Genomic DNA, 201,483 nt, shown 5'->3' with positions numbered 1-201,483 from the left:
TTACTCGAAAAAACATCTATAAATGAACTACTTATGAAATCAGATTACAATAATGTCAATGAACATAATACTAACCAGCTGGTTTTCAACTTATTTTAATTGGACACTAGTGAGTTCAGTAATAAAAGTATTTATGTTCTGAATCGGTACTAGTTCTTTTTCATAATTACTTACGATTAATCCATTTTCTCCTTTTTCAAGAATAATACTGATTTGGTTAATGTCGTTTTTAACTTGGTTAAAAACTTCTAATAAACTGACATCATAACGTTCTCTGAATTTTAAATCAATGTTTTTGAATTCTTCAGAGTCTTCTTTTTCAAAAAACCGAATCAAGGTTTTTGAATTTGACAATAGATTTTGGCGTGGGGTGCCTAATGAATGTTTTAAAGATGCAAATTCATCAAATTGCAATTTATTAAAACCTTTTTTTAAACTTTCTTTTTGCAATTCTAAATCAGTAAGCTTAGCAGATAGTTCAAGATATTTTTCAACTTGACCTCTTTGTTCCTCAATAGAAGGGATGCTTAACTTTATATTGAGGATATCGGAAGTGTTAAGTTTAGGCACTGAAACACCTTTTCTAAAAGCTTCAATCTGTTTTAATACATAATCCTTGTATAATTCATTCGTCACATAAATGGACATTGCAAATTTTTCATCAAGCCTTAACGCAAGGATTTCATGGCTTATTACAATTGGAGTACCAAAAAACTGAAAAAAGGTAGGTTTAAGTGAACTACCCACTTTTGAAACTAAAATACAACTTTCATCAATTTTATTTGCAGACTTTGTCAACTCAACTTCATCAATTTGCAAATGAAAATTAAGATTGTCATCCTTTAAATCTTTAATTCTAACCCATTTAACAATTTGGTTTTTAGCAGCATTTGTTCCTCGAATTGGCGTTGCAAAATCCTGAAGTTTAAAACCTTCAAAATCTTCAATGAAATATCTTTGAGCATCTAAAAAACTATCCGCATTTTTGATAATCGAATTTGATATTTTTTTATATGAGTTTGTTTCAATATCATTTTCAATTAATGCAATTAAAGCTTTATCATCTAAAATTTGGGTCTTAGCATTTTGTTTACTGACAAAATCAGCAGCATCAATAAAGTTTACAATACCTCTTGTTTTCTTAGCTTTATTTATAACTAAAACAGACGTTTTTATAGATGCATGTTGCAATATTCCAGCAGGAAACGAAATTACAGATTCAAGCAAGTCTTCATTAATTAAATTTTCTCGTAATTTTTGGTTTGGTCCATTTGACCAAAGAAAATTTTCAGCTACTAATACTACAAGTTTGCCATCCTCTTTTAGATCTAGCAAACTTTGTTCTATTAAAAATTGATCAACTTTGCGGATTGACCCAAATTTACCTGAAATTCCTTCTACAAGTTGCATGTTGAAGGGAGGTGAACTTATTATTAAGTCATATTTTAAATGGAATGGATTCCAATCCCCAATAGAATCCCCTCGAACGATAGTTTTATTATTTAAGGAGTCGCAAGCGAGTAACCTTAGTTTACCAATTAACCAAGTAGTTTGACCTATTTCCTGCCCTAAATATTCATTTTGATCATTAGTCAATACACCAAACGTAGCCACACCAGAAAAAGGATTATAGATTTTTGCGTTGTTTGGAAGCGAAACTAAGCTTGACATGAATCGGCTTAATTCAAAAGGAAGTAAATAAGCGCCGGAAAATTTACCCAAGGACTGTAGTAGACCATATAAGATACTATCAAAAATTGCTATAAAATTATTTTTTAATAAACTTGAGTCAATGGAATCTATTACAGAATAAAATTGAATAAATTTTTCTTCAGAGAGTCTACATACTATATAATCATATAGTCCATAAATTTCAAGAAAATTTGAATCGTTCTCTTCGTCATATAATTGCAAAAAATTATGTATAACGACATGATTTTTATTTGAATTTATCAAAAATTCAGACCTAAAACCTATTTTTTTTAAAGTTAGTAAGAATAATACAATGTGGAAACCATCACCACTCAGTTCGCCTCTAATAATATTAAAAGCTGACCAAATCTTTTCTTCTACTTCTTGAATTGTGCTAGATACACTATTAAACGTACTCATAAACTAATTAATTATTACTACTCAACAAAAGTAAAGACAAACTGTGCATTATAAATACACAGTATATTAATGACTGAAAACAGACTTCCATTAGGTTTTTTCATTATCTATACTTATATTATAAATTATGTCATGAGAAACATCTTTTCTGATTTCAAAAATTTGATTTTCAAAAGTCATTTCTTGAGATAATAATCTTTCTATAGGTTTTATTCCATGGGCAATACCACCATCAATTCTGATCGTAAAAGAAACATCCTCTGACTTAAATTCAAATATTCTGTAATGTGGTAATCTGAATTCTGCTTTTCCATTAATTTTAAAACTGAAATTGGGAGCTAATTGATTCAAATCATATACGTAGTCATCGTATTCTTTATAATTATTAATAATAAATTCCGGAAAGTTGTAACTTTTGAATCCTGTTTTTTCTAAATGTACATTAAGTTCTGAGATAGAAATAGCACATAAATCTTTTAATTGATTTATGAATTGTAACATTAAGCGCATTGAAAATTCAGATTGGTTGAATTTATCATAATACGCAACGGTAAAATTCCTATTCTGAATCTTAGCAACAAAATCATCCCAATTGCTCAAGTTGGCTAGTACAATTTTGGCTAAATCATTACTTTGACTTCTACTTGAAATTGACTCTAATCTAGCTTCATACAAATTGCTTGTGTTAAAATTAGGCAATATTAAAGAATCGTAATATGGAATAAAAGTATCTTCTATTTTGTATTGCTTCTCTTCAAGATTATTTGCCCAAATGGAATCTAAGTTTGCGTAATTGGACTTAGAAATATAGCCTACTTTTTTATTGTTTTCCAGGACCAGAGATAGATGTATGGGATATTCTAAAATTGAATTATTAGTTCCTTTTTTTAAGTTATAAGTATGTGACAATAGATAGGCTGATAGCTTTTCTTGAGTATTCGAATACTTTATTTCGCCTTCAATAATCAGGTTAATATTTATTTTATCTCTTTTGAGATCCTCTAACCAATCTAAATTATCTATTTCCCAATCCGGTATATTGTTATTAATATGAATGTTTATATCCTTAATACCGTAATGGTAATTCAATCTTTTTATTTCATCATTCAAAGAACCAAATATTGAACTAATATTTACATCCGTAGACTTTAAGTCAGCTGGTAGTTGATTGTTAATAGCTGAGTGTAGCCATTCGATTGCAACGTGTCTATCTAAGTCTTCAATATGCCATTGTGTTGCTCGATCTATCAAACATCTGGTACAAGCATTTTGACACTCACAATTATCTAAAACATCCAATGCTTGTTGAAGTATTTCTTTTGTGTACATTCTAAATTGTGATGCATAACCAGCGCCACCTTTAGCAGAATCATAAATAAATATAGTTCGGTAGCCATTGTATTTTTTGATACCGAAACCTAATTCGGATTCTTCGATTGCTAAATGCTCAGCCAATGATTTTGTAAAAATTACACCTAGTGAGTATGCTAGTTTTTTATCATTTACAAAAGAGTTATCGGCTTTTTTGAGTCTAATTTCTGTAAAATCTGTTTTGAATTTACTTCCTAAAACGATATGATCACGCACGTTTGTAGCTGTACATGTTCTATCCCCATCCCCATTCTTACCACCTCTTAATCGAGAATGTCCATTTAGTTTATCATTAGATGTTTCTACTCTTCCACAGTCTAAGCACAAGCTAAAACCTTCACCGTCTCCCGTGTTGTAAAAAAGAATTTCTGTTTCTTCTTTTGAGCTTGATCGAAAATCAATGGAACCACTTTGTTCTAAATTCCAAGGTTCGATGTTTAATAACAAAGGTTCTAAATATTGTGGTTTGGTTTTTTCTGAAATAACCCTTGTAGGTGTGCTATACAAATCAATAGAAAAACCAACCGGTTCAACTAGTTCTGTATAGTTTGATTTATGGTCCCCTAAGCCAATTCCTGTAAAACTTGCTGTATTATTACATTTTGGACAATTTTCGTTTACTTTTCCAAAATCTACTGTTCGCTGATAGCCACAATTTTTACATGCTTGCAGTGTAGTACGATCTGTAGATTGTCCCCAGTTGTTTTTCATTATTATCCCAGAAGATTTATAATTTATTCCATCTATTAATATGGAATTGCCAGGAGCAAATTCAGTTAACGCTCTGGCGATAGGATAACTTGGATTTGATTTGAGTTTATCTTTACTCTTTGCATTAATATCTGATATGGTCAATTTTTCAAAATCGACTATACCTGTAGGTAGTCCAGCATTTGGTAAAAAGTTTTCTTCAGAGAGGTAACTAAGTACAAATTTTTGAAAGAACTGTCCTTTTCTATAGCTTACCGCTTTATAAGCTGGACTGTTATCACCAAATTCCTTAGCTAATTCGATTAATTTATTTTCGTAACCGTCTTTTTGTTTTTTGATCGCGAGAATTATTTTTTTGAAGTTTTCAGTAACCATTTTTTTTAATTGACCAGGGTTGCTATTACTCAAAGGTGTTTCTTTAACCAAGTATATTAATTGCTTACTATATTTAGGGTCATCATTGTTTTCTAAAAAATTTAAAAACTTTTCAGCGATGGTAGGACTAGCTTCATAGAAAAATTTATCTATATTTTCTTTGATGTTAAGTCCTTTGTTTTCATTGTCTTGCTGTCTTATAAAAACCCCAAACATAAAAGAATTAACATGTCTTGCTACGATTGTCTTGCTGTCAAATGCTAGAATTGGTGGTGCAATTGGGTGCTCTAATGCCCATTTAGGATTATTCATTGTACGTAATCCAATTGGGTTGGGAGAACAAAAGGTTAAGGCGAGTGATTTATTTTCAGATCTACGACCTGCTCGACCAGTTCTTTGTAGGTAATTTGCAGGCATCGGAGGTACGTTACTCATTACAACAGCAGAAATTCCGCCAATGTCGACACCCATTTCCATTGTCGTTGAGCAGCTTAGAATGTTTATTTCCCCTGTTTCGAACTGTTGTTCCAGTTCTTTAAGCCTTTTTTTGCTTTGTTGAGCAGAATGTTCCCCTGCTAGATACAGTTTGTCGTAATCAAATATGCGTTCGTGAAGATCATTCCATAAACCCTTATCTCTCGCTTCTTGACTATTTTCTTTCAACCAAGTTTCTACTTCCTCTTTTTCTATAGCTGCATTTTCAGTACTTAAATGATAAGGATTAGTATAGGTGGGGAAACGATGGTTTTTAAGACTGTCAATCTTGTAATTATTTAGGTTTTCTGGAGTAAGACTTCCTTTGATTGAGGGAGAGTACCCTCTAAACTCTTTATCTATTAAACGATTGGTAACAGGGCATAAAAATTCCTGCCCTGCAATTTCAAATTGCGTTTTTTCTAAGAAATTTAATTTATAGCCAGCTGCATCTGCAGTAAGAACCTTTTCTTGAAGGGTACGCCATATTTTTTCTAGTAATTCATTAAGTTGATCTTCTCTTTCATTAGTTATATCCTCTTTGTCATGCCATCCTAGTCCCGCACAAAGTAATAACACCAAACGTGATTGAACAATTGAATTTGAATTGTACAATGTCCATTTTATTCCTACAGCTTCAGAATTGGAGGGATGAATTAACTGTGAACGATAAAATTTAGAAGAAAACAATCTCATTGCATCATCAAAGAAAAAGTGGAACTTAAGTCTTAAAATGTAATCGGCTGCTATTTTTAACAAATTTTGCCATTCCTCATTATTAATTTGCAGCACTTTTGCAATTTCTGGTAAAACTATGTTATCTAAATCAGGATAAACGACATTCACTAATCCAAGATTTTCGAGTGATCTTTCTCTTGGTATTCTACGCGCAAATTGATCGTATAACAAAGATTGGGCATAGGTTTCATTATCCGTTATGATATTTTGACCTTTTGCTCCCTTATAAAAAAGTGTTTTAAAATCCTCTTTTATTTTAATACAATCAATAATTTCTTTCCAGGAAGATCTGCTGTTTTGTAATGCTCCAGAACTATTAGAGGTTAATGACTTGTTAATCAAATCAATTTTACGTTCAAAGTCCTTTTTCATGAATGGAGGTACTTTGTCTAACTGATCTACGTAATACGCTCTTTCTTCAATAAGTTGCTGTTCACTTTTGTTGACTTGATTGTTTTTTAACTTTTTTAGTAAATAATGGTAAACTTGGTACCTAATCCAATCGCTTTCGCTATCGATATTTATTAGTGCAGCTATCTTGGCAGTCCCTTGTCTACTATCGGTGAAGGAAATGTATTTTCTTCCTTTATATAGGGTTTTAGAAGTTGGATCTTTAGCATCCTGAGTTTGATCTAGGACAATGTCGGATAAGATCCGGTTTGTAAAAGCAGATGAGATTCTGAAGTGAATTGGGTATTCATTTTGACTTCTACAATGAGGGCATTGTCCGTCTTCGGTCATTAAAAATTCTTCTCCGGATGTTATATCATTGTTTTCTGAGATAGAGAATGGGTATAGGTTTTGATTTCGCAGCTCTCCGTGAGATTTATTTTTGATAAATCGAACTAAATTTCCATTGGAAGGTTTTTCTTGACTTTCCTCTTTATCCTCATTTTCTATAGTGAACGCATCGTAACCGATACTAGCTTTTTGATTTATTTTGTCTTTACCATTTTTGCCTTTAGTACGCTCTCCCTCAAGCATCATGTTTCCACAGCTTCTACAGGCGATTAATTCTAGTAGTGGATAGTGACAACTGCATTTTTTAGCAGCTATGGTGTACATCGTTCCTAAGGCTTTTTCTGGGATGTTTCCTTTATGTTTGTCACATTTAGAATTGGTACAAACATATACACCTCCAATACCCCGAGTAAAAAAGTGACCTCTGACGGGTAAGAGATTGTTGTTAGCTACTTTCTGATCGGCCAGCGTATCTATGGCTTCTAATTGTTTGTATTTGTCTGTAATATGTAACTTGTGACCAATTTCTTTAGAGCTCAATCCCGCGGAGGTTAAGAATTCATTTCTTAATAGTTTTATGTTGTTTTGGGTAAGTTTATTGGTCAGATTAGGAATTTGTTCCTCTGAAATTTGGTTATTCACTCTTATTCCTTGTATAACTTCAATTTGATCTAAAGCTATCCCACATAAATCGGACATAAATTTCTTAAGGATGTCAGTATTGCCGTTACCAACCGTTGCTGAAGTGATTGCAAACCTAATATTGGTTATATCCACTTCGAATGCCGCAACGACTCTACGGATCAGTAAAGCCATTTCTGCTGCTTTAGAACCGGTTAAGGTATGCGCTTCATCTAATAATATCCATCTTAGTTTGCCTTTTGATTTTTCTAGGATTGGGACATCTGCATTCCTTACCAACATGTATTCTAACATAGTCGGGTTTGTGAACAAAATTTGTGGCGGTGTATCTCTTATTTGCTCCCTTGAAATGAGTTCTGGCAAAGACTTTTTCTTTTTCTCCTTGTTGCTTTCTTTATTTTGAGTGTCACCAGTTAGAAGTGCATATTTAATACCATCTAAAGAAGAACACCAAGCATGCATTCTTTTTCTCTGACTGGCAATCAAGGCATTTAAAGGATATAAAAAGATAGCGTTAACTCCTTCTTGATTATTACAGTTTTCATAGATGTCTTGCAATACAGGTAACATAAAACATTCTGTCTTACCAGACCCAGTGCCCGTAGTAACTGCGATAGATTTTTTGTCAATAAGTAGTTTTTCCCAACTCTTTACTTGATGTTTGTAAGGGTTTCGATCTTTGGGAAATTGAAATTCTGGATCCTTAATTGAGTCCAAAGCATTTATAAATTCTTTTTGAAATACATTAGTGGTCTCACCAAATTTGAGTTTGTCTTGTTCCCAAGGAAAAGTACCTTGAAATATTACATCAGCCATTATCGGTTCTTGCGATAATAAATACTTAAAGTAATCTTGCATATCTTTATCTCCAGTCGCCCAAAGTGATAGAATTGCATCGGTTAATCTGTTTTCTGATTTAGTATAAAATTCTTGAAAATTCATAATCTTATTAGTTTTTTAGGGCGTGTAAAATAACTTTATTGTAAAACTCAGGATTTAAATACTGGCTGTATTGAATGTTTCTTCTTATGCTATCCCGATGGTCATCGCCAGCCCAAATTGGATATTCTTTTTGGGTATCGTTAATTGACTCAGCTACTGCAATTGGAGCTCTTAATAATAATTTTACTAAGTAATGATCATTTATAGAAATATTATATTCTTGAGTGATTTTAGGAGTCATACGAGGTAGCTCTTTAAGTACTCTTTCACCAAGTTGAGATCTTAAGTCACGAATATCACTATTTAGGATATGCTCTTTTTTAATGTTTTCTCCTGAAATAAATTTTAAAATGTTATTAAATCCATTTTCCTGCATATATAAAGAAATTAATCCGAAAATTATTTTAAAATATTGATTATTATAGACGTCGTCTAATTCATTTAGAGCAGTTTCCCAGTCTTCATTTTTAATCCAATGAAAGCAGATTCCCAAGTCTTTTTCCATTTCAGGAATAGCTATTTGCATAAAGTAATCGGAATCCTCCTGATTTATTCCTAAGAATAAGAATGCTCTTGCGGCGACTTTTGAACTTCTAGAAATTGCTCTTAATTGATCGAATGTAGAGAACGGTAAATGGTTTTCTATACTAACATTGAAGTAAGCTAGAAGTTGTTTCCATATTTGTGCTTCAAAATTTTCTTCTAAGAGTTGAGAATGAAAACGCTCTATACGCTCTTCTTTACTTATTCCATCAAAATCTTCGACTGTATTTACAAAACGTGGCATTAATTGGTTGCCATTTTCTAAGTTTGATATAATAATAAATTGATTAGATATTTCGGTAGCAGGAATCGAATACGATAATTCATTTCTAACTAAAGGAATTAAGTCTATATTTTCTGATTTGCAATTTAAAGGTATCGCATATAAGTCTAATTCATCCTCCGAAAGATGCAAATTGACATTGTTTTGAAATTGTTCATCTACATTTAAAGAGTGGCTAAAACCAGCGATTTCGTAGGTTTTTGAGTTTCTTCCTTCGGTTAATTCTAAGCACACTTTGTTTTTGTAATCCATAGCATCAGCCAAATAATATAACCGTTTAATTTCATCTATAAAGGAAATAATTGGTTGTGAAGATTCTTTAATTTCCTTTGTTATTATTACATCTGTTTTTAATCTATTTTTTATTCGAAGAATAGTTCCAGTATTAGGCGTACTCAAAATTCGAAGACCATATAAGTTAGCCAAAGTGAGTTTTTCATCTTCTGCTATTATTAGCCCATCACCATTAGTAATAGCCATCCCTTCAAAAGGCGAGGCCATTTCAAAATAGAGTTTCTTTTGGTTTCTTTTTCCAATAGAACCTTTTACACCGGTAGGTATCTTACCGTATTCAGTATTGACTTTTAGATTAAACTGAGTATTGGATTGTTGAATTTTTATAATAGTTGACTCGTCTAGTTTAAATTCAAAAGCGTCTGTATCTCTAATTTCTATCTCTGCATTATCAATAGCTTTATGCGTATATCTTACCTGAAGATTACCAATATTAAAAAACATGTCATAAGCTATAAGTCCGTCTTTTTCTATTTTTACGTCAATACAACCTATTGGTATGTAGCTTAATCGTGTAAGTTCTTCCCAGGTAGTATCAGTGTTGTGTTGTTTTATCCAAATTTTTGATCTATTATCAGGGAGTCTTTTGTCATTCTCATCATAAATAATGATAGTAGGTTTACTGTTCACAACTGGTAAACTTGATCTAAGCATCCAAGCTGGTTTTTGACTTACAATTGTCCATTCGAAAGAACTAACACCACTTAGGTATTTTCTAATGTGCTCTTGATTACTTATTTCAACTTCTCCTTCAAAAGTTAGCCAAGATAATTTTTTGTAGTATAATGAAAGCTCCATTGAAAGAAGATCGCTATACCAGTTAGATGGAAACATTAGGGCTGCTTCTTTGTTTGGAGAGCCATTTCCTTTAATTAAGCGCCACTCATTGTCAGAAAATCTAGACCAAAGACTAGGTTCGTTTAGGTTTGGAATAGTTTCGATAAAATCGCTTACTTCATGTTTTTCACCGTCCTTAATGACGTATGTGTATGGTAAATTACTTTCACCATTCCATACTTGATTTTGTTGTTTATACCAGTCTGTTTTAAAACTACCGTTAATCATTTTACGGAAAACACATATTAATTCTTCATTTACATAAAACTGATATTCTTTTCCAGTTACCTGAAAGCCTAAAATATTTGATAAGGAATCAGTATTGTATATATCCGCAAGCCCAATTCTAAGGGATATAATTATTTTCTCGTTTTTGAAACTTAACAGCCAATAATTTTTTGGTTTAGATACTCTTTGTTTTCTTTCAAGTTGCTGTTTTCTAATTTTTAAATTTTTAGTAATGTTTATAAGCGCTTCGTTTGAGCCTAATAAATCATCATAAATATTTTCATCGTTTAGAATAGACTTTACAATTTCAAAACAATTTTCGTATATTATATCGTTTTGGCTAGAAGGAGGAAGCAGACTAATGATATGAGGTTTAAATATAAAATCCTCAATCGTTTCAGGTTGTTCATCCAAAACAGCTAATAAAAAATCTTGGTATTTACCTTGATTTTCAGAGATATGCGTTAAAGGTAGACCTCCTTGTAAAAGTAATGTCCTGAAATAAAGTGTGTTTTGTTTCGTAATCCACTTAATACCAAGCATTTTAGCTCCCTTTTTCGCAAGTTTGTAAAAGTCCTCTTGATTAAAATCATATCTGATATTTCCTTTTATAGAATTAAAAATATCTTGTTTACAAGGAATACCACCGTTATAATTTTTCTTCCACCACTCAGCATAATAAAGTGTAACATCTCTAGGATCGATAGATAACGGGCGAGCAAATCTTAACTCTTCATTGAGTTTTTCAAAATCCTCATTATTTAACATATATTTCCAAAGAGGTCTTCCGTCGTGCTTTGACAAACTATTTTTTTGAAGTAAAGTAGAAAAAAAGCTCATAAATACTATGTTTAAAAGTTATAATGCAAACGTAAATTGACTATGTGCATAATAGAGACACCCTTAAAATCAATAATTATTAAACTGTTGCTGTATTCGTTCTTTAATTTTAAGTACTAAAGTATCTGGAGTAATAACTTTCACCTTTTCACCATAAGAAAGTATTTTCATTTCTAATTCATAATTTATTATGACATTGATTCGAATCTCTAAAGTGCTATCCTCTAAAATTTTCATTTTTTGAGTGCTATGAAGCGGTTTAGTTTGAATATATGGAGCCTGTTCTTTATTGAACACTAGTTTTACTTCTTCAGGTTTTTCATTTATTCCTTTGGAAACACCAATCATGTCTTCGAAAAATTCTTCCCAGTTAGTACAGTCTTCTTTATATTCATTTATCGTTTTTTCAACATCATTATTAATCCTGTCCACTGCTAAATTCCATTGAGCATTATCGTTGTATTCATTATATCCGAAAACAAACCATCTGCTATTGTATTGTTTTAAAAAATAGGGATGAAATGTTACTTCATATTCAGGCGTGTTAAATGGCTTGTATTTGATTTTAAGAACGGTCTTATTGATTATAGCATTGAATATAGGTGTTATGAGGTTATATCCTTTGTAGTCGATATTTGATTCTAAAGACATCACTTTGCTTTCATTATTCTTCAAACCAAATTTGTCATTTAATAATGGAGCTATTTCATTTACCCATTCGAATTCAGGGCTGCCTTCAAATCTTTGTAAAATTGATATAGCATTTTTTAATAATTCCGCTTCATTATTATTAAGGGGGCTTTTATTTATGGAGAAGTTTTTATCAGAATAACGATAATAGGGACCGTTAGTACCTTTGTTGGTTTCAATAGGGGCATCAAATCCCGATAAGCTCCTCATAAAACGAATGTCTTTTCGTAAGGTTCTGATTTCAACACCAGAGCTATTTGGATCATATTCTATTATGGCTTTATTTACAGCATTTAGTAGGTCTTTAATATTATATTCCCTACCGAAGTTTTGAAAGCATTTGTCTAGTTTATTATATCTGACTAATTGGTATTTTGTTGTAAACATTTATTCTATTTGTTTTATACAATGGGAAAATTCAAAATTATGTTTTGTATTACAATTTACTTTACGGTTTCCCACATTTTTAAAGAAAGAAATATCTAGTGTGAAGTTGATATTCATTTGTTTTGTATCAAATTATAGTGTTTTGATGAGTAAATTGTAAATAAACGGTATTTTGAAGGAATGTACCATACCCACTTTTAGTGATATTGATTTATTATTGCTATGTTCAAAAAAACCTCGTTTTAAGTTGTAAGTACTAAGAATTTAATTACATGATTTTTTAGCAGGTACGATTATCTAAATATCGGTGCAATTCATACAATTTAATCAATCCCTCCATATTATCCGGCATTTGTGCCAGCTGTACAAAATTGATATTTTGGTACAGGGATTTTTTCCCCACAATGTCTTGCATGATGATGAAAATTGCCTGTTGAAGGGTTTTTGTATCACAATACAAATTGTAACTTTTTAAAAAAACAACAATGTCGAACTTCTGGATTACTTCATGATACTCCAGCGGTAAAAAAGTGAGTTCGCTAGCTTTTAGTGTAATTTCGTGGAAGATATACGGATCGTCAAGACCCTTCATAATTTCGTCAATTATTTCCATTGGTTGTATAAACGCGGTGAATTTCCAGGTTTTCAATTGTGGTGCATTGTCGACTAAATTGATTACCCGGTTAAAGTATTCCGGGTTGCCGTTGGCAGTTATGATGAGTTCGGATTTTCCATTGCAGGCTTTTGGATATACAATCATAAAGTCAATTTCCCTGCAATAGTAGCTGAGGTTTTTGGTTAGCCAAAAGGCAATGTGTTTTTGGTTTTTAGGGGTTTCGTTGATAAGGTTTTTGATGGTTTGATTGTTGTCTTGGAACCAGTTCCAGAAGATGTTGATTTTTCTCATATGTTTTGTAGTGAGTGGTGAATAGTGAATGGTGAATAGTGAGTTTTGTCTCTCGTCTCTCGACTGCGCTCGAGGTGAAACGCTTGAGATTACACGCTCGTGATGAGGTTGCTTCGTTCCTCGCAATGACTTTATCGTTTGTCTTTTGTTCTGCTATCAAATGTTATCAAATTGAACATTTGTCGCATTCTGGAGCGGAGTCGGTTGCCGTAGTTGTTTTCGATTTCGGAGGCAGAAAGGTTGGTGGTGATGTGTGTGACGGATTTGTTTTCGACAAACTGTTCGTATCGGCTGATGAGTACCTCAGCCATGACGTTGCAATCATTTCCGAAATGCTTTATTTGCTGTTCGGCACCCAAATCGTCAAAGCAATAACCACTTAGTTTTGATTGATTGGCTTGCTTTAGCGTGTAGCAGTTGATGGCCTCAAAGCCATTTTTGGCAAATTCAAACGAAACTTCTCTACATGTTTTGATTTTGTACTCGGATGCATGATAGGCAAATGGGCGTACTAAGTTCATTAGGGATGTTTTTCCGCAACCAATAGAACCTGATACTAAAATGCCTTTTGATAAGTCTATGTTTTGGTTCACGGCTGCTTTCTGATCTTTTATCATATAAATCAACAATTTGTAGATGGTTGGGTGATCCATTTCGCTGATATGAAATGAACTTCCATAGGTGGTTTTTCCTTGGTTCTCAAGATATTCGAGACACTTTTGAAAATTATATATTTTTGAACCTTTGTGGACCACGAAGGTTTCACGGACGGATTTACAATGGTTCGTCATAGTTTTTCTGGGTTGCTGTGTGCAAGTGCATCGGTTTTGGTTGGCCGTTGTAATCGGATTTTGGAGTGTTTATTGCAAACTTAGCTGTGTTGAGCATCCAGTTTCTTGCTGCTGCTCTCCAATCTTTCATTTTTGTTTTACCGCCTATGAGCCAACCAATGCTGGAGTAGTAATTGAAAAATTTATTGGCTTCTATTTGGGAGCTTTCCTTGAAAGAGAAGTACTCCAGTATCATTTCGAGTGATGGCACTCTGTTTTCAAAAAATAAATCGAGTTCAACAGCTTTTTCTTTTTTGGCGCAACTTTTTTCTTTTTGCTGCCCGTTTTCAGTTTGTTTTTTATTGGTAGCAACGAATACTGGAAGTATTTGCTGACCGGTCTCCGTTTTTATTTCTATCTCTTTTGGAATTATTATAGGATTCAAATTTTGAACTGGTTGATTTATTAAATTTTTTTCTATATCTATTTTTGTATTGTTTAAATTGTTTTTAACTGTTTGTTTTTTATTATATATATAGAGCTGTTCATTTACCTGTTCAATGACTTGTTCATTTTTTGATTCGGTCAAATTTTGAACGGGTTCATTTTTTGAATGGGTTAATTGTGGTATTTTTGAAATTGTTTTTTCTTTTTCAGAAAAATTGATCATAATGATGTTGGAGCAAGAGTGTGGATTGAATGTTGGGTTGTATATCAAAAATCCTAAAAGCTCTAACTCTTTCATGCATTTATGGTACGTTGCTTTTGAATTGATCTTGCTGGCTTTCATGATTTCTTCCCGAGAAATGCCTGTTGGATTCTTGAATCGGTTTACGTTCCAACATTGGAAAAGTGCCAAATAGAGCGAAATGTGTGTTGGATTTAGGTTGGGTTCATAATTAATTTTATTGAAAAATCCGGTGAGGTGTTTGATGTAGTTCATAATCTTAGATAATAGTGAGTGGTGAAAAGTGTCTCTCGACTGCGCTCGAGATGACGGTGAGAAGTGAGAAGTTAAGGGTTGAGGACTTTTAAGATATCCTCATACTTGTAATAAAGGATGCTGCCAATTTTGGTAAAGCTTAAAGTACCATTGATGCGCAGATTTTGCAATGTACCGGAAGATATTTTTAACAATTTTCGGACTTCTGATGATTTTAGCCATTGCGCTGGCTGTTCTTGTTTGCCGACCATTTCTTTTATTTCTGCGAGCATCACATTACTGAAATTTAGTAGGTCTCTTTTGGTGATGGGTTGGTGGTTGAGTAGTTCTAAATTGTCTACACCAGGGAATAATTTTTTAGGATGTAAGTTCATGTCTAAATGAATTAAATTGTTAGATGACAAAATACTTTCATTTGTTTGACATTTAAACCCAAGGTGAACCCAACTTGGGTATTATTTCACTGTAATTTGCTCCAAATCCCTTTGTTTATAAGGGAATATTTTTTCAAAAGGTGAAAAACTCCGTTTTGGCAAAATTGGTGAATTGGGTAATTTTAGGTCAAAAATGGTGTTTTTGGGGTAACAACCCAATACGACCCAAGCTTGGGTAATGAATTCCTATAAAAACAACATTTCTCAAAAAAAAACCTAGCAATTGCTAGGTTTAGTCAAATTCATCATTGTTGTTTTCATCTAAATTTTCGGAAAGTCCGTTTAGGAACTTGCCTTTTGGTTTGGGTCTGTTTTTTATGTCCGTAAAGCATCGATAGACACTATTGTCTAATTGTATATTAAAAGCGATACTAAACTCCTCCGCAATTTCCTTAATTTCGGCTTTACCACCGTTAAATATTTTTTGATAATACAAGGAATAAATCAATTCTACTATTTCAATTTTGGTGCCCGTCCAAGTAAGTTTTGATTTTCTTGCAGGATGCTTTATAGTACAGCTGTTATTGATTTGTTCTATTTTTTCTTCCAAGTAAATTTCTAAAAGATCATTGGCTATAATACTGGCCAATTTATAATCATGGGAATTACACAGTTTTTTATCGAAATATATTGAATTTATATCCGAGTTGATTATCTGTTTATCTAAGTTTCTGACAAAATATAATTGATCATTGTAACTGCTGCCCGATCGGAAGTATTTGTAAAACTCCTTATCTTTTTTGTGAAATTGATAACAAATATCAAGTGCTTTTTCGTAATGCTTCAATTTTTGTTTATTGCTATTGAGAGGTGAAATTGATTCTATATCCAATAACTTTTTGTAAAAAATACATTTTGATATTATTTTAAATTTCAACTCCTTAAAAAAGTGAATTTCTTCTTCAATCGAATTGAAAATATACTTTTTCAACCATTTGAAAAGCTCTTTAAGTTTTATTTCTATATACTGAATCGCTTGTTTCGCCTGACTGATAGGATCGGTGGTTTCCTTTTTAATTTTTTCAATTTCCAGTTCAAATTCACAAAAAAAAGCATCGCAATATATCTTCATATATGAGTTTTAGTTTACTAAAATGTTAAACTAAAGTATTACATTCTTCTAGCGTTAAATCTTACAGAGTAGTTAAACTTTTCAAAAAAGCATCCTAAATATTTCCTAATCCCTTGATTTAATTGGTCTTGTCAAGCTTTATTTGGTTTGTATTTGTGAATTTTTCTTTTAGAATCATCATGTCATTGCTTATTTTTTTGTCCAAAATCTTAGCATAATGTTGGGTGGTTTTTAAATTGGTATGTCCGAGTATTTTGCTTACGGTTTCAATTGGAACACCATTGGAAAGCGTTATAGTCGTCGCAAAAGTATGTCTGGCGATGTGAAACGTTAGTTCTTTATTGATGCCGCATACATCAGCAATTTCTTTTAAGTAAGCGTTCATTTTTTGATTGCTCAGAATAGGTAAGAGCCGATTTTCATTTACACAGGTTGGATGATTTTTGTATTTATCGACAATTTCCATTGCCATTGGTAATAATGGGATTTTGGATGGGGTATCCGTTTTTTGTCGGTTTTTAAAAATCCATTTATCTCCATCTATACCCAAGCTAATGTGGTTTTTGTTTAATTGCTGTACATCGACGTAAGCTAATACGGTAAAACAGCTGAAAATAAATATATCGCGGACCAATTCCAATCGTTCTGAAACAAATTCTTTATTAATCATACTTTCTATTTCGTCTTCGGTTAAGAACTCTCGGATTACTTCTTTGACTTTGGCTTTGTAATTTGCAAATGGATTTTTGGTTAGCCAGTCATTTGCGAGGCATTGGTTGATTATTTTGTGGAAGTTTTTGACATATTTAACCGCTGTATTGTTGTTGCACTTGCGCACACTACGCAGATAAAATTCATACTCTGTAATGAAAGCGTAATCTATTTTTTCAATATTGATGTCTGATAGGTTGTATTTCCAGTGTAGAAAGTCTTTGGTGTGCTTGAGTGAGGTTTTATATCTCTCCAGTGTTCCAGGTGCGTATTCGAGACCCAAAAGTTCTTCTATTTTCCGGTTGTGTTCCTCGAAAATTGGAATTAACATACGCTGCCGTTCTTTAATTCCCAGTAACTCATTTTTGAACGTTTCTAAGTTAACTGGGATATCTTTTTTGATTAAAGTTTTCTCAACATTTAAAATCTTTGATTTTAAGTGGTCAAGATGTCCATTGATTGAACGAGCTTCTTCCGAAGTCCCTTTCATTTTAGACATTTCAGAATGCCATTTTTCGGGATCAACAAACTTACCTGTACTGTTGTCTAATCGTTGTCGATTGATAGTAATTCTTTGAAAAATTGGAACTAGCCCTTGGGCATTGACTCTTACTCTTTTTACATAAAAGAGAATTGAAATTGGTGCATCCATGATGTGGTAACCTTTAAGTTAATAGAAAATTAAAAATTCCATCAACACAAAACAAGATGTTCAATTAGTGAACTTCTTATTTAAAAAAGGGTTTCCAAAAGGGGCACAATACATTTCAATTTTACAATGTGCCCCTCGATGTGCCCCTTTTAATATGAGAAACCATGAATAATTTGGATTGGTCTTAAAATGAAAAACCCTATAAATCATACGATTTAAAGGGTTTTAGTTGGCTTTTTGAATTAACCAGCGGAGAAAGAGGGATTCGAACCCCCGGACCTGTTACAGTCAACAGTTTTCAAGACTGCCGCATTCGACCGCTCTGCCATTTCTCCAGTATGTCGCTTTCATTATCTGATTGCGAGTGCAAATATAAGAACCTTTTTTGGTTATACAAATCTATTTTTAGAAAAAAAACATCAATTTATTAGACTCATTTTTAAAGGTTTCATTTTCTTTACTTTAGAGAAAACTTATTTTTTAAAAAAGCTAATAACGATAGACTAATACTTTACGTATTCAGTTATTTCTAACCCATATCCAATCATCCCTACTCGTTTAGTACCTTCAGTATTGGATACTAATCTAATTTTTGAAATATCAATATCATGCAATATTTGTGCTCCAATACCAAAATCTTTACTATCAATGATAATTTTTGGTGCCTTCATAACTCCTTCGCTTTGTAATAATTTGAGTTCAGCTATTCGATTCAATAAATTTATTGATTGCATGTCTTGATTGATAAAAATAACAGCCCCTTTTCCTTCATCATTAATTACTCGGAACATATCATCCAATTGTTGATCTACATTGTTGGTCAATGTACCTAATAAATCATTGTTTACTTGCGAAGAATTGATTCTGGTTAAAATAGATTCACCCAAATTCCAAGTGCCTTTTGTCAAAGCAATATGAATTTGTTTATTGGTCGTCTGTTGGTATGCTCGTAGTCGAAATGTGCCAAAACGAGTCTCAATATCAAAATCTTCTTTTTTAACAATCAAACTGTCGTGTTGCATTCTATAGGCCACTAAGGCTTCGATGGAAACTAATTTTAAATCGAATTTTTTAGCCACTTCCACTAATTGCGGTAAACGTGCCATAGAACCATCTTCGTTCATAATTTCTACAATCACACCGGCTGATTTAAAACCGGCTAACCTTGCAAAATCTATAGCAGCTTCGGTATGTCCTGTTCTTCTCAATACGCCACCTTGTTTGGCTATAAGCGGGAATATGTGTCCAGGACGTGCTAAATCATGTGGTTTAGTTTTAGAATCAACCAAAGATAAAATCGTTTTTGCTCTGTCGCCAGCTGATATTCCTGTAGTCACTCCGTTACCTCTTAAATCTACCGAAACCGTAAATGCAGTTTCCATCGGATCGGTGTTGTTACTCACCATAACATGCAATCCTAATTCTTTGCATCGGCTTTCTGTCAGTGGAGCACAAATTAATCCTCGACCGTGTGTAGCCATGAAATTGATCATTTCTGGTGTCACTTTTTCAGCAGCAGCCAAAAAATCTCCTTCATTTTCACGATCCTCATCGTCAACAACTATTATTATTTTTCCTTGACGAATATCTTCAATAGCCTCTTCAATGGTGTTGAGTTGTATGTTGTTTGTAATCATTTGTATTGTTAATTTTGTGACGGGAATATTTTTTTTATTACTTTTTGGAATGGAGCCAAAATGACATCCATGTTGATTAATCCAATATCATTTGTAGCCCTATAGGTTAATAAAACAGCTAATGGTGTTAGTATAAATGAGGACAACCAAGAACCCATAAAAGGTGTCATTCCATTTTCCTGTGCTAATCTTTTTCCAAAAGTATTGATAAAGTGAAAGGTGATAAAAATTAAAATAGCAAAAACTATAGGAAGTCCTAAGCCTCCTTTTCTAATAATTGCTCCTAACGGTGCTCCAATGAAAAACATTAGAAAACAAGCGTATACAATAACGAATTTATCGTAAAATGCCAATAAATGTTTATTGATATTCTTTTGTTTATTGTCTAATTCTGATTTGGTGGATTCTATAGAGTACGCTATGCTTGTTTGATTACTCACTGCTATTTTCAAAATATCCGATTGTTGTTTTAATGTATACAAAGACAAGATATCTTTAGGAAGTGGTTTTCTTTTTTTTCCGTTAGCTATTTTTTTATTTATTGGAATTGCTATTCGGGAGTTACTATTTTCCGAAAACGAAATAATATCCGTTTTCAAATTCTTATTTAATGAATCTAAGGTATAATTCAATTCATTTACAGTAAGCATAGTGTTCGTATTCGCAACACTTTCATCTGTGATATCGGTCTTATTTAATTCAGATAGATCAATATTAATGATTTGTTTTTTAAAGGAACTTTTAGCGAAAGGTAATTTGCTACGATCTTCGTATTTTTTTGGAACAATATCTTCATAATAGTACCCATCATTTAGCACTAATTGCAAAATACTCGATTCTTCGCTACTAATTAGTTCTCCATCTTTCGCCTTTATTACGGTTTTACTTCCGTCTCCAATCTTCGATTTTTTATGAATTGTCACACTAGTTAGGATATTTCCTTGTTCACCAGATTTTTTATTTACCTTAATATTATAAAAGCCCACATCGTTAAACTGACCTTCGGCTATAGCCAATGCGGGTTTGACTTGTGCAATGTTTTTTCTGAAATTGATAAATTTATACTCCGCAGAGGGAATAACATTATTCGAAAAAAAGAAGGCTACAATACTTAATAAAACGATGAATACTGTCAAACTTCTCATGGCTCTTTGCAAAGAAATTCCGGAAGATTTCATCGCTGCAAATTCATAATTTTCGGCTAAATTTCCAAAAGTCATTATGGAGGCCAATAGTATAGAAAGCGGCAATACTAGTGGTACAATTCTAGGCATAGAAAAGGCCAAGAATTTAATAATCATCACTAAGTCTAAATCTTTGCCAGCCAATTCTGATATAAATAACCAGACCGTTTGAAGTATGAAAATGAAAAACAGGATTACAAATACCGTAGCAAATGTAGTCAGGAATGTTTTTAATAAGTATTTGTCAAGAATTTTCACCTAATAAATTAATCTAATTTGTTGATGTAGTAATTTGGATATTTACTTTCCGCAAATGTAAATTGATTTTTTGACAAAGGTTGGTTGGTTTTGAAAGAATTAACCGTTAATGTTGTTTTTGTACCTTTTTTACCTACTTCAATTAGGTTATAGATGTGTTTTGTTTGAATATCAATTCCCAATAGTACCTCTTTGCGTTGATCTCTAGAACTCGTAGGTACCAATTTAATATACTGAATTTTGCGACCTTTTACGTTTTGTAAAATATCCATATTGTATTTGTAACCTGTATTAAAAAAAGTTAACATTTTTGACGGAGTAATGGCACTATCATCTTTTTCATTGACCTTAGATATCGTAATTTCCTCATCTTCTGGAACAATAGTGAATGTTTTTTTACCGTCAAAAATTTTAGTTACTCCCATGAAATTCAATACATATTGATTGCCTTTCATCGTAACATTTCCTTTACTATCCTGATTGATATTTTCTTTTGCATTATTCAGCGAATACTTGAAATCAATTACAATTGTACTATAACTTTTAACTTTAGCAGTAACTTGATCTAAAAGTTCTTTTGCTTTTTTATCTTGTGCTTGAATTGAGAAACTAAAAAATAATAATGCTGCAATTAAAAGAAATTTTTTGCCCATACTTTCGGTATTATTTTTTTTTAATTCTTGAATTTTTGATTTCATGGTATTAATTATTTTGTTCATTGTTGAAAAATTGATCAAGAGAACTCATGTCCAGAATATTTACACTTCGTGCTTTACTTCCTTCAAAAGGGCCCACAATTCCTGCAGCTTCGAGTTGATCAATCAATCGGCCTGCTCTGTTGTAGCCTAATTTTAGTTTACGTTGTAACAAGGAAGCAGAACCTTGCTGTGCATTTACAATGATTTCAGCTGCTTCTCTAAACAATGTGTCTCTGTCAGAAATATCCATATCAAGATTAATGCCACTTTCCTCACCAACAAACTCAGGAAGTAAATAAGCCGTTGCATATGCTTTTTGAGAACCTATAAAATCAGTTATTTTTTCTACTTCGGGTGTGTCAATAAAGGCACATTGTACTCGAACGACATCATTACCATTGGTGTAAAGCATATCCCCTCTTCCTATCAATTGATCGGCACCTTGAGTATCCAGAATAGTTCTAGAATCAATTTTTGAGGTAACTCTAAAAGCTATTCTAGCTGGGAAATTAGCTTTTATTAAACCAGTAATTACATTTACAGATGGTCTTTGTGTTGCGATAATTAAGTGAATTCCGATGGCTCGTGCCAATTGTGCCAATCGTGCAATAGGAACTTCTACTTCTTTACCAGCAGTCATAATCAAATCGGCAAACTCATCAACTACAAGAACGATATAAGGTAAAAATCGGTGTCCGTTTTCAGGATTTAATTTTCGAGCTTTAAATTTATCATTGTATTCTTTGATGTTACGCACCATAGCGTCTTTCAATAATGAATACCTATTGTCCATTTCTACACAAAGGGAATTCAATGTATTGACCACTTTGGCATTATCAGTGATGATTGCATCATCCATATCTGGAAGTTTGGCTAGATAATGTCTTTCTATTTTATTAAAAAGTGTTAGCTCTACTTTTTTTGGATCGACCAAAACAAACTTCACTTCGGCTGGATGTTTTTTATACAAAAGTGATGTTAAAACCGCATTCAAACCTACAGACTTTCCTTGACCTGTAGCCCCTGCCATCAATAAGTGCGGCATCTTGGCTAAATCGACTACAAACGTTTCATTCGAAATTGTTTTTCCAAGAGCGATTGGCAATTCCATTTCAGCTTCCTGAAATTTAGCTGAGCCAATAACACTTTTCATAGAAACCATCGTTGGATTTTTATTAGGAACTTCGATTCCTATAGTTCCTTTTCCTGGAATAGGCGCAATAATACGAATTCCTAATGCCGAGAGCGATAAAGCAATATCATCCTCTAAACTTTTAATTTTCGAAATACGAATTCCTGCTTCTGGCACAATTTCATATAATGTAACCGATGGACCAACGGTTGCTTTTATTTGTGCAATTTCTATTTTGTAATTGCGCAGTGTATCTACAATTCGGTTTTTATTTTCTTCTAACTCTTCTTGGTTAATTGTAATTCCACCAGTAGAATATTCTTTTAATAAATCTAAAGTCGGAAATTTAAAATTAGATAAATCCAAAGTCGGGTCAAACAATCCAAAATCAGCTACCAATCGTGAAGCTAAATTTTCCTCAATAATATCTTCTTCTGGAGCAGTTTCTATAACAAACGACTCATTGCTAGTTACACTAATTTCTGGAGTTGCAACCGGTGTAACTTGCATGGCAAGCGGCTTTACAACTGGATCTCTATTAATATCCGATGAATTACTAATAGTAGGTTTTAATGCTTCTTTGTTAATTTCAAATTGTGAGCCATTCGTTTTTAAATGAATCTCGTCTACATCATCAACAGCAACGGCAAATTCTTCTAAATTATAACCGCTATTGCTATTGTTAATTGGATTAGAAATTGGGGTACCTTGTGTTTCTTTTTTGGTAGTATCAAAAAACGACTGAATACGCTCTGGTGAGAGTTTGATTTTGAAAATAATATAAATGATTAACCCAAATATCAAAATCAATAATGTACCTGTCTTCCCAATATAATCTTGTAGTAATAAATTCAATTCATAACCAATAGTTCCGCCTAGTTCAGGTAAGGAGGTAGCAAAAAATCCAAATAAAACGGATAAAATAATAATCACGAATAAATCCCAAAACCAGATATTTTTTAATTTTCTAGTGGGAATTCCGAGTATTAAATAAAGGCCTGTTAAAAAAAACAAGCGCACTATTATAAAAGCTGCTACCCCAAATCCTTTATAAATAAGAATGTGAGCTAAGAAAGCGCCAAATTTACCCAGCCAATTCTGAACGATTTCTTCTCTATTTTGCAGTTCATTAACAGCACTTTGATCTTGTTGTCCATAAATAAAAAAAGAAATAAATGCCACTAATAGCGCTATCGAAAACAATACTAATAGTGCTCCAAAAACAATTTTATGTTGTTTAGTAATTTTTAATGGATAAACTGACTCTGTTTTTGTGCCGCTCGCTTTATCTGAAGCTGTTGCTTTTTTTATTTTTGCCATTCTTGAATTGGATAATTTCTAAAGAAATAATGGGAGATAAATGATTAAACCGATAGCAAATGCTGTTAAAGCGGCAAAAAATACCGCTCCAGCAGCAATGTCTTTTATAAAGCCAATTCTTTCGTGAAAATCGGGATGTATAAAATCAGCCATTTTTTCAACGGCAGTGTTAAGGCCTTCCACACTTAAAACCAACCCAATAGCCAGTATTTGAAAAAGCCAATCCGTTTTGGAAATATCAAAATAAAAACCTGCGATAGTGACAACTATTCCAAGAGAACATTGTACCATTATACTGTGTTCAGTAGTAATCAGTTTTAAAGCTCCTGCTATCGCATATCTGAAGCTTTTTAATCTTCCGTAGAAAAAAGTATTGTCTTTTTGAAATTCCATTAAATACGATTAAAGTACCGCTAAAGCAGCTTCGTAATTGGGTTCATCTGCAATTTCAGTAACTTGTTCTGTATGTGTAATAGTTCCATTTTCGTCAACAACAATAACTACTCTGGAATGCAATCCAGCCAATGGCCCATCTGTAATTTCTAAACCATTTGTTTTACCAAAACTTCCTTCAGGAAAATCTGATAAATTTACCACGTTTTCAAGACCTTCGGCTCCACAAAAACGACTTTGAGCAAAAGGCAAATCTCTAGAAATACAAAGAACGATCGTGTTTTCTAAAGCACTAGCACTTTCGTTAAATTTACGAACAGATGCTGCACATGTTCCTGTATCGACACTAGGGAAAATATTTAAAACCAGTTTTTTGCCTAAAAAATCACTTGCCGAAGCAATGGAAAGGTCATTTTTAACTAATTTAAAATCAGCTAATTTAGTACCTACTTTTGGTAATTCACCCGAGGTGTGTATTGGATTTCCTCCTAATGTTATTGAAGCCATGTTTTTTATTTAATTGTGAGGTTCAAAAGTATGAAAATTAATTCAGATTTAATCTTCAATTATTGGTTTATAGTTTGATTTTTTTGAAAGATAATGCTAGTCTCAATAGGTCTTTTGTTGCAACTGAAATCAATTTTTCAATGAAATTACTACCATTAGATTTAACATACAGTGTATCACATGAATTCATAAAATTCAAAAGGGCGTCCGTTTTATTTAAAACGAACGCCCTTTCTTTGAAACAAACAATTAACTAACTTTTACTTTGATTCCTGAAATAACAACGATGCAGAGTTCATACAATATCTAAGTCCAGTAGGATTGGGACCATCATCAAAAAGATGTCCCAAATGACCATCGCAGCGTGCACATACAATTTCACCCCGAACCATTCCCAAACTTTTCTCAGCAACCTCTTTTATTCTATTACTATTTATTGGTGCATAAAAACTTGGCCATCCCGTTCCTGAATTAAATTTTGTTTTGGATGAAAACAGTGGCAATTTACATCCTGCACAAAAATAATGTCCTTTTTTGTGGTTGTCGTTGTATTTATTTTGAAAAGGACGCTCGGTACCTTTCTCGCGTAAGATGAAATACTGTTCTGTTGTTAAAATTTTTCTCCAAGATGCATTTGTTTTAACAGCCTTTTTCAGGGAAATATCAGTCAATAACAGTAACGGATTTTTTTGGTTAGTTTCGCTAACAACACTTGATGTTCTCACTTTTTCATTTGCCTGTATGCATGCCATGAAACTAAAAATCACTAGTGGAAGTGCAAAAAAATATTGGAATCGTTTCATAATTTAATGATTAGGTTTTAATTTTCCTTTGTATGATGCTATAAAAGAATTGTATCGTGGCATTGAAACCCCTTTTACGTATGGCTCGTTGGGATTGTTAACTACATAATCCTGATGGTAGGCTTCCGCTTGATAAAAATCTGCAGTTGGTTTTACTTCCGTTACTATTGGAGCATCAAAAACACTATTAACAGTAAGCTCCTCGATTTTATCCTCAATTATTTTTTTCTCCAATGCATTAGAATAAAAAGCAATTGATCGGTACGAAGATCCGCGGTCAGGTCCTTGCTGATCAGGTGTTGTAGGATCATGTGATGCAAAAAAAATAGCCACTAATTCTTTGTATGAAACTACTTTTGGATCATAAAAAACAGCTACTGATTCTGCATGCCCGGTTCTATTTGAACTTACATATTCATAGTACGGATTTTTAACAGTCCCACCTGAATAACCTGAAATTACTTCCTCCACTCCTACTATTGCTTCAAAAACGTGTTCGCTACACCAAAAACAACCAGAAGCAAAAACTGCAATTGCTTTTCCTTTTTGTGGCGCAAGTGACAACTTTTCAGTTTTAGAGCTACAACCCATAATCACCATGCAAACTAAAATACAAACTGTTACTTTCATACTATTCTTTTTACTGATTTCTCATTCGATTATTTAAATGAGATGCTGAACAATTCGTTTTTGATTGTTTTGCAACACGCTTTTCAATCGTTTAATATACTGTAATATACGGCCTATTTGTGTTTTTAGTTTGCTTCTAAGTCCTAAATTTTTGTTAGTTTTTTTAAAGTACATTTTACAGTATTTTTTTTTCAACTAAACTATCAGGTAACATACATAGCCAAACACTATTTTTAAAATTAAGGTTGCTGTATCAATGCAGCTAAATTTTAAACTATAATATTGATACTTATAAAATGGTAGAGTTAATAGAATTTATTTTATATTTATTGATTACAAAATCCATTTAAGAAACAAACCAATTCATTAAAATGTTTTGTTTTTAATTTTACTCCGTAACAATAAAATAAAAAATCAAACTATGAAAAAATTGTCAATTACGTTATTGTTTTTAGTACAATTGCATGCTACTATTGCTCAAAATAAAACTGAGGATGTGACTCTTACCGATATGTTAAAAATTAAAACTGTTGGAAACATTACCGTATCTAAAGATGGAAAACGAGCTGCTTTTACGGTAAATACAATTGAAAATGATGAAAATAACAAGCTGGATTACAAATATCGTTCACAAATTTTCACCATAACAATTTTAGAAAATAATACACCCGTACAATTAACCACTCATAAAGATGGAGCTACAAAACCAGCTTGGAGTCCTAATGGCAAGCAAATAGCTTTTACTCGATCTGTTGAAGAAAAAAATCAAATATTCATCTTGTCGATGGAAGGTGGTGAACCTATGCAATTGACGAAAGATAAATATGGCGCAAGCAATCCTAAATGGTCCCCAGATGGTAAAAAAATACTGTTTTCATCCAGCATACCATTACGCGATTTACTGCAAGACTCTATATTGAATCCTTCAAAATCTATTCCCACTTGGAAGATGGAAAAGCCTGGTTTTGACAAAAACGAGCATTTAGTAATCAATAAAGAAAAACCAAATCCAAACGGAAATTTAGCCGAAATTAGAGCCTATTTGGATAAAAATGCAACCGATAAAAAAGCAATTGTACTTAATAAATTGAATTTTCAAAGTGAATCAAACATTTCATCTGAAATGAATTTCAATCACTTTTTTGAAATAAATGTATCAAAAGAGGCTGTTCCAAGACTACTTACAAATGGCTTTTATAATTTTAGTACTGCTGATTACACGCCAAGCGGGAAACAAATAATTTTATCGGGCGATGTAGACACTTCAGAAAATCAAGATCGATCCCTGGAAAGTGAAATTTTCATTATGGATGCAGATGGAGGAAATTTCAAAATGCTATTAGGAGAAAACGGAAAAAGATACAATAGCGCCTCACTTTCACCATCGGGAAAATGGTTGGCTTTTCTATCCAGCACTACCTCATTCATATCCGTACCGTCACTATCGATAATGCCACTTAATGGTACAGAAAAAGATATTATAACCATTCCTTTTGATCGAAACAAATCAAATTTTATTTGGAGTAAGGATGACAAATACATGTATTTTAACGCTCAAATGAATGGTGGCAACGTGCTACACAAACTCAACACATTAACTCAAAAAATAGAGACTCTCTCAAGCACTGATACTGGAATATCCAGTTTCGATATTGCAAATAATACAATTGTTTATTCAAAAACTCAAGTATCAAATCCATCTGAATTATATTTTGCTGAAGCCAATTTCAAAAATGAGAAAAAAGTTAGCTCCTTTAATGATTGGGTTGCTGCTAAAAAATTATCTTATCCAGAAAAGAAAACATTCCAAAACGAATTAGAAATGACAGTAGAATATTGGATTATGAAACCATCTAATTATAAACAAGGAGAAAAATATCCATTATTACTAGAAATTCACGGAGGTCCATCAGCTATGTGGGGACCTGGTGAAGAAAGTATGTGGCACGAATACCAATATTTTTGTAGTAAAGGATACGGAATAGTGTACAGTAATCCGAGAGGCTCTGGTGGTTATGGATTGGATTTTTTGAGAGGGAATATCAACGATTGGGGCACAGGTCCAGCAAGTGATGTACTAACAGCACTGGATAAAACCGTGCAAGAAGGCTGGGCAGATCCGTCTAAGTTACTCATTACTGGTGGTTCTTATGCAGGATATTTGACCGCATGGATTATCAGTCATGACAATCGCTTCAAAGCAGCATGTGCGCAACGTGGTGTTTATGATTTGAATACCTTTTTTGGCGAAGGTAACGCTTGGCGACTGGTACCCAATTATTTTGGCGGCTATCCTTGGGAACCAAAAGTAAAAGAGATTTTAACACGTGAATCTCCTATGAATTACGTTCAAAATATTACAACACCTTTTATCATTTTTCATGGAGGAAATGATCGAAGAACTGGATTTATTCAAGCTGAAATGTTGTTTCGAAGCCTAAAAGTACTAGATCGTCCAGTAGAATTTGTAGTACATCCCGGTGCCACTCATGAAATTACTCGGGCTGGTGATAATCATCAGCGTATGGATCAAATGCTGCGAACGTATGAGTTTTTTGAAAGAACAATCGACAAAAAATAAATTATATACTTACAACTGGAACTAAAAATGAATACCTATTTGAAACTGAAAATCCCTGTCAAAATAAATTTGACAGGGATTTTTCGTTTCAAAAGCATTTTTTATAATGTAGCCATATCAATAACAAATCGATACCGCACATCGCCCTTTTCCATTCGCTTATAGGCATCATGAATGTTTTTAATATCAATCATTTCAATATCTGAAACTATATTATGTTCTGCGCAATAATCTAACATTTCTTGTGTTTCCGGCAATCCACCAATTAAGGACCCCGCAAGACTTCTTCTCCCGCCTATGAGGCTAAAAGCATGCACCTGATACGGAGTTGGAGGAACTCCCACACAAATATGAACACCATTAACTCGCAATAATGACAAATACAAATTTAAGTCATGCGGCGCAGAAACGGTATCTAAAATAAAATCGAAGGAACCAGCAACGCTAGCAAGTTGCTTTTCGTCTTTGGTTACGATAAAATTATGAGCACCCAGTTTTTTCGCATCTGCTTCTTTGTTTGCAGATGTACTCAATACAGTAACCTCAGCGCCAAAAGCAACACCAAATTTAACGGCCATGTGTCCTAAACCTCCTAAACCCAGAACAGCTAATTTATGGCCTTTCCCTACTTTCCAATGTTTTAATGGCGAATACGTCGTAATTCCAGCACATAATAATGGAGCAACTGCTGCTAAATCTAATTTGTCCGAAATATGCAACACAAAATCTTCGTGAACTACAATTGTATCTGAATAACCACCGTATGTAGGAGTTACCCCATCTTGACCTAATGCGTTGTAAGTATCGGTTCGGCCTTTTATACAAAATTGCTCTAAGCCCTCTTTACAATTCTCACAACTTCTACAGGAATCTACCAAACAACCCGTTCCTGCTAAGTCTCCAACTTTAAACTTCTTAACGTGACTACCTACTTGAACTACTTTCCCCACAATTTCGTGTCCCGGAACCATTGGATAAATAGAGCCACCCCAATCGTTTTTTATTTGATGCAAATCACTGTGGCAAACTCCACAAAAATGAATATCAAATTGCACATCGTGTGGTCCTAACTCTCGTCGTTCAAAATTCCAAGGCGCTAAATCTGTGGTCGCATCCTGTACTGCATATCCTTTTGATGGTATCATAATTTCTAAATTTTAAGTTATGCTAAATTACGGAATTACGAAATGTATTTTTATCTAGTAATTGATAATATTTCCATAAATTAATAATAGCTGTATGAATAGAAAACAATTAACTCAATAGATAATTTGGATCGATTAAATAAAGTTTAAACCTGATAGAACTAGTCTATTTTAAAAACAAAATTAATCTCTTTCTACCATACCTACATTATTTTCATAGCGTTAAAGAAAGAGACAAAGAAGAATTATATTGTTTTTTATACCAAAAAACTAACGATTATTAGTTTTGAATATGTCCACATTCAATAAATGACTATTTATTGATAGAAATATCCAAGAATTTTAAAAAAGAAATCGCTGTAAAAATAATATTTCACAGCGACTTAAGAATTCATGGTCAAAGCATAGAACTAATAAAAATTACCAAACCTTTTTAACTTTTTTAGATCGCTCCGCAATGTAAGTTACTAGCCAAGCTATTTGCCCTTCTTTAGCAAAAAAAAGCTTTTTATTTTTTATATCTGGAATTGCTTCAAGGGTAACAAGTAGCATAGTACTTCCAGATATTAAATACTTTTGCGAGTATGTTTTAAGTACAGATTCTGCCTCTTTATCAGTCTTAGCTAATTCTTCAAACTTTTTGAAATTATTTTTTAAAACCGCATCAAAGTCCAGTACGTCTTCTATTGTGAATTTATTAAAACTTGCTTTTGCCGCTCCGTTAAAAAGTGTATAAAATGCCCAAACTGCTCCACCAGACATATACACTTTCTTTTTATCTAATGCTTCTGGATTTGTGGCATACATCGCATCTATTTGCTTTCTTAAAATAGGTAAAAAACCAAATGACTTTTCTTTAAATTCTGACAAATCATCTTTACTTGTAATTTTGATAACAGCTTCAGTTAGAGTAACAGTTCCGTAGCTTACAACTAGTGGAAAAAACACAAAAACATCATTATTTCGCACATCAACATAACCACCTTTAGTATTGCCACCTCCTATGTCTAAAATGACCGAGTTTGGGTATTCTTGCGGAGGTACGCAACCTTTTAACAGCATTTTCCCCTCTGTTTTTGCATCAACAAAATCTAGCGTTCTCGTAGTTGCTAAATATATTTTATCCGCCAGCACTTGAGTGTTTTTTGCCATAGCAACTCCGGAAGATCCAACAATAAAAATGTTTTCATTTTCAATTTCAAATTCATTCAGCATTTTTAAATAGTTAGTAATAACTGTTGCAACAGCTTTATCAATATCCTCTTTAGCTAGATTACCGTCTTTTGCAATCCCTTTTGCGATTCCAATGTTTTCTGTCCAAAACGATTTTACAGTATAGTCGCCTTTTTTAATATTGCCTACTTCTAGAACACTCATTTTAATTCCTTTGCTGCCAATTTCAATACCCCCATAAATATTAGATCCTTTTGCATCACTGTAAATACTAGTGCATAAAAATGCTATTATTCCAATTAGAAAATTTAGTTTTGAATTCATTTGTTTAGTTTAGTTTAGTTTTTTTTTTGCTTTTCGTTTTAATATGTCATTTCATAAATAAGACAAGTCTTTAGAAAATGGGAAATGCAAATCGTCTATTTTATGTTGTTGTAAACCAAAGCTTTGATCAAAACACATACTAAAAAGAACAGATATTGTTGTGGAATATGATGCATTTTACATTTCAATAATTTTACTATTTATAGAAATATTGGTCAAATGAAAGGAAAAAATATTAGTAATACTTTTCTTTTCTTTGTACTACATATATAGTCGTTGAAATACATTTTTTGTAGTGATTTTGCCAAAAAACCGTGAATTTTGAAACAAAAAAGTTAAAAATAAATCTTATAATTCCGTAAAAAGTCATTTAGATCTATAAAATTTTTAAATAAAGTAAGGTTTTAGACAAACATTGCCTTCCTAAAATAATACTTAAGTATTTTGATTTATTTTTTAAAACCTCCCGCGTAATTCAAATTAGTAGTTTTACAGTACCTTTAAAAAAAACTACACATGAAAACGCAATCGTATAAGAACCATATCCGCTTTTACCCGCCACATCATTTTATTTATTACCCAATAATATTGGCTTTTTTATCATTTAGTATCTATTTTGCGTTTACCACAGAGGACGTGATTGTATGGTCATTTTTAAGCGCAATTTTTGTAGTTCTCTTTTGTTTGGCTTTTATGCTACGCCAACATTACGCCTTAACATTACAAAACCGAATTGTGCGCCTGGAACTAAGATATCGTTATCTTGCTACAACCGCAGAACGATTTGAGAAATTTGAAAATCAATTAAATGACGACCAAATATTTGCCTTGCGCTTTGCCCCAGATGAAGAACTCCAAAATCTGGTAGTAAGAACTTTGAATGAAAACCTTACTGGAAAAGATATTAAAAAAGCAATTATAAATTGGAAAGCAGATCACGAAAGAGTATAAAATATTCAAGTTATTTACAAATACTCTACTCCTTACAGCGCATTAATTTTGTTCCTTTACAGAATTAAATAGTGAACTTCACCTTGACTATAAATTTTTTAAATGGCAGAATATTTTCTAGATATCGAATACAAAAGCATCACTTACGGTGAAGAGGAAGTTAATTTTAAAGAATTTGAATGCTGTACGTTTACTAAATGTAATTTCTCGCAGTGCGTATTTCTTTCTGTAACATTTATAGATTGTACCTTTAACGAATGTATTTTTAGCAACGCCAAAATAAATTATGTAGCCTTTAGAACTGTAACTTTCAATAAATGCGAAATTAAAGATGTTAATTTTGCTATGTGCGATAAATTAATTTTTGAAATTGCGTTTAAGAATTGCGTATTGGATTTTTCCAAGTTTTATACTCTAAAATTAAAAGGAACTTCTTTTACCAATTGTAGCCTCGTCGCAGTAGATTTCATGAGCACAGATTTAACCGAAGTGCTCTTTGAAAACTGTGATTTATACCGCTCTGAATTTGCAAAAGCTATTGCCAACAAAGCAAATTTTAAAACTAGTTTCAATTACACCATAGATCCTAAAACAACTAAATTAAAAAAAGCAGTATTTGCTTTAGAGGGTTTGAAAGGATTGCTCTATAAACATGAAATTATAGTGAAATAGTACTTTAAGAAATTATTTTCCCATCTTCCATAGTAATAATTCTATTCGTTTTTTGGGCAAAATCAGTATCGTGGGTAACCACTAATAAACTCTGATTTTTCTCCTGAGTCAACTTATTGAAAATATCAAAAACCAAATCACTGTTTCTCTTGTCTAAATTTCCTGTAGGCTCATCCCCCATTATAATCAACGGGTCGTTTATCAAAGCACGCGCAATTGCCACGCGCTGTTTTTGTCCGCCGCTCAATTGATTTGGCATTTTCAGCGCCTGATCTCCCATATCCAGTGTTTTCAAATGTTCCATGGCACGATGCTCTAATTCTTTATCAGAATATCTAGCTAATTTCATCCCCGGAAGCATTACATTTTTCAGCACATTATATTCTGCCAGTAAGTAATGAAACTGAAATACAAAACCTATTTTTTCATTTCTGATTAATGCTAATTCTCTGTCGGTTTTTCCAGTTACAAGTTCGTTATTAATCAATATCTGACCGTCATAATCCGTATCCATCGTAGAAAGTAAATACAACAAAGTCGACTTCCCACAACCCGACTTTCCTACTATAGAAACAAACTCACCATGATTAACACGCATGCTAATTTCCTTTAAAACTTGGAATTTTACAGGATCGTAAAAATATTTACTTAATCCAATTGTCTCTAAAACTGTGTTTTTTTCCATCTTTATTTTCCTCTGATAATTTCTACTGGATCCACTTTACTGGCTTTTAAAGCAGGAAAAAGTCCGGCAATGGTCGTTGTAAACAATGCAAAAGTAATCCCGATACCATAATATATCGGATTGTAATTGATAGGATAGGTTTTCACTGTGGGTAACGAAGCCGTTTCAAACGGAATAACATCAATAATTGAAGAGAAAACATAGCCAAACAGCAATCCAAACAATCCTCCAGCAAGTCCTATGATGATAGAAAGCGAAACAAAAATCCATTTTACATCATTCCCGGAAAATCCCGTGGCTTTCAAAATCGCAATACTGTCCATTTTTTCATAAATCATCATGTTCAGAATATTATAAATCCCAAAACCGGCAACAATCAGCAATACTACGCCAACGGCATAGGAAATGATACTTCGTACCGTACTTCCGGTTTCAAACTGAGAATTTGCGGTTTTGTAATCAATTGTATCCAGATCAAAAGTATTCTGAAACTCTTTTGCAACAGCAGATACAGAAGTTATATCATATAAATTGAGTTGAATATCCGTGATATAATTTGTAGGCTTTCCCAGTATTTTTTGGGCTGTAGCCAAAGAAGTATAACTCGTGATATTATCGATTTCTACAATTCCAATTTCGGAAATACCCACAATTTTAAGCGAAGCTAAATTCCCTTTAGAAGTGGTAATTTTAATGATATCTCCTTTGGTAAGTAACATTTTATCTGACAAGCCTTTCCCGATAATAATACTATTATTCTGAAGTAAGTCATCTACTTTTCCATCTATAATATAATCGCTGATCTTAAATAATTTATCTTCAGATAAAACGTCAACTCCATTTATTATTCCTGAAATCTCAATAGTTCCCGAATTAAAAAAAACAGATGTTGTCACCTTTGGTGCAACATCAATAATCCGTGGATCTTGTTTTAAAACTGCCAAAATTGTTTTACTGTTGTAGATTGATTTTCCACGGTCTTTTGGTTTAATCGAACGAACAAAATTGATGTTTTTTTTTAAGGCGTCGGACAAAAAAACGGGTTGATTTTCTGAAGGTTTAATTTCGTTGTATAGCAGCACATGTGGCGTTCTGTTGAGCATTAAGCCATCCAGTAAATCATTTAACCCATTCATAAAACTGACCAAAGCAATAAACATGGCGATACTGAACGTTACGCCAATAGCAGCGACAATCGTTTGTTTAAATCGTGCACGAAGCAAATGCAATGCAATATTCAAAATGAGTTTAAAGTTCATTATTTGGCTTTATAAATTATTTCATTTGCAGTTAATCCCGATACTATTTCTACTTTTTGATAATCACTCAAACCTATTTTTACTTCCCGTTTTTCGTCTTTATTTACTAAAACATATTTGCCTTGAATTAAATATATTTTAGGAATCGTAATAGCATTTTTCTTTACCTGAATGATAATATTGGCTTCGGCTGTAAGATTTGGGTAGAGTTTCTCGGGCGGTTTTATAAAATGTGCTTCGATTTTAAAAGTACGGGAACGCTCATTCATTATCGGATAAATTTTATCAATTATGGCCTCAAAAACTTGCCCTTTATAACTATCCATTGTCACCAATACTTTTTGTCCAATGTTCACGCGAACCATATCATTTTCATCTACTTCGAGTTCTAATAAAAATGAATTTTCCTGACCAATTATTGCTAAAGGAGTTTGTGGTGTAACTAACGTTCCTTCTTTAACCAAGACATCAAACAGCTTTCCGGAAAAGGCGCTTTTGACGCTAAAATCACTTTGGGATTTCTGATTGATTTTTAGGTTGACGCTATTTCTACTTTGATCATTCTTTAATTGGGCTTTGAGTTGTGACAATTGTTTTTTAGCCGATTCGTAATTAATTTTAGAACTTTTAAATGCTAATTCGACCCTTTCAAAATCAACTTCCGAAATTCCTCCCTGATTTCTGATGTTTTTATTTCGGTTATAAATGGATTCGTCTAATGTCAATTTGTCTCTGCTTGACTGGACTTTCATTTCCATTTCGGCAATTTTATCTTGAATATAACGACTGCTTTCCAGACTTAATTGATAGGCTAATCGCGCATTCTCTGTATTCAACTCTGCTTTATCACTTTCCAGTTCAAATAATGACTGACCTTTAGTGATAGATTGACCTGCGATAACATTTACTTTTTGTAATGTGCCGTTTACGGTAGCATAAACAGTGTACTGCCCATCTGCTTTTATAACTCCGGAAGCATAAACACTTTCCGTAACTTCTCCTACTGTAGGTCTAATTTCTTCTGTTTCATTTTTGGAACAAGAAAGCAAAATAAGACTTGATAAACAAAATAGTAATCGTAATTTAAAACTCATTTCGCTTCGTATTTAAATGTACAGGTTGTTGTAAATTCTCCCCATAAATATACGACAATATACATGTTGAAGTAAAATTCATTGTTGTAAAATTATGAGATAAAAAACGCCGCGAAATAAGGATAATTAAAGTTTCTTTTCCATTTTGTAATCTTCCATTTTGTAGCCATGGTCTAATAGAATTTCTTCATCTAAAACCACTTCAATTCCTATTTTTTTATAAAACGAAATCGCTTTATTGAATTGTTTCACTTTTAATGAAACTACAATCGATTGGTTTTCTACGGCTAAGTTTTCTACGGCTTCAATCAGTAACTTTCCGGCTGCTTTTCCTTGTGCTTCAGGCAACAAATAGATTTTATGAAGGCGCGTACATTTTTGGTTTAAATAATTATGTTCATACGAAGTAATACCTAGACAGACTTCTCCCTCATTTACCAAAAGAAAATGATGTCCTTTATCGTTTAAATTTTCAAGAAGAGTTTTCTCTGAGTAAAACAAATCGAGCATATAATCAATTTGCTCTTTCGATAAAATAGAACCGTATGTATCCGGCCATGATTTACAGGCAATTTCTCGAAAGTTTTAAAGTCCTGTATTGCAGCTTCAGCGAGTAATAGCACTATGTTTATTGGCAATAAATTATTGAAATTAAAGCAATTCTCCTTTTGGAATAAAAATATAGAATTTAGCTCCAACATTTGGTTTTGCTTTTACTTTAATGAAACCTTTATGATTTTCCACAATTCTGCTACAAATTGCTAATCCAAGTCCTGTTCCTGAATATTTTGGATTGGTTTCTAAACGTTTAAACAATAGAAATATCTTATCTGAATATTCTTGTTTAAAGCCAATTCCATTATCAGAAACCATAATCTTATGATAATCATTTTTATTGGCGATTTTATAATCTAGCATTTCTTTTACTGTAATTTTATTGGCAGTAATACTCACATGCGGGATACCCTCTTCCTTACTATACTCCAAAGCATTAGAAATTAAATTAATAAAAAGCTGTTTAATTTGGAAAGGAATTGCTTTAATGGTAGGTAAATTTCCAATAGCGATATGGGCATTTTTATCATCAATAGTTGAGGATAAATCTTGAAGTACTTCCTCCAAAACTTTGTTTAGATTTGTTTCAACAAAAACTTTATCCCCTTTTATTGTTCTGGAATAATCAACCAAATCAATTAATAAAGTTTGCATTCTATTTGCCGTAAACCGAATTTTAGAAAAATAGTCTTTACCTTGTTGAGAAAGTAAATTCAATTCGTTTTCTTCAAATCTTGAAATAAACATTTGAATTTTTCGTAGTGGTTCTTGCAAGTCATGACTCACAATATTGTTAAATGCCTCCAGTTCAGTATTGATATATTTAAGCTCTTTGTTATTTTCCTCTAACTCTAGTGTTTTTTTATATTGATTGGTGATATCATAGTTTACCCCAATTTTAATTAGCTCTCCAGCTCCATTTGTTGTAAAACTACCTACAGCAATGATGTATTTAATAATTCCATCTGGAGTCAAATACCGAAACACCATAGAGGTCGCTTGGTGGTTTATTAACGAATCCGTATGCACTTGGGTTACATATGCTAAATCATCCGGATGAATATATTTGCTGGTGTTTTCTAAATTAGGTTCAAAAGCGTTAGGCTCCACTCCCATCAAACGAAAAATATTATCCGAAAATGAGTATTTACTAGTTTCAACATTGACCATCCAATGACCAAAACCTGCTGTCATTTCTGCAGTGTTATAGGACTCATTCAATAATTTTAACTGATCATTTGCTTTTTTAAGTTCCTCAATATCAACATTCATTTTTTGGAAGGAAAGCAACAATATCAAAAGAGAAAGAATAACCAATAAAAAGGCTGTAATAATGGAGTCACGCAATTCAAATTGATGATTGTTATTTTCAAATTTCGTTTTTATACTCTCTGAAAATATGATTTTTGTCACAAAGGATTGCATCTTTTCTGTAATAGTACTACTCTCCAGTAACATCTGATTTATGGCGAGCGGACCAGACTTTTTACTTTGTGCCAGCAGTAATGTCCTTCTGAATAACTTGAATTTAAGATCAATCAGTTTTTTTAAGCGGTCAATATCATTGTATCGAGCGCTATCATTTTTTGTTAAGAGCTCTAGCTTTGTTACGCTTTCTGCGATTTTACCTCTATTTAAAAAGCGGTCTTCAATATACCTGTCTTCTTTTGTGATAATGTAACTGCGCAAATTCATCTCGTAATTACTAATTACTGATAAAAGTTTTTCTAATTCGAGTTGCGTTTGGTTTGAATTTGAAATTAATTCAACGGTTGAGTCCAACTTTTTCATTTGGGAATAAAACATAGAAGCGATATAGCAAACAACAACAATTGCAATAGCTAAAGCTATTTTAAACACTTGTGAGTTTTTATATAGTCCAAGAATTTTCATTTACTCCTTGTTAAATGCTAAAGAAAAATGTTTCAATATTTAACCCTGAAGTGTGAAACTGCCAATTCATATTGACCACCTCTTTGATCACTTTTTTCAGTTCAGAAAAATCATTAGGTTTTTTAATGTAGATATTCGCCCCTTCAATAAAGGTATCTTCAATGTCTTTTTCTGATGAGGATGTAGAATATATTGCTATTGAAACATCTTTAAAACGAGCATTAGATCTAATTTCTTTGAGACAATCAATACCTGTTTTTCCGGGCATGTTTAAGTCTAGAAACAAAACATGAGGCAACTTAATTTCAGGATGTACCAAATAATCCATAAGATCATTTCCATCTTTAAATAGAGTCAACTTATTATTCATTTTAAGCTCTTGTATAGCTTCACTAAAAAAAGTGCGATCATCTTCGTCATCGTCAGCTAAAAGAATATGCATTGAATCTTGGTGTGTAAGCATAAATGGGTGTTTTTGTAACTTAATTAATCATTGTTAGATAATTTTCTCTTTTTACCTACTATTCTTTTGAACATGGAGGGTGTCAATCCAGTAACTTTTTTAAACTGGGTTGATAAATATGCCACACTGCTGTAGTTTAATTCATGAGAAACTTCAGTTAAGGTGAGTTTTTCTTCAATTATCATTTTCTTAGCGCGTTCTATTTTTTGAATAATTATAAAATTCTCTATCGAAGTAAATGTATATTCAGAAAAAACATTAGTAAGATACCCGTATCTAAAGTTCAATTTATCAGACAAGTATTGCGAAATGGTAACATTAGGAAACTTATCTTTTTCATAGACAATTTCAATAATAGCATCTTTAATTTTTTGAATTAATTGCCCTTTTGGGTTATCAATAATTTGTATTCCATACTTTGACAAACTCACTTGGAGTTCAGTCAAAACATCTTCAGAAACAGTATCCGCAATTTCAATTTGTCCTAAATCCAGCAATTGATATTTAATATCAAATTTCTCTAATTGTTCTTGTAATATTGCTTTACATGCAATATTTCCATCATAATTAAAATTGAGTTTCATATCAATAAACAAGTGTTAAAGTTAAAATTAAAGCCTAAAGAAAATCAAAAAATACTAATCTACCAACAATTCATTTACTTTAATACTAAAATCTGGATTGATTAGAATATATTCAATTAATACCCTAACTGGCGGGATACTTATATTCATTTGCTGTAAATAAAAAGTTATAGAAAACACAAACTACACATTGAAATTACCCGTGAATTGTTTCATTTTTACCATAATTTTTTATGATATTTTCTTCAAATGAAAGCCATTCTCTCCAACGTTTTTCAACGTCAATTCCTACGCCATATTTTCGAGCATAGGTAATAAAAGTAGTATAATGTCCCGCTTCACTCTCCATTAAATTTCTATAAAAAACAGCTAATTCTTCATCTTGAATGTTTTCAGAAAGTACTTTGAAACGCTCACAACTTCTGGCTTCTATCATTGCAGAAAACAATAATCGTTCCACTAAACTGGATACTCTGCTCCCATCACTGCTTTTTTTCATGTATAAATACAGTTCATTCACATACTCATCTTTGCGTTCTCGACCCAGTTTCAAGCCTCGTTTGACAATAATGTTATGTACTTGCTCAAAATGATCGATTTCTTCTTTGGCTAGAGCCAATAAATCCCGCACTAAATCTTGATGCTCTGAATTGTGAGTGATGATTGTAATTGCATTTGTAGCAGCCTTTTGTTCGCACCAAGCATGATCCGTCAGGATTTCTTCAATGTTTTTTTCTACAATATTAACCCATCTAGGATCGGTTGGTAATTTTAATCTTAGTACTGACATTTTAAAATTAGTTTAAGGTTTAAAAAATTGTTTAAAGTTTAAGATTCTCCTGAAAACGAAAAGAGTTTAAAGTTCTAACTTTTGCACAATACAAAACTTTAAACTTTAAACTCTTTAAACTTTTAAACAAAAGTTTAGAAAACAAAAATACCTCTTTCGCTCATCATTTCGTTTACTTCATTGGCAACTGCCTCAATAACCTCTTCGTTTGTATGATCTAGCAATACTCTGTCAATTAAGGCTACAATAGTTTCCATATCTTCTTCAACAAGACCACGAGTGGTAATAGCTGCCGTTCCTACACGAATTCCTGAAGTTACAAATGGTGATTTATCATCAAATGGAACCATGTTTTTATTTACGGTAATTTCTGCTTTTACAAGAGCATTCTCAGCCTCTTTTCCAGAAATATTTTTATTTCTTAAATCAATCAACATCATGTGATTGTCTGTTCCGCCTGAAATGATTTCATAGCCTCTTTTTACAAAAGCATCAGCCATTGCATTTGCATTTTTTTGTAATTGCAAAGCATACGTAAAAAATTCATCTTTTAATGCTTCTCCAAAAGCAACTGCTTTGGCTGCAATAATATGCATTAATGGACCTCCTTGATTCCCTGGAAAAACAGCCAGGTCCAATAAAGAAGACATCATTCTGATTTCCCCTTTTGGAGTGGTTAAACCAAATGGATTTTCGAAATCTTTACCCATTAAGATTAAACCTCCGCGAGGACCACGTAATGTTTTGTGTGTGGTTGTCGTTACAATATGGCAATGTGGCAATGGATCATTCATCAAACCTTTGGCGATAAGCCCCGCAGGATGCGAAATATCAGCCAATAAGATTGCTCCGACGCTATCAGCAATGACTCTAAAACGCTCAAAATCCATATCACGAGAATACGCCGAAGCTCCTGCAATAATCAATTTTGGTTGTTCTTGAGTGGCTATTTCTTGTATTTTATCATAATCTAATCGTCCTGTTGCTGGATCTACACCATAAAAGGAAGGAGTGTACAAACGACCTGAAAAATTAACTGGTGAACCGTGGGTAAGGTGTCCCCCATGAGACAAATCAAAACCTAAAATTTTATCTCCAGGTTTAATACAGGCGTGGTAAACCGCAGTATTTGCTTGTGAGCCAGAGTGAGGCTGCACATTTGCGTACGCTGCTCCAAATAATTCTTTGGCTCTATCAATAGCAATTTGTTCTACAACATCAACTACTTCGCAACCTCCGTAGTATCTTTTGCCAGGATATCCCTCGGCATATTTATTCGTTAAAACAGAACCCGCAGCTTCCATCACTTCGTCACTTACGAAGTTTTCTGATGCAATAAGTTCTAATCCGTGAATTTGTCTTTCTTGTTCTTCTAGAATAAGGTCAAAAATTTGTTCGTCGCGTTGCATTTTTTTGATTTTCGTTAATTTGATGCAAAAATACAAAAAAACGTTTGGTAAATAGTTAGATTATGATATATTTGATGAGTAATTTTTTAACAAAATAATTAACAAAATATGCCGATAACAGCTAACGATACCAATAGAAAATCATGGTTAGAAGTACCTGCCGATAGTGATTTCCCTATTCAAAACATACCTTTTGGAGTTTTTCTAACCAAAGAAAATATAGTAACTGTAGGAACAAGAATTGGTGATTTTGCCATTGACCTTGGTGCCTTACAACAATTAAATTATTTTGAAGGCATTGAACTTACAGATGATATGTTCATGCAAGATACTTTGAATGATTTTATTTCAGATGGTCAAAAAACATGGCGTTTGGTTCGGAATCGAATTGCAGAACTTTTTGATGCCACAAACCCGAAATTACAAAATAATGCAAAAGATCTTGACATTATCATTTTTAGAATGGAAGATGTTGAAATGCAACTACCGGTATTAATTGGGGATTATACTGATTTTTACTCTAGTAAAGAACACGCTACAAACGTAGGAAAGATGTTCCGCGACCCAGAAAATGCATTATTGCCTAACTGGCTTCACATTCCCGTAGGCTACCACGGCAGAAGTTCTTCCATTGTTCCTTCTGGAATTCCGGTTCACAGACCAATGGGACAAACACTACCAAATGGAGAAACTACACCGGTTTTTGGACCTTCACGTTCTGTAGATTTTGAATTGGAGACCGCATTCATAACAACCGATGTAAATATCATGGGCGAAAATATAGCGGTCACTGAAGCTGAAGATTATATTTTCGGAATGGTTTTATTGAATGATTGGAGTGCTCGTGACATTCAAAAATGGGAATATGTACCATTAGGTCCATTTTTAGCTAAGAATTTTGCTAGCTCTATTTCCCCTTGGATTGTTACTATGGATGCATTGGAACCGTTTAGAACGAAAGGACCCAAACAAGAACCTACTCCACTTCCCTACTTACAACAAAAAGGAAAACATTCTTTTGATATCAACTTAGAAGTAGCCATTCAACCTGAAAATGCAAAACCAAAGGTTGTTTCTCATTCTAATTTTAAATATTTATATTGGTCTATGTGCCAGCAATTAGCGCACCATACTTCTAATGGATGCCGAGTAAACTCTGGAGATATGATGGGTTCTGGGACTATTTCCGGTCCTACCGAAGATAGTTTTGGTTCTATGTTAGAATTAACTTGGGGCGGAAAAAATCCGATAAAAATGAGTGACGGAACTGAGCGTAAGTTTATCAATGATAATGATACCGTAATTATGAAAGGCTACTGTCAAAACGGTCAGGTCCGCATTGGTTTTGGTGAAGTATCAAGTAAACTCCTTCCTCCTTTTGTAAGACCATAAAAATTATAATTTATATATTTAAACCTAACATTTAGTCTATTTTTGTTAGGTTTTTTTTTGGCATTGTTTTTGGATTTTCAAAAATCGAAAATCAAATTATCTGCTTAAAACAAATAGGAAAAACAAGTCAAATTCAAATACATAATTCTACAGCTTATGAAAAAAATTACTCTTTTATTATCCTTGTTTCTCCTTTTTAGCGCTTGTGGCGTGAAACAAACTCAAAACCTATTGAGCTCTGGAAACTACGATCAAGCCATAGACAATGCTGTATCTAATTTGCGTAGCAATAAAGATAAAAAAGGCAAACAAGATTATGTGTATTTGCTAGAAGAGGCGTTCGCCAAAGCAAAAGAGCGTGATTTGAATGCCCTTAATTTATTAACCAAAGAGGCTAATCCTGCACAACTGGAAAAAATGTACACTACTTATGTACAATTGAATTCCCGTCAGGAAAAAATTAAACCGGTTCTCCCTTTAAAACTCATTAAAGAAGGCCGAAATGCAATCTTTCCTTTTGATAATTATAACGATCAAATCATCAGTAGTAAAAATGCTTTATCAGCTTATTTATATGCCAATGCCAAAAAATTAATGGTGACTTCAGATAAAATGAATTACCGAAAAGCATTTGATGATTTAGAGTATTTGAATCAAATCAATCCAAATTATAAAAATGTTTTGCAACTCATGGATGAAGCTAAATTTAAAGGTTCTGATTATGTTTCGGTTTATACAAAAAATGAAACCAACATGATTATTCCTCAGCGTTTGCAGAATGACCTATTGGATTTTAGCACTTTGGGGTTAAACGACAAATGGACCGTTTACAATAGCAACAGACAAAAAGGAATTGATTACGACTATGGAATGGTAATCAATTTTAGACAAATTTATATTTCACCCGAACAAATTAAGGAACGAGAATTTGTAAAAGAACGCGTGATAAAAGACGGTGTAAAAAAACTAATTGATGCCAATGGAAAAGAAGTACTAGACGAAAAAGGCAAAGTAGTTATGGTAGATAACCTGATTACCGTTGCTGCCAGAATATATGAATTCCGCCAATTTAAGTCATGCCAAATAACAGCCAAAATTGATTACATTAACTTTAAAAACAATCAATTGTTGCAATCGTTCCCACTAACTAGCGAATTCATTTTCGAAAATATTTATGCCACGTGCAAAGGAGACCGTCGTGCCTCAGATGATAATTATTTCTCTTATTTTGATAGAAGAGCAGTTCTTTTTCCTTCAAGTGAACAAATGGTTTACGATACTGGCGAAGACTTGAAAGCAAAAATTAAAGACATAATCACTCGCAACCGATTTAGAAACTAGTAGTCTAAATTACATTAAATCCAATAGAACTCCTTGATAATCAATTATGTTAAGGAGTTTTTTTTTGAAAAAAAATCAACAATCCGTTGGTATTTTGTTAGAAAACTTAAAAATGAATTGAATAGCTAAAAATAAGTGTACTTTTGCTGCAATGAATAATACAAGTTTACATATTACTACTTTGTCACGGACAAACAGACTTATGACTTCGCCCGAAGTACGGATGCTATCGCTATAGTACCCAAGACCTGTTTCGTATTTTTATTCATTTTTCATTTTTTCTGTTTTGAACTTACCGTTATTTTACATTGGATTCTTATATCCAAAAACAAACGCATTTACATCTATATTGTACTTTATTTCAGTTACTTACAACAAAGTAACCTGTTTTAAAGCATGAAATACATGTAACACAAACTCGTCTCAGATTTCATTACACTATTCTTTTCTAACTTTAAAATTCTACTTTTAAAATGAATATTTCCATCGTCACAACTCAGGAAGAGCACTACAAATACGCAATAGAAATTTGCGAAACAATAGAACTTTCGGCACTTTTAAGAGGTACCGGAATAGCTAAAAGAACGCCTGAGTATATCCAGAAAAAAATGGAAACCAAAGATGCCGTTATTGCACTAGAAAATGGGAAATTTGCAGGTTTTTGTTATATCGAGAGTTGGCAACATGGCAAGTTTGTAGCTCATTCTGGCTTGATCGTTCATCCCGATTATAGAAATCTTGGTTTGGCAAAAAAAATAAAATCATTTGTGTTTGATTACTCACTTAAAAAATATCCAGAAGCAAAAGTTTTCGGAATTACAACAGGCTTAGCAGTAATGAAAATAAATTCTGATTTGGGTTACAAACCAGTTCCTTTTTCAGAGCTTACAAATGACCCTAGCTTTTGGAAAGGCTGCCAAACATGCACTAATTATGAAATATTAAAAAGCAAAGAAAACAAAATGTGCTTGTGTACCGGCATGCTATATGATCCAAATGAAAAACCAAAAGACACTCCTAAACATCCTTTCAATATCCGGATTTGGAACCGTTTGAAGAAAATAAAACAAGCGGTATTTTTAGATAAATAAATCCACTCCTCGCCCGAATCTTCAGGACTTCAAAAAGAGAAGGGAGACAAGAGAGATAAATATAGAAAAAATCACATCAAATAATATTCCCTTTTGCCACTGTTGGCTCCCCCTCCTTCGGACGGTCCCGAAGCTTCGGGAGGGGGGAGGAAAAATAAATAAAGAAAATGAAAAAAGTAGTATTAGCATATAGTGGAGGTCTTGATACTTCCTACTGCCTGAAATATTTAAAAAATGAAAAAGGTTTTGAAGTTCACACAGTCCTTGTAGATACCGGTGGATTTACTGCTGAAGAACTAGAAAGTATAACAACAAGAGCGTATGAACTTGGAAGTGCAAAGCACACTAATCTTACCATTGTAGATAAATATTATGATAAAGCCATCAAGTATTTAATTTTTGGAAATGTATTAAAAAACAATACCTATCCACTTTCTGTGAGCGCTGAACGTGTTTTTCAAGCTATCGAAGCCATTAAATATGCAAAATCTGTTGGTGCTAACGCCATTGCTCACGGAAGTACTGGCGCTGGAAATGACCAAATTCGTTTTGATTTAATTTTCCAAACTATCGCACCCGAAATTGAAATCATCACTCCTATTCGAGATTTGAAATTATCAAGACAGGATGAAGTTGATTATTTAGCTAAAAACGGAGTTTCCTATTCTTGGGAAAAAGCACAATATTCTATTAATAAAGGATTGTGGGGAACAAGTGTTGGCGGAAAAGAAACTTTAACATCACATCAAGCGCTACCTAGCGATGCTTATCCTTCTCAATTGGTAAAAGAGGGCGAAGAAAAAGTAACATTAGAATTTTTAAAAGGAGAATTAGTAGCTGTAAATGGCATCAAAGAAAAACCTTCGGCTAATATTGTTACTCTTGAAAAACTGGCTAATGCTTACGCAATCGGTAGAGACATTCACGTAGGTGATACCATTATTGGCATTAAAGGAAGAGTAGGTTTTGAAGCTGCCGCACCTTTAATCATCATCAAAGCGCACCATTTATTAGAGAAACACACACTAGGAAAATGGCAGCAATATTGGAAAGAACAACTCGGCAACTGGTACGGAATGCTGTTTCATGAAGGACAATTTCTCGACCCTGTGATGAGAAATATCGAAACTTTTCTGCAAGACACTCAACACACTGTAAACGGAAAAGTGACTGTTACACTAAAACCCTATCATTTTTCGCTTGACGGAATCGAATCTGAAAATGATCTAATGAATACGAGTTTTGGACAATACGGAGAAATGAACAATGCATGGACCTCTGATGATGCCAAAGGATTTATCAAAATTCTTGGAAATGCTCAAAACATATTTTCATCAGTAAATAAGGAAACATACGAGTGATAAATAGTGTTTTTTTTTAGGAGCAGAAATATTTTGCATTTTCAGAAATAGTGTCCCGCTTTACGCTACAATCTTTTCCTTTTTGAAAAGAAAAGGAAAAGGATTTTCACTGCAATCGGGGCTAAAGAGAAAAATAGTGCTTTTTTAGAAAAATAAAAAGAGTAATATCCAATCTGTGGAAATCAGTAAAAACTGTGACAAAAATAATTCGAAAAAATAAAAAATTATGATTACTATCGGTATAATAGGTGGATCAGGATATACAGCAGGAGAGTTAATTAGAATTCTAATGTTTCATCCTCACGCAACAATTGATTTTGTTTTCAGTACAACAAATGCTGGAAAGCCGCTTTCTGTGGCGCACCACGATTTACTCGGGGATATCGAAATGAATTTTACTGATACCGTGAATCCAAATGTGAATGTGGTTTTCTTATGTTTAGGTCATGGAAAATCAAAATCATTTTTAGAACAAAATCAATTTGCTAGTCATACTAAAATTATTGATTTAGGAAATGATTTCAGGTTGACAAAAGACAAAGAATTCAATGAAAAGTCTTTTGTTTATGGTTTACCTGAATTGAACAAAGCAGCCATTAAAAACGCTCAATTTATTGCAAATCCAGGTTGTTTTGCAACAGCAATTCAGTTGGCATTACTGCCTTTGGCGAAAGCCGGAATACTCACAACCGATGTTCATATCAATGCTACAACAGGAAGTACGGGAGCCGGAGTTACACCTTCAGAAACAACACATTTTAGCTGGAGATCAAACAACATGTCACATTACAAAGCTTTTGAACACCAACATCTAGGGGAAATTAACCAAAGTGTCCAGCAATTGCAAGCGGATTACGCAAACGAACTGATTTTTGTACCCAACAGAGGTGATTTTGCCAGAGGAATATTCGCCACATTATACACAACAATCGAAGAAAGTCTAGAAGATATAGTTGCAAAATATGAGACTTATTACCACGACCAACCTTTTGTTACGGTTACGACCACAGCAATCAACATGAAACAAGTGGTTCAAACCAATAAATGCATTATTAGTTTACTGAAAAAAGGAAACCGGTTATTGATAACTTCAGTAATCGATAATTTAACAAAAGGAGCTTCAGGACAAGCCATACAAAACATGAATATAATGTTTGGTTTGGATGAAACCACAGGATTGCATTTGAAACCAAGCGGATTCTAAAAATTTGTTTCAAGTTTCAAATTTCAGGTTGCTCACGTAACTTGAAACTTGAAACCTTAAACCATTTAAACAAAAAAAAATGAACTTATTTGACGTTTACCCATTATACAGCATCACACCAGTAAAGGCGCTAGATTGCACTATTACAGACGAAAACGGAGTGGAATATTTAGATTTATACGGCGGTCATGGCGTAATTTCCATTGGGCATACCCAACCAGATTATGTCAAAGCCTTAAAAAAACAGTTAGACAACATCAGTTTCTATTCAAATGCGATTCAGAATCCACTTCAAGTAGCATTAGCCCAAAAGTTAGGAAAACTTTCAGGATTAGAGGACTACACTTTATTCTTGTGCAGTTCTGGAGCAGAAGCCAATGAAAACGCTTTGAAATTGGCCTCGTTTCACAACCATAAATCGCGAGTAATTGCTTTTGAGAATTCCTTTCATGGAAGGACTTCGGCAGCAGTTGCAGTGACTGACAATAAAAAAATTGTGGCGCCAATCAATGCGCAGCAAATTGTTACTTTTTTACCATTAAACAACATCGAATTGGTTGAAAACGAACTCAAAAAAGGTGATGTTTCTTCGGTAATAATTGAAGGTATTCAAGGAGTAGGCGGTTTAGACCAAGGTACCACAGAATTTTTTCAGGATTTAGAAAAAATATGCGCAGCTTATGATGTTGTTTTAATTCTAGACGAAGTACAATCAGGATACGGAAGAAGCGGAAAGTTTTTTGCCCACCAACATCATGATATCAAAGCCGATATAATTTGTTTGGCAAAGGGAATGGGTAACGGTTTTCCTATTGGTGGAATTATGATTTCTCCAAAATTCACAGCGAGTTACGGATTATTAGGAACTACTTTTGGAGGAAACCATCTAGCTTGTGCAGCCGGAATTGCAGTTTTGGACGTCATGGAAAAGCAACAATTAATGGATAATGTAAATGACGTTTACGCCTATTTTCTGGAAGCAATCAAACAAATCCCCGAAGTAATTCAAGTAAAAGGAAGAGGATTAATGCTGGGCGTAGAATTTGATTTTGACGTAAGTACACTTCGTAAAAAAATGATTATCGACAAACATATTTTTACAGGAAATGCAAACAACAAAAACTTACTGCGAATTTTACCTCCTTTAACAATTACAAAACCAGCAATCGAACTGTTTATAAAGGCTTTAAAAGAAGCTTTAGTAGAGATTCAATAACATAAAGTAATACTCCTTGTAATTAAACTTAAAAAACTAAAAATTAAGTAGCTATTATAAAATTAGTAAGACTTCTTAAAAAACAAAATCATGAATTACAACGCTATCAATACTATAGATGTACTGGAAAAATGGGTTAAAAAAGCCTTAAAAATCAAGAACAAACCACTCAAAAATAAAAAGTTAGGTAAAAACAAAACACTAGGATTATTGTTTTTCAATTCAAGTTTAAGAACTCGATTGAGTACGCAAAAAGCGGCCTTAAATTTAGGGATGAATGTCATGGTAATGAACTTTACCAATGAAGGTTGGACCTTAGAATTTGAAGAAGGTGCTGTAATGGACTCGGGAGCCTCAGAGCATATAAAAGAGGCAGCCGCTGTTGTTTCTCAATATTGTGACGTCATTGCTATAAGAGCATTTGCTGGATTGGTTGATAAAGAAAAAGACAATGCCGAAATAGTACTGTCTAGTTTTATAAAATATGCAACGGTTCCTATTATTAATATGGAGAGCGCCACGGGACATCCATTACAAGCGCTGGCTGATGCTATTACCATTGAAGAATTTAAACCCAAACACCGACCCAAAGTGGTATTAACATGGGCACCACACCCTAAAGCGTTACCTCAAGCTGTTGCCAATTCTTTTGTAGAAATGATGCAGTTACAAAAAAATATGGATTTTGTAATCACTCATCCAAAAGGATATGAATTGAATCCTGAAATTACAAAAGATTCAAAAATTGAATACGATCAAGAGAAAGCCTTTGAAAACGCTGATTTTATTTATGCCAAAAACTGGAGTAATTATATTGAATACGGACAAATTACAAATTCTGATCCAGACTGGACCGTAACAGCTGATAAAATGAAATTAACTAACGATGCCAAGTTTATGCATTGTTTGCCCGTAAGGCGTAATATGATCGCATCAGATGAGGTGATTGATGGTCCAAACTCAATTGTGATTGAACAAGCTAATAATAGAACGTTCGCGGCACAATTAGTGCTTCAAAAAATATTAAAAAAATAAGGCCCTGAGATGCAAAGGTTCTAAGACACTAAGTCCTCAGAACCATTGTATCTGAGAACCTCAGAACCTTTTTTAAATGGAAAATAAAAAAACGATAACGATAATAAAAATTGGTGGAAATATCATTGATAACCCGATGGAATTGGCTTATTTTTTAATAGATTTTTCTAAGATTGAAGGCTATAAAGTACTCGTTCATGGCGGTGGAAAATCAGCTACAAAATTAGCCGAAAGTATGGGTTTAGTTCCACAAATGATTGATGGAAGACGCATCACCGATGCCGCCATGCTAGAAGTTGTAGTCATGATTTATGCTGGCCTAATCAACAAAAATATCGTAGCACAATTACAAGCCAATTCCACCAATGCAATTGGTTTTTCGGGAGCTGACGGGAATTTAATTCAATCAGACAAACGAAATCATCCCACAATAAATTATGGTTTTGTAGGTGATGTCAATCAAGTGAATACACCCTTACTAGAAACGTTACTTTTAAACAATCTAGTACCCGTATTTTGCGCCATAACACACGATGGCAACGGACAATTATTAAACACTAACGCAGACACCATTGCCAGTGAATTAGCAATCGCTTTATCAGAAGTTTTTGAGGTAACTTTGAATTACTGTTTTGAAAAACCAGGAGTTCTATTCGATGCCGAAGACGATTCTTCAGTTATTGAAAACATAAATCCCGAATTATATGCAAAATTAAAAGCAGAAAAAGCCATACATTCCGGAATGATTCCCAAACTGGACAACTGTTTTAATAGTTTAAACAAAGGAGTTCAAAAAATAAAAATAGGGCATCACCGCATGCTGCAAGATGCAACGGCAATTTGTACAAATATCAAATTATAAAAAGTGAAACACAAGTCTCACCGATTTTGAAAAAATTTCTTTTCAATTTTAAAAAATCTGTGAATCTGTGGCTAAAATAAGTATGAAAAACATAGAAATCCTTACAAAAGAAGCCATTGCGCTATTAAAGGCACTGATTGAAACACCTTCATTTTCCAGTGAAGAAGAACAAACATCACTTTTAATCGAAAATTGGTTTACACAAAATAACATCCCTTTTAAACGCGAGAACAATAATGTTTGGGCTTTCAATCAACATTTTGATGCAACAAAACCTACGCTATTATTGAATTCTCACCACGACACGGTAAATCCAAATCAAGGCTATACCAATGATCCTTTTCAAGCCATTGAAAAAAAGGGTAAATTATTTGGTTTAGGCAGCAATGATGCTGGAGGATGTTTGGTTTCTCTTTTAGCCACTTTTGTCCATTTTTATTCCAATGAAAATTTACCTTATAATTTGGTGATGGTAGCCTCAGCCGAAGAGGAAAGTAGTGGGAAAAACGGCTTAAACAGCGTGTTGAAACATTTACCAGATCTGGATTGTGCCATTGTAGGGGAACCCACTTTAATGCAATTGGCCATAGCCGAAAAAGGTTTATTAGTTCTCGATGTCATCGTAAAAGGTACCGCCAGTCATGCCGCACATCAAAATCTTGATAATTCCATTTACAAAGCAATTCCAGTAATCGACTGGTTTAACAGCTACAATTTCGAAAAAATTTCAGAGGTTTTAGGTCCTGTTAAAATGACCGTAACCCAAATTAACGCCGGAAAACAACACAATGTAGTTCCTGCAGAATGCCATTTGGTTGTAGATATCAGGGTAAATGATTGTTATAGCAATCAAGAAATTCTAGATACAGTAAGAGCAAATGTTACTGCAGAAATTAATCCAAGATCCATGCATTTAAACGCTTCTTCTATTCCTGTTTCTCACGGATTGGTGCAGGCCGGAATCGCATTAGGAAGAACCACCTACGGCTCGCCCACCCTTTCAGATCAATCGGTTTTGAATTGCAAATCATTGAAACTAGGACCTGGCGAAACCCTGCGGTCACACTCCGCAAACGAATTTATATTTATACATGAAATAACAGAAGGAATCCAACTGTATATCAAAATACTAACTGATTTTTTCAAACAATAAAATGATTAGGAGCTAATCCCGCTATCCGTTACAATCTTTTATTTTTTTAAAGAAAAAAAATAAAAGGATTTTCACTGTTATCGGGGCTATGAAAACGATTCCTACAGATCATGCAAGTTTCAACCAGAAACTTTAAACCTGAAACAAAAAACAATATGAAACTTTGGGAAAAAGGAATACCAACAGATAAACAAATCGAACATTTCACTATAGGAAATGATAGGGAACTGGACTTGGTTCTCGCAAAATACGATGCTTTAGGTTCTATTGCACATGCAAAAATGTTGGGACAAATCGGGCTTATAACAGACTCCGAAACCGTTTCTTTAGTTTTGGCTTTGGAAGAAATAATAAAAGACGTTGAAAACGGTAATTTCGAAATCGAAGACAGTTTTGAAGACGTACATTCCAAAATTGAATATTTGCTAACAGAAAAATTAGGCGATGCCGGAAAAAAAATTCATACCGCGCGTTCCCGTAACGATCAAGTTTTAGTAGATGTTAATTTATACCTGAAAGATGTCGTTAAAGAACTAAAAGAACAAGTAAAAAGCCTTTTTGATTTGCTGATGGAATCGGCTGAGAAACATCAAAATGTGTTATTGCCTGGCTACACCCATTTACAAATTGCAATGCCATCTTCTTTCGGGATGTGGTTTTCTGCTTACGCCGAGACTTTAATTGATGATGTCACAATGCTGAATGCCGCTTTGAAAATAGTGGATCAAAATCCATTGGGCTCAGCCGCAGGCTACGGAAGCTCCTTCCCTATTAATAGAACTTTTACAACACAAGAACTGGGTTTTGAAACTTTAAAATTCAATTCGGTAGCCGCTCAAATGAGTCGTGGAAAATCAGAAAAAACAGTTGCTTTTGCCATGAGTAGTGTTGCCGATACCCTATCAAAATTCGCAATGGATGTTTGTTTATATATGAGTCAAAATTTTGATTTCATTACTTTACCGTCGCATCTTACAACAGGTTCCAGCATCATGCCGCACAAAAAAAACCCTGATGTTTTTGAGTTAATTCGAGGAAAATGCAATAAAATTCAAGCCTTACCTTATGAAATTACTTTAATTACTAACAACTTGCCGAGTGGTTATCACAGAGATTTACAATTATTAAAAGAAGGATTATTTCCAGCCATTCAAAACCTGAAAGCCTGCTTAGATATCGCGATTTTCTCCATAAAAGACATCAAAGTAAAAGACAATATTCTTTCCGATTCAAAATACAATTATTTATTTACGGTTGACACCTTAAACGAAATGGTAGTTGCCGGAATGCCGTTTAGAGATGCATACAAAGCCGTTGCAGAACAATTGGAAAACGGAACTTTTACTTCACCAAAAGAAACCAAACACACACATGAAGGCAGTATCAACAATCTATGTTTGGACAAGATTATAGAAAAAATGAGATTGGCCTATTACTAAATAACGATCACAACTGTTTTTATAAATCCATTCTGTAAAAAGAATGGATTTTTTAGTTTCAATAAAATTCAAAACTAATAAATTATACTCTTAATAAGAAGTTAACACTTTAAACCTATATTTGATTTTAAAATTCAAGAAAGTATGAGCATGAAAAAAATTGAAGAAGAGAAAACGAAAAGCCTTTTAGAAAAAAAATTAATAACCCCTGAACAATTCTATCAAGTCCAAGCCTATCGAAATTTAAATTTTTTTTCATTACATACTGAGCTAAAATTATTCATGTACGCATCTGTATTACTGTTTACCTCAGGTATCGGTATTTTAATTTATAAAAATATTGATAGCATTGGGCATGTCGCTATATTGGCTTTATTACTTTTGGTTACCGTTTTTTGTTTTTACTTCTGTTTTAAAAACGCCTCTGGGTTTAAAAAACAACAAACTCAATTTGAAAATCCTATTTTTGATTACCTGATTTTGGCAGCAGTATTATTAAGTTGCATTTTTGTTGGCTATCTGCAATTTCAATACGCTGTTTTTGGTACTCAATACGGACTCGCCACAATCTTCCCTACAGTAATAGCTTTCTTTTGTGCCTATTATTTTGATAATAAAAGTGTCTTATCAATAGCAATCACGGGTTTAGCAGCATACATTGGTTTATCCGTTTCTCCACAATCTTTACTTCAAAATGATTTTTATGAAAACAATACCCTGAGCTACTCGGCTATTTCATTAAGTATTTTATTGGTAATTTGGACGATATACAGTGCTAAAAACGACCTAAAGAAACATTTTAGCTTAGTATTTCTCACGTTTGCTTTGCACATTATAAGCATCGCTTGTATTAATAATTTATCAGATGGTTATTGGGGTATTTTTATAATACTAATGGCTGGATCCTGCTACTATTTTTACCGTACCAGTTACCTCATTAAATCGGTTTCTTTGTTTGTCTTTACCTTAATCTACGCTTATATCAGTATTAGTATAATGCTATTCAAATTTTTAGCATTAATCAACTTTGATAGCGAAGCAATGATCTTTTTCTTTTTCTTAATAACCTTTTACTTTATTGGTTCTATCATTTACTTTATTCGACTTATTAAACAATTCAATAAAAAAGCTAGTCACGATACAATATAAAAAAACCGAATTAGAGCAAGAGTTTCAGGTTGAAGAAGGACGTTCTTTAAAAAAAGCAGGATTTATCAATGCTAGTCAGTTTAATTTGATTGATAAAAATTTAACCGTTCTTAAAAGTCAGAAAAACATATTAATACGAATTGGATTTTTGCTATTAGGTAGCTTTTTGTACTCCTCCATTTGTGGCTTTCTTACACTAATTTGCCTAGATGCAATGAATGAAAATTATCAATTTCTAGTTTATAGTTTTGCTAGTATTGGTTTCATTGGTACAGAAGTTTTAACCAAACAAAAATATTACGGTTATGGCCTTGACGATGCTTTCCTACTGGGCGCACAATTGTGCTTAGCAATTGCAATAAGTATTTCAACAGACGGAAACGAACTTACTATCGCATTAATACTCTCACTAACCTCTTTGCTTAGTTATCTTAGATATGTACAGCTATCAATGGCGATCCTATTTTGTATGGCATTCTCTTGTTCATTGATTTTCATGATGTTTGAATTGGGAACTTTCGCAAAAACTATACTGCCTTTTGTAATGATGCTTTTTGCAATAGCCATCTATTTTGGTAGCAAAAAACTTTTAGAAAAATTAACACTACCATTTTATTCTAAAGGAATTGTTTTTACACAAGCTTTTGCACTGATTTTATTTTACGTATCAGGAAATTATATGGTGGTGCGAGAACTCTCAAGCGAATTAATGGGTGTAATTGTTACAGCCAATAACGACATTCCGTTTGCCTTTTTATTTTATGGATTTACGTTTATAGTTCCGTTAAGTTATTTGGTTTGCTCGTTATACAAAAAAGACCGCTTTATGCTTTGGATAGGGATCGCATCTATTTGTTTTTCTATATACACCATCCGTTTTTACTATTCCGTACTACCTATTGAAATTGCCCTAACCATTGGTGGTTTGGTATTATTTGCTTTTACTTTTTTTGCCATAAAAAAGATTAAAAACAATACCACTGGAGTTACTTTTCAGCCAGATCGTTTTTCACAAGGAAATCTATTTGGCACTGCCGAAATACTTTTGGCGTCACAATTGGGATTAAAACCCGAAACTACAGTGGAATCGCCTATGGAATTTGGTGATGGAGGTTTTAGTGGCGGAGGTTCTGGTGGTAGTTTTTAAGGTAAATGTATTCAACTTAAATCATATTTTTAAAATTAAAACCGAACCATTGAAACTCTCATCACTTTTTGCTGCATTATATTGCGAAAAAACAAGGTTTTAAAATTATAATAGTGATTTTCATAAGGTGAAATATTGATGATTAAAAGTCTTCTGGTAACACTATTTCTTGTGTTACAGCTTATCCTTTTACTTTTCCTGAATTCCAATAAACTTAAGTTTTAAAAAAAATAAAACCGAACATTCACAAATTAGATTTGAATCTTTACTTTGCGAATGTGCGGTTTTTACAATAAGGTGTTTAACCTAGAATTTAATAGTACCTGTTTTAAGATAAATCGCTGAATTTTTGATGGAGTTAGCAATCGCATTATTAAGTGCTTGTTCAAATGCAAAAAGAACTACGCCTGCGCTTCCTTTTGACACAAAATCTAATACTTTTTTTCGTGTCTTGACATCGTAAATCTGAAAATGAGAATTTACAATACAACTTTCACTTTGACCGCCTCCTCTCATTCCCATGCCACCGCCAGCCATTGGCATCATTACGCCAGGATTCCCTTGAATGCTGTTAGTGATTTCGTGGCGCAAAATTCTTATCAAATAATCAGCAGTTGAATTTGTAAACAAAGAATCTACTTTTTTTTGTTGCTCCTGATTGACTGCGAAACTATCATTAGAAAGAAATTCTAGTGATCGATCGTATTTAACGTTACCAAAAATATTCTCATTTTTCAATGTTATTGAAAATAGACTATCAAACTGCTGAATAAAATCTTCTTTTTGTTTATACTTTTTGCTAAATGTCTTAGTAAATTCGTTTACAATTACTTCATCACTACTTACTAGTAATGCTGTTTTATTGGTGCCAAAAAGAAATTCGGAACTATCATAGGGTTTTACTTCACTAATTCGAGTTGCTGTACAAGACACTAATAATTGGATACTTATTACTCCTGCTATTAACAAATTATTTATTTTCATTTATGCTATTTTTAGTATCGACTTTTTTTAAAATACAACAAAGATTGATTACAGTTTCGTCCCCAATTCCTCCGAGTCAATATCACTATGCGAAACGTTATAAATGGCTTTCCCTTCCTTGATCAAAATCAATTGTGGCGATTGATGCGTTACCCCAAATTGCTCTGCAATAGCATTAGAAATAGCTCTATATTCGATTAAATCTAAAAAATAAGGTGTAACTTTATCTGAGCTATCAAACTCATTTTCAAATTGTTTCAATGCCATTCTACTTACGCTACATCGGGTACTGTGTTTAAAAATAGCCACAGGTTTTTCATTCGACATAGCTATAATTTCATTCAGTTGCCCTAAATCGGTTAGTTCATTCCAATTGATTTTATTTTCATTTAAATCCTTTTCGTCTGAACTACTGAACATATTTTTAAAAAAACTCATAATTGTCTTGTTTTAAGACATTTTGACTTAAAAACATGATAAAAATCATGAAATTTCCGTCAATTTGTCTGTATTATTGTAATGGAATATAAATTGAAGATTAATTTGCAAAGTTAAGTAAATAACACAAACAATATAAAGCCATGAACATAAATAAATTCACCATAAAATCTCAGGAAGCCATTCAACTTTCGCAACAATTGGCACAAAGTTACGGCCAGCAACAAATAGAAAACGAACACATTTTTAAAGCGATTTTTGAGATTGATGAAAATGTAGCTCCTTTTATTTTAAAAAAACTGAACGTGAACGTCCCTCTTTTTCTTCAAATTTTGGACAGCACCATTCAGAGTTTCCCGAAAGTTTCTGGAGGCGAAATAATGCTTTCCAGAACTGCAAATACAACCCTTAATGAAGCTGAAATTGTTGCCAAAAAAATGAATGATGAGTACGTTTCAGTGGAGCATTTAATTTTGGCAATCTTTGATTCTAAAACCAAAGCAGCCCAAATATTAAAAGATCAAGGCGTAACCGGAAAAGGATTGAAAGCCGCTATTGAAGAATTGCGAAAAGGCGAAAGAGTAACTTCTGCATCTGCCGAAGAAACCTATAATTCCTTAAATAAATATGCCCGAAACCTCAATGAACTCGCTCGATCCGGAAAACTCGATCCTGTTATTGGTCGTGATGAAGAAATACGCAGAGTGTTACAAATTTTAACCCGAAGAACAAAAAATAACCCAATGCTAGTCGGAGAACCCGGCGTAGGTAAAACCGCTATTGCTGAAGGATTAGCTCACAGAATCGTAGATGGCGACGTTCCCGAAAACCTAAAAGACAAAATCGTGTATTCACTCGATATGGGCGCACTAATTGCCGGTGCCAAATACAAAGGAGAATTTGAGGAACGCTTAAAATCTGTGGTGAAAGAGGTCACTGCCGCCGAAGGTGATATTGTTTTATTCATTGACGAAATTCACACTCTTGTGGGTGCAGGAGGTGGCGAAGGCGCTATGGATGCGGCCAATATCTTGAAACCTGCCTTAGCACGCGGAGAACTCCGCGCTATTGGGGCAACAACATTAGACGAATATCAAAAATATTTTGAAAAAGATAAGGCTCTCGAAAGACGTTTCCAGAAAATAATGGTCGAAGAACCAGATACCGAAAGTGCCATTTCAATTTTGCGTGGTATCAAAGAAAAATACGAAACACATCATAAAGTCCAAATCAAGGACGATGCCATTATAGCGGCTGTCGAATTATCACAACGGTATATAACCAACCGTTTTCTTCCAGATAAAGCTATTGATTTAATGGACGAGGCAGCTTCAAAACTACGCATGGAAATCAATTCTAAACCCGAAGAACTGGATGTTTTAGATCGAAAAATCATGCAGTTGGAAATCGAAATCGAAGCCATTAAAAGAGAAAAAGACGAATCAAAACTAAAAATTTTAGGACTCGATTTAGCCAATCTAAAAGAGGATCGCAACGAGATTTATGCCAAATGGAAATCAGAGAAAGATGTAGTTGACAACATTCAAGCGGTAAAAACCGAAATCGAAGACCTTAAATACGAAGCTGAGCGTGCGGAACGTGATGGCGATTACGGAAAAGTAGCTGAAATTCGTTATGGAAAAATTAAGGAAGCCCAAGAAAAATTAGCAGTCTTCACAAAACAATTACAAGAAAATCAATCTGGAACATCTCTAATAAAGGAAGAAGTGACCCGCGAAGATATTGCGGAAGTCGTGGCAAAATGGACTGGAATTCCAGTCATGAAAATGCTACAAGGAGAAAGAGAAAAATTACTAAAACTAGAAGAGGAATTGCATCAAAGAGTCGTAGGACAGGAAGAAGCCATTCAAGCCGTGAGTGATGCTGTGCGCAGAAGCCGTGCCGGATTACAGGACATGAAAAAACCGGTGGGAACCTTTCTATTCCTTGGAACGACAGGAGTTGGTAAAACCGAATTAGCAAAAGCCTTAGCCGAATATTTATTTGACGATGAAAATGCGATGACCCGTATTGATATGAGCGAATACCAAGAACGCCACAGCGTAAGCCGTTTGGTGGGTGCGCCTCCGGGATATGTAGGTTATGATGAAGGCGGACAATTGACCGAAGCCGTTCGTAGAAAACCGTATTCAGTAATCCTTTTGGATGAAATTGAAAAAGCACATCCAGATACCTTCAATATCTTGCTTCAAGTTTTGGATGAAGGACGTTTGACAGATAACAAAGGACGTTTGGCCGATTTTAAAAACACGATTATCATCATGACTTCTAATATGGGAAGCCAGATTATTCAGGAGAAATTTGAAAATCTAAAAGGAAGTGTCGAAGCCGCAACCGAAGCTGCAAAAGTAGCAGTATTGGGATTATTGAAACAAACGGTGCGTCCGGAATTCATTAACCGTATTGACGAAATTGTAATGTTTACACCATTAACCAATGAAAATATTACCAAAATAGTTGGACTTCAGCTGAAAAGCGTTACAAAAATGCTAGCGCTTCAAGGCATCACTATGGACGCTACTCCAGAAGCTATCGCCTATTTAGCTGAGAAAGGATATGATCCGCAATTTGGGGCCAGACCAGTAAAACGGGTCATTCAAAGGGATATACTCAATGAACTGTCCAAAGAAATTCTATCTGGAAAAATAACAACCGACAGCATTGTTCTAATCGATGCGTTTGATGGAAAACTGGTTTTTAGAAATCAAACCGAGTTAGTTTCTTAAGAATCTAGAAAAATTTAAAATTATGAAAACATCAGTCGAAAGGCTGGTATTTTTTTATACCATCTTATTTTTTTAGGAGTAAACCAGTTGATTTAATTGCTATTTTTAATTTCACAAGTTGGAAAATGCAGAATTGGAAAATTACAAGAATTCGCTATAAAACAGAGTTGGTTTGCTTTTTTATGCAAGCTAAGTGCTTCTTCTATTTTCTCTTTATTAGTGATACAAACTTTAGGATTGAGATTTATGGTAATAAAACGGCCGCTTCCGTCTTCCAACACCTCCAGCGTTGCCTCAGCTTCGTCTGTATAGGAAATCACGTCTATCCCATTTTGGCCGCAGACATATAAGTACGACATCATGTGACAGGAAACCACACTGCTCAATAACAAGTCTTCAGGATTGTACAAATCCGGATCGCCTTTAAAAGCTTTAGCAGCCGAAACCTGTAAAACCGCTTTACCGTCAATCGCTATGGTATGACTCTTAGTATACATTACCGCTTCCTTTTTAGAAAAAAGCCAACCTAATTTGGCTTTAAATATATGTTTGAACCCCATCCTTTTTTTTATTTCAAAAGTAAATAAAAACGAGGCTACTACTACAGAAAGATTTTTTGGGCGAATATTAACTAAAAAAATCACCCATTTTATAAATAGAGTAAATAAAAAAAGTTTTAGCTTCGCAGGAATAAACAAAACACGCAGCTTAAATTTTGGTAAAGCACTACCAAAATCAATGCAGTTTCTAAAACAATCAAAATGGCATCAGGTTTTTTCGCACTATTAGATGATATCGCAGCAATTATGGATGATGTTGCAGTAATGAGTAAAGTTGCAGCCAAAAAAACGGCAGGTATTTTAGGCGATGATTTAGCCGTAAATGCTGAGAAAGCATCTGGATTTATCTCCTCCAGAGAACTTCCTGTTCTATGGGCCATTGCAAAAGGTTCCTTAATAAACAAAGTGATCATTTTACCCATCGCTTTTTTGTTGAGCGCCTTTTTACCTATAGCTGTAATTATAATCTTAGTCCTTGGCGGACTCTATTTGGCCTATGAAGGTGCCGAAAAAATATACGAATACTTTTTTCCGCACGAACATGCAAATCACAAAATTTCTTTGGAGCCGATGACCGAAGAACAAATTTTGGCATTCGAAAAAGAAAAAATAAAATCGGCTATTGTCACTGATTTTATCCTCTCAGTAGAAATCGTAATTATTGCCCTAGAAACTGTCATAGGCAAACCCATTTTATCACAAATAATGGTAGTAACTATCATTGCAATCATAGCTACAGTAGGCGTTTACGGTATCGTAGCCTTAATTGTTCGCATGGACGAAGCAGGTTTAAAGTTGATTAAAGTTAATAGCAATGAAGGCAGCTTTACCAATAAACTAGGAAATGTATTAGTGCAAGCGTTACCCAAAGTCATCAAAAGTTTATCTGTAATAGGAACAATTGCTTTACTATTAGTGGCAGGAGGAATATTTGTACACAATATTTATTTTTTACACGATTTATTACCACAAGTACCAGCTATCATCACAGAATTTGTAATTGGACTTGCAGTTGGTTTGCTAGTTTTAGGGATTGTAACCGCATTCAAAAAGATCATTGGCAAGAAGTAAGCAGCAATTCAATACATTTTAGTCGCGTACATAATTTATAAACAAGGAAAACATCAGTCAAGAGGCTGGTGTTTTTTTTATTTCTTTTTTTAGGAGCAGACGACTTTGTTTTTTCAAGACGAGTTGTCCCGCTGTCCGCAGTATCTTTTTATAAACGCAACCCTCTCGGGTTTCATTTATAAAAAGGATACTTACTCCCATCTGGGCTAAGTGATATTATTTTTTAATTAAAAGATGACAAAAAAGTGATAAACATCCTAAACAAAAAAAATATCATCAAATACTTACACCTTTATTTAGTATTTTTGAACTGTAACATAAAAAAAATATAATGAATATACTACATCTCACGGATTTACATTTCAATTCTGAATCGTACGAAAAGTTTACTCAACATGATATGATAAATAAATTATTATCATTTTTAACTAGTTTAGATAAAAAAATTGATTTAGTGATATTTTCCGGAGATTTGGTTTACAGTGGAACTAATTCTAAAGATTTTACAGATGCAAAAAATATTTTTTTAGATAAACTTTGTAAAGAATTAAAAATCAGTGAAAATGAAATAATCTTATGTGCTGGAAATCATGATATGGATAGAACCTACAAATCAGATAGCTTAGAAGAAAAATTTGAAAATAAAATAAAAAGCAGTGATAGTTTATTTGACTTCTTCAAAAATAAAGATTATGATTATCATACAGCAATAAAAACAACCGAGAATTACAATCTATTTATTAAAGATTATTATAAAAACAATAAAAACGTAAAAATTAATGATTTATATTCCATTCATAAAAAACAAATAAACGATAGTGAAATAGGAATTTTATCAATTAACTCTTCATGGAGATCAGTTGATGACTCATCAAATGGGAAGTTATTATTCCCTAAATTTTTATTAGAAGAAGCTTTGTTTGAATTAAAAAATATAAAGTGTAAATTTATTGTACTACACCATCCTATTCATTGGTTTAAAGATTTTAATCAAAGTGAGTTACAAAATTTAATTTTTAAATCTTGCAATATAATGTTCTCAGGACATATCCATGAATCTGAAATAACTACACATTACAAACAAAATAATGGGATTTTTGCTCATGTTTCACCCGCATCGTTAACTTGGGAAAAAGATTTTATTGGTTTCTCAATAATTGAATATGATGAAAAAAATGAATCAAATGCAAATGTATATAAATACCATTTTATAAAAGAAAATGATAATTTTAATTTTATAGAAGAAGTTAGCGTAAGGATTCCTTGCGGTGAAGAAAAAAATGAACAAAATCGAATTAGAGAAAAAATCAATTCTAAAATTAATTTAGAACTCTTAAATTCAAAAGATTTACTTCTCACAAATAATTATGATGAAGAAAATGATTATGCATTTTTAGACTTATTCAATAATCCAAAAATTAGTTCAAGACCTAAACAAGATATAAGTGAAAATTTAAATGTGGAAAGCGATAAATTTGAATTTGAAATTTTATTAAAGAACCAAAATAATTATTTTATTTACGGTCAAGATAAGTCCGGAAAATCCTCAATACTTAAGTACATCCAATTATATCATTTAAAAAACTATATCAAAAATGGTAATATTCCATATTATATTGATTTTAAAAATGAGAATTCTAATTCATTAATTGATGATATAAAAAAATACTATGAACTGAGCAGACAAAAAACTAAAGAATTAATTAAAAGTCATAATTTTAGATTACTTATTGATAATTTTGATCCAAATAATCCATTTACAAAAACAATTGACGCCTTTTTAACGGAATATCCAAATGTTAATTTTGTACTCACTAGTGATTACTTAACATCAAGATTATATGATGATTATCAATTTGATGCTCGAGAATATAAAAAAATATATCTTCATGATATCTCTAGGAATGATGTTAGATTATATATTGAAAAAAATGAGGTATCTATAAAAAAAACTCAAGACGACATTTTAAATAAAATAATTAGCTTTTGTAAACAGCTTGAGCTGCCTCTAAATTATTGGACCGTTTCTTTATTATTGATGATACATAAAAAATCGCAAATTGATTTATCAAAAAACATTTACAATTTATTAGATTTATGTGTTGACGAAATATTACAAAAGAAAATTAATGTTTTAACGTCTAGTAAAGTTTCATTTGGGCAGTTAAAAAGTATTTGTGCGCATTTGGCGAAATTTTTATTAGAAGACAATAATACAAACCAATACACTAAAACATATGTCGAGGTATTATCAGAACTTGATAATTATTTTAAAACAAATAATCGTGTCAAAGCTCAATCAAGAGAAATACTTGAATACTTAATTAATTCCGGAGTTTTAAAAATGAAAGAAAATGAAAGAATTACTTTCAGATTAAATGGAATTTTTGAATTCTTTATTGCTCAATCTATGTCCGAAGATATTACTTTTAGAGACGAACTTCTAGAGGACCAGGTTTATCTTTCTTTTAAAAATGAATTTGAAATTTATGGAGGGATTAGAAATAATGATTCTGAATTTCTTTCCAAAATATTTGAAAAAACTAAAAATTATTTTTCAAATATCAATAATGCTTATAAAGAAATTGGGACTTCAGAATTAATATTGATTTCAAAAGTTTCTGATAAAAATGATGTAAATCTCAATAATATTGCAAAAGCTCTAAAACCGGTCGTTTCATTAGAAAATAATCAAAAAGATTTAATTTATGATGAATATGACCCCATAAACAATATTAAAAGTGATGTGTCTTTAAAAAGAGTTTTCAATGTTGCAAAACTTGATTCTGAAGTATATGAAAGATATATTGCTATACTGGCAAGAGTATTTAAAACTATGGATGGTGTAAATGATTCAGAATTACTTTCAAAAATTATTGATCTATTACTTGAGACATACATTAATTTTGGCTTCTTCATTCATGAAGAATTTGAATGTGAATTATCAAAAATAGAGAATGCAGAAAATAAAAATATTTTAGAAATAATTACAAAATTCTTGCCTTTTATAACGCAAGTAACTATGTCTGATAATGTTTCACAACATAATATTGAAAATCTAATAATTAAAAAGATTGATTCACTCAAAGTAGATTCTAAAAATAATCAGTACAAATTATTCATTCTTTATCTAACTCTAATGGATATTGATGAGCAAAATATATTTAAATATACAGACGATTTAATTAATGATATTGAAGTTAGTGTTTTAAAATATTCAACTATTTTAAAATTAAACTTTTATTTTACTTTTAAATGCGCAAATAATAAAAAGCTTGGTGATTTTTTAAAAGAAAAAATAAAAAATGCTCAAATGAAACTTGATAACAAAACTGACAGGGACAAATTACAACATTCGCTTGATAGCAGAAGGAAAGGAAATTATCTTAAGTAATCCTAGCTCTCCTGCGACTCCCGACTTCAGACTATTTAAAACCAACTATATAAAAAAAATATGAAAAAAACAATGCTACTCCTTGCCTATTTTACGGTTTGCAATTTAACTTATTCTCAAGCTGACAAAGTTGATGTTGCAATAAAAGACTTGATGCAAAAAAATAGAATTGTTGGTTTGCAATTAGCCGTAATTAAAGATAATGTGATTGTTAAAACCAGTAATTACGGCTTAGCATCAGTCGAAGATTCAATTGAGGTTGATAGCCAGACTGTTTTTAGCATTAATTCCATTACTAAGGCATTTACAGGAGTTGCGGTTATGCAATTAGTAGAAAATGGCACATTAAATCTTGACAAACCTATTTCAAAATATTTGGATAAGCTTCCTAAAACTTGGCAAAATATTACCGTAAAACAAATAGTAACTCATCAATCAGGACTTCCTGAAATTTGGGATTCCCAAGGAAATATGTTGTCTGAAAATAGTGAAACTTTATTCCAAAAAATAAAAGAATTGCCTCTTATTTTTAAACCTGGAAAAGAATATAGAGACAGTCAGGCGAATTACCTTATACTTGGAATGCTTATTGAAAAAATAAGCGGACAGTCATTTGAAAAATTCATTACAGAAAACCAGTATAAAAAAGCGGGAATGAAGAACTCCATCAAAGCTGGGATAGGCGATTTTTACAACATAATTAAGCACTCCGCAAAGCCCTATTCTTATTTTAGAAATAATATTCTAACCAATGTGTATCAACCAATGCCTTCAAATTTATTTCCTGCAGGTGGAATCTATTCAACGGCAACTGAAATGGCGCAATGGATAATTGCATTGCAAAATCATAAATTAATTAATGCTGAAAATCTTAAAACGCTTTGTACTCCAATTCGATTAGAAAATGGAGAACTATATCAAGAAGACGGTTTTCTAAACCAAAGTTCGATTGGTTTTTATTCTTCTTCAAGATTCAAAAACCCTGTAATTGCTTCTCTCGGTGGTAATAGAAATGCTTTATACATTTATCCAAAAGATAATGTTTCAGTAGTGATTTTGACAAATTTAGTCGGTTCTCGTCCAGAAAATGTCATCGAAGAAATAGCAAATTTATACCTAACAGCGGATAAATAATACATACCGCATTTAGCACCGCAAGTAAATACCAACAACAGTATAAAGCTATTAATTTTTTTGAGGAGCAAATGCGGGAACCGCAGTATCTTTATATACGCAACCCTCTCGAGTTTCATTTATAAAAAGGATACTTGCGCCCATCTGCGCTATGTGACAACGATTTTTATCCAGAATAAAGTTTTCGAATAAAGTGCTTTGCTAAAGTTTAGATTCTGTTACTTTTCATATAGGATAAAAAAGAGGCTTACTTATTTGTAAGAAAGTTTTAATATATTTGAAAAGAAATAAACCAAAGCATACCTTGCCGATCAAGTCATTTTTGTGTGGATAAACACAGGTTTATCTAGTCTATATACAAGTTGATGGCAAGTGTAAAAAAAATATCATATGAAAAACAAATTATTGATTTTAATAAATTTATTCGCAATAGTTCAATTATTTGGACAAAGAACTGTTGTTAAAAACGTAAATATTATTCCCATAAATCAAAATACAATCTTAAAGAACAAAAGTGTTTTAATTGAGAATGGAAAAATTATTGAGATTAATGATTTTAAAAAATTGACACTTGATAAAACAGAAAAAATAATAAACGCAAAAAATAAATACTTAATGCCTGGGCTTGCAGATATGCACGTTCACTTACACGAAAAGAAATCTTTAGATACTCTATTATTATTAAATATTTCAGCAGGTGTTACTCAAATAAGAGTTATGAATTCTGATGTAAATCAAGCAGAATTGAAAGAAAATATGCATCAAAAAATCAAACCTACAATACATTATAGTTATATTTTCAGCAAACAAAATTCCACAAATCAGATTGACAGCATATTTAATGATGTAAAGAAAAACAATTTAGATTTTATAAAATTATTTTCTGTTAAGGATGAAAATACATTTGATGAATTAATGGTGCGTGCAAATCAAGAAAAGAAAATCGTTTGCGGACACTATCCATCCAGCGTTTCAATGAGCAAAGTTTTAAAATCAGGTTTTAAAAGTATTGAACACTTATCTGCTTATCCAAATGATGAAAACATTAACAACTTAGATGAAAATATAAAATTAACTAAAGAAAACAACGTTTATAATTGCCCAACATTTGATTATTTTGTTACTGTTTTTAATTATCAATATCCATATGATTACAAAACTAGATTAACTTATCAAAAAGCACCAAAATCCTATATAGACAAATGGGAAAAAGATTTGAAAGCAAAAATTGAAAAAGTCGGAGAACAAAAGTTTTTAGAATATGGTGAAAATTACAAGGCAAAATTTGAAAAACAAAAATTAATTTTTACAAAATTGTATAAAAACGAATGTCTATTACTTGTTGGAAGTGATCCATCAGGTTTGTTTCAAATAAGTGGCTTTTCAATGCACGACGAAATGTTATTTTGGTCAAAGTTAGGAATTGATAATTATACTATTTTAAAGTCAGCAACCTTAATTCCTGCTCAATTCTTCGACGAACAAAATGAATGGGGAAGTGTCGAAGTTGACAAAGTTGCAGATTTAATAATTTTAAATAAAAATCCACTTGAGGATATTAGAAATCTATCAACAATAGAAACTATTATCAAACAAGGAAATGTATATAACCAAAAAGAACTATTAAATACATTAAAATAACACCCCGAGGTCCGCAGTATCTTTTTATAAAGCAACTCTCTCTCGAGTTTCATTTTTAAAAAGCGTATTTGCTCCCATCTGGGCTATTTGACAACGATTTTTTTCAGAATAAAGTTTTCGAATAAAGTGCTTTATTAGAGTGTAGAATCTGTAACTTTTCATATTTGATAAAAAGACGATTACTTATTTGTAAGAAAATTTTAATACATTTGAGAAAAAAATAAAGCAAAAGAAACATTGCCAATTTACCCATATTCAGGTAGATATAAGAATATTTATTTCTTCTATATACAATTTGGCGGTCAGTTTGGAGGACAAAAACGGAAACGATAAAAAAACAAAAATATATGCAAGACCAATTTCAACTTTTAGAAGTAGAACTAATAAGTTTCACTATTGAAAAAGAATCTTAAGAAAAAGAATTTGAATTAACAAGTCTTGTTGACCATCTTCCAATAATATCTGCTGGACATTCAATTAACCAAAACTTTATTGCATTTACTATTAACGTAAAAATCTGTAAAAATGGTAAAGTTTGTTCAATAACAACTTTTTCAAGATTTGTAGTATTCTTTGAAGATAAAAATTTTAATATGCTTGAAAATATTAAGGATGAAAATATTGCTGACATATCAACGAATTTAGGAGTTATTTCAAATGCTCATTTAATGGGTATATTTAGAACTAAATCGTCTGAAACCGATTTTGACGAGTATATCATTCCAGTAAGGTCTCATACAGAAATGAAATCTATTTTTGTTGGTTATGATTATTGATTTATCATCATTATTAAAACTAAAAGAAACTGAAGGTGCAAATTCCTTAGTCTCATTATAAGTGTGTATCGTATTTGCTAGTAACGTCTTAATTCCAAAAAGCAGTCCTAATAATACATACCAGGAGAACAGAAGAGTATTTTTTTTAATGAAAACAAACCGTGTAATTTTCTTATAAAGAAAATATAATTAATCAACTAAAACAATTAAAACACTAATAATTTAAAAAATAATAGAATACAAAAAATGTTTTAAATTACTCAAAACGAAACTTTCAATTATATACATTCCCAATTATACAGCCAAAACTGTTTATCAAACAAAAAATAGCTTTAAAAAAGAACTTATTTAAAAAAAGGCTGTTTCTCAATAGAGAAACAACCTTTTAAATTATTACAAAGTGTTCGCTTTTAACTATTGTTAGTATAAATAATTTAAAGCAGTAACATCGTTAGTATTGAAAGCACCCGTGTCACTTGCGCTAAAGCAAGCTCTCATGTATGATGTAGCATCATAACCTGTTGGAGTACCAGGAATATGAATCGCTCCAACTCCAGCAGTTCCCTCGTTGCTATTTTGTCCACAGCTTTGACGGCTGAACCAATCAGTGTGACGCATACCAATACAATGTCCAATTTCGTGAGCAGCTACATGCGAGTTTACTCCAACAGAATATGTGTCCATACCTGAATACAAAGTTACCGTATTGTATGGATTCCCTCCTGATGGGAATCCTGCAACTCCGCCTGCTCCACCAACTTCTCTGCGCACAACAATATTAGCACCTGTAGTACTTGAACTAAATGTCAAAGAGAATTTTAATGTCAAATTCAAATTATTGTAGCGATTAATTGCTGCTTGCAAACCTGAACGCATGTTCGCACTAAGAGCAGATGCACCAGTACCTGATAAACCAACAACTTTAATAGTTCTTGGTCCTGAAACGAGATTTGTAGTACGGTACTGCTCCGTAGTAATGCCACCATGCAAATTCATGCCATTAATTTGTTCTTTGGTCATGATTATATCCCCCTCAATTAAGAAAGCATCTTCTAAAATTCCATTTGCATTAGTATGTTTAATCGCTTTCACATCTTTGGTATTGAATGAAAGCGCACCAAGTTTAGTTAATATATCTGGTGTTACTTTTGTTGCTTCCGCTTGTACAGCAGTAGTTTCATCATCTTTTGTACAAGATACAAAAGCTAAAACTGCACAAGACAACATTAAAATTGTTTTAATTTTTTTCATAGTTTGGTTAATTTTAAGAAAAGTTAAATAGTTATTTTTGGAGCACTTTGTAAAATCAAAAGCCGAATTTAAGCAATAAAATTTGTACGAAAATAATATTTTTATAAAATAAACAATTTTAACAAAAAAAGTTACAAATTAAACAAATAAGTAGAAAAACAATTAATAAGTAGCAAATTATAATTTAAACCCAATTATCAATACAGCAATTTTATTGTTAAATAAAAATAATATCTATTAAAATTAAATAATAAAATAACAAACATTTATTTTTCACTAATAAAATGAAAAGTACAATTAGAAATTATTTTTTATATTTGTATAATATAAAAAATTTATATTTCGTTAAAAAGCAAGTGCTTTGACAGTTAATTTATATTTTTTAACATAATTTTTGTAAGTTGTTAAAATATAATAAGACCTAATCCAATACTGCTAAATTCATGTTAAATTCCAAATTCTCACAAATAAATCGTCAGAAAATAAATTAAAGCGATACATTTTAGTCTCAAAAAAAACAGCGATTAATATACTTTATCACATGAATTTCAAAATCATCTTAGCACTACTCTTAATTCCTCTGATTACATTTTCTCAAAAAATAGATCAGTGGAAACATTTAATCGTTTCAACAGACCAAAATAAAGCTTCAAGCTTCTTTTTAACCACTGTTCCTAATGCAGTGGCCGTTAAACAACAAATAGTAAAACAATTAGACGCACAATTTTGTATCATATCAGTTTCGGAAGAATCATCAGCAAAATTTACTAAACAAATTTATCCAGTCAACGATAATTGGAAACTACCACAACAAACTTTAAAAAAAAATAAAAAAATCAATTTCAATCTCTCAACTTCCAACACCAATTTACTACAAGCCACATTAAACAAGTTGCAAATAGCGCATAAGATTGTTGGTGATATCATTGTATTACATACTGATTTAAATAAACTACAGGAGCATATTTTACCATTACCCTTCGTATTATCAATCACAACAGAATCCTTCATTCCGACTCTTGAATCTAAAATTAGAGATCAAAATTTAACCGTAAATCAAATAAACGGACTATTCGAAAAATTTCCGCTCATCGAAGGCGCTAATCAAATTATTTCTATTAAAGATGATTTCTTTGATACTACCGATATTGATCTCCTCGGTAAATATATTTTCTCCAATACAGAGTCAGCAAAAGTAGGCTCCCATGCTACTGCTATGGCAACTATTTCGGCAGGATTAGGCAACAGCTCTGTATTAGGCAAAGGTGTTGCACCAAAAGCAAAAATTCAATCCTCTAACTTTAATTCACTTTTTCCTGATCCAATAAACTCCCTGCAAGGTGTAACCGTTCAAAATCATTCATACGGAACAACTATTGAAAATTTTTATGGCCTCCTAGCTAACGCTTACGACAAAAATTTATTTGAAAACACTACGATAAATCATGTATTTTCGGCGGGAAATAAAGGGATTGAGGGCTACAAAACCATTACAGGCAACTTCAAAAACTCTAAAAACAGCATTGTTGTTGGTTGCATAGATACTAATGAACAAATAATGCCTTTTTCGTCAAAAGGACCTGCTAATGACGGGCGAATAAAACCCGAAATAGTAGCCTATAGTACAGAAGGTACATCAAATAGCGCAGCTATTATTACTGGCGTTATCGCATTGATGAACGAACTGCATACTTCAAAAAACAAACAGCAGCTTCGAAATGATACTGCCAAAGCCATTTTAATTAATAGTGCTAAAGATTTAGGTAATAAAGGTCCTGATTACACCTACGGTTTCGGGAACATTAATGCAACAAAATGCTTGAATACGATTAATGACAATCGAATTATTTTGGGTAAAATCGGATCCATGCAAACTAACACCCATCAAATAGAATTGCCTACTTCAGCAAAGAATCTAAAAATATCATTAGTTTGGACTGATCTCGAGGCGCCTACGAATAGTACCTTTTGTTTGGTAAACGACCTCGATTTAACTTTAAATTCATCTACTGAAACCGTTTTGCCTTGGGTACTTAATGCCACAAATCCAGATGCACCTGCCACGAAAGCAACAGACCATCTTAATACCATTGAACAAATTGAGCTAACAAATCCTCAAGATCAAGCTTATACTTTAACAGTAAAAAGTCAGCTTTTGCAAAATGATTTTCAGAACTACAGTATTGTTTATGATTATGAATTAGCCGATACTTTTGAATGGCTTTATCCAAAACGAAATGATAATTTTCCATTTGACGGAAAAAATCCTTCTCCATTTAAGTGGGAAACCAACCAAACAAATACAGATGGTACACTGTCTATTAGCTTCGACGATGGATTATCATGGACACAGATTCAAAATAATATCGACATACAAAATCAACGCTATTTGTACTTACCAGCTCAACCCCTTTTTGCGCAAGCTAAACTAAAAATGAAGATTAATGAACGAGAATACATTAGCGATTCCTTTATTTTTTCGTACGACTTAAACGTTATCACAACTTTGGTTTGCAATGAAATTACCGAAATTACTTGGTCTACTCCACCAACTGTAACCGCTTTCAATATTTATACATTGCGCAACAACAGCTTACAATTTAAAGAACAAATAACAACCAATACCTACACGTTTACAGATGCCACAAATTATACGGTAACACCTGTTTTTAAAGGAATTGAAGGTGTCAAAAGTGAATCAACGGTAGTCACAACACCAAATACAGATTGTTATTTTGAATCAACTCTAGCTGAAATCGACTCAGAGAACCAAATTAAAATTAGTGCTAGTCTTTTTAGTCTTTTTCAAATAAAAAAAATAGAAATACTAAAAACAAAAAACAATCAAGAAGCTTCAATAAATACCATCTTTAACATCAATTCAAAAACAATTACCGCAACAGATGGCAAGCCCACAGTAGGAATTAATCGCTATTTTATAAAGCTAACTTTAAGTGATGGAACCGTATTCGACTCTTCTTTATTCGAGACTAATTATTACTTCGAACAGTTATTTTTGGTTACTCCAACCTTGGTCCAAAAAGACAACAAACTTTTAATTGAAGCTAAATCTGAAGGCGCTAGCGAATTACAACTTTTTAATAGCAGCGGGCAGTTAATGCAAACCAATACAATTAGTTCAAAATCCTCAGAAATCACGCTTATTAATTTTACTTCTGGCGTATATATTTATAAGCTTAGTACCGCTAAAGGCGAGACTCAAACCGGAAAAATAATTAAAATATAGTGGTAACGTGCTAATATAATTACCTAAAAAAGGACTGCAATGAAAAAGCGAGCCTTCAGAAAAACAAATTCGCTAATACCCTATTTTCTACTCTTTATAAAATTCCCTATTTTTGCAGTCTAAAATTTTAGTCATGCCAAATAAAAAGTACAAAATAGCGGTCATTCAATTGAATCTTAATGATATTGCCGAAAACAACTTGAAAAAATGCATCAGTTGGGTTCGCGATGCCGCCAAACTTGGTGCCGAAGTGATTTCGTTACCGGAATTATACAGCAGTCATTATTTTTGTCAGAGTGAAGATGTAGATAATTTTGCTTTAGCAGAGCCATTGTACAGCACTTCGTTTATTGCTTTTAGCGCATTGGCAAAAGAATTAGGTGTAGTTATTATTGTTCCTTTTTTCGAAAAAAGAATGGCAGGAATTTACCACAATAGCGCGTACATAATCGATACCGATGGTTCAGAAGCGGGATTGTACCGCAAAATGCACATTCCGGATGATCCTCATTTTTATGAAAAATTCTATTTTACACCTGGTGATTTAGGTTTTAAAACAATTCCAACCAAAAAAGGAAAAATAGGAACCTTAATTTGTTGGGATCAATGGTATCCAGAAGCGGCTCGTTTGACTGCTTTGCAAGGTGCTGAAGTCTTGTTTTACCCAACAGCAATTGGATGGCATCCACAAGAAAAAGAGCAATATGGCGAAAACCAGCATGGCGCTTGGATGAGTGTGATGAAAGGTCATGCCGTTGCAAATGGCGTTTATGTTGCAGCAGCAAATAGAATTGGTTTAGAACAATATTTACCTGACACAGCGGGAATTCAGTTTTGGGGATCTTCGTTTATAGCGGGACCACAAGGTGAAATTTTGGCGCAAGCCTCACACGATCAAGAAGAAATCTTAATTGCCGAAGTAGATTTAGACCTACAAGAAAATGTGCGTCAGAACTGGCCTTTCTTTAGAGACAGAAGAATAGACGCTTTTGGAGATATTACAAAAAGAGCGATTGACTAATTTGTCTTTCGATACTAAAAAATCCCTGCTAAGAAATCTTTCTAAGCAGGGATTTATATTTAATGTAAACTTCAAAATCTAATTCAAATCCGGTTGGAATATATTAACAACACCATCGCCTTCGCTACTTACCACGACTAAACTTCTTTTGGTTGGACTTTTTGAAGCTGGAATAAAAAGTAAGCCCTCAGGCGCATCACCCGTTTTAAAAGTCTGTAAAAATTTTGGCGTAGCAGGATTCGAAACATCATACACCATAACCGCATCAGCTCTTTCTAAACCGACGAAAAGAATCGTCTTGTCGCCCATTTTAGTTACCACAACTGATTCTGGCTCTACAGATTTATCATCACTTCTAGCATCATCATATATACCCAATTCTTGTGCTTTCTTGTCTAATTCATTTTTACTGTCGAATACAATTTCCCCAGTGTTTCCATTCCAAATGGAGAAAGAACGGGCTCCAAAAGCAACCAATTCATCAAAATCACCATCCCCGTCCGTATCACCCATTTTAGTATTGATATTCAATCTACCCGTACTTGCCTCAACTTTTAAAGCTACAGCATTAGGGAATACTATTGGATCAAGCACAACTGTAGAATTACTGATTCTTTTTACATCAACAAAACCAGTATATTCTCTGGCATCACCTTCGTTTGCAGTTACAAAATAAGAAACTTTATTAATTTCAAAATTAGTAATCGCATCAGGTTGAAACATTCCCTTCAATTTCCAAGTATTCGCAAAAACACCACCATCTCTATCGCTTACATCAATAGCATTTTCGGCAAGATTATAATCTTTATAACCCAATGGAAAAATATTTGTGATTGTTTTAGTAGGCAAATCAATTTTAGCAACACCATTATTTTCTTGTAAAGTTACCCAAGCCGTTTTTGAATCTGCAGATATCGTAATGTATTCCGGTTCAATATCAGAAGCAAAATTATTAGTTGGACTTGCAATTCTGAATCCTTTCGTTTTCAACGTACTTAATTGCTTGCTAAAACTTTCGAAACTTAAAGTCGTTACTGCATAATTAGCATTAACGGCAATAATAGATACAGAACCGTCCGGATCTATTGAATATGTATCATTTGGTTCTCCTTCATTAGCAGTCATGATGAAATTTCCGTCTGGAGAAAAAGTAATCATATCCGGCAAAGCACCAACCGTAATTTCTTTGATGACACTGTAATTAGCCGTATCAAAAACAACTACTTTTCCGGCATCTTGCTTATTTGGTTTTGCTTCTAATGCCACTGCTAATTTGCCATTATAAGTCGCCACACTATTTGAAGCTCCATTGAACGGAGTTAAATCGATACTTGTTACAAATACTGGACTGGACGGGTTCGATAAATCGATAACATCAATCCTATTCGTATTACTGTTATTTACAGTAAATAACTTTTTAGAAACTTCATCATACGCACTTATTTCCGCCGCTCCGGCGCCACCGATTGTAATGGAACCAATTTCTTTGAAAGTGGCAGCGTTTTCATTAACAACCAACTCTGGAGATTCCTCTTTATTAGAGTCATTTTCGCAACTTGACAAAATCATAATTGCAGCTAATAGTGTAATACTATATTTTTTCATAAGTATATTTTTTTTTTCAAAAATAACTAGCCGAAGCGCAACAAAAATTAACTCAATATTATATAATCATTACCAAAACTATTCTTATAAATTTATAGAATGTCTGAAATGAATGGTTGCCAACTATTTTAAAATCCTACTGAATGTTTATATTTGCAGTCTTTATAATTAGAAACGCTGTATGACTACAAATAATAGAAGATTTCCCGCTGAATGGGAAAAGCAACAAGGAATGTTACTGTGTTTTCCGCACAACGGTAAGGATTGGCCAGGAAAATACGAAGCGATTCAATGGGCTTTTGTAGAATTTATTAAAAAAGTAGCCACTTACGAGCAAGTATTTTTAGTAGTTGCCGATGAAAACCAAAAAGAAAAAGTAAATACGATGCTGGAAACAGCTCATGTTGCGCTACCAAATGTTTCTTACATCATTCATAAAACCAATAGAAGTTGGATGCGTGATTCGGGTCCGATTATTGTAAAAAACGGAACCGAAAGAGAAGCTTTGAACTTTAATTTTAATGGTTGGGCCAAATATAAAAACATTCAATTAGACAAATTTGTTCCTGCGAAAGTGGGCGAATTCTTAAATATTCCTTTGACGCAAGTTATGTACAAAGGAAAACCGGTAATTGTTGAAGGTGGTGCGATTGACACTAACGGTCGTGGAACTTTATTGACATCAGAAGAATGCTTGATGCATCCTAATATTCAAGTTCGGAATCCAAATTTTACCAAAGCAGATTATGAAGCGGTTTTCAAGGAATATCTTGGAATTACGAATGTGATTTGGTTGGGCGACGGAATTGAAGGAGACGATACGCACGGACATATTGATGATTTATGCCGATTTGTAAACGAAGATACGATTGTGACTATTGTAGAAACAGATCCAACGGATCATAACTACAAACCATTACAAGACAATTTAAAACGCTTGCAAAACGCCAAACTGGAAAATGGAAAATCACCGGTAATCGTGGTTTTACCGATGCCAAAACGTTTGGAATTTGACGGCTTGCGATTGCCAGCGAGTTATGCCAATTTCCTGATTTTGAACAATTGTGTTTTGGTTCCTACTTTTAACGACAGTAATGACCGAAAAGCGTTGAACATCCTTGCAGAATGTTTTCCGGATAGAGAAATAATCGGAATCAGCGCTATTGATTTAATTTGGGGATTTGGAACTTTGCATTGCTTAAGCCAACAAATTCCAGAATAGATTTAGAAAAAAAGTAAAAAAAAAGACTTGTAGAATAATTTTCTACAAGTCTTTTTTCATATCTATAATACCTGTTTATTTATCTCTTGTAAACGGTATTTTCTTTCCGTCAGGAACTAACATTTCAAACCCACTTAAACTTTCATTAAACTCAAAGGTAAGTCCAGCTTGTTTTGATTCAAATTTGTTTTTGCCAACTGATTCTGCTGAAAAACTTGGATAGCCTGTAATCAAAACATTTAATGCACCGTTTTTCTCTGAAAGCGTAATTTTAATCGGGGCCATAGCTGTTGAGAAGGTACCAAGATAACCATCTAAGATAACATCTTTTTCAATCGTGCCTTTGTCATCTTTCCACACGTTATTTGCTGTATTACTATCTGGTAAAACATGGTCTGGATCTAATGTAATACTTGCAATTTCCTCAGTCGAATTGTGCTTGAAAGACCACACTTTATTTTTTTGCCATACTTCTACAGGCAAAGTAACTCGAGTTATTTTACCACTTTTCGTTTTTACGTCTAAACTTACTGGCATAGCCATTTTTTCGAAATTTTCAATCGTAATTACTACGCCTTGTTTGGGATCATTTTTTACATATTTGATTCCATTAATACCTTGGTCTAAACGCCAGTTGTATTGAAACCAACCTCTCCAAAACCAACTCAAATCCTCACCTGCAACATTTTCTATTGTTCTAAAGAAATCGTCTGGTTGCGGATGTTTGTATGCCCAACGCTCAATGTAAGTTCTTAATGCTAAATCAAAACGCTCTTTTCCAAGAACTTGCTCTCTTAAAATAACCAATCCAGAACTTGGTTTCGAATACGCCAATAGACCAATATTTTTCTCCTTCATATTATCTGGAGAACTCATGATCGTTTCAAGATTTGGGCTCGTATATACTTCTGCTCTTTGCTGCATATCCGCTTTTGGTTCCTTATACTCACCATTATTAAAATCAAGTGAACTCAATGAATTTATAAACGTATTAAAACCTTCATCCATCCAAGCAAACAATCTTTCATTAGAACCCACGATCATAGGAAACCAAATGTGACCAAATTCATGATCTGTAACTCCCCATAAATCTGCTCCTTTAGACTCCCAACTACAAAAAACGATTCCAGGATATTCCATTCCGCCCTCGTTTCCAGCCACGTTAGTAGCTGCAGGATAAGGATATTCAAACCATCTTTTAGAATAATTTTCTATCGAAGCTTTAGTATATTCGGTAGAACGACCCCAAGCAGCGTTACCCGCACTTTCTACTGGATAAACCGAAATTGCTAATGATTTTTTACCACTTGGTAAATTAATTTTTGCAGCGTCTAAAATAAATGATGCAGAAGAAGACCATGAAAAATCACGAGAATTCTTGATTTTATAATTCCACGTTTTTGTAGTTGTAGGTGCATTTTTTGATGAAACGGCTACTTCTTCAGCAGTACGTATAAAAACCGTTTTGTCACTTAATTTGGCTTGAGCCAATCTGCCTTGTTCAACAGTTGAATAAACAGCTGTAGGATTTATTAATTCACCTGAACCCACCACTACATGATTAGCAGGCGCTGTAATACTTACATCAAAATCTCCATATTCTAAGTAAAATTCTGAAGCTCCTAAATATGGATTGGTATTCCAGCCTCTTACATCATCATACACGCACATACGCGGATACCATTGTGCAATAGTAAATATTTTACCGTTTTTAGTTTCTAAAACACCCATTCTATCTGAACCTTCATAAGGAGCTATAAACGAAAAGTCAATTTTAATTTTTACCAAACCGCCTTTTGCATTTAATCCTTGCGGAAGAAAAACCTGCATTCTGGTATCTGTTATTAGGTACTTGGCATCGACTTCGGTAGATTTTCCGTTTGCGGTGGCAATTACTTTTACTGATTTAATTTTGTGACCGCCATCAAAAACTTGACCTCTTGCCCCATTTCGACTTCCAGTTAAAGGGACTAAAGCGTTTCCACGAGAATCTGCACTAAATAAATTTTGATCTAAATTCATCCAAACAAAAGCCATTTTATCAGGACTATTATTGGTGTATGTAATAATTCCTGTTCCAGAAATTTCGTTGTTTTTTTCATCTAGTTTAGCCGTCAATTGATAATCAGCTCTGTTTTGCCAATATTCGGCACCCGGCTGACCACTTGCTGAACGAGTACTTGTTCCATTTTTAGAATAAAAATGTGGAGCAAAAGCATCGTGATAATCATACTTTGAAACTGCAGTATTAGCAGAATTTGTTGGGGTTTGTTGCGCCCAAACAGACGCAACTCCGAATAATAAAGTCAAATGTAATAAGACTCCGAAGCGAATATTTTTCATTTTTATAAAATTTATATCACAAATAAATGAAAAAAAAGAGGATTTTGAGCTATTTTAAAAATAGATTTTAATCAAAACAATAAAATCTTGGTGCGGTAGAATCAGAATTAAAAATTATAAAATATATTTACAATAAAATTTAACTTCAAATACCTCTTGTGATAACTACACTGAAAAACAATACGCTTACCGCGCAAATTCAACATTTAGGAGCTGAATTGATTTCATTAAAATCGAGTCAAGGGAAAGAATACATTTGGGAGGGAAATCCTGAATTTTGGGGAAAACATTCTCCAGTTTTATTTCCAATTGTTGGCTCTCTAAAAAACAATACTTTTCATCATAATGAAAAAAACTACGAATTGTCTAGGCATGGATTTGCTAGGGAAATGGAATTTAAGTTAATTGATTCGACAGAAAATAGCGCAACTTTCTCTATTCAATCTTCTGAAGAAACATTAAAAGTATATCCTTTTGAATTTGAATTACAGCTGATTTATACATTAGAGGAAAATAATTTATCCATTGTATATAAAGTAAATAACAAAGGGAAATCTACGATGCCGTTTTCTATTGGAGCACATCCCGCTTTTGCTTTACCACACAAATTTGAAAGCTATGCTATTGCTTTCGACACAGAAGAGTCATTAGAATATTACCTTTTGGAGAATGATTTAATTTCAAATAAAACGAAAAAATTAGAAGTTCAGAATAAACAAATTCCGTTGAATTATGAATTATTCGCAAATGATGCTTTGATTTTCAAAACATTAAAATCAAAATCCTTGACGATTTTAGAAAATGAGGATCCAATTTTAAGAGTACATTTTGAGAACTTTCCAAATTTAGGAATTTGGACCAAAAAGAACGCGCCTTTTATTTGTATTGAACCTTGGTTTGGCTACTCTGACACGAATGCAAATTCTGGAAATTTGTTTGAAAAAGAAGGTATTAAAGTTTTAGAATCCAATGGAACTTTCCATTCAAAATTCAGTATTGAAATCCTTTAATTAAAAAATGTAAATATGTTAACTCTCAATTTTAATCCTTTTCCCAATTTAGAAACCGAACGCCTGCTTTTAAGAAGAGTAGATTCTAATGACATAAAGGAGATTTTCGCCTTGCGATCCAATCCAGAAACGATGAAGTACATACCAAGACCCTTGGTAATAACGGATGAAGATGCTTTAGCACATATTGCCATGATAGATGGAAAAATTGACAGTAATGAAGGAATTAATTGGGCGATCACGTTGAGAAATAATGCAAAATTAATTGGGATAATTGGTCATTATATGATCAAACCAGAACACTATCGTGCAGAAATTGGATATATGTTACTCCCAGAATACCATGGAAAAGGAATTGTATCTGAAGCAGTGAAAGAAGTGGTTAAATATGGCTTTGAAGTGATGAAATTACATTCTATTGAGGCTGTACTTGACCCAGAAAATTACGGATCTGCAAAGGTTTTAGAAAAAAATGGCTTTGTGAAAGAAGCGCATTTAAAAGAAAATGGATTTTTTGAAGGACGGTTTTTAGACACTGTAATTTATTCTATTCTAAATAAATAGTTTCCACAGTAGCATCTATTTAAAATCTTAACATACGTTAAAACATACACGAAGCACAAAAACTTAAAACTAAACAAAATATTAAGTGCTACATTTGCGTTTCTTTTTAAACTCAGTAAAACATAAAAAGTACGATTTTACAACCTATGAAAAAATTATTCATCCTTTCTTTTGCTCTAAGCTCTATGCTATTGACTGCACAAACCTACATAAAAGCAAATGCTTTTACAACAATTTTGACGCTACCCAATATAGGTATCGAAACGAGCATTGGAGAAAAATCGACGTTACAAGTTGATGTGCTAGCGTCATTTTGGAAATCAGTAAACGGTAAACCTCGGGAATTTTACACGTTCACGCCTGAATATCGATACCATTTCAAAGAAAAGCACAATGGTTTTTATGCAGGTGCGCACATTGGGGCAAGTATTTATAATTTTCAAAAATGGAATTATCTAAATACAGATCTTTATGAAAAGGGATTTGGCTACTTTATTGGGTCAACAATTGGCTACCAGGTAAAACTTAATGACAAATTCATGTTGGATTGTTTTCTAGGAGGTGGCTGGCATCAAGGATACTATAAAGGTTATTTTATAAGTACAGGAGAGCGTTATGAAACTGTGACGAACTATAATAAAAGTGGCGAATGGTTGCCTTATCGTGGAGGTGTAATGGTCTCTTATAAATTAAATTAAATTTATTGAACGAACTTCGATGCTGATTTAAGGTATAACTCCTCAACTTGTTTTCGAGCCCAATCTGTTTTTCTAAGAAATGTTAAGCAGGATTTTATACTCGGATTAATAGTGAAACATTTAATTTTAATGAGTTCCCCTAAAGTATCAAACCCATAATGTGCTACTAATTGTTCTACTATTTTTTGAAGTGTAATACCGTGTAGCGGATCTTTTGATTTTAAATTTTCCATTTTGTAAAGGTATAAAATCAGTAAATACTAATTTTTTTAAATTCATTTTTATGAAAAAACTACTTTTGATATTCGCTTTTTTTGTTTTCCAATTAAGTTTTGGACAACAAAAAGCTACTACCTATTACTTCATTCGACATGCTGAAAAAGTAGATAATTCTCAAAATCCAGACTTGTCCGAAAAAGGTTTAGAAAGAGCCAAACTTTGGAACGAGATATTTGCTGAAATTAATTTTGATCAAATATATGCTACTGATTATAATAGAACAGTTCAAACTGCTCGTGAGACTGCGGCTGCAAAAAAAATAGAAATCAAACTTTACAACCCTAAAAACATCATTAAAAATGAATTCCTTAAAGAAACTTTGGGCAAAACAATTCTTGTTGTAGGACACAGTAATACTACTCCAAATTTTGTCAATCAAATAATCAACCAAAATATATACGCAGATATTGCTGATGGTACTTTTGGAAATCTTTATATTGTGACCATTGTAGGAGACGTTATTACGCACCAACTCTTGAAATTGCCTTAAACCGTTGCTAAATCTTTAATTTTTGTTACCTTTGCGGTATGCTAAAAACTGTAAACATATTCAACAAGAGAGCTAAATTCGACTATGAAATAATAGAAACATTTAATGCTGGAATTGTTTTAGCAGGTACCGAAATAAAATCTATTCGGTTGGGAAAAGCAAATATTACAGAGAGCTTTTGTGAATTTAGTAATAGTGAACTTTTTGCAATAAATACATACATAGAAGAATATACTTTTGGAAACCAATTCAATCACAAAGCAAGAAGCGAACGCAAATTGCTTTTGAAAAAAAAGGAATTGAAAGGGCTACTAAAAAGTGTTCAAGCCAAAGGTCTTACAATAGTTCCTTTGAAATTGTTTACCAATGAAAAAGGATTGGCAAAACTACAAATTGGACTTTGCAAAGGAAAGAAAACCTACGACAAACGCGAATCCCTAAAAGAACAAGACACAAAACGTGATCTAGACCGAATCAAAAAATCATTTTAAATTGAAAAAAGAATGAATTAAATTTTTTTATTTGTCAAAAAAATGACTAAATTTGTCAAGACAATTTAAAACATATTTAAAATGAAAACACTTCTCAAAAATGCAAGAGCACAAAAAGGACTCAAAACCAGAGAAGTGGCGCAACTTTTAGGAATTGACCAAGCTTTAATAAGCAAGTTTGAAAGTGGCACTAGAAAACCCACTCGAGAACAAGTGGTCAAGCTCGCAACACTTCTTGATATTGACTTAGAAACGATCATGGTTGCTTGGCTGAAAGAAAAAATTCTTTACGAAATAGGTCAAGATGAGTTCGCACTAAAAGCATTATTAGTTGCGGAGCAGGAAATTAGATATCAAAGCAAACCCACAAAGAAAAAAGTATCTACTACACTTCAAAAAATTTTAGATGAAATAGATACTTTAAAGACACAACTAGATGGGTTTCGCCAGTTTGATAGCTACAGGATCGCACAAGCATTAGAGCTAGAATATACGTTTGAAAGTAATCGCATCGAGGGAAATACAATGACTTTGCGCGAAACAGATTTAGTTATCAATGAAGGTTTAACGATTTCCGGAAAAAGTATGCGGGAACATCTAGAAGTCATTAATCATCAAGAAGCAATTGCTTATATCAAGGATTTGATGCAAAAAAATAGTTCTATAAATGAACGCGAAGTACTGTCTATACACAATCTTATTTTGAGAGGCATTCAACCCGAAGATGCCGGGCGTTATAGAAAAGTTCAAGTAATGATACAAGGAAGCAGTCACATGCCACCCCAACCTTTTTTGGTAGCTAAGGAAATGGAAGATTTCTTTATTTGGTATGAAACTAATAAATCAACCCTACATCCCATAGTTTTGGCTGCCGAAATGCATGAACGTTTGGTTACTATTCATCCCTTTATTGATGGCAATGGTAGGACTTCGCGCTTAGTAATGAACTTGGTTTTATTGCAACATGGCTACATCATTGCCAATATCAAAGGAGATTATGAAAGTAGAATGCGCTATTATCAAACACTAGAAACTGCACAAACTAAAAACTATAAAGAAGATTTTTTACTATTCATCGCTCAAATAGAAAAAGAAAGTCTAGAACGCTATTTGAGTATTATTGGTCAATAAAATCCATCTTTAGCTGATTTCCCTTTGGAAGAATATTAAAGATGGAATTTTAGTTTTTATCTTCTAATAAAGGAACAAATCGAAATTCACCAAATTCATGTTTTTCAAATTGGGTTTCATTTTTTCGAATAAGTAAGGTCATTATTTGAACATCTTCTCCTAACGGAATTACAAGCCTACCTCCTATTTTTAATTGCGCCATCAACGGCTGAGGAATAAACGGCGCTCCTGCTGTAACTATAATACTATCAAATGGTGCATAACTTGGTAAGCCCTTGTAACCATCCCCAAAAGAAAGATGTTTAGGACGAATATTCAATTTTGGAAATAGTATTGAAGTTTGTTTGAACAATTCTTTCTGTCTTTCAATACTAAAAACCTTAGCACCTAATAAGCACAAAACGGCAGTTTGATATCCTGAACCGGTTCCGATTTCTAAAACTTTATGCTCTTTTTTTACCTCTAATAATTGAGATTGAAAAGCAACTGTATAAGGTTGCGAAATTGTTTGGCCTGCTCCAATTGGAAAAGCTTTGTCTTGATAGGCGTAATCTTCAAAACTGGAATTCAAAAATAAATGTCTTGGGATTTTTTTTATAGCATCCAAAACATTTTTATCGACAATCCCTTTTTGCTCTAAAACGCTTACTAATTGATTGCGAAGTCCTTGATGCTTGGCTGTATCTTTCAAAATTTACTATTTTATTTTGGTAAAAATAGCAAAGAATTTCTGATTTCAAATGTTAGATTTTAAAATTAAATTTAACGGAATAATTGTCTCATATCGATAATAGATTAATCATTTTATTGCTATTTTTGTAAAAATTACATCGTTATGCTGAAAATTGGAGTATTAGGTGCTGGTCATCTAGGAAAAATACATTTGCGTTTATTACAACAATCTGATCAATACGAATTGGTTGGTTTTTATGATCCCAATCAAGAAAATGCAGAAAAGGTTTCGAAAGAATTTGGATACAAACATTTTAGTACCATCGCCACTCTTATTCACGCAGTAGATGTAATTGATATTGTAACTCCAACGCTTTCTCATTATAAATGTGCAAAAGTTGCAATTAAATCGGGTAAACACGTTTTTATTGAAAAACCCATTTCAAATACCGTTGAAGAAGCTGAAGAAATTATCGCTCTAGCCAATGAATACAATGTAAAAGGACAAGTAGGTCATGTGGAGCGTTTCAATCCAGCATTTATCGCTACAAAAAACATGATTGAAAACCCAATGTTTATTGAAGCACACCGTCTGGCTGAATTTAATCCTCGTGGTACCGATGTTCCTGTAGTTTTAGATTTGATGATTCATGATATTGATGCTATTTTGAGTGTTGTTAAGTCTAAAGTAAAAAATATTAGTGCCAGTGGCGTTTCGGTAATTAGTGACACACCAGATATTGCAAATGCTAGAATAGAATTCGAAAATGGTTGCGTAGCTAATTTAACAGCAAGCCGAATTTCGATGAAAAACATGCGTAAATCACGTTTTTTCCAAAAAGACGCATACATTTCAGTGGATTTCTTGGAAAAGAAATGTGAAGTGGTAAAAATGAAAGATGCTCCGGAAGTTCCAGGCGATTTTGATATGATTTTACAAAATGCCGAAGGTGTAAAAAAACAAATTTACTTCTCGAATCCAGATGTAGAACAAAACAATGCCATTCTGGATGAACTAGAATCGTTTGCCGATGCTATCAATACTAACTCAACTCCAGTGGTTACTTTAGATCAAGCAACTGAAGCATTACGAGTTGCCTATCAAATTATTGATTGTTTTAAGAGATAATCTTTCAATCTTAAACTTTAAAATATTTAAATCCAAAATAAATAATGAAAACAATAGCCGTAATCGGAGCAGGAACAATGGGTAATGGAATTGCTCATACCTTTGCTCAAAGTGGTTTTACCGTAAAATTAATAGATGTTTCTGAGCAATCTTTAGATAAAGGAATGGCTACTATTGCCGCAAATTTAGATCGAATGATCGCAAAGGGAACGATCACCGAAGAAGATAAAGCCAAAACAATAACTAACATAATAACCTATACCGATATAAAAGATGGTGTTGTAGGTGTCGATTTAGTGGTTGAAGCAGCTACTGAAAACGTAGAATTAAAGCTAAATATTTTCAAGCAATTGAATGATGCTTGTTCTCACGATACCATTTTAGCAACCAATACGTCTTCCATTTCCATTACTCAAATTGGAGCGGTTGTGACACATCCAGAACGCGTTATCGGAATGCATTTTATGAATCCAGTGCCAATTATGAAACTGGTAGAAATCATTCGTGGGTACAATACTAGTGCTGAAGTGACAAAAACCATCATGACACTCTCAGAGAAACTGGGAAAAACACCTGTTGAAGTAAATGATTATCCTGGTTTTGTTGCTAATAGAATTTTGATGCCGATGATTAATGAAGCAATCGAAACATTATACAACAAAGTAGCTGGAGTTTATGAAATTGATACCGTAATGAAATTAGGAATGGGTCAGCCTATGGGGCCATTACAATTAGCTGATTTTATTGGGCTTGATGTGTGTCTGGCTATTTTAAATGTGATGTATGATGGGTTTAAAAATCCAAAATATGCCCCTTGCCCATTATTAGTAAATATGGTTCGAGCAGGAAAAATGGGAGTTAAATCTGGCGAAGGTTTCTATGATTATTCTGAAAGTAAAAAAGCCGAGAAGATTTCTAAACAATTTATATAGTCTCAATGTTTAAAAGTCGAAAGTCTTAAAGTCCGTTTCTTTAGACATTCGACTTTAGGACTTTAAGACTTCAGACATAATTATGGCTAAAATAGTTCCTTTTAAAGCAGTGAGACCTACGCGTGACAAAGTTTGTCTCGTAACGTGTCGATCTTATGAAGAATACGTAAATGCAGAGCTTGCAGCGCAATTGGATTTTAATCCGCTGTCTTTTTTACACATTCTAAAACCCGCGTACACCAATCAAGAAAGCGTATCTTTTGAGAAACGATACCGACAGGTACATCAAAAATATGAAGATTTCAAAAATGAGGTCGTTTTGGTAAAAGATAAAAAACCAGCCTTATACATTCATAAAATTGTGACCAAAACACAATCATTTACAGGGATTATTGCCGGAACAAGTGTAGCTGATTATTGCAACAATATCATCAAAAAACACGAAGATATTATCGCATTCCGTGTTCGATTACTCAAAGACTACATGAAATATTCAAGGTTCAATACCGAACCTGTTTTGATGACGTATCCAGATAATAAAACCATTGAAAACTGGATTTATAATTGTACGCAGAAGTTAGCAGATTTTGAATTTTCGACGACAAAAAAGGAAATTCATTATTTATGGAAAATTGAAGATACTTTAGAAATAAATTGGCTTCAGAATATTTTCGAAAAAACGGAAAGTCTTTATATTGCTGATGGGCATCATCGAACTGAAGCTCTTAAATTGCTATCAGAAGAAAATAAGGGTGCTGAAAATCAAGCAACAAATCATATTCTTAGTTATTTAATTGCTGAGAATAATGTAAAAATATATGAATTCAATCGCTTGGTAAAAGACTTAAACGGACTATCAAAAGTGGATTTTTTATTAGCATTAGCAAAGGATTTCAATGTAAACAACAAATTACAGCAACCATTTCAGCCAACGGAAAAGCATCAATTTGGGATGTATCTTGATACTGAATTCTATAGTTTAGATTTAAAATCTAAAAATGAAAATTTTGATACTGCCTTAGACAGTTTAGACACTCAGATTCTTTATAAAAAAGTATTACTTCCTATTCTTGCAATCGAAGATTTACGTAACGATGAACGAATCGAGTATCTCTCTGGAAAGCAATCTGTGCAAGAAGTAAAAAATAAAATAGATCAAGGAGAATTTGAAATTGGTTTTATTATGTATCCTTCTAATATAAGTGAAATAAAAGCTTTAGCCGACGCTAATCTTATCATGCCGCCAAAAAGTACCTATATTGAACCTAAATTTAGAAGCGGATTAGTGGTTTACGAACTTTAAAAATAATGCTACGATTTAAAAAATAAAAAATTTAAAAATGTCAATAGCTCAAAATTTACTTAATATACTCGCCTCGATAAACGAATCGGTAACCTTAGTGGCCGTTTCTAAAACAAAACCAATTCCTGACTTAATGCAAGCTTATGAAGCCGGTCAACGCATTTTTGGAGAAAATAAAATTCAGGAAATGGCAGAGAAATGGGAAGCGATGCCTAAGGACATTCAATGGCACATGATAGGTCATGTTCAGACTAATAAAGTAAAATATATGGCTCCATTTGTACGCTTAATACATGGAGTCGAAAGTTTTAAATTACTACAAGAAATCAATAAACAAGCACTAAAAAACAACCGAGTAATAGACTGCTTACTGCAAATTTACATAGCCAAGGAAGATACTAAATTTGGACTTGATCAAGCTGAACTAGATGAAATACTAGCATCAAATGAATTTCAATTACTGAAAAACATTCGCGTGGTGGGTTTAATGGGAATGGCAACTTTTACAGACAATAACGACCAAATAAAGAGTGAATTCACCTATTTGAAATCAATTTTCGACAAAACAAAAAAACTGAAAATTGAAAATTGTCAAATAGAAATTATCTCCATGGGAATGTCAGGCGATTACCAATTAGCAATAGAGTGCGGTAGTACCATGGTTCGTATAGGAAGTAGTATCTTTGGAGGAAGATAAATTTCAATGGCAATGGCAATTTCAATAAAAAAATAAAAGCAAATGGAAGTTAACGAACCCAATTTTGATAAAATCTACAATTTTGAAGACCGTTTAGTTAGATTTGCAGGTGAATGCATTTTCTTTGTTAGAAAATTAGAAAAGTCTTATGAGATTGATTATTACAAAAATCAACTGATACGATCCTCTGGAAGTTCCTCCTTAAATTATGGAGAAGCTCAAGGAACGATAACAAATAAAGATTTTATTTTTAAAGTTTCTCTTTCCGTCAAGGAGCTCAAAGAGTCTAGAAATTCATTAAAAGTTCTAGATTATATAAAAGCAGGAGATTTAGAAGAAAGAAAGTGGCTTTTAACAGAAGTTGAAGAATTAATAGCTATCGCTTCAAAAATGATAAACAATAAAAAATAATTCAATTACAATTACAATACCAATATTCAATTTTTTAAAATTGACTTTTAAAATTGCTATTGCTATTGATTTTTGACATTGACATTGAAAATGTACGCAATACTAGACATAGAAACCACTGGAGGACAGTTCAACGAAGAGGGAATCACTGAAATCGCTATCTATAAATTTGATGGTCATGAAATAGTGGATCAATTCATTAGTTTGGTCAATCCTGAAATTCCAATTCAACCCTTTGTAGTCAAACTTACTGGCATCAACAATACCATGTTGCAGGGTGCTCCCAAGTTTTTTGAGGTTGCAAAACGCATCATCGAAATGACCAATGACTGTATTGTTGTGGCTCATAACGCTTCTTTTGATTACAGAATCCTACGAACAGAGTTCAGACGATTAGGATACGATTTTGAAGCACGAACGCTCTGCACCGTAGAATTATCAAAAAAATTATTGCCAGAACAGCCTTCTCATAGTTTAGGAAAACTAGTTCGCGCACTCGGTATCCCAATGGCAGATAGACATAGAGCCAGTGGAGACGCATTAGCAACAGTTAAATTGTTTAAAATTCTTTTAGAAAAAGATTTAGAGAAAGAGATCGTAAAGGATTTTATAAAGCTAGAAATTGAGAAAGGAATTACGCCAAAATTATTGGATATCGTGGCAAGCCTACCTGCAAAAACAGGAATCTATTACATCCACAACGAAAAAGGAAAATTGATTTATATTGGCAAAAGCCGAAACATAAAAAAGCGAATGAACCAGCATTTTACTGGGACAACTACAAAGTGCAAGAAAATACAAGATGAAGTATTTACAGTTACCTATGATGAAACAGGTAGTGAATTGATCGCCTTACTCAAAGAAAGTGAGGAAATAAAAATCAATAAACCAATTTATAACAGAGCACAACGAAAAAGTATTTTTCAACTCGCTTTATATGCCGAGAAAGATGAAAAGGGCTATCTTAACCTAAAATTACAGAAAGCAGACGGTCGAAAAAAAGAAATTACCTCTTTTACCTCGATCCAAGAAGGAAAAAATGCCCTGTTTAGAATAACGTCTCATTATCAATTATGTCAAAAATTGACCGGCTTGTATGTCACTAAAACCAACTGTTTTCAATATACTATAAAAGAATGTGATGGTGCCTGTATTGGAGCAGTATCCTCAGAAGAATACAACGCCAGAGTACAAAATTTCATCGATAAAAATAGTTTCGAAAACCAAAATATGCTGCTTATCGATAAGGGAAGAACCATCAGCGAACGATCAGTTGTTATGATCGAAAACGGCATCTATAAAGGATATGCCTTTTACGATTTAAATTACCAAATCAATAATGTAGAGATCCTCCGTAACATTATCATCCCAATGCAAAATAATCGTGACACAAAAAACATCATTCATGGTCATGTACGAAGAAACAAAACGCTGAAAATAATAAAATTTTAAAAGTCTAATTTAATTTGTAGCTATTCCAGCTGTTCGCTACAACTCCTCATTATTCCAGTTGTTTTTCTAGGGCATAAAAGGAACTTCCTTTGGTCGTTCTTTTAAACCCATAAAAACTAACTTACATAATTCCGGGGTTTTCGCTTCCATCTGGGCTAAAAAAAATGAAATACTTAATCACTATCATCGGACCAACAGCCATCGGGAAAACTTCCTTAAGTATCGTTTTGGCTAATTACTTCAAATGCGAAATCATTTCCTGCGACAGTAGACAGTTTTTCAAGGAAATGACAATTGGGACAGCAGTGCCAAGCAAATCAGAGCTTGAGACTGTAAAACACCATTTTATCCAGAACAAATCTATTTTTGAAAACTATACGGTAGGTGATTTCGAAAAAGAAGCAATTAAAAAACTAGACGAATTATTTTTAACAAATGATTACGCCATAGTAGTTGGTGGATCTGGTTTGTATGTAGACGCTATTTTAAAAGGTTTTGATGAATTTCCAGAAATAGACGCTTCAGTTCGCGCTACTATAAACACAAATTACGAAAAACTGGGCGTCGGATATTTACAACAAAATCTCGAAGTACTAGACCCTAATTATTATAAAACACTATCCATCGAAAATCCACAAACTTTGCAAAATCCGCAACGCATGATGCGTTTTGTAGAAGTATGCATAGGTTCAGGAAAACCATATTCTTCCTTTATAAATCAGAAACAAAACAGTCGCACCTTTACTCCTATTTTAATTGGTCTGGAAGCCGACAGAAAAATAATTTATAACCGAATCAATCAGCGCGTAGACCTCATGATAAATGACGGACTTCTAGCTGAAGCAAAAACGTTATTCCCAAATAAGGAGCTGAATGCTATGCAAACCGTGGGTTACAGAGAACTATTCAGTTATTTTAATAGAGAAATTTCATTAGAATTTGCTATCGAAGAAATAAAGAAAAACACCCGACGGTTTTCTAAACGCCAACTAACCTGGTTTAAAAGAAATGAAAATACAAAATGGTTTGATTTTGAAACGCCTTATGAAACTGTTGTTGCATACATTAATTCAAAAAAATAAAATATATCGTAAATAAGGAGACAAATAAACATGAAAGCTCTAAAACAAATAGTTAAAATTTTATTTTTAATTTTCACATTGTATCTGATAATTCCATACACATGGGCTTTGCAAATGAAAATTGAAGAACCAAATTTGAAAAATTTGGATACTAACAGCTTCATCTTTTTGGGGATAATTTTACTTGTGCTAATATCAATAAACATAAAACTATTTTTTCCCAATATAAAAATAAGTCCTAAAAACAGGAATACAAATTTATAATTTATAATTCATACTTCTCAACATGCCTATCTCTCCAAATTTCACCTCAATTTTAAGCAAAGACTGGGAAATCAACTTTACACAATGCACACCAAATGGCTATTTAAAATTCACAGATCTGTGTAATATTTTGCAGTTAACGGCTGCAGCACATTCAGAAGTAGGTGGCATCAGTTTTACAGACATGCAGGAATTCGACCAAGCATGGGTTTTGAGCAGAATGCGTGTTGAAATCTCTAAATTACCAAAATGGGGAGATACGGTAACCGTAAAAACATGGATCAACTCCTTAGAGAACTCGCGTTCCGTTCGGGCATTGGAAATGCATGTAAATGGGGAAAAAATTGTAGGTTCTGAAACTTTTTGGGCAGTTTTTAATACAAAAAAACGTCGGCCAGAAGGGTTGGCTTTACCGTATGAACATTTTGAATTATATCCTGAAAAAAGAGCGACACTAAATGGTTTTTCTAAAATAAACTTCAATAATGAGAAGGAAATCCTTTTTGAAAAAATTGTATTCCTATCTGACTTAGATATTGTAAACCATGTCAATAATGTCAAATACCTAGAATGGTGCTTGGATATGGTTGATGAAAATATAATATTGAATCAAAAAATTAAAAGTTTTGAAATGAACTTTTTAAAAGAATTATCCCTGCAGGACAAAGTGATAATTCATGAAAGTATTTCTAAAACTGAAACGGTTTTTAGCATTACAAAAGAGGATAAGACCTGTTTTGCTTTACAATTAAACTGGAGATAGCACAATTTCATTTGGAATTTTTCCGAAAATTTCTGCTATAAAATAAAATTACTTTATTCTACAAAGTCCTAGCCCTGATAGCAGTGAAAATCCTTTTTTCTCGTTTCTTTAACGAGAAAAAAGATTGAAACGAATAGCAGGAAATGGCTTCAAAAAAAAGCCTCAATTTCTTGAGGCTTGTATCTATTTATTGTGCTACTTTATTCTTAACTACTAATCTAAATCCTTCTCCGTGAATGTTTAAGATTTCAACATCTTCATCCAGTTTTAGATATTTTCTCAACTTTGCGATATAAACATCCATACTTCTAGAAGTAAAATAGTTGTCATCTCTCCAGATTTTTGTCAACGCTAATTCTCTTGGCATCAAATCATTTTCGTGAAGAATCAACATTTTCAATAATTCATTCTCTTTTGGAGATAATTTTATTGGTTCTTCAGTACTGAAAGTTAAAAAACGAAGTTTTGAATTCAAATGAAATTTACCAATATTAAATTCAAATTGCACTTGTTCCGCCTTTGTATCAGATGCTTTTCTTTGAATTATTGCTTTAATTTTCATAAGCAAAACTTCCGAGTCAAAAGGTTTGTTCAAGTAATCATCAGCACCAGCTTTATATCCTTTAAGCACATCTTCTTTCATCGATTTTGCTGTCAAAAATATAATTGGAACTTCATTATTTTTCTCTCTAATTTCTTTAGCTAAAGTATAACCGTCTTTATACGGCATCATTACATCCAGGATGCATAAGTCATACGTATCCTTTTTGAACTTTTCAAATCCTTCCATCCCATTCTTAGCCAAGGTTACATCAAAATCATTTAACATTAAATAATCTTTTAAAACCGCACCAAAATTTAAGTCATCTTCAACTAAAAGTATTTTTTTATTTACATTTTCCATATACTAATTTATTAATGGTAATTTTATTATGAAGGTACTTCCTTTTCCCTTTTCACTTTCTACATATACTTGACCATTATGGTCTTCAACAATTCGCTTCACGTAAGCTAGACCTAAACCGTGACCTTTTACATTATGAATATCTCCAGTATGCTCTCTATAAAATTTTTCAAAAATTCTTTTTTGAGCTATTTTACTCATTCCTACACCACTATCTTTTACTTTGATAATAACCATATCTTTGATATTCTCCGTGTAAATTTCAATTTCTGGCACATTAGGAGAATACTTGACAGCATTTTCCAAAATATTCACAATCACATTAGTAAAATGAACGTCATTAATTAATACTGTTGTTCTAATGGCTTTTAAATAGCAAGTTATCGTTCCTTGCCTATCTTCTAAAATCAAATTCACATGATCTATCGCATCCTCAATCGTTTCATGAATATTATTTGATTCTTTGGTAATATCTAACTCTTTTTTTTCTAATTTTGAAATTCGCAATACATTTTCTACTTGAGCATGCATGCGTTTATTTTCATCTTTAATCATCTGAAGATATCTTAAAACCTTCTCCTTATCATCTATTATTTTTGGATTCTTTATCGCATCCAAGGCTAAATTTATTGTTGCAATTGGCGTTTTAAATTCATGAGTCATATTATTGATAAAATCATTCTTGATTTCAGAAATCTGACGCTGACGAATTAATTGGTTTAATGCACTTGTATACGCAATCAAAATAATTAATGTAAAAACAATAGAAAGCACAGTAATACTAACAAGATCCGACAATAAAAATTTCTTTTTTAAAGGAAAAGTAACCAATAATTGGTATTTACTATTTCCTTCATTATCCGTAAAAATTGGAATGGTATACGTAGCATCTTTATCGTATTCAAAATCGCTAGACTTAATATTCGTTGCTAAATTGCCACTATAAATACCAAATTCAAATTTTGTTTCGATGCCATACTCTTCTAATTCTTTTTTAATTAATTTTTGCAAAACCTCAGTAGAAACACGTTCTTCCAAAGGCATTGCTGATAAAACATCCTTAGCCGAAATTTCAAAAAGAGCGTTATCCAAAATATCTAAATTTCCGGACTTCTCAATCCTAACGTCTGGTATCAAACTCTGATTAACACCAGATTTATCCAGATTATTATTGTTGTAAACTTCGGTTACCCGTTTGGAACTAAAATTTTTAAATTTTTCACTATCAAATTTTTTATTAAGAAACGTTGGCGAAATATTATAGTCTTCAGAAATAATACTGTTAGAGTATATTATTGTTTTATTAGTTCGTGAATTTTTTTGAACATAATAAAACTCTAAAATATCATCCTTTTTTGGAACTTTCCCCGTACTATCCTTGTAATGGTTTATTTTATCATAAAAATTATACGACTCTTGTTTCTGAAGTTTATCTGCCACATTACCAATGATTTGCGTAACATGGAACTTAAACTGCTCATCATTATTTTTGAAAGAAGTATTAAACCAATACACTTGAACAAGAATTATCCCTATTAGAGATAGACTCATTAAGACAACAAGTAATTTAAAAAAAAATTTATTCATTGAAACAAATTTAGTATTTTAACGATATATTAAATAATACATTAACCAAACATTAACACCTATGGTTGTTTTTATGTAATCTTTAATAATTTAAGAATTTTATCAACTTCTAATTCTGTAGATTCGATCGTAATATTTTGAATGATAAAATCACTTTTTGAAATGCGCTGTTCATCAGTCCACTGCGCCTTAATCCGTTTCAAAACAAGTTCTTTTGTAGTGTGATCTCGAGCAATTACGCGCTGTATCCTTGATTCTAAGGGAGCTGTGACAGTTATTATATAGTCACAATTTTTATAATTACCGCTTTCAAATAAAATAGCAGCTTCATAAATAATTATAGGATGATCTTGCTGTTTAGATAACCACTGCGAAAAATGTTTTCGAACTGCTGGATGTACTATACTGTTAAGATTTTCTAATTTTTCAGTACTATTAAATACAATTTTGGCTAATTCTTCTCTGTTCAATGTATCATGATCAAAAACACTAGTGCCAAAGACTTTTTTGATTTCGGCTATAATGGTTTGAGATTCCATAATTTTCCTAGCTTCATCATCAGCAATATAAACAGGCACACCATGTGATTTAAAATGATTTGCAATGGTCGTTTTCCCGCTTCCAATACCTCCAGTTAAACCTACTATTTTAGTCATATTACACTTTAAAAAATAATTCTGGAAATGCAACTTGTGGCTTCTGCTTCAAAATAATAATCTTGTAATACGATTTCATAAAACCTGTTCCATATCCGTAAAATTGTTTCCAAACCGCTATCAGCGATAAATATGCAATTTTAATACTTTTATTTTGGTACGCTGATGTTAAAAATAGCACCAAAAAGTAGACAAAATACAGTTGTAAGGGCAAATCAAAATTAAAAATAAGCATTACTAGAAAGGAACAAAAGAGTCCAATTATAAATACGGATGGAAAGAAAAAAGTAAGCTTATTGTGTTTTGGATACCAACTGTTAAGTATTGGCCTTGCTTTGCCAAATTTATTCACCTGAACAGAAAATTTATCCCAATCAATTCTTCGCTTGTGGTACACGTAGGCATCAGGAATGAGTCTGGTTTCAAAACCCAAATTCCACAATCGGATAGACAAATCAGGATCCTCGCCAGGATGAATATTTCCAAAACCATTTGAAGCTTCAAATGCTTTTCGAGACAACCCCATATTGAAACTTCTAGGTTGAAACTTATCAATTTTCTCAGAGCCACCGCGAATTCCGCCAGTAGTCAAGAAAGAAGTCATTGCAAAATTAATCGCTTTTTGAATATCTGAAAAACTGTCTAAAGCCCTATCTGGACCACCAAAACAATCTACAAAGTTTTTACTTAAAGCTGCATCAACTGCTGATAAATACTCTTTTGGAATAATACAATCTGAATCAAAGATGATAAAATAGTCACCTCTGGCTTTTTTCATTCCATAATTTCGAGAATCTCCAGGTCCTGAATTTTCCTTAAAATAATAGGAAATATCAAGTCTGTCTCCATATTTACTAGCAACATCCTTGGAGGCTAACGTAGATCCATCTTCTATTAAAACAATTTCAAAAATATCGGTATAAGTAGACTGGGACAAGCTCTCTAAAAGTTCATCCACTTCATCTGGACGATTGTACACTGGAATAATTAAGGAAAATAACATAACGTAGAAATGTGGTATTAAAGAAATTTTAAAGCTCAAAAAATTTTAACAAAGATAATCTTTATCCATAAAAAAACCATCAACAATTAAGTGATGGTTTTAGATATATTTCGTTTGCTAGAGTACCATTAACTTATACTGTCAATGTGAACCAATTCATTTGTATCCGTTTTATAATCAATTCCTTCTACGTCAAATCCAAATAAATTATAAAAATCCTTTCTGTATCCTTCTAAATCTCCTATTTTAGATAAATTTTCAGTTACAGCCTCAATCCACAATTTTGCTACTTTTTCTTGAACATCAGGACGCATTTCTAAATCATCAATGCGAATTCTTCCGCTTTCATCAACTGGAATTTCAGTACCAGTATACAATCTTTCTTGATACAAGCGTTGAATTTGTTCAATACATCCTTCATGAATTCCTTCTTCTTTCATTATTTTATATAATAAAGAAATATACAATGGAATAACCGGAATGGCAGAACTAGCCTGCGTTACCAGCGCTTTATTTACCGAAACAAAAGCTTTTCCATCAATGGCTTTTAAGCTATCTGTGATTGCAAATGCCGTTGCTTCAAGATGATCTTTGGCACGACCAATAGTTCCTTTTCTATACACTGCCTCTGTTAATGAGGGTCCAATATAAGAATAAGCTACAGTTGTAGCGCCAGGAGCCAGCAAGTTTTCTGCTTTTAAAGCATCAATCCATATGGCCCAATCCTCGCCGCCCATTACGGCAACTGTATTTTCAATATCGTCACCACTACACGGTTCAATAGAGATTTCAGAAACTTTACCCGAATGAAAATCGACTGTTTTATTAGTAAATGTTCCTCCAATTGGTTTCAAAGTAGAACGATGCAAAACTCCAGTAACTGGATGCAGACGAACTGGCGACGCTAAACTATAAATAACTAAGTCCACTTGTCCTAAATCGGCTTTTATAAGGTTTATTGTTTGTTGCTTTACTTCATTAGAAAAGGCATCTCCGTTGACACTTTTTGCATATAAACCGGCAGCATGCGCCTCTTGTTCAAATGCTGCAGAATTGTACCAACCTGGCGAAGCTGTTTTTCCTTCGGTTGGAGGTTTTTCAAAAAACACCCCAATAGTTCCTGCATTCGAACCAAACGCACTTGTGATTCTCGAAGCCAACCCAAATCCAGTTGAAGCTCCAATCACCAAGACTTTTTTAGCTCCGTTTATCGCTCCTTTTGATTTGATATATTCTATTTGATTTTTAACATTTTGCGCGCATCCTGTAGGGTGAGAAGTCGTGCATATAAATCCTCTCATTCTTGGTTCTATGATCATATTCTTGCTTATTCGTTTTTATAAATTTTATTAAAATTGTTCGATTATAATTAAAAAAAGACTCGTTTTAAAAGAAACAAATATAGAAGAAAATATTAGTTCAACAAGGCCTTGGCATGATTTAAGGCCGAATCAGAGACAACGGTTCCTGATAACATTTGAGCAATCTCTACCAATCGCTCCTCGTCATTTAATAACTTTAATTCAGATAATGTATCATCGCCAACCGTAGATTTAAATACTTTGAAATGCGCATTTCCTTTGGCAGCAATTTGTGGCAAATGTGTAATGGCAAAAATTTGCATTTCCAGACTCATCTCTTTCATAATTTCTCCCATTCTAATGGCAATTTCTCCAGAAACTCCGGTGTCAATTTCGTCAAAAATCAGCGTTGGTAATTTCGAATATTTCGCTAATATGGCTTTAACAGCGAGCATAATTCGCGACATTTCTCCACCAGAAGCAACTTTTTTTAATAATCCAAAATCAGTTCCCTTATTTGCAGAAAATAGAAACTGAAGGGAATCTTTACCATTTTGAAAATACGTTTCAGTTGCATTAATATCAATATTGAATCGAACATTTGGCATTCCAAGTGTTTCTAAAATCGTGGTAAGCTGTTGCGATAAAACAGGTACGGAATCCAATCTATTAGCATGAATTGTATTTGAAAAAGCGTCTAGCTCCATTGTTTTTTGCTCAATAGCAACCGTTAACGCTGCAATATCTTCTTCCATGTTGCCTAATTCTAAAACTGAATTTTCGAGATTAGATTGTATTTCTAATAATTCAGTTATAGTTGCAACTTGGTGTTTCTTTTGCAAATTAAAAATCACTTGAAGCTTTTGACTAATTAAATCTAATTGCTCCGGATCATTAATCAACTTTTCTGCACTGCGATTCATTTCGCTTGCTATATCATCAAATTCGATGGTGATACTTGTAATTCGCTCCAACAAAGAATGATATTCTGCCGAAAATGGAGCAATCTTTTGTAAGGAAACCTTAATTTCATTCAAATTATGCAACACTCCTATTTGATCTTCATTGGCAATAGCCAACGATTTATCAATTGCTTCTTTTATCACTTCTACATTATTCAACTGCTCAAAATCAGCTTCAAGTAATTCTTGTTCACCTGCTTTTAATTGAGCAGCGACTAACTCATCTAATAAAAAAGTATTGTATTCTTGTTCTTTTTTAGATTCACTTTGTTTTTTTAAAAGTAAATTTAATTTAGATTTATCCGATTTATAGCTTTTTAAAACCGACTGATATTCTAGAATTGTTTCTTTATTATTGGCAATCGCATCGATGATGTCGAACTGTACATTTTCATCTGAAAGTTCTTGGGTTTGCTGTTGCGAATGAATATCAATCAAGAACAAGCTCAATTCCTGAAGTTCTTGAAGGTTGACCGGACTATCATTGATAAAAGCACGAGATTTCCCCGAAGGAAGAATTTCACGTCTAATTATGGTCTCATTCTCATAATCTAAATCGTTTTCTTCAAAGAATGGAATCAAATTGTATTTTGAAATTTCAAAATGTGCCTCTATAACACACTTTTCTTCTTTGTTTTTCAAAGAAGTCAAATCGGCTCTTTTACCTAAAACCAAACCTATTGCTCCTAATATAATTGATTTTCCAGCTCCAGTTTCTCCAGTTATTATTGAAAAACCTTTTGAAAAATCGATGGACAATTTTTCAATTAAAGCATAGTTTTTTATAGAAAGTGACGTTATCATTTACTGTTGTATTTTGTGATGTGAAACTGAATTACCTAAAAATTGAAAACCAATTAATATTTTATCAGCATCCATTTACTTGAATTCAAAGGAGAGACTTTATTCAGATTATTGACCAAATCTGAAATGGTGATGCTAGGACCACCAGAAAAAATAGACACAATTTCATCTGATTTAGCATCGAAGAAAACACGAGTCAAAAAAGCGTTTGGCCGTGCAGTATTTAGTTTAACTAAATCACTAACAGATCCTTTTACTTTGTCTTTGGACGCTTTCAAATCTTGATGCATCAAATCTAAACCAGTATGATAGTCTAGCATGGTTTGACGTATTTGTTTAAAAGCAGGTGATAAAATATCGTTAACTAAAAAGTACCGATTTTGATTTCCGTCAGCCTGACTCCATCCTTTTGAACCGCCTTGTTGAGCAACGTTTAGTATGTTTTGAGCCGTTTCGAAGTAAAAATTTCCAGATTCAGAAACAAATGTGTCTGCATCCAATCCTAAAATCATATAGCTGTAAAAAGCCAAAACCGAAACTAAATTTGAATCAAATGTTGTCGGACTAAATACTAAATTTTCAAACTCGGTATATCTAAAATTAAAATCCTTATCGTTATAATTTAATACTGGTGAAGAATACGACGAATTAAATATTGGTCTTGACGATTGAACTTGAATGGTGGCTGTAAACTGATCAGAACTATTAGCCGAAACCGTAATGTACATCGAACAATTAATTTTTTCGTTTTGCTTTACTGCTTGACCTGTCCAATCTGTTTTGTTTACAAATTCACCAATTGAAGTTTGTAACGTTTTAAAAACTTGTTGATTGGTTACGCTCAGTTTCTGAGAATCCACTGTTACAATGCAGTTCAATTGTTGTGCCTTTGTAAATCCAAAAGTAAAAAGGAGCAAAAAAATAATTATTTTTTTCATCTGTAGATTTGTATTGTTGTAGAACGGTTGGCAATTGTTCAAACCTAGCATTTGTATTACAAATCCGTTTCACTTATTTCGATAAATGATTTTTTACTTTTTGTAAAATATCATCAGCAACTGCTTCTTTCGATTTTAATTCCATGGGGTCAATATTCAAATACTTATCAATAAAGGTAACTTTATTTGTTGGTTTACCAAAACCTGCCCCTTGATCTTGAAGCGAATTTAAAACAATCAAATCTAAGTTTTTTTTCTGAATTTTCAAGATGGCATTTTCAATTTCATTCTCTGTTTCTAAAGCAAAACCAATCAAAAACTGATTTATCTTGCGCTCTCCCAAAGAGGCTAAAATATCTTTCGTTTTTTCGAGCTCAATTGAAAAATTATCTGCTATCTTTTTTATTTTTTGGTTCGCAACATTTTTAGGTCGATAGTCGGCAACGGCAGCTGCAGCAATTGCCACGTCTATATCATTGTATACAGCATGACAAGCATCATACATTTCTTGTGCAGAAACAACATTAATGACCTGTATCAATGGATTTGAAACTTTACAATTAGTAGGACCTGAAACCAAAATTACAGACGCTCCTAAATTAGCAGCACTAATGGCTATATCAAAACCCATCTTACCTGATGAGTGATTGCCTATAAAGCGAACTGGATCAATTGCTTCGTATGTGGGGCCGGCAGTGATTAAGATTTTTTTACCTTTCAGCGGCAGTTTACTGTTTAAATCATCTTCAATAAAAGCAACTATATTTTCTGGCTCTACCATTCTTCCTTGACCTGATAAACCACTTGCTAATTCACCACTTTCAGCAGGAATTATTGTATTACCAAATTGAGTTAAACTAGAAAAATTTGCAATAGTAGAGGGATGCTTGTACATATCTAAATCCATTGCAGGAGCAAAATAAACAGGACATTTAGCTGATAAATACGCCGCTACTAATAAATTGTCACACGTACCATTTGTCATCTTAGACAAGGTATTTGCCGTAGCTGGTGCAACAACCATCAAATCAGCCCAAAGTGCTAATTCAACGTGATTGTTCCATTTTTCATTTTCATCATCTTGATTATAAAAACTGGAATGTACTGGATTTTTGGATAACGTTGATAATGTAAGTGGAGTAACAAAATCCTTAGAAGCAGGTGTCATTATCACTTGGACATGTGCACCTGCTTTGATAAAAAGTCGAACTAATGTTGCTGTTTTATAGGCTGCAATTCCACCAGAAATTCCAAGTAGAATTTTCTTACCGCTTAAAACTGACATAGAACTATTATTTATTTGAATCTCTGTGGTAAATTTTGCCATCTAACCATTCTTGAACTGCTAGAGCATGTGGCTTAGGTAATTTTTCATAAAATTTTGAAACCTCAATTTGTTCTTTGTTTTCAAAAACTTCTTCAAGACTGTCATTATATGTAGCAAATTCTTCCAATTTCTCAGTCAATTCTTTTTTAATTTCAGAATTAATTTGGTTTGCTCTTTTAGCCATAATTGTTATCGCTTCATACACATTACCAGTAGGCTCTTCTATAACAGTTTTGTTGTATGTTATAGTATTTACTGGAGCATTCGTCTTTTTTAAATCCATGACTTTATTTATTTAGTAAATTTTTGTAAATCTTTATCTATTCGAGCTAACATCTCAGTTGCTTCTTGCTTGTATTTAGTATCTGCTTTAAACTTAATCAAGTTTATTTGAGCTGCTTTTGCAACATTTAAACGCTCTTCCATTTTTGCAGGAACACTATTAATTGCTAATTTATAGGCTGAATCCAATTTGTAATACAACGCATCTTCTTTGTATGGAGTTCCTGGATAATCAGCAACAAAATTCTCTAGAGCAACAATTGCTGATTTGTAATCAGAAATGGTGTTGTACCCTTTTGCATTTTCGTATACTTTTTGTTCAATTTTTTCGCTTAGTACTTTTACAGCGGCATTTGCTTCTGCTAAGTATTGTGAGTTTGGATAATTATCAATAAAGGCTTGTAGTTTATCTAATGCTTTAGTCGTGTCTGCTTGGTCTAAGCTGTACACTGGTGATAACATTGAATAACTTTTTGCTCCTAGATAAGCAGCTTCTTCAAGTTTTTCACTTTTTGGATAACCCGAAACAAAACTTTCAAATTGATACCCTGCTAATGTATATTGTTTTGTTTTGTAATAGGATTGAGAGAACATATAAAACAATTTTTCTGCTTGAGGCTTTCCTCTATAGGCTGGGGCAATTTGTTCAAAAATACGAATAGCTTTAGAATATTTCCCAGCATCATATAATTTAGTCGCCATTTCAAATTTTACAGCGACATCTTCCGATTTTAATGCTTTTTGATATTCGTTGCAGGAACTAAAGAAAACTACAAGCAGTATTAGAGAAACTATTTTTTTACTCAACATTTAATATTGTTTTTTTTGGATTTCGTGAATCTTTGATTTTATATTTTTACTTTTTTGATGCTTTCATAGTTGAAATTATCCTTAAAATCATACCGAAGTTTCGCTGGCAAATTTAGTGATTAATTTAGCGACTTCAAAATATATTTTTTGTTTAAAAAAAGCTTCTTTTTTATCCTTTTTTACTGATTTTTTGGACAAATTCATCAATTCTTACCGCAAGTGAATTGTCTACTTTTACAAGTGGTAAACGCACAGTGTTTTCTGCTATTCCTAAAGAATGAAAAACCTGTTTGATTCCTGCTGGATTGCCTTGCTCAAAAATCATATCAATACAATCTGCTAAAAGGTACTGCGATTTGAATGCTTCATCGACTTTGCGATTTAAACCCAACCGAATCATTTCGGAAAATTCTTTGGGAAAACCTTGCCCTATTACAGAGATAACACCAGCGCCTCCAGCTAAAACCATTGGTAAAGCGATCATATCATCGCCAGAAATTACTAGAAAATCTTCGGGTTTGTTTTTTAATAGTTGCATTGCTTGTACCATATCTCCCGCAGCTTCTTTTATGGCTACAACATTTGCAAAATCATTGGCTAAACGCACTACTGTAGAAGGTAACATATTGCTAGCAGTTCTTCCTGGAACATTATATAAAATTACAGGGATTGGCGATGCTTCAGCAACTGCTTTAAAATGCTGATAGATTCCTTCCTGCGTAGGTTTATTATAATATGGAGAAACAGAAAGTATCGCCGCAAATGCTGATAAATCTCTTGTCTTTAACTCTTCAACAACTTTTAAGGTATTATTTCCCCCTACTCCAAGCACTAATGGTAAACTACCATTATTAGCTTCGATTACAGTTTTAATTACTATTTCTTTTTCATCTTGGGATAATGTTGCATTTTCAGCCGTTGTACCCAAAACCACCAAATACTCAATTCCTCCGTCTATCGAAAAATGTACAATTCTTTTTAATGCTTCGATGTCTACAGAAAAGTCTTCTTTAAATGGGGTCACAAGAGCAACACCAGTTCCTATTAATGCTTGCATATTATATTTATATTTTGTTAAGTATTTTTAAATATTTGAATAACTCGCTTATGAAAAGTTTAAAATCACTCCCATCTGTTTGAATCATAAAATGATTCAATCTTTTATCAATCGACGAAAATCCAACTTTGAATAATGCCCTTGAGCTGTGGGTAACTTTTAGTAGAATTGTCTTTTCTATATTGTAATAACTTATTAATAAATCGAATTCCTTACTGATAAAATCATTGACTTCTACCGAAGATATTTTTCCATTCCATCTTAAATGTTTTGCTCCAAAAGCAATTCGTTTTTTAGTTTCTAATGTATTAAAAGCATCACTGTAAATGATGACTGATATATTCTCTGCAAGGATTCCGTTGACTTCCAGCTGTTTCACTAAAGATTCTGTCTCGCTAAAAACACTTGCATCTACAATTACTCCAATTTTTTTTATAGCCTGAGTAGATTCACTATTTTTTAATTTTTGAAAGCTTTTTTTTAATGTTTTTTTTACAATAAAATCTTTAAAATAATTTAAAAACATAGTACTTTTACTTGATTACAAAATTAATTAATTAAGTCGCATTTAAAATGGTAAATCTAAATAAGTATAACGATGTTTCTAAACTTTTTGTTATATTCTTAACATTTTTTTTTGTTGCTTCCTGCAGCAAACAAAACTACAACGTTACTAAGATCGAAGGAAAACGGATTACAATTACTGAAAAAGAAAACCAAGTTCCTGAAATTGAAAATTTTATCAAACCATATCGAGAACATATCAATAATGATTTAGACAGCATTTTAGCGTATTGCCCAGAAACATTAGATAAAAGTACTGGAAAATGGCAAACTACAATTGGAAACCTAATGGCTGATGTTACGTTAAGTAGAGGAAACACTGTTTTTCAATCCCGAGAAAAAAAGAATATAGATATTTGTTTACTGAACAGCGGCGGTATTCGTTCGATACTACCAAAAGGTAATGTTACAGCTAGAACTGCTTTTGAAATAATGCCTTTTGAAAATAGTTTGGTTGTCATTGCATTAAAAAGAGATCAAATTATTGAAATGGTTGATTTCTTTATCGCTGAAAAAAAATCACATCCGTTAGCAGGAGTCACTTTTACAATTGACAAAAATAAAGTTGCCAAAAATATTCTCGTGCAAGGAAAGCCAGTTCAAAAAGAAACTATTTATTATGTAGGAACCAATGACTACTTGTCTAATGGTGGGGACAATATGAACTTCTTTAAAAAAGGAGTTCAAAAATTTGATCTACAATACAAGTTGCGAAATATACTAATTGATTATTTTAAAGAAGTGGATACCATACCTGTAATAAAGGATATCAGAATTACAGAAGAATAAAAAATTCGAATTTAGATAATAAAATAGTTTTAGAAAACATAAAGCCCTAGCCCCGATTGAAGGGAAAATCATTTTTTATCGTTTTTCACGATAAAAAATATTGCACCAAAAAGCGGGGCACGAGCGAAGCGAACTGACGAAGTAAATAGCTCCAAAAAAATATAAAATGAAAAGAAGAGAATTTATAGAAAAAACAGCTGCAAGTTCAGCTTTACTTAGTTTAGGTTTATCATTAAGTAGTTTTGAAACTTCACAGAAGAAACACCTGACCGTGTTACACACAAATGATGTACACAGTTATATTGATCCATTTCCTGCGGATCATCCCAGAAATGCTAATATGGGCGGTGTAGCAAGAAGGGCAGCCTTAATTGAAACCATTAGAAAAGAGAATCCAAATGTATTACTACTTGATGCAGGCGATATTTTTCAGGGAACTCCGTACTTTAATTACTATGGTGGAGAATTAGAATTTAAATTGATGAGTATGATGCAATACGATGCATCGACCATAGGAAATCACGATTTTGATAATGGTGTAGAAGGCCTGTACGCACAACTACCGCATGCTAAATTTGAGTTTCTATCTGCCAACTACGATTTTAAAAATACCGTTATGGATGGACAGGTAAAACCGTATAAAATTTTCAATAAAAACGGTATTAAAGTAGGTGTTTTTGGACTTGGGATTGAACTTGCAGGGTTAGTTGACAAAGGCATGTACAAGGAAACCGTTTATAATGATCCTATTGAGGCCGCTCAGGATATGATACGTATATTAAAAAAAGAGCAACATTGTGATTTAGTGATATGTTTGTCGCATCTGGGATATAAATATCGAGATGAGCCTAATAAACTTTGTGACTTAAAGTTGGCCGAAATGACGCAGGATATTGACTTAATTATTGGTGGACACACGCATACTTTCCTCGATAAACCAACTGTAGTAAAAAATCTAGTTGGTAAAGAAGTATTAGTAAACCAAGTAGGTTGTTACGGTATTAATCTTGGAAGAATTGATTTTTATCTAGACAACGATAAAGCTAAAGCCTTTGAAGGGAAATCGATTATTGTTTAACAGTAATCGATTTATTTCAGTTTTTTATTACTAATAATGGTCCTATTAACTACTTGCTTTTTGCAAGTCGTTTAATTGCTCAGCATCCATTACAAATTTGTAAAAAGTATAATAATTAGTGGCAAACAAAACCATACCCAACGGTTTTAAGTAGATGGGTAGTAAATTAGCTAAAAATCAACCAAGAACAACAGTAAAAAAACAACTAGACAATGGTCTTGTTGAGCAAAAAATATTTTTAGAGTTTGTATTTTCATGTTTTATCACTGAATTAAATTCATAAAATCATCTTCTGAAATTATTGAGACATTTAGTTTATTCGCTTTTTCTAATTTGGCTGGACCCATATTATCTCCTGCAACAACATAATTTGTTTTAGCAGAAATAGAACTTCCCACTTTTCCGCCATTATCTTCGATTGCTTTTTTTAAATCATCACGTGAAAATTTTTCAAAAACTCCTGAAACTACAAAGGTCTTCCCGTTAAGTTTTTCTGTAGCATTTAGATTTATCTTCTTTATAATTTCAAATTGAATACCGAATTTCTTGAGCCTTTCAATGATTACTATATTTTCTTGATTTTCAAAGAATTCAACTACACTTTGCGCAATTCGATCTCCAATTTCATCGACTAATAACAAATCGGATACCGATGCGTGACTCAAGGCGTCAATATTTTTATAATGCTTGGCCAGTTTTTTAGCGACCGTTTCTCCTACGAATCGAATGCCTAATGCAAACAATACACTTTCGAAAGGTATGTGTACTGAGTTTGCTACTCCTTTTACCAAATTTTCAGCTGATTTTTGAGCCATTCGCTCCAAAGGAAGAATTTGATTTACTGTCAATTCGTATAAATCAGCATAATTATGAACTAATCCGTTATTGAAAAGCAAAGCTACCGTTTCGCCACCAAGACCTTCAATATCCATTGCTTTTCTCGAAATAAAATGCTGAATTCTACCTATGATCTGCGGTGGACAACCATAAAAATTAGGACAATAATGATTAGCCTCTCCTATATTTCTTATCAATTCTGTAGCACACTCTGGGCAATGCGTAATGTATTTGGTAACGACTGTTTGTTCTGGCCGCTTGGTCAAATCAACAGCTATAATCTTAGGAATAATCTCTCCTCCTTTTTCTACAAAAACAGTATCATCTATTCGAATGTCTAATTTTTCAATTTGATCTGCATTGTGTAACGAAGCTCTTTTTACAATTGTTCCCGCTAATTGCACTGGTTCTAAATTGGCGACAGGAGTTATACATCCGGTACGGCCTACTTGATAGGAGATTGAATTCAACCGAGTGGCAACCTGTTCTGATTTGAATTTATAGGCAATAGCCCAACGCGGTGATTTTGCAGTATACCCTAATTCCTCTTGATGGTGAAAAGAATTTACTTTGATCACAACTCCATCTGTTTCATATGGTAGATTGTGCCTATGAACATCCCAAAATGCTATAAATTCGAAAACCTCTGATAAATTTTGAGCTAGTTTAGTTTCCTTTGGAACTTTAAAACCCCAATTTCTGGCAGTTTGCAATCCATCAAACTGCGATTGAAAAGGAAGGTTATTTCCAATTAAAAAATACAAAAGACAATCTAAGGATCTTTTGGCCACCTCGGCACTATCTTGCAATTTTATACTACCAGAAGCTGTATTCCTGGGATTAGAATACGGTGTTTCACCAATTTCTATCAAATCTTGATTCATTTTTTCGAAAGCAGCAAATGGTAAAATAATTTCACCACGAACATCAAATATAGCCGGAAAATTGCCTTTCAATTGTAGCGGTATCGATTTTATGGTTTTGATATTGTTGGTTACATCATCCCCTTGAAAACCATCGCCTCGAGTCACGGCACGTTTCAATTGTCCGTTTTCATAAGTAATACTTATCGATGCACCATCATATTTCAACTCACACGTATATTCGAGAGGAACTGCTCCTAAAACTTTTTGAATGCGATCTTCCCAATCTATTAAATCTTCCTTCGAATAGGAATTATCTAGGGAATACATGCGATGATCGTGAGCTACTGTTTGAAAATTTTTTGTAATAGCACCTCCCACTCGCTGTGATGGCGAATTGGCATCAAAATATTCTGGATATTTATTTTCTAAATCCTGAAGCTCTTTTAGTTTTATATCAAAATCATAGTCTGAAACTAATGGTGTGTCCAACACATAATAGTTGTAGTTGTGCTGGTTTAATTCTTCCCTTAATTTTTGAATTGAATTTTGAATATCCATAGAAATAAAAATTGGCTATTTTTAGTATTGAAAAAGTGTACTAAAATAACCAATTAAAAATAAATAGCAATACAATTATGAGGTGATAATCGTATTTATTTGTTGGTATAACTGACCGTCACTTAGGAATGAACCTTGCTGAATTAATTCAAAAATAGAACTATTGCGTTCCTCAGTAAACTCTTTTTTTCCTATTTTCATTTCGATAGTTTCGGTAAACATATTATCGCTAAGCCATTGTAAACCATCTTTAGTTAAAAAATCAACATCGGTAACTAATGATTTCAAAACAATGGACTGCACATACGTATCAAAACAATGAAATAAGAAAATATGGTTTTTAGAAAAATGTTCTAAATACGTTGCTTTTGACAGTACACCTTCCCAGATCAAATCGGAAAATACATCTAGCTCTTGCTCTGCAACTTCTGGCTTTTCTGCTTTAATCTTGTCCCACTCTGCTTTATCTATTGTTTGAGTAGCTAGAAAATTTGTGAATTCTTGTGTTAATTCTTCAAATTGTTCTTTTGTTAATCTTGAATATTTCATGAAATATAATTTTGCTGTATTTCCTATTATGGTCTTTATTGAATATAAAAATGAGTGCAAATTTATAATTTTAAAAACAAAAAAGCCTTCTTTTTCTAGAAGGCTTTTGAGAACTATTTATAAAGATTAGAAAATATATCTAATTCCAAATTGCGCTTGCCATCTGGATAATAAACTAGCATCGTAATTGAATGTTTTAGTTTGAGTTCCATTAAAAGTGTAGGTAGGAACTTTTGTAGTTTGATTAACAGTAACGCCTATTGGCTGAATACTTGTAGGAACTTGCACTAATCCCCAATCTGAATTTAATAAATTTCCAACATTTAATACATCAATACTAAATTGGACAGTGTTGGTTTTATTTGAACTTGAAGAAGGTTTAAAATTATAATCTTGAATTAATTTCATATCCCATTTTCCTCTCCAAGGAGAAAGTGCTCCATAGCGCTCAGCATACTGACCTCTTCTTTCACTTAAATATTTATCTTGATTGATAAAAGCATCAAAAGCTACTCCTTGACCTGGCCCACTAAATGCCATAGTACCAATCTCAGCCGTAGTTGGTACATAAATTAAATCATTAGTTCCAGATCCGTCATTATTTACATCACCTCCGTATATATAGTTAAAACGTCCACCTTGTGCATACTCAAAAAATGTAGAAACAGTAGTAGCCCATTTATCATTTGTACCGTATTTCCATTTTTTAGAACCTATACCTATAAAACGGTGCGTATCTCCGTATTTAGAATTAGATAAAACCGCATTGTTCACATTTCCTAATGCTGGATTAAATGCAAATGCATCACCCGTAATTTCTGCTTCGATAGAATTCACATCTTTAGCCACCAAATAATTATAAGCTAAACTAGCAAATAAACCATTATCAAACGTTTTTTGTAATTTCAAAGAGGTATTTACTACATATCCTTTGTTAGAATTGGTCATTACATAAGCATTGTTTGGTCCTTTATCTGTAGAATTATAAATAACTCTATTATCAACACCTGCAAGGGTTCCAGATGGAGTTCTTAAACCCCAGTTTTGTACATGAACACCATTTATGTCTTTGTTGTACGACATATCAAACGTAGCGATATAATTGTTTTCAAAGCGGTGATCCAAACCTAAACTTGATCTCCAAACTTGAGGCCACTTAAAGTTTTTATCCATGATTTGAAAGAAACCATCGTCAGCTCCACTCACTTGATTTCCTAACCATACAAATGGAAGTTTACCAGTAAAAATACCAGATCCACCGCGAATTTGAGTAGTTTTCTCTCCATTAACATCCCAGTTGAAACCCATTCTTGGTGACCAAAGTAATTGATCTGTTGGTAATGTAGTTGAAATTAATGTTTCATTAGCATTCGTTTTAGGATTATAATACAAAGTACTATTATTTCTTGTAGCTCCGTTTTGAGTGTCAATGTATTTTTGAATCAAATCAGAAGTATCAAAATACAAAGGTTTATCTACTCTTAATCCTAAAGAAAGTTTGAAATTATCGGTAATATTCCAATCATCCTGGGCATATAATGCTGCTTGACCTACATTAAGCTCTGCTAATTTCCATCCATTATCTTCACCTACTTTAAAGTTATTTTTATCTGCAGCAGTAGTTTGTGCATATAATAAATTTTGAGCAATAATACTTGTTGCAAATGGTTTAGCAGCATCATTCAAAAAGTCTTGAACACTAAAGTATGGAGAGAAAAAGGTTCCAGCGTACCCATTTGGATTCCCAAAATTGTCGTATCCTGCTAAGTTAAATGAATTTTCAAATTGATATTTCTCAAAAGAAGCACCAAAAGTAAAAGCATGTTTCCCTACATTATAACTTAAATTATTCGTGATTTGAAATACTTTTTGATCTAAAGTATTGTTTATTGAAAAAGGTTCGTGACCAGCAATGATATAATTTGAACCATTACTTTGAATATTTATTACCGGAGCTGGTTCAGAAAAAGGATTTCTAAAATCATTAAAATGAGTATAACCTGCTTGTAATTTATTAGAAACAGTTTCACTTATTTTTGAGTTTAACTCCACTAAGACAGATCTTAATTCGTTGTTAATTTGATATCCTGATTTTTCGAATTGAAGTGTGTTTGCGTCTGGACCTCTAAATCCTAAAGCAGATGGATGAGCTGGTTTGTCTTTTGCTGCATTCAAAAAGTTATAAATAACAGCAAGCTTATTGTTGTCATTAATGTTCCAATCTAATTTTATAATCCCTTTATTAGAATTGGTATTATGTTTAAAACCTTGGTAAGCTCCTGTATTGTATCCCAATCTACTTAAAGCAGCAGATACTGCAACCAAATCAGATTCTAAAACTCTTGATTCATTTACACCTGTAACACCATCACCATTATTAGCAACAAAATTAGATCCTAAATCACTACGTTTCTCAATTTCATAATTGGCAAAAAAGAATAATTTATCTTTTATAATTGGTCCTCCAATACTAAATCCAGCTTGCGTTTGTTCTAATGAAGGAACAAAAATCTCTTGTCCTTTTATTTTACTTCCTGTTAAATCTTGATTTCTAAAGAAAGTGTACGCAGTTCCATGAAATTCATTGGTACCTGATTTAGTAACTGCATTTACAGATGCACCAGTAAAACCAGATAAAGTGACATCATAAGGCGCTGTAGCAACCTGAATTTGCTCTATTGCATCCAATGAAATAGGTTGCGAACCAGTTTGTCCTCCCGGAGTAGCAGCATCTAATCCGAATGGATTGTTAAAAACAGCTCCGTTTAAAGAGTAACTGTTGTATTGATCATTACGACCACCAAAAGAACCTCCGCTTGCAGATGGCTCTAAACGTGTAAAATCATCCGCTGACCTTGATATTGTTGGCAACGAAGTTAATTCTTTCCTTCCAATAGTAGTTTCGGCACCTGTTCTTCCATTACCGAATACTTTATTCTTAGAACCTATAACTTTTACTTCAGTAAGTTGCTGACTCACATCATTTAGTTGCGCATCCAAAATTAATGGCTTACCTAACTCTAAATATACTTCATTGTATACTTGAGATTCATAACCTACAAAGGAAATGGTAATTTTGTAGGGCCCGCCAATACGCATATTTAGCATATTGTATCTACCATCTACATTTGAAACTCCCGAGTACTTTGACCCTGTAGGAGTATGAATAGCTAAAATAGAAGCAGCTGGAAGTGTTTCACCCGCCGTACTTTTTACAATTCCTTTAATACTTGATGTTGTCGTTTGCCCCAATATGGTAACAGAACTACAAAAAATCAGCAGTAGTGTGATAATTTTTTTCATTTGTTTATTTGTTTGTGTGTTATTTGTGGCGCAAAATTAGGCAAAAAAAAATCACTCCGAGGAGTGATTTTAATATTTTATTAACAGAAAGTTAATGTTTTTTTATTTTTCTGCAACAATTTCATAATCTAATTCAACGATAACATCTCTGTGCAAACGAACACTAGCAGTATATTTACCAGTACGTTTAACGATTCCGCTAGTTATGAATTTTCTATCAATGCTTTGACCACCTTTAGCTAGAGCTTCTGCGATGTCTATATTGGTAATTGAACCAAATAATTTTTCACCACCTGCTTTTGCAAAGATTTTAATTTCGATAGCTTTTAAAGCTTCTGCTAATGATTTTGCATCAGCAACTACTTTAGCCTCTTTATGCGCTCTTTGTTTTAGGTTTTCAGCTAATACTTTCTTTGCAGATGAAGTAGCTAAATGAGCAAAACCTTGTGGGATTAAAAAGTTACGACCGTATCCATTTTTCACAGAAACGATATCATCTTTAAATCCTAAATTTTGAACGTCTTGTCTTAAAATAAGTTCCATGTTGTTGTCCTTTGTTATAGAAGTTAGGTTTCATATGTTTAAATGTTACTTTTTATAGGTAACATATGTTATCGCTTTTAAAATTTTGTTTGTTTTACAACAAACCCTTTTTTTGAAAGCGATTTCATGTTTCAGAAAACCAACAACTGATTTTAATAATTATTTAAGTAAATCCGCCACATATGGCATTAAAGCTAAGTGACGTGCTCTTTTCACAGCAACTGAAACTTTTCTTTGGTATTTTAATGAAGTACCTGTTAAACGACGAGGAAGAATTTTTCCTTGCTCATTAACAAATTTCAATAAGAAATCAGCATCTTTATAATCAATATATTTGATTCCTGATTTTTTGAAACGACAATATTTCTTTTGTTTGTTTGTTTCTATGTTCAAAGGCGTAAGATATCTGATATCTCCGTCTTTTTTTCCTGAAGCCGATTGTTGTAATGTTGCCATGATAATTAAGCTTTTGTAGATTTTAATTTAGTTCTTCTTCTTTCAGCCCAAGAAATAGCGTGTTTGTCAAGACTTACAGTCAAGAAACGCATAACTCTTTCGTCACGTCTAAATTCAGTTTCAAAAGCAATAAGAACTTCTCCAGCTACTTTGAATTCGAAAAGGTGGTAAAAACCAGATTTTTTGTTTTGAATTTCGTAAGCCATTTTCTTTAGGCCCCAGTCTTCTTTCGACACCATTTCTGCTCCTCTACTAGTAAGAAAATCTTCAAATTTGCTTACTGTTTCCTTTACCTGAACTTCAGATAAAACGGGATTTAAAATGAAAACAGTTTCATAATGATTCATAAATATATATTTATTTGTTATTTGGGTGCAAAAGTAATCAATAAAACTTAGAAAACAAGTTTGATTTGATTTTATTCGATGTAAGGTAAAAAAATCCGCTTAATTGATGGTAGATATCCGAAAAAGTAATATATTTACTTAGTCAAAGCTAAAAATCAAATTTATGAAACTAAACTGTGTTGTAGTAGATGATAGTTCTATACAAAGAATGATTATCGCGAAGTTAGTAAATAATCATCAAAATCTGAATTTAATTGGTGATTTTTCAAATGCAATTGAAGCCAGGAGTTGTATGTCTATTCATAATGTAGATCTTATTTTCTTAGATATAGAGATGCCTGTTATTAGCGGTTTTGATTTCTTAGATGGACTCAAAGTTAAACCACAAATTGTTTTCATTACTTCAAAAGCAGAGTATGCGATGAAAGCTTTTGATTATGATGCCACGGATTACTTGCAAAAACCTATTGCAATCGATCGGTTCAACGCATCGGTGAAAAGAGCTATCGATTTGCATTTGTTAAAGAAAGAAAATAAAGAAGAAGAAGGCGAACATATTTTTATAAAAAGTAATCTAAAAAAGTTAAAAATATTCACTTCTAAAATAAAATGGATTGAAGCCTTTGGTGATTACGTTAGAGTTGTTACCGAAGAAGATAGCAATCTAGTACTTTCTACCATGAAAGCTTTTGAAAGCGATTTACCTAAGGAAAAATTTGTTCGTGTTCATAAATCATACATCATTAATATTGATAAAGTAGAACGATTTAATAGTAAGTTTGCTGAAATTGGGGTAACTAAAATTCCATTAAGCCGCCATAAAAAAGAAGATTTAGTAAAAGCACTTGCCGTTTCATAAGCATCGGTTTTAATAAAAATCTACATTTAACGCAACCTTTATAGCTCTGTATTGAGCTACCGCCTCAAAACTATTCAATATTTTTTGGATAGTTTTTTTTGTGGTTACTATCGATATATTTTGTGGTATTTTAATAATGATTGTTCGTATGTATTCATTCCTAATTCTGCTAATTGCTGGTTCTTCAGGTCCTAACACGGGCATATTTAAATTTTGACTTAATACTTTATATAACCACATTGAGCCTTCTTTTAATTTATCAAAATCACGTTGTTTCAAGGTGAGCTTTATAATCCTAAAATACGGAGGATATTTATAAATCTGGCGATCATACAGCTGCTCCTTATACATCCCTACATAATCCGTATTGGTCACTTGCTGAATGGTATTGTGGGCGGGATTATAGGTTTGAATCACTACTTTCCCCTGTTTAGCGGCGCGTCCTGCTCTGCCTGCAACTTGTGTCATCATTTGAAAACTTCTTTCAAATGCTCTAAAATCGGGATGGTACAACATATTATCTGCATTCATAATCCCAACCAAACTAACATTGTCAAAATCTAATCCCTTAGCGAGCATTTGGGTGCCTACTAAAACATCCATTTCCCTATTCTTAAAACTGTCGATAATTTTTTCGAAACCAAATTTACCTCGAGTTGTATCCTGATCCATCCTCCCAATTTTTGCGTTAGGGAAAATAGTGACCAGCTCCTGCTCTATTTGCTCCGTTCCAAAACCTTTTGTAGTCAAATCAACACTAGAACAAGCTTGGCAATGCGTAGGTTTAGCCATGGTAAATCCGCAATAATGACAACGCAATTGATTTTTATGTTTATGATACGTTAAACTTACATCGCATTGCTGGCATTGCGGCACGTGACCACAAGTAATGCATTCAATAATAGGTGAATAACCCCTTCGGTTTTGAAATAAAATCACTTGCTCTCCTAATGATAATGCAGTATTTATTGCTTCAATTAAAACATCACTAAAATGTCCTATCATTTTTTTACGAAAGTACTTGTCTTTTAAATCTACCAATTCAATTGTAGGCATCAATACGTTTCCAAAACGTTCCGTTATTTCTATTAGACCAAATTTATCTGTCTTTGCATTAAAATAGGTTTCAATACTTGGCGTAGCCGAACCCAAAAGTACTTTTGCTTGATGCGATTGCGCCAAAACAATAGCAGCGTCCCTTGCATGATACCGCGGTGCGGGATCGACTTGTTTAAAAGTTTGTTCGTGTTCCTCATCAACAATTATGAATCCGAGGTTGTAAAAAGGCAAAAATAATGACGACCTTGCTCCAATTACCACTTGAGCTTTCTCAGAATTGATCAGAACTTGGTTCCAAACTTCAACCCGTTCGTTGTTGCTGTATTTAGAATGAAAAACGGCTACTTTATTTCCAAAATAAGTTCGCAAACGACCAACTAACTGGGTCGTTAAAGCAATTTCTGGTAACAAATACAAGATTTGTTTTCCAGTTTGTAAATATTCTTGGATTAACTTAATATAAATTTCTGTTTTTCCGCTCGAAGTAACGCCATGCAATAAAGAAACATCTTTTTGAATAAAACTTGCTTTAATCCCTTCAAACGCTATTTGTTGAGCTGTGCTGAGTAGCAATTGATCTTCCCGAATTTTTCCGTTAAAATGCACTCGATCTTCTTGAATAAAATAATCTTCGAATATCTCTTTTTCAATTAATGCTTTAATAATGGCTGCAGAAGAATTAGCCGTTTCAAGAAGTTTTTTTACTGTAATTGGTTTAGCTCCGCTCCGTTCGGCTTCGACTCTGGTCTTTTCGACAGCAATTAATTGAAAATAGTGTAGTACAATTTCTTTTTGTTTATTGGCATTTTTGAGTAACTCTAACAAATCACCTAATCCTGCATTTGATTCATATTTAGAATGCAAACGAATATAACGTACTACTTTCGGTTTATACGTTTCTTGCATTTCTTCTTGTAAAACAACTAAATTTTTATCGATTAATTTTTGGATGACAGGAAAGATATTCTTCTTGTTCAAAATAGAAATAATATCCAGAACTTTTAGAGCACTTTGCTGTTGCAGAGCTTCGTAAACTAAAAATTCATCATCAGAAAGCAGACTAGTATCTGCAATAGTATTCGTTTTTTGAGAAATTACCGTTTCACTTTCCAGCAAAAGCGCACTCGGCATAGCTCCTCGATACACGTCGCCAATGGAACACATATAATAGGAAGCAATCCATTTCCAATGTGCAATTTGAATTTCAGTAACGATTGGTTGTTCCTCTAAAATTTGATGAATTTCCTTGGCATCGTACAAAGCGGGTTTGTTTAGATGTATATCAATTACTAATGCCGTATAGATTTTACTTTTACCAAAAGGAACTGCTAGCCGCATTCCAATTTTTATAAAATGAAATTCTGCTTCAGAGACGCTATAAGTAAAGGTTTTAGCTAGTGAAAGTGGTAAAATTACATCAACGAAATGCATTTGTACTTTAGTATTGGTTATAAATTTCTAGTAGTTATAATGCTTTGCATCAATACCTCAATACTTATAATTATTTTACTCTATTCCAGATTTGTGTTCTACCAAATAATGACACGCCAATATAACCGCGGACTTTTAATTTGTCATGTCCTTCAAGCGCTAGAAAACATTTGTATAGTTTTCCTGTTGTTGGATCTAAAATTTTTCCATCGTTGTACTCTTTACCGTCTTTTTTGAGTCCTTTGATAATAACGAGTCCCATTACTGGTTTGTTTTTTTCCTCGCCAGAGCATGCAGTACATAAACTTTTTCTCTTTTCGGCATCTACAATATCTACAATTTTGCCATAGATTTTACCAGAACGCTCGTAAATTTGCACAACTGATTTTGCTTTGCCCGTTTCATCATCAATGGTCTTCCATTTACCAATAACACTGTGGCTTTGCGCATAAAAAGCCATAGAAATAAATAAAGCGAGAATTGTAATAGTGTTTTTCATTTTTTAATTTTTAGCCCTGATTCTAGTAAAAATATTTTTCTCTGTTACTCTAAAGGGAAATCAGATTTAAAAGTATTCTTATGTCGGGATCAGGAAATAGCATCTTATTATGAAGCCTTTTTTAATTTTAATAATTTATTCATTTTTAACCTTTAACTTATTTACTGTTGCATTCAATTCAAAACCCAAAAGTAAAATCATACAATTGATCCAAATGTAAAACATCAAAATCAATAATGTACCTATCGAACCATATAATTCATTGTATTTTGAAAATTTTATAACCCATATCCCAAAAGCATACGAATCTAAAAGTATCAATATAGTTGTAAAGACCGAACCTATTGATATAAATGCTCTGTTTTTATCGTGTTTTGTGCCAAACTTGAACAATACAGATGTAGTTATTAAAATCATCAAAATAACAAATGCATAACGTCCTAATACAATTAGTTGCACTTGATCACTAAACACTGTTTTTTGTATAAGTACTTCAAAAACAACAATTATCGATACTGTAACTATCAGTAAAAGTGACAATAATAAGGACATTCCTAATGCTACTATATACTGACGAATAAAACCTCTTTTAATTATAACGTGCCTAGAGGTTTCAAAACCACCTAAAATTCCGTTTAATCCATTTGCCATCAAAAATATAGACAATATAAACCCAGAAGATAACAAACCAGAATCACTATTGTTTAGAATATCACTAATGATTTTATAAATTGCATCATATGTATTGGGAGGAACGCCATCTTTTACAAACAACAAAAAATCTTCCTGAAAACCTTCAATAGGTATAAATGGAATGAGATTTAAAATAAATAATGCAAAGGGAAATAAGGCCATAAAAAAGCTAAATGCAATAGCACTAGCATGATACGTTAAAGCGCTTTCTACAATTCCAAGTCCGTACAGTTCCAACAAATCATACAATGATAAACCTTGCAACCATGGAAGCTCAACTTTTTTTAGCACATTTACTAAATTCCGAATTATTGGAATTCTTTGCAATTTAATCTCTATTTCTGTACTCATATCGCTTTTAAACTCAAATCCAAGTTATAGACAGAGTGTGTTAAAGCTCCTGAAGAAATATAATCTACACCACATTCTGCATAATGACGAATGGTATTTTCATTAATATTTCCAGAAGATTCAGTCAGGCACTTATCGCCTATCAAAGCTACTGCTTTTTTAGTATCTTCAAAATTAAAATTATCAATTAAAATTCTAAAAACGCCTTCATTTTCTAATATTTCGGCTATTTCATCGAGATTTCTTGCTTCGACTATGACTTTTAAATCGAGGTTATTTGCTTTTAAAAAAGCTTTAGTTTTGGTAATGGCCAACGTTATACCTCCGGCAAAATCATTGTGATTGTCTTTAAGCATAATCATGTCATACAAAGCAAACCGGTGATTTTCACCACCACCAATTTTTACTGCCCATTTTTCACAAGCTCTAAATCCCGGTGTAGTTTTGCGTGTATCAAGAATTTTAGCTTTAGTTCCTTCTAACAATCGAACATATTCTTTCGTTTTAGTAGCTATTGCAGACATTCTTTGCATGGAATTAAGAACGACCCGTTCTGCTTTCAAGATAGATTGGGAACTTCCAGAAACATGAAAAACGACATCTCCTTTTTGAACCAAACTCCCGTCCTCAATAAAAATTTCTATTTTCAAAGTAGGGTCAACGAATTCAAAGATCATTTTAGCAAAAGCCACACCTGCAATAATACCATTCTCCTTAACCAATAACTTCGCTTTCCCCTTTGCTGTCGATGGGATACAAGCCAAAGAACTAAAATCACCAGGACCTACATCTTCCCGAATGGCATTTTGTATCACTAGATTTAACTCATTTTTGAACTGTATATCGCTAATCATTTTATAAGAAATTTATAGAATGCTAAAGTATGATATATTTTGTGGATTTGAAAATAGGAATGCTTTGTTATTTTAAAAAAAGAGGGAATTCAATGACTTACAACAAAGAATCGTTTTTACAAGGAATGTTTAAAACTATTATTTTAAAACATATAATCAAATTCACTTTCTTCAGCTTTATAAAATCAATTATTCCTTAGAGTAGTTTATTAATTAAATCCTTATATTTGATTGTGAAACTAAAAAATAGAGCATGAAATCCTTTTTAACACTTCTTTTTGCGTCATCGATTGTATTAACCTCTTGTAAAAAAGAAACAGAGGCGCAAAATAGCGCAACACCAACAAACGTTGTTCCCTTTACTGAAGTTGGTAACCAAATGAAAAATGAAGCCATAGCAAATCAGGCACAACAACCAACAAACAAGATAAATTCAACAAATGTAATGCCCACAACTACTGCTACAGTATCAGATGGAAAAAATCCAGCACATGGACAACCATCACATCGTTGCGATATTCCCGTAGGCGCACCTTTAAATTCTCCACCAGCCACAACAACACCTAAACCTGCAGTACAACAACAACAACAACAAACACAATCAATAACGGTTCCTACCTTAGTCCCAACCGCACCTGCGGTTGCAACAACGCCAACTCCTGAGGGTATGAATCCGCCACATGGTCAAACGAACCACAGATGCGATATTGCTGTAGGTGCTCCTTTACCTAAATCATAAATTTATATAAAACCAATCTAATGTATCCTGTTGTCATCTTTGATTTTGATTTAAAAAGCAACCTACAAAACTGGAAAATCGTAAATGATTCTGTCATGGGAGGCATTTCCAAAAGTAAATTCTATCTGAATTCAGGCGGAGAGGGAGCTTTTGAAGGTGAGGTTTCGTTAGCAAATAACGGCGGTTTCTGTGCCGTAAAATATGTTCTTGAACCAATTGAATTAATAGGAACAACTCATTTTTCTATCCGCATCAAAGGCGATGGAACTACTTATCAATTTCGAGTGAAGTCTAATAAAAATGATTCCCATTCTTATGTTTTTCCCTTCAAGGCGGATACTAACTGGCAAACTATTAAAATTCCATTTTCAAAATTGTATCCAGTATTTAGAGGCAAAAATTTAGACTTACCAAATTTCGAAGGTACAATTGTATCAGAAATCACTTTCTTAATTGGCAACAAAAAAGAAGAATCTTTTGAATTACTAATTGATGCTATTGTTGTAGAATAAAAGAGAAACCCAAATATTTTTTTTCATTTAATAAAATGCTGAAATTCCATATATTTGTAATTCTGAAACACATCAAATATGAACATCAAATTGATTGCTATCGGTAAAACTGATAATAAATCCCTTCAATCATTGATTGATGATTATACCAAGCGTTTGTCGTTTTATATCAAATTTGATTTGGATATTATTCCCGATATCAAAAACGTAAAAAACTTATCTGAAAGTCAACAAAAAGAAAAAGAAGGCGAATTGATTTTAGCTAAAATCACGCCAACAGACCAATTGATTTTATTGGACGAAAACGGAAAAAATTTTTCTAGTGTAGGTTTTTCAGAAGAGTTACAAAAGAAAATGAACTCTGGAGTAAAGACTTTGGTTTTTGTTATTGGTGGTCCTTATGGTTTTTCGGATACCGTTTATTCTAAAGCACAAGGCAAAATATCATTGTCTTTAATGACGTTCTCCCATCAAATGGTGCGGTTGTTTTTTATCGAACAATTGTACCGCGGTTTCACAATTTTGAGAAACGAACCGTATCACCATCAGTAAAAGTGGTCAGTGGTCAGTTTTTAGTAATCATTAGTTGATAAATTAAAAGATACGTTTTAAAATTTTAGTAGATGAATTCTTTTGGAACTTCATCATTATAGGAATCAAATTTTCTAACTAAAATTTTAGTCTGAATATATTCTTCGTAAGACATATTTTTATCAAAAACCAAGAATATAATAGGCTGAACTATATGAGCTATACTATAAACATAATTCACTAGTTCACTCTTTTGAATCACTTTATCACCAACTTTCACTAAATCATTTCTTTTTTCAAATCTAATAATCATATTACAAGCCGCAGGTTCTCCAATTGTATAAAACACATTAGTAAAAGGGATAAAAGCTAGGTTTTTACCAATCGTATCGGCGTAGGAATAATAGTTTTCGGCTTTTTCATTTTTATGTGCTTTTTCTTCACGCTTTTTTTGTTGCAACTTCATAATTTCTGGAATAACAAGTCGCAACGGCAAACGCTTGTCTACATTCAGAATCCAATTAGTCGAAATAATACTATTTTTCCGGTTTACTTCGGCCAGCGTATCTTTTCCTTTTGTTCTAAAAAAAATATAGATTGGAGAGAGATCATCTACATTTTTGACAATTGTTACAGCGGCTTTTGGCAATAAAACATCTTCTTTATTTCCACAGCTAAACAAAGCAAAAAGAACAATCAGAGTATAATATTTCATTTTTACAAATTGATTTTATTAAATAATGTAACACACTCCATGGCTTCTTTTACATCGTGAACCCTCAAAATTTTGGCTCCTTTGGTCAATGCTAAAGTATTTAAAACCGTTGTTCCGTTTAACGCATTTTCAATAGAAGTATCTAGCGTTTTATAAATCATGGATTTTCTGGAGACTCCAATAAGAAGTGGAAGTTCGAGTATATTAAACAATTCCATTTTTTGAAAAACTTCGTAATTTTGAGCTATTGTTTTGGCAAAGCCAAAGCCCGGATCGATAATCAAATCATTAATTCCAAAACTTCTTGCCATAGCCACTTTCTCCGAAAAATAAAACAACATTTCTTTTACAATATCCTCATAATTTGTCAATGTTTGCATCGTTTGCGGATTGCCACGCATGTGCATCATAATATAAGGAACGTTATATTTTGCTATTATCTCAAACATTTTCTCATCTAGATTTCCGGCTGAAATATCGTTTATGATAGCTGCACCACTTTCAATAGAAGCTTTTGCCACTTCACTTCTAAAGGTGTCAATCGAAATTATGGTTTCGGGAAAATGTTTTAGGATTAAATTTACTACTGGAACAATTCTCGAAATTTCTTCTTGTTCCGATACAAATTCTGCATTTGGTTTGCTGGAATAGGCTCCAACATCTATGAAAGTAGCGCCATCGAGCAGCATTTTTTCTACTTGAGATAGAATTTCAGTTTCATTTTTATATTTACCACCATCAAAAAAAGAGTTGGGTGTTACATTCAAAATACCCATTATTTTTGGGGTAACAAGATCAACAAGTATACCTTTGCAGTTAATCGTCATTCGTTTACAGTTTTAAATACATCAAGAATCTACATTAAAAAAAATTATCTTATTTTTGAAAAAATTTGAATACAAATATACACCAATAATGAAGAATACTTCAAAAGAATACGATTCAGTAATTGCGACTTGTCGTGCACTGTTTATTAATAAAATGAAAGATTACGGATGTGCTTGGCGTATTTTAAGACTGCCTTCCTTGACGGATCAAATCTATATCAAAGCACAAAGAATTAGAAGCTTACAAGAAAACGAGGTTCGTAAAATTGATGAAGATGAAACGGGCGAATTCATAGGGATTATTAATTATTCGATTATGGCTTTGATACAATTGGAACTTGGAGTTGTAGATCAACCTGATTTAGAGGTGGCGAAAGCAACTGAATTATACGATGCCAAAGTCAAACTGACCAAAGATTTAATGGAAGATAAAAATCATGATTATGGAGAAGCTTGGCGCGAAATGCGTGTAAGTTCACTAACTGATTTGATTTTACAAAAACTACTTCGTGTTAAACAAATTGAAGACAATAAAGGAAAAACTCTCGTCTCTGAAGGAATCGATGCTAATTATCAAGACATGATTAATTATTCAATTTTCGCATTGATTCTAATGGGTTTTGGAACTAAATAAAAAAAGCAATAACGCATTATGAAAAATATAAGTACTCAATTTTCTAGAATTTTCGTTGGAATCCTATTCATTATCTCAGGATTAATTAAACTAAATGACCCAATCGGGTTTTCCTATAAACTGGCCGAATATTTCAGTGAACCCGTTTTCAACATGCCGATTTTTGTACCCTTTGCACTCGGGACAGCCTTATTTCTGGTAATTCTTGAAGTGGTTCTGGGTATTATGTTACTCATTGGTTACAAAACTAAATTCACGATTTGGAGTTTATTAGTCCTGATTGTATTGTTTACTTTCCTAACCTTTTACTCTGCTTATTTTAATGTGGTAAAAGATTGTGGTTGTTTTGGTGATGCTTTAAAACTGACACCTTGGCAATCGTTTACCAAGGACATCGTTTTACTTTTCTTTATTTTAATCTTGTTTTTCAATCAAAAGTTGGTACAACCATTGTTTACCAATAATGTACAAAACATAGTTATTTATGCCAGTATCGTTTTGTCCTCTCTGATGGGCGTTTGGGTTTTAAATCATTTGCCGTTAATAGATTTTAGACCGTACAAAGTGGGGAATAATATTCAAAAAGGAATGCGAATTCCTGACGGAGCAGAAAAATCAGTGGTAGAAATGGTCTTTATTTACAAAGTTGGTGGTGTCGATAAAGAATTTACTGAAAAAGACTTGATGGCAATTCCAGAAGGGGCTGTTTTCGTTGACCGAAAAGACAAAGTAATCACAGAAGGGTACGTTCCTCCTATTCATGATTTTACAATGGAAAAAGACGGTTCTGACTTTAAAGAGGAATTTCTTGAGGCTCCAAAAGTCTTATTGATCACCGCTTATGATTTAGCGCATGCTGATCAAAATGGAATGGCAAAATTAGAGCAACTAAATAAAGATGCTACAGCCAAAGGATACAAGGTGGTTGGAATGACTGCCTCTTCACCAGAAGAAATAGCTGCTGCAAAAAAACAATTCGGATTGACATTTGACTTCTATTTTTGCGATGCTATAACTGTAAAAACAATCGAAAGAGCCAATCCAAGTCTTGTTTTACTCGAAAAAGGAACTATAGTACAAAAAGTACATCATAACGATAGCGCTGATTTAAAATTTTAAAAAAATAGACTTTCAAAATTTAAAGTCGTAAAGTCTCTTTTTTGAAACTTTACGACTTTTGATTTGTATAAATAGCAAGATACTTTCAACACAGAACCAGAGAATCAAAATCATTACAGTATTAACAAACTATAACGATATCGCTTTATCATTTTCAAATAATGTTTTCAAAATTTCTTGTTCTTTATATAGCATTCAAATTGTTTGTTTAACTTTGTTAAAAACATATCTAAAATGAAAAGAATAATAGCTCTACTGGTTGCATTTGCAACATTTTCCTGCACTTCGAATGCACAAAAAACAGAATTCTCCAAAAAAGCGCTTTCGACAACATTATTAGCTACTGATGGAAGCCAAGTTTCATTCAAAAATATTTTAAAAAAATACAAAGGAAAAACTTTGGTTATTGAAGTTTGGGCATCTTGGTGCGGCGATTGTGTAAAAGCAATGCCAAAACTTAAGGATTTACAAGCGAACAACCCTAACGTATCCTACCTATTTCTTTCTATGGACAAAACGGCAGATAAATGGAAAGCAGGTATTGAAAAACACGAATTAAAAGGAGATCATTTTATGGCCAATGATCAAATGAAAGGTGTATTTGCAAAAGCTATAGATGTAGATTGGATTCCAAGATACATTATCGTAGATAAAAATGGTAAAATTGTCTTGTACCGCGCCATTGAAACTGATTTTGACAAGATTAATGAAACTTTGAAAAAACTACAATAACAGGTATAAAAAACAATATTTAAAATATAAAATATTAAATTAAAGATCACTACAATGAGAAAGAAGATTGTTGCTGGAAACTGGAAAATGCATAAAAATTCGGAGCAAACTGAAGATTTGTTAAATGAATTAATTGCAAAAATACCTACGGATACTAAAGCCCAAGTTATTGTTGCTCCTACCTTTGTGAATTTAGCCTCTGCTGTTGATCATTTAGAATTCACTACTATAGATGTAGCTGCACAGAACGTACATGAAGCGGAAAGTGGCGCCTTTACTGGCGAAATTTCTGCAGATATGTTAAAAAGTGTTGGAGTAGACATCGTAATTTTAGGACATTCAGAACGCAGAGCGATTTTTAATGAAACCGATGCTTTAATTGCTAATAAAGTAAATACAGCTTTAGAACATGACATGACAGTTATTTTTTGCTTTGGAGAAGAATTAAAAGACCGCCAATCAGAAAATCATTTTAATGTGGTAGAAAACCAATTGCGAGATGGATTGTTTCATATCGAATCAAAAGATTGGGAAAGTATTGTTTTGGCTTACGAGCCAGTTTGGGCAATTGGGACAGGAGAAACAGCTTCTCCGGAACAAGCACAGGAAATGCATGAATTCATCAGAGAAACCGTTCGAAAAGCTTTTGGAAGTGACATTGCTGAAAGCGTATCTATCCTTTACGGCGGAAGCGTAAAACCAGATAATGCAAAAGAAATATTCTCAAAACCAGATGTAGACGGTGGTCTTATTGGTGGTGCTGCACTAAAAGCAGACGATTTTGTAGCAATTGTAAATGCTATCTAAATTTCAAATTTAAACTTTATAAAAAAAGCGGTAATTTATTTTACCGCTTTTTTTTTAAATTCCTATTTCGACTTGAAAACGCAAATACCAATTGTTCTTTGTACTTCCATCAAAATAATTTAAAGTATCAAAAGTCAATTCACTTTGTAATTTAAAAGTATGTTCCCAAATATATTTGGTTACACCAACAGTATATTGTTTAGAATTTGGAGCCAAAGATCTAATATCCTCTCCAACTTTTTGAGTAGAATACCTACCGATAATTTCATAGTTTGAAGGAAAATTATAACTCAACTGATGGTCAAATCCATTCCCTACAAATGCATAATTTGATTGTGAGCTATCAATTGGATTTACCGTAACAGCATTGCTAGAAGTAGTTCTGGACATGTAACTCGACATGGCAGCCCAACCATTGTATTTTAGCATAGCATCCAGCATTATTGATTTCATAGTGCGGGCTTCGAATAAATCATTACCCAATTGCCCTTGCGTTCTTTTGGCATGATTATTTTGCTGAAAAGCTCCTGAGAGCATCAGTTTTGGCTTTTTTTCTCTTACAATATCTCCTTCAAAATAGGTCCCGTCCCTAGAGAAAGCGCCAAAAGGCAACAACTCTACTTTTCCTGTAATTGCAACGCCAGCATCTGCATTTCCTGTAACATTACGACCTTCACCAGTTGAAATTGCAGTTTTGAAATTATAAGAAAATTTGTCTTTAAACTCGTTCATGTTATGCACTTGAAAACCAAAATCCCTATCTATTGTAAATCTGGTATTGTTAATCGAGCGATCCGTTAATTGAAGGCCTCCTGAAGAATTCACACGCTGGCGGTTTCCGGGTAATTTGGTTTGACCAAAACTGATATTCCAATGTTTATTAGGTCTGTAAAAAACTACTGCATCCCTAATAATATTGATATTTTCGCCTTCTCTAAACTCACCCACATCACCAGGAGCAAATGATAATTGGATCGCATACAATAGCTTTGGAGTTCCTACATATCCGTCTAATCGCAAACGAAGGCGTCTGATTTGTCCATCATAGCTGCCATCCTCGCCTTCATTCTCTAGATAAGTAACTCTGTTTTGCATTCGGAAACGAATATTTAATTGGTATAAACTGTCCGGAGACGTTATTCCAATTCCTTTACCAAAGCTATAATAAGGAAGTGCAGATAATTTTAAGTCATTATCTTGTTTATTTTGTTTTATAGTAACTTGAGCATTGCTACCAATACTAAGCAAAAAAACATAAAATAAAATGATTTTTTTCATTGTGAAATTGTATCTAAGTACTGCAAATGTAAAATAAAATTTGATTTATAAATGCGGTTTAAATAGTGATTGCTACCTTTGCAAAAAAAAGAAACATGTCAAACATTTATATAGGGTATCACTTTACTATCACTCCAAAAGGGACAAGCAATAGCGAAGAGGCAAAGCAATTAGGATCAGAAATACTAATTGCAGAATTAGGGGAAAAAGCATTTGAAAGTTTTACCGAAACGGAAACTGGAATTTCAGCTTTTGTACAAAAGGATTTATGGGATGAAACTATTTTAGAGGACATACATATTTTACAATCAGAAGAATTTAAGATTGATTATACATTCGAAGAAATCGAGCAAGTAAATTGGAACGAAGAATGGGAGAAGAATTTTGAGGCGATTGATGTAGATGGGAATTGTCATGTTCGCGCCCCTTTTCACCCTAAAACTGATGCCGAATTTGATATTGTTATCGAACCAAAAATGAGTTTTGGTACAGGACATCACGAGACAACTCATATGATGATTCAACATTTACTGGACATAGATGTTACTGGAATGAAAACACTAGATATGGGATGCGGAACTGCCATTTTAGCAATACTTGCCGAGATGAAAGGAGCAAAACCCATTGACGCAATTGATATTGATAATTGGTGTTATCTGAATTCAATTGAAAATGCACAACGCAATAATTGTAAACACATTACAGTTTATGAAGGTGAAGTAGCATTATTAAAAGGTAAAAAATACGATTTAATTATTGCTAACATCAATAGAAATATATTATTGAATGATATGCAAAGCTATGTAGATTGTCTCAACCCAAACGGAACATTACTTTTGAGTGGTTTCTACCAAGAAGACATTTCTTTTATTGATGCATCATGTATTGAAAAGGGTTTAACTTATGTTAAAAAACTGGAAAGAAACAATTGGGTATCTTTAAAATACGTAAATTAGTAATACAAATTTTCATTAACTACGAAAGTACAAAAACCTACAAAATGAGTACTAAAGAAAAAGTAAGAGAAAGAGTAAGTATTAAAGAAGCTATAAGTTTAGACAATGAAATAGTTGTTTACAACGATGATGTAAATACTTTTGATCATGTTATTGAAACTTTGATTCGCGTTTGTAATCACACCCCAGAGCAAGCAGAACAATGTTCTTTAATTGTTCATTATAATGGGAAGTGTACCGTAAAAACGGGTCCATACGATAAATTAAAACCACAATGCACCCAGTTATTAGAGGCTGGGATTAATGCCGAAATAATATAATACGATGTAGAATCTTCCTAAAACAAATCCATGTAAATAATTCAAAAACAACCTCTTTTATTCTATATTTGAGTAAAAGAATGTTTTTATGGAAGAGTATGGTAAAATTTTAGTTTTTGTAATGCCCGTCTTTTTGATATTGATTATTATCGAAAAACTATACGGGCATTATAAAGGCGAAGATACTGCTCCAAACATGGATGCAGTTTCGAGCGTGAGCTCTGGAATGGTAAATTCTCTAAAAGATGTCTTGGGGCTTAGTATCACACTGATTTCGTATGATTGGATTGCCTCTAAGATTGCTCTATTCGATTTAGAAGCAACTGTATTAACCTATCTTATCGGTTTTATTGCTATTGATTTTTATGGGTATTGGAGTCACCGATTATCGCATCAAATCAATTTTTTGTGGAACAAACACGCGATTCATCACAGCAGTGAAGAATTTAATCTTGCGTGTGGTTTGCGCCAACCGATTTCAAGTTTTGTCAATCTTTTTACTTTTTTGTTAATTCCGGCAGCATTATTGGGCGTTCCCGCCAAAGTTATAGCTATAACACTTCCTATTCATTTATTTTTACAATTTTGGTATCATACCAAGCATATAAAAAAAATTGGTTTCCTAGAAAATATTCTGGTTTCTCCCTCGCATCACCGTGTGCATCATGCTCTCAATCCCGAGTATATGGACAAAAATCATTCACAAATATTTATTTTTTGGGACAAGCTATTTGGTACTTTTCAAGCAGAATTAGATTCGGTTCCTCCTGTTTTTGGAATTACCAGACCAGCTAGAACATGGAATCCAATTCGGATTAATTTTCAACATTTATCATTGCTAATTTCCGATGCTTGGCGCGCAGAAAAATGGCAAGATAAATTTACTATTTGGTTTAAACCAACAGGATGGCGTCCAGAAAATTTTGAAGAAAAATATCCTGTAACCAAGATTAAAAATGTGTATAATTTTGAAAAATACAGTACACAACATTCTAACAAACTGATGTATTGGTCCCTTTTTCAAGCTATTGTAACATTGCTACTCATTAGTTATTTGTACAATTCTATAGTATTAATAGGCTTGCCAAATGTTTTTATTTATGGTGCCTTTATTTTTTTAACGGTTTATAGTTATACTGAATTAATGGATACCCGAAAAATCTCTGTGTTCTGGGAAAGCACTCGATTTGTGTTTGGAATTGGCCTGCTTTTGTATTTTGGAGATTGGTTTGGAATGAATCAGTTCTTTTCGTTTGCTAGTATTATTATTGCTAGTTATCTCATTTTATCATTGGTAGTGACTATCTATTTTGTTAGCACAAATTTTGAAAAAGAGACCTTAATTGTAGCTTAAACACATATAGAAAATGAAAAGCAATACTATTCTTAAAATTTTTATCGGTTTCTGTTTAGTTTATCTTCTAATAATTCTTTTGGGGAAAGATGAAATTGCTTGGTTTTTAAAACCATTCCTATTGCCTTTCCTACTACTAGCAGTTCATTTTCATAAAAAATTTAGCACCAAAAATATATTATTAGCTACTTTAATGATGTCTTGGATTGGAGATATTATTTTACTGTTTGCGGATAAAGGAGAATTGTATTTCATTGCAGGACTGATTGCTTTTCTGATTTCACATGTGTGCTACATTATATTATTTAGCAAGCAGTTAAAGGTATATTTAAAGAAAAGTAAGTTTCTTTATTGGGTAGGAGTTACAGCAATCACGATGTACCTTATTGTGGTGATGCTCGTTTTATTACCAAGTTTGGGCGACCTAAAAATACCTGTTTTTGTGTATGCGCTAACAATTTCGATTATGTTATTATTTGCGTTCAAAGGGTACCTGAATTGGCACCGACCTTCTAACGGTCATATCTTAATTGGAGCTATTGTATTTGTTGCCTCAGATAGTATTTTGGCCTTTGATAAATTTTATGCACCACTACAACATAGTGCACTGTTGATTATGTCTACTTATTTGGTTGCACAATTTTTAATTGTTGTTGGGATTTTAGAGCTGAACAAAAAAAGTAGCATTTCCGTTTGAAAATGCTACTTTTTATAAACTTTAAATTATTAATGAGGCAATTTACTTTTCAATAATCCATAGAGATATGTTCCTAAAAGTGCCCCGAAAAGAACAATCAATACAGTCCAAAAACCAGCTCCTAATAAAATAAAGATTGGTCCGGGACAAGAACCGACTAAAGCCCAACCCAATCCAAAAATCAATCCGCCAATCCAGTATCGAGCAGACCCTTTTTCTTTATCTGGAATTGCTATGGCGTTGCCTTTTATGTCTTTTATATTGTTTCGTTTTATGATTTGGATTCCAATAACACCCGTAAAAATGGCTACACCTATAATGCCGTACATGTGAAAGGATTGAAACTGGAACATTTCATAAATGCGATACCAAGAAACGGCTTCGGATTTAGTAAGTACGATTCCGAAAATGAAACCGACAAGTAAATATTTTAATATGTTTTTCATATTTTTTATTTTAAATTCTATACTATTTCAAAAAATGGAGTGCTAATTAACTATCAATGGCAATAAAAAATGCGCCATTATCAGTCCGCCAGTAAAAAAGCCAATCACGGCTTTTAATGATGGCAGTTGCAAATTACTTAATCCTGAAATCGCGTGACCCGAAGTACAACCACCTGCATAACGAGAACCGAAACCAATTAAGATTCCGCCAATTAAAAGAATAAGAATACTTTTGGGCGATGTTAAAATAGCTGTTCCAAAAAGTGCATCTGGCATTAGTTTCCCATTAGGAGCTTCAATACCGAGTTGGGCTAATTGTGCAATAGTTTTAGGATTAATGTCCACATTTGAAACATCACTCATAAAATGAACAGCAACAAACCCGCCTATCATAGCACCCAAAACAACCACTAAGTTCCATCGCTGTGCTTTCCAATCAAAATCGAAAAAAGCAACACGTTTTCCTAAGCCTGCCATAGAACAAAGCGAACGTAAATTAGAAGACATTCCGAACGCTTTTCCGAAATAGGTAAGTGCCAGCATGATCATACCAATTAAAAAACCAGAAACGTACCAAGACCACGTTTGAAAAATTATTTCCATACTATTATTTTTGTGTAAAGATAAGAAGCATTTTATGAGATACCTTCCATTATTTAAAAATCAGAAAAAATGGGATTAATTCATCTAAGTATAAAGCAAAGGTTTAAAGTTCTGTTTATATTTGTACCGCTGTAACATACCACATCATTTGTGAATTATATCCTTTTAAAACGCATCTAAATCATGAAAAAATCAATTCTTTATATTACCATGCTTTTGAGTATTACTGCTTGTACAAGTACAAAATCTACTTTACAAAATACCGATGATAATGCTCCTGATCTTCTACTCTCTGCTAACAATACTTTTGTAATACAACAATATAGTACTGACAAAAAGTATGGGTACGACAAAGATTATCCTGTTAATATTTTTTTTAATAATACAGCAAACGAAACCATAAATCAAGAACGCTTTTTGAATGCTTTGGCTGGGCCAAAAGGTGAAAAAATAAGTTTCACAAAACTCGAAAGCTGTTGTCCGTTCCCTACTAAAAGGAGCGAAATGGGCGCAGGATTTTTAGACGTTTATGAATTGAAGTGGAACGGTCAAAAAAAACCTGCGCTACTTTACTTAAATATTTATGAAAAAGGAATTTTGATGGTTCCGGTTGGTCTTACAGTAAAAAAGTAGGATTTGTTAACGGAAGCTTTAGCCCTGATAGCAGTGGAAATCCTTTTCCTTTTTTTTAAAAGGAAAAGATTGTAACGAATAGCAGGAAATAGCTCCCAAAAAAAATAAAATTAAAAGGTAACTCGTAAATCCTAACTATCTTTGCACTTTTAAAAAACAACACATTATGAACATACACGATATTCCTTTAATCAAGCACACTGAAAGCGGTAATTTTTTCCTATTGGCAGGCCCTTGCGCTATTGAAGGAGAAGAAATGGCGATGCGAATTGCTGAAAAATTAGTGGGTATTACTGATACTTTACAAATACCTTTTGTTTTTAAAGGATCTTTCAAAAAAGCAAACCGGTCTAGAATTGATAGTTTTTCAGGTATTGGTGACGAAAAAGCATTGAAAATTTTGAGAAAAGTGTCGGAGACTTTTAGTGTTCCTACAGTGACAGATATTCACACCAATGAAGATGCTGCGATGGCTGCTCAATATGTGGATGTACTTCAAATCCCAGCTTTTTTAGTACGTCAAACTGATTTAGTAGTGGCTGCTGCCAATACTGGAAAAGTAGTCAACTTAAAAAAAGGTCAATTTATGAGTCCTGAAAGCATGAAACATGCCGTTCAGAAAGTGTTGGATTGCAATAATTCTAAAGTCATGGTGACTGATAGAGGCACTATGTTTGGCTATCAAGACATGATTGTTGATTTTAGAGGAATTCCAACCATGCAACAATACGCATCAACGGTACTGGATGTAACGCACTCGTTGCAACAACCCAACCAAACAGCTGGTGTTACTGGCGGAAGACCTGATATGATTGAAACCATAGCAAAAGCAGGAATTGCTGTAGGTGTGGATGGTATTTTTATCGAAACCCATTTTGATCCAGCAAATGCCAAAAGTGACGGTGCCAACATGCTTCATTTAGATTATTTTGAAGGGTTGATGACCAAATTAGTAGCTATCAGACAAACTGTAAATAAATTTTAACTTTATAAAAAGTCCATTGAAAAATATACTATTATATGCTGCATTTTTGGCGTTTGGGTTCATAAATACTGTAAACGCACAAGAAGATATTAAAATTAAAGATAAATATACTGCTCACAATAAAGGCAAATTCTTTGTTTCTTGGGGAGGAAATAGGGATAGCTACACCAAGTCAGATCTGACTTTTAAAGGTAAAGACTATAACTTTACTTTAGATAATGTTACCTCACATGATAAACCTAAAGGTTGGCATTTAGATTACATCAATCCTACTAAAATGACTATCCCTCAAACTAATTTTAGAATGGGGTATTTTATTAGTGACCATTACAGCATAGCTTTAGGTGCAGACCATATGAAATATGTTGTAACACAAGATCAAACTGCCAATATTACGGGAACAATTGCAGGAGGCACTCCTTATGATGGAGTTTACAATAATTCGCCAATTGTACTTACAGAAGCTTTTTTAAGATTCGAACATACAGATGGTTTGAATTATGTAAATACTGAATTTTCGAGACATGATGACATTTCTTTCTTATTCAAAATTAAAAATACAGATAAGATCCAAATAAATTTAACAGAAGGCGTAGGTGCTGGATTTTTATATCCAAAAACCAATTCTACATTATTAGGAAAAGACCGCCATGATGATTATAATGTAGCTGGTTATGGAACATCCTTAAAAGCAGGTTTAGATATTACATTTTTTAAACATTTTTACATTCAAGGAGAGTTAAAAGGAGGTTACATCAACATGCAGAATATTAGAACTACAAACAGTTCAGAGGACAGTGCCTCACAGGATTTTTTCTTCTTTCAACGTATTATTTCTTTTGGCGGAAAATTCAAGATTTAAATTTTTTTATAGTTACATAAGATGAGGCTGTTGTAATACGACAGCCTCTTTTGTTTAAAATATTCAAATTAAAATTTGTACTTTTTTTTGATGTTAATTAGTATTTAATGGCTAAATTTGATTTTATTGTTTAATGTTAATTCACTATAAATCAAACAAATAATAAAATTAATATTTATATACCCTAATAGTTAGTTTTTTCCGCAAATGACTCCAAACAAAATTAATCCTGATCCTGAAGGAATTTATCACTTTGATAATTTCTTTAATATATCCGCTGATTTTATTTGTATTGCTGGATTTGATGGTTATTTCAAAAGAATAAATCCTGCTGTTTCTAAAGCGTTAGGGTACACCGAAGAGGAATTGTACGCGCGACCAATAAGCAGTTTTGTTTACCAACCCGATCTAAAAATTACTATTGAAACGAGGGAACAAGTATACAAAAACAAACCTTTATTAAACTTTGAAAATCGCTATGTTACAAAAACAGGAGATATTATTTGGTTATCGTGGACATCTATGCCTATGGAATCTGAAAAATTGGTTTATGCTATTGCTAAAAATATTACTCACAGTAAACGAGTGGACAAAGAGCGAAATTTATTATTATCCAATCTGACACAAATTAATAAAGAACTCGCTGTATTATCCCACAAGACATCCCATGATTTAAAATCTCCAATAAATAATATGCTATCGGTTTTTAATCTTATTGATGTTTCTAAAATCATTGATCCAGAAACATTAGAATTAGTTAACCTCCTAAAGTTGACTAGTGAAAATTTAAAAAACACTTTGAATGACTCTATTGACCAATTGATTGAAAATGAAAATATAAATACCCAAATTGAAACCATCAATTTACAAGAATCACTTGATGAAGTTCTAATTTCTATTAACTCACTGGTTCATGATTCAAAAGCAATTATTAAAGTAGATTTTGACGCTTTTGAAGTTATTGACTTTAACAAAGCGTACATGAAGAGTATTTTTTTGAATTTAGTCACTAATTCAATAAAATATGCCAAAACAGATAGTCCACCTATTATAGACATCCAATCAAAAGTAACGGATGGGATTAACCAGCTCATTTTTTCTGATCAAGGTTTAGGTTTTGATTTGGATAAAGTAAAAGATAAGATTTTTGGGTTATATGAGAAGTTTCATGATAATCAAGAAAGCAGTGGTATAGGATTGTATTTAGTGTACAATCATATTACCAGTTTAGGCGGTCGCATTGCAGTCGAGAGTAAAATAAATGAAGGTGCTACATTCACGATTTCTTTTAAATATTAAAAAAAATAGAATTGTAACACCTTATTAAATTTGGCATCCTTATTTTATAATTCCATTTTGATCTATCAAATACATCAAAGAAGCCATCGTTGCTGCTCCCAGTTCTAATTCCCTTTTATTAACTGCATCAAAAGTGTCATTTGCAGCGTGGTGGTAATCAAAATAGCGCTGTGAATCAGGCTGTAACCCAACTTTTACAATAGAATTGGATTTTAAAGGCCCAATATCAACTCCGGAGTGTCCTTTTACAAATTTGTGAATTAAGTAAGGTTCAAATAAAGAAGCCCAACTACTAATTTTATTAAAATTTGCTTCGTCAGCCTCAATTGAAAAACCCCTTGGAGAGAAACCACCCGAGTCACTCTCTAAAGCAAAAATATGGTTTTCTTTATTTTTGTTAGACTGATTTTCATACTCTTTTCCGCCACGCACACCGTTTTCTTCGTTCATAAACAACACGACACGTATTGTGTTTTTTGGCTTGTAATCAATGTTTTTAAATATATTCAATACTTCCATACTTTGTACACATCCCGTTCCATCGTCATGAGATCCGTCACCTAAATCCCAAGAATCAAGATGACCACCCACAACCATTATTCGCTCTGGATGCTCCGTTCCTGTTAATTCTCCAACAACATTATAGGACAATACATCATCATAGGTTTGACACGATTGTTTTAAATAAAAAGTAGCATTAGGATTTGTTTTTAAACTTTTACTCAAAAGTTCTGCACCATTTGTACTAATAGCAGCTGCCGGAATTCGTTGATCTATAGCGACATCCCCATAATTAGTAGCGCCAGTATGTGGCAGATCATCTAACCGCAAATTCATCGATCTTACGATTACGGCCACAGCACCTAGTTTTCCCGCTTCTTTAGCACCTGATGATCTTTGATCTACACAACTACTGTAGGCTTTAAACGTTTCTACAAATTCTGGATTCATAGGTCTATTAAAAAAAACAATCTTTCCTTTGACTTTTGCTTCGCCTAGCGCCGTTAATTCTTCTAAACTCTTCACTTCAATAACGGTTGTTTTAATACCTGTTTTTGGGGTTGCTACTGAACCACCAAGCGCACAAATCGGAAATGTCATTTTTTGTTTTCCCACTTGTAAATACCCAATTTCTTTTTCGCCTCTCACCCACTTTGGCACCATAACTTCCTGTAAATACACTTTATCTAATCCTAGTGTTTCCAGTTGTGCTTTAGTGTATAAAACTGCTTTTTCAGCTCCAGTTGAACCAGATAATCGAGAACCAATGTTGTTGGACAAATGCTCCAACCAAGGATAACATTTCGCATTGATTAAGGAAGATTTATAAATTTCTTTTAAGGCTAGCTCATCTTTATTTTGTGCGAATACTGTTATTCCACCAAATAAAAGTGCGACTAAAACAATTGATTTTCTCATAATTTAAACAGTAATAATTAGGGTTTCTAGGTTTCAGTAGATTGAGCAATTTCGTGATTCCTTGCGAATATTTGACAATCCTTCACAAAAAAATTATGCGTTTTTTAAATGCAAAATCACTAGTTGCTATTTTATGCATTTGTTAATAATTCAAAAACCTGATTGGCAATTTCGATTTCCTCATTGGTAGGAATAACCAAAATTTTAGTCTTAGAATCATCGGTGTTGATTTCTCTAATTGCTTTCGAACGAATTTCATTTTTGGATACATCCAGTTCAATTCCGAAATACTCCATATCCGTGCACACTAACTTGCGTATGTAAGTCGAATTTTCTCCAATTCCTGCTGTAAAAATAATAGCATCCAAGCCATTTAAAACAGCCGCGTAAGAACCAATATATTTCTTTATTCGATACCCATTCATGGCTAAAGCCAATTGACAATCGGCATTTCCATTTTCCGCATTCGCTTCGATATCTCTTAAATCACTGTAACCTGTAAGACCAAGCATACCGCTTTGTTTTTGTAACATGGTATTGACAGCTTCCAGCGAATATCCTAATGTATTAACTAGATAAAAAATCACAGATTGATCTACATCACCGCTGCGAGTTCCCATAATTAATCCGTTCATTGGACCAAAACCTAACGTATGATCGATACTTTTTCCGTCTTTTATAGCGGTCATACTACAACCATTTCCTAAATGTATGGTAATGATTTTTGAACCTTTATTCTTCGAGTTTTGCTCCAAATAATGAATCGCATTTTCCGAAACATATTTGTGACTTGTTCCATGAAAACCATAAACACGAATCTTATTTTCAGTCAAAAGGTAATTGGGTACCGCATATTTGTGTGCAACGACAGGAATCGTTTGGTGAAAAGCCGTATCAAAAACTGCTACTTGTTTTGCTGAACTGAAAATTTCTTCTGCAACATTTATCCCTTCTAAATTAGCAGGATTGTGCAAAGGTGCCAAATCAAAAAGCTGTCTGATTTTATCTTTTACTTCACTCGTTATGGTTACCGTATTTGACAAAGCGCTTCCGCCATGTACCACACGATGCCCAACAGCTTCAATTTCATCCGTACTTTTTATAACACCCAATTTTTCATCCATCAAAAGTTGTGCGATTTTTTCTAACCCAATTTTATGGTTAGCAATAGGCAAGGTTTCTTCTAACTTAGTAGTAGCCGTTACATACGTTAGATTCGAAGTTTCCAATCCTATTCTATCAATCATTCCCGAACAAATAACTTCATTCGACGGCATGTTGATTAATTGGTATTTTATGGAGGAACTCCCCGAGTTTATAATTACTATTTTCATTTTTTTTTAAGATTCTAAGGTACTAAGTTGCTAATTTTTTTTGCTAAAGGCTCAAAGAAGCAAAATTGATAATTAATAATTCACAATTCATAATTGATTTATAATCCTTGTGCTTGAATCGCCGTAATCACGACTGTGTTTATAATATCATCAACGGTACAACCGCGGCTTAAATCATTAACCGGCTTGTTCAATCCTTGTAACATCGGACCAATTGCTAAGGCACCCGTTTCTCTTTGTACTGCTTTATAGGTATTATTTCCTGTATTTAAATCCGGAAAAATCAAAACACTGGCTTGTCCGGCGACTTCTGAATTTGGCATTTTACTTTTTCCAACAGCCATATCAACCGCAGCATCATATTGAATAGGGCCTTCAATTTTTAAATCGGGGCGTTTTTGTCGCACTATTTCAGTTGCAGTTCTTACTTTATCGACTTCATCTCCTTTTCCTGACGAACCAGATGAATACGAAAGCATGGCAATTTTTGGTTCAATACCAAAAGCCAAACTAGAATCGGCAGAGGAAATTGCTATTTCTGCTAATTGCTCCGCAGTAGGATTTGGATTAATAGCACAATCTCCAAAAACCGAAACTCTGTCCTCTAAACACATAAAAAATACAGAGGATACCACTGATGAATTCGGTTTTGTTTTAATGAACTGCAAGGCAGGCAAAATAGTGTGTTGCGTAGTATGAGCCGCTCCAGAAACCATTCCGTCAGCGTGGTCTTTGTACACCATCATTGTTCCAAAATAGGAAACGTCCTCCATTAAATCCTTAGCCATCCCTATGGTTACATTTTTTGCTTTTCGCAACTCATAATAGGTATTTACATACTCATCATAATGCTCCGATTCTATCGGATTTATGATTTGTATTTTAGAAAAATCTAAAGCAAGTCCCAGCTCTGCAACTTTACTTTCTATTTGTTTCTTGTTGCCAATGATCGAAATATCAACCACATCCATTTCAATTAAGCGGGCTGCAGCCATAATAATTCTATCGTCATTTCCTTCTGGCAATACGATATGTTTACGGTGTTTTCTGGCTCTTTTAACCAAATTATATTGAAACATTTTTGGCGTCATTCCTTCAGCTTCAAAAGTGATCAGCTTTTCAGCCAAGTTGTCTAAGTCTACATATTTTTCGAAAGTAGTAATCGAAATTTCAATCTTCTGTTTGTTATTCGCGTAAATTTTAGATTTTATGGATCCTATTTTATTGGTAATATAATACGTCCCTTCTTCGACGGCAATAATTGGAACTATGGGAGAAAGTCCTTCGATCAACTTTAAAATGCTAATCTCCGGCAAAATATTTCCTGTTAGAACAATTCCAGAAATAGTAGGATAATTTAAAGATTCATTGGCTTGCAAGGCACCTAGAATAATATCGGCTCGATCACCAGGAGTAATCACGAGACTATTCTCTTTTAAATGCAACAAATAATTACACAATTGCATGGCACCCACACTAAAATTTCCGGTTTGATTGTTCAAGTGAGCCGATCCAAATAAAACTTTGGCATCCAACTCTTTTACAATTTCCTGTACAGTTGGATTGTTTAGATTATGAATTAAAGGAATCGAATTTACTAATATGCTTTTCGGCAAGCTTTTCTTTAAACCGTTTGTTACTAATTCTATATTCTCAGGTTGCACTTTATTAGCAATCACGGCCAAAACTTCTACATCTTTTACTTTGAATGAATCGTAGGCAAGATAAAGACTATCGAGTAATTCCTCCAATGTTTTCCCTACTCCAGAGCCAACAATAATAGTTGGGATTCCTAGATTTTTAGCAATCAGTACATTCATATCTAACTCGATGACTGTACCTTCTCCTGTAAAACTAGTTCCTTCAACCAAAACAAAGTCGAAACGTTCTTCCAATTTTTTATATTTTTCAATAATTAAATCGAGAACCTCCCCTATTTTTCCCTTGTTTTTCTTTTTGATTAATTTACTTTTAGTAATCGCATAAGCATCTTCAAACTCGATATCCATTCCAAAATGACCTATCACAGTTTCGATATGATTATCAAATCCTCCTTCTTCAAAGTCCTCAATAATAGGTCGAAAATAACCTACTTTAGCCATTTTGCCAATCAACATACTCATCAATCCCAATGTCACAATCGACTTTCCACTGTTTTGCTCGCTTGTTGCAATGTATATGGCCTTGTTCATCTTTTTATTTGTTAATGTATTTTTAAATTTACTTGATTAGATTTTTTCAGTCTCTAAAACCAACGGCGTTTTTTAAAATAGATTATCATGCCAACAACTATTAAAAACATGGCTCCCATAACGGTATGATAGCCATAATGTCGTTTGAGCTCCGGCATGTAATCAAAATTCATTCCGTACACACCTACTATAAACGTGAGCGGAATAAATATTGCCGATACAATAGTAAGCGTTTTCATAATCTCATTCATCTTATGAGTTTGCGCCGAAAAAAAGAAATTAGAAGCACTTTCTAAGGAACTCATATCAGATTCTATTTGTTCCAATAACTCTAAAGTCTTTTGATGCAACCGCGAAAACAAACTGAACGTATCAGCTTCTACAGCGTTAAAAATAGTATCATCCTTGATGCTTTTGATATCATACAACGAATCCCGCAACGGAATGATGGAACGCTTTAAGAAATTAAAATTATCTCTGTGTTTTTCTATGCGCTCCAAAATAACAGGATCTGGATTTTGCTTCGTAAGATTGATTAATTCCTCTACTTTATCCTCTTCGTTCTCAATTGTAACATAAAAATTTTCTATGATAGCGTCTAGTAGAATGTATAATAAATAATCCGCTTTTTTGGTTCTTACTAGTCCAGAATGCGTTCTGATGCGCTCTCGGATGTGCGTAAAAAAATCACTTCTTTTTTCCTGAAAAGAAATTAGAATTCCATCTTTTAACAAAAAGCTAATTTGCTCTACGCTTATATTGTCTGAATGTTCTGATGGTAACAGCGATTTTATATTGAAAAATAAAAAATCATGAGACTCTTCCAGTTTAGTTCTTCGTGTAGTATTTAAAATATCCGCCAAAATGAAATTATCGATTTCGAAATAATGACCAATTGATTTTAACCAATCCACATTATTTAAACCGTGAATATTAATCCAATTTGTTTTATGAACCTCAATATATTTATCTAAATCTGCAACCTTAAAATCCTCATATTCTATGAGATTTAAATCATCATAAACAAATAATTGCAACTCTGATTCCTTACTTTTATGAACACCAGTATATTCTAAAGAATAGGGTTGCATTTTTTTCCCTTTCTTGTATTTTATTTTTCTCATGCCAACACATTTATCTAGTAATATTACGAAAAATTTTGAAAAAAATTGTTTTCAATTGCTATTGATGCATTCAAAATTTGTAAAAAAGACAAACTTTCTACTGCCTAAAAATAAAGGTACGTGTAAATAATAACTCCTTAACTTATTAAAGTATTTTGGTATTGAAACAAAACTGTTCAAAATTGTTAAAAAGTATTAATTCTTTAAAATTAGACCTCAAAATAACGTTAATATGAAATTATATGAATAAATTTGGTTTAAATTCGTAACCTATCGCAATTACGATCGACAAAGTATTATTAACAAATTACAAACTGAATAAACGAATTAACTAAATGGTAAAAAAAAAACTAACTCTAATTATTACCTGTTTGCTATTTTGTTTTGCGCAAGGCACGTTTGCACAAAGTAAAAAAAAGAGAAGAGCAGACAAAAATGCTCCAGCTAAAGTAGAAGCTAAAGCACCAGAATCTAAAGACGGGAAAAAAGAACCAAAACCGTACAAAAAAGTTATTGATTCTACCGCAGTAACACAAAAAGGATTAATTGACATTCATAAAATCAATGACAAATATCTTTTTGAAATTCCTGACTCCCTTTTAGGAAGTGAAATAATGACTATTACCCGATATTCTAAAACTCCAGCAGGAGGAGGGATTTTTGGAGGAGAAGAAATAAACAGACAAGTTGTTCGTTGGGAAAAAGGATTAAACAACAACATTCTCTTAAGATCTGTTACTTATGTTATCATGTCGCCAGATACTGATAAACCAATGGCTCAAGCAGTTAAAAATTCTACCTCAGACCCAATTATTGGAAACTATGATATTTTAGCTTTCAAAAAAGATTCGACTGGAAAGAATAATACGGGTTACGTAATCGATTTAACGAGTACTTTTGATGGTGATATTCAGACTTTTTCATTAGATCCAATTAAAAAACAGTTACTAAACATAGTAGCTTTTCAAAAAGACAAATCATTTCTTTCTAAAATTAGCAGTTATCCTATTAACACTGAAATTAGAAGCGTAAAAACATTTACAACCACACCGCCTCGTATTTCAGTAACGCCAACACCACAAATTGGAGTTAATTTACCGTCTGCATTAGATGCTGGAGTAGTAACTGTAGAGTTGAATACCTCGATGATTTTACTGCCAAAAACTCCGATGCGAAAAAGAGAGTTTGATGCACGTGTAGGTTATTTTGCAAATGAATACGGCGTTTTTGAAGAAGAATCTCAGAAATCAGAAACTAAAGTTTTTGCTGTTAGATGGCGTTTGGAACCAAAATCAATTGAAGATGCTCAAAAACAAAAAAAAGGAGAATTAATTGAGCCTTTAAAACCAATTGTATATTACATCGATCCTGCCACTCCAGAGAAATGGAAAAAATTCATCAAGCAAGGTATTGATGATTGGCAAGTCGCCTTTGAAGCAGCCGGATGGAAAAATGCTATCCGTGGAGAATATTGGCCAGAAAACGACCCGACGATGAGTCTAGAAGATGCTCGTTTCTCAGTATTGAGATATTTTGCAGCTGAAATTCAAAATGCCTACGGACCTAATGTACATGACCCAAGAAGTGGCGAGATTTTAGAAAGTCACATCGGTTGGTACCACAACATCATGAGTCTATTAAGAAATTGGTACTTGATTCAAACTGCAGCTGTAGATCCAGCAGCGCGTGCTAAAAAGTTTGATGATAAACTAATGGGAGAATTGATTCGTTTCGTTTCTTCACACGAAGTGGGACATACTTTGGGACTGCGTCATAATATGGGAGCGAGTTCTGCAACGCCGGTTGAAAAATTAAGAGATAAAGACTACCAAGCTAAAAATGGACACACTTCCTCTATCATGGATTACGCTCGTTTTAATTATGTAGCACAACCAGAGGATGGCGTAACTGCATTATTTCCTAGAATTGGAGATTATGACAAATGGGCTATCAAATGGGGGTACTCCTATTTTGACGGAGCTAAAACGGAAACCGAAGAAAAAGTGAAGTTGAATGAGATGACCAAAGAAGCGTACAAAAATAGTCGCTTATGGTTTGGTACCGAGTCAAGTCCTTATGATCCGAGATACCAAACAGAAGATATTGGCGATAACGCAATGAGAGCTTCTGAGTACGGAATTAAAAATCTAAAGAGAATTTTACCTAATTTATTGGATTGGACCAAAGAAAATGGAGAAAGTTATGCTGAATTAGATGAATTGTATGGTGCACTTACCGGACAATTCAGAAGATATATGGGACATGTTACTAAAAATGTGGGTGGAATTTATGATTCTCCAAAAACATATGACATGACTGGAAATCAATTTGAGGTAGTTCCAAGAGCGATACAAAAAGATGCTGTTTTATTCTTGAATACTCAATTATTCAATACACCAAAGTGGTTATTGGATCAAAATGTACTTTCAAAAATAAACCCCGATAATGGAGTTGAAGCTATTAAAGGAATGCAAGATGCAACCTTATCAAGTTTATTAGCTGGAGACCGAATGGTTCGCCTTATTGAAACTTCTTCAATGAATAAAAGCAACTATACTGTCGATGAATTGGTTAGTGATCTTAAGAATGGAATTTTTTCTGAATTAAGTGGAAGTACTTCTATTGATGTATTCCGCAGAAATATTCAAAAGATATATGTTGATAAAATGATTGAATTACTAAAACCTGGCACGACTGTAGTAAGATCAGTTCCTGTTGGTGTAACGTATGGTTTTACAACACGAAGAGTAAATTTAGCACAAACTGACTTGCCTTCTATTGCAAGAGGTCAATTGAATAGCTTAAAAAATGAGATGAAATTAGCCTCAACTAGAATGACAGATCGAATGAGTAAATACCACTTACAAGATTTAATTTCTAGAATTGGAGATGCTTTAAATCCAAAATAAATACCAAACCAAACTAGATTGAAAAGGGAAAATGTGTAACAACATTTTCCCTTTTTTTTTGAAATAAACCACTAAAATAAATTTTAATCACAGCCACAGATTCGCAGATTTAGAGTTTCATTAATCAGGTACATGGATTATTGGACATCTAAACACTTTGTTTTCAATATTGATAAAATAGACACTCTATCATTTTTGCTATTTGTCCCGCTGGAAGCGTCTCAATCATGTTGCTTTTTTCTGAATTGACCATAATAAAAGCCTGATTAAAAGAACAATAAAAAATGTAAAGTATGTTAAGCACTAAATGTAAATAGTTTGCTTTATTTATATGTAAACTTTAAACAATCTAACAATATTAATTAACCTTTAAGTCATCTAAGCATTGAACCTTAAATAGTCTTATTTTTAGCTGAATAACATACTATCAACACAAATAAATTGTCAACTCACATGACTTATATCTTGAAAAATGCGAGTTTGTTTCATTCTTATTGCTTAGTGACCCCTACCTAATAAGACTCTACTTTTATAAACGTACTACAGTAATTAAAATCTCTATAAAATTATAACTTACTTTGAGCCACAAAAAAACCGAACTATCGCTAGTTCGGTTTTAAATTTATTATAAAAAGTAATTAGTCTTTTGAAGATTTCACTGCTAAAGTATAAATTACTAATCCAAATCCAATTTTGTTAATTGCATCTGCAATGTTGTAAGCTACATCAATGTTACCTGCTGGAATTAATCCGTTGTACCATCCAGTAGTTCCCATCATGTATCCTAATGGGTAAATTGCCCATCCTACAAGTACGAACCAACATAAAATTTTGTGTGCTTTTTGTACTTCTCCACCAGCTGCAGCAGCTAATTTAGACGCTTCTCCTAACCAGATTTCATACACGATCAAGAAATAAGCAGCTCCAGACAAAGCTCCCCACAATGCAGCACTTTCTGGTGCAACTACTTCACCAAAGTAACCTGTAACTAACATGATTACTGAATAAATAATCATTTTCCATAGCAATGATTGTTTCGCTCCAGCAACTTTTAGTATTAGGTAAAACTCTAAACACATTAATGGCACTGTTAGTACCCAGTCAACGTAACGAAAGAATGTTGGAGACTCACCAAAAGAAGCCCAATAATCTCTCATGTAGAAATAATGTACTGCGGCAATAAAGGTAATTAAGCCTGAAACTAAAACTGAAGTACGCCACTTTTTATCAAACTGGCTTAAGGATAAAAAGAAAAACGCCGATGCGGCCATCATAGCCATACAGCCTACAAAAAAGGTAAACCCTACGTAATCGGTTGGGGATAATTTCCCGATTAATCCTGAAATGAACATAAAATTTGTCATAATTAAAAAATTTTAAATGGTTTTGTTTAATCAAATATAGTAAAAGCTAAACGATAAAAAAATATTTTTGTTTATTTTTTTTTACCTATTTTTAAACAATAATTAAATTTTATGAAAAATTATCCCAATATCGCAATAGTGGCGAGCTTTTTCGGGCTTTGGATGGATTCCTTCCTACCTACAACCTTTCAAATAATATCTGGATTTTTCTTAATTTTTACCTTTGGAATCTTGCACGGGGCCAATGATTTACTTCTAATAAAAAATATAAATCCAGAAAAAAGTAACCGTTCATGGATTATGATTCTGGGATACTATGTGGTGATTGTTTTAACGGGAGTACTTTTATTCTATTTAATTCCGCAAATGGCGCTCCTATTATTCATTATTGTTAGTAGCTACCACTTTGGAGAGCAGCAATGGCAAAATTTAAATCAGACCTTTCCCAAATGGCTGCTGGTATTATTTCAGTTTTTATATGGTTTTGTAGTTTTATTGTTGCTATTTGTGTTTCATACCAATCAAGTTCAACATATTATTTCAAAAATTGCAAACTTAACGGTTCCTCTGCCCTATTTTTTGGGACTCCTTCAAATTTCAGCTGGACTGTTTATTAGTTTATGCGGATATGCCTATTGGAAAACTGAAAAAATAAGAAGTAAACTCCTTTTAGAATGTTTTTACTTAATATTATTTACCATCCTATTTAAATCCTCTAGTTTAATTTGGGGCTTTGCTATATACTTTGTGATCTGGCACAGCATTCCCTCTATAATTGATCAGATTAAATTCTTGAATGGTTCTTTCTCATTTCCACATTTTATAACCTATTGCAAAAATGCAGGTTTCTATTGGCTCGCTTCTGTTATAGGAATCGCTATGATATATTTTATCTGTAAAAAAGAAGAGCAACTCTTTAATGCTTTATTTTTCTCGTTTTTGGCAGCGATTACTTTTCCTCATGCAGCCGTAATTACGAGAATGTTTCAAGGTGAAAAAAAACAAACGAAATATAAAGACGCATAAAAAAACCGAGCCATTGCTGGCTCGGTTTTAGTTTTTTAAATTTCGCTGGAAAGCGGATAATCGTTTTACATAATTTTGATATACAAAATTAGTTATTAGCTTATTTTACTTCTTCGAATTCAACGTCTTCAACATTGTCACCTTGAGCCGTTTCACCTTGTGGTTGTGCTTCTCCTTGACCTTGTTCTCCTTGAGCGTACATCGCTTCAGTAGCTGTTTTCCAAGCTGCGTTAATGTTATCAAGCGCTGTTTGAATTGCTGGAACATCTTGAGACTGGTGCGCCATTCTCAATTCAGTTAATGCATATTCTACCGCTACTTTATGATCATCAGCTAATTTAGCTCCAAGTTCTTTCAATTGAGTTTCAGTTTGGAAAATCATAGAGTCAGCCTCATTGATTTTCTCCGCTTTAGCTCTTAAAACTTTATCAGACTCAGCGTTAGCTTCAGCATCTTGTTTCATTCTTTCGATTTCTTCAGAAGTTAATCCAGAAGAAGCTTCGATACGGATATCGTGAGATTTTCCAGTTCCTTTGTCAGTTGCAGAAACTTTGATGATACCATTAGCATCAATATCAAAAGTTACTTCAATTTGAGGAACTCCTCTTGGTGCTGGTGGAATACCATCTAAGTTGAAACGACCGATAGTTTTGTTATCTGCAGCCATTGCTCTAGCACCTTGAAGAACGTGTAGTTCAACAGTTGGTTGAGAATCAGCAGCTGTAGAGAAAACTTGAGATTTTTTAGTTGGAATAGTAGTATTAGACTCAATTAATGTAGTCATAACACCACCCATAGTTTCGATACCTAAAGATAAAGGTGTAACGTCAAGTAACAATACATCTTTTACATCTCCAGAAAGAACTCCTCCTTGAATAGCTGCTCCAATAGCAACAACCTCATCAGGGTTAACTCCTTTAGACGCTTTTTTACCAAAAAATTTCTCTACTTCTTCAGCAATTCTTGGCATACGAGTTGAACCTCCTACTAAGATTACTTCATCAATATCAGAAACTGATAAACCTGCATCTTTCAACGCTCTAGCCACTGGTGCCATAGAACGCTTTACTAATGTGTCAGTTAATTTTTCGAACTGTGCTCTAGTTAATTTTTTAACTAAGTGCTTTGGTCCTGAAGCTGTAGCTGTTACGTATGGCAAATTGATTTCTGTCTCTGAAGATGATGACAATTCAATTTTTGCTTTCTCAGCAGCTTCTTTTAAACGTTGCAAAGACATTGGATCTAGACGCAAGTCAATTCCTTCTTCCGTTTTAAATTCGTCAGCTAACCAGTCAATGATTTCATGATCAAAATCATCTCCACCTAAGTGCGTATCTCCATTTGTTGACAATACTTCGAAAACTCCGTCTCCTAATTCAAGAACAGAAATATCAAATGTACCTCCACCTAAATCGTAAACAGCAATTTTTTGATCTGTACCTTTTTTATCTAAACCGTAAGCAAGTGCAGCTGCTGTAGGCTCGTTAATGATACGCATTACTTTAAGACCTGCAATTTCACCAGCTTCTTTAGTAGCTTGACGTTGTGCATCATTAAAGTAAGCAGGAACAGTAATAACCGCTTCAGTTACCGTTTGACCTAAATAGTCTTCAGCAGTTTTTTTCATTTTTTGAAGAGTCATCGCTGACAATTCTTGTGCAGAGTATAAACGACCATCAATATCCACACGTGGTGTATTGTTGTCCCCTTTTACAATTTTGTATGAAACTCTTTTTGCTTCAGCCGAAACCTCACCAAAACCTTGTCCCATAAAACGTTTGATAGAAGCAATAGTCTTAGTTGGATTAGTTACCGCTTGTCTCTTAGCAGGATCTCCTACTTTAATTTCTCCACCTTCAACAAAAGCGATGATAGATGGTGTTGTTCTTTTTCCTTCTGCATTAGGAATAACAACTGCTTCATTACCTTCCATTACAGAAACACAAGAGTTGGTCGTACCTAAATCAATTCCGATTATTTTACCCATTTTTACTATATTTAATTTTAATGTATGTTCGTTTTTTATGACTCTTTCACAAATAGTCAATCTTTGTGCCAATACAAAACCCTCTATTAAATTGTCAGTTTATGTTAAAATTGACACCATTTTATCTGACAACATGACATTTCATATTGTCATAATGCTTCATACAAAGTTATATTATGGAAGCTAATCCTGCTTCATATCTTTTTTTTGAGTAAATTAACGTCATCTACACTGTAATGTGTGCAATAATTTAAATACAAACAATTAGGAAAAAGATAAAATAATTTAAAAACAAAAACTATGGCACTTATCAATCCTTATATTAATTTTAATGGTAATGCCGAAGATGCATTTCATTTTTACAAATCAGTTTTTGGCGGAGAGTTCGCAATGGTCCTGCGTTTCAAAGACATGGCCAATGATGAATTTCCGATACCAGCACATGAAGCCAATAAAATAATGCACATTGCTTTACCTATTGGGAAAAACATTTTGATGGGGAATGATGTCCCCGAAAGTATGGGTCGAGTAAATGAAAATGAAAACAGATCTAAAATTTCTATTAGTGCTGAAAGTCGTGAAGAAGCCGATCAACTATTTAAAAGACTCTCGGCAGGCGGAACCATTGAAGTTCCTATTGGCGAGAGTCCTTGGAATTCTTATTTTGGTATGTTCAGAGACCAATTTGGAATTGAATGGATGGTCGATTTTGATCCTAATTACAAAGGTCAAATAGACTAGTTAAAAAAGTAGCTTACGCTTACCTGCCCTTGCCACTTGGAGTTTAAATTGTCTACCAACCACGGATTTCCTTTTGGATTTTTGAATTGAAAAACCGGTTGTTGATTTTCTATTCGTATAAAATCAAGTAGTGCATATCCCGAATTATTGATATTAGGAACGTAGACTTGTGTACCCCAATTTTTAGAAATTAGATTGCCAATATTAAAAATATCAACTGAAAATTCCAACTTGTTTTTAAAAAATTTAGTATCAAAAATAACTTTTAAATCTACTTGATGGTTCCAAGGTGTTCTAGCCCCATTTCGCTTGGCGTATTCCCCTCGATGCGAATTCAAGTAGTCGCTATTATTGATATAAGCATCTAACTGATTCCATTGTTCAGCCGCCGAAACTAGTACTGTATTATTACCATCGACAATATTTTGCAATTTAATTTCAGATTGATTTCTTGGAATGTATAAAATATCATTTTTTGCAGATCCATCTCGGTTAATATCCCCTTCATAGACAAATGAAAATGGACTTCCTGATTTTCCGTTGTAAATTAACCCGAATTTCAAATCGTTAGATTTTATTTTAATATCATAAAAATGATAGGATACTATTTTGTGTCGCAAATCAAAATTAGAAGCGGTTAACTCTGGAGAATTAGCAACTAAGGCTTGATTCCATTCAAAATTAGCAGCATGAGAATTTCTGTTCGTGCTCGAAATATCTTTACTTACGCCATAAGTATAGCCCAAAAATCCGTTGTAGTGATCCTCCGTTTTGGTAAGCCCAAAAGTGAGGTTGTAGCGATATCCTTTTGATGTATTGGTTAGTAAAAAAACATTGGTGAAATTTGGATTTATTTTAATGCTTTCTGCCGAAGTGTTGTAATATGGACGGTTGTCAGCACCAGTAAAATTACTTTTTTGATCTTCTTTTCGGTTAATAGACTGGAATAGTAATCCATCTAACGTTTTGGTATACGTAGCTTCAAAATTAAAAGCAAAATTATTTTTGAGTTGTACATCAAGAGATAGGTTACTTTTCCAATCACGAGGTAAATTGAAATTATTATCAATTAAATTAACTTCGGTCAATTTACGGCTTTGTAACGATTCTAATTGGCTTAAGTCCTCATTTAAAGGTAAAACACCCGTAGGTCTGTAATCAATATTAAAGTACTTTGTGCCAGAAATGTAATATTCATAAGCATACCAAACAAAAGGCATTCTTCCAGTAAATAAACCAGATCCTCCTTTTAAAGTATACTTCCCATCTTCATCTATAGTATAATTAAACCCAATTCGTGGATTAAATATTGGCATGTTGTTGATTTTGTTTTTATAGCCTGCAAATTCAGGTGTACTTTTTATTTGGTCAGAAATAGGGAAATCAGTAGGTGTATTTTGCCAATCGACACGGAAACCACCTAATAGATTAAACTTTTTAGAAAATCGAATCTCATCCTGAAAATAAACACTTGATAATAACACCGAGTAATCAGCAGAAGGTGTTTTTTTATTGTATTCAAAATCATTATTTTCAATATTGTACACCCCACGGACTCTATTTGGTCTGTCAGCCAGAAAATTCGCTACAGAACTATACTGCCATCTTCCATTAAAAGCGGTTAGAAATCGGTATTCAATCGCATTAATTTCTGATGAAGTCCCTATTGTAAACTTATGATTATTATGATAGTAGGTAATGTTGTCAGTAAATTGAATAGTGTTTAAACTCAAACCATAAACAGAAGCTTCCCGATAGGTTCCTGCAAATATTGCATTTGAGGTATTATCAGTGATTTCAATATGTGGAAAAACACGACCATTATAACTTCTATCATCATTCACTGTTGATAATGATAAAGTGAGTTTGTTAGAAAGTTTATTTGTGAATTTACTTTTTAACTCGGCAACAATACTGTTGGTAGTTGAATTGTGACGGTATCCTTGATTTCCAAAATTAAAAACCGTGGGCGTCCATTCTAAATTATCGGCAAAGCCTTTTACAAAGTTATTTCGGAGTGTTAATTTGTGATAATCTGAAATATTATAATCCAATCTCAAAAAAAGTTTAGTATTCTTGCGCTCTAATTGCGCATTTGACGAAATACCTGGATCATAATTGTATTTTGATTTAAGTCTATCAGCAATTAAATTAACCATTTCCTGCGAAATATTGGAAGTTGAACTACCCGGAGCATTTAAGACAGCTTCACTTCTATCAGCCAATTCAGCATTAAAAAAATAGAATAATTTGTTTTTTACTATCGCACCACCAATACTCACGCCATACGTGTAATCATTAAATGCAGCTGCTTCTTGTTTCAATCCATCGGAATAACGACCAATCAAATTTCTATTTTTTGCGAAAGTGTATAGTGCACCAGATGTCTCGTTTGAACCGCTTTTAGTAACGGCATTTATACTTGCTCCTGTAAAATTTCCGAAAGTAACATCAAACGGAGCCGTTTTTACAGACAAAGCACTGATGGCACCAAAACCGATGGGTTGCGTACCCGCCAAACCACCTGGAGTTCCTGATGCTGTAGACCCTGTAGCACCACTAGCTGGCTCCTGAAATCCTAAAACATCATTAGTGGCACTACCATCAATAGATAAATTATTAAATCTATAATTGGCCCCACCAAAAGAATTTAAATTAGCTTCAGGAAGCAAACGTGTGGCATCTTGAATACTTCGGTTTGCACTAGGAAGACTATTAATAACATCTATTTTCAGTCGTTTTTCGTTCGCTTTTTTACTATTAGAATTATTCATTATTTCAACCCCAGCCAGTTCTTGTATTTTTGAAAAAAAAGAGAAATCTAGTTTAGTGATTTTCCCCAATTGAACCTGAATAGCATCCAAAACCAATGGACTAAATCCTTCGTACGTAATTCGCGTTTCATAATCATCAGCTGGTTTCAATTGATTAAACTCATAATATCCATCAGCCTGAGATTGAGTTGTATATTTTATTCCTGTAGATTTTTGTACGATCGAAATAGTAGCAAATGCAATGGGGTTGTTTTGGTCATCAACAATATTTCCTTTTAAAATTCCTGTAGTTTCTTGCGCAAAAATAAATCCCGCGCACAAAAGAAAAAAAAGTGTAATTTGTAATTTCATTATTTGGTAATGTTTAGATTTTATAAATCTACGCAACTAATTGTATTTTGGTTTTATAAATTTATCGTATTTTTACGATTAATTTTTATCAAAAACATCACAAAATACTAACATTAAATACTTTACATAAAACTATAGTTTAATAATTAAATATTTATTTCATCTATAAAATACGATTAACATGAAAGAAACTATCGATTTTCATTCTTTTGAATTAGAATTATCCCAAATGGCTAAATGTTTGGCACATCCAGCCAGAATTCAAATTATTTCTATATTATCAAAACACAAAGACCGAACCTGTAAAGAAATTGTAGCCGAATTGCCGTTGTCGCAATCTACGGTTTCGAAGCATTTAAAAGATTTACTCGACGAAAATTTGATTTGTAGAAAATTGAGTGGCACACAGTCCTTATACACTCTCGAATGGAATAAATTAGAAAGGGTTTTTACCATTTTTGACCGTTTTAGTAAAAAAACGATGGTGAATAGACCTAAAAGGAATTGCTGTTAAGTAGGGATAGACTGATAAAAAAGCACATAAATAATTAAAGAAACCTCATTTAGTTTCAAATTCATAATTGAATTATCAATACCGGTTTTATACTAAAGTAGGAGTTTAGAGAATATTTAGATGTAGAACATTTTATAATTAAATAGCAATAATCTACATAATAATTTTGCCAATTGTTACAAAAAACAAATGATTATGGATTTACAAATAGTTATGTTTTCATTTGAATGCAATAGAAAACAATACAAAAAACTAATTTAGTGGCTCTTAAAGGAAGCTGCAAGATTTTTTTTAAAAATAAATTATACTCTTTTATCAAATTCAATTGAATCAAGACTATCGATTTTAAATAAAGGCTCATTAAGCGGAAGCGTAAAATAAAACGTAGAACCTATACCCTCTTTACTTTCAACCCATATTTCACCATCATTTTTTTCTACAAATCCTTTCACCAATAACAACCCAATTCCAGCTCCTTTATTGTCTTTTCTAGCTTTAGACAAAGTACTCATTTGAGGTGTAAAAAGTTTATCTTGAACATCCTGAGACATCCCCATACCAAAATCTTTTATCTGAATAATTACCTTTTCAGCTTCAACAGCTGCTGAGACTACAATTTTTCCTCCAATAAATGAATGCTTAATAGCATTAGAAATAATATTTTGAATAATGGAAATCAACATTTTTTCATCAGCAAATACACTAGTATTTATTTCGATGTCATTTTGAAGCTGAATTTCATTTAGCGATGCTGATTTTTCAAGGGATTCAAAAACCTTTTGTACATATTGAAAAGGCGCAATTTTAGTAGGTGAAAAAGCTTCTGAAGCATACTTTACTCGAGCCCATTCTACTAAGTTATCCAACATATTTAACTCATCGACAGCGGTTTTATGAAGTAAATCAAGCATTTCTTTTACCACATGAGGTTCTAATCGATTTAAATTGGCTTTCAAATATTCTGCAGTACCAATTATCCCAGACAATGGACTTCTTAAATCGTGTGAAACAATAGCCAAAACATTTTCTTTATGCGCATTGAGATCTTCTAATTCTTTTACATATATTTTGATTGCATCCTCTGATTTTTTTCGATCTGTCAAATCGCGGAGGATTTTAACGTACCCTAGCATCTCTCCGTCTAGTCCAGTAAGCGGAAATACCAAACCATACGCATAAAACAAACTTTGGTCCTTACAAATATGCCAGCGATTGTCTGTTGCTCTACCTTCTAATATTGCAGCCTTAATTTCTGTTTGCGGTATACCATTTTGAATGTCTTCCTCTGTGAAAATGATATTAAAATGTTTACCAACAATTTCATCCGATTCATATCCAAATATTTTTGTTGATCCAGAACTCCAGCTATTAATTATAAAATCATTATCAAGAGTAAAAATAGAATAATCTTGTAAGCTATCTATTACTTGGCTGTAAAACTCTGCAGTGGGAATATATTTACTTCTAAGAATTTTAGGAACAGTATTATCGTTTTTCATTAAATTTTGTAACTACTATTTGAAATTATGGAAGTTAATTTTTGCTTGAATTATATAATCAATGCTTACAAAGATACACAAAAGAAAATACAATTATTTAAGACTCATTAACTAAAAGTTTTGCAAAACCACCCATATAAAAACTTCGTACATCAGTTGTAAGGAAAGGAGTAATAGTTATCATCCTAGTTAGTGGAAAATTGACCTGAAGTACTAAATACCGCTATTACTTTAAAAATCATTAAATAATTCATTTAACAATGAAGGAGCAAAAATTTTCACCATTCATTTAAAAAAGAATGAAAATGATTTTAAAGATTAATTACCAAGTTAAATTTTGAACTATTATTTTTTTATTAAGACAAAATACAATCGTCAACTCACTGAAATGTAATAAATTATACAAGTTAATTTAAAAATTATATAAATTTTTTGTTTCAACAAAACTTAAATTTGAGTAACTAAAATAAATAAATTATTTACTAATGATACTAAAAATCGTTATCGGCAACGATCAAAAAAACAACGGTCACTAAATAATTTTTGTTAGAGAACTATTAAATCAAGATTTGTGTAGTGCAATGCTTTCAATATAAAATTTAGATACAACAGAAAAGATCAATTCTGCTACTTCAAATATTTTTACAACAGTTTAAAAAACTAATAGTAGATAAGACTTCTGTTTTATTTGCTTTTAAAAAAATCTAGGTTCTGCGGGAATAAAATTTTGTTAAGACCAAATAATATTAAATAATAGTACTAATTTTAATTATTAAATTATGAAAAATGAAGTTAAAATTCATGAAGTAAGTTCTGCGACTTTGAAAGGCCGTCGAGAATTTCTTAAAATCAGTGGTTTAGTTGCCGCCAGTACGGGACTGATCTTAATGGGATGTAACGATGATGACGGTCCTGCGGCAGATCAAAAATTACCAGGCGTTCGCGATGGAAAATTTGATTTAGGTGGAAATGATTTTGGTGTACTGAGTTATGCTTATGCTTTAGAGCAACTAGAAGCTGACTTTTATACTAAAGTAGTCAATGCGGCTAATTTTAGAGTCACGTTTAATGCTACAGAGCAAACAGTTCTCACAGATTTATACAACCATGAGGTGATTCACAGAGAGTTTTTTAAAGCAGCATTAACTGGAGCCTTACCAAATCCAAGTAGCCAGCTTCTTCCAAATTTAGCTTTCAATTACGGAGCCCTAAATTTCAACAGCCGCGCTGAAGTTCTAGCTACAGCTAAAGCATTAGAAGACACAGGAGTTGCCGCATATAACGGTGCTGGAAGACTATTGACTAATCCTGATTATTTATTGCTAGCAGGAAAAATAGTTTCTGTAGAAGCAAGACATGCCTCTGCTATACGAAGCCTTATAAACCCAAATTCAGCTGATTTTGCAGGAGATGATGTGATTAATACTACAACTGGTCTTGATGTCATGAAAACACCTTCACAGGTAATTCCTATCGCAGCCGGATTTATTACAACTGCTTTTACAGCAAAATTTTTACCGTAAATAACACTTAAAACGTATCATTATGAATATATTAAAATTTTTAGAGCCGTTTACCAATGAAAATCTAATGAATGGTAAAGCCTCCAGGAGAGATAGTTTCAATTTATTTGGACATTTAGGGAAAAATGCTGCATTAGCCGCAGTTCCCTTTGGAATTGCTGCTTTGACTTCGACTAAAGCATTTGCAGCCGATATTAATCCAACTCCTTCTACACCAATAGGCGCCTTGCAACTAGCGCTAGTTTTAGAATATTTAGAGAAAGAATTCTATATTATGGGTTTAGCATCAGGTGTTATTCCACCGGGCGGAAGAGATGAAAAAGTATTTATGCAAATTTCTGCACATGAAACCGATCACGTATCATTCCTAATTGCAGGATTGGGCGGTCCAGGAAGCGCTAATTTTGTTGCAAAACCAACCTTTGATTTTACCGTTAATGGGGCATTTGATCCTTTCAACAAAACAGGAATTGGAACTACGGCGGCGTACGCACAATTTCTTGCATTAGCACAAGCTTTTGAAGATACTGGGGTTCGTGCCTACAAAGGACAAGCAGCTAATTTAATTTCTACTCCAGATTTATTAACTGCGGCATTGCAAATTCATTCAGTAGAAGCACGACATGCTTCAGAAGTAAGAAGATTGCGAGGACTAAAAGGATGGATTACTGGAAACGAAAGAGGTGCGGGAATGCCTGCAGCAACTCAAGCGGTTTATGATGGTGAAGAAGTTACCATGCAAGCGGGTTATAATACCGCAACGCTTTTTGGCGCAGCAGCGGGATCTGAAGCTTATGATGAGCCTTTGACAACTTTGCAAGCTGTAAATATTGCCAACCTGTTTATTGTGTAATTAGTATTTATACTGCTTGGAATAAATCAATTATAAAAGGAACTAATGTAAATCTTTTTGTTCCACAAAAAAAGCCTCTCATTACTGAGAGGCTTTTGCTTTCTGGGTGGAAGACGGGGCTCGAACCCGCGACCCTCGGTACCACAAACCGATGCTCTAACCAACTGAGCTACAACCACCATTTGCTTAGCGGTGGCAAAGATACGACATAAGTTTACTTTTGCAAATATTTTTTTTAAAAAATAACGTGAAATTTATATCAAATCGCCTAAGCTATTGACTGCCAAATATCTTTCTACTGTGAAACCTTCAGCATGATCTAAACCAGTCAGTCTTCCTAAATCTCTGGAACGGTAATTTAAGCTTTCTAGGAAGTTTTTACTCGTAATTGGAGACTCGGGCTCCTTAGAATTGGCATCATAAAATTGAGAACTGTAGGCCAAAATCGCTTCAGTTTTTTTATCTGTAAAACCTGTAATATCCACTACAAAATCTGGAACTATATTTTTCCATTGAATGTAATGATATACTAGTTTAGGACGCCAAGGGTGTTGCACCTCTCCATCTATCGCTGTCTCGACCTTTACTAAACCTGACAAAAAACAGGCATCAGACACTAATTTACTTCCTTTTTCATGATCAATATGGCGGTCATCGATAGCATTACACAAGACAATTTCGGGTCGGTATTTGCGAATCATTTTTATGATTTCCAATTGGTGTTTTTCGTCATTAACAAAAAAGCCATCTCTCATTTCTAGATTTTCTCGCGCAGAAACACCTAATATTGCAGCAGCAGCAGTTGCTTCTTGATCTCTAATTTCTGCCGATCCGCGTGTACCTAATTCCCCTCGTGTCAAATCGATTATTCCTACGGTTTTACCCAAAGAAATTTCTTTTAAAATAGTTCCTGCACAACCTAATTCTACATCATCTGGATGCGCACCAAAGGCTAGTATGTCTAATTTCATCATTTATTTTATTATTTTTTAGCAGAACAAAAAACAGTCTCTTTCTTAATTACAAAACCTTTTTCATCGTCATAGATTTATTAACGCTTTCCTCCCACTCTTTTTCAGGAATACTATCCTTGGTGATTCCGCAACCCATGTACAGATGCACCTTAGTCACTAGATCAGTGGTATTTGGTGTATTGATTAAAGTATCCCCAATTTGCATGCAACGTAAATTTACAAACAAATCTGAGTTTACAACATTTGGAGTCATGCTACTATTCAATTCTCCCAAATAACCCGTATAAAAACTCCGGTCATACTCTTCATTTTGAATGATAAAAGCTTTAGCATTGTTTTTAGGTAACCCGCAAACCGCTGGTGTAGGATGGAGCATTTCAATGATTTTTTTTAAACTCTCATGAACATTCAAACGTCCAGAAATATCCGTTTTAATATGCCATATCTCACCCGCTTTGATGCTGTAAGGTTGGGTTACCAAAACTTCTGACGCAACAGTACTTAACTCATTAACAATGTAATCTGTTACAAATTGCTGTTCTTCTTGTTCTTTTTTCTGCCAAATAATTGCTGTACTTCCAATATCTTTTTGTGTTCCAGCTAAAGAAATCGTTTCAAAGATACCAGCATTAACTTTCAACAATTGTTCCGGTGTGGCGCCTAACCAAATCCCAATATTAGGATGATAAAAACAATAGACAAAAGTACTAGGATACAGTTGGACTAATTTTTGAAAAGTTGCTATTAAATCAAAATTAGGCACTGGAATAGTTTCTTTTCGCGACAACACTACTTTTTTAAATTCACTCTTGCTTATCGATTCAATCCCTTTGGCTACCAAATCTTTAAAATCCTTTTTAGCCAATTCATCGATGGTCGTTTGCTTCTCATAAAAAAATAAATCTTGATTACTTTCGAAAGAAACTCGCATAATTTCAGATTCATTTTCAGGAATCAAAAAGGTGTTTTTTCCATCAAAAGACGAAATAACAAATCCTTTTTCTGTAAAATCATCAACTTGAAAAAGTGAAGCATCCCGCTGAAAAAAACCAATAACCTCTGCAGTATTGGGTTTGCAATACAGAACAAAAGGGAGTTCTTCCTGCAAGTGTTTTTTTGCTTTCGCTACAAGTGATTCCATTATTTATCTTCGCTTTTCCTTTTTGGTAAAATCATATTGGTAAGCTTACACAGTGAAATCAAGTTGTTTCTTTCATCGGTAATTCTAATTTCCCACAAGTGAATGCTTCTTCCTTTGTGAACTATTTTAGCCGTTGCCGTAACGATTCCGTCGCGTTTGGCTTTCAAATGATTGGCTGCGATCTCGATCCCGCGTACTTCACTCACATCTGAATTTACAAAAAGCATTGACGCTGCACTACCCACACTCTCTGCCAAAGCTACCGTAGCTCCTCCATGTAGCAATCCCATAGGCTGATGCACTGAAGGATTCACGGGCATTGTGGCTACTAAAAAATCTTCTCCTGCGTCAGTATATTCAATATTCAGCGTTTGCATTAAGGTGTTCTTAGAAACATGATTGCAATACTGAAGTATTTTTTCTTTGTCGAATGTCATATTATTTGCTTTAAAAATGTAAAATTAAAGAAAAGATGACTTACAAAATAGGAATTACAATTGTTATTCTGATTTTGAAAATAGATTTTCCCTATTTTTACAAAAAAAACAATTCGATGCCTCCCAAAATACTTTTACTTTTTATTGGAATAGCACTTGCGCTTTGTTCCTGCCGTTCTGATTTTGAGACAGTAGCAAGCACAGGCGATTTAGCGTTTTCCAAGGATACTATATACCTTGACACCGTTTTTTCGAATATAGGGTCGAGTACCTACCGACTTAAAGTATACAACAAAAGTAAAAATGACATCACGATACCAAGTATAAAATTAGGTAAAGGATTGAATTCTAAATACCGCATGACAATTGATGGCATGCAAGGAACAGCAGGGAAAATTTTTACAAATGTAGCGCTGTTAGCAAGAGACAGTTTGTATGTTTTTATTGAAACCACGGCTAACATCGCTGATGCAAATCCAGCTGATTTTTTGTACACAGATCAAATTCAGTTTGATAGCGGTGCCAATCAACAAAATATTGAAGTAGTAACTCTTATCCAAGATGCAGTTTTCCTTTATCCACAGCGCTTTGCTGACGGAACAAAAGAAACGCTACCTATTGGAGAACAAAAAATTGAAGGTTTTTATTTGGATGAAAATGATCCTGTAAACGGAAATGAGTTGCAGTTTAACAACAACAAACCGTATGTCATCTATGGATATGCCGCCATTCCTTCTAATAAAACAGCTACTTTTGAAGCAGGAACAAGAGTTCATTTTCATGCTAATTCTGGTCTTATTGTAGCCAATAAAGCTTCGATTCAAGTGAATGGAGCACCCTCAACTACAGGCAAGTTGGAAAATGAAGTTGTTTTTGAAGGCGATCGTTTAGAACCTGATTTCTCAGATGTACCGGGACAATGGGGAACTATTTGGCTTACTGATGGAAGTACTAATAATAAACTGAATCATCTTACAATCAAAAATGCTAGTATCGGCTTGCTAATTCAAAACAATGACAATACTACAGTTACGATAAAAAATACCCAAATTTACAATACCAGTAACTACGGTATCTTGGCGCAGACCGCAAAAATTACTGGAGAAAATATAGTCATCAACAAAGCTGGATTGGCAAGTTTAGCGTGCTCTTATGGAGGTACTTATTTATTTACCCACTGTACCTTCAATAATAATTGGAACAGTTCTCAGCAGGTAGCAGTTGCAATAAGCAACTTTATCACTGGAGCTACTCCAGAAGTAAAGGATTTGAGTGCTGCAACCTTCAATAACTGTATTATTTATGGTTCCTACGGCAATGAAATGAGTTTAAATAAAAAAACAGGAGCTGCTTTTGAATACCAATTCAACAATTGTTTAATTAAATTTGACAATATTTCGAACCAATTTAGTACTAATCCGCTGTATCAATTTAGTACCGATACAGCACATTACAACGCAATCATTCTGAATAAAGATCCCAACTATTTTAATCAATCTCAGAATAAATTCAATATCGATGAAACTTCTGCCGCTTTTGCAAAAGGGAATTCGATGTATTTAATTCCATTAGACATTTTAGGAAATACAAGAACTGTACCCCCTGATTTGGGAGCTTACCAGAATAAGGCTTTTCCTAAATAACTCACTATAAAAGAACGCGTACCGAATTGAAATTCAAAAATTAAGCTTGATTTAATTAAACATTTAATAACTTGATATAAGGAAATAAACAGTAGTTTTGCCAAAATTTAACACCTTAAGCAAAATTAATTTTAAACAATTTCAACCAATTATCAAATTATGAAACAAATTTACTCCTTGCTCTTTTTATTACTTTTCACAGTAGCTTTTGGTCAAGCACCTGCAGACTACTATACAACGGCGACTGGCACGGGATATACCTTGAAAACGCAACTTTACAACATTGTCAAAGGTCATACAATTCAGGATTACGCAGGCCTTTACATTACTTACGAAACCTCTGACATAGATAATTTTTTTGAAAAAGATGGTTCTGTATTAGACATGTATTCTGAAAATCCTGCAGGAGTAGATCCATACACCTACAGCATTGCAACTGCACAACGTTGCGGAAGTGCCGGTTACACCAAAGAAGGAGATTGCTACAACAGAGAGCATATCATACCACAATCTGTATTCAACGAACAATCACCAATGGTTTCTGATGCTCATTTTATTACTCCAACAGACGGAAAAGTAAATGCGATCCGTTCTAATTTCCCTCATGCCAATGTAACAGTGGTAAGCGAAACGACCCGTAACGGAAGTAAATTAGGTACTGGTTCTATATCAGGATATACGGGTCAAGTATTTGAGCCAATTGATGAATTCAAAGGTGATATTGCCCGTATGTATTTTTATTTTGCAACTCGCTATGAAAATACTGTTTCAGGTTATAATTTTCCAATGTTTAATAACTCCACTGGAAAGGTTTTTACTGATGCCTTTTTAGCACAACTAATTTCTTGGCACAATCTAGATCCAGTAAGTCCACGTGAAATAGAGAGAAACAACGCTATTTACGCACGTCAAAACAACCGTAACCCATACATAGATAACCCTAGTTATGTTGCAGCTGTTTGGACAACAGAGCCTGCAGATACTCAAGCCCCTTCAGCAGTTACTAATCTAGCAGTTAGCAATACAACGTCTAATACAATTACTTTGACATGGAACGCAGCTAGTGATAATGTTGCAGTAACTGGTTATGATGTTTATTTGAATGGTTCATTAAAAACAAATACTGCTGGATTAACCACAACCATAACTGGATTACTTCCATCAACTAGTTATATATTTTATATCATAGCAAAAGACGATGCAAGAAACTCGTCTGTGGCTAGTGAATCAGTAACAGGAACAACAACTGCAGCCCCTACTGGTGGAACGACAGCTTCAGAAATATTCTTCTCGGAATATGTAGAAGGAAGTAGTTTAAATAAGGCTTTAGAAATAGCTAATTTTACAGGAGCAGCGGTCGATTTATCTGTTTATTCCATTAGAAAACAGTCCAATGGCGCCGGAGCTTGGAGTGCAGGGTTAAATTTAACAGGAACATTGAATTCAGGTGCTGTATTTGTTTTGGTAGATCCACAAATGGCAACAACTTGTTATCCAGTAACTAGTGCCAATTTATCGTCAGCTCAAGAAGCATTTAATGGAGACGATCCTATGGGGTTATTTAAAAATGGAGTGTTAATTGACATCATTGGAACTTTCAACGGCGGTACTGCCAAATTTGGTGAAAATGTTACCTTACGCAGAAAACCAAGCATCACTGCTCCAAATACTACTTTTGATAAAACGGCAGAATGGGATTCATTTGTAAGTAATACTTGTGACGGACTAGGTACTCACGCAATAGCAACGCTGTCACGTGAAGACTTCGAAAGTAATGAAATCCTTCTTTACCCAAACCCTTCTAATGGAGTCGTGAAGATTAATTTTCCAAGTACAAATGAAACATATTCTGTGCAAATATTTTCGACAATAGGACAAAAAGTCTTTGAAAAAGAATTCACTAACAGTTCTTATGCCGTAATAAACAATCTTCAGAATGGAGTTTACATTGTTAAAATAACTAATAACTCGCAATCAGTTACTAAAAAACTAATTGTGAACTAGTAATTAATAACATAATGAAATTTAAAGCGGCATAAATTGCCGCTTTTTTTATTCCCTAATTAGAAAATTGCTGCAGTATTTTAAATAATAGTAATCCAAAATATGCTGCTACAGCTTTTAAAATTAGAATTTATTTTATTTAAGTAAGACTTCGCTTATGATAGCTGAAATGTTAATAGTTTTGTTAAAAAATTCTTAAATACCTTTACAATTTCTTAACATGAAACAGCTTTAAAGTTATAAATTTGCGCGACTTTACTTTTTTTAAACTTGAGAGTCAAGTTTTTAAATATTGAAGTTAACTACAAAAACCATAACAACTTTAAACAATGAAAAAAATTTACTCTGCATTATTATTCTTATTCTTATCTGTTGCATCAGCACAAGCACCGAGCGGCTATTACAGTACAGCAACGGGAACCGGCTACACTTTAAAAACCCAACTATACAATGTAATAAAAGGGCATACTGATCAAGGGTATGCTGGACTCTGGAGTACCTACGCTACATCGGATAGGGACCATCAAAATGAAAATGACAACACTATTTTTGACCTGTATTCTGAGAATCAAAACGGAGCCGATCCATACACTTTTATTCTTACAACAGAACAATGTGGTACTTATTCAGTTGAGGGCGATTGCTACAATAGAGAGCACGTAATTCCACAATCTACTTTTAATTCTGCAGCACCAATGGTATCTGATGCACATTTTATTCCACCAACTGATGGAAAAGTAAACGGCATACGTTCTAGTTTTCCACATGGTAACGTAGCAACGGCATCAATAACAACTTTAAACGGAAGTAAGTTAGGCACAAGTGCTGTTTCTGGATACACTGGAACTGTTTTTGAACCAGCGCCGGCTTTTAAAGGCGATATAGCCCGTATGTATTTTTATTTTGCTACACGTTATGAAAATACGGTAGCTGGCTATCCTTTTGCCATGTTTAATGGTAGCAGCAACCAAGTATTCACGACCGCATTTTTAAATTTGTTACTTTCATGGCATGCCAATGACCCTGTGAGTGCAAGAGAAATTGAGAGAAATAATGCTATTTATGCACGCCAAGGAAATAGAAATCCTTTTATTGACAATCCCGCTTATGTAAGCGCTATTTGGGGCGGAACTACAGGAGGTGGAACAACCGACACTACGGTTCCTAGCACACCAACATCGCTAACATCAACAGCTAAAACGACAACATCAGTAACACTTGCATGGAATGCATCTACTGATAACGTAGGCGTAACAGGCTATAATGTATATGTAAATGGTGTTTTAAGAACAACGGTTACCACTTTGAACACTGTTGTGGGTAGCTTGACAGCAGCCACTAGCTATACCTTTACTGTGCGAGCAAAAGATGCAGCAGGAAATTTATCTGCAACGAGTAATTCTTTGACTGTAGTTACTAATTCGAACAACACCGCAACTGATTTATTATTTTCGGAGTATATAGAAGGTTCTTCAAATAATAAAGCGTTAGAAATTTCAAATGCTACTGGTGTAGCAGTCAACTTATCCATCTACAACATCAAAAAACAAAGCAATGGCGCTGGAGCGTGGAGCGCAGGCTTATCTTTATCTGGAACCTTGAGTTCTGGTAGTAAATTCACTATCGTAAATAGTCTAATGTCCTCTTCTTGTTATGCTACTAGCGCTGCCAATCTTTCTACATCTGCTACCGAAATGGCATTTAATGGAAATGATGCTGTGGGTCTGTTCAAAAACGGAATTCTGATTGATATCATTGGTACATTCAATGGCGGAACTGCAAACTTTTCAATTGATGAAACCATCCGCAGAAAAGCGACTGTAACGGCGCCTTCAACCACTTTTAACAAAGCTACTCAATGGGATGTCTTTGCATTAGACACTTGTAATAACTTAGGAAGTCGTGTGCTTGCAAAGGAGCCAAAGACTACTCTTGCTGTTGCTCTTGATGCCATTGTTATTTATCCAAATCCATCCAATGGAACTTTTAATATCAATAATTCGAACCAAATGTATTCTATCGAAGTCTACTCGATAATCGGTCAGAAAATTTTCAGTGCAGAAAACACTACCAAATCTGAAATTACAATTCCAAATATTGCTCGAGGAACCTACTTGGTTCGCATCAGTACCAATCAGGAATCAGTCATAAAGAAATTAATAATCAACTAAATTAAAAAGCGGCAAATTGCCGCTTTTTTTTTGCTTAAAATGTAATCAAAATTGATTAAATTTGCACCGCAATACAACAAACTACACAACAATGATTCATTTCTTTGAAAACCAAAGTAAAACCGTTTTTGCAGTACAAACGCAAAACGAAATCTCAGCTCAAGACATTTCAAAACTCAATTGGCTTTTTGCCGACGCACCTATTCTAGAAAAATCCGTACTCACGGATTTTTTTGTTGGACCTCGTGCCGCTATGGTTACACCATGGAGCACTAACGCAGTAGAAATCACTCAAAACATGGGGATTTCTGGAATTATTAGAATTGAAGAATTCGAAAAGGTAGCAGCTGACTTTACTGATTTTGATCCGATGTTACTTCAAAAATACTCGGAATTACATCAAGATATATTTACTGTAAATATTGAACCTGAAGCTATTTTAGAAATTGATGATATTGATGCCTATAACAAACAAGAAGGTTTAGCTTTAAGTTTAGAAGAAGTTGAATACTTAGATAATTTGGCAACCAAATTAAGCAGAAAACTTACGGATTCTGAAATTTTTGCTTTCTCACAAGCCAATTCGGAACACTGTCGTCATAAAATTTTTAATGGAACTTTTGTAGTGGATGGCGAAGAAAAACCAACTTCATTATTCAAATTAATCAAAAAAACATCGGAACAAAATCCTAGAGATATTGTTTCAGCTTATAAAGACAACGTAGCTTTTGTTAAAGGTCCGAAAGTCACACAATTCGCACCAAAAAGTGCTGACAAACCAGATTTTTACGAAGAAAAAGAATTTGAATCGGTATTGTCATTAAAAGCAGAAACACACAATTTCCCAACAACTGTGGAACCTTTCAACGGAGCTGCAACAGGTTCTGGAGGAGAAATTCGTGACCGATTGGCTGGTGGACAAGGTTCATTACCATTAGCAGGAACAGCGGTTTACATGACTTCCTATTCGAGATTGACCAACAATCGTAAACACGAAGAAGCTATGGCGGAACGTCCTTGGTTGTATCAAACGCCAATGGATATTTTGATTAAAGCCTCAAATGGAGCTTCAGATTTTGGAAACAAATTCGGGCAACCGTTAATTACAGGTTCGGTTTTAACTTTCGAACACGAAGAAACCACCCCTAACCCCTCCAAAGACGGGGAATTAAAAAACCGTAAGTTAGGTTATGACAAAGTAATCATGCAAGCAGGTGGAATTGGGTACGGAAAATTAGATCAAGCCATTAAAAAGAAACCACAAGAAGGCGATAAAATTGTCATTCTTGGTGGAGAAAATTATAGAATTGGAATGGGTGGAGCTGCCGTTTCATCAGCAGATACAGGAGCTTTTGGTTCAGGAATTGAATTAAATGCCATACAACGATCGAATCCAGAAATGCAAAAACGTGTTGCGAATGCCATTCGTGGTTTAGTGGAAAGTGACCACAATCCAATTGTTTCTATTCATGATCATGGTGCGGGTGGACATTTAAATTGTTTGTCAGAATTAGTTGAAGAAACAGGTGGATTAATCGATTTAGATAAATTACCAGTTGGAGATCCAACACTTTCTGCCAAAGAAATCATCGGAAACGAATCTCAAGAAAGAATGGGATTAGTGATTGGTGAGAAAGATATGGACGTCTTACAAAGAATTGCAGATAGAGAACGCTCACCAATGTATGAAGTCGGTGTAGTTACTAATGATCACAGATTTACATTCCAATCCAAAACTACAGGTTTAAAACCTATGGATTATGCTTTGGAAGACTTTTTCGGAAGTTCACCAAAAACCATTATGAATGACAAAACAATTGCTAGAAATTATAGTAATTCAGAATATAACTCAAAAGAAATCCCAACGTATTTAGAGCAAGTTTTACAACTTGAAGCTGTAGCTTGTAAAGATTGGTTAACAAACAAAGTCGACCGTTGTGTGGGTGGAAAAGTGGCCAAACAACAATGTGCTGGACCTTTACAATTGCCATTAAACAATGTCGGCGTGATGGCTTTAGACTTCAAAGGAAAAGAAGGAATTGCCACATCCATTGGCCACGCTCCTATTTCAGCTTTAATTGATCCAGTTGCTGGAAGTCGAAATGCAATTGCAGAATCGCTTTCTAACTTAGTTTGGGCACCATTGAAAGAGGGTTTAGATTCAGTTTCTTTATCTGCAAATTGGATGTGGGCTTGTAAAAATGAAGGTGAAGATGCGCGTTTATACGAAGCTGTAAAAGGTTGTTCTGATTTTGCTATCGAATTAGCAATCAACATTCCAACCGGAAAAGATTCCCTTTCGATGAAGCAAAAATATCCGAATGATGAAGTAATTGCACCAGGAACAGTTATTATTTCAGCTGCTGGAAATTGTTCAAATATTACGAAAGTTGTAGAACCTGTTTTACAACATAATGGCGGAAATATTTACTACTTAAACTTATCTCAAGATGCTTTTAAATTGGGAGGTTCGTCATTCAATCAAACACAAAATAAAATAGGTAATGAAACGCCTACTATCAAAAATGCTGCTTTCTTCAAAAAAGCATTCAATACCTTACAAGATTTAATTAAAGAAAGAAAAATCAAAGCTGGACACGATATTGGAAGTGGTGGTTTAATCACAACTTTACTAGAAATGTGCTTTGCTGATGTGAATTTAGGAGCAAATTTCGACTTAACTTCTATTAATGAAATCGATTCTACTAAATTATTATTCTCTGAAAATATTGCAGTTGTTTTCCAAGCAGACGTTGAAGTAGAAGCAATATTTAAAGCCAATAGAATTGAAATTTTCAATATTGGAACGGTTACGAATTCGGATACTATTTCTATTGTAAATCATGAAGATAAATTTGAATTTTCTTCAAAAAAATATAGAGAAATTTGGTTTGAAACATCTTTCTTATTAGATCAGAAACAAACCAAAAATGGCAAATCATTAGAGCGTTATGAAAATTTCGCGAATCAACCTTTACATTTTACTTTCCCATCTCATTTTGACGGAATCCTCACCCCCAGCCCCTCTCCAAAGGAGATGGGAGATAGACCAAAAGCGGCAATTATTCGTGAAAAAGGAAGTAATTCGGAACGTGAAATGGCAAATGCTATGTATTTGGCTGGTTTTGATGTTAAAGACGTTCACATGACCGATTTAATTTCCGGTCGCGAAACCCTGGAAGACATTCAGTTCATTGGAGCTGTTGGAGGTTTCTCTAACTCTGATGTTTTAGGCTCTGCCAAAGGGTGGGCTGGAGCATTTAAATATAATGAAAAAGCAAATACAGCTTTGAAGAATTTCTTTAAAAGAGAAGATACGATTTCGGTTGGAATTTGTAATGGTTGCCAGTTGTTTATGGAATTGGAATTAATCAATCCAGAACATACAGTTCATGGGAAAATGTTACACAACGACAGTCAAAAACACGAAAGCATTTTTACATCGGTAACAGTTCAAGAAAATAATTCGGTGATGTTATCTACCTTAGCGGGAAGCACTTTAGGTGTTTGGGTTTCACATGGGGAAGGAAAGTTCAATTTACCTGAATCAGAAGAAAATTATAGTATTGTTTCTAAATATGCTTACAATAATTATCCAGCAAATCCCAATGGTTCTGATTTTAATGCGGCTATGCTATGTGACAGAACAGGTCGCCATTTGGTGATGATGCCGCATATTGAGCGTTCTACTTATCAATGGAACTGGGCAAATTATCCAAAAAATAGGAATGACGAAGTTTCGCCATGGCATGAAGCTTTTGTAAATGCGAGAAAATGGGTTGAGAAAAATTAATTTAATTATAATATGCAAAGCGCTTTCGAAAGGGAGCGCTTTTTTTACATAATTAAAACAACATATGCGCAACGATATTAAAAATTAGTAATCTTCAGACCAATTGAATTTTTCTTTTACAATATTACTTTTTTCTTTTTTAATATAGTCTAATAGTGCACCAGCTGCAGGAGAGTGTTTTTTCCCTTTGAGCCATATCAAACTCCAAGTAGTTTTAATTGGCAAACCCTTAAAGGGAATGATTTGTAATTCCTTGTTTAAGAGTTCGTTTTTTATTCCTATTAATGGCATAATAGAACATCCTAAACCTGCAATAACTGCCTGTTTAACCGCTTCATTTGAAGTTAGCTCCATTTTTTTTCGAATTAAAACAGTATTTCTCTCTATAAAATTCTCCATCATTTGACGAGTTCCAGAACCCTTCTCTCTATAAATAAGAGGTATTTCTGTAAATATGTCTTTTGAATTTTCAAGCCTTTTAGAATCAGTTTTGCTGTTGGCAACCAAAAACAATTTGTTTTGCAATAAATCTAATTTTTCAATATTTAAAGAAGCAGGCAATACCGATACTAGTGCAAAATCAATTTCATTTTTCTCCAAACTACTAATTACACGACTCTTATTGGTAACATCCATTTGCAATTCAATTCCAGAATTTACTTTCATAAAATCAGCTAGAAAATATGGCATTACATATTTACCAGTTGAAACAATAGATACTTTTAATCGTCCTGTTAGTTGCCCCTTATAGGCCATAGTTTTAAAATTGATAGTCTCTACTTGATCAATTACATTTTGAGCAACCTCAGCAATTTCAGTTCCAAACTCAGTTACATACAATCTTCTACCAACCACTTCTGTTAACGGAATATCAAATTGATCCTGAAAATTTTTAAGTTGAATGGAGACGGCTGGTTGCGTTAAGTGAAGTTCCTCTGAAGCCTTTGTAACGCTCTGTGTTTTAACAACTTTTAAAAATATCTGGAGTTGGTGTAAAGTATAGTTCATATATTAATTTATTGATAACTATTACAAATGTAAATAAAAAACAACAAAGAAGATAAACTATCTTTACTGTTAATTTTTTAATATTATTAATAAGTATATATTATATTATGTAATTATATTTATTTTTTTAAGTAAATATCTAAATTAATGGAACTACCGCACTAAGCGTGCGATGGAATGAGCTCTCTATCATTACTTTTCTAATATTTTGAATTAGTAACCAAATACCAAGATAATGATTTTGCATGGAGAGGTTTATTGCATTCGCTTAACTGAAAGCTTTATTCAGTTAAGCGAGTATTTCTTTTTTGTAATTGAAAAAGTAAAGTCAAAGGATCAAGTCAAACCTAGAAATGGTTTTTTAAATAATTAATTACTGGTTTAATTAGTTTTTTTTGCAGTACTATTTAGGCGAATTTTTTAGTTATAACCACACCAGACAGTTCAAAACCAGAATTTATTCCCATTAGTATTTGAAAACTTTAGTAATATTTAAAATGCAATATTAATACTCACTTATCATTTTCTATTAAAGTTTTAAGAACTTAATACTTTGAATTATATATTAGTGTACTATTTAATCTCAAAATGCAAAGAATTAAGTTCTTTAGAATAAATATTGCCATAAATACCCCGCAATTTCGCAGGTGATACAGACTACTAAAAGTGAATTATCATCAGCTACTTAGAAGATTTTATAAAAATAGCTGTTTATTTTTCTGTAAAAAAGTAAGAAGTCATTTAGGTAACAAATTCATTTAGAAAACCTATAAAAATCAAATTCATAGTTTACTATCAACTTTTTACACTTAATTCAAAGAAAACGATTTCGTAAAAAGTGTCATTTCTAGTTTAATTTTTCATTTAATTTTTGAAATTTAACAATTTTTATTAAATTTTATTTAATTTGCGCGTCAATTCAATTTTCGCATAATGACTTCAATCACCAGACTTTTTGATTTTCCCTATTATCAACAAGATAAATACACTTCAATTCCAGATGCTTTAACAACAAAGCAAAATGGAGTTTGGATAAAAACTTCTACACAAGAATACATTGCAAAAGCAAATGCTGTTTCGAGAGCACTTTTGAAAATGAATGTTCAAAAAAACGATAAAATTGCCATTATTTCTACTAATAATAGAACCGAATGGAATATTATGGATATTGGTGTGTTGCAAACTGGTGCGCAAACTGTTCCCATTTACCCAACAATTTCTGAAGATGATTACGAATATATCCTGAATCACTCTGGAGCAATCTACTGTTTTGTATCGGATGCAGAAATTTTAAGGAAGATAAATTTAATTCGTGATAAAATTCCAAACGTGAAAGAAATCTATTCTTTCAACGAGATTGAAGGCTGTAAAAACTGGAACGACTTACTAATTTTAGGTGTTGATACTGGAAATCAAAGTGAAGTTGAGGATCGTAAAAACAACGTACAATCCGAAGATTTAGCGACTATAATTTATACTTCGGGAACCACAGGAAAGCCTAAGGGAGTTATGCTTTCGCATAAAAATATTGTTTCAAACGTATTGGATAGTGCCTCCAGAATTCCTTTTGAAGCAGGTAAAAGCCGTGCATTGAGTTTCTTGCCTATTTGCCATATTTTCGAAAGAATGATTTTGTATTTATACCAATATTACGGAGTTTCGGTATATTTTGGTGAATCAATTGATAAAATTAGTGACAATCTAAAAGAAGTTAGACCAACTGTTATTACTGCAGTTCCAAGACTTTTAGAAAAAGTATACGATAAAATTTACGCAAAAGGAACTGAGTTGACAGGCATCAAAAAGAGTTTATTCTTTTGGGCAATAGATCTAGGGTTGCGTTATGAACCTTATGGCAAAAATGGTTTTTGGTATGAGTTCCAACTCAAAATTGCTCGCAAACTTATTTTTAGCAAATGGAAAGAAGGTTTGGGTGGCAATCTTGATTTAATGGTTTCAGGAAGTGCCGCTTTACAACCACGATTGGCTCGTATATTTGCTGCAGCTGAAATTCCAGTAATGGAAGGATATGGTTTAACCGAGACCTCGCCGGTAATATCCGTTAACGATATTAGAAATAACGGTTTCAAGGTCGGCACCGTAGGGAAAGTCATCGATAATGTTGAAGTAGTTATTGCTGAAGATGGGGAAATTCTTTGCAAAGGACCTAATGTAATGATGGGTTACTATAAAGACGAAAAATTAACTAGCGAAGTAATTACAAACGGATTCTTCCACACAGGAGATATTGGAGTTTTTGATGATTATGGCTTCTTGAAGATCACCGATCGTAAAAAAGAAATGTTCAAAACCTCAGGAGGAAAATACATTGCACCGCAGTTAATCGAAAATACGATGAAACAATCCCGTTTTATTGAGCAAATTATGGTAATAGGTGACGGACAAAAAATGCCGGCAGCCTTTATTCAGCCAAGTTTTGAATTTGTTAAAGAATGGGCAAATATTCACGGAATTGATGTTGGAAAAAGCAACGAAGAAATCGTTTCTAATATAAAAGTTATTGCCAGAATTCAGGAAGAAATTGACAATCTAAATGAAAAATTTGGAAATTGGGAGAAAATAAAACGTTTTGAACTTACACCTGACGTGTGGTCTATTGAAGGCGGACAGCTCACTCCTACTCTAAAACTGAAACGAAAAATAGTGATGGAGAAATATACTGATTTGTTCTATAAAATCTACAATTAGCCTTTAATAAAGCCGTTCAGTTATGAAATTAAAAGTACTTATTGGCTCGGTAATTAGTGTCTTCTTTTTTTCTAATTGTCAAGAAAAACAAAAGCAAGATTCCATTAAGGACAATTATTTAGACTTTTCTAAACGGGACGACCAGCTAACTGGTGGCATCAAAATGATTCCAATTAAAACGCCTAAAGGCACTTTCAACGTTTGGACAAAACGAGTAGGCAATAATCCAAAAATAAAAGTACTGCTCTTGCACGGTGGGCCGGGATTGACACACGAACTCTATGAATCTTTTGATGGGTATTTTCCTAACGAAAGTATCGAATACATCTATTACGACCAATTGGGTTCGTATTACAGCGACCAACCTAATTATAACAGTTTATGGACTAATGAACGTTTTGTAGAAGAAGTAGAGCAAGTACGCATCGCATTAGGCTTAAACAGTTCTAATTTTTACCTGATGGGACAATCTTGGGGCGGAATCCTTGCAATGGAATACGCTTTGAAATATCAAAAAAACCTGAAAGGCTTGATTATCTCTAATATGATGGCAAGTGCAGCGGAATAAAATGCTTACGCAAAAGACGTTCTGGCACCGCAATTGGACCCAAAAATCCTAAAGCAATTACAGGATATTGAAAATAGTAATGATTTTGATAATCCAAAATACAGTGAATTACTTTTTAAATATTATTACACAGAACATGTATTGAGAATGCCACTCGAGAAATGGCCAGAATCCATCAACCGCTGTTTCAAGCACATTAATCCTAATGTATATGTGTATATGCAAGGTCACAGTGAATTTGGAATCACCGGAAATGCAACCCTTAAAAATTGGGATGTAAAAGCCAGACTGAAAACCCTAACAGTTCCTACCTTAAGTATTGGTTCTAAATACGACACGATGGATCCCGAACACATGAAATGGATTGCTAACGAAGTTCAAAACGGACGTTTCTTGTTTTGCCCTAACGGAAGTCACCTTTCGCAGTATGATGATCCAAAAACCTATTTTCCAGGAGTAATCAAGTTTTTAAAAGATGTGGACAATGGAAGTTTTAAAACATCTTAAAAAATAATTTCAATTGAAAACCACGATTAGACTTCGTGGTTTTTTAATTTTACAAAGAGAATAAAAACTATAAAACGGTTTACTTACTATCTAAAAAATAGCGATTCCCAACATTGCCAAACTATTACTACTTATCATAAAAAAAGTCTGTGCTTGAACTCATTTTGGATAACTTCTTCATTTTTATTTGCGTAAGGGACCGAAGTGGTATCCTTTTATAAAATCCCATTTTTTTTTGGGATTTTATAAAAGATATAACGGAGCGCCCGACCCGCAGGGATACGCCCCAAAAAAAAATAATTCGAAAAATTAGTTTAAACAACTCTATTTCAGTGTAGTTTTTTTATATTTAATATCTTTTAACAAAAAAATAGTCGGATATATTATGCGTGCATAGTATTTTTTGTTATATTTGAAATCGATATAGTTACTTATGAAAGATAAAACGATAGATTATATTTTACGTGCCACTTGGCAAGCTGTGGCTAGAATGTATAATGAGGAAGCGTCGAAATACGATGCGAGTATGGCTACCGGATTTGCTTTATTGAGTATAGACAAGGAAGGTGGAACGCCATCGACTTCTTTAGGTCCAAAGATGGGGATGGAAGCAACAAGTTTGACTAGAACCTTAAAATCAATGGAGGAAAAGGGTCTAATTATTCGAAAGAAAAACCCTGAAGATGGTCGTGGTGTATTGATTTACCTTACCGATTTTGGTAAAGAAAAAAGAGAATTATCTAAAAATACCGTGTTGAAATTTAATGAAACGGTTAAGCAGCATATTTCAGAAGAGAAACTGCAACACTTTATAGAAGTGGCAGATACCATTAATGAATTAATTATAGATAAAAATATTTTTAATCCTACAAGTGTCAACGAATTAACAGAGAAAATAGAAAACGAAATCGCATAATATAAAGTAGTGATACTTTTGAACGAAATCTTTTCAAATACCAAACAAATATAACAAAGTATGAAACGCACAATTAAAAAAGTTGCAGTGATTGGATCCGGAATTATGGGCTCAGGAATTGCTTGCCATTTTGCCAATATTGGGGTAGAAGTCCTACTATTGGACATTGTTCCAAGAGAATTGACAGATGCAGAAGCTAAAAAAGGTCTTACGCTGGAAAGCAAAGTAGTAAGAAACCGATTAGTGAATGAGCATTTATCCAACTCTTTAAAATCGAAGCCCTCTACTATTTACAGTCAAAAATTTGCTAGCCGAATTACTACCGGAAACACAACGGATGATATGGCTAAGATTGCCAATGTAGATTGGATTATCGAGGTAGTTGTGGAGCGTTTGGATATTAAAAAATTGGTTTTTGAACAAATTGAAAAATTTAGAAAGCCAGGAACTTTGGTAACATCGAACACTTCTGGGATTCCAATTCACTTTATGAGCGAAGGACGCAGTGAAGATTTTCAAAAACACTTCTGCGGGACACACTTTTTTAACCCAGCGCGTTACTTAAAATTATTCGAAATCATCCCTGGTCCACAAACTTCAACAGAGGTTTTGGATTTCTTAACTATATACGGAGAAAAATTCTTGGGAAAAACATCGGTTGTTGCCAAAGATACTCCAGCATTTATTGGAAACCGTATTGGTATTTACGGAATTCAAAGTTTGTTTCACTTGGTAAAAGAGTTGGGATTAACGATTGAAGAAGTTGATAAATTGACTGGCCCAGTTATTGGTCGTCCAAAATCGGCTACTTTTAGAACTGTAGATGTAGTTGGACTGGACACTTTGGTACATGTTGCCAACGGAATTTACGAAAATTGTCCAACAGACGAACAACACGAGTTGTTCAAACTTCCAGAATTTGTCAATAAAATGATGGAAAACAAATGGTTGGGAAGCAAAACAAATCAAGGTTTCTACAAAAAAGAAGGAAAAGATATTCTGACTTTAGATTTAGACACTTTAGAATATAGAGCAGCCAAAAAAGCTTCATTTGCAACTTTAGAGTTAACTAAAACTATTGATAAACCCATCAATAGATTTAAAGTTCTAGTAAAAGGAAAAGACAAAGCAGGAGAATTCTACAGAAAAAGTTTCTCTGGAATGTTTGCTTATGTTTCGAACCGTATTCCTGAGATATCTGATGAATTATACAAAATAGACGATGCCATGAAAGCTGGTTTTGGATGGGAAAATGGACCATTCGAAATTTGGGATGCCATTGGAGTTGAAAAAGGAATTGAAATCATGAAAGCCGAAGGTCTTGAGCCTGCTGCTTGGGTTACTGAAATGATTGCTTCTGGAAGTAAAAGTTTTTATACTATTAAAGAGGGAGCTACCTATTTCTACAATATTCCAACTAAATCACAAACTAAAGTTCCGGGTCAAGATGCTTTTATCATCCTGAACAACATTCGCGAAACCAAAAAAGTTTGGAGTAATAGCGGTGCTATCATCCAAGATTTGGGAGATGGAATTTTGAATTTAGAATTCCAATCTAAAATGAATACTATTGGTGGTGATGTTTTGGTTGCTATCAATAAAGCAATCGATTTGTCCGAAAAAGAATATCAAGGTTTGGTTATTGGAAATCAAGCAGCGAATTTCTCTGTCGGAGCCAATATAGGAATGATCTTCATGATGGCGGTAGAGCAAGAATATGACGAGTTGAATATGGCCATCAAAATGTTCCAAGACACGATGATGCGAGTGCGTTATTCTGGAATTCCAGTAGTAGTTGCTCCTCACGGAATGACGTTTGGTGGTGGTTGTGAAATGAGCTTACATGCAGATAAAGTAGTTGCTGCAGCCGAAACCTATATGGGTCTTGTTGAATTTGGTGTTGGGGTTATTCCTGGCGGTGGAGGTTCGAAAGAATTGGCGATGCGTGCATCTGATTTATTCCGTAAAAATGATGTGGAATTGAATGTTTTACAAGAATATTTCATGACTATTGCTATGGCAAAAGTATCGACTTCGGCTTACGAAGCATTTGATACTGGACTTTTAAAACACGGTAAAGATATTGTAGTGGTAAATAAAGACCGTCAAATTGCCGAAGCTAAGAAACATGCCTTATTAATGGCCGAAGCAGGCTATACACAACCAATTAGAAGAACGGATGTGAAAGTTTTGGGTAAACAAGCCTTAGGAATGTTCTTAGTTGGAACCAATCAAATGGTTGCCGGTAAATACATCTCAGAACACGATTTGAAAATTGCAAACAAATTGGCGTATGTAATGGCTGGTGGAGATCTATCAGAACACACTTTGGTATCTGAACAATATTTATTGGACATTGAGCGCGAGGCATTCTTGTCACTTTGTACCGAAAGAAAAACACTAGAACGTATCCAGTTTATGTTAACCAAAGGGAAACCACTTCGCAATTAATTTTAAATTATAAATTATGAATTTTAAATGCCTTTCAATTATTTCAGGATTTAAAATTCAAAATTCAAAATAATAATTATGAAAACAGCATATATCGTAAAAGCATACAGAACAGCCGTAGGTAAAGCACCAAAAGGAGTTTTTAGGTTCAAAAGACCTGATGAATTGGCTGCCGAAACCATCGAATTCATGATGAATGAATTGCCTGATTTTGATAAAACCCGTATTGACGACGTTATGGTAGGAAATGCCATGCCGGAGGCAGAACAAGGTTTGAACGTAGGTCGTTTAATCTCTTTAATGGGATTGAAAGTAGATGATGTACCAGGAGTTACCGTAAATAGATATTGCGCTTCAGGGCTAGAAACTATTGGAATGGCAACTGCAAAAATTCAATCTGGAATGGCACACTGCATCATTGCTGGTGGAGCTGAAAGCATGAGTTTTATTCCAATGGGAGGCTACAAACCAACTCCGGATTATGCTGTCGCAAAAGCTGGAAACGAGGATTACTACTGGGGAATGGGACTAACATCCGAAGCAGTGGCGAAGCAGTTTAACATCTCGCGTGTAGATCAAGATGAATTTGCTTTTCAATCACACAATAAGGCCTTGAAAGCACAAGCAGAAGGAAAATTTGATAAACAAATTGTTCCTATTACAGTAGAGCAAACTTTTATCAATGAAAATGGTAAAAAAGAAACCAAATCATATGTTGTTACTAAAGATGAAGGTCCGAGAGCTGGAACTTCACTTGAAGCATTGGCGGGTTTAAGACCAGTTTTTGCTGCTGATGGTAGTGTTACAGCCGGTAACTCTTCACAAATGAGTGATGGAGCCGCATTTGTTCTAGTAATGAGCGAAGAAATGGTAAAAGAATTAAACTTGGCACCAATAGCGCGTTTGGTAAACTTCGCCTCTGCAGGAGTGGAGCCAAGAATCATGGGAATTGGTCCCGTAAAAGCAATTCCAAAAGCATTAAAACAAGCTGGACTGACTTTGAATGACATTGATTTAATTGAGTTAAACGAAGCTTTTGCTTCACAAGCGTTAGCAGTAACTCGTGAGTTAAACTTGAATCCAGATATTATCAATGTAAATGGTGGAGCAATCGCATTAGGTCACCCACTGGGTTGTACTGGAGCTAAATTATCTGTTCAGTTATTCGACGAAATGAAACGTAGAGGAAGTAAGTACGGAATTGTAAGTATGTGTGTAGGTACTGGACAAGGCTCTGCAGGTGTTTACGAACTTTTGTAAGCTTAGATTTTAAATAAAAAACATATTAAAAAATAAAAAAATGGCAGATACAATTGAAAAAAACGTAACCCGTGGTGGTCAGTTTTTAGTTAAAGAAACAAAATGTGAAGATATTTTCACACCTGAAGATTTTACAGAAGAGCAATTAATGATGCGTGACTCTGTGAAAGAGTTTGTAGACAAAGAGTTGTGGGCACACAAAGATCGTTTTGAAAAAAAGGATTATGCTTACACGGAAGAATCCATGAGAAAAGCTGGTGAGCTTGGACTTTTAGGGGTTGCAGTTCCAGAGGCTTATGGCGGATTAGGAATGGGATTCGTATCGACAATGTTAGTTTGCGACTATATTTCTGGGGCAACAGGTTCATTCTCGACTGCTTTTGGTGCACACACTGGAATTGGAACTATGCCAATTACTTTGTATGGTTCGGAAGAACAAAAACAAAAATATGTTCCAAAACTTGCTTCAGGTGAGTGGTTTGGTGCGTATTGTTTGACAGAGCCAGGTGCTGGATCTGACGCAAATTCAGGGAAAACAAAAGCTGTTTTATCTGAGGATGGAAAATACTATACTATCACAGGGCAAAAAATGTGGATTTCGAATGCAGGTTTCTGTAGCGTATTTATCGTTTTTGCTCGTATTGGAGATGACAAAAATATTACCGGTTTCATTGTAGAAAACACTTCAGACAATGGAATTTCAATGGGTGAAGAAGAGCATAAATTAGGTATTCGTGCTTCCTCTACACGACAAGTTTTCTTTAATGAAACTAAAGTGCCTGTTGAAAACATGTTATCTGAAAGAGGAAATGGTTTCAAAATTGCCATGAATGCTTTGAACGTAGGTCGTATCAAATTGGCTGCTGCTTGCTTGGATGCACAACGAAGAGTGATTTCTGGTGCAGTGCAATATGCTAATGAAAGAATCCAGTTCAATACAGCCATTGCTCAATTTGGTGCAGTTCGTTCTAAATTAGCTGAAATGGCAACTAGCTGTTATGCAGGAGAAAGTGCTTCTTACCGTGCTGCTAAAGATATTGAAGATCGTATTATTGCTCGTGAAGCAGAAGGAATTTCTCATCAAGAAGCAGAATTAAAAGGGGTTGAAGAATATGCTATCGAATGTTCCGTATTGAAAGTAGCGGTATCTGAAGATGTACAAAATTGTGCTGATGAGGGAATTCAAATTTTTGGAGGAATGGGCTTCTCAGAGGATACACCGATGGAAAGCGCTTGGAGAGATGCTAGAATTGCTCGTATCTATGAAGGCACCAATGAAATCAACAGAATGTTATCTGTAGGAATGTTGATCAAAAAAGCAATGAAAGGTCACGTAGATTTACTAGGACCAGCTTCAAAAGTTCAAGAAGAATTAATGGGAATTCCATCTTTTGAAACTCCTGATTATTCTGAATTGTTTGCAGAAGAAAAAGAAATGATTGGCAAATTGAAAAAAGCGTTCTTAATGGTAGCAGGTGGAGCGGTTCAAAAATACGGTCCAGATCTAGATGCACACCAACAGTTGCTTATGGCTGCCTCCGATATCTTAATTGAAATCTACATGGCTGAAAGCACAATCCTTAGAACTGAAAAAATGGCTAAAAAAGAAGGAGAAGCAAAAGTACAAGAACAAATAGCAATGGCTAAATTATACTTGTACAAAGCAGTTGACATTGTAACTCAAAAAGGGAAAGAAAGTGTTATTTCTTTTGCTGAAGGAGATGAACAACGCATGATGCTAATGGGTTTACGTCGTTTTACAAAATATACCAATATGCCAAATATTGTAGCGTTAAGAGAAGTAATTACAACAAAATTAGTAGCAGAAAATACATACTGTTTCTAATTGTAGAAAATTTTGTTTTTAGTATTTTAGTTGTTAAAAAACCGTCAAGTTCAATACGAGGCGGTTTTTTTATGCAATATCCTTTTATTATTTTCGTCATTGCAAATTCAAAAGATCGTTCACAACTTAGTCGGATATTTTATTTAATAGAATCGTAAACTATTCTTTTTCGCTTTGTTCGATTGCCTTTGCCTTAGCATTTTTTTTCAACTCAACGACTTCAACCTTTATTGCAACTGCATATCCGTTTGGGATTATTTTATTACCATGAGCATTAGCATACACTTTAGTAAATTCTGCACCAAAATACAGTATGATCGCTGAGTAATAGACCCAAATTAAAATAATAACTACAGATCCTGCAGCACCATAAACTGTAGCCACAGTGGAACTTCCCAAGTAAAAACCAATTCCAAATTTACCAATCATAAAGAAAAATGAAGTAAAACTCGATCCTATAAGCGCATCTTTCCAATCAATATCGCCATCGGGTAAGGTTTTGAAAATAATAGCAAATAAAATTGTAGTGGTTAAAAACAAGATGATGATATTAAAAATATAAAATATGTAAACTGTTGTATTGGGAAAATAAACAAGTAAGCGCGTATTAATAACATCCATTACTGTATTTACCATTAAACTCACCATTAGTAAAAACCCAACAGAAGCTATCATAGAAAATGACATCAATCGATTTTTGATAAACTTCATAATGCCTTTATTGGGTTTGGCTTTTAAACCCCAAATAAAATTAATAGAACTTTGTATTTCTGCAAAGACACCTGAGGCACCTATTAAAAGCATAATTCCCCCAAAAATAGCAGCAAAGGTATTACTATTGCTTAGTTCGATATTCTTGATTGTTTCTTGTATCTGAATTGCAGCTTGATTCCCAACCATACCATTAATTTGACCAAAAAATCGGCCTGTAACCGCTTCTCTACCAAAGAAAAAACTAAAAATGGAAAGAATAATTATTAATAAAGGTGGAAGAGAAAAAATTGTATAATAGGAAAGTGAGGCACTTAATTTTATGGCATTATCATCATCAAATTCGTGATAGGTACGTTTTAAAAGGGTCCAAGTGGTTAAGGCAATTTCTTTATGTTTCATTTTACAAATCTGAGATTTAGGGTAGACTTATTAGTGGGTATAATCTAATGTTTAAAAACAACATAAAACTATATCCATTAATGCATAGGTTGAAGAATTAAAATTACAAAGTTATTTAATACCAATAAAAAATGTAATTTATATAATTCCTACATTTTGTTATGATTCACATAAAAATCTAATTATCTACAATTCAAAAAGTCTTATCTTTGAAATAAAACCTACTATGAAAAAATTAGTTGTACTATTCGGAATTGTTTTGGCTGTTTTAATTGGTTGTAAGACTGGAACTATACTAAGTAATGATAAAATAGTAGTAGTTGTTTTCGAACCAAAAAGCAATAGCACCGTTATTGGTACCGCTACCTTCATTGAAAATGATGGTTTTGTTACCATGGTTGCAAAACTTAAAGGATTAACTCCAGGAGTTCACGCCATACACATTCATGAAAAATCAGATTGTACTGCAGAAGATGGTAGTTCAGCTGGAGGTCATTGGAATCCAACTTTCAAGAAACACGGAAAATTAGGTGAAGGCGAAGCGCATAAAGGCGATATTGGTAATTTTACAGCTGATTCAAAAGGTAATGGTTCGATCACATTTACAACAAGTGAATGGGGAATTAGTTCTGCAGATGAAACCAAAAATATTATTGGTAAAGGATTAATTGTGCATCAGGGCGCAGATGATTATGTTTCACAACCAGCAGGAAATGCAGGAGCTAGAGTTGCTTGTTCTGCATTAATACGATAATGTTTAAATCCGTTCAAATAGCCGTCTCTTAATACTACCGAGATGGTTTTTTAATTTTAAATTCAACGTGAAAACCATAAAAAAATATAGCTTTGTACCTTTAAAGAAAAGTAATGATTAACCCATCGGCATCTGGTTGGATTGATAAATTTTTTAATGAACAAAAAACTTTAGAAAAAACGTTTCCTAAAACTACCGATACTTTTTATCAAAAAGTTAGAGAAACAGGTTTTATATATGGTCATATAATTTCATTTGATACTGTAAATGCGGTTGAAACCAAAGGTTGGTTCAAAGAAGAAATTTCTAAAGTGGCACTGTTAAATACTTTATATGGAATTTTTTGTATTACTTATGATGTTAGTAGTCCGGAAAATTTCATTAAGCAGGCAGTAAACTTTTACAATCAAATGAATCCTGAAGGTTTCAGTTTGTTGAAAAAAATTCTTCCAAAAAATTCTACTTCTTTAACTTTAGAGAAAATAATTGACGAGCGCGTTCAAACAAACGATGGTATAATTAGCAAAAATTTTTCCCATTTAGTAACTAACGCATTACTATTTATAGATGTTTTGGCTTTTCGACAGTACTTATTGAATGGCGCAATACCCGAAAAATATTTAAAAAAAATTGAAGAAACTATTGTCAATATTGTTACACTAGCTCTAAAAATTAAATCTGAAAAATCGCAATACGATGATTTATTGATTAAACTTTTTGAGGCATCCATTCGGTACAGTAAATTCTCGAGAATCTCATTACCAAGTTTGGAAACGCTGCAACTCGATTATTTTACGCATGAATTGGAACATTATTATTTTGTAGATATTGCCGGAATGGCATTATGGAGCGATGGAAAAATCGAAAATAATGAAGCTTACTTTTTACATTCTCTTGCTGACATTATTTCAGTTCCAGATGCCTTTGTAAAAGAAAGTATCCTAAGTACAGATGCATTTATCGCAAAACATAAAAAAGAGATTCCTTATTTCAATTATTCGAATCCCGTAAAGCATTTTTACGATCACACAACCCAAAGTGTAGCAACACTAGTAAGTCGTAACAAAAATCGCTTACTTAAGGAAATAATGCAAAGCAAAGAGTTAATGGTACTTTTGGCCCACTCTACGCTTAGAGACCTAGATGAAAAAGAAAAGAAAAAAGTAAAAAAACAACTCTTAGAAATTTGTAAAACCATTCCTTCACTTACTATTTTTTTGCTTCCGGGCGGCAGTTTATTGCTTCCTATTTTAATTAAATTTATTCCAACTCTACTTCCTTCTGCTTTTAATGAAAATTTAGAAGAATAACATCCCTTTACGATACTACAACGAAGCGAGTGCATAGTTTTTTCCTTGCATTAAAAAAATACCATCAAAGTGTCTTTTACTTTATGAAGGATTTGACTAATTAAAAGCACGAATTTTATAAACTTACTCCCGTTTTATTAAGCGATTCCTTTTTGTGAAGAAGGATCTTATATCCTATTTTTAAAGAAACAACATCTTTTAAACACTCATTGATTAATAAAATTTTCTTTAAAATTTAGAAGTGAAAATAAAATTTTAGCTGCTTTTTATAATCTAACATTTGAAGCATCTTTATCTTTTTCTATCCTTAAAGAATACTAAAAATCACTCAAAGCTCGAACTTCAAGTATTTTATTAAAGGCTGTGTTCAATCCAAAAAAATTTTGAAGAATTACTGTTTTATTATTAATTAATATTTTTTATGTTTTTCATTAAATATATAAATAAAAATTTATTACTTAAAAATTCCAAATTTGCACCATCAACTTATAAAACAAAAACATGACTCGAATTACAGTAGCAAAAGGAGACGGTATTGGTCCTGAAATCTGTGTAAAAAAAACCAGCTAAAAACAAAGAATTAGTTGGCATAGACATTTTTGTTCACTGGAATGGAACAGATCAGAATGAATTGGCAGCTATAATGCAAAGCATCAATTTAGAAAATAAGCACTTAACAATGATCACAAATCGTCGGATTAAAGTGTGGCCTGATGGATTTAATGAAACCTATTGCACAGACCATTGGCGTTGCAGATTTAAACCATCAGAAGACAAAATCCTATACAAAGAAGACATTATTAATTTGTTATCTCTTGCGATGGAAGCTAAAATAGATGTCATAAAAACAGAAAACTTATATGAATTTGATGGGAAATCTGGCTATTCATTAGGTCAAGGCCAATAAGAAAAAAGATGAGAGAGAACAATAATTTAAATTCAATTTCTAACAAACGCTTAACTTTTTCGCTAGCAATTTCTTTGGTAGCACTTTGTGTGACCTTTTTTGACAATTCTATACTGAACAATGGAATTTTAGGAATTTGCGTTTTTATTAGCACTTATAGCATTATGAAACTTCAAAAAAAATAAATATGGAACAAGATCAAAATTTTAAATTAATAGATGGAATTTTCATTGCTGAAGAAGCAGAAAAAGTTCTTACAACTTTACTAAATTACAAAATCGATTATCATAACAGAGAGGATTTCAGCAATCACATTCGGTTTAATCAAAGCATCGAGAATTCTAAAAAACGAATCCAAGAACTCAACAGTACTAAAGATGATATTAAAAAAATGATTCAAGAATCGAAAAAAGAAGGCTACAATCTAATTATAAATAGTAACATAACCATCCGTTTAGAGAAATAATATGTTTACAGGGAGAAAGCTTCTTATTGCTACCAAACATCAGAAGGAGATGATAATAGCGCCTATTCTTGAAAAAGAATTAGCAGTTAAATGCTATACTTCTGATGTTTTTGATACTGATTTACTAGGTACTTTTTCTGGAGAATTACAAAGAAAAGATGATGCATTGACTACATTAAGAAATAAGTGCATTGGTGCATCGATTGCAAATAATTGTGATTTAATACTCGCTAGTGAAGGATCTTTTGGCGCGCATCCTTCGATTTTTTTTGCAAATGCAAATGTTGAATTAGTAATGCTTAAAGATTTTAAAAATGATATTGAAATTGTAGCAAGAGAAATCAGCATGGAAACCAATTTTAATGGAAAAACAATAACTTCTGAATATGAATTACTAGCGTTTGCAGAACAAATACAATTTCCCTCTCATGGTATCATATTGCGTCCCGCTGAAAAAGTGTACACAAAAATGCACAAAGGAATTGTAACTCATGAGCTATTGCTTCAGCATTATAGGGAATTAAAAGCTTAGTTTGTCTCCGTTTATGCAGAAACCGATATGAGAGCACTATACAATCCTACACGGATGAAAGTAATCGAAAAAGCTACACAAAATCTAATTGAAAAAATAAAACACTTATGTCCTAATTGCAGTACACCTGGATTTGATATTGTTACAGCACAAGCTGGCTTGCCCTGCGAAAATTGCTCCTTGCCCACTCGATCTACTTTAAGTTATTTGTACCAATGTAAAAAATGCAATCATACCGAAAATAAATTGTATCCACGCGGAATTCAATTTGAAGATCCTACCTATTGCGACAATTGTAATCCTTAAATTATGATACACATTACAACCGATATATTAAAAGCCAAACAAATTCTTGAAAATGAAGAATTAGTGGCAATCCCTACAGAAACCGTCTATGGCTTGGCGGGAAATATTTATAGTGAAAAAGCCATTCAAAAAATATTTGAAACAAAAAAAAGACCCTTATTTAATCCCTTAATCGTACATATTGCTTCTACAGATAAGCTAAAAGAAATAGTATCAGAAATACCTGAAAAGGCACAACAATTGGCAGATGCATTCTGGCCTGGTTCCTTAACATTGGTCCTTAAAAAGAATGCTAATATTCCAGATAGTATTACTGCTGGAAAAGATACTGTAGCAGTTCGTGTGCCCAATCATGATTTAACTTTAAAACTGTTGCGGTCATTAGATTTTCCTCTGGCAGCGCCAAGTGCAAATCCTTTTGGATCGATTAGTCCTACAACTGCAGAACATGTAGCAAACTACTTTCCTCTTGATTTAGAACTGGTGCTACAAGGTGGTGCTTGTAAAAATGGTATTGAATCAACCATTATTGGTTTCGAAAATAATAAAGCGGTATTGTATCGTTTAGGCTCTATTTCAATAGAAGAAATTGAGACAGTAATAGGACCTATTCAAATAAGAAACAACAAAGAAAGTGCACCCAATGCGCCTGGAATGCTGTCACGACATTATGCTCCAAAGACAAAAACGATACTTGTTGATGATGCTGAATTAGAATTGAAAAAATATCCAAATGCAAAAGTTGGTCTCTTAGTATTTCAAGATACTATAACCAATTTACAACATGTTGTGACCGAGATCCTTTCAAAAAAAGGAGATTTAAAAGAGGCAACTGCTCATTTATATGCTGCAATGCACCGATTAGACAACCAAAAATTAGACTTAATTATTGCCCAACGATTTCCTGATACAGAATTGGGAACATCAATTAATGATCGCCTAGAACGCGCAACTAAAAAATAATTCCAAATGAATATTGATTTACTACTTGAAAACCTTACCAATCCCGCTTTATTATTTTTTCTGTTAGGCGTTATAGCTGTTAAACTAAAAAGCGATTTAGAAATACCTCCAAATTCCTCAAAATTTATTTCACTTTATTTACTTTTTTCAATAGGGTTTAAAGGTGGGCAAGAATTAGCACACAGTCATTTTACACTCGAAATCGTCTGGTCTGTCATCTTTGGGGTGCTCATTGCCATCATTATTCCGGTGTATTGTTTTTTTATCTTACGCAGAAAGTTCAATATTTTTGATTCTGGAGCAATAGCAGCGGCATATGGATCCGTAAGTGCCGTAACTTTTGTGACCGCTGCGTCCTTTTTAGAAATTCAACACTTAAAATTCAGCGGACACATGGTTGCCGTTATGGCCTTAATGGAAGCACCAGCTATCATTGTAGGGGTTATTTTAATTCGAATGTTCGACAAAAAACAAGAGTCAAAAACGTCTTTGGGATCTCTAATCCAACATTCCTTTACCAACGGAAGTGTACTTTTGATCTTAGGAAGTTTAATAATAGGTATGCTAGCTAGCGATGAACAAGCACTTGGAATTAAGCCTTTTACGAATGATTTATTCAAGGGATTTCTCGCCATATTCCTTTTAGATATGGGAATTGTAAGCGGCCGAAAACTTGGCGATTTTGTAAAAAGTGGTTGGTTTGCCGTAATCTTTGCTCTGGCAATACCTTTGTTCAACGGTTGTTTAGTCGCATTTGCAAGCCAGTTGGTAACTACTGACATTGGTAACCGATTTATACTGGCCATTCTTGCTGCTAGTGCCTCTTATATTGCGGTCCCAGCGGCAATGAAAATTGCCGTTCCTAAAGCAAATCCAGGTTTGTTCCTACCAATGGCCTTAGCAGTAACTTTTCCCTTTAATATTACTTTAGGAATGCCAATTTATATTTCGATAATAATGTATTGCTAATTTTAGTTAGAGAATTTTAGTCTGTACACTTCGTCTAACTCTGAATTTGATCCCATGTTAACCCCTAAATCAGTTACATATCCTGAGTTTAAACCATAAGTCCAACCGTGAAGCGTAAGATCTTGTCCGTTTCTCCAAGCATTTTGAACAATAGATGTTTTGGCTAAATCGAATACTTGCTCTTGCGCATTCACTTCAACAAATTTATTGAAACGTTCCTCTTCATCTTCGAAAGTATTTAAATAGTGTTCGTGTAATCGATACACATCTTTGATATGTCTTATCCAGTTATCAATTAATCCTATCGATTGATTTCCCATAGCGGCTTTGACACCACCACATCCATAATGTCCGCAAACAATAACATGTTTTACTTTTAAAACATTTACTGCATAGTCCAAAACACTCAACATGTTCATATCGCTATGAATAACCATATTAGCAATGTTTCTGTGCACAAAAACTTCTCCAGGTTTTGCGCCAATAATTTCATTTGCAGGAACACGACTATCAGAACATCCAATCCAAAGCAATGGGGGTTGCTGTCCTTTAGCCAAATCTTTGAAATACTCTTTATCAATTGCCAATTGAGATTCTACCCAAAGCTTGTTGTTGTCTAATATTTTTTTATAAAAATCTGAACTCATATTATCTTTATTTTCTAATTATTTTTTTCGATTACTTTCTTTTCTATTTTTCTTTTAAGTGGATTGTAAACATGTTCAATTGTTATTGCGTTTTGATATCCTTCGGAATTTTCAATATCATAACCATCTTTAAAACCAGATAATTTTACTTTCAAATTTAAATCTTTTGCTTTAATTTCTTTAAATTCGGTAATCAAATCTAAAACATCGTGCGAAATATAAACTGTTGAACTTGCATTTATTTCTACTTTTGAATTTTGTGGAATTTTATTCAATGTATCTTTAATTGCTGCTTTATTTAAAAATGAAACTTCCTGCGCAAGATCTATTTTTATAACATCGCCGTCTCGATAGTCTTCGATATTAAAATTATATGCTCTTTTTGAATTTCCAATTAAAATAAAAATAATATTAATTATCATTCCTAGCGCTACACCTCTTAACAAATCAGTAGCAACTACAGCAACAAAAGTAGCAATAAAAGGTATAAATTGATATATTTTATCTTTTTTCCAAAAATGGATAATTGTTTTAGGATTGGCTAATTTATAACCAACTAGAAGTAGTACGGCAGCCAAAGTTGCTAATGGTATTCGATTCAAAACTGCAGGGATTGCCAACACACTTACCAGTAAGAGAACACCATGAATAATAGCAGACATCTTAGACTTTGCACCAGCTGCATTGTTTGCAGTTGTTCTTACTACAACTGATGTCATAGGCAATCCACCTAAAAGTGAACTAATTATATTACCAATTCCCTGCGCTTTTAGCTCTACATTAGTATTGGAATATCGCTTCAAGGCGTCCATTCTGTCTGATGCTTCAATACATAATAACGTTTCAATTGATGCCACAATTGCAATGGTAACACCTACAATCCAAACCTTTGAATTGGTAATAGCATAAAAATTTGGTGTGACAACAATATTTTTAAACTCTTGCAAATTTGTTGGAACTGGCAATCGCACCAGATGCTCGCTGGCAATTGCCAAAGTACTTCCTGATTGTATGAAAAATTCATTCAACACTATGCTTACTACCACTGCAACTAGAGCAGGTGGAACCAATTTAATTTTTTGTAAAAACGTAACTTTATTCCAAAAAATCAAAATCACTAACGAAATGAGCGCTATCAATATAGAACCCAATTGTACATGGTTTACAATATCAAATATTTCAGAAAACGTATTTTTACCATCAGGCTGTGAAAATGACAAATCCCCAATAAAATCTGGATCATAACCAAATGCGTGCGGGATTTGTTTCAAAATTATAATAACACCAATACCTGCCAGCATCCCTTCAATTACATTGTTTGGAAAGTAATTGGAAATACTACCCGCTTTTAAATATCCTAATGCTAATTGAATAGCACCAGCTATTAAAACTGCCAACAAAAATGAGTCAAAAGAACCCAGTTCAGTAATTGCTGTTAGGACAATTGCTGTTAAGCCTGCTGCAGGTCCCGAAACACTAATGTGGGATTGACTTAAATAGCCAACAATAATACCACCAACAATACCCGAAATAATACCAGCCAATGGTGGCGCACCGCTGGCCAAAGCGATGCCAAGACATAGCGGCAACGCTACTAGAAATACTACTAAACCTGATGCGAAATCAGATTTTAGATTAGCAAAAAGATTAACTTTTTTTGTCATAATACCTAACTAAAAATTGAATACAAAATGTTGCACATACTATTGTGCTGGAATTCGTTATAGAAAATCCAAGAAATTGTATTACAATGCGTTAGGCGGAGGTATAAATATGGATGCAGTTATTTTATCATGTTTGGATAACTTCTCCGAAAGTATGATCGTTGATGACGCATCTGAGATAGTATGAACATGCAAAAAATGTTCTAGCGAAACTGCTGCTATGATTTCTTTGTGAAAATGTCCTTCCTCAGACACATTGAAAAAAACAGAAATATCCGAACTTTTCTCAATCACAGTAACTATTGTTGGTGTGGTGAGAAAGGCAATAAAAAGAATTAAGAATATTTTTGCAACTGTTTTCATTGTCGCAAAAATATATAAAATGTGTTAAACAAAAACACACACAAGTGTAAATTTTTTAAATAATTAACAATGCAAAAATACTTTTATTGAATTATTAGAGATACAAATGCTATCTATTTACTACAAACTTTCTTCAAGCCATGCCTGCATCATCCAAATTGTTTTTTCTTGTTCTGATATAAAATCACCCATCATAGAATTAGTACCTTCATCATGAATAGCTGCTGATTGCGCTAAAATGGTTCTTTCAATTTTTAACAAATGGGACAATGACGTAACAATTAAGTGTACTGCTTTTTCATCGTTTGATATATTTTTACCCACAATCAACTGATTTTTATTTAAGTAATCTTCAAAGGTATGAAGCGGTGTTCCGCCAACAGTAAGAACTCTTTCGGCAATTAAATCAATTTTAATCTGGGCGTCAGTGTATAACTCTTCGAATTTTACATGCAAATCAAAAAAACGTTTTCCTCTGATATTCCAATGAATTCCTCTTAAATTTTGATAATACACTTGAAAATTTGATAACAAAATGTTTAATTCATTGCCAATCAATTCTGATTCCTTTACGGGTAATCCTAAGATATTAGTTTTCATAGTTTTGTATTTCAACAAAAATATGCAATTAAACCACCGTTTTACAGTACCTTAAATTGATTGTTTTTATATTTGCATTAGATATTACTATAAAAAATGACAATCACTCAACTAAAATATGTTTTGGCGGTAGCCGAACACAAAAATTTCACATTGGCTGCTGAGAAATGTTTTGTAACTCAACCTACTTTGAGCATGCAAATTCAAAAAATAGAAGAAGAATTAAGTATTCAGATCTTTGACAGAACCAAAAAACCAATTCAATTAACTGACATAGGTCACAAAATTGTAAATCAGGCAAAAAACATTGTTATCGAAGCTGATCGCATTCAAGATATTGTAGAACAGCAAAAAGGATTTATTGGTGGTGAATTCAGATTAGGTATAATTCCTACAATAATGCCTACGCTATTGCCTATGTTTTTGACTAATTTTATCAAAAAATATCCCAAAGTAAAACTCATTATCGAGGAATTGAATACCGACGAAATTATTGTAAAACTAAACAATGGTCATTTGGATGCAGCCATTGCTGCAACGCCTTTATTGGAAGATAAAATAAAAGAAGTCGTTTTGTACTACGAACCTTTTGTGGCATACATTCCAGAAAGTCATCATCATTTTCAAAAAGAAGAAATCGAAATAGAAGATCTCAACATAGATGAAATTTTGTTGTTGCAAGACGGACATTGCTTTCGCGATGGAATTTTAAATCTTTGTAAAAATGTGAATAAAAATGAAACTAGTCGTTTTCAGATTGAAAGTGGAAGTTTTGAAACACTTATAAAACTGGCAGACGAAGGATTAGGAACTACACTGCTACCCTATTTACATACATTAGATTTAAAAGAGAAAGACAAATTAAAACTGCGTCACTTTAAGGAACCAAAACCTGCAAGAGAAATAAGTCTTATTTTTCCAAAAAGCGAATTAAAAATTCAGATTATTGATGCGCTACGGACTACAATAGCTGGTGTTGTGAAAGGTGCAATTGTATTTCAGAATGTTCAAATAATAAGTTCACTACCTAACAAATAAAAAAAGGAACCGATAAACGGTTCCTTTTTTTATGAATTAACGATTAACAAACATTGTTTTAACTCTGGTCTTTCAATTGTGAAATTTAGTAACCACTCTCGCAACTGTTCCATTTCGTAGGGAAGTAAAGTTTTGATTGCTTTTTCTAACTCTTTGCAAAAAAGCAACGGATCAAAACTTACTCTTTCTAAAATTGATTTAGTATACTCATACATTGCTTTTGACATAATAAACATTGATTTTAGTTTAATTTTGATTCTTAGGCGTTGTAAAAATACATTATTTTTAAGTACTCCAATACTATTTAACTCAGATTTAATTTTTGATTCACATTATTAAAAAAATAAGAAATTAAGTTACTCAAAACCAATTCTTTATTAAAAAAAACTAACGCTTTATAGCACGAAACATTTCTCTTTTCCCTGGTGGCCCTGCAAGTTTTTCAACTGTAAACCCTACTTCTATCATGCTTCTTTTTACTACGCCTCGTGCCGCATAAGTTACCAGTATACCTTGGGGTTTCAAGGCTTGATACATTTTCTTAAAAATGGCGGTACTCCATAATTCGGGCTGCACTCTGTATCCAAAAGCATCAAAATAAATCAAATCAAAAGCTTCAATATCATTGATTTCTTCAAAAAATTGTTTTCTTTTAAGTAGTGAAAAATCTGTCGATAAACTTAATTTTTCTTCCCAATTACTAGTGTGCATACTATCAAAAATAGCGCTTTCTTGATTAGCATTTAATTCTGAAACGTAGTTCATTGAAAGAACCTCATCGACTGAAATTGGATAGGCTTCCACTCCCACATATTCTATAGATTGTTGCAATTTTTTAGACTCCAAGAATGTAATAAAGGCGTTCAAACCAGTACCAAAACCTATTTCTAAAATAGCTACATTCTGATTAGGAAACAATGAAAGACCATTTTTAATAAATACGTGCTGTGCCTCCTGAATTGCACCATGCTTAGAATGGTAACATTCATTCCACTCTGCTATTTGAATGGTAGTTGAACCGTCTAGTGTTTGTATTATTTCTCTTTTCAAAATTGGAATTTGAGATTAAAAGGATTAAAAGCTACAATTTTTATTCAAAATTAATGAAAATACAGCCATTCTACTGCTGTAAAATCTAAATTGATGTAAAGTCAAGCAAAATAACGAATTATTTTAAATTTATTCAATTAGAAACAAATCATAGTTTAATCATATAAATAATATTTTTTTGACAAGAATTTTGTTGATTTTTATTTAATTTTGCACAGATTAAACTTCAACTTATAGAAATCAAGTTTTTTAAGCTCCAGTTTGTCAGTTAAAAAAAATTAAAAAACAATACATTACTATGAGTACTACTCAAACTAACACCATTGAAACTATAAAAGCTTCTACTTCAAAAATAAATGAAGTTGATTTTTCTAACTTAAGCTTTGGCTCTGTTTTTACAGACCATTTGTTTGAATGTGATTTTAAAAATGGACAATGGCAAAAACCTGTTATAAAGCCTTACGCTCCCTTTTTATTAGATCCATCGACACGCGTTTTTCATTATGGTCAAGCGATTTTTGAGGGGATGAAAGCCTACAAAGATGAAAATAATGATGTTTGGCTTTTTAGACCCGATCAAAATTACAATCGTTTTAATACATCTGCTGTTCGAATGGCTATGCCTGAAGTTCCAGAAGAATTATATATGAGTGGCTTAACCCAACTGTTGCAATTAGACAAAGAATGGATTAAAAAAGGAAAAGGAAATGCCATGTATATTAGGCCGTTCATGATTGCTACTGGTACTGGAGTAATTGCAAATCCCTCTGATGAGTATAAATTCATGATTTTATTATCGCCTGTAACTTCGTATTATTCTGGTGATGTCAAAGTACTTATTGCAGAACATTTTAGTAGAGCGGCAAACGGAGGAATAGGGGCTGCAAAAGCTGCAGGGAATTATGGTGCTCAATTTTATCCAACTAATTTAGCAAATAAAGAAGGTTTTCAACAAGTGATTTGGACAGATGATGCCACACATACTAAACTTGAAGAGGCGGGAACTATGAATGTCTTTTTTAGAATAAATGACACTTTACTTACTGCTCCTACGAGCGAAAGAATTCTTGATGGAGTAACTAGAAAAACCTTAATTGATTTAGCAAAAAGTGAAGGTATTGATGTAGAGATTCGTTCAGTTTTAGTAACCGAACTTGTTGAAGCTGCTAAAAATGGAACCTTAAAAGAAATTTTTGGAGCAGGAACAGCTGCCGTAGTAAGTCCAATTTCTGGATTTTCCTACCAAGATGTTTATTATGAATTGACAAAAAATGAAAATTCAATGGCTTTGCAACTAAAAACAAAGCTGGAAAACATTCAAAATAAACTAGAACAAGATATTTTTGGATGGACTGTTAAAGTGTAGTCCTAAGATTCATAAATTCAAAAAAGCGATTTTCATATTGAAAATCGCTTTTTTTATGACCTATCTAAATTTAGTATAAACCACTATTCAGAAATTATTTTAGAAAAATCAGGTTTAAAGTAATTAGGTCCTTTCATGACTTTGCCATCTTCTCGGTATATTGGTTGTCCATCTTGGCCTAATTTACTCATATTACTGCGTTGTATTTCATCAAAAACTTCCTCAATTTTATGTTGTAAACCATGTTCGATTATGGTTCCGCACAAAATGTACATCATATCACCCAGTGCATCTGCAATTTCAATTAAATCATTGTTTTGAACAGCTTCAAGGTATTCTTCATTCTCCTCTTTCATTAAATTGTATCGCAACGTATGTTTACTTTCTCCTAAATTAGCAATAGGGATTTCACTATGGCCAATTTTAAAAGCAGTATGAAATTCTTTGACGGAGTTTATCTGTTTTTGCATCTTTTTATTTTGTTAAATGAAAAAGCAAATTAGCAACTATTTCTAAACAAATAACTAAATTTGTCTAAAAATAATTCAAACTATGTTTAGTCAAGGTCAATTAGTGTTTGCAGGCTTATTTGTAATAGCTTTTTTTATTGCTGCGATATACTCCTATCGAAAAGATTTAAAAATTCACAAAACATTTTACAAAGGCAACTACAAGATTTTAATAGGATTTGGGGTTTTTATTGGAATTTTATTTTTGATAAAAGTGTTTTTTAAACGGTAATTTTTTTGTTCCGTACCCAAGATGTCCGCTGATTAGTGGACTTTTTTATTACAACTAATCAACTATAAAATAGGTATTTATAGTACATAATTATTTTAGATTTATTTTTATCTGAAGTTTTTTAACGTTGTTTTACTAGATTTAGCCTCTTGGATTTAAAATGCAATAAAATGAGCCGATCAGTCATTTAATAGAAATAAACTATATTTATTTACCCATTTTGATGACTTGTAAATAAAACCTTTAACTTTACAAAATTAACAAACCTGTATATTATGAGGATTTTAAAATACTTATTTCTTTTACTACTGCTAAGTTTTGTGGCTTTATCGATTTTTGTGGCAACACAAAAAGGAGATTTTACCGTAGAAAAAAGTCAAATCATAAATTCACCCAAATCAACCGTTTTTAATTTTATAAATGATTACCGAAACTGGGAAGATTTTAGTTCCTGGATTACTGAAGACCCCGAAATGAAAATCATGTTTCCTGAAAAAACAATTGGGGCAGGCGGTAGTTTTTCATGGGAAGGAAAGCAAGGTTCAGGAGATATAGTGACCGTTTATGCCAAAGAAAATGATAGTATTTCTCAAAAAATGAATTTCAACGGAGCTACTTCTACTGTTTTTTGGAGTTTTAAAGACACTATTGGCGGTACAAAAATAACCTGGAAAACGACCGGTAAAATGAGTTTCAAGATGAAGGTTTCTACTGTTTTTGATGGTGGAATGAATGAAATTTTAGGCGAAACCTATGAAAAGAGTTTAGCCAATATAGACAAAACACTAGATTTTGAATTAAACTCATTTGCGGTAAAGGTAAACGGAATAGTAAAAAAACTTGGGACCTTTTACCTAAGACAAACTTTTACAAGCGAAATTTCAAAAGTAGTCAAAAATGCTTCCATTGTATTTCCTAAATTAATAACCTTTTGTGAACAAAATAACATCGAATTAAACGGCAAACCTTTTATTATTTATCACACCTATAATGAAACAAATGGGTTGACCAAATTATCGATTTGTGTTCCTATAAAAAATCAAATTCTAACCAGTTCTGGAAGTGATATTTTAACTGGAAAACTAGAACCCTTTGACGCCCTAAAAACCACTTTAAAAGGTGATTACTCGCATACAAAAACTGCTTTAGATAAAGCGAAAACGTATATTAATACTAACAGAATTGTCGTTGATGGTGCATTTTCACAAGTAGAGAATTTCTCCATTAGTAAAACCGACGTTAAAAACCCTTCTAAATGGGTTACAGAAATTTACATTCCATTGAAACCAAAAGTAATTCCTGTAACAATTGTTGTTCCACCTACTGCTAAAAAAGTGGAAGCAGTAAAAGAACCAGTCCCGATTAAGGAAGAAGAAGAGTCTGAATTTTAAAATTCAACAGATCAATTAAACCTTTTTAATAAATTCTATTCTAATCTTTAAATAATCGCTTTGCAAGAAGAACAGGAATTTATAAATCGCTTGTTAAACCCTAAAACGCAAAATCAAGCGTTTCAGCAGTTATTACGGGATTATCAAAGACCTTTGTACAATCATGTTCGTAGCATCGTTTTAAATCACGATGATGCTGATGATGTACTGCAAAATGTTTTTATAAAAATTTTTCAGAATCTGAAAAATTTTAAAGGAGAAAGCAAACTTTTTTCATGGATGTATCGCATAGCAACTAATGAATCCTTAACTTTTTTGAAACAAAAATCAAAAAATAGCGGGATATCATCTGAAACCTTGCAAAATAAAACTATCGATAATTTAGAAGCCGATGTGTTTTTTGACGGAAATGAAATTCAAATAAAATTACAAAAAGCAATTGCGTTATTGCCAGAAAAACAACAATTGGTTTTTAAAATGAAATATTTTCAAGAACTAAAATACGAGGAAATCTCAGAAATATTGGGAACATCCGTTGGAGGATTAAAAGCATCCTATCATCTAGCGGTAAAAAAAATTGAAGCTTTTGTAGCTTCAAATTAAACCTTTTAGCTGTTAAACTGTCTAAGACATACTATGAAAACATTTAAATTAGAGAACGAACCTAAAATTGAAACTGGATTTAAAACGCCAGAGCATTATTTTGATAATTTTTCAATCAAAATGATGGAGCAATTGCCAAACAATGAACCAAAAGTAATTTCTATTTTTCAAAAAAGAAAAAATATATTTATGCTGGTAGCTGCTGTTTTTGTGCTTGCTTTGATGATTCCAATTTTAAATCCTTCCACTGAAAATTCAAAAGATCTCGATGCTGCTGCATTAGAAAATTACATTACATACCAATCTAACGTTAATCAATATGATTTAATAAGTGTATTAGAGAGCGAAGATATCAACACAATAAACTCTGGCATTGTTTTAGAAGATGATGCAATTGAAGATCATCTATCAACCAATTCAAACTTAGAAAATCTCATTTTAGAATAAAAATAACTGTACAGCTTTCCTAAAGCTGATAACTAAACACATTAAAAATGAACATTAAAAAATTAGTACCAATATTATTCTTATTAGTCTCATTCAATTTTTACGCTCAGGGCGAAAGTATGAAAGAAAAAAAAGAACAAATAAAAGCATTGAAAGTAGCTTTTTTCTCTACCGAATTGGACTTAACAACCACTGAAGCCGAGAGATTCTGGCCCATTTACAACTCCTATGATGATAAGCAGTTTGAACTGAGACATCAAAAAATGAAAGCCTGTATGAGGAGAATGAGTGATGGATCACTCGATAAAATCACAGAAAAAGAAGCGAATACCTTTTTAGCTCAAATGGAAGAAACCGAAGAAGAATTGTTTTTAGTTCGCAAAAAGTTCATGCAAAACGTACGAACAATTCTACCCGCTGTAAAAATAGTAAAGCTAAAAAAAGCAGAAGAAGATTTCAACAGAAAACTATTGCAACAATACCGAAACAAAGCACAAAAAAAATAAAACAATTGATTTTTTATTAATTCATAAAACACTCTAATACTGCACATCAAGTATTAGCGTGTTTTTTTATTTAAAACGAATACGAATCATTTTATTTTGTCCCGCAGCAATTGCTGTATGGTTATCTAGGAACCTAATTGTATGAAGAGTAGAGTCAGAGGCTAATTGTTTCCAAGAAATTCCTCCATCAGAGGAATAATACAATCCTGAAAAACCTACTGATACTAATCCTTTACCGTTACTTTTAGGAACATATTGTACACAAGATGCATACCCAAAACCTTGATTTTCTGCAATGAGATTCCATGTTTTTCCGCCATCGGTAGTCAATGCTTTGTTAGAAAAATTTTGATTGCGTAGCTCATAATCGCCACCAGCAATAAATCCACTTTTGGAATCATAGAAATCTGCTGTGAAAATTCCCGTCATCGCTTTTCCTTGAACAATTGGGGTGTCAAACACTGTCCATGAATCGCCCTTGTCTGGCGAATAAAAAACTCTCGATTTTTTTCCACCCGAAACAAGCCATGTGTTATTTCCTTTAATTAAAATATTAGTATTGCTTGCCGCAAAAGCTGCTTCACCATCCATTACTTTTGGTAATTTATTTGAAGGTACTTTACTCCATGTATTTCCCCCATCACGAGTGATGATTACATTTAAACAATCAGCAATTGGATCACCCATGGCAATTCCTTCTTTATTGTTCCAAAATTGCATGCTATCAAAGAATACTTTCTCATGGTTTTCTTGATAGACTAATTTTACTTTTTTTTCTTCTTTAGAGATCTGATATAACAAAGCTGGATTTCCAACATTTAGTATGTAAATATTTTTTTTAGTTTGGGCATTACTTCTAAACTCAAGCTTCAAGGAGTCTTTGCTAATACTGCTTTCAAATTTTTGATTATTATCGATATTATAAAAACCAAATCGACCTTTATCTGCTGCATACCAAATTTTATTTGCATCAATTACAATCGCTCTTATACTTATTTTATCTTGAAACAAAGTATCTATGGCTACGGCATTAAAATCTATGTTATTATTATTTTTACCAGTAAAATAAACTGTTTTACATGATGTTAAAACTATTAAAAGTAAAAAAGTTAAAATAAAAGTTTTCATTTTTTGTGTTTTTTTAGGCCTAAATTACAACTAAAAATTAGAATCATAATAAGGACACTGATTTATTGGCATAGTAATTGGTTGCTCAAAAATAAGAATAAACTAAATTCAACTAATTATGAAAACGAAATTACTACTATTGAGTCTTTTTACTGTTGTTTTCGCAACCCAAATACAGGCGCAAAACAGAACATCAGTAAATGCAATGAATAGCGAAATCAGTGATAACCTAGATCTAAGAGCTGTTGCTTCCATTTTTGGAGACTCTAGAAATCTTCAAGATTTTGAACGACGGTTGAATGACCCTGAGCTGCAAATATCAAACTTAGATTTAAATAATGATAATGAGGTAGATTATTTAAGAGTGATTGAAACTGTAGAAAATCGAACTCACGTAATAATTATTCAATCTATTCTGGATAATGATGTGTATCAAGATGTGGCGACTATTGACGTTGAAAAAGACAGAAACAATCAAATCCATGTTCAAGTTGTAGGAGATGTTTTTATGTATGGTCAAAATTATATTTACGAACCTGTATATTACAGTACTCCCATAATTTATGCATCTTTCTGGACACCAAATTACCGTCCCTATTATCCAACTTGGAACTGGGGGTATTATCCGTCTTATTATTATGCTTGGAATCCATTCCCAATTTTTAGATATAGAAACAACATCAATATATGCTTGAATATTAACAACAATTATAATTATGTTAATTACAGAAGAAGCGAGCGAGCGGTAGTCCTTTACAGTTCAAGACGTTCTAATGGATATGAAAGACAAAATCCAAATTATTCTTTTTCTAGAAGAAATACTAACGTTACAAATCGTTATGAGTTAGATCAAAGAAGAGGTTCAAGAAATGAAATAGCAAATTCGAACGGAAGAACAAACTCCCAAAGAGGTTATACTCAAAACAGAACAAGTTCTTCTAGAGAAGCAGCTCCACAAAGAGGAAACTCTAACAGAGATTATACTGCAAACAGGACCTCTCCTTCAAGAGAAGCAGCTCCACAAAGAGGAAACTCTAACAGAGATTACACTGCAAACAGGACCTCTCCTTCAAGAGAAGCAGCTCCACAAAGAGGAAACTCTAACAGAGATTATACTGAAAATAGAACTGCTCCTCAAAGAGAAGCAGCTCCACAAAGAGGAAACTCTAATAGAGATTATACTGAAAATAGAACTGCTCCACAAAGAGAAGCAGCTCCACAAAGAGGAAACTCTAA

At 33.2% G+C, this 201,483-nt stretch carries 168 protein-coding genes, 2 tRNA genes and 3 pseudogenes; 85 read left to right on the top strand and 88 right to left on the bottom strand.

Annotated elements, in window-relative coordinates:
- Positions 1-90: 90 nt before the first annotated feature.
- From ACNQGB_RS08195 to msrA, 19 genes are all read right to left on the bottom strand, one after another.
- Complete coding sequence (locus ACNQGB_RS08195) at positions 91-2,112, bottom strand: N-6 DNA methylase (RefSeq protein ID WP_417944145.1); 2,022 nt, start codon at positions 2,110-2,112, stop codon at positions 91-93.
- Positions 2,113-2,202: 90 nt separating this feature from the next.
- Positions 2,203-8,106, bottom strand: coding sequence for a DEAD/DEAH box helicase (locus ACNQGB_RS08190; RefSeq protein WP_417944146.1), 5,904 nt, complete (start codon positions 8,104-8,106; stop codon positions 2,203-2,205).
- A gap of 7 nt (positions 8,107-8,113) precedes the next feature.
- Positions 8,114-11,131, bottom strand: a complete 3,018-nt coding sequence (locus ACNQGB_RS08185; protein WP_417944147.1) for a hypothetical protein — start codon at positions 11,129-11,131, stop codon at positions 8,114-8,116.
- A 69-nt stretch (positions 11,132-11,200) separates the two neighbouring features.
- On the bottom strand, positions 11,201-12,208 hold the full coding sequence (locus tag ACNQGB_RS08180) for a helix-turn-helix transcriptional regulator (protein ID WP_417944148.1): 1,008 nt from the start codon (positions 12,206-12,208) through the stop codon (positions 11,201-11,203).
- A 280-nt stretch (positions 12,209-12,488) separates the two neighbouring features.
- Positions 12,489-13,115, bottom strand: a complete 627-nt coding sequence (locus ACNQGB_RS08175) for a hypothetical protein (RefSeq protein WP_417944149.1) — start codon at positions 13,113-13,115, stop codon at positions 12,489-12,491.
- A 131-nt stretch (positions 13,116-13,246) separates the two neighbouring features.
- Positions 13,247-13,906: an ATPase gene (locus ACNQGB_RS08170; RefSeq protein ID WP_417944150.1), complete on the bottom strand. Its 660-nt coding sequence runs from the start codon at positions 13,904-13,906 to the stop codon at positions 13,247-13,249.
- A complete protein-coding gene (locus tag ACNQGB_RS08165) occupies positions 13,890-14,828 on the bottom strand; it encodes a transcriptional regulator (protein WP_417944151.1) in 939 nt (312 codons plus the stop codon). The genes ACNQGB_RS08170 and ACNQGB_RS08165 overlap by 17 nt, the downstream gene beginning before the upstream one ends.
- Positions 14,829-14,899: 71 nt before the next feature.
- Positions 14,900-15,232, bottom strand: a complete 333-nt coding sequence (locus tag ACNQGB_RS08160) for a helix-turn-helix domain-containing protein (protein WP_417944152.1) — start codon at positions 15,230-15,232, stop codon at positions 14,900-14,902.
- Positions 15,233-15,494: 262 nt separating this feature from the next.
- A complete protein-coding gene (locus ACNQGB_RS08155) occupies positions 15,495-16,334 on the bottom strand; it encodes an RteC domain-containing protein (RefSeq protein ID WP_417944153.1) in 840 nt (279 codons plus the stop codon).
- A 118-nt stretch (positions 16,335-16,452) separates the two neighbouring features.
- A complete protein-coding gene (locus ACNQGB_RS08150; RefSeq protein ID WP_417944154.1) occupies positions 16,453-17,697 on the bottom strand; it encodes a site-specific integrase in 1,245 nt (414 codons plus the stop codon).
- A gap of 250 nt (positions 17,698-17,947) precedes the next feature.
- Positions 17,948-18,032, bottom strand: a tRNA-Ser gene (locus ACNQGB_RS08145).
- 168 nt (positions 18,033-18,200) lie between these two features.
- Positions 18,201-19,334, bottom strand: coding sequence for a 3,4-dihydroxy-2-butanone-4-phosphate synthase (ribB, locus tag ACNQGB_RS08140; RefSeq protein WP_417944155.1), 1,134 nt, complete (start codon positions 19,332-19,334; stop codon positions 18,201-18,203).
- A gap of 8 nt (positions 19,335-19,342) precedes the next feature.
- Complete coding sequence (locus tag ACNQGB_RS08135) at positions 19,343-20,776, bottom strand: LptF/LptG family permease (RefSeq protein WP_417944157.1); 1,434 nt, start codon at positions 20,774-20,776, stop codon at positions 19,343-19,345.
- An 8-nt stretch (positions 20,777-20,784) separates the two neighbouring features.
- A complete protein-coding gene (lolA1, locus tag ACNQGB_RS08130; RefSeq protein WP_470303419.1) occupies positions 20,785-21,429 on the bottom strand; it encodes an outer membrane lipoprotein periplasmic chaperone LolA1 in 645 nt (214 codons plus the stop codon).
- 49 nt (positions 21,430-21,478) lie between these two features.
- The gene (locus ACNQGB_RS08125; protein WP_417944160.1) at positions 21,479-23,926 is read right to left on the bottom strand and encodes a DNA translocase FtsK; all 2,448 of its coding nucleotides are present in this window, start codon (positions 23,924-23,926) and stop codon (positions 21,479-21,481) included.
- A gap of 18 nt (positions 23,927-23,944) precedes the next feature.
- Positions 23,945-24,319 (bottom strand): diacylglycerol kinase family protein, encoded by a 375-nt coding sequence (locus ACNQGB_RS08120; RefSeq protein WP_417944161.1) that lies wholly within the window; start codon positions 24,317-24,319, stop codon positions 23,945-23,947.
- A 9-nt stretch (positions 24,320-24,328) separates the two neighbouring features.
- A complete protein-coding gene (gene tpx / locus ACNQGB_RS08115) occupies positions 24,329-24,826 on the bottom strand; it encodes a thiol peroxidase (RefSeq protein WP_417944162.1) in 498 nt (165 codons plus the stop codon).
- Positions 24,827-25,086: 260 nt separating this feature from the next.
- Positions 25,087-25,629, bottom strand: a complete 543-nt coding sequence (msrB, locus tag ACNQGB_RS08110) for a peptide-methionine (R)-S-oxide reductase MsrB (protein ID WP_417944163.1) — start codon at positions 25,627-25,629, stop codon at positions 25,087-25,089.
- Positions 25,630-25,632: 3 nt separating this feature from the next.
- A complete protein-coding gene (msrA, locus tag ACNQGB_RS08105; protein ID WP_417944164.1) occupies positions 25,633-26,259 on the bottom strand; it encodes a peptide-methionine (S)-S-oxide reductase MsrA in 627 nt (208 codons plus the stop codon).
- Positions 26,260-26,680: 421 nt separating this feature from the next.
- Between msrA and ACNQGB_RS08100 the strand changes: the two genes are divergently transcribed.
- A complete protein-coding gene (locus ACNQGB_RS08100) occupies positions 26,681-28,840 on the top strand; it encodes a S9 family peptidase (protein WP_417944165.1) in 2,160 nt (719 codons plus the stop codon).
- Between the two features lie 101 nt (positions 28,841-28,941).
- Here ACNQGB_RS08100 and ACNQGB_RS08095 read toward each other — a convergent pair whose 3' ends face one another.
- Entirely contained in the window at positions 28,942-29,985 is a 1,044-nt protein-coding gene (locus tag ACNQGB_RS08095) for an NAD(P)-dependent alcohol dehydrogenase (RefSeq protein WP_417944166.1), read from the bottom strand.
- A gap of 420 nt (positions 29,986-30,405) precedes the next feature.
- Positions 30,406-31,482 (bottom strand): Ppx/GppA phosphatase family protein, encoded by a 1,077-nt coding sequence (locus ACNQGB_RS08090; protein WP_417944167.1) that lies wholly within the window; start codon positions 31,480-31,482, stop codon positions 30,406-30,408.
- 516 nt (positions 31,483-31,998) lie between these two features.
- On the opposite strand from ACNQGB_RS08090, the gene ACNQGB_RS08085 reads away from it, so the two are divergent.
- Both ACNQGB_RS08085 and ACNQGB_RS08080 read left to right on the top strand, forming a co-directional pair.
- Complete coding sequence (locus ACNQGB_RS08085) at positions 31,999-32,433, top strand: DUF6526 family protein (protein WP_417944168.1); 435 nt, start codon at positions 31,999-32,001, stop codon at positions 32,431-32,433.
- Between the two features lie 102 nt (positions 32,434-32,535).
- On the top strand, positions 32,536-33,105 hold the full coding sequence (locus ACNQGB_RS08080; protein WP_417944169.1) for a pentapeptide repeat-containing protein: 570 nt from the start codon (positions 32,536-32,538) through the stop codon (positions 33,103-33,105).
- Positions 33,106-33,109: 4 nt separating this feature from the next.
- Here ACNQGB_RS08080 and ACNQGB_RS08075 read toward each other — a convergent pair whose 3' ends face one another.
- From ACNQGB_RS08075 to glyA, 9 genes are all read right to left on the bottom strand, one after another.
- A complete protein-coding gene (locus tag ACNQGB_RS08075; RefSeq protein ID WP_309757120.1) occupies positions 33,110-33,790 on the bottom strand; it encodes an ABC transporter ATP-binding protein in 681 nt (226 codons plus the stop codon).
- Between the two features lie 2 nt (positions 33,791-33,792).
- Positions 33,793-35,049, bottom strand: a complete 1,257-nt coding sequence (locus ACNQGB_RS08070; RefSeq protein WP_417944170.1) for an ABC transporter permease — start codon at positions 35,047-35,049, stop codon at positions 33,793-33,795.
- Positions 35,049-36,143, bottom strand: a complete 1,095-nt coding sequence (locus ACNQGB_RS08065) for an efflux RND transporter periplasmic adaptor subunit (RefSeq protein ID WP_417944171.1) — start codon at positions 36,141-36,143, stop codon at positions 35,049-35,051. Before ACNQGB_RS08065 ends, ACNQGB_RS08070 begins: the two co-directional genes overlap by 1 nt.
- 126 nt (positions 36,144-36,269) lie before the next feature.
- Positions 36,270-36,653, bottom strand: a complete 384-nt coding sequence (locus tag ACNQGB_RS08060) for a GNAT family N-acetyltransferase (RefSeq protein ID WP_417944172.1) — start codon at positions 36,651-36,653, stop codon at positions 36,270-36,272.
- A gap of 141 nt (positions 36,654-36,794) precedes the next feature.
- Complete coding sequence (locus ACNQGB_RS08055; RefSeq protein WP_417944173.1) at positions 36,795-38,591, bottom strand: ATP-binding protein; 1,797 nt, start codon at positions 38,589-38,591, stop codon at positions 36,795-36,797.
- A 10-nt stretch (positions 38,592-38,601) separates the two neighbouring features.
- On the bottom strand, positions 38,602-39,054 hold the full coding sequence (locus ACNQGB_RS08050) for a response regulator (protein ID WP_309759543.1): 453 nt from the start codon (positions 39,052-39,054) through the stop codon (positions 38,602-38,604).
- Positions 39,055-39,077: 23 nt separating this feature from the next.
- Entirely contained in the window at positions 39,078-39,638 is a 561-nt protein-coding gene (locus tag ACNQGB_RS08045) for a helix-turn-helix domain-containing protein (RefSeq protein ID WP_417944174.1), read from the bottom strand.
- 196 nt (positions 39,639-39,834) lie between these two features.
- Positions 39,835-40,428 (bottom strand): MiaE family protein, encoded by a 594-nt coding sequence (locus tag ACNQGB_RS08040; RefSeq protein WP_417944175.1) that lies wholly within the window; start codon positions 40,426-40,428, stop codon positions 39,835-39,837.
- A 134-nt stretch (positions 40,429-40,562) separates the two neighbouring features.
- Positions 40,563-41,837, bottom strand: coding sequence for a serine hydroxymethyltransferase (glyA, locus tag ACNQGB_RS08035; protein ID WP_417944176.1), 1,275 nt, complete (start codon positions 41,835-41,837; stop codon positions 40,563-40,565).
- 108 nt (positions 41,838-41,945) lie between these two features.
- Between glyA and fahA the strand changes: the two genes are divergently transcribed.
- The 12 genes from fahA (at position 41,946) to ACNQGB_RS07975 (ending at position 56,227) form a co-directional block, all read left to right on the top strand.
- Positions 41,946-43,229, top strand: a complete 1,284-nt coding sequence (gene fahA, locus ACNQGB_RS08030; protein ID WP_417944177.1) for a fumarylacetoacetase — start codon at positions 41,946-41,948, stop codon at positions 43,227-43,229.
- Positions 43,230-43,385: 156 nt separating this feature from the next.
- Positions 43,386-44,570, top strand: a complete 1,185-nt coding sequence (locus ACNQGB_RS08025; RefSeq protein WP_417944178.1) for a hypothetical protein — start codon at positions 43,386-43,388, stop codon at positions 44,568-44,570.
- A gap of 473 nt (positions 44,571-45,043) precedes the next feature.
- Positions 45,044-45,661, top strand: coding sequence for a GNAT family N-acetyltransferase (locus ACNQGB_RS08020; protein ID WP_417944179.1), 618 nt, complete (start codon positions 45,044-45,046; stop codon positions 45,659-45,661).
- A gap of 167 nt (positions 45,662-45,828) precedes the next feature.
- The gene (locus ACNQGB_RS08015; RefSeq protein ID WP_417944180.1) at positions 45,829-47,022 is read left to right on the top strand and encodes an argininosuccinate synthase; all 1,194 of its coding nucleotides are present in this window, start codon (positions 45,829-45,831) and stop codon (positions 47,020-47,022) included.
- Between the two features lie 226 nt (positions 47,023-47,248).
- The gene (gene argC, locus ACNQGB_RS08010) at positions 47,249-48,226 is read left to right on the top strand and encodes an N-acetyl-gamma-glutamyl-phosphate reductase (RefSeq protein WP_417944181.1); all 978 of its coding nucleotides are present in this window, start codon (positions 47,249-47,251) and stop codon (positions 48,224-48,226) included.
- 79 nt (positions 48,227-48,305) lie between these two features.
- On the top strand, positions 48,306-49,442 hold the full coding sequence (locus tag ACNQGB_RS08005) for an aspartate aminotransferase family protein (RefSeq protein WP_417944182.1): 1,137 nt from the start codon (positions 48,306-48,308) through the stop codon (positions 49,440-49,442).
- A 90-nt stretch (positions 49,443-49,532) separates the two neighbouring features.
- Positions 49,533-50,477, top strand: coding sequence for an N-acetylornithine carbamoyltransferase (locus ACNQGB_RS08000; protein ID WP_417944183.1), 945 nt, complete (start codon positions 49,533-49,535; stop codon positions 50,475-50,477).
- A gap of 76 nt (positions 50,478-50,553) precedes the next feature.
- A complete protein-coding gene (argB, locus tag ACNQGB_RS07995) occupies positions 50,554-51,339 on the top strand; it encodes an acetylglutamate kinase (RefSeq protein ID WP_417944184.1) in 786 nt (261 codons plus the stop codon).
- A gap of 82 nt (positions 51,340-51,421) precedes the next feature.
- Positions 51,422-52,492: a M20 family metallo-hydrolase gene (locus ACNQGB_RS07990; RefSeq protein ID WP_417944185.1), complete on the top strand. Its 1,071-nt coding sequence runs from the start codon at positions 51,422-51,424 to the stop codon at positions 52,490-52,492.
- Positions 52,493-52,647: 155 nt separating this feature from the next.
- Positions 52,648-53,931, top strand: a complete 1,284-nt coding sequence (gene argH / locus ACNQGB_RS07985; protein WP_417944186.1) for an argininosuccinate lyase — start codon at positions 52,648-52,650, stop codon at positions 53,929-53,931.
- Positions 53,932-54,075: 144 nt separating this feature from the next.
- Positions 54,076-55,080 carry a DUF2157 domain-containing protein gene (locus ACNQGB_RS07980; protein ID WP_472777096.1) on the top strand — a complete coding sequence of 335 codons (1,005 nt, stop codon included), beginning with the start codon at positions 54,076-54,078 and terminating at the stop codon, positions 55,078-55,080.
- Positions 55,010-56,227: a hypothetical protein gene (locus tag ACNQGB_RS07975; protein WP_417944188.1), complete on the top strand. Its 1,218-nt coding sequence runs from the start codon at positions 55,010-55,012 to the stop codon at positions 56,225-56,227. The genes ACNQGB_RS07980 and ACNQGB_RS07975 overlap by 71 nt, the downstream gene beginning before the upstream one ends.
- 306 nt (positions 56,228-56,533) lie before the next feature.
- Here ACNQGB_RS07975 and ACNQGB_RS07970 read toward each other — a convergent pair whose 3' ends face one another.
- Together ACNQGB_RS07970 and ytxJ are read right to left on the bottom strand one after the other, a co-directional pair.
- Positions 56,534-57,211 carry a hypothetical protein gene (locus ACNQGB_RS07970; protein ID WP_417944189.1) on the bottom strand — a complete coding sequence of 226 codons (678 nt, stop codon included), beginning with the start codon at positions 57,209-57,211 and terminating at the stop codon, positions 56,534-56,536.
- A 48-nt stretch (positions 57,212-57,259) separates the two neighbouring features.
- Complete coding sequence (gene ytxJ / locus ACNQGB_RS07965) at positions 57,260-57,649, bottom strand: bacillithiol system redox-active protein YtxJ (RefSeq protein ID WP_417944190.1); 390 nt, start codon at positions 57,647-57,649, stop codon at positions 57,260-57,262.
- A gap of 143 nt (positions 57,650-57,792) precedes the next feature.
- Here ytxJ and clpB point away from each other — a divergent pair, with 143 nt between their 5' ends.
- Positions 57,793-60,396 (top strand): ATP-dependent chaperone ClpB, encoded by a 2,604-nt coding sequence (gene clpB / locus ACNQGB_RS07960; protein ID WP_417944191.1) that lies wholly within the window; start codon positions 57,793-57,795, stop codon positions 60,394-60,396.
- A 92-nt stretch (positions 60,397-60,488) separates the two neighbouring features.
- On the opposite strand, the gene ACNQGB_RS07955 is transcribed toward clpB, so the two are convergent.
- Positions 60,489-60,956, bottom strand: coding sequence for an OsmC family protein (locus ACNQGB_RS07955; protein WP_417944192.1), 468 nt, complete (start codon positions 60,954-60,956; stop codon positions 60,489-60,491).
- A 201-nt stretch (positions 60,957-61,157) separates the two neighbouring features.
- Here ACNQGB_RS07955 and ACNQGB_RS07950 point away from each other — a divergent pair, with 201 nt between their 5' ends.
- From ACNQGB_RS07950 to ACNQGB_RS07935, 4 genes are all read left to right on the top strand, one after another.
- The gene (locus ACNQGB_RS07950; RefSeq protein ID WP_417944193.1) at positions 61,158-62,027 is read left to right on the top strand and encodes a DUF808 domain-containing protein; all 870 of its coding nucleotides are present in this window, start codon (positions 61,158-61,160) and stop codon (positions 62,025-62,027) included.
- A 331-nt stretch (positions 62,028-62,358) separates the two neighbouring features.
- Complete coding sequence (locus ACNQGB_RS07945; RefSeq protein WP_417944194.1) at positions 62,359-65,421, top strand: metallophosphoesterase; 3,063 nt, start codon at positions 62,359-62,361, stop codon at positions 65,419-65,421.
- 60 nt (positions 65,422-65,481) lie between these two features.
- The gene (locus tag ACNQGB_RS07940) at positions 65,482-66,555 is read left to right on the top strand and encodes a serine hydrolase domain-containing protein (RefSeq protein ID WP_417944195.1); all 1,074 of its coding nucleotides are present in this window, start codon (positions 65,482-65,484) and stop codon (positions 66,553-66,555) included.
- A 390-nt stretch (positions 66,556-66,945) separates the two neighbouring features.
- Positions 66,946-68,196, top strand: coding sequence for an amidohydrolase family protein (locus ACNQGB_RS07935; RefSeq protein WP_472777095.1), 1,251 nt, complete (start codon positions 66,946-66,948; stop codon positions 68,194-68,196).
- A gap of 409 nt (positions 68,197-68,605) precedes the next feature.
- On the opposite strand, the gene ACNQGB_RS07930 is transcribed toward ACNQGB_RS07935, so the two are convergent.
- Together ACNQGB_RS07930 and ACNQGB_RS07925 are read right to left on the bottom strand one after the other, a co-directional pair.
- The gene (locus ACNQGB_RS07930; protein WP_417944197.1) at positions 68,606-68,827 is read right to left on the bottom strand and encodes a hypothetical protein; all 222 of its coding nucleotides are present in this window, start codon (positions 68,825-68,827) and stop codon (positions 68,606-68,608) included.
- Between the two features lie 565 nt (positions 68,828-69,392).
- On the bottom strand, positions 69,393-70,223 hold the full coding sequence (locus tag ACNQGB_RS07925) for a M57 family metalloprotease (RefSeq protein WP_417944198.1): 831 nt from the start codon (positions 70,221-70,223) through the stop codon (positions 69,393-69,395).
- Between the two features lie 541 nt (positions 70,224-70,764).
- On the opposite strand from ACNQGB_RS07925, the gene ACNQGB_RS07920 reads away from it, so the two are divergent.
- Complete coding sequence (locus tag ACNQGB_RS07920; protein ID WP_417944199.1) at positions 70,765-73,470, top strand: S8 family peptidase; 2,706 nt, start codon at positions 70,765-70,767, stop codon at positions 73,468-73,470.
- 133 nt (positions 73,471-73,603) lie between these two features.
- Positions 73,604-74,491 (top strand): carbon-nitrogen hydrolase, encoded by an 888-nt coding sequence (locus ACNQGB_RS07915; protein WP_417944200.1) that lies wholly within the window; start codon positions 73,604-73,606, stop codon positions 74,489-74,491.
- A 78-nt stretch (positions 74,492-74,569) separates the two neighbouring features.
- Here ACNQGB_RS07915 and ACNQGB_RS07910 read toward each other — a convergent pair whose 3' ends face one another.
- The gene (locus tag ACNQGB_RS07910) at positions 74,570-76,096 is read right to left on the bottom strand and encodes a choice-of-anchor I family protein (protein ID WP_417944201.1); all 1,527 of its coding nucleotides are present in this window, start codon (positions 76,094-76,096) and stop codon (positions 74,570-74,572) included.
- Between the two features lie 181 nt (positions 76,097-76,277).
- On the opposite strand from ACNQGB_RS07910, the gene ACNQGB_RS07905 reads away from it, so the two are divergent.
- Positions 76,278-77,318 carry an agmatine deiminase family protein gene (locus tag ACNQGB_RS07905; RefSeq protein ID WP_417944202.1) on the top strand — a complete coding sequence of 347 codons (1,041 nt, stop codon included), beginning with the start codon at positions 76,278-76,280 and terminating at the stop codon, positions 77,316-77,318.
- 75 nt (positions 77,319-77,393) lie between these two features.
- On the opposite strand, the gene ACNQGB_RS07900 is transcribed toward ACNQGB_RS07905, so the two are convergent.
- On the bottom strand, positions 77,394-79,661 hold the full coding sequence (locus ACNQGB_RS07900) for a M1 family metallopeptidase (protein WP_417944203.1): 2,268 nt from the start codon (positions 79,659-79,661) through the stop codon (positions 77,394-77,396).
- Positions 79,662-79,819: 158 nt separating this feature from the next.
- On the opposite strand from ACNQGB_RS07900, the gene ACNQGB_RS07895 reads away from it, so the two are divergent.
- From ACNQGB_RS07895 to ACNQGB_RS07885, 3 genes are all read left to right on the top strand, one after another.
- A complete protein-coding gene (locus ACNQGB_RS07895) occupies positions 79,820-80,671 on the top strand; it encodes an aldose 1-epimerase family protein (RefSeq protein ID WP_417944204.1) in 852 nt (283 codons plus the stop codon).
- Positions 80,672-80,686: 15 nt separating this feature from the next.
- Positions 80,687-81,235, top strand: coding sequence for a GNAT family N-acetyltransferase (locus ACNQGB_RS07890; RefSeq protein WP_417944205.1), 549 nt, complete (start codon positions 80,687-80,689; stop codon positions 81,233-81,235).
- A gap of 146 nt (positions 81,236-81,381) precedes the next feature.
- Positions 81,382-81,933 (top strand): DUF3575 domain-containing protein, encoded by a 552-nt coding sequence (locus ACNQGB_RS07885; protein ID WP_417944206.1) that lies wholly within the window; start codon positions 81,382-81,384, stop codon positions 81,931-81,933.
- 2 nt (positions 81,934-81,935) lie between these two features.
- Here the strand turns inward: ACNQGB_RS07885 and ACNQGB_RS07880 are convergent, their stop codons facing one another.
- Entirely contained in the window at positions 81,936-82,166 is a 231-nt protein-coding gene (locus ACNQGB_RS07880; RefSeq protein WP_417944207.1) for a VF530 family protein, read from the bottom strand.
- Positions 82,167-82,216: 50 nt separating this feature from the next.
- Here ACNQGB_RS07880 and ACNQGB_RS07875 point away from each other — a divergent pair, with 50 nt between their 5' ends.
- The 3 genes from ACNQGB_RS07875 to ACNQGB_RS07865 all read left to right on the top strand — a co-directional run bounded on the left by ACNQGB_RS07875 (position 82,217) and on the right by ACNQGB_RS07865 (position 84,324).
- The gene (locus tag ACNQGB_RS07875) at positions 82,217-82,702 is read left to right on the top strand and encodes a SixA phosphatase family protein (protein ID WP_417944208.1); all 486 of its coding nucleotides are present in this window, start codon (positions 82,217-82,219) and stop codon (positions 82,700-82,702) included.
- Positions 82,703-82,740: 38 nt separating this feature from the next.
- Positions 82,741-83,193, top strand: a complete 453-nt coding sequence (gene smpB / locus ACNQGB_RS07870) for an SsrA-binding protein SmpB (protein ID WP_309760254.1) — start codon at positions 82,741-82,743, stop codon at positions 83,191-83,193.
- An 81-nt stretch (positions 83,194-83,274) separates the two neighbouring features.
- The gene (locus tag ACNQGB_RS07865) at positions 83,275-84,324 is read left to right on the top strand and encodes a Fic family protein (RefSeq protein ID WP_417944209.1); all 1,050 of its coding nucleotides are present in this window, start codon (positions 83,275-83,277) and stop codon (positions 84,322-84,324) included.
- Between the two features lie 49 nt (positions 84,325-84,373).
- On the opposite strand, the gene ACNQGB_RS07860 is transcribed toward ACNQGB_RS07865, so the two are convergent.
- Positions 84,374-85,015 (bottom strand): protein-L-isoaspartate(D-aspartate) O-methyltransferase, encoded by a 642-nt coding sequence (locus ACNQGB_RS07860; RefSeq protein ID WP_309759002.1) that lies wholly within the window; start codon positions 85,013-85,015, stop codon positions 84,374-84,376.
- Positions 85,016-85,159: 144 nt separating this feature from the next.
- Here ACNQGB_RS07860 and ACNQGB_RS07855 point away from each other — a divergent pair, with 144 nt between their 5' ends.
- The 8 genes from ACNQGB_RS07855 to ACNQGB_RS07820 all read left to right on the top strand — a co-directional run bounded on the left by ACNQGB_RS07855 (position 85,160) and on the right by ACNQGB_RS07820 (position 93,029).
- A complete protein-coding gene (locus tag ACNQGB_RS07855) occupies positions 85,160-86,125 on the top strand; it encodes a Gfo/Idh/MocA family oxidoreductase (protein WP_417947119.1) in 966 nt (321 codons plus the stop codon).
- 44 nt (positions 86,126-86,169) lie between these two features.
- On the top strand, positions 86,170-87,057 hold the full coding sequence (locus ACNQGB_RS07850; RefSeq protein WP_417947120.1) for a 3-hydroxyacyl-CoA dehydrogenase family protein: 888 nt from the start codon (positions 86,170-86,172) through the stop codon (positions 87,055-87,057).
- Between the two features lie 82 nt (positions 87,058-87,139).
- Complete coding sequence (locus ACNQGB_RS07845; protein ID WP_417947121.1) at positions 87,140-88,360, top strand: DUF1015 domain-containing protein; 1,221 nt, start codon at positions 87,140-87,142, stop codon at positions 88,358-88,360.
- Between the two features lie 37 nt (positions 88,361-88,397).
- The gene (locus ACNQGB_RS07840) at positions 88,398-89,057 is read left to right on the top strand and encodes a YggS family pyridoxal phosphate-dependent enzyme (protein ID WP_417947122.1); all 660 of its coding nucleotides are present in this window, start codon (positions 88,398-88,400) and stop codon (positions 89,055-89,057) included.
- 42 nt (positions 89,058-89,099) lie between these two features.
- Complete coding sequence (locus tag ACNQGB_RS07835; RefSeq protein WP_417947124.1) at positions 89,100-89,468, top strand: four helix bundle protein; 369 nt, start codon at positions 89,100-89,102, stop codon at positions 89,466-89,468.
- 90 nt (positions 89,469-89,558) lie between these two features.
- On the top strand, positions 89,559-90,920 hold the full coding sequence (locus tag ACNQGB_RS07830; protein ID WP_417947126.1) for an exonuclease domain-containing protein: 1,362 nt from the start codon (positions 89,559-89,561) through the stop codon (positions 90,918-90,920).
- A gap of 164 nt (positions 90,921-91,084) precedes the next feature.
- A complete protein-coding gene (gene miaA, locus ACNQGB_RS07825; protein WP_417947127.1) occupies positions 91,085-92,002 on the top strand; it encodes a tRNA (adenosine(37)-N6)-dimethylallyltransferase MiaA in 918 nt (305 codons plus the stop codon).
- A gap of 286 nt (positions 92,003-92,288) precedes the next feature.
- Positions 92,289-93,029 (top strand): acyl-[acyl-carrier-protein] thioesterase, encoded by a 741-nt coding sequence (locus tag ACNQGB_RS07820; protein WP_417947129.1) that lies wholly within the window; start codon positions 92,289-92,291, stop codon positions 93,027-93,029.
- Between the two features lie 187 nt (positions 93,030-93,216).
- Here the strand turns inward: ACNQGB_RS07820 and ACNQGB_RS07815 are convergent, their stop codons facing one another.
- The 12 genes from ACNQGB_RS07815 to ACNQGB_RS07760 form a co-directional block, all read right to left on the bottom strand.
- Positions 93,217-93,933, bottom strand: coding sequence for a response regulator transcription factor (locus ACNQGB_RS07815; RefSeq protein WP_309759815.1), 717 nt, complete (start codon positions 93,931-93,933; stop codon positions 93,217-93,219).
- A gap of 3 nt (positions 93,934-93,936) precedes the next feature.
- Positions 93,937-95,520, bottom strand: a complete 1,584-nt coding sequence (locus ACNQGB_RS07810) for a sensor histidine kinase (protein WP_417943293.1) — start codon at positions 95,518-95,520, stop codon at positions 93,937-93,939.
- Between the two features lie 71 nt (positions 95,521-95,591).
- Positions 95,592-96,176, bottom strand: a complete 585-nt coding sequence (gene coaE / locus ACNQGB_RS07805; protein WP_417943295.1) for a dephospho-CoA kinase — start codon at positions 96,174-96,176, stop codon at positions 95,592-95,594.
- Between the two features lies 1 nt (position 96,177).
- Positions 96,178-97,179 carry a glycosyltransferase family 2 protein gene (locus ACNQGB_RS07800; protein ID WP_417943297.1) on the bottom strand — a complete coding sequence of 334 codons (1,002 nt, stop codon included), beginning with the start codon at positions 97,177-97,179 and terminating at the stop codon, positions 96,178-96,180.
- A 128-nt stretch (positions 97,180-97,307) separates the two neighbouring features.
- Positions 97,308-98,498 carry an enoyl-ACP reductase FabV gene (gene fabV, locus ACNQGB_RS07795; protein WP_417943299.1) on the bottom strand — a complete coding sequence of 397 codons (1,191 nt, stop codon included), beginning with the start codon at positions 98,496-98,498 and terminating at the stop codon, positions 97,308-97,310.
- Positions 98,499-98,593: 95 nt separating this feature from the next.
- On the bottom strand, positions 98,594-100,246 hold the full coding sequence (recN, locus tag ACNQGB_RS07790) for a DNA repair protein RecN (protein WP_417943301.1): 1,653 nt from the start codon (positions 100,244-100,246) through the stop codon (positions 98,594-98,596).
- Positions 100,247-100,299: 53 nt separating this feature from the next.
- The gene (gene porD / locus ACNQGB_RS07785; RefSeq protein ID WP_417943303.1) at positions 100,300-101,184 is read right to left on the bottom strand and encodes a type IX secretion system protein PorD; all 885 of its coding nucleotides are present in this window, start codon (positions 101,182-101,184) and stop codon (positions 100,300-100,302) included.
- A 73-nt stretch (positions 101,185-101,257) separates the two neighbouring features.
- Positions 101,258-102,469 carry a bifunctional phosphopantothenoylcysteine decarboxylase/phosphopantothenate--cysteine ligase CoaBC gene (coaBC, locus tag ACNQGB_RS07780; protein ID WP_417943469.1) on the bottom strand — a complete coding sequence of 404 codons (1,212 nt, stop codon included), beginning with the start codon at positions 102,467-102,469 and terminating at the stop codon, positions 101,258-101,260.
- A gap of 7 nt (positions 102,470-102,476) precedes the next feature.
- Positions 102,477-102,794: a DNA-directed RNA polymerase subunit omega gene (locus ACNQGB_RS07775; RefSeq protein WP_026709525.1), complete on the bottom strand. Its 318-nt coding sequence runs from the start codon at positions 102,792-102,794 to the stop codon at positions 102,477-102,479.
- Between the two features lie 8 nt (positions 102,795-102,802).
- Positions 102,803-103,603 (bottom strand): outer membrane protein assembly factor BamD, encoded by an 801-nt coding sequence (locus ACNQGB_RS07770; protein ID WP_309759739.1) that lies wholly within the window; start codon positions 103,601-103,603, stop codon positions 102,803-102,805.
- A 169-nt stretch (positions 103,604-103,772) separates the two neighbouring features.
- Positions 103,773-104,660 carry a 4-hydroxy-tetrahydrodipicolinate synthase gene (dapA, locus tag ACNQGB_RS07765; RefSeq protein ID WP_395048158.1) on the bottom strand — a complete coding sequence of 296 codons (888 nt, stop codon included), beginning with the start codon at positions 104,658-104,660 and terminating at the stop codon, positions 103,773-103,775.
- Between the two features lie 7 nt (positions 104,661-104,667).
- A complete protein-coding gene (locus ACNQGB_RS07760) occupies positions 104,668-105,186 on the bottom strand; it encodes a DUF6913 domain-containing protein (protein ID WP_417943307.1) in 519 nt (172 codons plus the stop codon).
- Positions 105,187-105,233: 47 nt separating this feature from the next.
- Between ACNQGB_RS07760 and ACNQGB_RS07755 the strand changes: the two genes are divergently transcribed.
- Complete coding sequence (locus ACNQGB_RS07755; protein WP_417943309.1) at positions 105,234-106,013, top strand: 5'-nucleotidase C-terminal domain-containing protein; 780 nt, start codon at positions 105,234-105,236, stop codon at positions 106,011-106,013.
- A 166-nt stretch (positions 106,014-106,179) separates the two neighbouring features.
- A complete protein-coding gene (locus ACNQGB_RS07750; RefSeq protein WP_417943311.1) occupies positions 106,180-107,091 on the top strand; it encodes a bifunctional metallophosphatase/5'-nucleotidase in 912 nt (303 codons plus the stop codon).
- A gap of 263 nt (positions 107,092-107,354) precedes the next feature.
- On the opposite strand, the gene ligA is transcribed toward ACNQGB_RS07750, so the two are convergent.
- From ligA to rpsF, 6 genes are all read right to left on the bottom strand, one after another.
- Positions 107,355-109,352 (bottom strand): NAD-dependent DNA ligase LigA, encoded by a 1,998-nt coding sequence (gene ligA, locus ACNQGB_RS07745; RefSeq protein WP_417943313.1) that lies wholly within the window; start codon positions 109,350-109,352, stop codon positions 107,355-107,357.
- Positions 109,353-109,427: 75 nt separating this feature from the next.
- Positions 109,428-109,901, bottom strand: a complete 474-nt coding sequence (locus ACNQGB_RS07740; protein ID WP_417943315.1) for a DUF6495 family protein — start codon at positions 109,899-109,901, stop codon at positions 109,428-109,430.
- 126 nt (positions 109,902-110,027) lie between these two features.
- A complete protein-coding gene (locus tag ACNQGB_RS07735; protein ID WP_417943317.1) occupies positions 110,028-113,204 on the bottom strand; it encodes a TonB-dependent receptor in 3,177 nt (1,058 codons plus the stop codon).
- Positions 113,205-113,306: 102 nt separating this feature from the next.
- Positions 113,307-113,747, bottom strand: a complete 441-nt coding sequence (gene rplI / locus ACNQGB_RS07730; protein WP_309757156.1) for a 50S ribosomal protein L9 — start codon at positions 113,745-113,747, stop codon at positions 113,307-113,309.
- 159 nt (positions 113,748-113,906) lie between these two features.
- Complete coding sequence (gene rpsR, locus ACNQGB_RS07725) at positions 113,907-114,203, bottom strand: 30S ribosomal protein S18 (RefSeq protein ID WP_066077030.1); 297 nt, start codon at positions 114,201-114,203, stop codon at positions 113,907-113,909.
- A gap of 5 nt (positions 114,204-114,208) precedes the next feature.
- Entirely contained in the window at positions 114,209-114,550 is a 342-nt protein-coding gene (gene rpsF, locus ACNQGB_RS07720; RefSeq protein ID WP_035671622.1) for a 30S ribosomal protein S6, read from the bottom strand.
- A gap of 163 nt (positions 114,551-114,713) precedes the next feature.
- Here rpsF and ACNQGB_RS07715 point away from each other — a divergent pair, with 163 nt between their 5' ends.
- Positions 114,714-115,409, top strand: coding sequence for a LytR/AlgR family response regulator transcription factor (locus tag ACNQGB_RS07715; RefSeq protein ID WP_309757176.1), 696 nt, complete (start codon positions 114,714-114,716; stop codon positions 115,407-115,409).
- 9 nt (positions 115,410-115,418) lie between these two features.
- Here ACNQGB_RS07715 and priA read toward each other — a convergent pair whose 3' ends face one another.
- The 4 genes from priA to nadC form a co-directional block, all read right to left on the bottom strand.
- Complete coding sequence (priA, locus tag ACNQGB_RS07710) at positions 115,419-117,899, bottom strand: replication restart helicase PriA (protein WP_417943321.1); 2,481 nt, start codon at positions 117,897-117,899, stop codon at positions 115,419-115,421.
- Positions 117,900-117,969: 70 nt separating this feature from the next.
- The gene (locus ACNQGB_RS07705) at positions 117,970-118,398 is read right to left on the bottom strand and encodes a DUF2147 domain-containing protein (protein WP_417943323.1); all 429 of its coding nucleotides are present in this window, start codon (positions 118,396-118,398) and stop codon (positions 117,970-117,972) included.
- A 135-nt stretch (positions 118,399-118,533) separates the two neighbouring features.
- The gene (locus ACNQGB_RS07700; protein WP_417943325.1) at positions 118,534-119,442 is read right to left on the bottom strand and encodes a YihY/virulence factor BrkB family protein; all 909 of its coding nucleotides are present in this window, start codon (positions 119,440-119,442) and stop codon (positions 118,534-118,536) included.
- Complete coding sequence (gene nadC, locus ACNQGB_RS07695; protein WP_417943327.1) at positions 119,439-120,296, bottom strand: carboxylating nicotinate-nucleotide diphosphorylase; 858 nt, start codon at positions 120,294-120,296, stop codon at positions 119,439-119,441. The genes ACNQGB_RS07700 and nadC overlap by 4 nt, the downstream gene beginning before the upstream one ends.
- Positions 120,297-120,549: 253 nt before the next feature.
- Here nadC and ACNQGB_RS07690 point away from each other — a divergent pair, with 253 nt between their 5' ends.
- The 3 genes from ACNQGB_RS07690 (at position 120,550) to rlmH (ending at position 122,099) form a co-directional block, all read left to right on the top strand.
- Positions 120,550-121,035, top strand: a complete 486-nt coding sequence (locus ACNQGB_RS07690; RefSeq protein WP_472777097.1) for a hypothetical protein — start codon at positions 120,550-120,552, stop codon at positions 121,033-121,035.
- A gap of 20 nt (positions 121,036-121,055) precedes the next feature.
- A complete protein-coding gene (locus ACNQGB_RS07685; RefSeq protein ID WP_417943329.1) occupies positions 121,056-121,547 on the top strand; it encodes a CIA30 family protein in 492 nt (163 codons plus the stop codon).
- A 78-nt stretch (positions 121,548-121,625) separates the two neighbouring features.
- Entirely contained in the window at positions 121,626-122,099 is a 474-nt protein-coding gene (gene rlmH / locus ACNQGB_RS07680; RefSeq protein ID WP_417943331.1) for a 23S rRNA (pseudouridine(1915)-N(3))-methyltransferase RlmH, read from the top strand.
- A gap of 64 nt (positions 122,100-122,163) precedes the next feature.
- Here the strand turns inward: rlmH and ACNQGB_RS07675 are convergent, their stop codons facing one another.
- Positions 122,164-122,793, bottom strand: coding sequence for a hypothetical protein (locus tag ACNQGB_RS07675; protein ID WP_417943332.1), 630 nt, complete (start codon positions 122,791-122,793; stop codon positions 122,164-122,166).
- A 2-nt stretch (positions 122,794-122,795) separates the two neighbouring features.
- Positions 122,796-123,620 carry a dihydropteroate synthase gene (gene folP / locus ACNQGB_RS07670; RefSeq protein ID WP_417943333.1) on the bottom strand — a complete coding sequence of 275 codons (825 nt, stop codon included), beginning with the start codon at positions 123,618-123,620 and terminating at the stop codon, positions 122,796-122,798.
- Positions 123,621-123,708: 88 nt separating this feature from the next.
- Here folP and ACNQGB_RS07665 point away from each other — a divergent pair, with 88 nt between their 5' ends.
- From ACNQGB_RS07665 to tpiA, 4 genes are all read left to right on the top strand, one after another.
- Positions 123,709-124,254: a DUF1599 domain-containing protein gene (locus ACNQGB_RS07665; protein WP_417943334.1), complete on the top strand. Its 546-nt coding sequence runs from the start codon at positions 123,709-123,711 to the stop codon at positions 124,252-124,254.
- Positions 124,255-124,272: 18 nt separating this feature from the next.
- A complete protein-coding gene (locus ACNQGB_RS07660) occupies positions 124,273-125,373 on the top strand; it encodes a BT_3928 family protein (RefSeq protein ID WP_417943335.1) in 1,101 nt (366 codons plus the stop codon).
- A gap of 234 nt (positions 125,374-125,607) precedes the next feature.
- Entirely contained in the window at positions 125,608-126,105 is a 498-nt protein-coding gene (locus ACNQGB_RS07655; RefSeq protein WP_417943336.1) for a TlpA family protein disulfide reductase, read from the top strand.
- 54 nt (positions 126,106-126,159) lie between these two features.
- Positions 126,160-126,912, top strand: a complete 753-nt coding sequence (gene tpiA / locus ACNQGB_RS07650) for a triose-phosphate isomerase (protein ID WP_309757197.1) — start codon at positions 126,160-126,162, stop codon at positions 126,910-126,912.
- 54 nt (positions 126,913-126,966) lie between these two features.
- Here tpiA and ACNQGB_RS07645 read toward each other — a convergent pair whose 3' ends face one another.
- Positions 126,967-128,190: a porin gene (locus ACNQGB_RS07645; protein WP_417943337.1), complete on the bottom strand. Its 1,224-nt coding sequence runs from the start codon at positions 128,188-128,190 to the stop codon at positions 126,967-126,969.
- 95 nt (positions 128,191-128,285) lie between these two features.
- Between ACNQGB_RS07645 and prmA the strand changes: the two genes are divergently transcribed.
- The 4 genes from prmA to ACNQGB_RS07625 all read left to right on the top strand — a co-directional run bounded on the left by prmA (position 128,286) and on the right by ACNQGB_RS07625 (position 131,517).
- A complete protein-coding gene (gene prmA / locus ACNQGB_RS07640) occupies positions 128,286-129,146 on the top strand; it encodes a 50S ribosomal protein L11 methyltransferase (protein ID WP_417943338.1) in 861 nt (286 codons plus the stop codon).
- A 44-nt stretch (positions 129,147-129,190) separates the two neighbouring features.
- Positions 129,191-129,466: an ATP-dependent Clp protease adaptor ClpS gene (locus ACNQGB_RS07635; RefSeq protein WP_417943339.1), complete on the top strand. Its 276-nt coding sequence runs from the start codon at positions 129,191-129,193 to the stop codon at positions 129,464-129,466.
- Positions 129,467-129,554: 88 nt separating this feature from the next.
- Positions 129,555-130,820, top strand: a complete 1,266-nt coding sequence (locus tag ACNQGB_RS07630; protein WP_417943340.1) for a sterol desaturase family protein — start codon at positions 129,555-129,557, stop codon at positions 130,818-130,820.
- Positions 130,821-130,833: 13 nt separating this feature from the next.
- Positions 130,834-131,517 (top strand): lysoplasmalogenase, encoded by a 684-nt coding sequence (locus ACNQGB_RS07625; RefSeq protein WP_417943341.1) that lies wholly within the window; start codon positions 130,834-130,836, stop codon positions 131,515-131,517.
- A gap of 29 nt (positions 131,518-131,546) precedes the next feature.
- On the opposite strand, the gene ACNQGB_RS07620 is transcribed toward ACNQGB_RS07625, so the two are convergent.
- Both ACNQGB_RS07620 and ACNQGB_RS07615 read right to left on the bottom strand, forming a co-directional pair.
- Complete coding sequence (locus tag ACNQGB_RS07620; RefSeq protein WP_417943342.1) at positions 131,547-131,963, bottom strand: DUF6691 family protein; 417 nt, start codon at positions 131,961-131,963, stop codon at positions 131,547-131,549.
- 42 nt (positions 131,964-132,005) lie between these two features.
- Positions 132,006-132,566 carry a YeeE/YedE family protein gene (locus tag ACNQGB_RS07615; RefSeq protein ID WP_417943343.1) on the bottom strand — a complete coding sequence of 187 codons (561 nt, stop codon included), beginning with the start codon at positions 132,564-132,566 and terminating at the stop codon, positions 132,006-132,008.
- A 183-nt stretch (positions 132,567-132,749) separates the two neighbouring features.
- On the opposite strand from ACNQGB_RS07615, the gene ACNQGB_RS07610 reads away from it, so the two are divergent.
- The 4 genes from ACNQGB_RS07610 (at position 132,750) to ACNQGB_RS07595 (ending at position 136,345) form a co-directional block, all read left to right on the top strand.
- A complete protein-coding gene (locus ACNQGB_RS07610; RefSeq protein WP_417943344.1) occupies positions 132,750-133,199 on the top strand; it encodes a 2-dehydro-3-deoxyphosphooctonate aldolase in 450 nt (149 codons plus the stop codon).
- Between the two features lie 166 nt (positions 133,200-133,365).
- Positions 133,366-134,184, top strand: coding sequence for a 3-deoxy-8-phosphooctulonate synthase (kdsA, locus tag ACNQGB_RS07605; protein WP_417943345.1), 819 nt, complete (start codon positions 133,366-133,368; stop codon positions 134,182-134,184).
- Positions 134,185-134,200: 16 nt separating this feature from the next.
- Complete coding sequence (locus ACNQGB_RS07600; protein WP_417943346.1) at positions 134,201-135,046, top strand: hypothetical protein; 846 nt, start codon at positions 134,201-134,203, stop codon at positions 135,044-135,046.
- 207 nt (positions 135,047-135,253) lie between these two features.
- Complete coding sequence (locus tag ACNQGB_RS07595) at positions 135,254-136,345, top strand: PAS domain-containing sensor histidine kinase (protein ID WP_417943347.1); 1,092 nt, start codon at positions 135,254-135,256, stop codon at positions 136,343-136,345.
- Positions 136,346-136,384: 39 nt separating this feature from the next.
- Here the strand turns inward: ACNQGB_RS07595 and ACNQGB_RS07590 are convergent, their stop codons facing one another.
- From ACNQGB_RS07590 to corA, 4 genes are all read right to left on the bottom strand, one after another.
- Complete coding sequence (locus ACNQGB_RS07590) at positions 136,385-137,764, bottom strand: M28 family peptidase (protein WP_417943348.1); 1,380 nt, start codon at positions 137,762-137,764, stop codon at positions 136,385-136,387.
- A gap of 131 nt (positions 137,765-137,895) precedes the next feature.
- Positions 137,896-139,098 carry an acetate/propionate family kinase gene (locus tag ACNQGB_RS07585; protein ID WP_417943349.1) on the bottom strand — a complete coding sequence of 401 codons (1,203 nt, stop codon included), beginning with the start codon at positions 139,096-139,098 and terminating at the stop codon, positions 137,896-137,898.
- A gap of 98 nt (positions 139,099-139,196) precedes the next feature.
- Positions 139,197-141,290 carry a phosphate acetyltransferase gene (gene pta, locus ACNQGB_RS07580; protein WP_417943350.1) on the bottom strand — a complete coding sequence of 698 codons (2,094 nt, stop codon included), beginning with the start codon at positions 141,288-141,290 and terminating at the stop codon, positions 139,197-139,199.
- 53 nt (positions 141,291-141,343) lie between these two features.
- Positions 141,344-142,414 carry a magnesium/cobalt transporter CorA gene (gene corA / locus ACNQGB_RS07575; protein ID WP_417943351.1) on the bottom strand — a complete coding sequence of 357 codons (1,071 nt, stop codon included), beginning with the start codon at positions 142,412-142,414 and terminating at the stop codon, positions 141,344-141,346.
- Positions 142,415-142,749: 335 nt separating this feature from the next.
- On the opposite strand from corA, the gene ACNQGB_RS07570 reads away from it, so the two are divergent.
- Positions 142,750-145,323, top strand: coding sequence for a zinc-dependent metalloprotease (locus ACNQGB_RS07570; RefSeq protein WP_417943352.1), 2,574 nt, complete (start codon positions 142,750-142,752; stop codon positions 145,321-145,323).
- 638 nt (positions 145,324-145,961) lie between these two features.
- Here the strand turns inward: ACNQGB_RS07570 and ACNQGB_RS07565 are convergent.
- On the bottom strand, positions 145,962-146,687 hold the full coding sequence (locus tag ACNQGB_RS07565; RefSeq protein ID WP_417943353.1) for a bacteriorhodopsin-like: 726 nt from the start codon (positions 146,685-146,687) through the stop codon (positions 145,962-145,964).
- Positions 146,688-146,798: 111 nt separating this feature from the next.
- On the opposite strand from ACNQGB_RS07565, the gene ACNQGB_RS07560 reads away from it, so the two are divergent.
- A complete protein-coding gene (locus ACNQGB_RS07560; protein WP_417943354.1) occupies positions 146,799-147,713 on the top strand; it encodes a Brp/Blh family beta-carotene 15,15'-dioxygenase in 915 nt (304 codons plus the stop codon).
- A 100-nt stretch (positions 147,714-147,813) separates the two neighbouring features.
- Here ACNQGB_RS07560 and dnaK read toward each other — a convergent pair whose 3' ends face one another.
- Positions 147,814-149,700, bottom strand: coding sequence for a molecular chaperone DnaK (gene dnaK, locus ACNQGB_RS07555; RefSeq protein WP_417943355.1), 1,887 nt, complete (start codon positions 149,698-149,700; stop codon positions 147,814-147,816).
- 300 nt (positions 149,701-150,000) lie between these two features.
- Between dnaK and ACNQGB_RS07550 the strand changes: the two genes are divergently transcribed.
- Positions 150,001-150,441 (top strand): VOC family protein, encoded by a 441-nt coding sequence (locus tag ACNQGB_RS07550; protein WP_417943356.1) that lies wholly within the window; start codon positions 150,001-150,003, stop codon positions 150,439-150,441.
- On the opposite strand, the gene ACNQGB_RS07545 is transcribed toward ACNQGB_RS07550, so the two are convergent.
- Positions 150,438-153,566 carry a TonB-dependent receptor gene (locus ACNQGB_RS07545; protein WP_417943357.1) on the bottom strand — a complete coding sequence of 1,043 codons (3,129 nt, stop codon included), beginning with the start codon at positions 153,564-153,566 and terminating at the stop codon, positions 150,438-150,440. The two genes, ACNQGB_RS07550 and ACNQGB_RS07545, sit on opposite strands and share 4 nt — an antisense overlap.
- 181 nt (positions 153,567-153,747) lie before the next feature.
- Between ACNQGB_RS07545 and ACNQGB_RS07540 the strand changes: the two genes are divergently transcribed.
- The gene (locus ACNQGB_RS07540; protein ID WP_309755123.1) at positions 153,748-154,080 is read left to right on the top strand and encodes an ArsR/SmtB family transcription factor; all 333 of its coding nucleotides are present in this window, start codon (positions 153,748-153,750) and stop codon (positions 154,078-154,080) included.
- A 302-nt stretch (positions 154,081-154,382) separates the two neighbouring features.
- On the opposite strand, the gene ACNQGB_RS07535 is transcribed toward ACNQGB_RS07540, so the two are convergent.
- Positions 154,383-155,579 (bottom strand): PAS domain-containing sensor histidine kinase, encoded by a 1,197-nt coding sequence (locus tag ACNQGB_RS07535; RefSeq protein WP_417943358.1) that lies wholly within the window; start codon positions 155,577-155,579, stop codon positions 154,383-154,385.
- Between the two features lie 779 nt (positions 155,580-156,358).
- On the opposite strand from ACNQGB_RS07535, the gene ACNQGB_RS07530 reads away from it, so the two are divergent.
- Complete coding sequence (locus tag ACNQGB_RS07530) at positions 156,359-157,102, top strand: ferritin-like domain-containing protein (RefSeq protein ID WP_417943359.1); 744 nt, start codon at positions 156,359-156,361, stop codon at positions 157,100-157,102.
- Between the two features lie 22 nt (positions 157,103-157,124).
- Complete coding sequence (locus tag ACNQGB_RS07525) at positions 157,125-157,955, top strand: ferritin-like domain-containing protein (protein ID WP_417943360.1); 831 nt, start codon at positions 157,125-157,127, stop codon at positions 157,953-157,955.
- Positions 157,956-158,059: 104 nt separating this feature from the next.
- Here ACNQGB_RS07525 and ACNQGB_RS07520 read toward each other — a convergent pair.
- The 4 genes from ACNQGB_RS07520 to ACNQGB_RS07505 form a co-directional block, all read right to left on the bottom strand.
- Positions 158,060-158,135: transfer RNA gene (locus tag ACNQGB_RS07520), tRNA-His, on the bottom strand.
- 74 nt (positions 158,136-158,209) lie between these two features.
- The gene (gene bshB1, locus ACNQGB_RS07515) at positions 158,210-158,926 is read right to left on the bottom strand and encodes a bacillithiol biosynthesis deacetylase BshB1 (RefSeq protein WP_417943470.1); all 717 of its coding nucleotides are present in this window, start codon (positions 158,924-158,926) and stop codon (positions 158,210-158,212) included.
- Between the two features lie 49 nt (positions 158,927-158,975).
- Positions 158,976-160,070 carry a chorismate-binding protein gene (locus ACNQGB_RS07510; RefSeq protein WP_417943361.1) on the bottom strand — a complete coding sequence of 365 codons (1,095 nt, stop codon included), beginning with the start codon at positions 160,068-160,070 and terminating at the stop codon, positions 158,976-158,978.
- The gene (locus tag ACNQGB_RS07505) at positions 160,070-160,507 is read right to left on the bottom strand and encodes a PaaI family thioesterase (protein WP_417943362.1); all 438 of its coding nucleotides are present in this window, start codon (positions 160,505-160,507) and stop codon (positions 160,070-160,072) included. Before ACNQGB_RS07505 ends, ACNQGB_RS07510 begins: the two co-directional genes overlap by 1 nt.
- A 116-nt stretch (positions 160,508-160,623) precedes the next feature.
- On the opposite strand from ACNQGB_RS07505, the gene ACNQGB_RS07500 reads away from it, so the two are divergent.
- From ACNQGB_RS07500 to purL, 4 genes are all read left to right on the top strand, one after another.
- On the top strand, positions 160,624-162,150 hold the full coding sequence (locus tag ACNQGB_RS07500) for a right-handed parallel beta-helix repeat-containing protein (RefSeq protein ID WP_417943471.1): 1,527 nt from the start codon (positions 160,624-160,626) through the stop codon (positions 162,148-162,150).
- 159 nt (positions 162,151-162,309) lie between these two features.
- Complete coding sequence (locus ACNQGB_RS07495) at positions 162,310-164,154, top strand: endonuclease (protein ID WP_417943363.1); 1,845 nt, start codon at positions 162,310-162,312, stop codon at positions 164,152-164,154.
- Positions 164,155-164,483: 329 nt separating this feature from the next.
- Complete coding sequence (locus ACNQGB_RS07490) at positions 164,484-166,325, top strand: endonuclease (protein ID WP_417943364.1); 1,842 nt, start codon at positions 164,484-164,486, stop codon at positions 166,323-166,325.
- Between the two features lie 91 nt (positions 166,326-166,416).
- Positions 166,417-170,118, top strand: coding sequence for a phosphoribosylformylglycinamidine synthase (gene purL, locus ACNQGB_RS07485; protein ID WP_417943365.1), 3,702 nt, complete (start codon positions 166,417-166,419; stop codon positions 170,116-170,118).
- 84 nt (positions 170,119-170,202) lie between these two features.
- Here purL and ACNQGB_RS07480 read toward each other — a convergent pair whose 3' ends face one another.
- A complete protein-coding gene (locus ACNQGB_RS07480) occupies positions 170,203-171,126 on the bottom strand; it encodes a LysR family transcriptional regulator (RefSeq protein ID WP_417943366.1) in 924 nt (307 codons plus the stop codon).
- 933 nt (positions 171,127-172,059) lie between these two features.
- Here ACNQGB_RS07480 and ACNQGB_RS07475 point away from each other — a divergent pair.
- The 6 genes and pseudogenes from ACNQGB_RS07475 (at position 172,060) to ACNQGB_RS07450 (ending at position 181,383) form a co-directional block, all read left to right on the top strand.
- Positions 172,060-173,835, top strand: a complete 1,776-nt coding sequence (locus ACNQGB_RS07475) for an AMP-dependent synthetase/ligase (RefSeq protein WP_417943367.1) — start codon at positions 172,060-172,062, stop codon at positions 173,833-173,835.
- 22 nt (positions 173,836-173,857) lie between these two features.
- Positions 173,858-174,910, top strand: a pseudogene (locus tag ACNQGB_RS07470) (proline iminopeptidase-family hydrolase).
- 433 nt (positions 174,911-175,343) lie between these two features.
- On the top strand, positions 175,344-175,826 hold the full coding sequence (locus tag ACNQGB_RS07465; protein ID WP_309755153.1) for a MarR family winged helix-turn-helix transcriptional regulator: 483 nt from the start codon (positions 175,344-175,346) through the stop codon (positions 175,824-175,826).
- Positions 175,827-175,886: 60 nt separating this feature from the next.
- Entirely contained in the window at positions 175,887-178,277 is a 2,391-nt protein-coding gene (locus ACNQGB_RS07460) for a 3-hydroxyacyl-CoA dehydrogenase/enoyl-CoA hydratase family protein (RefSeq protein ID WP_417943368.1), read from the top strand.
- A gap of 78 nt (positions 178,278-178,355) precedes the next feature.
- Entirely contained in the window at positions 178,356-179,537 is a 1,182-nt protein-coding gene (locus tag ACNQGB_RS07455; RefSeq protein WP_417943369.1) for an acetyl-CoA C-acyltransferase, read from the top strand.
- A gap of 40 nt (positions 179,538-179,577) precedes the next feature.
- Positions 179,578-181,383 (top strand): acyl-CoA dehydrogenase family protein, encoded by a 1,806-nt coding sequence (locus ACNQGB_RS07450; protein WP_417943370.1) that lies wholly within the window; start codon positions 179,578-179,580, stop codon positions 181,381-181,383.
- Positions 181,384-181,542: 159 nt separating this feature from the next.
- Here ACNQGB_RS07450 and ACNQGB_RS07445 read toward each other — a convergent pair whose 3' ends face one another.
- On the bottom strand, positions 181,543-182,496 hold the full coding sequence (locus ACNQGB_RS07445) for a YihY/virulence factor BrkB family protein (RefSeq protein WP_417943371.1): 954 nt from the start codon (positions 182,494-182,496) through the stop codon (positions 181,543-181,545).
- 226 nt (positions 182,497-182,722) lie between these two features.
- Between ACNQGB_RS07445 and ACNQGB_RS07440 the strand changes: the two genes are divergently transcribed.
- The 7 genes and pseudogenes from ACNQGB_RS07440 (at position 182,723) to ACNQGB_RS07410 (ending at position 188,703) form a co-directional block, all read left to right on the top strand.
- The gene (locus ACNQGB_RS07440; RefSeq protein ID WP_417943372.1) at positions 182,723-183,250 is read left to right on the top strand and encodes a superoxide dismutase family protein; all 528 of its coding nucleotides are present in this window, start codon (positions 182,723-182,725) and stop codon (positions 183,248-183,250) included.
- A 113-nt stretch (positions 183,251-183,363) separates the two neighbouring features.
- A complete protein-coding gene (locus ACNQGB_RS07435; RefSeq protein WP_417943373.1) occupies positions 183,364-184,560 on the top strand; it encodes an LETM1-related biofilm-associated protein in 1,197 nt (398 codons plus the stop codon).
- Between the two features lie 586 nt (positions 184,561-185,146).
- A pseudogene (locus tag ACNQGB_RS07430) lies at positions 185,147-185,467 on the top strand (NADP-dependent isocitrate dehydrogenase); the annotation flags it as partial.
- A 187-nt stretch (positions 185,468-185,654) separates the two neighbouring features.
- On the top strand, positions 185,655-185,933 hold the full coding sequence (locus ACNQGB_RS07425) for a hypothetical protein (RefSeq protein WP_417943374.1): 279 nt from the start codon (positions 185,655-185,657) through the stop codon (positions 185,931-185,933).
- A 1-nt stretch (position 185,934) separates the two neighbouring features.
- A pseudogene (locus ACNQGB_RS07420) lies at positions 185,935-186,771 on the top strand (DUF6671 family protein).
- Between the two features lie 3 nt (positions 186,772-186,774).
- Positions 186,775-187,734: an L-threonylcarbamoyladenylate synthase gene (locus ACNQGB_RS07415; RefSeq protein ID WP_417943375.1), complete on the top strand. Its 960-nt coding sequence runs from the start codon at positions 186,775-186,777 to the stop codon at positions 187,732-187,734.
- Positions 187,735-187,740: 6 nt separating this feature from the next.
- A complete protein-coding gene (locus tag ACNQGB_RS07410; protein WP_417943376.1) occupies positions 187,741-188,703 on the top strand; it encodes a sodium-dependent bicarbonate transport family permease in 963 nt (320 codons plus the stop codon).
- Positions 188,704-188,705: 2 nt separating this feature from the next.
- Here the strand turns inward: ACNQGB_RS07410 and can are convergent, their stop codons facing one another.
- From can to ACNQGB_RS07390, 4 genes are all read right to left on the bottom strand, one after another.
- Complete coding sequence (gene can, locus ACNQGB_RS07405; RefSeq protein ID WP_417943377.1) at positions 188,706-189,350, bottom strand: carbonate dehydratase; 645 nt, start codon at positions 189,348-189,350, stop codon at positions 188,706-188,708.
- Positions 189,351-189,364: 14 nt separating this feature from the next.
- The gene (locus ACNQGB_RS07400; RefSeq protein ID WP_417943378.1) at positions 189,365-191,014 is read right to left on the bottom strand and encodes a SulP family inorganic anion transporter; all 1,650 of its coding nucleotides are present in this window, start codon (positions 191,012-191,014) and stop codon (positions 189,365-189,367) included.
- Between the two features lie 81 nt (positions 191,015-191,095).
- Positions 191,096-191,377: a hypothetical protein gene (locus tag ACNQGB_RS07395; RefSeq protein WP_417943379.1), complete on the bottom strand. Its 282-nt coding sequence runs from the start codon at positions 191,375-191,377 to the stop codon at positions 191,096-191,098.
- A gap of 120 nt (positions 191,378-191,497) precedes the next feature.
- Positions 191,498-191,977, bottom strand: a complete 480-nt coding sequence (locus ACNQGB_RS07390) for a Dps family protein (RefSeq protein ID WP_417943380.1) — start codon at positions 191,975-191,977, stop codon at positions 191,498-191,500.
- Between the two features lie 96 nt (positions 191,978-192,073).
- On the opposite strand from ACNQGB_RS07390, the gene ACNQGB_RS07385 reads away from it, so the two are divergent.
- The gene (locus ACNQGB_RS07385) at positions 192,074-193,015 is read left to right on the top strand and encodes a LysR substrate-binding domain-containing protein (protein WP_417943381.1); all 942 of its coding nucleotides are present in this window, start codon (positions 192,074-192,076) and stop codon (positions 193,013-193,015) included.
- A gap of 29 nt (positions 193,016-193,044) precedes the next feature.
- Here the strand turns inward: ACNQGB_RS07385 and ACNQGB_RS07380 are convergent, their stop codons facing one another.
- Positions 193,045-193,242: a hypothetical protein gene (locus tag ACNQGB_RS07380; RefSeq protein ID WP_309757706.1), complete on the bottom strand. Its 198-nt coding sequence runs from the start codon at positions 193,240-193,242 to the stop codon at positions 193,045-193,047.
- 160 nt (positions 193,243-193,402) lie between these two features.
- Positions 193,403-194,065 carry a tRNA (5-methylaminomethyl-2-thiouridine)(34)-methyltransferase MnmC2 gene (mnmC2, locus tag ACNQGB_RS07375; RefSeq protein WP_417943382.1) on the bottom strand — a complete coding sequence of 221 codons (663 nt, stop codon included), beginning with the start codon at positions 194,063-194,065 and terminating at the stop codon, positions 193,403-193,405.
- 298 nt (positions 194,066-194,363) lie between these two features.
- On the opposite strand from mnmC2, the gene ACNQGB_RS07370 reads away from it, so the two are divergent.
- Positions 194,364-195,431, top strand: coding sequence for a branched-chain amino acid aminotransferase (locus ACNQGB_RS07370; RefSeq protein ID WP_417943383.1), 1,068 nt, complete (start codon positions 194,364-194,366; stop codon positions 195,429-195,431).
- Positions 195,432-195,514: 83 nt separating this feature from the next.
- On the opposite strand, the gene ACNQGB_RS07365 is transcribed toward ACNQGB_RS07370, so the two are convergent.
- Positions 195,515-195,901: a pyrophosphohydrolase domain-containing protein gene (locus tag ACNQGB_RS07365; RefSeq protein ID WP_417943384.1), complete on the bottom strand. Its 387-nt coding sequence runs from the start codon at positions 195,899-195,901 to the stop codon at positions 195,515-195,517.
- A 546-nt stretch (positions 195,902-196,447) separates the two neighbouring features.
- On the opposite strand from ACNQGB_RS07365, the gene ACNQGB_RS07360 reads away from it, so the two are divergent.
- The 4 genes from ACNQGB_RS07360 to ACNQGB_RS07345 are packed head-to-tail and all read left to right on the top strand — an operon-like array spanning position 196,448 to position 199,119.
- Positions 196,448-197,563, top strand: a complete 1,116-nt coding sequence (locus ACNQGB_RS07360) for an SRPBCC family protein (RefSeq protein ID WP_417943385.1) — start codon at positions 196,448-196,450, stop codon at positions 197,561-197,563.
- 60 nt (positions 197,564-197,623) lie between these two features.
- Positions 197,624-198,166 carry an RNA polymerase sigma factor gene (locus tag ACNQGB_RS07355; RefSeq protein WP_417943386.1) on the top strand — a complete coding sequence of 181 codons (543 nt, stop codon included), beginning with the start codon at positions 197,624-197,626 and terminating at the stop codon, positions 198,164-198,166.
- Positions 198,167-198,199: 33 nt separating this feature from the next.
- Positions 198,200-198,613, top strand: a complete 414-nt coding sequence (locus ACNQGB_RS07350; protein WP_417943387.1) for a hypothetical protein — start codon at positions 198,200-198,202, stop codon at positions 198,611-198,613.
- Positions 198,614-198,660: 47 nt separating this feature from the next.
- Entirely contained in the window at positions 198,661-199,119 is a 459-nt protein-coding gene (locus ACNQGB_RS07345; RefSeq protein WP_417943388.1) for a sensor of ECF-type sigma factor, read from the top strand.
- Positions 199,120-199,185: 66 nt separating this feature from the next.
- On the opposite strand, the gene ACNQGB_RS07340 is transcribed toward ACNQGB_RS07345, so the two are convergent.
- A complete protein-coding gene (locus ACNQGB_RS07340) occupies positions 199,186-200,247 on the bottom strand; it encodes a WD40/YVTN/BNR-like repeat-containing protein (protein WP_417943389.1) in 1,062 nt (353 codons plus the stop codon).
- Between the two features lie 118 nt (positions 200,248-200,365).
- Here ACNQGB_RS07340 and ACNQGB_RS07335 point away from each other — a divergent pair.
- Positions 200,366-201,483, top strand: a 1,118-nt coding sequence (locus ACNQGB_RS07335) for a hypothetical protein (RefSeq protein WP_472777094.1), incomplete at its 3' end; no start/stop codon positions are given.

The organism is Flavobacterium frigidum (genome assembly GCF_048286795.2).
This window is presented reverse-complemented; position numbering and strand designations above follow the sequence as displayed.

What these genes read in the sequence shown, in the direction of transcription:
- ACNQGB_RS08195 (WP_417944145.1), bottom strand. Translation starts at nt 2,112, where the DNA reads ATGAGTACGTTTAATAGTGTATCTAGCACAATTCAAGAAGTAGAAGAA.
- ACNQGB_RS08190 (WP_417944146.1), bottom strand. Translation starts at nt 8,106, where the DNA reads ATGAATTTTCAAGAATTTTATACTAAATCAGAAAACAGATTAACCGAT.
- ACNQGB_RS08185 (WP_417944147.1), bottom strand. Translation starts at nt 11,131, where the DNA reads ATGAGCTTTTTTTCTACTTTACTTCAAAAAAATAGTTTGTCAAAGCAC.
- ACNQGB_RS08180 (WP_417944148.1), bottom strand. Translation starts at nt 12,208, where the DNA reads ATGTTTACAACAAAATACCAATTAGTCAGATATAATAAACTAGACAAA.
- ACNQGB_RS08175 (WP_417944149.1), bottom strand. Translation starts at nt 13,115, where the DNA reads ATGAGAAAAATCAACATCTTCTGGAACTGGTTCCAAGACAACAATCAA.
- ACNQGB_RS08170 (WP_417944150.1), bottom strand. Translation starts at nt 13,906, where the DNA reads ATGACGAACCATTGTAAATCCGTCCGTGAAACCTTCGTGGTCCACAAA.
- ACNQGB_RS08165 (WP_417944151.1), bottom strand. Translation starts at nt 14,828, where the DNA reads ATGAACTACATCAAACACCTCACCGGATTTTTCAATAAAATTAATTAT.
- ACNQGB_RS08155 (WP_417944153.1), bottom strand. Translation starts at nt 16,334, where the DNA reads ATGAAGATATATTGCGATGCTTTTTTTTGTGAATTTGAACTGGAAATT.
- ACNQGB_RS08150 (WP_417944154.1), bottom strand. Translation starts at nt 17,697, where the DNA reads ATGGATGCACCAATTTCAATTCTCTTTTATGTAAAAAGAGTAAGAGTC.
- ribB (WP_417944155.1), bottom strand. Translation starts at nt 19,334, where the DNA reads ATGATTACAAACAACATACAACTCAACACCATTGAAGAGGCTATTGAA.
- lolA1 (WP_470303419.1), bottom strand. Translation starts at nt 21,429, where the DNA reads ATGGGCAAAAAATTTCTTTTAATTGCAGCATTATTATTTTTTAGTTTC.
- ACNQGB_RS08125 (WP_417944160.1), bottom strand. Translation starts at nt 23,926, where the DNA reads ATGGCAAAAATAAAAAAAGCAACAGCTTCAGATAAAGCGAGCGGCACA.
- ACNQGB_RS08120 (WP_417944161.1), bottom strand. Translation starts at nt 24,319, where the DNA reads ATGGAATTTCAAAAAGACAATACTTTTTTCTACGGAAGATTAAAAAGC.
- tpx (WP_417944162.1), bottom strand. Translation starts at nt 24,826, where the DNA reads ATGGCTTCAATAACATTAGGAGGAAATCCAATACACACCTCGGGTGAA.
- msrB (WP_417944163.1), bottom strand. Translation starts at nt 25,629, where the DNA reads ATGAAACGATTCCAATATTTTTTTGCACTTCCACTAGTGATTTTTAGT.
- msrA (WP_417944164.1), bottom strand. Translation starts at nt 26,259, where the DNA reads ATGAAAGTAACAGTTTGTATTTTAGTTTGCATGGTGATTATGGGTTGT.
- ACNQGB_RS08100 (WP_417944165.1), top strand. Translation starts at nt 26,681, where the DNA reads ATGAAAAAATTGTCAATTACGTTATTGTTTTTAGTACAATTGCATGCT.
- ACNQGB_RS08095 (WP_417944166.1), bottom strand. Translation starts at nt 29,985, where the DNA reads ATGATACCATCAAAAGGATATGCAGTACAGGATGCGACCACAGATTTA.
- ACNQGB_RS08090 (WP_417944167.1), bottom strand. Translation starts at nt 31,482, where the DNA reads ATGAATTCAAAACTAAATTTTCTAATTGGAATAATAGCATTTTTATGC.
- ACNQGB_RS08085 (WP_417944168.1), top strand. Translation starts at nt 31,999, where the DNA reads ATGAAAACGCAATCGTATAAGAACCATATCCGCTTTTACCCGCCACAT.
- ACNQGB_RS08080 (WP_417944169.1), top strand. Translation starts at nt 32,536, where the DNA reads ATGGCAGAATATTTTCTAGATATCGAATACAAAAGCATCACTTACGGT.
- ACNQGB_RS08075 (WP_309757120.1), bottom strand. Translation starts at nt 33,790, where the DNA reads ATGGAAAAAAACACAGTTTTAGAGACAATTGGATTAAGTAAATATTTT.
- ACNQGB_RS08070 (WP_417944170.1), bottom strand. Translation starts at nt 35,049, where the DNA reads ATGAACTTTAAACTCATTTTGAATATTGCATTGCATTTGCTTCGTGCA.
- ACNQGB_RS08065 (WP_417944171.1), bottom strand. Translation starts at nt 36,143, where the DNA reads ATGAGTTTTAAATTACGATTACTATTTTGTTTATCAAGTCTTATTTTG.
- ACNQGB_RS08060 (WP_417944172.1), bottom strand. Translation starts at nt 36,653, where the DNA reads ATGCTCGATTTGTTTTACTCAGAGAAAACTCTTCTTGAAAATTTAAAC.
- ACNQGB_RS08055 (WP_417944173.1), bottom strand. Translation starts at nt 38,591, where the DNA reads ATGAAAATTCTTGGACTATATAAAAACTCACAAGTGTTTAAAATAGCT.
- ACNQGB_RS08050 (WP_309759543.1), bottom strand. Translation starts at nt 39,054, where the DNA reads ATGCTTACACACCAAGATTCAATGCATATTCTTTTAGCTGACGATGAC.
- ACNQGB_RS08045 (WP_417944174.1), bottom strand. Translation starts at nt 39,638, where the DNA reads ATGAAACTCAATTTTAATTATGATGGAAATATTGCATGTAAAGCAATA.
- ACNQGB_RS08040 (WP_417944175.1), bottom strand. Translation starts at nt 40,428, where the DNA reads ATGTCAGTACTAAGATTAAAATTACCAACCGATCCTAGATGGGTTAAT.
- glyA (WP_417944176.1), bottom strand. Translation starts at nt 41,837, where the DNA reads ATGCAACGCGACGAACAAATTTTTGACCTTATTCTAGAAGAACAAGAA.
- fahA (WP_417944177.1), top strand. Translation starts at nt 41,946, where the DNA reads ATGCCGATAACAGCTAACGATACCAATAGAAAATCATGGTTAGAAGTA.
- ACNQGB_RS08025 (WP_417944178.1), top strand. Translation starts at nt 43,386, where the DNA reads ATGAAAAAAATTACTCTTTTATTATCCTTGTTTCTCCTTTTTAGCGCT.
- ACNQGB_RS08020 (WP_417944179.1), top strand. Translation starts at nt 45,044, where the DNA reads ATGAATATTTCCATCGTCACAACTCAGGAAGAGCACTACAAATACGCA.
- ACNQGB_RS08015 (WP_417944180.1), top strand. Translation starts at nt 45,829, where the DNA reads ATGAAAAAAGTAGTATTAGCATATAGTGGAGGTCTTGATACTTCCTAC.
- argC (WP_417944181.1), top strand. Translation starts at nt 47,249, where the DNA reads ATGATTACTATCGGTATAATAGGTGGATCAGGATATACAGCAGGAGAG.
- ACNQGB_RS08005 (WP_417944182.1), top strand. Translation starts at nt 48,306, where the DNA reads ATGAACTTATTTGACGTTTACCCATTATACAGCATCACACCAGTAAAG.
- ACNQGB_RS08000 (WP_417944183.1), top strand. Translation starts at nt 49,533, where the DNA reads ATGAATTACAACGCTATCAATACTATAGATGTACTGGAAAAATGGGTT.
- argB (WP_417944184.1), top strand. Translation starts at nt 50,554, where the DNA reads ATGGAAAATAAAAAAACGATAACGATAATAAAAATTGGTGGAAATATC.
- ACNQGB_RS07990 (WP_417944185.1), top strand. Translation starts at nt 51,422, where the DNA reads ATGAAAAACATAGAAATCCTTACAAAAGAAGCCATTGCGCTATTAAAG.
- argH (WP_417944186.1), top strand. Translation starts at nt 52,648, where the DNA reads ATGAAACTTTGGGAAAAAGGAATACCAACAGATAAACAAATCGAACAT.
- ACNQGB_RS07980 (WP_472777096.1), top strand. Translation starts at nt 54,076, where the DNA reads ATGAGCATGAAAAAAATTGAAGAAGAGAAAACGAAAAGCCTTTTAGAA.
- ACNQGB_RS07970 (WP_417944189.1), bottom strand. Translation starts at nt 57,211, where the DNA reads ATGAAAATAAATAATTTGTTAATAGCAGGAGTAATAAGTATCCAATTA.
- ytxJ (WP_417944190.1), bottom strand. Translation starts at nt 57,649, where the DNA reads ATGAGTTTTTTTAAAAATATGTTCAGTAGTTCAGACGAAAAGGATTTA.
- clpB (WP_417944191.1), top strand. Translation starts at nt 57,793, where the DNA reads ATGAACATAAATAAATTCACCATAAAATCTCAGGAAGCCATTCAACTT.
- ACNQGB_RS07955 (WP_417944192.1), bottom strand. Translation starts at nt 60,956, where the DNA reads ATGGGGTTCAAACATATATTTAAAGCCAAATTAGGTTGGCTTTTTTCT.
- ACNQGB_RS07950 (WP_417944193.1), top strand. Translation starts at nt 61,158, where the DNA reads ATGGCATCAGGTTTTTTCGCACTATTAGATGATATCGCAGCAATTATG.
- ACNQGB_RS07945 (WP_417944194.1), top strand. Translation starts at nt 62,359, where the DNA reads ATGAATATACTACATCTCACGGATTTACATTTCAATTCTGAATCGTAC.
- ACNQGB_RS07940 (WP_417944195.1), top strand. Translation starts at nt 65,482, where the DNA reads ATGAAAAAAACAATGCTACTCCTTGCCTATTTTACGGTTTGCAATTTA.
- ACNQGB_RS07935 (WP_472777095.1), top strand. Translation starts at nt 66,946, where the DNA reads ATGAAAAACAAATTATTGATTTTAATAAATTTATTCGCAATAGTTCAA.
- ACNQGB_RS07930 (WP_417944197.1), bottom strand. Translation starts at nt 68,827, where the DNA reads ATGTCAGCAATATTTTCATCCTTAATATTTTCAAGCATATTAAAATTT.
- ACNQGB_RS07925 (WP_417944198.1), bottom strand. Translation starts at nt 70,223, where the DNA reads ATGAAAAAAATTAAAACAATTTTAATGTTGTCTTGTGCAGTTTTAGCT.
- ACNQGB_RS07920 (WP_417944199.1), top strand. Translation starts at nt 70,765, where the DNA reads ATGAATTTCAAAATCATCTTAGCACTACTCTTAATTCCTCTGATTACA.
- ACNQGB_RS07915 (WP_417944200.1), top strand. Translation starts at nt 73,604, where the DNA reads ATGCCAAATAAAAAGTACAAAATAGCGGTCATTCAATTGAATCTTAAT.
- ACNQGB_RS07910 (WP_417944201.1), bottom strand. Translation starts at nt 76,096, where the DNA reads ATGAAAAAATATAGTATTACACTATTAGCTGCAATTATGATTTTGTCA.
- ACNQGB_RS07905 (WP_417944202.1), top strand. Translation starts at nt 76,278, where the DNA reads ATGACTACAAATAATAGAAGATTTCCCGCTGAATGGGAAAAGCAACAA.
- ACNQGB_RS07900 (WP_417944203.1), bottom strand. Translation starts at nt 79,661, where the DNA reads ATGAAAAATATTCGCTTCGGAGTCTTATTACATTTGACTTTATTATTC.
- ACNQGB_RS07890 (WP_417944205.1), top strand. Translation starts at nt 80,687, where the DNA reads ATGTTAACTCTCAATTTTAATCCTTTTCCCAATTTAGAAACCGAACGC.
- ACNQGB_RS07885 (WP_417944206.1), top strand. Translation starts at nt 81,382, where the DNA reads ATGAAAAAATTATTCATCCTTTCTTTTGCTCTAAGCTCTATGCTATTG.
- ACNQGB_RS07880 (WP_417944207.1), bottom strand. Translation starts at nt 82,166, where the DNA reads ATGGAAAATTTAAAATCAAAAGATCCGCTACACGGTATTACACTTCAA.
- ACNQGB_RS07875 (WP_417944208.1), top strand. Translation starts at nt 82,217, where the DNA reads ATGAAAAAACTACTTTTGATATTCGCTTTTTTTGTTTTCCAATTAAGT.
- smpB (WP_309760254.1), top strand. Translation starts at nt 82,741, where the DNA reads ATGCTAAAAACTGTAAACATATTCAACAAGAGAGCTAAATTCGACTAT.
- ACNQGB_RS07865 (WP_417944209.1), top strand. Translation starts at nt 83,275, where the DNA reads ATGAAAACACTTCTCAAAAATGCAAGAGCACAAAAAGGACTCAAAACC.
- ACNQGB_RS07855 (WP_417947119.1), top strand. Translation starts at nt 85,160, where the DNA reads ATGCTGAAAATTGGAGTATTAGGTGCTGGTCATCTAGGAAAAATACAT.
- ACNQGB_RS07850 (WP_417947120.1), top strand. Translation starts at nt 86,170, where the DNA reads ATGAAAACAATAGCCGTAATCGGAGCAGGAACAATGGGTAATGGAATT.
- ACNQGB_RS07845 (WP_417947121.1), top strand. Translation starts at nt 87,140, where the DNA reads ATGGCTAAAATAGTTCCTTTTAAAGCAGTGAGACCTACGCGTGACAAA.
- ACNQGB_RS07840 (WP_417947122.1), top strand. Translation starts at nt 88,398, where the DNA reads ATGTCAATAGCTCAAAATTTACTTAATATACTCGCCTCGATAAACGAA.
- ACNQGB_RS07835 (WP_417947124.1), top strand. Translation starts at nt 89,100, where the DNA reads ATGGAAGTTAACGAACCCAATTTTGATAAAATCTACAATTTTGAAGAC.
- ACNQGB_RS07830 (WP_417947126.1), top strand. Translation starts at nt 89,559, where the DNA reads ATGTACGCAATACTAGACATAGAAACCACTGGAGGACAGTTCAACGAA.
- miaA (WP_417947127.1), top strand. Translation starts at nt 91,085, where the DNA reads ATGAAATACTTAATCACTATCATCGGACCAACAGCCATCGGGAAAACT.
- ACNQGB_RS07820 (WP_417947129.1), top strand. Translation starts at nt 92,289, where the DNA reads ATGCCTATCTCTCCAAATTTCACCTCAATTTTAAGCAAAGACTGGGAA.
- ACNQGB_RS07815 (WP_309759815.1), bottom strand. Translation starts at nt 93,933, where the DNA reads ATGGAAAATGTAAATAAAAAAATACTTTTAGTTGAAGATGACTTAAAT.
- ACNQGB_RS07810 (WP_417943293.1), bottom strand. Translation starts at nt 95,520, where the DNA reads ATGAATAAATTTTTTTTTAAATTACTTGTTGTCTTAATGAGTCTATCT.
- coaE (WP_417943295.1), bottom strand. Translation starts at nt 96,176, where the DNA reads ATGACTAAAATAGTAGGTTTAACTGGAGGTATTGGAAGCGGGAAAACG.
- ACNQGB_RS07800 (WP_417943297.1), bottom strand. Translation starts at nt 97,179, where the DNA reads ATGTTATTTTCCTTAATTATTCCAGTGTACAATCGTCCAGATGAAGTG.
- fabV (WP_417943299.1), bottom strand. Translation starts at nt 98,498, where the DNA reads ATGATCATAGAACCAAGAATGAGAGGATTTATATGCACGACTTCTCAC.
- recN (WP_417943301.1), bottom strand. Translation starts at nt 100,246, where the DNA reads ATGATAACGTCACTTTCTATAAAAAACTATGCTTTAATTGAAAAATTG.
- porD (WP_417943303.1), bottom strand. Translation starts at nt 101,184, where the DNA reads ATGAAAAAAATAATTATTTTTTTGCTCCTTTTTACTTTTGGATTTACA.
- coaBC (WP_417943469.1), bottom strand. Translation starts at nt 102,469, where the DNA reads ATGTCAGTTTTAAGCGGTAAGAAAATTCTACTTGGAATTTCTGGTGGA.
- ACNQGB_RS07775 (WP_026709525.1), bottom strand. Translation starts at nt 102,794, where the DNA reads ATGGATTTAAAAAAGACGAATGCTCCAGTAAATACTATAACATACAAC.
- ACNQGB_RS07770 (WP_309759739.1), bottom strand. Translation starts at nt 103,603, where the DNA reads ATGTTGAGTAAAAAAATAGTTTCTCTAATACTGCTTGTAGTTTTCTTT.
- dapA (WP_395048158.1), bottom strand. Translation starts at nt 104,660, where the DNA reads ATGCAAGCATTAATAGGAACTGGTGTTGCTCTTGTGACCCCATTTAAA.
- ACNQGB_RS07760 (WP_417943307.1), bottom strand. Translation starts at nt 105,186, where the DNA reads ATGTTTTTAAATTATTTTAAAGATTTTATTGTAAAAAAAACATTAAAA.
- ACNQGB_RS07755 (WP_417943309.1), top strand. Translation starts at nt 105,234, where the DNA reads ATGGTAAATCTAAATAAGTATAACGATGTTTCTAAACTTTTTGTTATA.
- ACNQGB_RS07750 (WP_417943311.1), top strand. Translation starts at nt 106,180, where the DNA reads ATGAAAAGAAGAGAATTTATAGAAAAAACAGCTGCAAGTTCAGCTTTA.
- ligA (WP_417943313.1), bottom strand. Translation starts at nt 109,352, where the DNA reads ATGGATATTCAAAATTCAATTCAAAAATTAAGGGAAGAATTAAACCAG.
- ACNQGB_RS07740 (WP_417943315.1), bottom strand. Translation starts at nt 109,901, where the DNA reads ATGAAATATTCAAGATTAACAAAAGAACAATTTGAAGAATTAACACAA.
- ACNQGB_RS07735 (WP_417943317.1), bottom strand. Translation starts at nt 113,204, where the DNA reads ATGAAAAAAATTATCACACTACTGCTGATTTTTTGTAGTTCTGTTACC.
- rplI (WP_309757156.1), bottom strand. Translation starts at nt 113,747, where the DNA reads ATGGAACTTATTTTAAGACAAGACGTTCAAAATTTAGGATTTAAAGAT.
- rpsR (WP_066077030.1), bottom strand. Translation starts at nt 114,203, where the DNA reads ATGGCAACATTACAACAATCGGCTTCAGGAAAAAAAGACGGAGATATC.
- rpsF (WP_035671622.1), bottom strand. Translation starts at nt 114,550, where the DNA reads ATGAATCATTATGAAACTGTTTTCATTTTAAATCCCGTTTTATCTGAA.
- ACNQGB_RS07715 (WP_309757176.1), top strand. Translation starts at nt 114,714, where the DNA reads ATGAAACTAAACTGTGTTGTAGTAGATGATAGTTCTATACAAAGAATG.
- priA (WP_417943321.1), bottom strand. Translation starts at nt 117,899, where the DNA reads ATGCATTTCGTTGATGTAATTTTACCACTTTCACTAGCTAAAACCTTT.
- ACNQGB_RS07705 (WP_417943323.1), bottom strand. Translation starts at nt 118,398, where the DNA reads ATGAAAAACACTATTACAATTCTCGCTTTATTTATTTCTATGGCTTTT.
- ACNQGB_RS07700 (WP_417943325.1), bottom strand. Translation starts at nt 119,442, where the DNA reads ATGAGTACAGAAATAGAGATTAAATTGCAAAGAATTCCAATAATTCGG.
- nadC (WP_417943327.1), bottom strand. Translation starts at nt 120,296, where the DNA reads ATGATTAGCGATATACAGTTCAAAAATGAGTTAAATCTAGTGATACAA.
- ACNQGB_RS07690 (WP_472777097.1), top strand. Translation starts at nt 120,550, where the DNA reads ATGAAATCCTTTTTAACACTTCTTTTTGCGTCATCGATTGTATTAACC.
- ACNQGB_RS07685 (WP_417943329.1), top strand. Translation starts at nt 121,056, where the DNA reads ATGTATCCTGTTGTCATCTTTGATTTTGATTTAAAAAGCAACCTACAA.
- rlmH (WP_417943331.1), top strand. Translation starts at nt 121,626, where the DNA reads ATGAACATCAAATTGATTGCTATCGGTAAAACTGATAATAAATCCCTT.
- ACNQGB_RS07675 (WP_417943332.1), bottom strand. Translation starts at nt 122,793, where the DNA reads ATGAAATATTATACTCTGATTGTTCTTTTTGCTTTGTTTAGCTGTGGA.
- folP (WP_417943333.1), bottom strand. Translation starts at nt 123,620, where the DNA reads ATGACGATTAACTGCAAAGGTATACTTGTTGATCTTGTTACCCCAAAA.
- ACNQGB_RS07665 (WP_417943334.1), top strand. Translation starts at nt 123,709, where the DNA reads ATGAAGAATACTTCAAAAGAATACGATTCAGTAATTGCGACTTGTCGT.
- ACNQGB_RS07660 (WP_417943335.1), top strand. Translation starts at nt 124,273, where the DNA reads ATGAAAAATATAAGTACTCAATTTTCTAGAATTTTCGTTGGAATCCTA.
- ACNQGB_RS07655 (WP_417943336.1), top strand. Translation starts at nt 125,608, where the DNA reads ATGAAAAGAATAATAGCTCTACTGGTTGCATTTGCAACATTTTCCTGC.
- tpiA (WP_309757197.1), top strand. Translation starts at nt 126,160, where the DNA reads ATGAGAAAGAAGATTGTTGCTGGAAACTGGAAAATGCATAAAAATTCG.
- ACNQGB_RS07645 (WP_417943337.1), bottom strand. Translation starts at nt 128,190, where the DNA reads ATGAAAAAAATCATTTTATTTTATGTTTTTTTGCTTAGTATTGGTAGC.
- prmA (WP_417943338.1), top strand. Translation starts at nt 128,286, where the DNA reads ATGTCAAACATTTATATAGGGTATCACTTTACTATCACTCCAAAAGGG.
- ACNQGB_RS07635 (WP_417943339.1), top strand. Translation starts at nt 129,191, where the DNA reads ATGAGTACTAAAGAAAAAGTAAGAGAAAGAGTAAGTATTAAAGAAGCT.
- ACNQGB_RS07630 (WP_417943340.1), top strand. Translation starts at nt 129,555, where the DNA reads ATGGAAGAGTATGGTAAAATTTTAGTTTTTGTAATGCCCGTCTTTTTG.
- ACNQGB_RS07625 (WP_417943341.1), top strand. Translation starts at nt 130,834, where the DNA reads ATGAAAAGCAATACTATTCTTAAAATTTTTATCGGTTTCTGTTTAGTT.
- ACNQGB_RS07620 (WP_417943342.1), bottom strand. Translation starts at nt 131,963, where the DNA reads ATGAAAAACATATTAAAATATTTACTTGTCGGTTTCATTTTCGGAATC.
- ACNQGB_RS07615 (WP_417943343.1), bottom strand. Translation starts at nt 132,566, where the DNA reads ATGGAAATAATTTTTCAAACGTGGTCTTGGTACGTTTCTGGTTTTTTA.
- ACNQGB_RS07610 (WP_417943344.1), top strand. Translation starts at nt 132,750, where the DNA reads ATGAAAAAATCAATTCTTTATATTACCATGCTTTTGAGTATTACTGCT.
- kdsA (WP_417943345.1), top strand. Translation starts at nt 133,366, where the DNA reads ATGAACATACACGATATTCCTTTAATCAAGCACACTGAAAGCGGTAAT.
- ACNQGB_RS07595 (WP_417943347.1), top strand. Translation starts at nt 135,254, where the DNA reads ATGACTCCAAACAAAATTAATCCTGATCCTGAAGGAATTTATCACTTT.
- ACNQGB_RS07590 (WP_417943348.1), bottom strand. Translation starts at nt 137,764, where the DNA reads ATGAGAAAATCAATTGTTTTAGTCGCACTTTTATTTGGTGGAATAACA.
- ACNQGB_RS07585 (WP_417943349.1), bottom strand. Translation starts at nt 139,098, where the DNA reads ATGAAAATAGTAATTATAAACTCGGGGAGTTCCTCCATAAAATACCAA.
- pta (WP_417943350.1), bottom strand. Translation starts at nt 141,290, where the DNA reads ATGAACAAGGCCATATACATTGCAACAAGCGAGCAAAACAGTGGAAAG.
- corA (WP_417943351.1), bottom strand. Translation starts at nt 142,414, where the DNA reads ATGAGAAAAATAAAATACAAGAAAGGGAAAAAAATGCAACCCTATTCT.
- ACNQGB_RS07570 (WP_417943352.1), top strand. Translation starts at nt 142,750, where the DNA reads ATGGTAAAAAAAAAACTAACTCTAATTATTACCTGTTTGCTATTTTGT.
- ACNQGB_RS07565 (WP_417943353.1), bottom strand. Translation starts at nt 146,687, where the DNA reads ATGACAAATTTTATGTTCATTTCAGGATTAATCGGGAAATTATCCCCA.
- ACNQGB_RS07560 (WP_417943354.1), top strand. Translation starts at nt 146,799, where the DNA reads ATGAAAAATTATCCCAATATCGCAATAGTGGCGAGCTTTTTCGGGCTT.
- dnaK (WP_417943355.1), bottom strand. Translation starts at nt 149,700, where the DNA reads ATGGGTAAAATAATCGGAATTGATTTAGGTACGACCAACTCTTGTGTT.
- ACNQGB_RS07550 (WP_417943356.1), top strand. Translation starts at nt 150,001, where the DNA reads ATGGCACTTATCAATCCTTATATTAATTTTAATGGTAATGCCGAAGAT.
- ACNQGB_RS07545 (WP_417943357.1), bottom strand. Translation starts at nt 153,566, where the DNA reads ATGAAATTACAAATTACACTTTTTTTTCTTTTGTGCGCGGGATTTATT.
- ACNQGB_RS07540 (WP_309755123.1), top strand. Translation starts at nt 153,748, where the DNA reads ATGAAAGAAACTATCGATTTTCATTCTTTTGAATTAGAATTATCCCAA.
- ACNQGB_RS07535 (WP_417943358.1), bottom strand. Translation starts at nt 155,579, where the DNA reads ATGAAAAACGATAATACTGTTCCTAAAATTCTTAGAAGTAAATATATT.
- ACNQGB_RS07530 (WP_417943359.1), top strand. Translation starts at nt 156,359, where the DNA reads ATGAAAAATGAAGTTAAAATTCATGAAGTAAGTTCTGCGACTTTGAAA.
- ACNQGB_RS07525 (WP_417943360.1), top strand. Translation starts at nt 157,125, where the DNA reads ATGAATATATTAAAATTTTTAGAGCCGTTTACCAATGAAAATCTAATG.
- bshB1 (WP_417943470.1), bottom strand. Translation starts at nt 158,926, where the DNA reads ATGAAATTAGACATACTAGCCTTTGGTGCGCATCCAGATGATGTAGAA.
- ACNQGB_RS07510 (WP_417943361.1), bottom strand. Translation starts at nt 160,070, where the DNA reads ATGGAATCACTTGTAGCGAAAGCAAAAAAACACTTGCAGGAAGAACTC.
- ACNQGB_RS07505 (WP_417943362.1), bottom strand. Translation starts at nt 160,507, where the DNA reads ATGACATTCGACAAAGAAAAAATACTTCAGTATTGCAATCATGTTTCT.
- ACNQGB_RS07500 (WP_417943471.1), top strand. Translation starts at nt 160,624, where the DNA reads ATGCCTCCCAAAATACTTTTACTTTTTATTGGAATAGCACTTGCGCTT.
- ACNQGB_RS07495 (WP_417943363.1), top strand. Translation starts at nt 162,310, where the DNA reads ATGAAACAAATTTACTCCTTGCTCTTTTTATTACTTTTCACAGTAGCT.
- ACNQGB_RS07490 (WP_417943364.1), top strand. Translation starts at nt 164,484, where the DNA reads ATGAAAAAAATTTACTCTGCATTATTATTCTTATTCTTATCTGTTGCA.
- purL (WP_417943365.1), top strand. Translation starts at nt 166,417, where the DNA reads ATGATTCATTTCTTTGAAAACCAAAGTAAAACCGTTTTTGCAGTACAA.
- ACNQGB_RS07480 (WP_417943366.1), bottom strand. Translation starts at nt 171,126, where the DNA reads ATGAACTATACTTTACACCAACTCCAGATATTTTTAAAAGTTGTTAAA.
- ACNQGB_RS07475 (WP_417943367.1), top strand. Translation starts at nt 172,060, where the DNA reads ATGACTTCAATCACCAGACTTTTTGATTTTCCCTATTATCAACAAGAT.
- ACNQGB_RS07465 (WP_309755153.1), top strand. Translation starts at nt 175,344, where the DNA reads ATGAAAGATAAAACGATAGATTATATTTTACGTGCCACTTGGCAAGCT.
- ACNQGB_RS07460 (WP_417943368.1), top strand. Translation starts at nt 175,887, where the DNA reads ATGAAACGCACAATTAAAAAAGTTGCAGTGATTGGATCCGGAATTATG.
- ACNQGB_RS07455 (WP_417943369.1), top strand. Translation starts at nt 178,356, where the DNA reads ATGAAAACAGCATATATCGTAAAAGCATACAGAACAGCCGTAGGTAAA.
- ACNQGB_RS07450 (WP_417943370.1), top strand. Translation starts at nt 179,578, where the DNA reads ATGGCAGATACAATTGAAAAAAACGTAACCCGTGGTGGTCAGTTTTTA.
- ACNQGB_RS07445 (WP_417943371.1), bottom strand. Translation starts at nt 182,496, where the DNA reads ATGAAACATAAAGAAATTGCCTTAACCACTTGGACCCTTTTAAAACGT.
- ACNQGB_RS07440 (WP_417943372.1), top strand. Translation starts at nt 182,723, where the DNA reads ATGAAAAAATTAGTTGTACTATTCGGAATTGTTTTGGCTGTTTTAATT.
- ACNQGB_RS07435 (WP_417943373.1), top strand. Translation starts at nt 183,364, where the DNA reads ATGATTAACCCATCGGCATCTGGTTGGATTGATAAATTTTTTAATGAA.
- ACNQGB_RS07425 (WP_417943374.1), top strand. Translation starts at nt 185,655, where the DNA reads ATGGAACAAGATCAAAATTTTAAATTAATAGATGGAATTTTCATTGCT.
- ACNQGB_RS07415 (WP_417943375.1), top strand. Translation starts at nt 186,775, where the DNA reads ATGATACACATTACAACCGATATATTAAAAGCCAAACAAATTCTTGAA.
- ACNQGB_RS07410 (WP_417943376.1), top strand. Translation starts at nt 187,741, where the DNA reads ATGAATATTGATTTACTACTTGAAAACCTTACCAATCCCGCTTTATTA.
- can (WP_417943377.1), bottom strand. Translation starts at nt 189,350, where the DNA reads ATGAGTTCAGATTTTTATAAAAAAATATTAGACAACAACAAGCTTTGG.
- ACNQGB_RS07400 (WP_417943378.1), bottom strand. Translation starts at nt 191,014, where the DNA reads ATGACAAAAAAAGTTAATCTTTTTGCTAATCTAAAATCTGATTTCGCA.
- ACNQGB_RS07395 (WP_417943379.1), bottom strand. Translation starts at nt 191,377, where the DNA reads ATGAAAACAGTTGCAAAAATATTCTTAATTCTTTTTATTGCCTTTCTC.
- ACNQGB_RS07390 (WP_417943380.1), bottom strand. Translation starts at nt 191,977, where the DNA reads ATGAAAACTAATATCTTAGGATTACCCGTAAAGGAATCAGAATTGATT.
- ACNQGB_RS07385 (WP_417943381.1), top strand. Translation starts at nt 192,074, where the DNA reads ATGACAATCACTCAACTAAAATATGTTTTGGCGGTAGCCGAACACAAA.
- ACNQGB_RS07380 (WP_309757706.1), bottom strand. Translation starts at nt 193,242, where the DNA reads ATGTCAAAAGCAATGTATGAGTATACTAAATCAATTTTAGAAAGAGTA.
- ACNQGB_RS07370 (WP_417943383.1), top strand. Translation starts at nt 194,364, where the DNA reads ATGAGTACTACTCAAACTAACACCATTGAAACTATAAAAGCTTCTACT.
- ACNQGB_RS07365 (WP_417943384.1), bottom strand. Translation starts at nt 195,901, where the DNA reads ATGCAAAAACAGATAAACTCCGTCAAAGAATTTCATACTGCTTTTAAA.
- ACNQGB_RS07360 (WP_417943385.1), top strand. Translation starts at nt 196,448, where the DNA reads ATGAGGATTTTAAAATACTTATTTCTTTTACTACTGCTAAGTTTTGTG.
- ACNQGB_RS07350 (WP_417943387.1), top strand. Translation starts at nt 198,200, where the DNA reads ATGAAAACATTTAAATTAGAGAACGAACCTAAAATTGAAACTGGATTT.
- ACNQGB_RS07345 (WP_417943388.1), top strand. Translation starts at nt 198,661, where the DNA reads ATGAACATTAAAAAATTAGTACCAATATTATTCTTATTAGTCTCATTC.
- ACNQGB_RS07340 (WP_417943389.1), bottom strand. Translation starts at nt 200,247, where the DNA reads ATGAAAACTTTTATTTTAACTTTTTTACTTTTAATAGTTTTAACATCA.